Source organism: Pseudomonas sp. GW822-FHT06D10, assembly GCF_058799535.1.
In genome coordinates this window covers 1-223,181 of record NZ_JBXALN010000004.1, presented here as the reverse complement: position 1 = coordinate 223,181, position 223,181 = coordinate 1, and the positions used below count along the sequence as shown (strand labels likewise).

At 64.9% G+C, this 223,181-nt stretch carries 210 protein-coding genes, 1 pseudogene and 1 riboswitch (1 of these 212 running past the window's edge); of the genes and pseudogenes, 119 read left to right on the top strand and 92 right to left on the bottom strand.

What is annotated here, in order from left to right:
• Nucleotides 1-19: the start of an SEL1-like repeat protein gene (locus AC1RL5_RS14735; protein ID WP_019094320.1), read on the bottom strand. 632 nt of this gene lie to the left of the window's left edge; only the first 19 of its 651 coding nucleotides appear in the window; it begins with the start codon at nt 17-19; its stop codon lies off the left edge, out of view.
• A 177-nt stretch (nt 20-196) separates the two neighbouring features.
• On the opposite strand from AC1RL5_RS14735, the gene AC1RL5_RS14730 reads away from it, so the two are divergent.
• From AC1RL5_RS14730 to AC1RL5_RS14720, 3 genes are read left to right on the top strand one after another with little or no spacing between them, the layout of a single operon-like run.
• On the top strand, nt 197-1,417 hold the full coding sequence (locus tag AC1RL5_RS14730) for a putative DNA modification/repair radical SAM protein (protein WP_019094319.1): 1,221 nt from the start codon (nt 197-199) through the stop codon (nt 1,415-1,417).
• The gene (locus tag AC1RL5_RS14725; RefSeq protein WP_011060821.1) at nt 1,414-2,307 is read left to right on the top strand and encodes a TIGR03915 family putative DNA repair protein; all 894 of its coding nucleotides are present in this window, start codon (nt 1,414-1,416) and stop codon (nt 2,305-2,307) included. Before AC1RL5_RS14730 ends, AC1RL5_RS14725 begins: the two co-directional genes overlap by 4 nt.
• A gap of 12 nt (nt 2,308-2,319) precedes the next feature.
• On the top strand, nt 2,320-3,018 hold the full coding sequence (locus AC1RL5_RS14720) for a hypothetical protein (protein WP_072452294.1): 699 nt from the start codon (nt 2,320-2,322) through the stop codon (nt 3,016-3,018).
• Between the two features lie 79 nt (nt 3,019-3,097).
• Here AC1RL5_RS14720 and AC1RL5_RS14715 read toward each other — a convergent pair whose 3' ends face one another.
• The 8 genes from AC1RL5_RS14715 to AC1RL5_RS14680 all read right to left on the bottom strand — a co-directional run bounded on the left by AC1RL5_RS14715 (nt 3,098) and on the right by AC1RL5_RS14680 (nt 13,606).
• The gene (locus AC1RL5_RS14715) at nt 3,098-5,527 is read right to left on the bottom strand and encodes a TonB-dependent siderophore receptor (RefSeq protein WP_083533739.1); all 2,430 of its coding nucleotides are present in this window, start codon (nt 5,525-5,527) and stop codon (nt 3,098-3,100) included.
• An 83-nt stretch (nt 5,528-5,610) separates the two neighbouring features.
• On the bottom strand, nt 5,611-6,612 hold the full coding sequence (locus tag AC1RL5_RS14710; protein WP_041774198.1) for a FecR domain-containing protein: 1,002 nt from the start codon (nt 6,610-6,612) through the stop codon (nt 5,611-5,613).
• Nucleotides 6,609-7,124: a sigma-70 family RNA polymerase sigma factor gene (locus AC1RL5_RS14705; RefSeq protein ID WP_011060825.1), complete on the bottom strand. Its 516-nt coding sequence runs from the start codon at nt 7,122-7,124 to the stop codon at nt 6,609-6,611. Before AC1RL5_RS14705 ends, AC1RL5_RS14710 begins: the two co-directional genes overlap by 4 nt.
• 178 nt (nt 7,125-7,302) lie before the next feature.
• Nucleotides 7,303-8,322 carry a branched-chain amino acid aminotransferase gene (locus AC1RL5_RS14700; RefSeq protein ID WP_011060826.1) on the bottom strand — a complete coding sequence of 340 codons (1,020 nt, stop codon included), beginning with the start codon at nt 8,320-8,322 and terminating at the stop codon, nt 7,303-7,305.
• 288 nt (nt 8,323-8,610) lie between these two features.
• On the bottom strand, nt 8,611-10,002 hold the full coding sequence (gene lpdA, locus AC1RL5_RS14695) for a dihydrolipoyl dehydrogenase (RefSeq protein WP_015635267.1): 1,392 nt from the start codon (nt 10,000-10,002) through the stop codon (nt 8,611-8,613).
• 3 nt (nt 10,003-10,005) lie between these two features.
• Entirely contained in the window at nt 10,006-11,310 is a 1,305-nt protein-coding gene (locus AC1RL5_RS14690; protein WP_019094316.1) for a dihydrolipoamide acetyltransferase family protein, read from the bottom strand.
• Entirely contained in the window at nt 11,311-12,369 is a 1,059-nt protein-coding gene (locus tag AC1RL5_RS14685; RefSeq protein ID WP_011060829.1) for an alpha-ketoacid dehydrogenase subunit beta, read from the bottom strand. It abuts the gene before it with no gap.
• Between the two features lies 1 nt (nt 12,370).
• Nucleotides 12,371-13,606 (bottom strand): 3-methyl-2-oxobutanoate dehydrogenase (2-methylpropanoyl-transferring) subunit alpha, encoded by a 1,236-nt coding sequence (locus tag AC1RL5_RS14680; RefSeq protein WP_065363800.1) that lies wholly within the window; start codon nt 13,604-13,606, stop codon nt 12,371-12,373.
• Nucleotides 13,607-13,802: 196 nt separating this feature from the next.
• Between AC1RL5_RS14680 and bkdR the strand changes: the two genes are divergently transcribed.
• A complete protein-coding gene (bkdR, locus tag AC1RL5_RS14675) occupies nt 13,803-14,291 on the top strand; it encodes a Bkd operon transcriptional regulator BkdR (protein WP_011060831.1) in 489 nt (162 codons plus the stop codon).
• A 3-nt stretch (nt 14,292-14,294) separates the two neighbouring features.
• Here the strand turns inward: bkdR and AC1RL5_RS14670 are convergent, their stop codons facing one another.
• Together AC1RL5_RS14670 and AC1RL5_RS14665 are read right to left on the bottom strand one after the other, a co-directional pair.
• Complete coding sequence (locus AC1RL5_RS14670) at nt 14,295-15,491, bottom strand: cyclic di-GMP phosphodiesterase (RefSeq protein WP_072452457.1); 1,197 nt, start codon at nt 15,489-15,491, stop codon at nt 14,295-14,297.
• A gap of 117 nt (nt 15,492-15,608) precedes the next feature.
• Entirely contained in the window at nt 15,609-17,216 is a 1,608-nt protein-coding gene (locus tag AC1RL5_RS14665; RefSeq protein WP_375538500.1) for a methyl-accepting chemotaxis protein, read from the bottom strand.
• Nucleotides 17,217-17,478: 262 nt separating this feature from the next.
• Here AC1RL5_RS14665 and AC1RL5_RS14660 point away from each other — a divergent pair, with 262 nt between their 5' ends.
• The gene (locus AC1RL5_RS14660) at nt 17,479-18,963 is read left to right on the top strand and encodes a DASS family sodium-coupled anion symporter (protein WP_011060834.1); all 1,485 of its coding nucleotides are present in this window, start codon (nt 17,479-17,481) and stop codon (nt 18,961-18,963) included.
• Nucleotides 18,964-18,978: 15 nt separating this feature from the next.
• Here the strand turns inward: AC1RL5_RS14660 and dapF are convergent, their stop codons facing one another.
• Nucleotides 18,979-19,773 (bottom strand): diaminopimelate epimerase, encoded by a 795-nt coding sequence (gene dapF, locus AC1RL5_RS14655; protein ID WP_011060835.1) that lies wholly within the window; start codon nt 19,771-19,773, stop codon nt 18,979-18,981.
• 208 nt (nt 19,774-19,981) lie between these two features.
• On the opposite strand from dapF, the gene AC1RL5_RS14650 reads away from it, so the two are divergent.
• Both AC1RL5_RS14650 and AC1RL5_RS14645 read left to right on the top strand, forming a co-directional pair.
• Nucleotides 19,982-21,643: an MFS transporter gene (locus tag AC1RL5_RS14650; RefSeq protein ID WP_011060836.1), complete on the top strand. Its 1,662-nt coding sequence runs from the start codon at nt 19,982-19,984 to the stop codon at nt 21,641-21,643.
• Nucleotides 21,640-22,764, top strand: a complete 1,125-nt coding sequence (locus AC1RL5_RS14645) for an HlyD family secretion protein (protein ID WP_019094312.1) — start codon at nt 21,640-21,642, stop codon at nt 22,762-22,764. Before AC1RL5_RS14650 ends, AC1RL5_RS14645 begins: the two co-directional genes overlap by 4 nt.
• A 233-nt stretch (nt 22,765-22,997) precedes the next feature.
• Here the strand turns inward: AC1RL5_RS14645 and copD are convergent, their stop codons facing one another.
• The 3 genes from copD to AC1RL5_RS14630 are packed head-to-tail and all read right to left on the bottom strand — an operon-like array spanning nt 22,998 to nt 24,709.
• Complete coding sequence (gene copD / locus AC1RL5_RS14640; protein WP_103407951.1) at nt 22,998-23,873, bottom strand: copper homeostasis membrane protein CopD; 876 nt, start codon at nt 23,871-23,873, stop codon at nt 22,998-23,000.
• Nucleotides 23,874-23,876: 3 nt separating this feature from the next.
• Nucleotides 23,877-24,245 (bottom strand): copper homeostasis periplasmic binding protein CopC, encoded by a 369-nt coding sequence (gene copC, locus AC1RL5_RS14635; protein WP_125063729.1) that lies wholly within the window; start codon nt 24,243-24,245, stop codon nt 23,877-23,879.
• Between the two features lie 29 nt (nt 24,246-24,274).
• Entirely contained in the window at nt 24,275-24,709 is a 435-nt protein-coding gene (locus tag AC1RL5_RS14630; protein ID WP_011060840.1) for a GNAT family N-acetyltransferase, read from the bottom strand.
• A gap of 264 nt (nt 24,710-24,973) precedes the next feature.
• Between AC1RL5_RS14630 and AC1RL5_RS14625 the strand changes: the two genes are divergently transcribed.
• The gene (locus tag AC1RL5_RS14625; protein ID WP_011060841.1) at nt 24,974-25,594 is read left to right on the top strand and encodes a TetR/AcrR family transcriptional regulator; all 621 of its coding nucleotides are present in this window, start codon (nt 24,974-24,976) and stop codon (nt 25,592-25,594) included.
• 86 nt (nt 25,595-25,680) lie between these two features.
• Here the strand turns inward: AC1RL5_RS14625 and preA are convergent, their stop codons facing one another.
• From preA to hydA, 3 genes are all read right to left on the bottom strand, one after another.
• Nucleotides 25,681-26,955, bottom strand: coding sequence for an NAD-dependent dihydropyrimidine dehydrogenase subunit PreA (gene preA / locus AC1RL5_RS14620; RefSeq protein WP_093408756.1), 1,275 nt, complete (start codon nt 26,953-26,955; stop codon nt 25,681-25,683).
• A complete protein-coding gene (locus AC1RL5_RS14615) occupies nt 26,956-28,323 on the bottom strand; it encodes an NAD(P)-dependent oxidoreductase (protein WP_492589619.1) in 1,368 nt (455 codons plus the stop codon).
• 217 nt (nt 28,324-28,540) lie between these two features.
• Complete coding sequence (gene hydA / locus AC1RL5_RS14610; RefSeq protein ID WP_492589617.1) at nt 28,541-29,980, bottom strand: dihydropyrimidinase; 1,440 nt, start codon at nt 29,978-29,980, stop codon at nt 28,541-28,543.
• Between the two features lie 622 nt (nt 29,981-30,602).
• Here hydA and AC1RL5_RS14605 point away from each other — a divergent pair.
• From AC1RL5_RS14605 to msrA, 7 genes are all read left to right on the top strand, one after another.
• Nucleotides 30,603-32,090: an NCS1 family nucleobase:cation symporter-1 gene (locus tag AC1RL5_RS14605; protein ID WP_093408747.1), complete on the top strand. Its 1,488-nt coding sequence runs from the start codon at nt 30,603-30,605 to the stop codon at nt 32,088-32,090.
• A 218-nt stretch (nt 32,091-32,308) separates the two neighbouring features.
• Nucleotides 32,309-33,586 carry a Zn-dependent hydrolase gene (locus tag AC1RL5_RS14600; protein WP_492589615.1) on the top strand — a complete coding sequence of 426 codons (1,278 nt, stop codon included), beginning with the start codon at nt 32,309-32,311 and terminating at the stop codon, nt 33,584-33,586.
• Nucleotides 33,587-33,677: 91 nt separating this feature from the next.
• Nucleotides 33,678-34,280 (top strand): hypothetical protein, encoded by a 603-nt coding sequence (locus tag AC1RL5_RS14595; RefSeq protein ID WP_492589613.1) that lies wholly within the window; start codon nt 33,678-33,680, stop codon nt 34,278-34,280.
• Between the two features lie 259 nt (nt 34,281-34,539).
• The gene (locus AC1RL5_RS14590) at nt 34,540-35,508 is read left to right on the top strand and encodes an aliphatic sulfonate ABC transporter substrate-binding protein (RefSeq protein ID WP_019093858.1); all 969 of its coding nucleotides are present in this window, start codon (nt 34,540-34,542) and stop codon (nt 35,506-35,508) included.
• A 113-nt stretch (nt 35,509-35,621) separates the two neighbouring features.
• Entirely contained in the window at nt 35,622-37,694 is a 2,073-nt protein-coding gene (locus AC1RL5_RS14585; RefSeq protein ID WP_492589611.1) for an ATP-binding cassette domain-containing protein, read from the top strand.
• Nucleotides 37,691-38,746: an ABC transporter substrate-binding protein gene (locus tag AC1RL5_RS14580; protein WP_065363813.1), complete on the top strand. Its 1,056-nt coding sequence runs from the start codon at nt 37,691-37,693 to the stop codon at nt 38,744-38,746. Before AC1RL5_RS14585 ends, AC1RL5_RS14580 begins: the two co-directional genes overlap by 4 nt.
• Entirely contained in the window at nt 38,743-39,207 is a 465-nt protein-coding gene (gene msrA, locus AC1RL5_RS14575) for a peptide-methionine (S)-S-oxide reductase MsrA (RefSeq protein WP_373366101.1), read from the top strand. Before AC1RL5_RS14580 ends, msrA begins: the two co-directional genes overlap by 4 nt.
• A gap of 581 nt (nt 39,208-39,788) precedes the next feature.
• Here the strand turns inward: msrA and AC1RL5_RS14570 are convergent.
• The 4 genes from AC1RL5_RS14570 to AC1RL5_RS14555 form a co-directional block, all read right to left on the bottom strand.
• Nucleotides 39,789-40,157: a VOC family protein gene (locus AC1RL5_RS14570; RefSeq protein WP_072452285.1), complete on the bottom strand. Its 369-nt coding sequence runs from the start codon at nt 40,155-40,157 to the stop codon at nt 39,789-39,791.
• A 366-nt stretch (nt 40,158-40,523) separates the two neighbouring features.
• A complete protein-coding gene (locus AC1RL5_RS14565; protein ID WP_492589609.1) occupies nt 40,524-41,942 on the bottom strand; it encodes an efflux transporter outer membrane subunit in 1,419 nt (472 codons plus the stop codon).
• A complete protein-coding gene (locus AC1RL5_RS14560; protein ID WP_492589607.1) occupies nt 41,926-43,092 on the bottom strand; it encodes an efflux RND transporter periplasmic adaptor subunit in 1,167 nt (388 codons plus the stop codon). The genes AC1RL5_RS14565 and AC1RL5_RS14560 overlap by 17 nt, the downstream gene beginning before the upstream one ends.
• Nucleotides 43,082-46,303 (bottom strand): efflux RND transporter permease subunit, encoded by a 3,222-nt coding sequence (locus tag AC1RL5_RS14555; RefSeq protein ID WP_492589605.1) that lies wholly within the window; start codon nt 46,301-46,303, stop codon nt 43,082-43,084. Before AC1RL5_RS14555 ends, AC1RL5_RS14560 begins: the two co-directional genes overlap by 11 nt.
• Nucleotides 46,304-46,532: 229 nt before the next feature.
• Here AC1RL5_RS14555 and AC1RL5_RS14550 point away from each other — a divergent pair, with 229 nt between their 5' ends.
• From AC1RL5_RS14550 to AC1RL5_RS14540, 3 genes are all read left to right on the top strand, one after another.
• Nucleotides 46,533-46,937 carry a PA0061/PA0062 family lipoprotein gene (locus AC1RL5_RS14550; RefSeq protein WP_019095346.1) on the top strand — a complete coding sequence of 135 codons (405 nt, stop codon included), beginning with the start codon at nt 46,533-46,535 and terminating at the stop codon, nt 46,935-46,937.
• A 33-nt stretch (nt 46,938-46,970) separates the two neighbouring features.
• Nucleotides 46,971-47,381, top strand: coding sequence for a PA0061/PA0062 family lipoprotein (locus AC1RL5_RS14545; RefSeq protein WP_019095345.1), 411 nt, complete (start codon nt 46,971-46,973; stop codon nt 47,379-47,381).
• Between the two features lie 123 nt (nt 47,382-47,504).
• Entirely contained in the window at nt 47,505-48,521 is a 1,017-nt protein-coding gene (locus tag AC1RL5_RS14540) for a PDDEXK nuclease domain-containing protein (protein ID WP_492589603.1), read from the top strand.
• 75 nt (nt 48,522-48,596) lie between these two features.
• Here AC1RL5_RS14540 and AC1RL5_RS14535 read toward each other — a convergent pair whose 3' ends face one another.
• From AC1RL5_RS14535 to AC1RL5_RS14520, 4 genes are all read right to left on the bottom strand, one after another.
• Nucleotides 48,597-48,968 carry a YkvA family protein gene (locus tag AC1RL5_RS14535; protein ID WP_225368752.1) on the bottom strand — a complete coding sequence of 124 codons (372 nt, stop codon included), beginning with the start codon at nt 48,966-48,968 and terminating at the stop codon, nt 48,597-48,599.
• A 203-nt stretch (nt 48,969-49,171) separates the two neighbouring features.
• Nucleotides 49,172-49,999 (bottom strand): sulfite exporter TauE/SafE family protein, encoded by an 828-nt coding sequence (locus tag AC1RL5_RS14530; protein ID WP_103407944.1) that lies wholly within the window; start codon nt 49,997-49,999, stop codon nt 49,172-49,174.
• Nucleotides 49,996-51,273, bottom strand: coding sequence for an NAD(P)/FAD-dependent oxidoreductase (locus AC1RL5_RS14525; protein ID WP_072452280.1), 1,278 nt, complete (start codon nt 51,271-51,273; stop codon nt 49,996-49,998). The genes AC1RL5_RS14530 and AC1RL5_RS14525 overlap by 4 nt, the downstream gene beginning before the upstream one ends.
• A 30-nt stretch (nt 51,274-51,303) precedes the next feature.
• Complete coding sequence (locus tag AC1RL5_RS14520; RefSeq protein ID WP_103407943.1) at nt 51,304-52,188, bottom strand: MBL fold metallo-hydrolase; 885 nt, start codon at nt 52,186-52,188, stop codon at nt 51,304-51,306.
• Between the two features lie 251 nt (nt 52,189-52,439).
• Here AC1RL5_RS14520 and AC1RL5_RS14515 point away from each other — a divergent pair, with 251 nt between their 5' ends.
• A complete protein-coding gene (locus AC1RL5_RS14515; protein WP_072452278.1) occupies nt 52,440-53,753 on the top strand; it encodes a sigma-54 interaction domain-containing protein in 1,314 nt (437 codons plus the stop codon).
• Nucleotides 53,754-53,766: 13 nt separating this feature from the next.
• On the opposite strand, the gene AC1RL5_RS14510 is transcribed toward AC1RL5_RS14515, so the two are convergent.
• The 4 genes from AC1RL5_RS14510 to AC1RL5_RS14495 all read right to left on the bottom strand — a co-directional run bounded on the left by AC1RL5_RS14510 (nt 53,767) and on the right by AC1RL5_RS14495 (nt 58,414).
• The gene (locus AC1RL5_RS14510; RefSeq protein WP_072452277.1) at nt 53,767-54,669 is read right to left on the bottom strand and encodes a tyrosine-protein phosphatase; all 903 of its coding nucleotides are present in this window, start codon (nt 54,667-54,669) and stop codon (nt 53,767-53,769) included.
• Between the two features lie 20 nt (nt 54,670-54,689).
• Entirely contained in the window at nt 54,690-56,072 is a 1,383-nt protein-coding gene (locus AC1RL5_RS14505) for a DUF1329 domain-containing protein (protein ID WP_077933950.1), read from the bottom strand.
• Between the two features lie 29 nt (nt 56,073-56,101).
• On the bottom strand, nt 56,102-57,655 hold the full coding sequence (locus AC1RL5_RS14500; RefSeq protein ID WP_492589601.1) for a DUF1302 domain-containing protein: 1,554 nt from the start codon (nt 57,653-57,655) through the stop codon (nt 56,102-56,104).
• A gap of 219 nt (nt 57,656-57,874) precedes the next feature.
• Nucleotides 57,875-58,414 (bottom strand): GNAT family N-acetyltransferase, encoded by a 540-nt coding sequence (locus AC1RL5_RS14495; RefSeq protein WP_077933952.1) that lies wholly within the window; start codon nt 58,412-58,414, stop codon nt 57,875-57,877.
• Nucleotides 58,415-58,620: 206 nt separating this feature from the next.
• Between AC1RL5_RS14495 and AC1RL5_RS14490 the strand changes: the two genes are divergently transcribed.
• The 4 genes from AC1RL5_RS14490 (at nt 58,621) to AC1RL5_RS14475 (ending at nt 61,577) form a co-directional block, all read left to right on the top strand.
• Nucleotides 58,621-60,108, top strand: a complete 1,488-nt coding sequence (locus AC1RL5_RS14490; RefSeq protein ID WP_072452273.1) for a PAS domain S-box protein — start codon at nt 58,621-58,623, stop codon at nt 60,106-60,108.
• Nucleotides 60,109-60,244: 136 nt separating this feature from the next.
• Nucleotides 60,245-60,496: a CsbD family protein gene (locus AC1RL5_RS14485; RefSeq protein ID WP_011060865.1), complete on the top strand. Its 252-nt coding sequence runs from the start codon at nt 60,245-60,247 to the stop codon at nt 60,494-60,496.
• A 1-nt stretch (nt 60,497) separates the two neighbouring features.
• A complete protein-coding gene (locus AC1RL5_RS14480; protein WP_015635301.1) occupies nt 60,498-60,758 on the top strand; it encodes a DUF1652 domain-containing protein in 261 nt (86 codons plus the stop codon).
• A gap of 177 nt (nt 60,759-60,935) precedes the next feature.
• Nucleotides 60,936-61,577, top strand: coding sequence for a trimeric intracellular cation channel family protein (locus tag AC1RL5_RS14475; RefSeq protein WP_186452739.1), 642 nt, complete (start codon nt 60,936-60,938; stop codon nt 61,575-61,577).
• A gap of 208 nt (nt 61,578-61,785) precedes the next feature.
• Here the strand turns inward: AC1RL5_RS14475 and AC1RL5_RS14470 are convergent, their stop codons facing one another.
• Entirely contained in the window at nt 61,786-63,180 is a 1,395-nt protein-coding gene (locus tag AC1RL5_RS14470) for a sensor histidine kinase (RefSeq protein WP_011060868.1), read from the bottom strand.
• Entirely contained in the window at nt 63,158-63,841 is a 684-nt protein-coding gene (locus AC1RL5_RS14465; RefSeq protein ID WP_011060869.1) for a response regulator transcription factor, read from the bottom strand. Before AC1RL5_RS14465 ends, AC1RL5_RS14470 begins: the two co-directional genes overlap by 23 nt.
• A gap of 181 nt (nt 63,842-64,022) precedes the next feature.
• Between AC1RL5_RS14465 and AC1RL5_RS14460 the strand changes: the two genes are divergently transcribed.
• The 6 genes from AC1RL5_RS14460 to hcnC all read left to right on the top strand — a co-directional run bounded on the left by AC1RL5_RS14460 (nt 64,023) and on the right by hcnC (nt 69,280).
• On the top strand, nt 64,023-64,364 hold the full coding sequence (locus tag AC1RL5_RS14460; RefSeq protein ID WP_053151024.1) for a YdcA family protein: 342 nt from the start codon (nt 64,023-64,025) through the stop codon (nt 64,362-64,364).
• A 38-nt stretch (nt 64,365-64,402) separates the two neighbouring features.
• Nucleotides 64,403-64,789 carry a hypothetical protein gene (locus AC1RL5_RS14455; protein ID WP_072452272.1) on the top strand — a complete coding sequence of 129 codons (387 nt, stop codon included), beginning with the start codon at nt 64,403-64,405 and terminating at the stop codon, nt 64,787-64,789.
• Nucleotides 64,790-64,979: 190 nt separating this feature from the next.
• Nucleotides 64,980-65,921 (top strand): membrane protein, encoded by a 942-nt coding sequence (locus tag AC1RL5_RS14450; protein WP_011060872.1) that lies wholly within the window; start codon nt 64,980-64,982, stop codon nt 65,919-65,921.
• A 389-nt stretch (nt 65,922-66,310) separates the two neighbouring features.
• The gene (gene hcnA / locus AC1RL5_RS14445) at nt 66,311-66,628 is read left to right on the top strand and encodes a cyanide-forming glycine dehydrogenase subunit HcnA (RefSeq protein WP_011060873.1); all 318 of its coding nucleotides are present in this window, start codon (nt 66,311-66,313) and stop codon (nt 66,626-66,628) included.
• Entirely contained in the window at nt 66,625-68,034 is a 1,410-nt protein-coding gene (hcnB, locus tag AC1RL5_RS14440; RefSeq protein WP_011060874.1) for a cyanide-forming glycine dehydrogenase subunit HcnB, read from the top strand. Before hcnA ends, hcnB begins: the two co-directional genes overlap by 4 nt.
• Nucleotides 68,027-69,280 carry a cyanide-forming glycine dehydrogenase subunit HcnC gene (gene hcnC / locus AC1RL5_RS14435; RefSeq protein ID WP_019094282.1) on the top strand — a complete coding sequence of 418 codons (1,254 nt, stop codon included), beginning with the start codon at nt 68,027-68,029 and terminating at the stop codon, nt 69,278-69,280. Before hcnB ends, hcnC begins: the two co-directional genes overlap by 8 nt.
• Nucleotides 69,281-69,372: 92 nt before the next feature.
• Here the strand turns inward: hcnC and AC1RL5_RS14430 are convergent, their stop codons facing one another.
• On the bottom strand, nt 69,373-69,984 hold the full coding sequence (locus AC1RL5_RS14430; RefSeq protein ID WP_011060876.1) for a glutathione S-transferase: 612 nt from the start codon (nt 69,982-69,984) through the stop codon (nt 69,373-69,375).
• Between the two features lie 268 nt (nt 69,985-70,252).
• Entirely contained in the window at nt 70,253-71,476 is a 1,224-nt protein-coding gene (locus tag AC1RL5_RS14425; protein WP_492589599.1) for a multidrug effflux MFS transporter, read from the bottom strand.
• A gap of 92 nt (nt 71,477-71,568) precedes the next feature.
• On the opposite strand from AC1RL5_RS14425, the gene pdxR reads away from it, so the two are divergent.
• From pdxR to AC1RL5_RS14410, 3 genes are all read left to right on the top strand, one after another.
• Nucleotides 71,569-73,038 carry a MocR-like pyridoxine biosynthesis transcription factor PdxR gene (gene pdxR, locus AC1RL5_RS14420; protein ID WP_103408023.1) on the top strand — a complete coding sequence of 490 codons (1,470 nt, stop codon included), beginning with the start codon at nt 71,569-71,571 and terminating at the stop codon, nt 73,036-73,038.
• A gap of 75 nt (nt 73,039-73,113) precedes the next feature.
• The gene (locus tag AC1RL5_RS14415) at nt 73,114-74,034 is read left to right on the top strand and encodes a DHH family phosphoesterase (RefSeq protein ID WP_093408696.1); all 921 of its coding nucleotides are present in this window, start codon (nt 73,114-73,116) and stop codon (nt 74,032-74,034) included.
• A 15-nt stretch (nt 74,035-74,049) separates the two neighbouring features.
• Nucleotides 74,050-74,319 carry a DUF7660 family protein gene (locus tag AC1RL5_RS14410; protein WP_053157953.1) on the top strand — a complete coding sequence of 90 codons (270 nt, stop codon included), beginning with the start codon at nt 74,050-74,052 and terminating at the stop codon, nt 74,317-74,319.
• A gap of 19 nt (nt 74,320-74,338) precedes the next feature.
• Here AC1RL5_RS14410 and AC1RL5_RS14405 read toward each other — a convergent pair whose 3' ends face one another.
• A complete protein-coding gene (locus AC1RL5_RS14405; protein WP_072452268.1) occupies nt 74,339-75,259 on the bottom strand; it encodes a MurR/RpiR family transcriptional regulator in 921 nt (306 codons plus the stop codon).
• A 315-nt stretch (nt 75,260-75,574) separates the two neighbouring features.
• Between AC1RL5_RS14405 and AC1RL5_RS14400 the strand changes: the two genes are divergently transcribed.
• From AC1RL5_RS14400 to AC1RL5_RS14340, 13 genes are all read left to right on the top strand, one after another.
• Complete coding sequence (locus AC1RL5_RS14400) at nt 75,575-77,515, top strand: bifunctional 5-dehydro-2-deoxygluconokinase/5-dehydro-2-deoxyphosphogluconate aldolase (protein ID WP_492589597.1); 1,941 nt, start codon at nt 75,575-75,577, stop codon at nt 77,513-77,515.
• A gap of 130 nt (nt 77,516-77,645) precedes the next feature.
• Entirely contained in the window at nt 77,646-78,554 is a 909-nt protein-coding gene (iolE, locus tag AC1RL5_RS14395; RefSeq protein ID WP_072442201.1) for a myo-inosose-2 dehydratase, read from the top strand.
• A complete protein-coding gene (gene iolB, locus AC1RL5_RS14390; protein WP_072452265.1) occupies nt 78,551-79,357 on the top strand; it encodes a 5-deoxy-glucuronate isomerase in 807 nt (268 codons plus the stop codon). Before iolE ends, iolB begins: the two co-directional genes overlap by 4 nt.
• A 36-nt stretch (nt 79,358-79,393) precedes the next feature.
• On the top strand, nt 79,394-80,227 hold the full coding sequence (locus AC1RL5_RS14385; RefSeq protein ID WP_492589595.1) for a TIM barrel protein: 834 nt from the start codon (nt 79,394-79,396) through the stop codon (nt 80,225-80,227).
• Nucleotides 80,228-80,293: 66 nt separating this feature from the next.
• Nucleotides 80,294-82,231, top strand: a complete 1,938-nt coding sequence (gene iolD / locus AC1RL5_RS14380) for a 3D-(3,5/4)-trihydroxycyclohexane-1,2-dione acylhydrolase (decyclizing) (protein WP_093408686.1) — start codon at nt 80,294-80,296, stop codon at nt 82,229-82,231.
• A gap of 34 nt (nt 82,232-82,265) precedes the next feature.
• Entirely contained in the window at nt 82,266-83,276 is a 1,011-nt protein-coding gene (gene iolG / locus AC1RL5_RS14375; protein WP_072452262.1) for a bifunctional inositol 2-dehydrogenase/D-chiro-inositol 1-dehydrogenase, read from the top strand.
• Nucleotides 83,277-83,489: 213 nt separating this feature from the next.
• Nucleotides 83,490-83,735 (top strand): hypothetical protein, encoded by a 246-nt coding sequence (locus tag AC1RL5_RS14370; protein WP_072452261.1) that lies wholly within the window; start codon nt 83,490-83,492, stop codon nt 83,733-83,735.
• A 41-nt stretch (nt 83,736-83,776) separates the two neighbouring features.
• Nucleotides 83,777-84,703 carry a sugar ABC transporter substrate-binding protein gene (locus tag AC1RL5_RS14365; RefSeq protein WP_072452260.1) on the top strand — a complete coding sequence of 309 codons (927 nt, stop codon included), beginning with the start codon at nt 83,777-83,779 and terminating at the stop codon, nt 84,701-84,703.
• Between the two features lie 66 nt (nt 84,704-84,769).
• Nucleotides 84,770-86,317 carry a sugar ABC transporter ATP-binding protein gene (locus tag AC1RL5_RS14360; RefSeq protein WP_072452259.1) on the top strand — a complete coding sequence of 516 codons (1,548 nt, stop codon included), beginning with the start codon at nt 84,770-84,772 and terminating at the stop codon, nt 86,315-86,317.
• A gap of 31 nt (nt 86,318-86,348) precedes the next feature.
• Nucleotides 86,349-87,371, top strand: coding sequence for an ABC transporter permease (locus tag AC1RL5_RS14355; protein ID WP_011060891.1), 1,023 nt, complete (start codon nt 86,349-86,351; stop codon nt 87,369-87,371).
• A 425-nt stretch (nt 87,372-87,796) separates the two neighbouring features.
• Complete coding sequence (locus AC1RL5_RS14350) at nt 87,797-88,201, top strand: TraR/DksA family transcriptional regulator (protein ID WP_011060892.1); 405 nt, start codon at nt 87,797-87,799, stop codon at nt 88,199-88,201.
• Between the two features lie 159 nt (nt 88,202-88,360).
• Nucleotides 88,361-89,986, top strand: a complete 1,626-nt coding sequence (locus tag AC1RL5_RS14345; protein WP_015635319.1) for a methyl-accepting chemotaxis protein — start codon at nt 88,361-88,363, stop codon at nt 89,984-89,986.
• Nucleotides 89,987-90,107: 121 nt separating this feature from the next.
• The gene (locus AC1RL5_RS14340) at nt 90,108-90,326 is read left to right on the top strand and encodes a hypothetical protein (protein ID WP_011060894.1); all 219 of its coding nucleotides are present in this window, start codon (nt 90,108-90,110) and stop codon (nt 90,324-90,326) included.
• Here the strand turns inward: AC1RL5_RS14340 and AC1RL5_RS14335 are convergent.
• From AC1RL5_RS14335 to AC1RL5_RS14325, 3 genes are all read right to left on the bottom strand, one after another.
• Nucleotides 90,323-90,562 carry a DUF2789 domain-containing protein gene (locus tag AC1RL5_RS14335; RefSeq protein ID WP_011060895.1) on the bottom strand — a complete coding sequence of 80 codons (240 nt, stop codon included), beginning with the start codon at nt 90,560-90,562 and terminating at the stop codon, nt 90,323-90,325. The genes AC1RL5_RS14340 and AC1RL5_RS14335 overlap by 4 nt on opposite strands.
• Before the next feature lie 84 nt (nt 90,563-90,646).
• Entirely contained in the window at nt 90,647-91,009 is a 363-nt protein-coding gene (locus AC1RL5_RS14330; protein WP_169891827.1) for an HlyD family secretion protein, read from the bottom strand.
• A gap of 78 nt (nt 91,010-91,087) precedes the next feature.
• Nucleotides 91,088-91,318 carry a hypothetical protein gene (locus AC1RL5_RS14325; RefSeq protein WP_026020108.1) on the bottom strand — a complete coding sequence of 77 codons (231 nt, stop codon included), beginning with the start codon at nt 91,316-91,318 and terminating at the stop codon, nt 91,088-91,090.
• A gap of 602 nt (nt 91,319-91,920) precedes the next feature.
• Between AC1RL5_RS14325 and AC1RL5_RS14320 the strand changes: the two genes are divergently transcribed.
• The 3 genes from AC1RL5_RS14320 (at nt 91,921) to AC1RL5_RS14310 (ending at nt 93,744) form a co-directional block, all read left to right on the top strand.
• Complete coding sequence (locus AC1RL5_RS14320; RefSeq protein ID WP_026020109.1) at nt 91,921-92,391, top strand: hypothetical protein; 471 nt, start codon at nt 91,921-91,923, stop codon at nt 92,389-92,391.
• Nucleotides 92,391-92,594, top strand: a complete 204-nt coding sequence (locus AC1RL5_RS14315; RefSeq protein WP_011060898.1) for a hypothetical protein — start codon at nt 92,391-92,393, stop codon at nt 92,592-92,594. Before AC1RL5_RS14320 ends, AC1RL5_RS14315 begins: the two co-directional genes overlap by 1 nt.
• A gap of 136 nt (nt 92,595-92,730) precedes the next feature.
• Nucleotides 92,731-93,744, top strand: coding sequence for an ABC transporter substrate-binding protein (locus AC1RL5_RS14310; RefSeq protein ID WP_015635323.1), 1,014 nt, complete (start codon nt 92,731-92,733; stop codon nt 93,742-93,744).
• A gap of 60 nt (nt 93,745-93,804) precedes the next feature.
• Here AC1RL5_RS14310 and AC1RL5_RS14305 read toward each other — a convergent pair whose 3' ends face one another.
• The gene (locus AC1RL5_RS14305) at nt 93,805-95,940 is read right to left on the bottom strand and encodes a TonB-dependent receptor (RefSeq protein ID WP_492589593.1); all 2,136 of its coding nucleotides are present in this window, start codon (nt 95,938-95,940) and stop codon (nt 93,805-93,807) included.
• 87 nt (nt 95,941-96,027) lie between these two features.
• Nucleotides 96,028-96,414, bottom strand: a complete 387-nt coding sequence (locus tag AC1RL5_RS14300) for a DUF2946 domain-containing protein (protein WP_026020110.1) — start codon at nt 96,412-96,414, stop codon at nt 96,028-96,030.
• Between the two features lie 96 nt (nt 96,415-96,510).
• On the opposite strand from AC1RL5_RS14300, the gene AC1RL5_RS14295 reads away from it, so the two are divergent.
• Nucleotides 96,511-96,948 (top strand): DUF3995 domain-containing protein, encoded by a 438-nt coding sequence (locus tag AC1RL5_RS14295; RefSeq protein WP_019094294.1) that lies wholly within the window; start codon nt 96,511-96,513, stop codon nt 96,946-96,948.
• 121 nt (nt 96,949-97,069) lie between these two features.
• Here AC1RL5_RS14295 and AC1RL5_RS14290 read toward each other — a convergent pair whose 3' ends face one another.
• The 6 genes from AC1RL5_RS14290 to AC1RL5_RS14265 are packed head-to-tail and all read right to left on the bottom strand — an operon-like array spanning nt 97,070 to nt 103,142.
• The gene (locus AC1RL5_RS14290) at nt 97,070-97,438 is read right to left on the bottom strand and encodes a Na+/H+ antiporter subunit G (protein ID WP_011060902.1); all 369 of its coding nucleotides are present in this window, start codon (nt 97,436-97,438) and stop codon (nt 97,070-97,072) included.
• Nucleotides 97,435-97,713: a K+/H+ antiporter subunit F gene (locus AC1RL5_RS14285; protein WP_011060903.1), complete on the bottom strand. Its 279-nt coding sequence runs from the start codon at nt 97,711-97,713 to the stop codon at nt 97,435-97,437. The genes AC1RL5_RS14290 and AC1RL5_RS14285 overlap by 4 nt, the downstream gene beginning before the upstream one ends.
• Complete coding sequence (locus AC1RL5_RS14280; protein WP_011060904.1) at nt 97,710-98,198, bottom strand: Na+/H+ antiporter subunit E; 489 nt, start codon at nt 98,196-98,198, stop codon at nt 97,710-97,712. The genes AC1RL5_RS14285 and AC1RL5_RS14280 overlap by 4 nt, the downstream gene beginning before the upstream one ends.
• Nucleotides 98,195-99,883 (bottom strand): monovalent cation/H+ antiporter subunit D, encoded by a 1,689-nt coding sequence (locus AC1RL5_RS14275; RefSeq protein ID WP_015635327.1) that lies wholly within the window; start codon nt 99,881-99,883, stop codon nt 98,195-98,197. Before AC1RL5_RS14275 ends, AC1RL5_RS14280 begins: the two co-directional genes overlap by 4 nt.
• Nucleotides 99,880-100,224 (bottom strand): Na+/H+ antiporter subunit C, encoded by a 345-nt coding sequence (locus tag AC1RL5_RS14270; protein WP_011060906.1) that lies wholly within the window; start codon nt 100,222-100,224, stop codon nt 99,880-99,882. Before AC1RL5_RS14270 ends, AC1RL5_RS14275 begins: the two co-directional genes overlap by 4 nt.
• The gene (locus AC1RL5_RS14265) at nt 100,224-103,142 is read right to left on the bottom strand and encodes a monovalent cation/H+ antiporter subunit A (protein WP_011060907.1); all 2,919 of its coding nucleotides are present in this window, start codon (nt 103,140-103,142) and stop codon (nt 100,224-100,226) included. The genes AC1RL5_RS14270 and AC1RL5_RS14265 overlap by 1 nt, the downstream gene beginning before the upstream one ends.
• Nucleotides 103,143-103,347: 205 nt before the next feature.
• Between AC1RL5_RS14265 and AC1RL5_RS14260 the strand changes: the two genes are divergently transcribed.
• Nucleotides 103,348-103,707, top strand: coding sequence for a hypothetical protein (locus AC1RL5_RS14260; protein WP_492589591.1), 360 nt, complete (start codon nt 103,348-103,350; stop codon nt 103,705-103,707).
• A gap of 162 nt (nt 103,708-103,869) precedes the next feature.
• Here the strand turns inward: AC1RL5_RS14260 and AC1RL5_RS14255 are convergent, their stop codons facing one another.
• Nucleotides 103,870-104,877, bottom strand: coding sequence for a DMT family transporter (locus AC1RL5_RS14255; protein WP_072442447.1), 1,008 nt, complete (start codon nt 104,875-104,877; stop codon nt 103,870-103,872).
• On the opposite strand from AC1RL5_RS14255, the gene AC1RL5_RS14250 reads away from it, so the two are divergent.
• From AC1RL5_RS14250 to AC1RL5_RS14200, 11 genes are all read left to right on the top strand, one after another.
• On the top strand, nt 104,872-105,435 hold the full coding sequence (locus tag AC1RL5_RS14250; protein ID WP_011060910.1) for a helix-turn-helix domain-containing protein: 564 nt from the start codon (nt 104,872-104,874) through the stop codon (nt 105,433-105,435). The genes AC1RL5_RS14255 and AC1RL5_RS14250 overlap by 6 nt on opposite strands.
• Nucleotides 105,436-105,637: 202 nt before the next feature.
• Complete coding sequence (locus tag AC1RL5_RS14245; RefSeq protein WP_011060911.1) at nt 105,638-106,840, top strand: SfnB family sulfur acquisition oxidoreductase; 1,203 nt, start codon at nt 105,638-105,640, stop codon at nt 106,838-106,840.
• Nucleotides 106,841-106,851: 11 nt separating this feature from the next.
• Complete coding sequence (locus tag AC1RL5_RS14240) at nt 106,852-107,316, top strand: acyl-CoA dehydrogenase (RefSeq protein WP_011060912.1); 465 nt, start codon at nt 106,852-106,854, stop codon at nt 107,314-107,316.
• The gene (locus AC1RL5_RS14235; protein WP_492589589.1) at nt 107,316-108,719 is read left to right on the top strand and encodes an LLM class flavin-dependent oxidoreductase; all 1,404 of its coding nucleotides are present in this window, start codon (nt 107,316-107,318) and stop codon (nt 108,717-108,719) included. Before AC1RL5_RS14240 ends, AC1RL5_RS14235 begins: the two co-directional genes overlap by 1 nt.
• Before the next feature lie 153 nt (nt 108,720-108,872).
• Nucleotides 108,873-109,862 (top strand): AMP-binding protein, encoded by a 990-nt coding sequence (locus AC1RL5_RS14230; protein ID WP_019094298.1) that lies wholly within the window; start codon nt 108,873-108,875, stop codon nt 109,860-109,862.
• Nucleotides 109,859-110,635 carry an ABC transporter ATP-binding protein gene (locus AC1RL5_RS14225; protein ID WP_492589587.1) on the top strand — a complete coding sequence of 259 codons (777 nt, stop codon included), beginning with the start codon at nt 109,859-109,861 and terminating at the stop codon, nt 110,633-110,635. Before AC1RL5_RS14230 ends, AC1RL5_RS14225 begins: the two co-directional genes overlap by 4 nt.
• Nucleotides 110,635-111,516: a branched-chain amino acid ABC transporter permease gene (locus AC1RL5_RS14220; protein ID WP_492589585.1), complete on the top strand. Its 882-nt coding sequence runs from the start codon at nt 110,635-110,637 to the stop codon at nt 111,514-111,516. The genes AC1RL5_RS14225 and AC1RL5_RS14220 overlap by 1 nt, the downstream gene beginning before the upstream one ends.
• A 4-nt stretch (nt 111,517-111,520) precedes the next feature.
• A complete protein-coding gene (locus AC1RL5_RS14215; RefSeq protein ID WP_047336614.1) occupies nt 111,521-112,570 on the top strand; it encodes a branched-chain amino acid ABC transporter permease in 1,050 nt (349 codons plus the stop codon).
• A gap of 28 nt (nt 112,571-112,598) precedes the next feature.
• Nucleotides 112,599-113,933: an ABC transporter substrate-binding protein gene (locus AC1RL5_RS14210; protein ID WP_011060918.1), complete on the top strand. Its 1,335-nt coding sequence runs from the start codon at nt 112,599-112,601 to the stop codon at nt 113,931-113,933.
• Nucleotides 113,934-113,936: 3 nt separating this feature from the next.
• Nucleotides 113,937-114,704, top strand: coding sequence for an ABC transporter ATP-binding protein (locus tag AC1RL5_RS14205; RefSeq protein WP_492589583.1), 768 nt, complete (start codon nt 113,937-113,939; stop codon nt 114,702-114,704).
• Between the two features lie 13 nt (nt 114,705-114,717).
• Nucleotides 114,718-116,154, top strand: coding sequence for an FAD/NAD(P)-binding protein (locus AC1RL5_RS14200; protein ID WP_492589582.1), 1,437 nt, complete (start codon nt 114,718-114,720; stop codon nt 116,152-116,154).
• Between the two features lie 56 nt (nt 116,155-116,210).
• Here AC1RL5_RS14200 and AC1RL5_RS14195 read toward each other — a convergent pair whose 3' ends face one another.
• The 6 genes from AC1RL5_RS14195 to AC1RL5_RS14170 form a co-directional block, all read right to left on the bottom strand.
• A complete protein-coding gene (locus AC1RL5_RS14195) occupies nt 116,211-117,317 on the bottom strand; it encodes a Gfo/Idh/MocA family protein (RefSeq protein WP_492589581.1) in 1,107 nt (368 codons plus the stop codon).
• Nucleotides 117,318-117,548: 231 nt separating this feature from the next.
• Nucleotides 117,549-118,316 carry an SDR family oxidoreductase gene (locus tag AC1RL5_RS14190; RefSeq protein ID WP_011060922.1) on the bottom strand — a complete coding sequence of 256 codons (768 nt, stop codon included), beginning with the start codon at nt 118,314-118,316 and terminating at the stop codon, nt 117,549-117,551.
• A gap of 39 nt (nt 118,317-118,355) precedes the next feature.
• Complete coding sequence (locus tag AC1RL5_RS14185; protein ID WP_011060923.1) at nt 118,356-119,423, bottom strand: phosphotransferase family protein; 1,068 nt, start codon at nt 119,421-119,423, stop codon at nt 118,356-118,358.
• A 247-nt stretch (nt 119,424-119,670) separates the two neighbouring features.
• Nucleotides 119,671-120,621: a 2-hydroxyacid dehydrogenase gene (locus AC1RL5_RS14180; RefSeq protein ID WP_492589580.1), complete on the bottom strand. Its 951-nt coding sequence runs from the start codon at nt 120,619-120,621 to the stop codon at nt 119,671-119,673.
• Between the two features lie 17 nt (nt 120,622-120,638).
• Nucleotides 120,639-121,034: a VOC family protein gene (locus AC1RL5_RS14175; protein ID WP_019094301.1), complete on the bottom strand. Its 396-nt coding sequence runs from the start codon at nt 121,032-121,034 to the stop codon at nt 120,639-120,641.
• A gap of 134 nt (nt 121,035-121,168) precedes the next feature.
• Nucleotides 121,169-121,708, bottom strand: coding sequence for a cysteine hydrolase family protein (locus AC1RL5_RS14170; RefSeq protein WP_015635339.1), 540 nt, complete (start codon nt 121,706-121,708; stop codon nt 121,169-121,171).
• A 493-nt stretch (nt 121,709-122,201) separates the two neighbouring features.
• Here AC1RL5_RS14170 and AC1RL5_RS14165 point away from each other — a divergent pair, with 493 nt between their 5' ends.
• Together AC1RL5_RS14165 and AC1RL5_RS14160 are read left to right on the top strand one after the other, a co-directional pair.
• Entirely contained in the window at nt 122,202-123,482 is a 1,281-nt protein-coding gene (locus tag AC1RL5_RS14165; RefSeq protein ID WP_019094303.1) for a serine/threonine transporter, read from the top strand.
• A gap of 326 nt (nt 123,483-123,808) precedes the next feature.
• Nucleotides 123,809-125,482 (top strand): SulP family inorganic anion transporter, encoded by a 1,674-nt coding sequence (locus tag AC1RL5_RS14160; protein ID WP_492589579.1) that lies wholly within the window; start codon nt 123,809-123,811, stop codon nt 125,480-125,482.
• 54 nt (nt 125,483-125,536) lie between these two features.
• Here the strand turns inward: AC1RL5_RS14160 and acnB are convergent, their stop codons facing one another.
• Nucleotides 125,537-128,146, bottom strand: coding sequence for a bifunctional aconitate hydratase 2/2-methylisocitrate dehydratase (gene acnB / locus AC1RL5_RS14155; protein WP_011060929.1), 2,610 nt, complete (start codon nt 128,144-128,146; stop codon nt 125,537-125,539).
• 409 nt (nt 128,147-128,555) lie between these two features.
• Here acnB and AC1RL5_RS14150 point away from each other — a divergent pair, with 409 nt between their 5' ends.
• Entirely contained in the window at nt 128,556-129,023 is a 468-nt protein-coding gene (locus AC1RL5_RS14150) for a DUF1289 domain-containing protein (protein WP_011060930.1), read from the top strand.
• A 216-nt stretch (nt 129,024-129,239) separates the two neighbouring features.
• Here AC1RL5_RS14150 and AC1RL5_RS14145 read toward each other — a convergent pair whose 3' ends face one another.
• Complete coding sequence (locus tag AC1RL5_RS14145) at nt 129,240-130,103, bottom strand: universal stress protein (RefSeq protein ID WP_011060931.1); 864 nt, start codon at nt 130,101-130,103, stop codon at nt 129,240-129,242.
• 289 nt (nt 130,104-130,392) lie between these two features.
• On the opposite strand from AC1RL5_RS14145, the gene AC1RL5_RS14140 reads away from it, so the two are divergent.
• The 3 genes from AC1RL5_RS14140 to AC1RL5_RS14130 all read left to right on the top strand — a co-directional run bounded on the left by AC1RL5_RS14140 (nt 130,393) and on the right by AC1RL5_RS14130 (nt 133,170).
• On the top strand, nt 130,393-130,998 hold the full coding sequence (locus tag AC1RL5_RS14140) for a MiaE family protein (RefSeq protein ID WP_011060932.1): 606 nt from the start codon (nt 130,393-130,395) through the stop codon (nt 130,996-130,998).
• A gap of 171 nt (nt 130,999-131,169) precedes the next feature.
• Nucleotides 131,170-131,880, top strand: coding sequence for a winged helix-turn-helix domain-containing protein (locus tag AC1RL5_RS14135; protein ID WP_011060933.1), 711 nt, complete (start codon nt 131,170-131,172; stop codon nt 131,878-131,880).
• Nucleotides 131,881-133,170 carry an ATP-binding protein gene (locus tag AC1RL5_RS14130; protein WP_011060934.1) on the top strand — a complete coding sequence of 430 codons (1,290 nt, stop codon included), beginning with the start codon at nt 131,881-131,883 and terminating at the stop codon, nt 133,168-133,170.
• A gap of 67 nt (nt 133,171-133,237) precedes the next feature.
• Here AC1RL5_RS14130 and AC1RL5_RS14125 read toward each other — a convergent pair whose 3' ends face one another.
• From AC1RL5_RS14125 to AC1RL5_RS14115, 3 genes are all read right to left on the bottom strand, one after another.
• Entirely contained in the window at nt 133,238-134,038 is an 801-nt protein-coding gene (locus tag AC1RL5_RS14125) for a MipA/OmpV family protein (RefSeq protein ID WP_492589578.1), read from the bottom strand.
• 6 nt (nt 134,039-134,044) lie between these two features.
• Complete coding sequence (locus AC1RL5_RS14120; protein ID WP_492589577.1) at nt 134,045-135,850, bottom strand: serine hydrolase domain-containing protein; 1,806 nt, start codon at nt 135,848-135,850, stop codon at nt 134,045-134,047.
• Between the two features lie 108 nt (nt 135,851-135,958).
• Nucleotides 135,959-136,447, bottom strand: a complete 489-nt coding sequence (locus AC1RL5_RS14115) for a GFA family protein (protein ID WP_011060937.1) — start codon at nt 136,445-136,447, stop codon at nt 135,959-135,961.
• Between the two features lie 110 nt (nt 136,448-136,557).
• Nucleotides 136,558-136,718: riboswitch (yybP-ykoY riboswitch) on the top strand.
• 10 nt (nt 136,719-136,728) lie between these two features.
• Between AC1RL5_RS14115 and mntP the strand changes: the two genes are divergently transcribed.
• Complete coding sequence (gene mntP, locus AC1RL5_RS14110) at nt 136,729-137,301, top strand: manganese efflux pump MntP (RefSeq protein ID WP_019093782.1); 573 nt, start codon at nt 136,729-136,731, stop codon at nt 137,299-137,301.
• Nucleotides 137,302-137,376: 75 nt separating this feature from the next.
• On the opposite strand, the gene AC1RL5_RS14105 is transcribed toward mntP, so the two are convergent.
• Nucleotides 137,377-137,943, bottom strand: a complete 567-nt coding sequence (locus tag AC1RL5_RS14105) for a GNAT family N-acetyltransferase (RefSeq protein ID WP_011060939.1) — start codon at nt 137,941-137,943, stop codon at nt 137,377-137,379.
• Between the two features lie 275 nt (nt 137,944-138,218).
• Between AC1RL5_RS14105 and AC1RL5_RS14100 the strand changes: the two genes are divergently transcribed.
• Together AC1RL5_RS14100 and AC1RL5_RS14095 are read left to right on the top strand one after the other, a co-directional pair.
• Nucleotides 138,219-139,907: a hypothetical protein gene (locus AC1RL5_RS14100; protein WP_444434726.1), complete on the top strand. Its 1,689-nt coding sequence runs from the start codon at nt 138,219-138,221 to the stop codon at nt 139,905-139,907.
• 2 nt (nt 139,908-139,909) lie between these two features.
• Complete coding sequence (locus tag AC1RL5_RS14095) at nt 139,910-140,260, top strand: hypothetical protein (RefSeq protein ID WP_011060941.1); 351 nt, start codon at nt 139,910-139,912, stop codon at nt 140,258-140,260.
• On the opposite strand, the gene AC1RL5_RS14090 is transcribed toward AC1RL5_RS14095, so the two are convergent.
• Nucleotides 140,238-141,155 (bottom strand): LysR family transcriptional regulator, encoded by a 918-nt coding sequence (locus AC1RL5_RS14090; protein ID WP_011060942.1) that lies wholly within the window; start codon nt 141,153-141,155, stop codon nt 140,238-140,240. The genes AC1RL5_RS14095 and AC1RL5_RS14090 overlap by 23 nt on opposite strands.
• 142 nt (nt 141,156-141,297) lie before the next feature.
• On the opposite strand from AC1RL5_RS14090, the gene AC1RL5_RS14085 reads away from it, so the two are divergent.
• From AC1RL5_RS14085 to AC1RL5_RS14060, 6 genes are all read left to right on the top strand, one after another.
• Nucleotides 141,298-142,125 (top strand): HTD2 family dehydratase, encoded by an 828-nt coding sequence (locus AC1RL5_RS14085; protein ID WP_011060943.1) that lies wholly within the window; start codon nt 141,298-141,300, stop codon nt 142,123-142,125.
• A gap of 34 nt (nt 142,126-142,159) precedes the next feature.
• Complete coding sequence (locus AC1RL5_RS14080) at nt 142,160-143,323, top strand: acyl-CoA dehydrogenase family protein (RefSeq protein WP_072442177.1); 1,164 nt, start codon at nt 142,160-142,162, stop codon at nt 143,321-143,323.
• 9 nt (nt 143,324-143,332) lie between these two features.
• Nucleotides 143,333-144,682, top strand: coding sequence for an MmgE/PrpD family protein (locus AC1RL5_RS14075; RefSeq protein ID WP_492589576.1), 1,350 nt, complete (start codon nt 143,333-143,335; stop codon nt 144,680-144,682).
• 32 nt (nt 144,683-144,714) lie between these two features.
• Nucleotides 144,715-145,920, top strand: coding sequence for a CaiB/BaiF CoA transferase family protein (locus AC1RL5_RS14070; RefSeq protein ID WP_492589575.1), 1,206 nt, complete (start codon nt 144,715-144,717; stop codon nt 145,918-145,920).
• Nucleotides 145,921-146,085: 165 nt separating this feature from the next.
• Nucleotides 146,086-146,898, top strand: coding sequence for an HpcH/HpaI aldolase/citrate lyase family protein (locus AC1RL5_RS14065; RefSeq protein ID WP_011060947.1), 813 nt, complete (start codon nt 146,086-146,088; stop codon nt 146,896-146,898).
• A gap of 97 nt (nt 146,899-146,995) precedes the next feature.
• The gene (locus AC1RL5_RS14060) at nt 146,996-147,427 is read left to right on the top strand and encodes an HD domain-containing protein (RefSeq protein WP_047336567.1); all 432 of its coding nucleotides are present in this window, start codon (nt 146,996-146,998) and stop codon (nt 147,425-147,427) included.
• Nucleotides 147,428-147,455: 28 nt separating this feature from the next.
• On the opposite strand, the gene AC1RL5_RS14055 is transcribed toward AC1RL5_RS14060, so the two are convergent.
• The 5 genes from AC1RL5_RS14055 to AC1RL5_RS14035 form a co-directional block, all read right to left on the bottom strand.
• A complete protein-coding gene (locus tag AC1RL5_RS14055) occupies nt 147,456-147,647 on the bottom strand; it encodes a tautomerase family protein (protein ID WP_011060949.1) in 192 nt (63 codons plus the stop codon).
• A 90-nt stretch (nt 147,648-147,737) separates the two neighbouring features.
• Nucleotides 147,738-148,067, bottom strand: a complete 330-nt coding sequence (locus tag AC1RL5_RS14050) for a hypothetical protein (RefSeq protein WP_011060950.1) — start codon at nt 148,065-148,067, stop codon at nt 147,738-147,740.
• Nucleotides 148,068-148,130: 63 nt separating this feature from the next.
• Nucleotides 148,131-149,594 carry an amidase gene (locus tag AC1RL5_RS14045; RefSeq protein WP_072442168.1) on the bottom strand — a complete coding sequence of 488 codons (1,464 nt, stop codon included), beginning with the start codon at nt 149,592-149,594 and terminating at the stop codon, nt 148,131-148,133.
• A gap of 105 nt (nt 149,595-149,699) precedes the next feature.
• Nucleotides 149,700-150,821, bottom strand: a complete 1,122-nt coding sequence (locus AC1RL5_RS14040; protein WP_011060952.1) for a polyamine ABC transporter substrate-binding protein — start codon at nt 150,819-150,821, stop codon at nt 149,700-149,702.
• 106 nt (nt 150,822-150,927) lie between these two features.
• Complete coding sequence (locus AC1RL5_RS14035) at nt 150,928-151,959, bottom strand: AraC family transcriptional regulator (RefSeq protein ID WP_036996300.1); 1,032 nt, start codon at nt 151,957-151,959, stop codon at nt 150,928-150,930.
• Nucleotides 151,960-152,202: 243 nt separating this feature from the next.
• On the opposite strand from AC1RL5_RS14035, the gene AC1RL5_RS14030 reads away from it, so the two are divergent.
• Genes AC1RL5_RS14030 through dctM form a run of 3 tightly spaced genes read left to right on the top strand, consistent with a single transcriptional unit; the run spans nt 152,203 to nt 155,174 of the window.
• A complete protein-coding gene (locus tag AC1RL5_RS14030) occupies nt 152,203-153,204 on the top strand; it encodes a TRAP transporter substrate-binding protein (protein ID WP_019093787.1) in 1,002 nt (333 codons plus the stop codon).
• Between the two features lie 57 nt (nt 153,205-153,261).
• Nucleotides 153,262-153,894 (top strand): TRAP transporter small permease, encoded by a 633-nt coding sequence (locus tag AC1RL5_RS14025; RefSeq protein ID WP_011060955.1) that lies wholly within the window; start codon nt 153,262-153,264, stop codon nt 153,892-153,894.
• Nucleotides 153,894-155,174, top strand: a complete 1,281-nt coding sequence (dctM, locus tag AC1RL5_RS14020) for a C4-dicarboxylate TRAP transporter large permease protein DctM (protein ID WP_011060956.1) — start codon at nt 153,894-153,896, stop codon at nt 155,172-155,174. The genes AC1RL5_RS14025 and dctM overlap by 1 nt, the downstream gene beginning before the upstream one ends.
• Before the next feature lie 110 nt (nt 155,175-155,284).
• Here the strand turns inward: dctM and AC1RL5_RS14015 are convergent, their stop codons facing one another.
• The 5 genes from AC1RL5_RS14015 to AC1RL5_RS13995 all read right to left on the bottom strand — a co-directional run bounded on the left by AC1RL5_RS14015 (nt 155,285) and on the right by AC1RL5_RS13995 (nt 161,373).
• Entirely contained in the window at nt 155,285-155,896 is a 612-nt protein-coding gene (locus tag AC1RL5_RS14015) for a DNA-3-methyladenine glycosylase family protein (RefSeq protein WP_011060957.1), read from the bottom strand.
• 117 nt (nt 155,897-156,013) lie between these two features.
• On the bottom strand, nt 156,014-156,916 hold the full coding sequence (locus AC1RL5_RS14010) for an alpha/beta hydrolase (RefSeq protein ID WP_072452243.1): 903 nt from the start codon (nt 156,914-156,916) through the stop codon (nt 156,014-156,016).
• Nucleotides 156,917-156,960: 44 nt separating this feature from the next.
• The gene (locus AC1RL5_RS14005) at nt 156,961-159,195 is read right to left on the bottom strand and encodes a TonB-dependent siderophore receptor (RefSeq protein ID WP_370505846.1); all 2,235 of its coding nucleotides are present in this window, start codon (nt 159,193-159,195) and stop codon (nt 156,961-156,963) included.
• An 88-nt stretch (nt 159,196-159,283) separates the two neighbouring features.
• A complete protein-coding gene (locus tag AC1RL5_RS14000; RefSeq protein WP_492589574.1) occupies nt 159,284-160,681 on the bottom strand; it encodes a HAMP domain-containing sensor histidine kinase in 1,398 nt (465 codons plus the stop codon).
• Nucleotides 160,681-161,373 carry a response regulator transcription factor gene (locus AC1RL5_RS13995; RefSeq protein WP_123430909.1) on the bottom strand — a complete coding sequence of 231 codons (693 nt, stop codon included), beginning with the start codon at nt 161,371-161,373 and terminating at the stop codon, nt 160,681-160,683. The genes AC1RL5_RS14000 and AC1RL5_RS13995 overlap by 1 nt, the downstream gene beginning before the upstream one ends.
• Before the next feature lie 182 nt (nt 161,374-161,555).
• On the opposite strand from AC1RL5_RS13995, the gene AC1RL5_RS13990 reads away from it, so the two are divergent.
• The 9 genes from AC1RL5_RS13990 (at nt 161,556) to AC1RL5_RS13950 (ending at nt 168,501) form a co-directional block, all read left to right on the top strand.
• The gene (locus AC1RL5_RS13990; RefSeq protein WP_011060962.1) at nt 161,556-162,251 is read left to right on the top strand and encodes a helix-turn-helix transcriptional regulator; all 696 of its coding nucleotides are present in this window, start codon (nt 161,556-161,558) and stop codon (nt 162,249-162,251) included.
• 5 nt (nt 162,252-162,256) lie between these two features.
• Nucleotides 162,257-163,042: a PhzF family phenazine biosynthesis protein gene (locus AC1RL5_RS13985; RefSeq protein ID WP_123577649.1), complete on the top strand. Its 786-nt coding sequence runs from the start codon at nt 162,257-162,259 to the stop codon at nt 163,040-163,042.
• A gap of 115 nt (nt 163,043-163,157) precedes the next feature.
• Nucleotides 163,158-163,805 carry a hypothetical protein gene (locus AC1RL5_RS13980; protein WP_093408610.1) on the top strand — a complete coding sequence of 216 codons (648 nt, stop codon included), beginning with the start codon at nt 163,158-163,160 and terminating at the stop codon, nt 163,803-163,805.
• Nucleotides 163,802-164,278: a surface-adhesin E family protein gene (locus AC1RL5_RS13975; RefSeq protein WP_015635370.1), complete on the top strand. Its 477-nt coding sequence runs from the start codon at nt 163,802-163,804 to the stop codon at nt 164,276-164,278. The genes AC1RL5_RS13980 and AC1RL5_RS13975 overlap by 4 nt, the downstream gene beginning before the upstream one ends.
• 135 nt (nt 164,279-164,413) lie before the next feature.
• On the top strand, nt 164,414-164,707 hold the full coding sequence (locus AC1RL5_RS13970; RefSeq protein ID WP_123577612.1) for a hypothetical protein: 294 nt from the start codon (nt 164,414-164,416) through the stop codon (nt 164,705-164,707).
• A 40-nt stretch (nt 164,708-164,747) separates the two neighbouring features.
• Complete coding sequence (locus tag AC1RL5_RS13965; RefSeq protein ID WP_103407495.1) at nt 164,748-165,098, top strand: hypothetical protein; 351 nt, start codon at nt 164,748-164,750, stop codon at nt 165,096-165,098.
• A gap of 107 nt (nt 165,099-165,205) precedes the next feature.
• Nucleotides 165,206-165,814, top strand: coding sequence for a hypothetical protein (locus AC1RL5_RS13960; RefSeq protein ID WP_041752195.1), 609 nt, complete (start codon nt 165,206-165,208; stop codon nt 165,812-165,814).
• A gap of 16 nt (nt 165,815-165,830) precedes the next feature.
• Nucleotides 165,831-166,418 carry a hypothetical protein gene (locus AC1RL5_RS13955; RefSeq protein WP_072452236.1) on the top strand — a complete coding sequence of 196 codons (588 nt, stop codon included), beginning with the start codon at nt 165,831-165,833 and terminating at the stop codon, nt 166,416-166,418.
• Nucleotides 166,419-166,893: 475 nt separating this feature from the next.
• Complete coding sequence (locus tag AC1RL5_RS13950; RefSeq protein ID WP_072452235.1) at nt 166,894-168,501, top strand: alpha/beta hydrolase; 1,608 nt, start codon at nt 166,894-166,896, stop codon at nt 168,499-168,501.
• 92 nt (nt 168,502-168,593) lie between these two features.
• Here the strand turns inward: AC1RL5_RS13950 and AC1RL5_RS13945 are convergent, their stop codons facing one another.
• The 5 genes from AC1RL5_RS13945 to AC1RL5_RS13925 form a co-directional block, all read right to left on the bottom strand.
• Nucleotides 168,594-169,292, bottom strand: coding sequence for a hypothetical protein (locus AC1RL5_RS13945; RefSeq protein WP_072452234.1), 699 nt, complete (start codon nt 169,290-169,292; stop codon nt 168,594-168,596).
• 91 nt (nt 169,293-169,383) lie between these two features.
• Complete coding sequence (locus AC1RL5_RS13940; RefSeq protein ID WP_065363862.1) at nt 169,384-169,938, bottom strand: UPF0149 family protein; 555 nt, start codon at nt 169,936-169,938, stop codon at nt 169,384-169,386.
• A gap of 95 nt (nt 169,939-170,033) precedes the next feature.
• The gene (locus AC1RL5_RS13935; protein WP_011060973.1) at nt 170,034-170,435 is read right to left on the bottom strand and encodes a hypothetical protein; all 402 of its coding nucleotides are present in this window, start codon (nt 170,433-170,435) and stop codon (nt 170,034-170,036) included.
• A 254-nt stretch (nt 170,436-170,689) separates the two neighbouring features.
• Entirely contained in the window at nt 170,690-171,166 is a 477-nt protein-coding gene (locus AC1RL5_RS13930) for a MaoC family dehydratase (RefSeq protein WP_072452232.1), read from the bottom strand.
• A 9-nt stretch (nt 171,167-171,175) separates the two neighbouring features.
• Complete coding sequence (locus AC1RL5_RS13925) at nt 171,176-171,793, bottom strand: LysE family translocator (RefSeq protein WP_011060975.1); 618 nt, start codon at nt 171,791-171,793, stop codon at nt 171,176-171,178.
• A gap of 242 nt (nt 171,794-172,035) precedes the next feature.
• Between AC1RL5_RS13925 and AC1RL5_RS13920 the strand changes: the two genes are divergently transcribed.
• The 4 genes from AC1RL5_RS13920 (at nt 172,036) to AC1RL5_RS13905 (ending at nt 174,194) form a co-directional block, all read left to right on the top strand.
• Nucleotides 172,036-172,488, top strand: coding sequence for an Lrp/AsnC family transcriptional regulator (locus tag AC1RL5_RS13920; RefSeq protein WP_011060976.1), 453 nt, complete (start codon nt 172,036-172,038; stop codon nt 172,486-172,488).
• A gap of 71 nt (nt 172,489-172,559) precedes the next feature.
• A complete protein-coding gene (locus AC1RL5_RS13915; RefSeq protein ID WP_072442137.1) occupies nt 172,560-172,790 on the top strand; it encodes a DUF3079 domain-containing protein in 231 nt (76 codons plus the stop codon).
• A gap of 45 nt (nt 172,791-172,835) precedes the next feature.
• Entirely contained in the window at nt 172,836-173,486 is a 651-nt protein-coding gene (locus tag AC1RL5_RS13910; protein ID WP_011060978.1) for a DUF2239 family protein, read from the top strand.
• A gap of 87 nt (nt 173,487-173,573) precedes the next feature.
• Entirely contained in the window at nt 173,574-174,194 is a 621-nt protein-coding gene (locus AC1RL5_RS13905) for a LysE family translocator (RefSeq protein WP_011060979.1), read from the top strand.
• A 45-nt stretch (nt 174,195-174,239) separates the two neighbouring features.
• Here AC1RL5_RS13905 and AC1RL5_RS13900 read toward each other — a convergent pair whose 3' ends face one another.
• A complete protein-coding gene (locus AC1RL5_RS13900; RefSeq protein WP_011060980.1) occupies nt 174,240-174,827 on the bottom strand; it encodes an AidA/PixA family protein in 588 nt (195 codons plus the stop codon).
• Between the two features lie 459 nt (nt 174,828-175,286).
• Between AC1RL5_RS13900 and AC1RL5_RS13895 the strand changes: the two genes are divergently transcribed.
• Complete coding sequence (locus AC1RL5_RS13895; RefSeq protein WP_492589573.1) at nt 175,287-176,474, top strand: PrpF domain-containing protein; 1,188 nt, start codon at nt 175,287-175,289, stop codon at nt 176,472-176,474.
• Between the two features lie 208 nt (nt 176,475-176,682).
• Here AC1RL5_RS13895 and AC1RL5_RS13890 read toward each other — a convergent pair whose 3' ends face one another.
• Nucleotides 176,683-177,024, bottom strand: coding sequence for a low molecular weight protein tyrosine phosphatase family protein (locus tag AC1RL5_RS13890; protein ID WP_346624188.1), 342 nt, complete (start codon nt 177,022-177,024; stop codon nt 176,683-176,685).
• A gap of 190 nt (nt 177,025-177,214) precedes the next feature.
• On the opposite strand from AC1RL5_RS13890, the gene AC1RL5_RS13885 reads away from it, so the two are divergent.
• From AC1RL5_RS13885 to katG, 3 genes are all read left to right on the top strand, one after another.
• Nucleotides 177,215-177,772, top strand: a complete 558-nt coding sequence (locus AC1RL5_RS13885) for a helix-turn-helix domain-containing protein (protein ID WP_177191001.1) — start codon at nt 177,215-177,217, stop codon at nt 177,770-177,772.
• 127 nt (nt 177,773-177,899) lie between these two features.
• Complete coding sequence (locus tag AC1RL5_RS13880; protein WP_492589572.1) at nt 177,900-178,472, top strand: HD domain-containing protein; 573 nt, start codon at nt 177,900-177,902, stop codon at nt 178,470-178,472.
• Nucleotides 178,473-178,727: 255 nt separating this feature from the next.
• Nucleotides 178,728-180,908, top strand: a complete 2,181-nt coding sequence (katG, locus tag AC1RL5_RS13875) for a catalase/peroxidase HPI (protein ID WP_492589571.1) — start codon at nt 178,728-178,730, stop codon at nt 180,906-180,908.
• Between the two features lie 118 nt (nt 180,909-181,026).
• Here katG and AC1RL5_RS13870 read toward each other — a convergent pair whose 3' ends face one another.
• Nucleotides 181,027-181,455 (bottom strand): hypothetical protein, encoded by a 429-nt coding sequence (locus AC1RL5_RS13870; RefSeq protein ID WP_265074743.1) that lies wholly within the window; start codon nt 181,453-181,455, stop codon nt 181,027-181,029.
• A 234-nt stretch (nt 181,456-181,689) separates the two neighbouring features.
• Here AC1RL5_RS13870 and AC1RL5_RS13865 point away from each other — a divergent pair, with 234 nt between their 5' ends.
• From AC1RL5_RS13865 to AC1RL5_RS13855, 3 genes are all read left to right on the top strand, one after another.
• Complete coding sequence (locus tag AC1RL5_RS13865; RefSeq protein ID WP_492589570.1) at nt 181,690-182,604, top strand: SGNH/GDSL hydrolase family protein; 915 nt, start codon at nt 181,690-181,692, stop codon at nt 182,602-182,604.
• 321 nt (nt 182,605-182,925) lie between these two features.
• Nucleotides 182,926-183,189: a hypothetical protein gene (locus AC1RL5_RS13860; protein ID WP_492589569.1), complete on the top strand. Its 264-nt coding sequence runs from the start codon at nt 182,926-182,928 to the stop codon at nt 183,187-183,189.
• A gap of 2 nt (nt 183,190-183,191) precedes the next feature.
• Nucleotides 183,192-183,380 carry a DUF6360 family protein gene (locus tag AC1RL5_RS13855; protein WP_236203763.1) on the top strand — a complete coding sequence of 63 codons (189 nt, stop codon included), beginning with the start codon at nt 183,192-183,194 and terminating at the stop codon, nt 183,378-183,380.
• A gap of 46 nt (nt 183,381-183,426) precedes the next feature.
• Here AC1RL5_RS13855 and AC1RL5_RS13850 read toward each other — a convergent pair whose 3' ends face one another.
• A complete protein-coding gene (locus tag AC1RL5_RS13850; protein WP_492589568.1) occupies nt 183,427-184,095 on the bottom strand; it encodes a phytanoyl-CoA dioxygenase family protein in 669 nt (222 codons plus the stop codon).
• Between the two features lie 290 nt (nt 184,096-184,385).
• On the opposite strand from AC1RL5_RS13850, the gene AC1RL5_RS13845 reads away from it, so the two are divergent.
• The 7 genes from AC1RL5_RS13845 to AC1RL5_RS13815 all read left to right on the top strand — a co-directional run bounded on the left by AC1RL5_RS13845 (nt 184,386) and on the right by AC1RL5_RS13815 (nt 192,899).
• On the top strand, nt 184,386-184,679 hold the full coding sequence (locus tag AC1RL5_RS13845) for a DUF3077 domain-containing protein (RefSeq protein ID WP_492589567.1): 294 nt from the start codon (nt 184,386-184,388) through the stop codon (nt 184,677-184,679).
• A gap of 368 nt (nt 184,680-185,047) precedes the next feature.
• Complete coding sequence (locus AC1RL5_RS13840; protein WP_019093815.1) at nt 185,048-186,937, top strand: ATP-dependent nuclease; 1,890 nt, start codon at nt 185,048-185,050, stop codon at nt 186,935-186,937.
• Nucleotides 186,934-188,649, top strand: a complete 1,716-nt coding sequence (locus AC1RL5_RS13835) for a UvrD-helicase domain-containing protein (RefSeq protein ID WP_123482899.1) — start codon at nt 186,934-186,936, stop codon at nt 188,647-188,649. Before AC1RL5_RS13840 ends, AC1RL5_RS13835 begins: the two co-directional genes overlap by 4 nt.
• Nucleotides 188,650-189,006: 357 nt before the next feature.
• Nucleotides 189,007-189,957, top strand: coding sequence for a hypothetical protein (locus AC1RL5_RS13830; RefSeq protein WP_148051369.1), 951 nt, complete (start codon nt 189,007-189,009; stop codon nt 189,955-189,957).
• Between the two features lie 569 nt (nt 189,958-190,526).
• Nucleotides 190,527-191,750: a hypothetical protein gene (locus AC1RL5_RS13825; protein WP_148051368.1), complete on the top strand. Its 1,224-nt coding sequence runs from the start codon at nt 190,527-190,529 to the stop codon at nt 191,748-191,750.
• Between the two features lie 269 nt (nt 191,751-192,019).
• Entirely contained in the window at nt 192,020-192,778 is a 759-nt protein-coding gene (locus AC1RL5_RS13820; RefSeq protein WP_492589566.1) for a hypothetical protein, read from the top strand.
• The gene (locus AC1RL5_RS13815) at nt 192,762-192,899 is read left to right on the top strand and encodes a hypothetical protein (RefSeq protein ID WP_019094452.1); all 138 of its coding nucleotides are present in this window, start codon (nt 192,762-192,764) and stop codon (nt 192,897-192,899) included. Before AC1RL5_RS13820 ends, AC1RL5_RS13815 begins: the two co-directional genes overlap by 17 nt.
• 50 nt (nt 192,900-192,949) lie before the next feature.
• Here AC1RL5_RS13815 and AC1RL5_RS13810 read toward each other — a convergent pair.
• Nucleotides 192,950-193,542: pseudogene (locus AC1RL5_RS13810) on the bottom strand (cupin domain-containing protein); the annotation flags it as partial.
• A gap of 107 nt (nt 193,543-193,649) precedes the next feature.
• Complete coding sequence (locus tag AC1RL5_RS13805) at nt 193,650-195,602, bottom strand: oxidoreductase (RefSeq protein WP_492589565.1); 1,953 nt, start codon at nt 195,600-195,602, stop codon at nt 193,650-193,652.
• A 214-nt stretch (nt 195,603-195,816) separates the two neighbouring features.
• On the opposite strand from AC1RL5_RS13805, the gene AC1RL5_RS13800 reads away from it, so the two are divergent.
• From AC1RL5_RS13800 to AC1RL5_RS13740, 13 genes are all read left to right on the top strand, one after another.
• Nucleotides 195,817-196,878, top strand: coding sequence for an ABC transporter substrate-binding protein (locus AC1RL5_RS13800; RefSeq protein WP_169891796.1), 1,062 nt, complete (start codon nt 195,817-195,819; stop codon nt 196,876-196,878).
• A gap of 73 nt (nt 196,879-196,951) precedes the next feature.
• Nucleotides 196,952-197,746 (top strand): class II aldolase/adducin family protein, encoded by a 795-nt coding sequence (locus AC1RL5_RS13795; protein ID WP_492589564.1) that lies wholly within the window; start codon nt 196,952-196,954, stop codon nt 197,744-197,746.
• Nucleotides 197,747-198,228: 482 nt separating this feature from the next.
• Nucleotides 198,229-198,867, top strand: a complete 639-nt coding sequence (locus AC1RL5_RS13790; RefSeq protein WP_053151166.1) for a TetR family transcriptional regulator C-terminal domain-containing protein — start codon at nt 198,229-198,231, stop codon at nt 198,865-198,867.
• 83 nt (nt 198,868-198,950) lie between these two features.
• The gene (locus tag AC1RL5_RS13785) at nt 198,951-199,667 is read left to right on the top strand and encodes a response regulator (RefSeq protein WP_011061002.1); all 717 of its coding nucleotides are present in this window, start codon (nt 198,951-198,953) and stop codon (nt 199,665-199,667) included.
• 1 nt (nt 199,668) lies between these two features.
• Nucleotides 199,669-200,478 carry a substrate-binding periplasmic protein gene (locus AC1RL5_RS13780; protein WP_492589563.1) on the top strand — a complete coding sequence of 270 codons (810 nt, stop codon included), beginning with the start codon at nt 199,669-199,671 and terminating at the stop codon, nt 200,476-200,478.
• Nucleotides 200,475-202,730 carry an ATP-binding protein gene (locus AC1RL5_RS13775; RefSeq protein ID WP_492589562.1) on the top strand — a complete coding sequence of 752 codons (2,256 nt, stop codon included), beginning with the start codon at nt 200,475-200,477 and terminating at the stop codon, nt 202,728-202,730. Before AC1RL5_RS13780 ends, AC1RL5_RS13775 begins: the two co-directional genes overlap by 4 nt.
• A 208-nt stretch (nt 202,731-202,938) precedes the next feature.
• Nucleotides 202,939-204,342 (top strand): amino acid permease, encoded by a 1,404-nt coding sequence (locus tag AC1RL5_RS13770; RefSeq protein ID WP_015635402.1) that lies wholly within the window; start codon nt 202,939-202,941, stop codon nt 204,340-204,342.
• Nucleotides 204,343-204,912: 570 nt separating this feature from the next.
• Nucleotides 204,913-205,704 carry an enoyl-CoA hydratase/isomerase family protein gene (locus AC1RL5_RS13765; protein WP_011061006.1) on the top strand — a complete coding sequence of 264 codons (792 nt, stop codon included), beginning with the start codon at nt 204,913-204,915 and terminating at the stop codon, nt 205,702-205,704.
• A 217-nt stretch (nt 205,705-205,921) separates the two neighbouring features.
• Nucleotides 205,922-207,082: an acyl-CoA dehydrogenase family protein gene (locus tag AC1RL5_RS13760; protein WP_011061007.1), complete on the top strand. Its 1,161-nt coding sequence runs from the start codon at nt 205,922-205,924 to the stop codon at nt 207,080-207,082.
• A 21-nt stretch (nt 207,083-207,103) separates the two neighbouring features.
• The gene (locus tag AC1RL5_RS13755; RefSeq protein ID WP_492589561.1) at nt 207,104-209,203 is read left to right on the top strand and encodes an acetate--CoA ligase family protein; all 2,100 of its coding nucleotides are present in this window, start codon (nt 207,104-207,106) and stop codon (nt 209,201-209,203) included.
• Nucleotides 209,204-209,213: 10 nt separating this feature from the next.
• Nucleotides 209,214-210,821, top strand: a complete 1,608-nt coding sequence (locus AC1RL5_RS13750) for a 5-guanidino-2-oxopentanoate decarboxylase (protein ID WP_492589560.1) — start codon at nt 209,214-209,216, stop codon at nt 210,819-210,821.
• Nucleotides 210,822-210,847: 26 nt separating this feature from the next.
• Nucleotides 210,848-212,056 (top strand): pyridoxal phosphate-dependent aminotransferase, encoded by a 1,209-nt coding sequence (locus tag AC1RL5_RS13745; RefSeq protein ID WP_072452210.1) that lies wholly within the window; start codon nt 210,848-210,850, stop codon nt 212,054-212,056.
• A gap of 9 nt (nt 212,057-212,065) precedes the next feature.
• A complete protein-coding gene (locus AC1RL5_RS13740) occupies nt 212,066-212,770 on the top strand; it encodes an NAD(P)H-dependent oxidoreductase (RefSeq protein WP_492589559.1) in 705 nt (234 codons plus the stop codon).
• A 144-nt stretch (nt 212,771-212,914) separates the two neighbouring features.
• Here the strand turns inward: AC1RL5_RS13740 and AC1RL5_RS13735 are convergent, their stop codons facing one another.
• The 11 genes from AC1RL5_RS13735 to AC1RL5_RS13685 form a co-directional block, all read right to left on the bottom strand.
• Nucleotides 212,915-213,886 carry a 2-hydroxyacid dehydrogenase gene (locus tag AC1RL5_RS13735; RefSeq protein WP_207239131.1) on the bottom strand — a complete coding sequence of 324 codons (972 nt, stop codon included), beginning with the start codon at nt 213,884-213,886 and terminating at the stop codon, nt 212,915-212,917.
• Nucleotides 213,887-213,904: 18 nt separating this feature from the next.
• Complete coding sequence (locus AC1RL5_RS13730) at nt 213,905-215,200, bottom strand: MFS transporter (RefSeq protein WP_015635407.1); 1,296 nt, start codon at nt 215,198-215,200, stop codon at nt 213,905-213,907.
• A gap of 137 nt (nt 215,201-215,337) precedes the next feature.
• A complete protein-coding gene (locus tag AC1RL5_RS13725) occupies nt 215,338-216,300 on the bottom strand; it encodes a sugar kinase (RefSeq protein ID WP_065363898.1) in 963 nt (320 codons plus the stop codon).
• Nucleotides 216,293-217,075, bottom strand: a complete 783-nt coding sequence (locus AC1RL5_RS13720; RefSeq protein WP_103407465.1) for a sugar phosphate isomerase/epimerase family protein — start codon at nt 217,073-217,075, stop codon at nt 216,293-216,295. The genes AC1RL5_RS13725 and AC1RL5_RS13720 overlap by 8 nt, the downstream gene beginning before the upstream one ends.
• A gap of 66 nt (nt 217,076-217,141) precedes the next feature.
• Nucleotides 217,142-218,158 carry a LacI family DNA-binding transcriptional regulator gene (locus tag AC1RL5_RS13715; protein WP_047336608.1) on the bottom strand — a complete coding sequence of 339 codons (1,017 nt, stop codon included), beginning with the start codon at nt 218,156-218,158 and terminating at the stop codon, nt 217,142-217,144.
• 142 nt (nt 218,159-218,300) lie between these two features.
• Nucleotides 218,301-219,233 carry an alpha/beta hydrolase gene (locus tag AC1RL5_RS13710; RefSeq protein ID WP_145713796.1) on the bottom strand — a complete coding sequence of 311 codons (933 nt, stop codon included), beginning with the start codon at nt 219,231-219,233 and terminating at the stop codon, nt 218,301-218,303.
• An 88-nt stretch (nt 219,234-219,321) separates the two neighbouring features.
• Nucleotides 219,322-220,263, bottom strand: coding sequence for a choline ABC transporter substrate-binding protein (locus AC1RL5_RS13705; RefSeq protein WP_103407463.1), 942 nt, complete (start codon nt 220,261-220,263; stop codon nt 219,322-219,324).
• Between the two features lie 127 nt (nt 220,264-220,390).
• Nucleotides 220,391-221,002: a LysE family translocator gene (locus AC1RL5_RS13700; RefSeq protein WP_093408470.1), complete on the bottom strand. Its 612-nt coding sequence runs from the start codon at nt 221,000-221,002 to the stop codon at nt 220,391-220,393.
• Between the two features lie 50 nt (nt 221,003-221,052).
• A complete protein-coding gene (locus tag AC1RL5_RS13695) occupies nt 221,053-221,892 on the bottom strand; it encodes an AraC family transcriptional regulator (protein ID WP_011061019.1) in 840 nt (279 codons plus the stop codon).
• A gap of 80 nt (nt 221,893-221,972) precedes the next feature.
• Nucleotides 221,973-222,614 carry a DUF1345 domain-containing protein gene (locus AC1RL5_RS13690; RefSeq protein WP_065363903.1) on the bottom strand — a complete coding sequence of 214 codons (642 nt, stop codon included), beginning with the start codon at nt 222,612-222,614 and terminating at the stop codon, nt 221,973-221,975.
• Nucleotides 222,615-222,751: 137 nt separating this feature from the next.
• Nucleotides 222,752-223,181: autotransporter outer membrane beta-barrel domain-containing protein (locus tag AC1RL5_RS13685; RefSeq protein ID WP_492589558.1), on the bottom strand; the 430-nt coding region annotated here is incomplete at its 5' end.

The window sequence follows — 223,181 nt, the reverse complement described above, 5'->3', positions numbered from 1 at the left end:
AACGGTAGAGGCGATGCATGGGGCAGAGTCCTTTCCAGGGGGCGTGGGCGCGGGGGTATCTTAAGGATTTTCGCCAATAGCTCCAGGCTGCCGACGGGGTGGCGAGAGGTTTTTTTTCAATTTGCCCCCTGCAGCTCTCTTGTGGTCCCGGGGTTTTTCTCTGTACTGTATATAAAAACAGTATCCGGGCCTAGCCATGCAACTGATCGACAAGCTGAGCATCCTCGCCGACGCCGCCAAGTACGACGCTTCCTGCGCCAGCAGCGGCGCGCCCAAGCGCAGTTCCGAAGGCAAGAGCGGGCTGGGTTCGAGCAATGGCATGGGCATCTGCCACAGCTATACGCCGGACGGGCGCTGCGTCTCGCTGCTCAAGGTGCTGCTGACCAATTTCTGCCTCTACGACTGCCAGTACTGCGTCAATCGCCGTTCCAGCGACGTACCCCGGGCACGCTTCAGCCCCGAGGAAGTCGTGCACCTGACCCTGGATTTCTACCGGCGCAATTGCGTCAGCGGGCTGTTCCTCAGCTCGGGGATCATCCGCTCGGCGGACTACACCATGGAGCAACTGGTGCAGGTGGCCAGGCTGCTGCGCGAAGAGCACGAGTTCCGTGGCTACATCCACCTCAAGACCATCCCCGACGCCGATCCGTTGCTGATCGAGCAGGCCGGGCGCTACGCCGACCGCCTCAGCGTCAACGTCGAGCTGCCCACCGACCAGGGCCTCAAGGCCCTGGCCCCGGAAAAGCACCTGGGTTCGATCAAGCAGGCCATGGGCACCATCTATACCGGCGAGCAGACGGTGCTCAACGAGCCCCGGGCGCCGCGCTTCGCCCCGGCCGGGCAGAGCACCCAGATGATCGTCGGCGCCGATGACACCGACGACAGCACCATCCTCCACAGCGCTGAGGCGCTGTACGGCAACTTCCGCCTGCGCCGGGTCTATTACTCGGCCTTCAGCCCGATTCCCAACAGCCCGAAAAGCGTACCCCTGGCCGCGCCACCGCTGATGCGCGAGCACCGCCTGTACCAGGCCGACTTCCTGCTGCGCGGCTATGGCTTCAGCGCCAACGAACTGTTCCAGGGGCCGGGGCACCTGGCCCTGGACATGGACCCCAAGCTGGCCTGGGCCCTGGACAACCGCAGCGTGTTTCCCCTGGACCTGAACCGTGCCGAACCGGCGCTGATCTCGCGCATTCCGGGGATCGGCCTGCGCACTACCCAGCGCCTGGTGGAACTGCGCCGCGAGCGGCGTATCCGCTACGAGGACCTGGCGCGCATGCGCTGTGTGCTGAGCAAGGCCAGGCCGTTCTTTATCACCAGCGACTATCACCCGCAGCAGGCGGAGACCAGCAGCACGCTGCTCTACCAGCAACTGCGGGAACGCCCGCAACCGCAGCAGATGGGGCTCTGGGGATGATCAGCCTGGACTGTGACGACCTGTTCGACACCTGGCGCCAGCAGGCGCGCTGGCTGCTCAGCCATTCCATCGACCCGAGCCGGGTCAGTTGGTCCGGGACGCAGGAGGCCGATCTGTTCGCCAGCGATGAGGCTTGCCCTGAGCAGCCCGGTCCGTTTCGTGCACGGATTCCCCTGGCCCTGCTGGAGCTGCTGGAACGGGCCGCCTGCTATCGCGGCGAGCAGCGCTGGAGCCTGTTGTACGAGGTGCTGTGGCGGGTCAGCCATGGCGACCGCACGGCCATGCTCAGCGGCGATCAACTGGGCAGCGAGTTTCAGCGGCGAATCAAGCAAGTCGACCGCGAGGCCCATCACCTGCATGCCTTCGTGCGCTTCGTCAGCTTGCCCGCGGGCCGCTCACAGCTGGCCGAGCAGCCTGAATACGTGGCCTGGCACGAGCCGGCCCACGACATCCTGGCCCAGGCCAGCCGGCATTTCATCGGGCGCATGGGGCGCCACCGCTGGATGATCGCCACGCCCCGGGACGGGGTGTATTTCGACGGTACGCAACTGCACCACCAGAGGCGCTGCCCCAGCGCCTGGCGGCAACTGGCCCAGGCCGGCGAAGACCCCGGGGGCGAGCTGTGGCTGGCCTACTACAGCCATATCTTCAACCCGGCGCGGCTCAACCCCCGGGTGATGCAGGGGCACTTGCCGGCGCGCTTCTGGAAGCACCTGCCGGAGGGGCCGCTGATTCCGGCACTGATCAACCAGGCTCGCCACGGCAAACAGCGCGACGGGCAGGCCAGCCAGGTGGCAGCCCGGCCAGGCAAGCGGATCGGCCAGCCGCGCGGCGATAGCGCTGGGCAGGCCCCAGGGCCTTCCCTGACAATGGGCGGCTTTGAACAATGAGGCAGGCAGCCAATGGATGACGGCTTGGATGACGGCAAGGGCATTACCGAGGAATTCTGGTCGAAGGGAGTGACTGACGACGCGAAGATGATGTGGCGGGTGGGCAGCCGCGGCGTGACCTTCCTGGCGGCGCTGCTGCTGCCCAAGACCGGGTTCAAGGTCGTGGACATCGCGGTTGGAGTGCTGACCATGCTGATCCCCTTGCTGGTGATCGAAACCCAGAGGGCCTATTCGAAGTTTTCCCCCGGGTTCCTCGCCTGGGTGATCCGCATCAGTGTGTTTGCCAGCGGTGTGGCCATGGCCAGCCTGGGGCTGGTGGTCTACTTCGGGGTCGTGATGCCTTTGGTTTCAGCGGTGGGCATGCATTTTTTTCAACAGAGCGCCAGCCTCCAGTCCCAGGGGCAGAGCGGGGTGGAACTGGTCGGTTTCTGGTGGATGGCGGCTGTCACCGGCTTTGCCGTGATGTATGCAGTGTTCAAGAATTTTCGCGAGACCAAGGTGTTCGAGATCGTCTATCACCTGCCACGCAACGGCGTGAGGCAGCTCATGCAGGAGCGGCCGCTGCGCGCCAGCAACTGGCCGATGTTCGTCTGGTTCGAGCTCTGCGTGTTGATCGCGAGCTTTTTCTACACCTTGATGGCATCCCAGGCCGCGTTGCTGGTGGTGGATGGGTCGCGACGGGTACTGGCGCTGTTCGGTATCGGCCTCTAGCACCGAACCTGCCTTCGTCATGACGAAGGCAGGTTGCGCAGGCCGCGACGGGCTCAGCCCCGGCGCGGTTCGGCGGTCATCAGAAGCTGTACTTGAAGCTGGTCATCAGGTTGCGCGGTGCACCGTAGTTACCGTAGGAACCCGCGTTGCTGTAGTAGGTGCGATCGAACAGGTTGTTCAGGTTGAGGGAGGCACTGAGGTTGCGGCTGATGTCATAGCGTGTCATCAGGTTGGTTACCGCGTAGCTGCCCTGGGTGAAGGTGTGCAGGTCGCCGCCGATCTTGCTCTGCCAGTTGACTCCTGCGCCCACGGTCAGCTTGTCCAGCGGACCTTGCAGGCGATAGCTGGTGAAGGTCTTGAAGCTGTTGCGCGGTACACCGGTGGTGATCCTCTGGTCATCAGCGTCAGTGGTGACCGAGTAGGTGTAGCCGGCGGAGGCTTGCCAGCCTTCGGCCAGCTCACCGTTGAACTCCAGTTCCACGCCCTTGGAGGTGGTGTCCTGCTCGGAGCTGTAGACGTTGTCGTGCTGCCAGATCGCCAGGTTGTCCTGTTGCAGCTTGTACAGCGCCAGGCTGGAGTTCAGGCGGCCGTCGAAGTGGCTGCCCTTGATCCCGACTTCGTAGCCCTTGCCTTCCATCGGGTCCAGGGGCTTGTTGTCTTCGCTGCGCACCCAGGACGCCTGGGGGTTGAAGATGCTGGTGTAGCTGGCGTACACCGACCAGGTGTCGTCGAGGTCGTAGACCACCCCGGCGTAAGGAATGAACACGCCGTTTTCTTCACGCTTGACCTTGGTTTCGTCGCCGCCGTAGGGGCGGTCGGAGCTGTCGCTGCTCCAGTTGATGACCCGGCTACCGAGGATCAGGCTCAAGTCGTCGGTCAGGCTCAGGCGCGAGGTCAGGTAGGCGGCGTACTGGTTTTCATCGATCGACGCCTTGCCGCTCACGTTCTGACTGGGCTTGGGCGAGTGGCCGTCCCAGTCGAACAGGTTGTCGATGGGGCCGGCAGGGGAGCCGGCGTAGTCATAGCGCCAGCCGCCCCAGCTCGGGGTGCGCTCCTTGTATTGGGACAGGGTCATGCCGCCGATTAGCTCATGCTCGCGGCCGAACAGGCTGAAGGGGCCGGTGAGGTAGAGGTCGAGGTTGTCCTGGCGCGGGGTACCGGAGAAACGCACCGGCAGTTGGGTAAGGCCGCTGCCGTCCTTGTTGACCGAGCCCATGGCGAAGTTGAACAGCTCGTCGAACTGGTTCTCGGCGTGGGTGAACTCCACCTTGCCGCTCCAGCCGTTGCCCAACTGCTGTTCGATGGAGGCGAAGTAACTGGTCTGCTGGTGGTCGTTGTAGGACCAGTCCGGGGAGGTGTTGGTGGAGCGCTTGAAGTCGGTACGCTCACCGCTGCTGAAACGCGTCGGCAGGCCGGTGCGTAGCGGCGAGTCGACGTCGGTGCGCTGGTAGCTCAAGCCCAGGGTCAGCAGGGTGTCCTCGCTGAGGTCGAACTCACTGATGCCGTACAGCAGTTGGGTCTGTTGCTTGAAACGGTCGACCCAGGCGCTTTCGGTCTTGTAGTCGGCCACCAGGCGCCCGCGCACATTGCCGCTGTCGGTCAGTGGGCCGGAGACGTCGACCCCGCCGCCATAGCGGTCCCAGGTGCCGGCCTGGCCGGTGATACTGGCCTGGGCCTCGCTGGTAGGGCGCTTGCGGATCAGGTTGATGGTCGCCGACGGGTTGCCCATGCCACTGATCAGGCCTGTGGCGCCGCGCACCACTTCCACCCGGTCGTACATGGCCATGCTCTGGGAGTAGTTGTCCAGGCGGGTGTTGGTGGGGACGCCGTCGATCTCGTAGTTCTGGATGGCGAAGCCTCGGGACCAGTAGCTGTCGGTTTCCGCCCCCAGGCCGTCGCGGGTGACGATGATCCCCGGGGTGGCTTCCAGGGTGTCGGTGAGGGTGCTGAGGTTCTGGTCGTCCAGGCGCTGGCGGGTCATCACGGTGATCGACTGCGGGGTCTCCCGGGGCGTCAGGTTCAAGCGTGTGGAACTGCTGGAGGAATAGGTGGTGTATTCGCCGGTGCCTTCGGTGGTGGAGCCCGGCGCCTTGCCGGAGATCGATACTGGGCTCAACTCCAGGCTGGCACCGTTGCCGCGGGTTTGCAGGGAGTAGTCGCCGTTGGCGCCGCGCACCGCTTGCAGCCCGGTGCCGCTGAGCAGCAGGGCCAGGCCGCTGTCGACATCATGTCGGCCGCGCAGCCCGGGGCTGCTGCGGCCCTCGGTCAGGCTCGCCGGGTAGGACAGCAAAATGTGCGCGCTCTGGCCGAAGCGGGTGAGGGCGCTGGCCAGGTTGCCGGGGGCGATATCGAACTCGACCTGGGCCTGTTCTGCTGCCAGCGCCCAGGTGGGCAACAGCGCGGTCGCGGTGCTTGCGCCAAGGCAGACCAGGCCCTGGGCCACGGCGCCGGCCAGATTCTGCTTGAGTGAAAAGGTTCGGTGGCGGCGCTGCGTTACTGCAGATGACATGTGTTGCTCCCCATGCAAATGAATGTTCTGGGGGGTAAGTCTCGCCAGCACGAAAAACAGACCACCTTGTTGCAACATTATTTTCAGCTCAGGGCGGTACGGGGCTTGAGGGTGACCCAGTAGCGAGTGAACTGGCGCACCTCCAGTTGCAGGGTCCGGGCCACGGCGAACAGCACGCGGTCGGTGTCGGCCAGGGGGAAGGTGCCGGAAACCTTCAACTGGGCGAGGCTTGGATCGCAGCCCAGGTGCCCGTGACGGTAGCGGCCCAGTTCTTCCAGGAACTGCGCCAGGGCCTGGCCCTGGGCCACCAGCATGCCCTGGCTCCAGGCCGGTTGCGTGGCGTTCTGTGCCTGGCGCAGCAGCAAGCCCTGGCGGTTGAAGCGTGCCTGTTCGCCGGCTCCCAGGGACAGTGCTGGCTGCCCGCCATCCCGGGGGCGCAGGGTGAGGTTGCCCTGGTACACCGACAGTTCGGTGCGCCCGGCCAGCTGGCGCACACTGAAGCGTGCTGTGCTGGTTTCAATCCAGCCTTCGGCGGTTTCCACGTGGAGGGCCGGGAGCGAATCCTGGCGTGCCAGGGTCAGCAGCAGTTCGCCACGCAGTAGCTTGATGCGCCGTTGCTCGCGGTCGAAACGCAGGGCAATGGCGGTATCGGTGTTGAGCTGGACCCGGGTCTGGTCCGCCAGGGTGATACGCCGCTGTTGGCCGACCCGGGTGCTGTAGTCGGCACTCCAGTCCTGTACCAGGGCTGTGTCCCGCGCGGCCCAGGCACCGGCGCCGGTGACCAGCAGCAGCCCCAGTTGCTTGAGGGCACGACGGCGGCCGAGGTTTGGCACCAGGGTGGCCCGGGCCAGCTCGCTGTGGCCCTGGCTGCGCACCTGCTGCAGGCGTTGAGCTAGGGTTTCGGCCCGCTGCCAGGCTTTTTCGTGCAAAGGGTGGGCCTGGCGCCAGCGGTGCCAGGCGGCGAGAGTGGCGGCACTGACCTGGGGTTCCTGCAGGTCCAGTTGCCATTGCATGGCCTGTTCGGCCATGGCGATGTCGATGGACTGGGGTTCTGCATTTGCGTTGCTGCTCAGTGGATGATTCACAGCGAGCCCAGGCTGTCGTCGAGAAGGATGCACTGGGCACCGGCCTTGATGATGTAGCGCTTGACCGTGGTCACCGAGACTTGCAGGCGCTCGGCGATCTGCTCATGGCCCAGGCCCTCGAGTTGCCACCAGAGGAATGCCTGGCGCACCGCAGGTTCCTGACGTTCAAGCACGGCGTCCAGCTGCATCAGGGTTTCCAGGAGGATGGCCTGGGTTTCCAGGTCCGGCACCACGTGCGCGGGGACGTGCTGCAAGGCCTCCAGATAGGCCCGCTCCAGCTTCTGGCGCCGGTAGTGGTTGCTCAGCACGCTCTGCGCCACCTTCGCCAGGAAGCTGCGGGGCGCCTGGATCTGCACCGGCTCAGGCTTGGCCAGTAGCCGCAGGAAGGTGTCCTGGGCCAGGTCGGCAGCGCTGTGGGAACAATTCAGTCGCAGGCGCAGCCAGTTCTTCAGCCACTGATGTTGCTGGCGATACAGCTGGGTCAGATCGCTGGCTTGGGCGGGAGCAGGCATGGCGGAAAATTACCGGGGTCGGGAGGCTGCAAATGATAACGCTTATCATATAGATCGTTGCCAGAGCTCCGCAAGAAAAGTCTGACGCCGGTCTGCCCGGAACGAAGAGGCAGATTCCAGGCATGAAAAAGCCCGCCCCTGGCAACCAGGGGCGGGCTCGGCTGAAGCAGGGGGGGAATCAGACCTTGACGATCCAGCCCGCTGGCGCTTCGACGTCGCCGGTCTGCACACCGGTCAGCTCTTTGTAGAGCTTCTGGGTGATCGGGCCGACTTCTTTTTCGCTGTAGAACACGTGCAGCTTGTTCTGGTACTCGATGCCGCCGATCGGCGTGATCACCGCGGCAGTACCGCAGGCACCGGCTTCCTTGAAGTCCGCCAGCTTGTCGATGAACACGTCGCCTTCGACCACTTCCAGGCCCAGGCGGGTCTTGGCCAGCTCGATCAGCGACAGGCGGGTGATGCCCGGCAGAACCGATGGCGAGTTGGGGGTGACGAATTTGTCGTCGTGAGTGATGCCGAAGAAGTTGGCCGAACCCACTTCCTCGATCTTGCTGTGGGTCAGCGGGTCGAGGTAGATGCAGTCGGCGAAGCTGGCCTTCTTGGCCTGGGCGCCGGGCATCAGGCTGGCGGCGTAGTTGCCACCGACCTTGGCCGCGCCGGTGCCCTGAGGCGCCGCGCGGTCGTAGCTGGAGATCAGGAAGTTGTGCGGGGTCAGGCCGCCCTTGAAGTAGGCGCCGACCGGGATGGCGAAGATCGAGAAGATGAACTCCGGCGCGGTGCGCACGCCGATGTTGTCGCCGACGCCGATCACGAACGGGCGCAGGTACAGCGCGCCGCCGGTGCCGTAGGGCGGGATGAAGCGTTCGTTGGCCTTGACCACGGCCTTGCAGGCTTCGATGAACTGTTCGGTGGAGACCTGCGGCATCAGCAGGCGGGCGCAGCTGCGCTGCATGCGTGCGGCGTTCTGGTCCGGACGGAACAGGTTGATCGAACCGTCCTTGCAGCGGTAGGCCTTCAGGCCTTCGAAACATTGCTGGCCATAGTGCAGGGCGGTGGAGCCCTCGCTGATGTGCAGCACATTGTCTTCAGTCAGGGTGCCTGCGTCCCACTCGCCGTTACGCCAGTGCGACAGATAGCGCTTGTCTGTCTTGATGTAGTCAAAACCCAGCTTGTCCCAATTGATGCTTTCGTTACCCATGACACCCTCTATCGCTTAACAACCGTCGGAACGGCTCAAGGCTTCTGACGTTTTTTTGGATGGGCACAACAATACTGCATTCCGGGGGCGTGCCGCATCCCGGACGATGGGAGGGGGCGCAAAAAAACTTAGCCTGCTTATGAAGCTTCCCCCCTAACAGCCCCATACCCCCTGTAGGAGCGAGCTTGCTCGCGAAGGCCCCGGCGCGGACGCTTGGCTATCCCCGTCAGCCCTTTCGCGAGCAAGCTCGCTCCTACCTGGGCACTGTCCTGTGTGCCCCTTGAGTGGTTACAGATGCAGGGCGTGGCCCAGTGCCCGCAGCGCCGCTTCCTGGACCGCTTCACCCAGGGTCGGGTGGGCGTGGATGGTGCCGCCGATGTCTTCCAGGCGCGCGCCCATTTCCAGGGATTGGCCGAACGCCGTGGACAATTCGGAGACTCCGACTCCCACTGCCTGCCAGCCGACAATCAGGTGATTGTCACTTCGGGCCACCACCCGCACGAAACCGCTTTTCGATTCCAGGGTCATGGCCCGGCCATTGGCCGCGAACGGGAAGCTGCTGACGATGCAATCCAGGCCGGCAGCGCGGGCCTCGTCCGGGGTCTTGCCCACCACCACCAGTTCCGGGTCGGTGAAGCACACCGCGGGGATCGCTGCCGGGTTGAATTCCCGGTGCTTGCCGGCGATCAGCTCGGCGACCATCTCGCCCTGGGCCATGGCCCGGTGCGCGAGCATCGGCTCACCGCTCAGGTCGCCGATGGCCCAGACGTTGCGCATGCTGGTCTGGCACCGGTGGTCGATCTTGATGGCCGCGCCGTTCATGTCCAGGTTCAGGCTTTCCAGGTTCCAGCCCTGGGTGTTGGGCTTGCGGCCCACCGCCACCAGTACCTGGTCGGTGGCCAGGTTCAGGGTGTCGCCATTGGGCTCGCGTACCTGCAGGCTGCTGCTGGCGGCATCGAAGCCCAGCACGCTGTGCTTGAGGTAGAGCTTGATCCCCAACTGCTTCACCGAGTCCAGCACCGGCTGGGTCAGTTCGCCGTCGTAGGCGGGCAGGATGCGTTCCTGGGCCTCCACCACGCTGACCTCGACCCCGAGCTTGCGGTAGGCGATGCCCAGTTCCAGGCCGATGTAGCCGCCGCCGACCACGGTCAGGCGGTTGGGCAGGGTCTTGGGCGCCAGGGCCTCGGTGGAGGAAATGATCGGCCCGCCGATGGGCAGCATCGGCAGGTTGACGCTTTTCGAACCGGTGGCCAGCAGCAGGTGCTCGCACTGGATGCGGGTATCGGCGCCTTCGATCTCCACGGTCTTGCCGTCGATGACCCTGGCCCAGCCCTGAATCACCTGGACCTTGTTTTTCTTCAGCAGCGCGGCGACCCCGGTGGTCAGGCGGTCGACGATGCCGTCCTTCCATTCCACGCTCTTGCCGATGTTCAGGGTTGGCGCCGCCACTTCGATGCCCAGGGCCGAGCCCTGGCTGTGGTGGCGGGTCTGGTGGAACTGCTCGGCGACATGGATCAGCGCCTTGGACGGGATGCAACCGATGTTCAGGCAGGTGCCGCCCAGGGACTGGCCCTCCACCAGAATGGTGGAGATGCCCAGCTGGCCGGCGCGGATGGCCGCCACATAACCGCCAGGGCCGCCGCCGATGATCAGCAGTTGGGTATTGAGAGTCTGTTGCATGTCTTACTCCACAAACAGCGTGGCGGGTTGTTCGAGCAGGCCGCGAATGGCCTGGATGAATTGCGCAGCGTCCATGCCGTCGACCACCCGATGATCGAAGGAGCTGGAGAGGTTCATCATCTTGCGGATCACGATCTGGCCCTTGATCACCATGGGCCGCTCGACGATGCGGTTGACCCCGACAATCGCCACTTCCGGCAGGTTCAGCACCGGCGTGCTGACGATCCCGCCCAGCGCGCCGAGGCTGGTGAGGGTGATGGTGGAACCGGAGAGTTCATCCCGGGCGGCCTTGCCGCTGCGAGCGGCCTGGGCCAGGCGCGCGATTTCCTCGGCGTTGCCCCACAGGCTGCGGGCTTCGGCGTGGCGCACCACCGGCACCATCAGGCCGACGTCGCTCTGGGTGGCGACCCCGACGTGCACCGCGCCGTGGCGGGTGATGACCTGGGCCTCGTCGTCGTAGCGGGCGTTGATCTGCGGGAAGTCGCGCAGGGCGACGACCATGGCCCGCACCAGGAACGGCAGCAGGGTCAGCTTGCCGCGGGTGGCGCCGTGCTTTTCATTGAGGTGGATGCGCAGCTCTTCCAGGGCGGTGACGTCCACTTCCTCGACATAGCTGAAGTGCGCGGCGCGATGCTTGGACTCCTGCATGCGCTGGGCGATCTTGCGGCGCATGCCAATGACCTGGATCTGCTCTTCATCATGGCGCTCGGCATAGCCGGCCCCTGGCGCCGAGTAACCCTTGAGCGGCTGGCTGTCCTGGGCCAGGTAGGCGTCCAGGTCTTCGTGCAGGATGCGCCCGGCCGGGCCGCTGCCTTGCACCAGGCGCAGCTGGATGCCCAGGTCCAGGGCGTGCTTGCGCACCGCCGGCGAGGCCAGCGGACGCTCGTCGGCTTCCCGGGCCACCGGTGCCTGGGGCGCTGCGCGGCAGGCTGCTGCTGGACTGGCGACGGGTTTTTCCGCTTTGGGGGCTTGGGCCACTGGCGCGGCGGCCACGGGCTTATTAATAGCTGCCGGCTCTTTTGCCGCCGGTGCGGCTGCCTGGGCGGATTCCTTGAGGTTGCCCGCGCCTTCGACCTCGATGCTGATGAGGATGCTGCCCACCGCCATCACTTCACCGGGCTCGCCGCCCAGGGAGATGACCTTGCCGTGCACCGGGGAGGGGATGTCGACCATCGCCTTGTCGGTCATCACGTCCGCCAGCACCTGATCTTCCACTACCTGATCGCCGACCTTGACGTGCCACTGCGCCAGTTCAACTTCCGCGATGCCTTCGCCGATGTCCGGCATCTTGATAACGTGCGTGCCCATTCAGACCTCCATGACCCGTTGCAGCGCCGCGCCCACTCGGGACGGCCCTGGGAAATATGCCCACTCCTGCGCGTGGGGATACGGCGTATCCCAACCGGTGACGCGCTCGATCGGGGCTTCCAGGTGGTGGAAGCAGTGTTCCTGCACCAGCGACACCAGTTCGGCGCCGAAACCGCAGGTGCGGGTGGCTTCATGCACCACCACGCAACGGCCGGTCTTTTTCACCGACTTGACGATGGTGTCCAGGTCCAGGGGCCACAGGCTGCGCAGGTCGATGACCTCGGCGTCGATGCCGGTTTCCTCGGCCGCCACTTGCGACACGTAGACGGTGGTGCCGTAGGTGAGGATGGTCACGTCCTTGCCCGGGCGGGCGATGGCCGCCACGTCCAGCGGCACCTTGTAGTAGCCGTCCGGTACCTGGGCCGCCGGGTGTTTCGACCAGGGGGTTACCGGGCGATCGTGATGGCCGTCGAACGGGCCGTTATACAGGCGCTTGGGTTCGAGGAAGATCACCGGGTCATCGTTCTCGATGGAGGCGATCAGCAGGCCCTTGGCGTCGTAGGGGTTGGAAGGCATCACGGTGCGCAGGCCGCAGACCTGGGTGAACATCGCCTCGATGCTCTGGCTGTGGGTCTGCCCGCCGTAGATGCCGCCGCCGCAAGGCATGCGCAGGGTCATGGGCGCGGTGAACTGGCCGGCGGAGCGATAGCGCAGGCGCGCGGCTTCGGAAATGATCTGGTCCGAGGCCGGGTAGACGTAGTCGGCGAACTGGATTTCCGCCACCGGGCGCAGGCCGTAGGCGCCCATGCCGATGGCCGCGCCGACGATGCCGCTTTCCGAGATCGGCGCGTCGAACACCCGCGAGGTGCCGTACTTGGCCTGCAGGCCTTCGGTGCAGCGGAACACGCCGCCGAAGTAGCCCACGTCCTGGCCGAATACCACGACGTTGTCGTCACGCTCGAGCATCACATCCATGGCCGAGCGCAGGGCCTGGATCATGGTCATGGTGGTGGTGGTCATGGCGGTGTCCAGCTGGATATTGTTGTTGTGATCGTTCATTTCAGATCCCCAGTTCCTGGCGTTGGCGTTTCAAGTGCTCGGGCATGTCCTTGTAGACATCCTCGAACATGGTCGCGGCGCTGGGGATCTGGCCGCCGGCGAGGGTGCCGTACTGCTCGGCTTCCTTCTGGGCGGCGATGACCTGGGCTTCCAGCTCGGCACTGACCGCGGCGTGTTCCTCTTCGGACCACTGGCCGATCTTGATCAGGTGCTGCTTGAGGCGGGCAATCGGATCGCCCAGGGGGAAGTGGCTCCAGTCGTCGGCCGGGCGGTACTTGGACGGGTCGTCGGAGGTGGAGTGCGGGCCGGCGCGGTAGGTGACCCACTCGATCAGGGTCGGGCCAAGGTTGCGGCGGGCACGTTCGGCGGCCCAGCGCGAGGCGGTGTAGACGGCGATGAAGTCGTTGCCGTCGACCCGTAGCGAAGCGATGCCGCAGCCCACGCCGCGTCCGGCGAAGGTGGTGGCTTCACCGCCGGCGATGGCCTGGAAGGTGGAGATCGCCCACTGGTTGTTGACCACGTTGAGGATCACCGGTGCGCGGTACACGTGGGCGAAGGTCAGGGCGGTGTGGAAGTCCGACTCGGCGGTGGCGCCGTCGCCGATCCAGGCCGAGGCGATCTTGGTATCGCCCTTGATCGCCGAGGCCATGCCCCAGCCCACGCCCTGCACGAACTGGGTCGCCAGGTTGCCGGAGATAGTAAAGAACCCGGATTCCTTCACCGAGTACATGATCGGCAACTGGCGCCCCTTGAGCGGATCGCGCTCGTTGGACAGCAGTTGGCAGATCATCTCCACCAGCGGCACTTCCCGGGCCATCAGGATGCTTTGCTGGCGGTAGGTGGGGAAGCACATGTCGTCGATGTTCAACGCCAGGGCCTGGGCACTGCCGATGGCTTCCTCGCCCAGGCTCTGCATATAGAAGGACATCTTCTTCTGCCGCTGGGCGACCACCATGCGATTGTCGAAGATCCGCGTCTTGAGCATGGCGCGCATGCCCTGGCGGAGGATCTCCACAGGCACGTCCGCGGCCCAGTCGCCCAGGGCGTTGCCCTGATCGTCGAGCACGCGTATCAGGCCACGGGCCAGGTCGGCGCAGTCGGCAGGTTCGATATCGATAGGAGGTTTGCGGGCCAGGCCGGCATCGTTCAGACGCAGGTAGGTGAAGTCGGTCTTGCAGCCGGGACGCCCCGAGGGCTCGGGAACGTGCAGGCGTAGCGGTGCATACGCTGGGGTCATGGCTTTCTACGCTCGATCTTGTGGATTTCTTGTAATTGGGCGCGCTAGCTGACAGTCATTCCCTGGGTAAGAGAAATCTTGTCCTACAAACATCATAGGCCGGGCGTAGAAGAATATTTATCTCTGTTTCATTGCGCTGGACGGTATTTGCAGATAAAAAATCTGCATAAACATAAAAAACAGGTTGTTTTGTCTCATGCGCAAACTGGACCGTACCGATATCGGCATTCTCAACAGTCTTCAGGAGAATGCCCGCATCACCAACGCTGACCTTGCCCGCTCGGTGAATCTTTCTCCCACCCCGTGCTTCAACCGGGTCAAGGCCATGGAGGAGCTGGGGCTGATCCGCGAGCAGGTGACCCTGCTGGATGCCGACCTGTTGGGGTTGCACGTCAATGTGTTCATCCACGTCAGCCTGGAGAAGCAGGTGGAAGAGGCCCTGCAGCACTTCGAGGAGGCCATCGCCGACCGCCCGGAGGTGATGGAGTGCTACCTGATGGCCGGTGATCCGGACTATCTGATCCGGGTGCTGGTGCCCAGCATCCAGTCCCTGGAACGCTTCATGATGGACTTCCTGACCAAGGTCCCCGGGGTGGCCAATATCCGTTCCAGCTTTGCCCTCAAGCAGGTGCGCTACAAGACCGCGCTGCCCTTGCCGGCCAACGGCCTGACCCTGGGCACCTGAGGTTCAGGCCGGGACCTCGCTCCAAAGCTGTTGCAGTTGCTTGAAGTCCCAGGCCTCTTGCGCTTCCCGGGCGACGATGTGTTCCTCGCCCTGCAGCCGTGAAAGGTCCAGGACCCGTTGCGGCAGGGGCATCTTCGAGCGTGTGGAAAAGAACACCTTGACCTTGGGCAGTAGCAGCGACTCGCTGTTCTGCTCCAGGACCACCGCCAGCTTGCCGCTGTTCAGGCGCACCAGGGAACCCACCGGGTAGATGCCCACGCACTTGACCAGGGCCTGCAACACCCGCGGGCCGAAATGTCCGGTCCAGCCGGACATGCGCTGCAAGGCTTCGGCCGGGTCCCAGCCACGGTTGTAGGGGCGGGTCGAGGTCACGGCGTCATACACGTCGCAGACCGCGCCCATCTGTGCGAACAGACTGATCTGCTCCCCCGCCAGGTGGTGCGGGTAGCCGCTGCCGTCGATCTTTTCGTGATGGTGCAGGCACACATCCAGCACCAGCGCGTCCAACTGCGGGTTCTGGCGCAGGATGGCACCACCGGCGGCGGGGTGCAGCTTGATCCGCTCGAACTCGTCGGCGGAGAGTTTTTCCGGTTTGTTGAGGATGCTGTCGGGGATGGTCAGCTTGCCGATGTCGTGCAGCAGCCCGGCGACTCCGGCCTGGTGCACCTGCTCCACCGGCAGCTCCAGTTGCCGGGCCACCGCCACCATCAGCGCGCAGACCGCCACCGAGTGCATGTAGGTGTAGTCGTCGGCGGTCTTGAGCCGGGCCAGGCTGATCAGCACGTCGGGGTGGCGCAGCAGCGAGCTGGAGATGTTGTGCACCAGCTCGTCCACCTGGACCAGCTCGATGGCCTGGCCCATGCGCACCTCCTGGAACATCTGCATCACCGCCTTCTTGGAGTGGGCGCAGATCTTCAGCGCACGCTGGATTTCCTCGGCCCGCTCGACCCGCAGCGGGGCTTCGCTCTTGAGCGACGGCAGGGCGGCCGGCGCGCTGGGATGCGGGTTCGCCGGCAGGTCCAGGCCCTTGTCCGAGTCGATCCACAGGCTGCTGACATTGGACTGGCGCAGGCGCTGCAAGTCGGCGTGGCTATTGAGCACGAAGCCGGCTTTCCAGAACGAATGGTCCAGCCACGAACCGCAGAACTGGTGGATATACATGCCCATCTGCAACTGCTGCACGGAAATGAGTTTGAGCACGGTCGAGCCCCCCACCTGATTCAGACCGGCCCGGGCGCCAAGAGGCGGCCCGGGCTGGCTGATCGATAACGCTCCTTGCCGTTACTTATCCTGAACCGCTTGACCGGTCACGCCCGGTCAGAGGGAGAAGCGTGCCACCAGTTTGTTCAGACTGACCGCCAGTGACGACAGTTCACTGCTGGCGATGGAAGTCTGGCTGGCGGCGGACGAGCTTTGCAGCGACAGGTCGCGGATGCTCATCAGGTTCTGGTCCACCGAGCGTGCCACCTGGGCCTGTTCCTCCGAGGCGGTGGCGATCATCAGGTTGCGTTCGTTGATTTCGCTGATGGCCTGGGTGATATGACCGATGGCGGCGCCGGCCTCGTGGGCGATGGCCAGGGTCTGGCTGGCGTCCTCGCTGCTTTGCTGCATAGACAGCATAGCCTTGCTCGAACCGCTCTGGATGCCCTGGATCATCTGCTCGATCTCCTGGGTCGAGAGCTGGGTGCGGTGGGCGAGGGCGCGCACTTCATCGGCCACCACGGCGAAGCCGCGGCCCTGTTCCCCGGCCCGGGCGGCCTCGATCGCGGCGTTCAGGGCCAGCAGGTTGGTCTGCTCGGCAATGGCGCGGATCACATCCAGGACCTTGGTGATGTCCTGGGCCTGCTGGGCCAGGCCGGCCATTTCCAGCCGGGTGTGTTCCACGGTGCCGGTGAGTTTCTCGATGGAGTGGATGGTCTGCTCGACCCGCTCCTTGCCCAGCCCGGCCGAGCGCTCGGAGGCCTGGGTGGATTGCGAGGCGGACACCGCGTTGCGCGCTACTTCCTCCACCGCAGCGGTCATTTCATTGACCGCGGTGGCGGCCTGGTCGGTCTCCATGCTCTGTTGCTGGATGCCGGCGTTGGACTCGCGGGTGATGGCGCTCATTTCCTCGGCCGCGGAAGCCAGCTGGGTGGACGAATCGGCGATGTGGCGGATGGTGGATTTCAGGCTGTCGAGCATGGCCTGGGTGGATTTCTGCAGGTCGGTCAGCTCGTCCTGGCCGCTGACGTCCACCTGGGCCCGCAAGTCGCCCTCGGCGATCTTCTGGGTGGTGGCCAGCAGCGACAGCACCGGGCGGATGATGCTGCGGGTGAACAGGGTGGCGATGAGGATCGTCAGGACAATCGCCAGGACGATGATCACCGAGGTCAGAGTCAGGCCGGTGTCGAACTGTTGGCCGGCCTGGTTGGCGGAGTGCTCGGCGCCGTTTTCGTTGATGGCGATCAGTGCCTCGATGGCGGACTGCAGGGTGTTGGCCAGGGGCACGGTGACCTGGTTGATGTAGTCGCTGGTCTGTTGTGCAGTGTTAGTCTTGCTGTTCTCGATCAGCACCGCCAGCTTGTCCAGGTAGTCCTGGGCGCCGCGCTTGACCTGATCAAAGGTGGTTTTTTCCTCGGCGCTGGAAACCAGCGGTTCGTAATCCTTGATGGCCTGGGCCAGGCTGGCCTTCAGGGTGCCCAGCTTGTCCAGGGAAGCGGCTTTCTGGGCATCGTTCTCAGTGGCGTAGTGCAGTGCTTCCAGGCGCACGCGCAAGGTGCCGGATTCGATTTTCGTGGCTTGCCTGACGCTGGGCAGCCAGTTGGTTTGCAGATCCAGTGCCGCGTCGTGAATCTGTCCCATTTTCCACAGTGCCAGCCCTCCCAGACCAATCAGCAGTACACAGATAGCGCCGAAACTCAGTAGCGCCCTGGAAGTCAGTTTCATGTTTCTTGTCACCATAAAGGCACCTTGCAGGTTGGAGTGATACAGCCAAGTACGTTTCGACTCCTTGTCGCCTTGATATCACTCTGATCTCAAAGATGTGAAAAATCTGCATAGATGTAAAAAAATATTTCTACGGGTGTTTTCCCGTTCAGCCCGCAGACAGCGTGAGCCCTTGCAGGACGCCGTGCTTGACCTTCATCAAGGCGCTTTCGGGGGTTTTGCGCCATGCTCGGCGCCTGTCCAATTGAAAAGGAAAAGGCCCATGACCAAGCCTGAAACAACGGCGCCCACGGCCAAGGCTGTATTACCGATTGGATTGCTGATCGCCGTGCTGGCGATGGTTGCCGTGCTGCTGTTGCCACTGCCCGCCGACCTGCCGGTGGCGGGGCACCGGATGCTGGCGATCCTGGCCTTTGCCGTGGTGGTGTGGATCAGCGAGGCGGTGTCCTACGAGGCCAGCGCGATCATGATCACCGCCTTGATGGCCTTCCTCATCGGCACCGCGCCGACCCTGCAGGACCCGAGCCAGCTCTATGGCAGCTCGGCGGCCATCGGCCTGGCTCTGACCGGGTTCTCCAATTCGGCCCTGGCCCTGGTGGCCGGTGCCTTGTTCATCGCCGCCGCCATGACCCACACCGGCCTCGACCGGCGCATCGCCCTGGTGACCCTGACCCGGGTCGGCACCAGCACCCGGCGCATCCTTATCGGCGCCATCGCCGTGACCATCCTCCTCAGCCTGCTGGTGCCCAGCGCCACCGCGCGCAGTGCCTGCGTGGTGCCGATCATGATGGGAGTGATTGCCGCCTTCGGCGTCGACAAGCGTTCCAATATCGCCGCCGGGCTGATGATCGTCGTGGCCCAGGGCACCAGCATCTGGAACGTCGGGATCCAGACCGCCGCGGCGCAGAACCTGCTGACCGTGGGTTTCATGGACAAGATGCTCGGCCAGCGCGTGGCCTGGCTCGACTGGCTGATCGCCGGGGCGCCCTGGGCGGTGATCATGTCTTTGGTGCTGCTGTGGCTGGTGCTGAAACTGCTGCCGCCTGAAACCGACAGCATTCCCGGCGGCAAGGAGGCTGTGGCCCAGTCCCTGGCGGACATCGGGCCCATGACCGGGCCGCAGAAACGCCTGCTGACGGTGTCGGTGCTGCTGTTGTTGGCCTGGTCCACCGAAGGCAAGCTGCACCCCTTCGACACCACGACCACCACCTACGCCGGGCTGGTGATACTGCTGCTGCCGCGGATCGGCATCATGACCTGGAAGGATGTGCAGTCGCGCATTCCCTGGGGCACGGTGATCGTCTTCGGCGTCGGCATCAGCCTGGGGTCGGCGCTGCTCAGCACCCAGGCCGGGCAATGGCTGGGGAGCCAGGTGGTGGCCCATACCGGCCTGGACCAGGTGGGGCCTTTGGCGGTGTTCGCGATTCTCGCGGCGTTCCTGATCCTCATCCACCTGGGGTTCGCCAGCGCCACGGCGCTGACTTCAGCCTTGCTGCCGATCCTGATCGCCGTGCTGCAGACCCTGCCGGGTGAGTTCAGCCGCCTGGGCATGACCATGCTCCTGGGCTTTGTGGTCAGCTACGGCTTCATCCTGCCGATCAACGCGCCGCAGAACATGGTCTGCCTGGGTACCGAGACCTTCAATGCCCGGCAGTTCGCCAAGGTCGGGCTGCTGGTGACGCTGATCGGCTACCTGCTGATGCTGGTGTTCGCCATGACCTGGTGGAAATGGCTGGGCTGGATGTAGGAAAAGTAAATCCCTTCACAGTGACCCGCTGAACACCCGGGTCACGCTGCCGGCCAGGCGCACCTTGCCCTGGCCGTCCCAGCTCACCGTCACCGGCCCGCCATCGCACAGCACCTGCACCGGGCTGTCCAGCAGGCCGCGGCGGATGCCGTTGACTGCCGCTGCGCAGGAGCAGGAGCCGGAACCCAGGGGGATGGCGCCATTGCGCTCCCAGATGCGCAGGCGGATGGTCTGGCGGTCGATCACCTGGATGAAGTGCACATTGGTCTTGTGCGGAAATAGCGGGTCGCTCTCGATCTGTGGGCCCAGCGTGGCAATGTCCAGCGGTGCCAGGTCGTCGACGAAAAAACTGCAATGGGGGTTGCCCATGCTGCACGCCGCCGGTGTTCCCGGCAGTGGCAGGTGCAGGCTGTCCAGCTCTCGGGCCAGGGGAATGGACTGCCAGTCGAACGAAGGCAGGCCCATTTCCACCGACACCGACCGATCCTCAAGGCGCAGGCATTGCTGCAGGCCGCGGGCGGTTTTCACCTGCACCGAGGTGACGCCGCTTTCCTGCATCAGCAGGTCGGCGGCGCCCCGGGTGGCACTGCCGCAGGTGTCCAGGCTGGAACCATCGGCGTTGAAGAAGGTCAGTTGCGCCGCGCTGTCGCTGCAATCGCCGAGCACCACCAACTGATTGAAACCGATGCCACGCCGGCGGTCTCCCAGGGCCCTGGCCAGCTCGCGGGTGATCGGGTTGGTGCGGCCACGGGCATCGATCAGCACGAAGTCGTCACCATTGGCGTGCATCTTCACAAAGTTCAGGGGCATTCGGGCTCCAACAGGCGAGGGCAGGGAAGGACGGGGGCCAGCGCATGCAGGATTCCGAAAAAAAGCCACCGACGCCAGCGCCTTAAAATAAAATTCATCCTGCAAGCCCGGGCATTGCCTGGGCGGCGGGATTTTCCGGCAGACTGCCGGACCACCGGGAATATCGCCGACCGCCGCAACAGCGGCCGGCACAGCACAAGGTCATGGCATGGATCACTACGCCCCGCGCAACTGGCAGCCCCACGAAAAGCCCAGCTTGCCCGGCTCCCCCTCGACACCGTTGCACCCTACCCACAAGCGCCTGGCCTACGCGCTGGTGGGCTTGCTGGTGGCCATCACCGGTGGCCTGGGCAACTCATTGGTGATCGCCAACCTGCCGTACCTGCAGGGGGCGCTGGGGGCGACCACCGCGGAAATGGCCTGGTTGCCGGCCGCCTACGTGATGACCAACGTGTCGATGAACCTGTTGCTGGTGAAGTTTCGCCAGCAGTTCGGCCTGCGCGCCTTCACCGAAGTGTTCCTGGTGCTCTACGCCCTGGTGACCTTCGGCCACCTGTTCGTCAACGACCTGAGCTCGGCCATCGCCGTGCGCGCGGCCCACGGCATGGTCGGCGCGGCGCTGAGCTCCCTGGGCCTGTACTACATGGTCCAGGCCTTCCCGGCGAAGTGGCGGCTCAAGGCCCTGGTGCTGGGGCTGGGCGCCTCGCAACTGGCCTTGCCCCTGGCCCGGCTGTTTTCCGAGGACCTGCTGCAGATCGCCGAATGGCGCGGCCTGTACCTGTTCGAACTGGGCCTGGCGCTGACCTCCCTGGGCTGCGTGTTCATGCTCAAGCTGCCGCCGGGGGACCGCTTCCGTACCTTCGAGAAGCTCGATTTCCTGACCTTTGCCCTATTGGCCACTGGCGTGGCCCTGCTGTGCGCGGTGCTGTCCCTGGGGCGCATCGACTGGTGGCTGGAGGCGCCGTGGATCGGCTACGCCAGCGCCGCCTCGATCCTGCTGATCATGGCCGGGCTGTGCATCGAACATAACCGCAGTAACCCGATGCTGATGACCCGCTGGCTGGGCAGCGGGGCGATAATCCGCCTGGCCCTGGCAGTGATACTGATTCGCATGGTGCTGTCGGAACAGTCCACCGGTGCCGTAGGCTTTCTCCAGGCGCTGAACATGAGCAGCCAGCAGATGCGCATGCTCTACGGGGTGATGCTGCTGGGCAGCATTGCCGGGCTGGCCACCAGCGCCCTGACCATCAATCCGGCGCACCTGCTGATGCCACTGGTCATTTCCCTGGCGCTGATGGCCGTGGGGTCGGTAATGGACAGCTTTTCGAGCAACCTCACGCGCCCGGCCAACATGTACTTCAGCCAGTTCCTGCTGGCCTTCGGCGGTACGTTCTTTCTTGGCCCGACCATGGTCCTGGGCACCCGCAACGTGCTGACCAACCCGCGCAACCTGGTGAGCTTCTCGGTGCTGTTCGGCATCTGCCAGAACCTCGGCGGGCTGATCGGCTCGGCCTTGCTCGGGACCTTCCAGATCGTGCGCGAGAAGTACCATTCCAGCCATATCGTCGAGCAGTTGACCCTGCTCGATCCCCAGGTCCTGGCCCGGGTACAGAGCGGCGGGGCGGCCTACGGCAAGGTCATCGCCGACCCGGACCTGCGCACCCTGCAAGGCATACGCAGCCTGGCCACCGCGGCCACGCGCGAAGCCAACGTACTGGCCTATAACGATGTATTCATGCTGATCGCGGTGATTGCGGTACTGACCATGATCTGGATATTCATTCGCAGCCTGTGGCTGATGAGCACGACCCAAGCGGTCGCGCCTGCCGCCCCGGCTCCCGTTCAACAAAGTGGTGCCTCTTCTTCATGAGCGAAACCGTCAACCCCACCACCAACGCCATTGCCTCGACTCCCGAGCCCAGCGGCCCGCCGACCATGCCGGCCACCGAGCCACGGCCGCTGGCGGTGCGCATCATCTCGTCCCTGGGCTTTGCCGCCATCGCCATCGTCGGTGTGCTGATCGTGCTCTACGCCTGGCAACTGCCACCGTTCTCCAGCGCCATCGAAAGCACCGAGAACGCCCTGGTGCGGGGGCAGGTGACCATCATCGGCCCGCAGCTCAGTGGCTACGTGTTCGAGGTGCCGGTGCAGGACTTCCAGCAGGTCAAGGCCGGCGACCTGCTGGTGCGCCTTGACGACCGTATCTACCAGCAGCGCCTGGACCAGTCCCTGGCGCAACTGGCGGTGCAGAAGGCGGCCCTGGCCAATGCCCTGCAACAGCGCAACAGCGCCGAAGCCACCATCAAGCTGCGCCAGGCGGCCTTGGCCGACAGCCAGGCCCAGGCGCGCAAGAGCGCGGCCGACCTGCAACGCAACGAAGCACTGATTGCCGACGGCTCGGTGTCCCGGCGTGAACTGGACGTGACCCGCGCGGCCAATGCCCAGACCGTGGCCGCCGTGGCCCAGGCCCAGGCGCAACTGGAAATAGCCCGCCAGGACCTGCAGACCGTGATCGTCAACCGCGGCTCCCTGGAAGCGGCGGTGGCCAGCGCCGAAGCCGCGGTGGAACTGGCGCGGATCGATCTGTCCAACACCCGCATCCTCGCCCCGCGGGACGGCCAGCTGGGGCAGATCGGCGTGCGCCTGGGGGCCTACGTCAACTCCGGCGCCCAGCTCATGGCCCTGGTGCCGAACCAGCTGTGGGTGATTGCCAACATGAAGGAAACCCAGATGGACAACGTCCGGGTCGGGCAGCCGGTGAGCTTTACCGTGGACGCCCTGAACCACCGCAAATTCACCGGCAAGGTGCAGCGGATCTCCCCGGCCACCGGTTCCGAGTTCGCCTTGCTGCAGGCCGACAATGCCACCGGCAACTTCGTCAAGATTGCCCAGCGGGTGCCGGTGCGGATCACCGTCGACCCGGACCAGCCGGAGCTTGAACGCCTGCGCCCGGGGTTGTCGGTGGTGGTCAGCATTGATACCAGCCAATAGCCGACACACCACCTCACGTAGGAGCCGGCTTGCCGGCGAAGGGGCCGGCAAGATTTGCACCGATGCTGCACGCCTTCGCTGGCAAGCCAGCTCCTGCAAGGGCTGGGTTTTCCCAAGGCTCGATGCTTTGCGTAGGAGCCGGCTTGCCGGCGAAGCGGTCCGCAAGACTTGCGCCGATGTTGCGGGCGCTTTCGCTGGCAAGCCAGCGCCTACAAGGGCTGGTGGGGGATCGTTCAGATAACTTGCATCGGCGGCAAGGTGCCCAGCAACGAGACCGCGGCCACTGCGGCCACTCCCAGCAGCCATTCCAGCTGCACGCTGTTGCGCAGGCTGGCAAGGCGCTGGTCGCAACCGCGGATTCGCAGGCGGTTGAACAGCGCCAGCCCCAGCATCCCCGCCACCAGCAGCACCTTGATCAGCAGGATCAGGGCAAAACCATTGAACAATGGAGTCGGCCACCATTGCCCGGTGAGCACCCGCACGTTGATCAGGCCGGTTAGCAGCAAGCCGGTTACCAGCCCATAACCCACGCCGCTGAAGCGCTTTAACAAGGGCTCGACAGACAGCCCGGCGGGTTGCCGCAACACCAGCAACAACACCAGCAAGCCCCCCAACCAGATGGCGACGCAGCTTAAATGCACGATCTGATTGAGGATCAGCATCTGCCCCGCCAGCCCATCGAGCATGGCGCCGTGGCCCACCGGAGCCAGGGTTGCCAGGAGCAGGGCGCCCAGGCCCAGTTGCAGTGGCAGGCGCCGGCCCAGCGGGGTCAGCAGCAGGCCCAGCAACAGCAGGTTGAGCGACAGGTGCCAGCTCCACACCTGGCCGAAGAAGGTCTTGCCCAGCACCAACTGCACGGTCGCCGGGTCCAGCGCTGCCGGCCAGGAGCCGGCCATGCTGGCGGTGATCAGCAGCAACCAGCACAGGCCGCTGGCCAGGCCGATCAGCGCCAGCCAGCGGCTGAGCCGATCGAGCTGTCGATGCACGGCGCCATGGCCGTTGTGCGCTGGATCACGGCCCAGCAACAGCGGACGAAACACCCAGGCGCCGACCAGGGTCAACACCACCGCAAAGTGCACGAAGCGGCACAGCACCAGCCATGACGCCATGGATTACTGGCTCACCTTGAAGCTGTAGCTGCCTTCGCTCTTGTGGGTATCCACCGACACGGCGTGCCATTCCACCTTGTACTCGCCGGCGCGCAGCGGCGTGGCGGCCGGGGTGACCACCAGGGTCTTCTTGTCCGCGCCTTCGGTGGCGACGCTTTTGACCTCCACCGGGGCGCCGTCCTTGCTCAGCTTGACCTGGGTGAAGGCCGCTTCCACGCCTTCGGTGAATACAAGACGCAGCTCGCTGGGCGCGCTGACACTGCCTTGGGCCGGCGGGGTCGAGCTTTTCAGGTGGGCGTGGGCGAACACCGAACTGGCGGCCAGCAGGGAAGTCAGCAGGGCGGTGGTGGTGAAGAGGTTTTTCAGGGACATGGCAGGTTTACCTTTAAAGAGAATGGGGCTCATTGGTCTTGCAACTGCATGTGAATGATCGGAAACGGCCGGCCTTCACCGTCGGTTTCCGAACGACCGCAGTCGACGAAGCCGTAGCGACGGTAGAAACCATGGGCCTGGGGGTTCTGTTCGTTGACGTCGACCTTGAGGCCGGGACGGCGTACGTGATCCAGGAGCTTTCGACCGATGCCCTGGCCCCGTTGGGCCGGTTCGATGAACAGCATTTGTACCGTGTCGTCGCTGGTGGCGATAAAACCGCCGGGGCTGGCGTCGGGGTTCTCCCAGACCCAGGCCTCAAGGGCCGGCAGGTAGCTGTCGCGTACCAGCGGGTACAGGCGCTGGATATCGTCTTCAGCGATAAAGTCATGGGTGGCGCGGACCGAACGCTCCCAGAGCGCGGTCAGCAGGGCGTCGTCCGCAGCGACGCGAGGGCGAATCTTCATGAGCATGTTCCATCGGTAACAGGACAGATGGCCGGCGATGGTGCAGGGCCGGCATTCGGGCAGAGACCTGTATGCCCGTGTCGCGAATTAACGCCTGGACGGAGCACCGCAGTGGCTGCTGCAAATGAGCGGGAGGCCGATCCTACCCAATATGGCCGGGTGGTGAAAGACCGACACAGGCCGGCGATGTCGCAGGCTTGACAGCTCCCCGCAGCGGGCGGGCGGATGCTAGTCTTGCCCCAGACTGTTTTCGTAGGAGCCCTCATGGGCAATCACAAGATCGAGATTCGTCGCAGCAACGTGGAAAAGATCCTCCTGGGGGCCGAGAAAATCTTCGCTGAAAAGGGCTATGCCGGCACCGCCATGGCCGACATCGCCGAAGAAGTGCAACTGCCGCGCTCCAACCTGCATTACTACTTCAGCACCAAGAACGAGCTGTACAGCGCTGTGCTCCTGGACCTGCTGGATGTGTGGAAACAGGACGCATTGTGCTTCGAGATGTTCGATGACCCGCGGGTGGTGCTCAGCAGCTACATCCGCGCCAAGATGCAGCATTCACGCAGCCGGCCCTATGGCTCCAAGGTCTGGGCCAACGAAATCATGCACGGCGCCCCGACCCTGGGCGAGACCCTGGATGCCAGCCTGTACGACTGGGCGAAGATGAAGGAAGCGAAGATCCGCCAGTGGGTGGAGGACGGGCGGATCCTGCCGGTGGAGCCGTCGAGCCTGCTGTACATGATCTGGGCCTCGACCCAGCATTACGCCGACTTTGATCATCAAGTGATGATCCTCAACGACCACCAGCCCCTGTCGGACCTGCAATTCGAACGGGCGGTGCAGACCGTCACCAGCGTCATCCTGCGGGGTATCGGGCTGGAACCCTGAACCTGCATCGCCGCTTCCCGTAGGAGCTGGCTTGCCAACGAAGAGGCCCGCAAGACCGCCTTCGCCGGCAAGAGCAGGCCTCTCTCTCAAACAGCTTCGCGGTAGGGGTTGCGCGGGTCGTGCAGCCAGTCGAGGAACGGTTTGCCGGTTTCCTGGGGCACCATCTCGATGCAGTCCTGCACCGGACAGGTGATCTGGCACAGGTTGCAACCCACACACTCGTCGTCGATCACTGCATATTTATGACTGCCGTCGGCCTGCCTGAGGCTGGCAATCGCCTGGTGCGAGGTGTCTTCGCAGGCGATATGGCAGCGGCCGCAGCCAATGCAGGCCTGCTGGTCGATCCTGGCGATCACCTGGTAGTTGATGTCCAGGTACTTCCAGTCGGTGGTGTTGCCCACCGCGCGCCCAGAGAAGTCCTGCAGGCTGTGGTAGCCCTGGCTGTCCATCCACCGCGACAGGCCGTCCTTCATCTCGTCGACAATGCGAAAGCCATGCAGCATCGCCGCCGTGCACACCTGCACCGCGCCGCAGCCCAGGGCGACGAACTCCGCGGCATCGCGCCAGCTGCCGATGCCGCCGATGCCACAGATCGGCAGGCCGCGGGTCTGCGGATCGCGGGCAATTTCCGCGACCATGTTCAGGGCGATCGGTTTGACCGCCGAGCCGCAATAACCGCCGTGGGTGCTCTGGCTGCCCACCATGGGGTGGGCCACCATGCGCTCCAGGTCGACGCTGGTGATGGAGTTGATGGTGTTGATCAGCGACACCGCGTCGGCCCCGCCACGATGGGCGGCGCGGGCGGCCATGCGAATGTCGGTGATGTTCGGCGTCAGCTTGACGATCACCGGCAGCGAGCAGTAGGTCTTGCACCAGCGGGTCACCTGCTCGACATACTCCGGCACCTGGCCCACCGCCGCGCCCATGCCCCGTTCCGGCATGCCGTGGGGGCAGCCGAAGTTCAGTTCGATGCCGTCGGCACCGGTGGCTTCCACCAGCGGCAGGATGGCTTTCCACGACTCTTCGACGCAGGGCACCATCAGCGAGACGATCAGCGCCCGGTCTGGCCAGTCCTTCTTCACCTGGGTGATTTCCTTGAGGTTGATCTCCAGGGAGCGGTCGGTGATCAGCTCGATATTGTTGATCCCCATGACCTCGCGGTTGGGCCCGAAGTGCGCCGAGTAGCGCGACGACACGTTGACCGCCGCCGGGTCTTCACCCAGGGTTTTCCAGACCACGCCGCCCCAGCCGGCCTCGAACGCGCGGACCACGTTGTAGGCCTTGTCGGTGGGCGGCGCGGAGGCCAGCCAGAACGGATTGGGCGCCTTGATACCGGCGAAGACAATCGACAGATCGGCCATTTACGCAGCCTCCACATTGAGCATGAGTTGAGCATGCATGGCTTCTGCGGCCAGCTTGCCGTGTTGTACCGCCTGCACGGTGAGGTCCTGGCCGAGGCTGACGCAGTCGCCGCCGGCGTAGACTCCAGGAATGCTGGTGCGCAGGTGTTCGTCCACCTGGATACGTTCGCCGCTGCGTTGCAGCTCCCGGGCCAGCGGGTCGCTCAGGGCTGTAGCGTCGAAGCTCTGGCCGATGGCCTTGAAGATCGCATCGGCGGCCAGTTCGAAGGTGTCGCCGGTGGTTTGCAGGCGGCCTTCCACCATGCGGGTACGGGCGAAGCGCATGCCGCGCACCCGGCCCTGGTCATCCAGCAGCACCTGTTGCGGCGCGGCCCAGGTCAGCAGGCGCACCTGATTGGCCTTGGCGATGTCCTGTTCATGCTCGGTGGCGCCCATGTCCTCGACGCCCCGGCGGTACACCAGGTTGACGTCACTGGCACCCAGGCGCGCCATCTGCACCGCCATGTCGATGGCGGTGTTGCCGGCGCCGAGCACGATGCAGCGCTCGGCCAGGGGCAGTTGGCTGAGGTCGTCGGCCTGGCGCAATTCGCGAATGTAGTCGGTGGCGGCCAGCAGCCCGGGGGCGTCTTCATGCTCCAGCCCCAGCTGCTTGCTGGCGGCCAGCCCGAGGCCGAGGAACACCGCGTCGAACTGCTGGTGCAGCTCGGTCAGGCTCAGGTTGGCGCCCAGCTTGTGCCCGTGGCGGATCTCGATGCCGCCAACGCCCAGTAGAAACTCCAGCTCCTGCTGGGCGAAGTCGTCCACCAGCTTGTACTTGGCGATCCCGTACTCGTTGAGGCCGCCGGCCTTGTCCCGGGCTTCGAAAATCACCACGTCATGGCCGTGCAGGGCGCAGCGGTGGGCGCAGGACAAACCCGCCGGGCCGGCGCCGACCACGGCAATGCGCTTGCCGGTGGGCGCGGCGCGCTGGAACGGGTGCTGGGTGAAGTGCGCGTTGTCCAGGGCGTAGCGCTGCAACAGGCCGATCAGCACCGGCGCGCATTCCTGGGCGTTGTTGCGCACGCAGGCCTGCTGGCAGAGGATTTCCGTGGGGCAGACCCGGGCGCAGCTGCCGCCGAGGATATTGGCCGAGAGAATCGTCTGCGCCGCACCCTGGACGTTGTCGGTGTGGATGTTGCGGATGAACGAAGGAATGTCGATCTCGCTGGGGCAGGCGTTGACGCAGGGCGCGTCGTAGCAATACAGGCAGCGCGAAGCTTCCAGGTGGGCCTGGCGGGCGTTGAGCGGCGGCGCCAGGTCGCTGAAATGGCCGGCCAGGGTGGCGTTGTCCAGGGTCGGGTGGGGCAAGTGGTTCAAGGTCTTGATCACGGTTTTGGCCTCACGGTTCGTTTCTTGGTTGCCTCTGACGGGCATTTTCTATAGCTGGGATCACCCATATCCGTAGGAGCCGGCTTGCCGGCGAATAGGCCTTTGACTCTTACAAGGGATTTGCGGGCGCCTTCGCTGGCAAGCCAGCTCCTACAGGGGGCATGGGTTTCTGTAGGAGCGAGCTTGCTCGCGATAGGGGGGCAACGCCCCCCCGGTCTCAGCGTTTAACCGCCGTCGGCTTGTGCCGCTCGGCGCGCTTGCTCAAGAGGTCGAACACCGCCGGGTAGGCCGGGCGCTCGATGTAGCGCCCGGCGCCGCGTTCGGCCCGCAAGTCGCCGTCGGCCCACACCAGCTTGCCCTGGCTGATGGTGTGGCTGGGCACGCCGCGCACGGTCTTGCCCTCGAAGATGTTGAAGTCCACCTGCTGGTGGTGGGTCTTGGCGGAGATGGTCCGCGTGCCTTGCGGGTCCCAGAGCACCAGGTCGGCATCGGCGCCGACGCGGATCGCGCCCTTGCGCGGGTAGAGGTTGAAGATCTTCGCGGTATTGGTGGAGGTCAGGGCGACGAATTCCTGCATCGACAGGCGCCCGCTGTTCACCCCTTCATCCCAGAGCACGGCCATGCGGTCCTCGATGCCGGCGGTGCCGTTGGGGATCTTGCTGAAGTCGTCGCGGCCGGCGGCTTTCTGTTCGGCGCAGAAGCAGCAGTGGTCGGTGGCGGTGGTGTGCAGGTTGCCCGATTGCAGGCCGCGCCACAGGGCCTCCTGATGGCCACGGGGGCGGAAGGGCGGGCTCATCACGTAGCCGGCGGCGGTTTGCCAATCCGGATCGCGGTACACGCTGTCGTCCAGTAGCAGGTGCCCGGCCAGCACTTCACCGTAGACCGGCTGGCCCTTGCCTCGGGCGTAGCTGATTTCGTCCAGGGCTTCCTGGGTCGAGACGTGCACCAGGTACAGCGGCGTGCCCAGGGTCTCGGCGATGCGAATGGCCCGGCTGGCGGCTTCGCCTTCGACTTGCGAAGGCCGCGACAACGGGTGGGCTTCCGGCCCGGTAATGCCCTGGGCCAGCAGCTTGCGTTGCAGGTGATACACCAGCTCGCCGTTTTCCGCGTGTACCGTGGGTACCGCCCCCAGTTCCAGGCAGCGCTCGAAGCTCGCCACCAGGGTGTCGTCGGCGGCCATGATGGCGTTCTTGTAGGCCATGAAGTGCTTGAAGCTGTTGATGCCGTGGTGCTGCACCAGCTCGGCCATTTCCTCGCGCACCTGCTCGCTCCACCAGGTGATGGCGACGTGGAAACCGTAGTCGCTGGCGGATTTTTCCGCCCAGCCGCGCCACTGCTGGAAGGCCTCCAGCAACGACTGCTGGGGGTTGGGAATCACGAAGTCGATGATCGAGGTGGTGCCCCCTGCCAGGCCCGCCGCCGTGCCGCTGAAGAAGTCTTCGCTGGCCACGGTGCCCATGAAGGGCAGTTGCATGTGGGTATGGGGGTCGATGCCGCCGGGCATCAAGTATTGGCCGCTGCCATCGAGCACTTCGCAACCGACGGGAATATCCAGACTGTTGCCGATGGCGCGAATTAGACCGTCTGCGCAGAGCACATCGGCTTTATAACTTTCATCATGGGTAATAACGGTGGCGCCACGGATCAACAGAGACATTCCGAGTTCCTCGCAGGCATGACCGACTTGTGCCGGTTCTAACTTTTTTATTGAACGCACTGATAACTTAAACAATCCTGTCATCGGTGACAGGATTAGAAGCTAGTCGCACTTCAAAGAAACATCAAGAATATTTTTTATAAGCTTATATTCAATATAACTTGTTGAAATATAACGATTAAAAGTTCAAATCTGCAAAATGGTGCAGCCTCTCACCATTTTGACGCACTTGACAGGATCGAAAAATAGTCGAGATTTCCTATGTCAAATCAGCTGCTTGAGGAGGCGCTGGGAAGACCGGGAAATAACTAGAAAAATAACCGTGCACTGCTTTGGGTCCTGATCGAATGGACAACTTGCCAAACACCCGGCCTGAGTGGATTGGCAACTAACCAGGGGCTTGAAAGTTGCTTGCATAAAACCCAATGACATCAGTTGTTTACATGGATTCCGCCAGCCGTGCAGCAACGACCGCGCAAGTACTTGGCATCTTTATTGAGTGCCGCCGCAGGTCGATGTGCCGGAGGGTGGAAGTCGTAAGTTCTCCGGCCATCGTCCGGCGCGCTGTCCCTTGGTGCGCCGGCCTGATGAGCAAAATAATCAGAACAACAGTGGAGCGGCCATGCAACAGATCAGATCCCAGGTGACCGAGCGCGCCGGCTTGTACGAGCTGGACGCCGGCAGCGACGTACTCGACAGCCCCCGTTACAACCACGACATAGCACCGACCCAGGTCCAGGAGCGCACCTGGAACAAATGGCACATCACCGCACTGTGGATCGGCATGTCGATCTGCGTGCCCACCTACACCCTCGGCGGGGTGCTCACTGCCTACTTCGGCCTCAGTGTCGGCGAGGCGCTGCTGGCGATCCTGCTGGCCAATATCGTGGTGCTGGTGCCCCTGACCCTCAACGCCTTTGCCGGCACCAAGTACGGCATTCCGTTCCCAGTGCTGCTGCGCTCCTCGTTCGGCATCATCGGCTCCAACGTGCCGTGCCTGATCCGCGCCCTGGTGGCCTGCGGCTGGTTCGGCATCCAGACGATGTTCGGCGGGCTGGCGATCCACCTGTTCCTGGGCTCGATCTTCGAGGGCTGGAAGGCCCTGGGCGGCACCGGCGAGGTGATCGGCTTCATGATTTTCTGGACCCTCAACCTGTGGGTGGTGCTGCGCGGCGCCGAGTCGATCAAGTGGCTGGAAACATTGTCCGCGCCGCTGCTGGTGGCGGTGGGCATCGGCCTGCTGGTGTGGGCCTTGCCCAGCGTGTCGCTGACTGAGCTGTTGGCGATCCCGCCCAAGCGCCCCGAGGGCGCCAGCGTCACCGGCTACTTCATGGCCGGGCTCACGGCGATGGTGGGTTTCTGGGCCACCTTGTCGCTGAACATTCCCGACTTCAGCCGCTACGCGAAAAGTCAGAAGGACCAGATCCTCGGACAGATCTTCGGCCTGCCGCTGACCATGTTCCTGTTCGCCGCCCTGGGGGTGGTGATGACCGCCGCCTCGGTGAAGCTGGTGGGGGTCACCGTCTCCGATCCGGTGAGCCTGATCGGCCATATCCAGAGCCCAGGCTGGGTCGCCCTGGCCATGGCGCTGATCATCATCGCCACCTTGTCCACCAACACCGCGGCCAACATCGTCTCGCCCACCAACGACTTCCAGAACCTGGCGCCCAAGCTGATCGGCCGCACCACCGCGGTGATCCTCACCGGCCTGGTGGGGCTGGCGCTGATGGGCCACGAGCTGCTGAAAAAGCTCGGCCTGCTGATTTCCGACGTCAGCCTGGAGACCGTGTATTCCAACTGGCTGCTGGGTTATTCCAGCCTGCTGGGGCCGATTGCCGGGATCATGGTGGTGGACTACTTCATCATCAAGAAACAGCGCCTGGACCTGGCCGGCCTGTACCGCGACGACGTCTACCCGGCGTGGAACTGGCACGGTTTCATCGCCTTCGGCGTACCGGTGGCCCTGACCCTGATGTCCCTGGGCAGCAGCGCCTTCAACTGGTTCTACAGCTACGGCTGGTTCACCGGCTCGGCCCTGGGCGGGTTGATCTACTACGGCCTGTGCAGCTTGCGCAGCCCCCAGGTGGCGACCGCCAAGACCCCAACATGAACACCCAACCAGCGTGCTCGCGGGCACCCCCCCCGTCCCGTAAGAGCTGGCTTGCCAGCGAAGGCGTCGGCACGGGCGACGCACATCTTGCGGGCCCCTTCGCCGGCAAGCGCAACGCCGCCCGGCCGGCTCCTACCGATTGTTGCTAGGCCGTTATCCCGGGTGACTGCGTCACGCATCCCCCGACAAAACCAGAAGAAACGCCTGAGGAAATCACCATGAACGCTGCCGTCGAGGTTCTGCAATCCAGCCATCAGCACATCAACCGCGACCGCCTGTGGCAGTCGCTCATGGAACTGGCCAGGCTCGGCGCCACGGTCAAGGGCGGGGTCTGCCGTTTGGCCCTGACCGACCTCGACCGCCAGGCCCGGGATCTGTTCGTGCAATGGTGCGAGGAGGCCGGTTGCGCGGTCACGGTGGATGGCATCGGCAACATCTTCGCCCGCCGCCCCGGGCGCAATCCGCACCTGCCGCCGGTAATGACCGGCAGCCATATCGACACCCAGCCCACCGGCGGCAAGTTCGATGGCTGCTTTGGTGTGTTGGCCGGGGTGGAAGTGCTGCGCACCCTCAACGACCTCAAGCTGGAAACCGAGGCGCCCCTGGAAGTGGTGGTGTGGACCAACGAAGAAGGCTCGCGCTTTCCGCCGTGCATGATGGGCTCCGGGGTGTTCGCCGAAAAATTCACCCTGCAAGACACCCTGGCCAAGACCGACGTCGATGGCATCAGCGTCGGCGAGGCGCTGAACGCCATCGGCTACGCCGGCACGCGCCCGGTCAGCGGGCATCCGGTGGGCGCCTATTTCGAGGCGCACATCGAGCAAGGCCCGATCCTGGAAGATGAGCGCAAGACCATAGGCGTGGTGCTCGGCGCCCTGGGGCAGAAGTGGTTCGACCTCAAGCTGCGGGGCGTCGAAGCCCATGCCGGCCCGACCCCCATGCACCTGCGCAAGGACGCCCTGGTGGGCGCCGCCGCCGTGGTGGCGGCGGTCAATCGCGCCGCCCTCGGCCACCAGCCTCACGCCTGCGGCACCGTCGGCTGCCTGCAAGCTTACCCGGGTTCGCGCAATGTGATTCCGGGCGAGGTGCGCATGACCCTGGACTTCCGCCACCTGGAGCCGGCGCGCCTGGACTCGATGATTGCCGAGGTGCGCCAGGTGATCGACAACACCTGCGAAGAACACGGCCTGAGCTTCGAACTGACCCCCACCGCGGACTTCCCGCCGCTGTACTTCGACCCGGTGTGCGTCGATGCGGTGCGCGGCGCCGCGCAGGGTTTGGGGTTGTCCCACATGGAAATCGTCAGCGGTGCCGGGCATGACGCGATCTTCGTCGCCGAGCTGGGCCCGGCGGGGATGATCTTCGTGCCCTGCGAAGGTGGCATCAGCCACAACGAAATCGAAAACGCCGACCCCGACGACCTCGCCGCCGGCTGCGCGGTGCTGCTGCGCGCCATGCTCGCCGCCTCCCAGGCTATCGCCCAGCGCCAAGCGTAGGAGCCGGCTTGCCGGCGAAGAGGCCGGCAAGACATGCATCGCCCGTTTCGGCGCCTTCGCTGGCAAGCCAGTTCCTGCAAGGGGCATCGTGGTGGGCTTGGCCTGGCGTACACTGGCGAACTTTTCCCATGGGATGTCGACCATGCACAGGATGGTGCTCTGTCTGGCCCTGGCTCTGAGCCTCGGCGGTTGTATCGATTACAAATGGGGCCACGACTGGAAGGCCGACAGTCCGGGCGGTTGGCAAGACGCAAGCGTTGTCGGTTTCGACAAAGGCACGGCGTTCCAGCTGGCCTGCGGGGGCAGCCCACTCTATGTGAACGTGGAGACCCACGCCTCCCATCAACTTTTATCGCTGTTCTTCATCCCGTTGTTTTCCGCGTCGGACGATGACGGCCATGTATGGATCAGGGTCAGTCACCCCAGCCTGATGGCATGTGCTTCGCCTGCGCAAAACCCTCTGCTGCTGAAGCTGGACAACCGGCCCATTCAGGCAGTTGGCTTCTCGCGGCGTAGCGGCGAAGGCCTGTGCATCATCGACCTGGGCCCGCGCGAGTTGCAGGGCGAACAGCTGTCGATCGAGGTCAACCAGGCCTTGCTGCCCTGCGCAGTCGCGCCGATGACCCTGAAAAAGGACAGTTTCTTCTGCCTGCGGGCTACAAAGTTCGGCGGTTCGACACCGTGCGGTCGGTAGCCAAAAGCAAGGCCCTGCGTACCGAACGCGGCCCGACCTTTCGCAGCCTTGCGGGCTCGGCAGCGGCTACAGGGTCCATGGCGAGCTGGTTTTTTGTAGCCGCTGCCGCAGGCTGCGCACGCCCGGCTCGGGCGTAGGGGGCAGGGCCGAGATAGAGCTGCCAGCCGAACCTAAGCTAATTCCTAAAAAGTATTTATTTTAGATTTGTTAGATCGTTTAGCTTTTAGCGACTTTCCTGTCTCCCAGAAGGTTCGCCCCCATGCGCCTGCCCTTTGCTTTGCGTCGTAGCTTGTCGATCACCGCCCTGGCCGGCCTGGCGCTGGGCATGGCCCTCAATGCCCAGGCCGATACCGACCTGCGCATCGGCTACCAGAAATCCTCGACCCTGCTGGCCTTGCTCAAGGCCCAGGGCACCCTGGAAAAACAGCTGGCGGGGCAGGGCGTCAACATCACTTGGCACGAGTTCACCAGTGGCCTGCCGTTGGCGGAATCGCTGAATGTGGGCAATGTCGATATCAGCGCCGATGTCGCCGACACGGTGCCGGTCTTCGCCCAGGCCGCCGGGGCCCAACTGACCTATTTCGCCAGCGAAACTCCCTCCCCGGCGGCCCAGTCCATCGTCATTCCCAAGGATTCGCCGCTCAAGTCCCTGGCCGACCTCAAGGGCAAGCGCATCGCCGTGACCAAGGCCGCCGGCAGCCACTACCTGCTGATCGCCGCCTTGCGTGAAGCGGGCTTGAGCTTCGCCGATATCCAGCCGGTGTACCTGACCCCGGCCGATGGCCGCGCGGCGCTGGAAACCGCCAAGGTCGATGCCTGGGTCACCTGGGAACCCTTTGTCGCCAGCGCCCAGCGCCAGCAGGGCGCGCGGGTGCTGCACGACGGCCAGGGGCTGGCCAGCTATCGCCGTTACTACCTGGCTTCCAACGACTACGCCAAGGCCCATCCCGAGGTGCTGCAGCAAGTGTTCGCCGAGTTGCAGAAGACCGGCACCTGGGTCAAGGCGCACCCGGCCGAGGCGGCAAAACTGCTGGGCCCGCTGTGGGGCAACCTGGATGTGCCGACGGTGGAACTGGCCAACAGCCGCCGCACCTACAAGGTGGAAGCGGTCAAGCCCGACGCCCTGGGCGAGCAGCAGAAAATCGCCGATGCCTTCTACCAGGAAAAGCTATTGCCCAAGCCGGTGGATGCCCGGGCGGTGCAGTTGTGGAGCCCGAAATCGTTGTAATTGACCGTTAGATCGCTTTCGCCGGCAAGCCGGCTCCTACAGCGAAGCAGGTCCCCCCCTTTTTCTTGTTCACCGCCGGCTACGCCATCCCGCGCCCGGCGTCAGGAGTTCCCGTGTCTGCCGTTCACCCCCAAGAGGCCTTTGCCGTCCCAGCCTCCGTCAGCCCGCCCGCGGATAACGCCGACGTGGTGCTGGAATTGCGCCACCTGACCAAGCACTACGCCCGCCGCCGTGGCCAGTCCGCTCCGCCTGCGGTTGAGCAGGTCAGCCTCAAGGTGCGCCGTGGCGAAGTGCTGTGCCTGATGGGCACCTCCGGCAGCGGCAAGTCCACCTTGCTGCGCCATATCAACCGGTTGATCGAGCCCAGCAGCGGCGAGGTGCTGATCGACGGTTCGGCCATCAGCCAGCTTTCGGCCAGGGAACTGCGCACCCTGCGTTCGCGGCGCATCGGCATGGTGTTCCAGCACTTCGGCCTGCTGCCCCATCGCAGCGTGCGCGACAACGTCGCCTTGCCCCTGGAACTGCGCGGCGAACCCGAGGCCCTGCGCCACGCCGCGGCCGACGTGCAATTGCAAGCCATGGGCCTGGAAGGCTGGGGCGAGCACTATCCCCATGAGCTGTCTGGCGGCATGCAGCAGCGGGTCGGCCTGGCCCGGGCCCTGGTCAGCGAGCCGGACATCCTGCTGATGGACGAACCCTTCAGCGCCCTGGACCCGACCATCCGCCGCGACCTGCAAAGCCACTTTCTGCAGGTGGTGCGCGAGCGCGGCATCACCACCTTGCTGGTGACCCACGACCCGGCGGAAGCCCTGCGCCTGGCGGACCGCATCGCCGTGCTGCGCCACGGCCAGCTGATTCAGGTCGGCACGCCCGAGGAATTGCTGAAGCAGCCGGCGGATGCCGAAGTGGCGGACTTCTTCCAGGAACACGGCGCCCGCAGCGCCACGCCGGTGGCGACGATTGCCCCGCGCAAGAGCGCGACGACCCCGGCGCCGGTCAACCCCGGACTGTCCTTTGCCCAGGCCCTGCTGTTGGGGCCCGCCGCCCTGGCCGCCAGCGGTCGCGGTGGCCTGTACTGGCTGGGCTTCGCCCTGGAACTGGGGGCGGCCGCAGCCTTGGGGCAGGGGCTAGCCACGGCCAGTTTCGCCTGGGCCGCCCTGGCGCTCATCGGCTTGCTGCTCAGCCGCCTGTTGAGCCTGGCCCTGGCCCGCCGCCCCAGCCGCCTGGGGCGCTCGGACTGGCGTCTGCCGTGGCTGGTGTTGCTGCTGTCCCAGGCCCTGGTGCTGTGGCGGGTGTTGGCCGTCGACGCCAGTGGCCCCTGGCTGCAATTTCCCGCCGACCGGCAAGTGCTGCTGGGCACCGCCGCGGCCATCGATCAACTGATTGCCTGGTCCCAGGTGACGTTCGAAAGCACCTTCGTCGGCGTGATAGTCGCCGTGCGCACGGTGATCGACAGCACCGAAAGCCTGCTGGGCTGGCTGCCCTGGCCGGTGCCGGCCCTGGCCCTGGTGCTGCTGGCCTGGCGCAGCGCCGGCGCCGCCCTGGCCCTGACCAGTGCCGCGGCCTTGCTCTACATCGGCCTGTTCGGTTTCTGGGAACGGACCATCGCCACCCTGGCCCTGGTGGGCTCCTCGGTGCTGATCTCGCTGTTGATCGGCGTACCGGCCGGCATCCTCCTGGCCAAGCGCGCCCTGGCCCGGCGCCTGGTCACTCCGCTCCTGGACGTGATGCAGACCTTGCCGACCTTCGTGTACCTGATCCCGGCGGTGGCGTTCTTCTCGGTGGGCAAGACCCCGGCGGTGATCGCCACGGTGATCTTCGCCCTGGCGCCGATGATCCGCCTCACTGCCCTGGGGATTCAGGAAGTGCCCAAGACCGCCGTCGAGGCGGCCCTGGCCCACGGCGCCACGCCGTGGCAGATCCTGACCAAGGTCGAACTGCCCCTGGCTGCGGGCTCCTTGCTGCTGGGGATCAACCAGACCCTGGTGATGAGCCTGTCGATGGTGGTGGTGGCGGCGCTGATCGGCGCCGGCGGCCTGGGCTACGACGTGATGACCGCGCTGCGCAACATCAAGGGCGGCGAGGGCATGTTGGCCGGCGCCGCGATCGTGTTCTGCGCGCTGATTCCCGACCGCATCATTCAAGCGACCCTGCGCCAGCGGGATCGCACATTGCATCAATCATGAGGTGTCCCTTGAACAAGTCGTTTACCCGTACCCTTGGCGCCGCCGCGCTGTTGTTGGGTTTGTCCCTGCCGGTGCTGGCCAAGGACAAGATCGTCATTGGCGAGCAGAACTGGACCGGCGCCATCGCCATCCAGAACATCCTTGGCGAAGTGATCAAGAGCCGCCTCGACGGCGAGGTTTCCTACCTCGCCGGTGACGTGCCGGTGCTGTTCGCTGCCGCCGCCAAGGGCGACGGCTCGGTGGACGTGCTGACCGATATCTGGCTGCCCAACCAGTCCGCCGCCTGGGCCAAATACGTCACTGGCGGCACCCGCTCGCTGGTGCCCAACAAGCAGCCGTACCTGGGGGTTCAGGGCTTCTACATCCCCGGCTACCTGCAAGACAAATATGGCGTGAAGTCGGTCTACGACCTGCAAAAGCCCGAAGTGGCGAAACTCTTCGAACCCCTGGGCGGCGGCAAGGCGCAACTGCTGGTGGGCCCGGCGGGTTGGGAGTCGACCTACATCGGCGAGATCAAGGCCAAGGATTTCGGCTTTGCCGACAAATTCGAATCGGTGTCCACCGAAGCCTCGGTGACCTACGCCAAGCTGGCCGCGGCCTACAAGGCCCAGCGCGGCGTGGTGTTCTACGCCTACACCCCGGACTGGATCTTCTCCGCCTTCGACCTGCGCCGCCTGGATGAACCGGCGTTCGACGGCTACGCCCAGGACAACAAGAAGGGCGACCCGCTGTACAAGGCCGACGGCTGCTGGAAATTCATCAGCCCGACGGTGGATGCCGACTGGCTGAGCAAGAGCAAGATCACCTGCGCCTACCCGGATGCCCGAGTGTATGTCCTGGCGTCCAGCGCCCTGCAAAAACGCGCACCGCGAATTGCCGCGTTCCTGGAGAACTTCAGCATCGAGCCTCAGGCCCTGAATGACTTGATTCTCAAGATTGAAAAGGAACAGCAACCGGCGGCGCAGGCGGCCAAGGAATGGGTTGCGGCCCATCCGCAGATCGTTGATGGCTGGCTGGGTGCCAGCGGCGAGAAAGTGGGAGTGGCGCAATGAGTGGGGCGCCGGTGAACAGCCTCGAACAGGCGACCTTCGGCGCCGGGTGTTTCTGGGGCGCGGAAGCCGCGTTCCGGGTGCTGCCTGGGGTCGTGGACAGCCGCGTAGGCTACGCCGTGGAAGCGGCGGACGAAGCCTTGCAGATAGAAGTGGTGCAGGTGGATTTCGACCCGCAGGTGCTGGCGTATACCCGCCTGATCGAACACTTTTGGGACCTGCATGATCCGACCTCGGTGGATCGCCAAGGGGAACATGGCGGGGTGAAATATCGCTCGGCGATCTTCCACACCAACGCCGCGCAAGCCGAACAGGCGAGGGCGGCCAAGACCGCCCTGCAAGACTCCGGACGCCTCAACAAACCCGTGGCCACGGTGATCGTGCCCCTGGGCCGCTTCGACCTGGCGGATGAAGCGCACCAGCGTTACCTGGAGAAGAATGGCCTGAGCAGTTGCCACATCTGATCGTTTGCAGGTACGCAGGCTGTAGGAGCTGGCTTGCCGGCGAAGAGGCCCGTGAGCCATGCATCGTCTGGGCTGATGCCTTCGCTGGCAAGCCAGCTCCTACACGGTGGGACGGTACACACCGCTCCACCTTCAGGTCGGCCGGCAGGCCGCCACCCGGGCATTGATTACTTTGGGCTGGGCCGGCATTCCGGCATTTCCAAAGGGAGTCGCTGTCAGAGCGAACCCCTAAGCGGCCGTGACCACAGCAACGGATATGTACACCACCGCGGTAAAAAAGAAACGCAACAACGGATGTGTATTTCGAACCTCCCTGACGACCTCTATATCATCCCTTAAAATAAATTAGAGGGTGTCGTCACAAGACCCAAAAAACATTGATGGTTGGTTTATCCAGTTGGGCGGCCAGCGTGTCGTGGCACTTGCAAGCCATCGGCGGCACGATATCTAGATTAATTTGTGGAACTCGCTGAAGCTTCATTTATCTAGCCGTTCACCGTCAGAGGAACTGAAGGTGAAGCAATACTTCTGCTCAGATATTTGTATTGCCCCCTGGGCTATCAAAACTTGTGGGCATGAGATTAAGCAGGCATCTGGGCAGAAAAACATAGTTTGTTTTTATCCAAATCCCTCGCATACGCTGAAAAATATGGTCCCCGTTGGCCAGGTTTACCCTCGCAGGTACCGCCTAATTCAATCACCTTTTCATGAAAGCTTTTTACTTTTTCTACAGAGTCAACATTAAAACCAATCATCGTGCCATTTCCATTTGTTGCAGGCTCCTTGTTAAAGGGAGTTGCCAGCGCAAATGAGAAATTGCTGCTTTGCCAGTAAGTCATTCTGTCTGTTGATGTCACGTACTTGAGTTCTGTTTTCTCAAAGAGTGCATTGTAGAACTCAATTGCGGCCTCCATGTTGTTTGTGCCTAGGACGCAGTAGTTGACTCTCATAATTTAATACCTCGTATTTGTAGCAGGGTTTAGTACTCATGATTAGCATGTTAAAGCGGCTCATTGTCGTCATTATGCTGCAGGGCAGTGACAGTTTCCGTCAGGATTGATCGATACGCACAACAAGGGTAGGCCGCTGAGTTTGGGGAAATCCTACGTTAAGCCGGCTCGGCTTAAGTGCGTGTCATGCCCTTGCAACTCATCGGCGCCACGATATCTCCGACAATGTGTGGAGTTTGCTGAAACCGCATTGAGCCGGCCGCGAAGGTACCTGGGAAGGACGAGCCAAGGTTCACCAACACCGTATTGTGGATTGGCGCGCCGGGGCACCTTGGAGAGACCCGCCAGGCGATCATGTTTCAGGTTTCAAGCCCCACCTTTCCACCCCCCACCCAACGCCACCACCAACCCCACACTGGCCTGCAGCTCCCTTGTCTGCACCGCCTGCAACCCCCGTTGCGCCTGCAAGGCTGCGGTCTGCGCCGTCACCACATCCAGGTAGCTGACGGCACCTGCCTGATAGCTGTTCATGGCCAAGGTCTGCGTGTGCTCGGCAGCATTCACCGCCGCCTGTTGGTCCAGCGCTTCCTGGCGCAAATCCCGCAGTTGCCCCAGGTTATCCTCCACCTCGCGCACCGCCCGCAGCACTTGCCCACGGTAATGGGCGGCGGCTTCTTCGAACTCGGCGTGGGCCTGGCGCTCATTGGCGCTCAGCCGCCCGCCATCAAAAATCGGCAGGTTCACTAAAGGCCCCAGGGCCCAATAGCGATTGCCCGCCGCCAGCAGGTTGCCCACGCCCTGGGTCTGGCCACCGAGCATGCCGGTCAGGCTGAAATCCGGATACCAGGCGGCGCGGGCGATACCGATGCCGGCATTGGCGGCGTACACACGGCGTTCGGCGGCGGCAATGTCCGGCCTTCGTTGCAGCAGGGTGCTGGGCAGTTGCCGGGGAATGCTCGGCAGGCTCAAGAGTTGCGCAGAGGGCGCCAGGTGGAATTGGCTGGCCGGCTCGCCCACCAGTTCGCCGATGGCGTGTTCGGTGAGGTTGCGCTGGGCGCGCACTTCGTCCAGTTCGGCTTCGGCGCTGGCCAGTTGGCTCTGGGCCCGGGTCAGGTCCAGTTCCGAGGCGATCTGCCCCTGGTAGCGGTCGCGGGTCAGTTGCAGGGCCTGGGCGTAATCCTCCAGGGAGTGGCCGAGGATGCGGCTCTGGGCGTCCAGGCCATTGAGTTGCACATACAGGCTCGCCAATTGTTTTTGCAGGCTCAGGCGCGCCGCTGCCAAGTCGTCGCCGGAGGCTTGGGCCTGGGCGTCTCCGGCCGCCGCTTGATTGCGAATCCGCCCCCAGAGGTCGAGGTCCAAGCCCAGGGCAAAACCGGCGGTGTTGCTGTTGTAGATCGACGGTTGCGTGCTGCCGCGCAGGGGGCGGCTGTCCGACTGGCGTTGGCGCAACGGTTGGGCGCTGGCGCTGATCTGCGGGAACAGCCCGGCATGCAGCTGGCTGGCGTAGGCCTGGGCGCCGTCATAGTGAGCCAGGGCCGCGGCGAGGTCCGGGTTGGCCTGGAGCAGGCGCTGTTGCAGGTCGTTGAGAAGCGGGTCCTGGTACAGCAGCCACCACTGTTCGGCAATGACCTGGGGCGTGGCGGCCGGGTGCCAGGGGCCGTCGGCGTTCTGTTCGCGATACTGCGCCGGCAGGTCGATGGGCGGCACCTGGTAGTGGGGCGCCAGGGAGCAGCCGTGCAGGGCCAGCAACAGCAGGGCGGCGAGGGGCTTAAGCCTTGGGCGCATGTTCGCCTCCCGCGTCCGCCAGTTGCACCAGGTCACCTTCGCGCAGGGCGTCCGGCGGGTTGTCGATGACCTGGTCGGTCGCTTGCAGGCCCTGGTCGATCACCAGCCGTTCCCCCAGGTCCAGGCCGATATGGATGCTGCGCAGGTGCACGTGGCGGGAACCGTCGATCACCGCCACCTGGGTGCCCTGGGCGCGGAAGATCAGGGCGCTGGCGGGGATGCTCACACCGTGGGTGTCGGCAGGGATGGCCAGTGTGGTTTCGGCATAGTCGCCGGGCATCAGCGCGCCGTCCGGGTTGGCGGCGACGAACTGCGCCAGCAGGGTGCCGGAGCGTGGGTCGATGGCGGTGGAGTCGCCCAGCAGTAGCGCGCTGAAGTGCTGGCCAGGGTGCTCGGGCACAGTCAGCTGCGCGTGCAGGCCAGGGCGGATCACGCTGGCGTAGTTCTGCGGGATCGGCACGTAGAGCCGCAGTTTGTGGGTGTCCGCCAGGTCGAACAGCTCCGGGTCGCTGTCGTTGTCGGCTTTGATCAACTGGCCGATATCGGTGTGGCGGGCGGTGATGGTGCCGGCGAACGGCGCACGAATGGTCTTGTAGTCCTCCAGCGCCGAGAGCCGCGCATAGTCGGCGGCGGCCGCCTCGGCATTGGCTTTGGCGGCGGCTGCGTTGGAGGTCTTTTCATCGGCTTCCTGGCGCGATACCGAGTGGCTGGCCAAGAGGTTCTGCCAGCGCTCGGCGGTGGTCTGGGCCAGCCGGGCATTGGCTTGCTGCTGGGTCATCCGCGCCCGGGCCTGGGCCACTTGCTGGTCCAGGTCGGGGCTGTCGATATGGGCCAGTACCTGCCCGGCGGCCACGTGGGTGCCTATATCCTGGGTCCAGTCCTTGAGGTAGCCGCTGACCCGGGCATGGATCGGCGCCTTGCTCCAGGCTTCCAGGTGCGCCGGCAGGCGCAGGGTGTCGCCCAGCACGTTGTGCTGCGGCTGGAACACCAGCACTTGCGGCACGGCGGCGGTTTCGGTCCAGGCAACGACGGCCCGTTCATGCCGGGTGCGCGCGGCCAGGCCGCTGGCGACCAGCAGGGCAGCCAGGCTCAGGCCGCCGATGCCCAGCAGCATCAGGCGTTTGCGCGAAGGGGTGTGATCAGGCGACATGGGTGTTTTCTCCAGCAACAGCGGATTGGGGACGGCGGCCGTGGACCAGGCTGAAGACCACGGGGACAAAGATCAGGGTGGCCACGGTGGCGAGGATCAACCCGCCGATCACCGCGCGGCCCAGTGGGGCGTTCTGTTCCTCGGACAGGGCCAGGGGCAGCATGCCGATGATCATCGCCAGGGCGGTCATGCACACCGGGCGAAAGCGCGTGTAGCCGGCTTCCAGCGCGGCCTTGAGGGCATCGCCGTGTTCCGCCAGGCGCTCGCGGCAAAAACTCACCACCAGGATCGAGTTGGCGGTGGCCACCCCCATGCACAGGATGGCCCCGGTCAGCGCCGGCACCGACAGCGAGCTGCCACTCAAGAACAGCATCCACACGATCCCGGCCAGGGCTGCCGGCAGCGCGGTGATGATCACGAACGGATCGACCCAGGACTGGAAGTTGACCACGATCAGCAGGTAGATCAGCACCACCGCCCCCAGCAGGCCCAGGCTCAGGCCGCTGAAGGCTTCGTGCAGGGCGTCGATCTGCCCGTGCAGGCTGACCGTGGCGCCCTTGGGCCGCAGGGCCGCGGCATCGTCCAGGACCTTTTGCATGTCGTGGGCCACGGCGCCCAGGTCGCGGCCCTGCACGTTGGCGTACAGGTCCAGGGTCGGCTGGATGTTGTAGTGGCTGACCACCGCCGGGCTCTCGACCCGGGAGATGTCCGCCAGGCCGCCGAGGATCTGCGACTGGCCGTTGCTGCCGGTGACCGGCAGCGCCTCCAGGGCCGGCAGGCTGTCCAGGCGGTACTGCGGGGTAGCCGCGACGATGGAATAGGACACGCCGTTCTTCGGGTTGAGCCAGAAGGTCGGCGCCACCTGGGAACTGCCGGCCAGCGACGCCACCATGCTGTTGGTCACGTCACGCTCGGTGATGCCCAGGCCATTGGCCCGCAGGCGATCGACCTTGACCTGCAAGGACGGGTAGCCGGTGGACTGCTGGATCCGCAGGTCGGCAATGCCCGGCACATGTTGCAGGCGCCGTTGCAGTTGCAGAGCGAAGGCGCGGTTGGCCGCGGCGTCGGGCCCGGAGATTTTCACGTCCAGGGGGGCCGGGGCGCCGAAGTTGAGGATCTGGCTGCTGATGTCTGCCGGCAGGAAGGCGAACTGGCTGCCGGGGAAGCTTTCCGGCAAGGCTTCACGCAGCTGTTTCACATAGTCGGCGCTGGGGGCGTGGCCGGGTTTGAGGGTGACCTGGATATCACCGTCCTGGGGGCCGATGGTGCCGCTGTTGCTGTAGGCCATGTCGATGCCGCTCAAGGGGATGCCGATGTTGTCGATGATGCTGTCCAGTTGCTCGGCCGGAATCACTTCGCGAATCCGCGCTTCGATGCGGTCGAAGGCCGCCGCGCTTTCCTCGATCCGTGTGCCCAGGGGCAGCCGCACGTGCAGGGCCAGGGCCCCGGCGTCGGTGGCGGGGAAGAAGTCCTGGCCCAGGCTCGGCAGCAGGGCGAAGGAGGCCAGCACGCAGGCCAAGAACCCGAGGATGAAGGTCTTGCGCCGGCCCAGGGCCAGGTGCAGCAGGCCGTGGTAGGTGTCGCGCACGCTGGAGAAACGCGCCTCGAAGCCCTGTTGAAAGACCAATAGCCCGCGCACCAGGGCATTGCGCGGCTTGGCGTGCTGTTCGCCTTCGTGGTGGTTGATGAAGGCATCTTCCGGGTGGTGCCCGGGGCCGGCTTCCGGCGTGTGGGGCTTGAGCAGGTACATGGCCAGTGTGGGCACCAGGGTCCGCGAGAGGATGAACGAGCTGGCCATGGCGAAGATCACCGCCAGGGCCATGGGCCGGAACAGGTAGCCGGCGATGCCTTGCAGCAGGAACATCGGCACGAAGACGATGCAGATGCACAGCAGCGAGACGAAGGCCGGGCCGACGATCTGCCTGGCGCCGTCGAGGATGGCCTGCTTGACCGCCTTGCCCTGCTCCAGGTGCCAGTTGATGTTCTCGATGGTCACGGTGGCGTCGTCCACCAGGATCCCCACCGCCAGGGCCAGGCCGCCCAGGGTCATCACATTCAGGGTCTGGCCGCTGAGCGCCAGCAGGGCAATGGCCGAGAGCACCGCCAGGGGAATCGAGGCGGCGATGATCAGTGTGGAGCGCCAGCTGCCGAGGAACAGCAGGATCATCGCGCTGGTCAGCAGGGCGGCGATGATGCCTTCCTGGGCCACGCTGCCCACCGACTGCTTGACGAACACCGAGGCGTCCCCCAGCAGTGAGGTCTTCAGCGCTGGCGGCAGGGTCTCATTGATGCGCGGCAGCATCTGGCGGATGCCGTCGACGATCGACAGGGTGGAGATATTGCCGTTCTTCAGGGCCGGCATCAGCACCGCGCGGCGTCCGTCGACCCGCACGATGTTGGTCTGCGGCGGCGAGCCGTCGCGCACGTGGGCCACCTGGCCGATGGTGATCAGCGCGCCGTCCACGGTCTTGATCGGCAGGTCGTTGAGCTCCTCGATGGCGGTCGGGCTGTTGTTCAGCAGCACCGTGTATTCATCGCTGCCCAGCTTGGCGGTGCCCACCGGGATGATCTGGTTCTGCGCCGCCAGGGCATTGCCCACGTCCTGGGCCGACAGGCCCTTGGCGGCCAGGGCTTGCGGGTCCAGGTCGAGGGTGATCTGGCGCTGCTTGCCGCCCATGGGGGTGGGCATGGCCAGGCCGGGCAGGGAGCTCAGGGGCAGGCGGATGTTGTTCTGCACCAGGTCGCGGATCTTCGCCTCCGACAGGGTCGGGCTGGAAAACGCCATCTGCAGGATCGGCACCGTCGAGGCGCTGTAGTTGAGGATCAGCGGCGGGGTGATGCCCGGCGGCATCTGCTTGAGCACGGTTTGTGACACCGCGGTCACCTGGGCGTTGGCGGTGCGGATATCGACCCCGGGCTGGAAGAAGATCTTGACGATGCCCATGCCCGGCAGCGACTGCGACTCGATGTGCTCGATGTCGTTGACCGTGGTGCTCAGGGAGCGCTCGTAGGTGTAGATCACCCGCCCGGCCATGGCATCCGGCGACAGGCCGTTGTACTGCCAGACCACCGCCACCACCGGGATGCCGATATCCGGGAACACGTCGGTGGGGGTACGCAAGGCCGCCAGGGGCCCGATGATGCAAATGAATATCGCCAGCACGATGAACGTGTAGGGCTTGAGCAGTGCGGTCTTGACCAGCCCGAGCATGCCGAAAACCTCCGAGGGAGTGGGGTTGCAAACCTCGGCAGCCTGCAGCGACCCACCTAACACGCGGCTTTCAGCCAGGTGAAGGAAGTTTTAGGTAAGGCCTGTATTTCCTTTCATGTGGATTCATTTGTTCTCGCACCGGGGCCTCGACAAGCTTGGTGGCCATCGGCGCAGGGGTTTTTTTCGGGCTTGCGCCGCACTCATTACGGTCATTTGCGAGGTTTCTTCCATGTCCCTCAAACCCTTGTTGCTGTTGCCGGGCCTTGGCCTGGTGTGCCTGCTTTCGGCCTGTGCCGGGCCGCTGCCCAAGGCCGATCCTCAGCAGGCCTGGATCGATCTTGCTCCGGAGTCGCCCAACGACTTGCTGGCCGACAGCGTCGATGGCAAGCGCCTGAACGATGGCCGCTACTTCCAGGTCAGCCCCGGCCAGCACCGCTTGCGGATGGCCTTGCTGCAAGGGGCCAACGGCAACTCGGCGCAACCCGACTGCCTGGGGCGCCTGGACTATGCCGGGTTCCAGGCGGGGGGCCATTACCGACTGGTGGAGTCCAGCCAGGGCCAGGACGTCAGCGCCGCTCTGCTGGACGCCCAGGGCCGGCAGGTGGCCCAGAGCCGGCCGTTCAGTTGCCTGTAGGGCTTCTTTTTTCCATTGCCAAGGTAGATTTTCATGACACTCAAACCGCTGCTGCTGATACCCGTTCTGGGCCTCGCGTGCCTGCTCGGCGCTTGCGCCGGGCCCATGCCCCGGCCCGATCCCAGCCAGGCCTGGATCGGCCTGCAGGAAGAGGCGCCCAACGACCTGATGGCCGAACGGGTGGACGGACAGAAGATCGACGATGGCCGCTATTTCCAGGTCAAGCCCGGTGCTCACCGCCTGGACGTGACCCTGTTTGAAGAGAACGTCGGCGACTCCAACCAGCAAGACTGCGACGGCCACATCAGCTACGGCGGCTTCAAGGCCGGGGAGCATTACACACTGGTGGAGTCGAGCCTGGGGAACGAGGTGTCGGCGCGCCTGTATGACGCCAAGGGCAAGCAGGTAGCCAGTACCCACGACTTCAATTGCATGCCCGGCTGACGGGGCTGTTTACCGCGCTCAAACAAGGACATTTCGCTCACCACAAAGAGACGGGCCTGACTTCAGACCCATGGCGAGCCAGGGGATGATAGGGGCCTGTCTCCCAGCAAACGGGCGTGCGTCATGAAGCAAGAGGCTGAAGCGGCGATCTGCTCCACCGAAGTGGCATTTGGTGAAGTGGCGCAAATGATCACCGCCGCGCGGCAGCGGGCAGTGCGCGCGGTGAATACCGAACTGGTGGAGCTGTATTGGCAGGTCGGGGCCTATATCAGCCGCAAGATCGAGGCGGCGGAGTGGGGCGATGGCGTGGTCCGGCAATTGGCGGATTACCTGGCGCGGCAGCAGCCGGGCCTGCGGGGTTTTACCCGGGCAAACCTGTTTCGCATGCGCCAGTTTTATGAGGCCTATCGTGCTGACGAGAAAGTCGCACCACTGGTGCGACAATTGTCCTGGAGCCACCATCTGGTGGTGATGGGACAGAGCAAAGGGCCCAGTGAACGTGAGTTCTACCTGCGCTTGGCGGTCCAGGAACAATGGTCACGCAGAGAACTTGAACGGCAGATCAAATCCGCCCTGTTCGAACGCACGCTGACCCGCCCGGCCAATGCCTCGGCAACCTTGAAGCAGGCCCGTCCCGAGGCCCTGAAGGTCTTCAAGGATGCCTACATGGTGGAGTTTCTCGGCCTGGCCCAGGGGCATGACGAAGCCGACCTGCACCAGGGGCTGCTGCGCCAACTCAAGGATTTCCTGATCGAGATGGGGTGCGACTTCTGCTTTGTCGCTTCAGGCTATCCCCTGCAGGTCGGCGGGCGCGATTTCGCCCTGGACCTGCTGCTGTTCCATCGTGGGTTGAATTGCCTGGTGGCCGTTGAACTCAAGGTCGGGCGCTTCGAGCCGGAGTACCTGGGCAAGCTGGACTTCTACCTGGAGGCCCTGGATCGCCAGGTGCGCAAACCCCACGAGAATCCGGCCCTGGGCGTGTTGCTCTGTGCCAGCAAGCATGACGAGGTGGTGGAATATGCCCTCAACCGTTCCCTGTCACCGGCGCTGATCGCCGAGTACCGGACCCAGTTGCCGGACAAGCAACTGCTGCAGGCCAAGTTGCAGGAGTTCTATGCCCTGGACACCCAGGCGCGGTGAGTCGGGTGGCCATGGTGTCGGGGGCGCTGCACTGCCTTGGTGAGTCGAATGCCCAGCCTGGCGCCGATCTCTGGCTCATTCCGACTCGCTGCCGAACCAGTCGGCCAGGCGCGCGCTGGCTTGTTCCCGGACCTCGGCGTTGATGTGGGCGGCTACTGTCACCACTGAGCCGGTCAACAGGCCGAGGTCATCGACGTACCCGGCCCCGGGGATCAGGTCGGGGATGATGTCCAGCGGCAGCACGAAGTAACCCAGGGCGGCATAGATGGTGGTCTTGGCCCAGATCGGGGTTTGCGGCCGTTGCGCGGCGTAGTAGAGCCATAGGGCTTTCTGGATCAAGGCCCGGCCGATGCGCGAGGCGTAGCGGCCGATCTTGCGCCAGAAACAGAGTTCAAGGGACTGGGCGGTGGACATGGCGCACTCCTGGGGGACATGGGTCCAGGTCATGGTCGCCACCCGAGCGCTGGACCGGCAGAGGCCAATATTTCCCCGGTCGTTCTCAGCGTAGGAGCCGGCTTGCCGGCGAAAGGGCCGGACCAGGCGCCGTGAATCTTGCGTCAGGTCAGCGGCGCCTGTGAGCACGCCTTCGCTGGCAAGCCAGCTCCTACGGGGGGCATACACGGTGCTGCAGGAGCCGGCTGGCGAAGGGGTCAAGGGGCAATCAGCCCCAGGGCGCCGCCGGCCAGCAGCAGGGCAGCGAGGATCCCGGTGATGGCGAACAGCTGTTGCAGCCGCGGGCCGGCCAGGTGGCTGGCCACCTGGCGTCCCAGCACCAGCCCCAGGACCGCCCCCAGGGCAAAGGGCGCACCCACCGCCCAGTGCATGATCCCGCTGAGGCTGGCGGTGACCACGCTGCCCAGGGAGACCAGGGCGATCACCGCCAGTGAGGTGGCGACGATGCTCTTGCTGTCCAGGTTGGTGTAGCGGCTCAGGGCCGGGATGATGACGAAGCCGCCACCCACCCCCAGCAGCCCGGAAAGCAGCCCCGAGAGCATTCCGGTGAAGGTCAGCGCCCGGGCGCAGGGCAGGGTCCAGCGCAGGCGGCCCTGGGCCGGGTTGAGCACGCAGGGCATGAAGGCCGGGCGCGGCGCCGGCTGGCCCTGTTTCAGTTCCAGGCTGGCCTTGCGCAGGATGCGCCCGCAGGCGTACAGCAGCACCAGGGAGAACAGCAGCGCCAGCGGCAGGTTGGGTAGGCGGTGGGCCAGCCACAGGCCCAGCGGCGCCATGAGGATGCCGATGCCGGCCACGAACCCCGCCGCGCGGTAGCGCACGATGCCCTGGCGCAAGCCCAGCACCGCGCCGATGCTGGCTGCCAGGCCCACCGCCAGCAGGCCGATGGGGGCAGCCTCGACCATGCTCAGGCCCAGGCCGAAGACCAGGAGCGGCACGGCGAGGATGCCGCCACCGGCCCCGGTCAGGGCCAGGATCGCACCAATGATCGCCCCCAGCCCGGCGCCCAGAAGACTGTGTTCGCTCATGCTTTCGGGGTGTCCGTGGCCAGGGTCGGATGGGCCAGCCATTCGTGGCCCTTGAGCATGCCGCGCCAGTACAGCGGTGGCAGGATCCGTTCCTTCAGCCACCAGGCGCGACGGGTTGGCTGGCGCCCGTCCAGCAGCCAGCGCGGGAAACTCGGTGCCAGCTTGCCGCCATAGGTGAATTCGGCGAGGACGATCTTGCCCCGTTCCACGGTCAGCGGGCAGGAACCGTAGCCGTCGTATTCGGCCAGGCGGGTCAGGCGCTTGAGGGCCACCAGCACATTGTTGGCCACCACCGGTGCCTGTTTGCGTGCCGCTGCGGCGGTCTTGGCATTGCTGGTATTGGTGGCGTCCCCCAGGCCGTGGATGTTCACGTAGCGCTTGTGGCGCAGGCTGCCCGGGTCGACGTCGATCCAGCCGGCGGCGTCCGCCAGGGGGCTCTGGCGGATGAAGTCCGGGGCGCACTGGGGAGGCACCACGTGCAGCATATCGAAGGCCCGTTCCAATGTTTCCTGGCGGCCATCGGCCAGGGTGCGGACAAAGGTCGCGCGTTTGGCCGGGCCGTTCACCGCCACCAGGTTGTGGCCGAAATCCAGTTCGATGCCGTACTTCTTCACGTATTCCATCAGCGCCGGCACGTAGTCGGCGACGCCGAACAGCACACCGCCGGCATTCAGGAAGCGCGGCTTGATCTGCCCCAGGCGGCCGTGGCGCAGCCAGTGGTCGCAGGACAGGTACATGGCCTTTTGTGGCGCTCCGGCGCACTTGATCGGCATCGGCGGCTGGCTGAACAGCGCCTCGCCCTGCTGCAGTTGCTGCACCAGTTGCCAGGTGTAGGGCGCCAGGTCGTAGCGGTAGTTGGAGGTCACGCCGTGGTTGCCCAGGGCCTGGGGCAGGCCGTCGATGGCGGCCCAGTCGAGCTTGAGCCCGGGGCAGACGATCAGTTGGTCATAGGCCAGCACCCGGCCGTCCTCCAGCACGAGGGCGTTGTGTTCCGGATCGAAGCGGCTGACCGCGTCCTGGATCCACTTGACCCCCTGGGGCATCAGCTCGGACATGGCGCGCTCGGTGGATTGGGCGCTGAATACTCCGGCGCCCACCAGGGTCCAGCCGGGTTGGTAATAGTGGTGTCGGGCAGGGTCGATGAGTGCCACGTCCAGGTGTGGATCGCGGGTCAAGAGGCTGGCAGCAACGGCGATGCCGGCGGCACCGCCACCGACGATCAGCACCTGGTGGCTGCCGTCGACAGTGGGCAGGGCCGGGTTGAAGGGGCGCATGGCAAGGTCTCCGTGTGGAGTAGGTAATAGTTATAGGGTGTTCAGGGGAATCTTCAGGTAGCTCACGCCGTTGTCCTCGGGCTCGGGGAAGTGCCCGCTGCGCATGTTGACCTGCACCGAAGGCAGGATCAGCACCGGCATGTCCAGGGTCGCGTCGCGGGCTTCGCGCATGGCCACGAAGCTGTCTTCGTCGACCCCCTGGTGAATGTGGATGTTGTTGGCGCGCTGCTCGGCGACGGTGGTCATGTACTGCAGCTCGCGGCCGTTGGGCAGGTAGTCGTGGCACATGAACAGCCGGGTGCTGGGGGGCAGGGCGAGGATCTTGCCGATCGAGCGGTACAGGGTCCGCGCGTCGGCCCCGGGGAAGTCGCAGCGGGCGGTGCCGTAGTCGGGCATGAACAGGGTGTCGCCGACAAAGGCCAGGGTTTCGTCGCCGACCTGCACCAGGTAGGTCATGCAGGCCGGGGTATGCCCCGGGGTGTGCATGGCCCGCGCGGTGAGGCCGCCGATGGCGAATTCGGTACCGTCTTCGAGCAGCACGTCGAACTGGCTGCCGTCCCGGGCAAAGGCCGGGGCTTCGTTGAACAGCGCGCCGAAGGTCTTCTGCACCCGGGTGATCTGGTTGCCGATGGCCACCTGGGCCCCGAGCTGCGCCTTGAGGTAGGCGGCGGCCGACAGGTGGTCGGCATGCACATGGGTTTCCAGGATCCAGTCGACCCGGGCGTCCAGTTCTTTCACCCGGGCGATCAGGCGGTCGGCGGACTCGGTGTGGGTGCGGCCGGATTTCGGGTCGTAGTCCAGCACGCTGTCGATCAATGCGCAGTGGCGGCTGGCCAGGTCCATCACCAGGTAGCTGATGGTCCAGGTATGGCTGTCGAAAAAGGCTTCTACACGCAGCGTGTCGCTGATGATCATGGGGCACTCCAGGCAATGAAGGTGAGGGCAGTCTGCGCTGACGCTCGTTTCTTGAAGTGTCAATAAGCGTGCCAACCCGAAACGGCGTCGTTTGGCGCCTGTTCATTGGTTTAGACGCTTTTTCAACCCCTTGGTGATGTGTTGTCGCCAGGACTGTCACCCGGGCTTGGCAGTCATTTGGCAGTTGCTGGCAGAAAATGGCAGTGATGGCGCCCATGCTTTAAGCTGCCGCCTCTGCCCCGGAGTTGCCCATGTCCCTGATTGCCACCGACCTAGTCCCGCCACCGATGTCTGCCCTGGTGTCCTACCTCGAACACGACCCGCAGCCCACCATAGTGCTGGACACCGACTACAACATCATCGCCGCCAACACCGCCTACCAGCGTCAGTTCGGCGTGGCCGGCAAGCCCCACGTGGGCGCCAAGTGCTACCGGGTATCCCACCAGTTCGCCGTGCCCTGCGATCAGGCCGGCGAGCATTGCCCGATGCGCAAGGCCCATGACAGCCGCGTGCCGGAACGCATGCTGCACATCCACCACACGCCCCGGGGGCCGGAACATGTGGACGTGGAGCTGCGGCCGATCATTGGCCAAGACGGCACGGTGGTGGCCTATGTCGAGCGCCTGAGTTCGGTGGCCGTGGCCTCGGTACAACCCCAGCAGAAGGGCCTGGTGGGGCGCTCGCCGGCCTTCAACGAAGCCTTGGGCGCCTTGCAGCGGGCGGCGCCGGCGCCGATCCCGGTATTGCTCCAGGGTGAATCCGGCACCGGCAAGGAACTGTTCGCCCGTGCCCTGCACGACGGCAGCCCCCGGGCCAGCGGGCCGCTGGTGGTGGTGGACTGCACCGGGCTTACCGAAAGCCTGCTGGAAAGCGAATTGTTCGGTTATGAAAAGGGCGCCTTCACCGGTGCCCTGCAGCGCAAGATCGGCCTGGCCGAAGCCGCCCATGGCGGCACCCTGTTTCTCGACGAGATCGGCGAAGTGCCTCTGGCCATGCAGGTCAAACTGCTGCGTCTGATCGAGTCCGGCAGCTTTCGCCCGGTGGGCAGCCTGCGCACCGTGCACTCGGATTTCCGCTTGGTGGCGGCGACCCACAAGCCGCTCAAGGAAATGGTCGCCGCCGGCACCTTCCGCCAGGACCTGTACTACCGCATCAGCGCCTTCCCGATCCGCCTGCCGGCCTTGCGCGAACGCAGCGACGACCTGCCACTGCTGATCGACAGCCTGCTGCGCCGGCTTGACCCCGGGGTAGTGCCGCGGGTCGATCCCCAGGCCCTGGCCCAACTGAGCCTGTACACCTACCCGGGCAATATCCGCGAGCTGCGCAACATCCTCGAGCGGGCGCGGCTGTTCAGCGACGACGGGGTGATCCGCCTGGCGGACCTGCCGCCGGAGCTGCGCAGCACGCCGGCACCAGCGCCCCCCGGCCGCCGCCGCGGCAACAAGGACCTGGAGCAACTGGCCCATGCCCTGGAGGTGTTCGAGGGTTCGCGCAGTGAGCTGGCCAGGGCCCTGGGCCTGAGCGAGCGGACCCTGTACCGGCGGCTCAAGGCCCTGGGTCTCTGAGTGCCGCAACTGATCAGGGGGCGGCGGTTTCGAGGAACTTGCTTTGCAGCCGCGAGCGAAACGCGGCATCGACCCCCAGCCCCTCGCGCAGGTAGTTCTCCACTGAGCCGTAGTCTTCGCGCATGGCCATGAACGCCGCTTGCAGGTAGCGCGCCTCGACGCCTAGCAAGGGCTGTAGCAGGGCAGGATCGGTACGGCCTTTTGACGCGAGCCGAACTTGTTCGGCGATCCGGCGGTTTTTTTCCCCGAGGTAGCGGTTGGACGCCAGATAGTCCTCCATCACCGTAGCTTCCGGCACCCCCAAGGCCAGCAACACCATGGCCGAAGCGAAGCCGGTGCGATCCTTGCCCGCGGTGCAGTGGTAGAGAACCGGGGTGCCCTGGTCATCGAGCAGGCCATGCAGCCAGGCTCGGAAGAGCGGGCTCTGCTCGCGGACGAATTGGATGTTGGCCCGAACCAGCACATCGTCCAGGTGCAGCTCGGCGGTGTCGCCACTGTTGATGCGCCGAGTCAGCTCGCGGATGTCGATGTTGCCGGCACTGATCGGCATCTCGATCCGCCGCTCCATCAGCGCCGGCGGCAGGCGGTCGGGGGCGTCGGCGATTTCCTCGCGGCTGCGCAGGTCCACCACACGCTGCAGTTGCAGGCCTTGCAGCCTGCGTTGATCTTCGGCACTGAGTGAGTCCAGGGCTCCACCGCGATACAGCAGGCCCCATTTCACGCTACGTCCGTCGGCCGTGCGGTAGCCACCCAGGTCGCGCAGGTTGGGTGCGCTTGCCAGGTTCAGGTCGCGCAGCGCCTGGCGTTCGCTGGCGGGCAGTTCTTGCGGGGGCGCTGGCTGCTCGGCAGGGGCCGCATTGGCTGTGGCGATGGTGCACAGCAGGGCGGCCCCGAGGACCAGGTCGAATCGGGTCATGTTGTGCTCTCCGTGAGTCTTCATTTGGCGCGCTTGCGCACGGCGGCGGGGGTGAAATCGCTGGCATCGTGGGCCAGGTCCGTCAGGCGGATCGGGCCGTGCTCATTGGTCAGGCGATCCACCAGATAGGCCCCGGACATCAGGTCGTGATACACCGATGGGCCCGCCTGATAGCTCTGGGTGTCATAGGCGTAGAAGGTGGTCTGCAGGTTGGTGCGCCAGAGGAGGTTGCGGGCGTCATAGCTGTCGGCCATGACCGCGCCCCAGGTGTCTTCGTCGATGTAGAAGCGGCGTTTGGCATACACATGACGGTTGCCGGGCTTGAGGCTGGCCTCCAGTACCCATACCCGGTGCAATTCGTAGCGCAGTGCTTCGGGGTTGGGGTGGCCAATGGTTTCGGTGAGCTTGGCCAGGGTGGTCGCGGGGTCGCTGATTGCATAGTTGTGATAGGGGATGAACAGCTCGCGCTTGCCGATGATCGTCCACTGGTAGCGGTCGGTGCCGCCATTGAACATGCGGCTGTCATCGTTGACCCGCAGGCCGCCGCTGGCGCCACTGGAAGGGTTGTCGTAGCCGACGTTGGGCGCGCGCCGCACTCGTCGGCTGCCCGGGTCGTATTGCCAGCTCTGCTGGGCGTTGGCCACCGGATCGACGAAGCCGTGGCCGAAGGTGATCTTGCCCAGCTCCCGGGCCGGTTCCAGGGTCCGGTACATGAAGTGGCTGTTGATGGCGTCGCGGTCGTCTTGCCGGGGGCTGTCCGGGTTGGTCCAGATATTGAGCGTCTGGTGATGCTGGACCTGACGTGCCTGCTTGCCGTTGGCCAGGGTGACGACCAGGCTGTAGACGCCTTCCTCGCCGGGCCCCCGCCCTTGTAGGGCGTGGTTCCAGATCAGTTCGTTGCCGTTTTTCGGGATCGGGAACGGCGACGCGCCCCAGGCCCCGGTGACGCCGTTGCCATCCTCGGTGAGTCGAGCTGTGCGCCCGTTTTCGCGAATTTGCTCTTCGATTTTCGCACTCGGGCGCATGTCGCGATGACTGGGATAGATGTCCATCCAGTAGCTGCGTGGATAGCGCTTGAACAGGGCGATCTGGCCGTCACTGAGGCGGTTCTGGTACTGCTCCAGGTTCTGCGCGGTAATCCTGAACAACGGGCGCTCTTTGGCGTACGGATCGGGGTACAGCGAGCCGCTGCCGGCGAACTGCACATGGGGCGGAGTGCCGCGCCACTGGCCGGACCAGCCAGGAATGCTGCCGTCGGCGTTACCGGCACGCTCCGCGCCGACGGGCGTGAGATCTTGATCGAGGCGAGCCAGCTCGGCCTCGCTGAGCGCGGCCTGGGCCAGGGGGCACAGGCCGAGCAGGCCGGCGAGCACAAAGGCAGGGAATTGCGTTTGGCAGGACATGAAATGTTCTCCGGTTGTCTGGGCGAGGGTCAGAAGCTGTACTTGGCGTTCAGGGCGATGTGGTCGCGATCGCTCTGGTTGTTGTACCGGGGGCTGCCCAGGTAGGCGTTGTAGACGGCCTCCAGGGAGAGGTTCCCGAGGTACTCCAGGGTGCCGCCCAGGGACAGCCGATTCCTGCCCTGGTTGTAGCTGCCCAGAGAGGAGTTGCCGTTCACCCCCTGGTTGAAGGACAGCGGAATGGTCAGGTCCCAGCCGGGCATGATCTCGATGTAGCGCGAACTGGCGCGCAAGGTGTAACCCCAGGCCGAACGATCGTTCCAGAGCTTGTCACTGGGGTTGCGCTGGGGCAGGTAGGCACTGTCGTTGCTCAAGACGCGGTTGTAGCCGACCTCGCCATTGAGGGTGAAATTGTCGGAAAAGGGCGTCTGGCCGAAGCCGTGGGTCATCGACAGCAGTACCTGGCCGGTCCTGCCGCGGGCAGTGTGGCGGGCGCCGCCGAGGTCGATCGCCAGGGGCAGGCGATCCTGGATGCTGATCTCGCCGTTGATGTTGGTGTCGACCACGACCGTGGCGAAGCTTGCGCCATACAGTTCGATGCCTTCGAAGTAGCGCGCCTGGTAGCTGCCGCGGCGGCTTAGGTTGTCCACCACCGGTGTCTTGCTGTGATAGCGCAGGCGGTAGAGGCCGAACTCGGTGTTGTTCAGGCTCTGGGCGACATAGCGCAGGGCCAGGCCGAACTGCCCGCTGTCGCGGGGTTCGTCATCTTTCAAGCGGACCAGTTGACCGGTGGAGTTGCTGTAGCCGCCCCTGTCGAGGAGGTCGGTGGTGGAAAAGTAGCTGCCGACCGCGTTGAGTCGGCTCTTCTTCCACTCGTACTGGTAGTAGAACTGCAGGTCGAGCGCGTCGGTGAGGCTGTAGGAGGCGAACAGCTGGCCGGTCGGCAGGGTACGCTCCTTGATCTCGACCCCGGGCACGTTGGATTTGCTGGCATCAAACGGGCTCATGGTCGAGGCAATGCCGTTGCCGTTGTAGACGCTCTCGCCCCAGTAGACCACCTGGCGCCCGAGGCGCAGGTTGAAGGGCCTGTCAGCGACCTGCCAACTGCCATACAGGTAGCTGTCGAGCATTTCCACGGCACCGCCGTGAGCGTCGCGGGTGGGCCTGGGAAACTGGTCGGGGCGCGAGCATTGCCCGGCGGCATAGCAGTTCGAGGTGCCGGTGTGGTTGTCATTGCGGCGATGGTAGACATTGTCGTAGTAGGCGCTGGCGCGCACGAACAGGCCGAAGTCACGGCGAAAGTTGAAGTCGGCGTCGCTGACCAGGCCCAGGCGATGGGTGATCAGGCTGCCCCGGTCGAAAGCGTTGTTGCCGTCGTTGCCGTTGGCATTGTTGCGCCCGCCAAGGGCATGGGCCGGCTTTGCCGTGCGCCAGGCCAGGCCATAGGAGACGACGTTGCTGTTCTGCACTTTGAGGTCGTCGCCGATTTCGAAGACCAGGGCGGCCAGCGGGGAACTGAACAGGAGCAAGGAACCGGGAACTGCGAGCAAGGTGGAGAAAGCGTAAGGCGTTGTTGTTTTTTTCATTGCTGCCTCTGAATGTCTGTTTTTGCGTCGAGGTACCGTAGGGTTGTGGAGGGGGGGAAGGGACTATCGGAAATGCAGCGGGGGCTGGACATCGTCTATTCGGACTAGTCGCTTTGTTGCGGGCGCCGCATGTTCAGGCCGCCGGAAGGGCTGAACGTGCGGGGTTCTGGAGGGAGGGGGGGACGGAGCAGGCGCTGCCCCTGGACGGGATCTTGAGCCTCAGGCCGTGCGTTCGCCGGTGCGCGGAAGGTCGCAGGCCATCACCCACATGCCGATCTGTTCCAGGTCGGTGCTGAACGGCACCTCGTCGACCTGCCGCAGGCCGGCGCTTTCATAGAAGCGCCGGGCGCCGCTATTGCTCTTGAGCACGTCCAGCCACAGGCAGGGCTCACCGGCAGCGCTGGCCCGTTGCAGCACATGCTCCAGCAACCGGCGGCCATAGCCCTTGCCGGCCTCGGACTTGAGCAGGTAGATCTTCTGCAGTTCGGCCCCGCGCCGGGCTCCATCGGGCAGTGGCCGGTTCCAGTTGAGCTTGGCAAAACCGATGGGCTGCTGCTGCGGGTCCAGGGCCAGCAGCCACAGGTGCAGGTGCTTGTCGGCCAGGGACTGTTCCAGGGGGGCGGGGGCGAAGTCCTGGGCCAGGAACTGCTGCATGCCTTCGGTGCTCCAGATCGCGGCGAAGTGCTCGCGGTAGGTGGCGCAGCCAATGGCCTGGAGGGTGTCGATGTCGCGGCTGTCGGCTTCACGGATGGTGATCATGCGTCATTCCTCGAGGGGCGGCTGGCCGGTGTCGCCGGGCTGGCGGCTGGCCCGCAATCCGGACGGGGCAGCTTACTCCGTTGCCCAAAGGGGCTCCAGCGCTCGGGCCGGGGCACGATGGCGGCGCGCCGTGGTCGTAGTTGCAGCCCCCTTTTTTTCCGGCGTGCGGGATGTTTGGCGCAGCGTCGGGTTCTTCCGGAGATGCCATGAGCCAGGCCGTACTTGCCACCGAAACCAACCGCCGCCAATTGCAGCAGATCATCTCCGGCCTGTCCGACGGGGTGATCCTGATCGAGACCGACAAGCCCCGTACCCTGCTCTGGGCCAATGAAGCGGCCCTGGCCATGCACGGCGTCAGCACGGTCGAGCAGTTGGGCGGCAATCTGCGCGACTATGCCCGGCGCTATGCCTTGCGCTACCGCAACAACCATCCACTGGGCCTGGACAGCTACCCCATCAACCGGGTGGCTGCCGGAGAAACCTTCAGCGACGTGGTGGTGGAGGTCCAGGCCGAGATCGATGGCGAACCCCGGCACTGGGTGCACCGGGTGCGCAGCATGATCCTCGAGGACCGCAATGGCGCGCCGGAGTCCCTGGTGCTGATCCTCAGTGACGCCACCGACTGGGCCAGCGCCGAGCAGCGCTTCGAGAAGACCTTCAACGCCAACCCGGCGCCGGCGGTGATCTGCCGCCTGGGGGATTTGCGCTACATCAAGGTCAACCAGGGCTTCCTGGAGATGACCGGCTATGCCCGGGACCAGGTGATCGGCCGCTCGGTGTACGAGCTGGACGTGCTGGAAGACGCCGAGCACAAGGAACTGGCCGTCGAACGCCTGGGGCAGGGTGCGACCATCCCGCAGATGCAGGCCGAGCTGCGCCTGCCCGAGGGCGGCAGCAAGCTGGTGATCGTCGCCGGCCAGCCGCTGGACATCAACGACGAGGACTGCATGCTGTTTTCCTTCATGGACCTGGAGCCGCGGCGCAAGGCCGAGATCGCCCTGCGCCAGAGCGAGGAGCGTTTCGCCAAGTCGTTCCGCCTGACCCCGGTGCCGACCCTAGTGTGCAGCGCCGAGCAGCAGATCGTCGATGTCAACGAAGCCTTTCTCGACACCTGCGGCTACAGCAGCGAAGAACTGCTGGGCAAGACCGTGCAGGACATCGGTTTTATCGCCGAGCCCCAGGCAGCCGAGCAGTTGTTCGGCCGCCTGGAGAAGAGCGGCAACGTCATGGGCCTGGACCTCAAGGTGCGCAAGAAGGGCGCCGAGCAAGTGGACTGCGTGGCCTACGCCGATACCGTGCTGATCCAGGACAGCCCCTGCTACCTGCTGGTGCTGATGGACATCAGCGAGCGCAAGCGCTCGGAGCTGGAGCTGGTGGGCGCCATCGAGGAGGTGATGCGTGATGCCTCCTGGTTCAGCCAGACCCTGATCGAAAAGCTCGCCAATGTGCGCAACACCCGCAGCGCGCAAGCCCCGGCGGTAACCTCTGCCGAGCTCACCACCCGCGAGCGCGAGGTCCTGGGGCTGATCTACCAGGGGCTGGCGGACAAGGAAATTGCCGCGCAACTGCAGTTGGCCCCCAACACCGTGCGCAATCACGTGGCCACCCTGTACTCCAAGCTCGATGTGCACAGCCGCGGCGAGGCCATTGTCTGGGCCCGGGAGCGCGGGCTGTTTGCCGGCAGTGCCGGCTGACTCGGTGCAAATGCACCAGTGCAACCAGTGCAAATGCGCCTTTTGCCCGGGGGCGGGCCTTTCTATCCTGTGATTCTGCGCAGGGCTCTGTATCGGGCCTCTGCCATTCATGAACCGCAGTAGAAGGAGCGCCAGCATGGCTAGCGAACAGATCAAGGGCACAGTGGGCAAGGTGGCCGGCAAGGCCGAGGCCGTGGTGGGTGAGTGGCTGGATGATGAGCAGCTGCAAGCCCGCGGCATGGCCCGGGAAGCCGCCGGGCAATTGCAGGAAAAGTACGGCCAGGCCCTGGACCAGGGCGCTCGCTGGGTCCGGGACAAACCGCTGTTGAGCGTGGCCCTGCTGGCCGGCGTCGGCCTGTTGGCGGGCCTGCTGCTGCGGCGCCGCTGAAATGCCGGCGGCCATCACCCTGGCGCAGTTGCGCGCCTGTATCGAGCAGCGCCTGGCGCCCCTGGCCTGCAGCTTCAGCAACGCCGGTGACGGCACCCTGACCCTGCGGGTGTTCGAGCCGGCCAGCGGCCGGGTCGACCTGGTGGTGACCGGGCTCAGCGCCCGGGCGCTGCAGAGCGAGGCCGATGTGCAGAAGATCATCGACGAACTGCTCTATGAGCTGGGCAGCAACTCCCTGGGCCAGCTCGATCTGGCGCCCTGAACCCGGCCTTGCACCGGGGCCGGTCGATGGCGACAGCCCACGGCCTGAACTATAAGCAATGGGTCGACGGTCGGGTTCCCGGCCGTCATCTCCAGCCTTTTGCAGGTGCCCGGGCATGCCTTCAACCCTGTTGCCGCGCCGTATTTTCCTGATCACCCCGCTTTTCTGGATGGGCCCATGAACGCCCGGGCCCAGGGCTTGCCCCGGCGCCTGGAAAACATCGTGCTGGTGGCGGATCTGGCGGGCACTGCGGTGTTTGCCGTAGAGGGCGCGATCAGCGCCATGCGCGCCCAGCTGGACCTGCTGGGGGTGATGGTGATCGCCTTTATCGTTGCCCTTGGCGGAGGGGTGACCCGTGACCTGCTGATTGGCGCCACACCGCCCAAGGCCGTGGCCGACTGGCGGTACCCGGCGCTGGCGCTGCTGATGGGCGGGCTGGCCTTCGTGGCACGGGACTGGGTGCTGGGGTGGTCCGGGCCGCTGCTGATTCTGCTGGACGCCGCGGGGCTGGGGCTGTTTGCCGTGGCGGGCACGCAGAAGGCGCAGAACTTCGGCATCTCGCCCTTTGTCTCGATGCTCATGGGTACGGTGACCGGGGTGGGGGGCGGGGTGATTCGCGACATTGTCCTGGCCCGCATTCCCCTGGTGCTGCAGGTCGACCTGTATGCCAGCTCGGCCTTTGTCGGCGCGGCCAGCCTGGTCATCGCCCGGCGCCTGGGCGTGCCGCCTTTATGCTCGGCCTGGCTGGCGGGCATCGTCTGTTTCGCCCTGCGCATGCTCTCGGTGCGCTACGGCTGGCAACTGCCCAAGGCCTTGTAGCCGCTGATGCAGGCTGCGAACGGCTTGGGCGGCATTGCGACGCAGCAGGCGCCGGGGTCGCGAGAGCGCGGAAGGTTTGGCGCAAGATCGTCAAGCAAGGCCCGGCGTACCGAACGCGGCCCGGCCTTTCGCAGCTTCGCAGGCTCAGCAGCGGCTACAGGATCACAGGGTCACAGGCACCGGATCACAGGGGGGGTGGAGGCCGGAATCAATTGTCGGCAATCAGGCTCGGCCGGCAGTCCAGGCTCAGGCGCGCGCCGCCGCGTTCGCTGCTGCCCACCTCAAGCTTGAAACCGTGCAGGCTGACAATCGCCGCGACGATCGACAGGCCAAGGCCAAACCCGCCCTGGGCATTGTTTTCGTCCACCCGGTAAAAGCGCCGGAACACCGCCGCCCGTTCCGCTGCGGGTATTCCGGGGCCTGAGTCGAGCACTTCCAGGCGCGGGCTGCCGTCGTCGTCGATCCCCCGCAGGATCACTTCGCCCCCCGGTGGGGTGAACTTGATGGAGTTGCTCAGCAGGTTGGCCAGGGCCTCGAACAACAGGGCGCGGTCACCGGTGAGGCTGGGCAGGCTCGCCGGTACATCCAGCACCAGGGTCAACTGGCCTTCCTCGGCCAGGGGCAGGTAGAAGTCATAGAGCTCGTGCAGCAGGGGCAGGGGGTCGAGCACCAGGAAGCCCGAGCGCCGCTGCTGGTCCTCCAGTTCGGAAATCCGCAGCAACCCGCGAAAGCGTGCCATCAGGGTGTCGGCCTCGGCCAGCAACTGGTCCATCTGCAGGGCCTGGGGCGAGCCTTCCTCGGCCTGTTGCTGCAGGCGATAGAGCTGGGCCCGCAGGCGGGTCAGCGGGGTGCGCAGGTCGTGGGCGATGTTGTCGCACACGCCCTTGACCTCATGCATCAGCCGTTCGATGCGTTCGAGCATGGCGTTGACGATGGCCGCCAGCATGTCCAGCTCGTCACGCCGGTCCGACAGCGGCAGGCGCCGGGTCAGGTCGCCGGCGACTATGGCTTCGGCGCTGGCCTGGATCTGGCGGATGCGCCGCAAGGGCCGGCGGCGCAGCAGGTGCCAGCCGGCGGCGCCGGGAATGATGGTCAGGGAAATGCCCCAGAGCAGGGCGTGGAGAATGATCCGGGTCACCGCGAACAGCGAGCCGTTGTCGCGCACCAGCACCAGCCAGCGGCCATCCCGGGTGTGGGTGGCCACGGCGTCGCAGCTGTCGCGGGGCAGGCTCGGGTCGTCGGAGTCGATGCAGTTCTTCAGTTCGTGGATCTTGCCGTCCAGGGGCAGGTCGTCGGGTATCTGCCGGATCGGCCCGCTCAGGGGCCGGCGCTGCTCATCGAACAGGCCGTAGGCGTCGATGGCGCGCATGTCGAAAGTCATGCTGGTGGTCAGGGCTTCCACCAGCTGGTCGCCCTCGAAGCGCGCGAACAGGTGCTGGCGCTGCATCAGCGAGTGCTTGGCCAGGCTGTCCAGGTAGGTGGAAACCTCGTAGTACAGCACCCCCATGAGGATGCAGCTCCAGGCCACGAACAGCGTGCTGTAGAGCGCCAGCAGGCGGCTGCTGGAGGAACGCCAGCCTTTAGAGGGGTTCAGCAATGACATAACCCGAGCCTCGCACGGTGCGGATCAACGGGGTCATGCCGGGCGGGTCGATCTTCTTGCGCAGGCGGCCGATGTGCACGTCGATCAGATTGGTCCCGGGGTCGAAGTGATAGCCCCAGACCTCCTCGAAGATCATCATCCGCGAGAGGATCTGGCCGGTGTTGCGCATGAGGAATTCCAGCAGCTTGTATTCGGTGGGCAGCAGGCTCAGCAACTGGTCGGCGCGGGTTGCCTCGCGGCTGATCAGGTTCAGTTCCAGGTCCGCCACCCGCAGGCTGGTGTCGAAATCCTTGACCGTGTTCTTGCGCCGCAGCAGCACTTCGACCCGGGCCGCCATCTCGTCGGAGGCGAAGGGCTTGGTCAGGTAGTCGTCGCCCCCGGCCCGCAGGCCGCGCACCCGTTCATCGACGTCGGAGAGGGCGCTGATCATCAGGATCGGTGTCGACACACCGATGGTGCGCAGGGTGGTGACGATGGCCAGACCGTCCAGTTCCGGCAGCATGCGGTCCAGGGTGATCAGGTCGTAGTCGCCGCTCACGGCGCGCACCAGGCCCTCGCGGCCATTGTCCACCCAATCCACGTCGAGGCCGTGGCTGCTCAGTTCGGCGACGATTTCCCGGGCGGTCACGGCGTCGTCTTCGATGGTCAGAATGCGGGTCATAGGCGTTACCTGTTTGGCGGTTCGTGACACAGGCGGGCATTTTGCCAAGAAACGGCGGCCGCAATTCTAAAAAAACTTTCATCTGCGCCTCCAGGACTCTGTCCAGACCTTGAACAAGCCCCTGCCAGAGGCCGCGCTGCCTGATATTATCGCGCCACTTTCATGGCCAGGAGGCACATCCATGACGGGCCTGCCCCGGGTTGGCTGGAAGCCATTGTCCTTTCTCTGCCTGATGGTGCTGTGCAGCAGCGCGGTGCTGGCGGCCAACCAGCCCTGTTCCGGGCGCAAGGGCGGCATCGCCCGTTGCGACGGCGAGCTGTTCCTGTGCAACGACGGCTCCATCAGCGCGTCGAAAAAGAACTGTGCCCTGATGTCCGGCCAGCGCTCCACTACCCCCCGGGCCGAGCCCCTGCTGCGCGACGCCCAGGGATGCAACTGTGGCAGCGGCAGTTTCTGCACCGGGCCCCGGGGCGGGGTGTACTGCCTGACCCCCAGTGGCAACAAGAGCTACAAGCGGCATTGAAAACCCGATTGACCTTCTGTGTATCAAGGTGTTGTGCAATGAACTACGCATCACGTTTCAAAGGCCTGCTGTGGCTGCTGGTGGCCAGCCTGCTGTTGAGCCTCGCCGTGGATCTGGCGCTGCGCCTGCCGGGTTACCTGGAGGCCTATGCTGCCGACCCTCGCTATGCGCGCTGGATGCTGGCGTATCGCGGCCTGGACGTCCTGGTCATCGCCCTGATGGCGGTGGCCGTGCCGGGAATCATGCGGCTGCTGGATTTTCGTCGTTCGGCCTGGCTGGCATTGCCGCTCTTTACCTTGTGGGGGCAGGGCATCGGGCAATTGGCCCTGGTGGGCAACCTGCTGCTGGCCCTGTGGATCCTGGTACTGGTGGCGCACCTGTGCTGGACCCGCGGCCGGGAGCTCTACCGGAGCCGGCAGGCCTGAGCACCGGGCGGGCCGTGCAGAACGCCCGCCCGAAAACTCCCGGGCCGGTAAATTGCACGATCCGGGATTGTCTGCTTATCGCAAGTCATTGAAATAAAAGCGCTTATAAAGTTCGTGCAACTGGCACGGTGGCTGCACTTGTCCCTTCGAGACGTGTAACACCATTTTTCATGCCTGGAGCTGAACAACAATGAACAGACCCTCTGAACACCTGCTGGCCACCGCAGATGCCTCGAGTCATCACTCGGGCGTGTCCTGGGCGGCGATCTTCGCCGGCGCCGCGGCGGCCGCCGCTCTTTCGCTGATCCTCCTGTTGCTGGGCTTCGGCCTGGGCTTTTCCGCGGTTTCGCCCTGGGCCGGCAGCGGCATCAGCGCCAAGGGCCTGGGCATTTCCAGCATTGTCTGGCTGGCCGTGACGCAGATCATCGCTGCCGGCCTGGGCGGTTACATCGCCGGGCGCCTGCGGGTGAAGTGGGCCAACCTGCATGGCGATGAAGTGTATTTCCGCGACACCGCCCATGGCTTCCTGGCCTGGGCCGTGGCCACCCTGGTCACCGCGACTTTGGTGGTGGGGTCGGTCAGCAGCGTCATCAGCGGCGGCGTGCATGCCGGCGCCCAGGTGGCTTCCGGCGCCGCCGGTGCCATGACCCAGGTGGCCGGCCATGCTGCCGCCCAGGGTTCCCAGGATGACTACGGCTACTTCGTCGACAGCCTGTTCCGCGACGATCGCCCGGCAGCGGTCAGCGATGACGCGGCCCGTGGCACGGTATCGCGGATTTTCGTGCGCACCCTGAGCAACGACGGCCAGTTGGCCCCTGAGGACCGCAGCTACCTGGCGCAACTGGTGGCCCAGCGCACCAACCTCAGCCAGGCCGATGCCGAGCGTCGGGTCGATGAAGTCTTCGCCAAGACCCGCCAGGCCGTGGAAGAAGCCAAGCAGGCCGCCAAGGAAGCTGCCGACACCGCAGCCAAGGTGGCTGCCTGGTCGTCGCTGTGGATGTTTATCGCGCTGTTGTGCGGGGCTTTCTTCGCCAGCCTCGCGGCGACCTTTGGCGGTCGTCGTCGGGACGCCGTGGTCTGGCTTGAAAGCGATGTCCAGCCGCGCACCGTAGCCCCCACCCCCGTTCACTGATCCAGGAGATTTCCCATGCGCTCATTACTCTTGTGGTTCCTCGGTGTGCCGATCCCGGTGATTATCCTGATCGCCCTGTTCATGCACTGATTCAAGCTATAAAGCCCGGCCCGAACGGGCCCGGGCCTTCCCGAACGCCGCTGCCGGCCATTGCCGCCAGCGGCGTTTTTGTGCGCGGCATCGCAGTTTTGCAAGGGCTGGCCACCGTCGGGTGCGAGGCAGCCGTTTGCTTGGCCCAGATCAATATCCGTGTCCGACAAACCGACTAGATTGGCCCGCGCTCGGTTCTGACAAACAGCTTGGGACCGGGACGTTGCCCGGTCCCGACCGCAGCAGCATGGACGGCGGGACGCCGGCAACCCCATTCATTTTTCACGGATGAACCCACAATGCGTCAGATAGACCGCAACTTCGATATTCAGCCGCTGCAGCATGCGGACATGACCATCAGCCTCAATGGCCAGCCAGTCACTGCCGCCCTGGGTGAAACCGTCCTCAGCGTGATCCAGGCCACCGGCCTGCGCCAGGTGGCGCGCAACGATCACGGGCAACTGGTCGGCGCCTACTGCGGCATGGGCGTATGCCATTGCTGCCTGGTGCAGATCGACGGCCGGCACAAGCGCCGAGCCTGCCAGACCCTGGTCAAGCCGGGGATGCAGGTGCAGACCCTGAGCAACCGCATCACTGAAACGGAGCCCACGTTATGAGCCTGAACCCGGTGATCGTCGGCGGCGGGCCGGCGGGCATGGCGGCCGCCATCGAACTGGCCGAGCACGGCGTGCGCAGCACCCTGATCGAAGAGGCCTCGCGCCTGGGGGGCGTGGTCTACCGCGGGCCGCTGCGCGACGGCGTGCAGCTGGATTACCTGGGGCCGCGCTACTGCGAAATGCTGGCCAAGCTGCACGGCGATTTCGCCGACCACGAACAGATGATCGACGTGCGCCTCAACAGCCGGGTAGTGGGCGCCGAGGGCACCCAGAGCCTGGTGCTGCTCGATGGCGAAGAGCAGGTGCAGCAGGTCAGCTACGAGCAGTTGATACTGGCCGCCGGCTGCCATGAGCGCAGTGTGCCGTTCCCCGGCTGGACCCTGCCCGGGGTCAAGCTGCTGGGTGGCCTGCAATTGCAGATCAAGAGCGGGGTGGTCAAGCCCCAGAGCCCGGTGGTGATCGCCGGTACCGGCCCCTTGCTGCCCCTGGTGGCGTGCCAGCTGCATGCTTCCGGCGTGCGCGTGGCGGGGGTCTACGAGGCTTGTGCCCTGGGCAAGATCGCCAAGCAGAGCCTGGCCATGCTCAACAAGCCGCAACTGTTTCTCGACGGCCTGAGCATGCTCGCCTACCTCAAGCTGCACGGCATTGCCCTGCGCTATGGCTGGGGCGTGGTCGAAGCCCAGGGCCAGGACGCCCTGAGCGTGGTCACCGTGGCGCCGTACTCCAGCGACTGGCAGCCGGACATGGCCAAGGCCCAGCGCATTGCTGCCCAGACCCTGGCGGTGGGCTACGGCTTCATCCCGCGCACCCAGTTGAGCCAGCAGATGGGCCTGGAACACAACTTCAGCGACGACGGTTACCTGCGCGCCAGCGCCAACGCCTGGCAGCAGAGCAGCGAGCCCCACGTGCACCTGGCCGGCGACATGGGCGGCATCCGCGGCGGCGAGGCGGCCATGCTCAGCGGGCGTATCGCCGCGCTGTCGATCCTCATGCAGCGTGGCGTACTGAGCAACGAAGCGGCCCTGCAACGGCGCCAGGGTTACGAGCGCAAGCTGGCCTCGATCCTGCGTTTTCGTGGTGCGGTGGACCGCTATACCGCGCGTGGCGCCGGGCAGGTAGAGCTGCCCAAGGGCGACACCGTGATCTGCCGTTGCGAACACACCACCCGCAACGACATCGAGCGTGCCCTGAGCCAGGGCGTGCAGGACATGGCCAGCCTGAAAATGCGCACCCGGGTGAGCATGGGCGACTGCCAGGGGCGGATGTGCGTGGGCTACTGCAGCGACCGCCTGCGCCAGGCCACCGGGCGCAAGGACGTGGGCTGGATCCGCCCGCGCTTCCCCCTGGACCCGATTCCGTTTTCCGCGTTCCCGCCGTCTGACCAGGAGGTCTCCCAGCATGATTAAGCATTACGACGTGGTCATTGCCGGTGGCGGCGTGATCGGCGCTTCCTGCGCCTACCAGTTGTCCAAGCGCAAGGACCTGAAGGTGGCGCTGATCGACGCCAAGCGCCCGGGCAACGCCAGCCGCGCTTCGGCCGGCGGCCTGTGGGCCATCGGCGAGTCGGTGGGGCTGGGCTGCGGGGTGATCTTCTTTCGCATGATGTCGGCCAACCGCAAGCGCGAGGCCCAGGGTTCGGCGGTGGTGGTGGATTCCAGCACTCCGCACATCCTGCCGCAGTCGTTCTTCGACTTCGCCCTGCAGTCCAACGAGTTGTATCCGCGCCTGCACCGCGAGCTGATGGGCCTGCACAACATGGATTTCAAGTTCGAGCAGACCGGGCTCAAGTTCGTCATCTATGACGAGGAAGACCGCCTGTACGCCGAGCACATCGTCGGCTGCATCCCGCACCTGAGCGACCAGGTACGCTGGCTCGACCAGGCGGCCCTGCGCGCCGCGGAACCCAATGTCAGCCATGAAGCCCAGGGCGCCCTGGAGTTCCTCTGCGACCACCAGGTCAACCCGTTCCGCCTCACCGACGCCTACACCGAAGGCGCACGCCAGAACGGCGTGGATGTGTACTTCAACACCAACGTCACCGGGGTCCTGCACCAGGGCAATCGGGTCAGCGGGGTGAAGACCGACGTTGCTGGTTTGTTCCGCTGCACGACCCTGATCAACGCCGCCGGCGCCTGGGCCGCCGAGCTCAGCCTGCAGGCCACCGGCATCGAGATTCCGGTGAAGCCGGTGAAGGGCCAGATCCTTCTCACCGAGCGCATGCCCAAGCTGCTCAACGGCTGCCTGACCACCAGCGACTGCTACATGGCGCAGAAGGACAACGGCGAGATCCTGATCGGCAGTACTACCGAGGACAAGGGCTTCGACGTCACCACCACCTATCCGGAGATCAACGGCCTGGTGCAGGGCGCAGTGCGCTGCGTACCGGAGCTGGCCCATGTCAACCTCAAGCGCTGCTGGGCGGGGTTGCGCCCGGGTTCGCCGGATGAGTTGCCGATCCTCGGGCCGATGGATGGGGTCGAAGGCTACCTCAATGCCTGCGGGCACTTCCGCACCGGCATCCTGACCTCGGCCATCACCGGCGTGTTGCTGGACAAACTGGTGAACGACGAAGCCCTGCCGCTGGACATCACCCCCTTCCTGGCCCGGCGCTTCGCCACTGCCGCCGTGAAGAAACAGCCCGAACCGGCCTGACCGCTGCTGTAGGAGCTGGCTTGCCAGCGAAGGCGCTGCGAGGCTTGCGGGCCTCTTCGCCGGCAAGCCGGCTCCTACGGGGAGGGTGCGGCTCAGGTGGCGGGGGTGGCGAGGAACACCGGCAATTGTTCGGCGTACTCGGCAAAGCCGCGTACTGCCGGGAATTGCCCGGGGTTGAACTGGTCCGCCACCATCATCTGGCTGAAACTCCAGGCCACCGCCAGGCTGATGCCGGCCTGGCCCAGGGAGCCATCCCGGGGCAGCGGCTGTTTCTGCAACTCCTGCTCCAGCTCGCCATAGGCGGCTTGCAACTGGCCGCCAACCCGCTCCAGCCAGGGGCCGTGCTGTTTCTCCGCGGGGCGCAGGTTGCGCTCGTAAACGATCTGTACCGACTTCTCGCAGGCCGCCAGGGCCAGGCCGACCAGCCGCAGCTCACGCAGGCGCTGGGGCAGGGCGGTGGGCATCAGGCTGCGTTGCGGGCCGGCCAGGGTTTCCAGGTAGTCGATGATCAGGCTCGAATCCATCAGCACTTCACCGCCCTCGCAGACCAGGGTCGGGGCCTTGACCACGGGGTTGATCGCCTTGAACTGCTCGAAGGTGCTGAACACCGAAAGCGAGTGATGCTCGAAGGGCAGGCCCAGGCTCTTGAGGCTGATGGCGACGCGGCGCACGTAGGGTGAATCGAGCATTCCAATAAGCTTCATCACGTATTTCCTTGTCTTGAACGGCACAACGGATGGGAAAGGCGCGGCCAATTTAGCGGTATTGAAGCGGCCTTGCACAGTGCAAACCTGTAGCCGCTGCCGCAGGCTGCGAACGGCTCCGAAGGAGACGCGGGGATCTTGAAGGCGCCAGAGGTTCGGCAGGAGGCCGCCAAGCAAGGCCCTGCGTACCGAACGCGGCCCGGCCTTTCGCAGCTTCGCAGGCTCAGCAGCGGCTACAGGGGTGCAGGAAGGCGTTCCGAGCCGGCGCCTACCGCAGCCGTGGCCGCAGGCACCACCAGGCCAGCCCCAGGGCCAGGCTGAACAGGCCGGTCAGGGCCTGCAGCGAGCCCGCCGGGCTGTCCGCTAGCAGGCTGGCCATCAGCCCGCAGCCGGCGGTCATGGCCATCTGGATAAAGAAGAACAGCCCCGAGGCGGTGCCCGCAACCGCCGCATAGGGCTGCAGGATCGCCAGCTGGCAGGCGGGAATCGCCAGGCCCACCGAGAGCATCAGCGCCAGCATCGGCAGCACGATGGCCCACAGGCTGTCGGGCCACAGGCTGCGGGTGAGCAGCAACAGGCCGGCGCCGGCCAGGTTCAACAGGCAGGCCGCGGTGATCAGGCGGTCGGCACTGTGGCGTACCCCCAGGCGCTGGAACAGTCGCGACCCCATCAGGTAGCCGGCCACGGTGGCGGCGAACACCAGGGCGTAGGCCGTGGGCGACAGCCCCAGCTGGCGCTGCAACAGCGCCGGCGATTGCACAATGAACGGGAAGTAGGTGCAGTACAGGCAGCCGATGGCCAGGGAATAGCGCATGAAGTAGGCCTCGCCCAGCAGGCGCAGGTACAGGCGCGGCAGGCTTTTCACGGCCACTGGCGCGAGCTGCGGCGGGCGGGTTTCGGCCAGCCGCTTGAACATCAGCAGCCAGGCCGCCGCAGCCACCAGGCTCAGGCACAGGAACAGGCCACGCCAGCCCAGCAACTGGTCGATCAGGCTGCCCAGGGGCGGTGCCAGCATTGGCGACAGGGCAATGCCCATGGACAACAGCCCCAGCAGCCGCGGCTGCTCCTCGGGCGGGCAGCGGTCGCGGACCATGACCCGGCCCACCAGGGTGCCGCAGCAACCGCCCAGGGCCTGCAGCAGGCGGGCGGCCATCAGTACTTCGACACTGGCGGCCAGCATGCAGGCCAGGCTGGCCGCGAGAAACAGCGCTGTGCCCGCCAGCAGTACCGGGCGCCGGCCATAGCGGTCGCACAGCGGGCCACCCAGCAGCATCGACAGGGCATAGCCGAGCATGTACAGGCTCAGGGTCAGTTGCAGCTGGGCGTCGCTGGCCCCCAGTTGGTCGGCCATGGCCGGCAGCGCCGGCAGGTACAGGTCGATGCTGATCCGCGGTAGGCAGACCACCACCAGCAGCAACAGGGTCCAGAGCCAGGGGGCGAGGGGGCGTTCAACAGCGATGGAGCGGGTGGTGATGGGGCTGGCGGGCGGCATGGCAGGCTCGGGGCAGAGGGCGATGGCGCTGAAATTAAGGGGTTTGTGGTTTAATGCCGAGCACCATTTAGGCCGCTTTTGACTGGACCACTATGAGCCGTGGAAAACACCCCGTGCCCCTCGACCTGCCGCTGCCCCAGCACTGCGATGAAGCCCTGGGCAAACAGGACAGCGCCTACAGTGCCCTGCGCCAGGCGATCCTGGAAAAACGCCTGCCGGCCGGCTGCCGCTTGCCCTCGACCCGCACCCTGGCCCAGCGCTGGGGCCTGTCCCGGGGCACCCTGGAAGTGGTCTTCGACCGCTTGCGCAGCGAAGGTTATGTGAGCCGGGCCAGCGGTTCCGGGACCCGGGTCTGCGCGGTAGTGCCGGACCTGTACCTGAGCGCCCCGGCACGGGCGGCGGCACCCATCGTCAGCGAGAGCGAGACGCCGTACCCGCCGCTCAGCGTGCGTGCCGGCCAGCCGTTTGTCGCCCGGCTGGCCGACCCGGCGCTGTTTCCCCTGCAACGCTGGACCCGCTCCCTGACCCGGGCCCTGGGCAATGCCTCGGCGCAGTCGCTGTGGGACGCCGACCCTGGCGGCCTGCCGGCCCTGCGCCAGCAGATCGCCCAGTACCTGGGGCAGCACCGGGGCATCGCCTGCGAGCCGCAGCAGGTGATGATCACCACCGGCATCCGCCATGGCCTCGACCTGCTGGCCCGCAGCCTGCTGCAAGCGGGCGACAAGGTGTGCCTCGAAGACCCCGGCTACCTGTCGGCCCGGAGCCTGTTCGCCCTGGCCGGAGCGCGGCTGGTGCCGATTCCGGTGGAGGAGGACGGGATCGATGTACAGCAGCTGCAACACCATCAGGATGCCCGCATGGTCTATGTCACCCCGGCCCATCAGGCGCCCCTGGGCATGACCATGCCGGTGTCCCGGCGCCTGGCCCTGCTGGAGTGGGCCCGGCACAGCGAGGCCTGGGTGGTGGAGGACGACTACGACAGCGAATTCAACTACCAGAGCGCGCCCCTGGCGGCCCTCAAGTCCCTGGACCGGGACGACCGCGTCATCTACTGCGGCAGCTTCAACAAGACCCTGTTCGCCGGCCTGCGGGTGGGCTTCATGCTGCTGCCCGAGCGCCTGCGCCCGCGGTTGCTGGCCACCTTGCAGGACACCGGGCGCTCGGTGGGGGTGATCGAGCAACTGGCCCTGGCCGACTACATCGCCAGCGGCGCCTTCCTGCGCAATCTGCGGGCGGCGCGCCAGGCCTATCAGGAACGCCGCGACCTGCTGCTGGCGATCCTCGCCAGTGAAGCGCCAGGCTGCTACAGCATCAGCGGCCAGCAGGCCGGGCTGCATCTGCTGCTGACGTTGCCGCCGGGCAGCGATGAGGCGCGCTTTCGCCAGCGCGCGGCCCAGCAGGGCCTGCTGTTGCAGGGCCTGGCCGAGCACTGCCAGCAGGTGCGCCGGCCGGCGGCGGTGATCGTCGGCTACGCGGCCCTGAGCCTGGCGCAGATCCGCTTCAGCGGCTCGCGGCTGGCGGCGCTGCTGGTGGCCGAGGCAGGGCCTGTAGAAGGCCGCTGACTGTCATCTGGCTGTCATGTGGCTCGGGCACCCTCGGCGCCCCGGCCTCCGGCCTTTGTGGATTACAGGGACGTCATGATCATTGTCACCGCCGGTGCGGCTTATCTGGATATCGACGCCTACGCCGGCTGCATTGCCTATGCTGAATGGCTCAACCTCAGCGGCCGCCCGGCCCGGGCCCTGAGCAGCGCGCCGCTTAACGAGAGCATCCCGGGCACTTTCCGCCAGCGTCTCAAGGGGCTGGACGCCCATGTTCCGCAAGGGACCGAGCAGTTCGTGCTGGTGGACATTTCCAACCACCTGCACCTGGACCCGCTGGTGGACCTGGACCGTGTGGTGGAGGTCATCGACCATCACCCGGGTTTCGAGGCCTTCTGGAACGAGCGCCTGGGCCAGCACGCGGATATCCGCCAGATCGGCGCCGCCTGTACCCAGGTCTACCAGCGCTGGCGCGACTCCGGGTTGCTGCCCAGGATCAGCCGCGACAGCGCGCAACTGCTGGCGGCGGGCATTCTCGACAACACCCTGAACTTCACTGACCAGGGGTGCACCGCGGCGGACCGCCAGGCCTACGCCGACCTGGCCGCGCTGGCCGGCCTGGGCCCCGACTGGCCCGAAGACTATTTCAAGGAGTGCCAGCAGCAGATCGAAGCACAACTGCCCGAGGCCCTGCTCAAGGACCTGAAAGTGTTCGAAGCGTCCAGCAACCTGCCGCGGCGTTTCGCCCAACTGACCCTGTGGCATGCCCAGGGCCTGCTGGTGCGCCAGCGCAGCCTGATCGAGCAGGTGCTGGGGCAGTGGGGCGATGACTGGCTGCTGAACCTGATCAGCCTCGGCGAAGGCACGAGCTACCTGCTGACCGGCAGCCCGGGCAGTGCCCGCAAGCTGGAACGGCTGCTAGAGTGCAGCACCCTGGACGGCGTGCATTGCCCGGGCCGGCCGATCCTGCGCAAGGAACTGCTGCGCAAGGGCCTGGCGCTCCAGGCAACGTCCTGACCCCGGAGAGCCCCAATGGACCTTGAACAATGCTTGCAGCAGGTGCATGACGAGCAGAGCTTCCTCGACTTCGTCCAGGCGCTGATTGCCGACCGCCGCCAGGCGCAGCGCATGGCCCAGGCCGGCGAGGCCGACAGTTGGCAGAACCATTGCATCGAGGATTTTCTCGACGGCGCCCACGCCTGGGCCGAGGCCACCGGCATCGGTGCCACCCAGGGGCTGGTGGAGGCTTCGCCCTGGCAGCGCTTCGCGGTGTTCCTGTACTGCGGCAAGATCTACGAATAGCGCCGCGCCAGCCGAAGGGCTAGTCGTCGAAGCCGCCCTGTTCGTGAATCTCGTCCATCTTCAGTTCCAGGCGGTAGGCCACGGCAATGAACAGCGCCTGGCACAGGCACAGGGTGGCGCTCAGTGAGCGGAAGGCGAAGGAGCTGCCCTCGTTGACCAGCAGCACGCTGTTGGCGCGCTTGGCCAGGGGCGACAGGGTGCTGTCGGTGATGATCAGGGTCTTGGCCTGGTTGTGCTGGGCAATGCGCAGGCAGTGCTGGGTTTCCTTGGCGTAGGGGGTGAAGCTGATGGCGATCACCAGGTCGTTGGGGCGGATACTGCGCATCTGCTCGCGGTAGCTGCCCCCTAGCCCCGACACCAGGTGGATGCGCTTGTTGGTGTGCTGCAGGTTGTACACCAGGTAGTCGGCCACGGCGAAGGAGCGGCGCACCCCCACCACATAGATATTGTCGGTGTTGACCACCAGGTCCACGGCCTGCTCGAAGGCCGCGTCGTCCAGTTCCAGGCCCAGGCGCTCGATCCCCGACAGGGTGGCGCTGATGCAGTCGCGCGCCAGGTCGCCGTCGCTGGCCTTCTGCGACTTGTTGGCGATCAGGCTGCGGATGCGCTGCTGGTAGTTCTGCACCGGCGTGGCCTTGTGGGTGTAGGCCTCGCGGAACAGCGCCTGCATTTCACTGAAGCCGCTGAAGCCGAAACGCTGGGAAAAACGCACGATGGCCGAAGGGTGCACCTCGCACTCGCGGGCGATGTCGCTGATCCGGTCGACCATGATCCGGTCGCTCTGCTGGCTCATGTAGCTGGCGATGCGCTTGAGCTGGCGCGGCAGGCTCTCGTACTCCTCGGTGATCAACTGCAGCAGCCGCTCGGCATTGGCCGGAGGGCTGGCAAGGTCGCTCTCGGGCGTGCGATCGGGCAGGGCCGGCTGATCGGTGCGGGACATAACGGATCCTTCTGAGGGTACTGATGGGAGCGATCGCGGGCGTCGCCCCCTGACAATAAATGGGCTGCGGGCAGTCTACAGGGTCGGCGCCGGGAAAATCTTGAGGGGCCGGGCCCCGGGCGCCTTGCTGAAACGATGCACGGCGCAGCCTTGGGCATTGCAGAAAAGTTTAATGGAAAAAATATTCCACGTAAAAAATTTATAGAATAAATATTGATTGGTGCCGGGAGACGTTCTAGTCTGCATCCACCAAGTAGGCCTGCCGGGGCAGTGCGCGACGGCAGGCAGCGGCTGATAAAAATAACAGGAGCCAGCATGGGCCAGACTCGTTTTGCCAGTGGGCGTCAATTGGATCTGATCTGCCTCGGACGCCTGGGCGTCGACCTCTACGCGCAGCAAGTGGGGGCCCGGCTGGAGGACGTCGCAAGCTTTGCCAAATACCTCGGCGGCTCGTCGGCGAACATTGCCTTTGGCACCGCACGGCTGGGCCTCAAGTCGGCGATGCTGAGCCGGGTCGGTGATGATCACATGGGGCGCTTCCTGCTGGAGTCGCTGGTGCGCGAAGGCTGTGACGTCAGCGCCGTCAAGGTCGACCCGCAGCGCCTCACCGCCCTGGTCCTGCTGGGCCTCAAGGACCGCGAAACCTTCCCCCTGGTGTTCTACCGCGAGAACTGCGCGGACATGGCGCTGTGCGCCGCCGACATCGACGAAGCCTTCATCGCCTCCAGCAAGGCCCTGCTGATCACCGGCACCCATTTCTCCACCGACGGCGTCTACCGGGCCAGCCTGCAGGCCCTGGACTACGCGCAAAAGCACGGAGTCAAGCGGGTCCTGGACATCGACTACCGGCCGGTGCTCTGGGGCCTGGCGGGAAAGGCCGACGGCCAGACCCGGTTCGTGGCCGACCCGCAGGTCAGCCAGCATGTGCAGGGCATCCTGCCGCGCTTCGACCTGATCGTCGGCACCGAAGAGGAATTCCTGATTGCCGGCGGCAGCGACGATCTGCTGACGGCCTTGCGCACCGTGCGTTCACTGAGTGCCGCGACCCTGGTGGTCAAGCTTGGCCCGCAAGGGTGCACGGTGATCCACGGCGAGATTCCGGAGCGCCTGGAAGACGGGGCGATCTACCCCGGTGTGCGGGTGGAGGTGCTCAACGTGCTGGGCGCCGGCGATGCTTTCATGTCCGGCTTCCTCAGTGGCTGGCTGGAAGAGGCCAGTGATGAGCGCTGCTGCCAGTTGGCCAACGCCTGCGGCGGCCTGGTGGTGTCGCGCCACGCCTGCGCCCCGGCGATGCCGACCCGGGCCGAACTGGACTATCTGTTCAGCAGCCCGGTGCCCATCACCCGTCCCGACCAGGACCCGGTGCTGCAACGCCTGCATCAGGTCAGTGTGCCGCGCAAGGCCTGGAAGCCCCTGTTCGTCTTTGCCTTCGACCACCGTGGGCAACTGGTGGAACTGGCGCAGCAAGGTGGGCGCGAGCTCAAGGCCATCGGTCAGCTCAAGCAACTCTTCATAGAAGCGGTGCAGCGGGTCGAAGCCGACCTGCGGCGCCGGGGCATCGAGGCCGATGTCGGCCTGCTGGCCGACCAGCGCTTCGGCCAGGAGGCGCTGAACGCCGCCACCGGGCGCGGCTGGTGGGTGGCGCGGCCGGTGGAAGTGCAGGGCTCGCGGCCCCTGGCGTTCGAGCACGGGCGCTCGGTGGGCAGCAACCTGATCGCCTGGCCCCAGGAGCAGATCATCAAGTGCCTGGTGCAATTTCACCCGGACGACGAACCCCTGCTGCGCCTGGAGCAGGAAGCACAGATCCGGGGCCTGTACCAGGCGTCCCAGGTCAGCGGGCATGAACTGCTGCTGGAAATCATCCCGCCCAGGGACCTGCCCGGCGCTCATCCCGAGGTGCTCTACCGCAGCCTCAAGCGCCTGTACAACCTGGGCATCTACCCCGCGTGGTGGAAGATCGAAGCGCAGTCGGCCGAGGAATGGAAAAAGCTCGATGAGCTGATCCAGGAGCGCGACCCCTATTGCCGTGGCGTGGTGCTGCTGGGCCTGAATGCCTCGGCCGAAGCCCTCGCCGAGGGCTTCCGGCAAGCGGCCGACAGCCGCACCTGCCGGGGGTTTGCCGTGGGCCGCACGATTTTCCAGGAGCCCAGCCGAGCGTGGCTGGCGGGGGAGATCGACGACGACATCCTGATCCGGCAAGTGCAGGGCACCTTCGAGCAACTGATCAACGCCTGGCGCAGCGCCCGCCCTGTGTAGGAGCCGGCTTGCCGGCGAAGAGGGTCTTGAGCCTGGTGCCAGGCTCGCCGGTGCCTTCGCTGGCAAGCCAGTTCCTACCAGTGCAAGGCCGTTCTCCACGCTTTCATGAATAACAACAAAAGGTGCAGCCATGCCCGCGATCCGAATTGGCATCAACCCGATCTCCTGGAGCAACGACGACCTGCCGGCCCTGGGCGGTGAAACGCCCTTGAGCACCGCCCTCAGCGAAGGGCGCGAGATCGGTTACCAAGGCTTCGAACTCAACGGCAAGTTCCCCAAGGACGCCAAGGGCGTGGGCGATGTGTTGCGCCCTTATGACCTAGCGCTGGTCTCGGGCTGGTACTCCAGCCGCCTGGCCCGGCGTTCGGTGGCCGAGGAAATCGACGCCATTGCCAGCCACGTCGAACTGCTCAAGCGCAACGGCGCCTCGGTGCTGGTCTACGGCGAAGTGGCCGACTCGATCCAGGGCTTGCCGGTGCGCCTGATCGAGCGCCCACGGTTCCACAGCGAGCAGGCCTGGCAGGACTACGCCGACAAACTCACGGAGCTGGCGCGTTTCACCCTGTCCCAGGGCGTGCGCCTGGCCTATCACCACCACATGGGCGCCTACGTCGAGTCCCCGGCGGACATCGACACGCTGATGCGCCTGACCGGCGAAGAAGTCGGCCTGCTGTTCGATTCGGGCCATTGCTACATGGGCGGCGGCGAACCCCTGGAGGTGCTGCGCCGGCATATCGGGCGGGTGTGCCATGTGCACTTCAAGGACGTGCGCAAGCCGGTGGTGCAACTGGCGCGCAACAACCTGTGGAGCTTCCCGGACTGCATCATCAACGGCACCTTCACCGTGCCCGGCGATGGCGACATTGACTTCGCCGCCTTGCTCGATGTGCTGCTGGACGCAGGCTACCAGGGCTGGCTGGTGGTGGAGGCCGAGCAGGACCCGGCGGTGGCGCCGAGCTATGTCTACGCGAAAAAAGGTTACGACACCCTGCGGGCCCTGCTGGACGCTGGCCTGCAACGCAGGAGGGCTGCCCAATGAGCCTGCTGGTTAAAAGCGCTGCAAAGGGCCGGACCATGGTCCAACTGCAAGAGGGCGCCCTGGAATACGTGGGGTTCAGTGCCTACCGCCTGGGCCTGGGGGAAAGCCTGCCGGTCAGCGCCGGCGACAAGGAGCTGTGCCTGGTGCTGCTCAGCGGCCGTATCGATGTGCAGGGCGAAGCGCCCCAGGGCGCCTTCCAGTGGCCCAACCTGGGTGACCGGCAATCGGTGTTCGAGGACAAATCCCCCTTTGCTGCCTACCTGCCGCCGGGCAGCCGGGCCCGGGTCACCGCCTTGAGCGATGTGCAGATCGCTGTGTGTGCCGCCCCGGGGGCAGTCGATAACGACCTCGGCCCTCGGCTGATCCGCCCGGAACAGTGCAGGCGCAGCGTGCGCGGCAAGGGCGCCAATACTCGCTACGTCTGCGACATCCTGCCCGACAGCGAGCCGGCCCATTCCCTGCTGGTGGTGGAGGTGCGCACGCCGTCCGGGCATTCCTCCAGCTACCCGCCGCACAAGCACGACACCGACGACCTGCCGCGCCAGAGCTTTCTGGAAGAGACCTATTACCACCAGCTCAACCCGCCCCAGGGCTTTGTCTTCCAGCGGGTCTACACCGACGACCGCAGCCTGGACGAGGCCATGGCGGTGGAGCACCACGACCTGGTGGTGGTGCCCAGGGGGTACCACCCGGTCAGCGTGCCCTATGGCTACGAGTCCTATTACCTGAACGTGATGGCCGGGCCGAAGCGGGTCTGGCAGTTCCATAACGACCCCCGGCACAGCTGGCTGCTGGATCTGTGAACGACGCACCTTTGCCGATTTTCGGGGAGCTGGAAGATGACTCAGCCTTTGCGTTTTGCCTTGAACCGAATGGTCGCACCGCACCTGCCTCTGGCGGATTTTCTTGACCTGGCACTGGCCTTGAAGATCGATGGGGTGGAGCTGCGCAATGACCTCAAGGGTGTGGAGATCGAGGATGGCACTCCCCCCGAGCAGGTCCGCGAGCTGTGTGAGCAGCGTGGCATCCGGCTGCTGTCGATCAATGCCCTGTACCCCTTCGACCTGTGGGATGAACAGCGCCGCCAGCAGTTGCTGCACCTGGCCGGTTATGCCCGCGCCTGCGGTGCCGAGGGCCTGGTGTTGTGCCCGCTGAACGACCCCGGCGACCGGCGCAGCGCGGGCCAGCGGGCCCAGGGGCTGGCGGCCGCCCTGACCCGGATCGCGGAGGTTCTTCGCCAGCATGGCCTGCGCGGTTTTGTCGAACCCCTGGGGTTTGCCGAGTGCGCCTTGCGTGACAAGCGCAGCGCCGTGGACGCGATCCGCGCCGTTGGCGCGCTGGATGTGCTGAGCCTGGTGCACGACACCTTCCACCACACACTGGCCGGCGAACCCCAGCTGTTCGCCGAGCTTACCGGGCTGGTGCACCTCTCCGGTGTCGAGGGGCCGCCACTGCCTCTGGCAGCGCTGCGGGACGGTCATCGGGTGCTGGTGGGCGCGGCGGACCGGCTGGGCAACACGACGCAGATCGCCGCGTTGCTGGCGGGCGGTTACCGCGGCTACCTGTCCTTCGAGCCCTTTGCCGCGAGCGTTCACGATCGACCGGACCTGCAGCAGGCTCTGGAGCGCAGTATCCGGCACCTGCGCCAGGCCCTGGCCTGCCCCCCCTTGTAGGCGCCGGCAAGCCGGCTTCCGCACAAAGAACAGTGAGAGTGCTGTATGGCCATTGAAGGAACACAGATGAGCACGATTCGACTGACCATGGCCCAGGCCCTGGTGAAATTCCTCGATAACCAGTACGTCGAGGTGGACGGGCAGCAGAGCCGGTTCATTGCCGGGGTCTTTACGATTTTCGGCCACGGCAATGTGCTGGGCATCGGCCAGGCGCTGCAGCAGGACCCGGGCCAATTGCGGGTGCACCAGGGCCGCAACGAGCAGGGCATGGCCCATGCCGCCATCGGGTTTGCCAAGCAGCACCTGCGGCGCAAGGTCTATGCCTGCACCGCTTCGGTGGGCCCCGGCGCGGCCAATATGCTGACCGCCGCGGCCACCGCCACGGCCAACCGCATTCCCTTGCTGCTGTTGCCCGGCGACGTGTTCGCCAGCCGCCAGCCGGACCCGGTGCTGCAACAGATCGAGCAGTTCCATGACCTGGGCATCAGCACCAACGATGCCTTCAAGGCGGTGAGCAAATACTGGGACCGGATCAACCGCCCGGAGCAGTTGATGAGCGCGGCGCTGCAGGCGATGCGAGTGCTGGCCGACCCGGCCCAGACCGGCGCGGTGACCCTGGCGCTGCCCCAGGATGTGCAGGCCGAGGCCTACGATTACCCGCTGAGCTTCTTCGCCCGACGGGTGCATCGCATCGACCGGCGGCCACCCACCGAAGCGATGCTGGCGGACGCCGTGGCGCTGCTGCGGGGCAAGCGCAAGCCGTTGCTGATCTGCGGTGGCGGGGTCAAGTACGCCGCGGCCAACCAGGCCCTGCAGGCCTTTGCCGAGCGCTTCGCGATCCCGGTGGCCGAGACTCAGGCCGGCAAGAGCGCGCTGCTGTCCAGCCATCCATTGAACGTGGGCGGCATCGGTGAAACCGGCTGCCTGGCGGCCAACCTGCTGGCCCGGGAGGCCGACCTGATCATTGGCGTCGGTACCCGCTACAGCGATTTCACCACCTCGTCCAAGTGGCTGTTCCAGCACCCCCAGGTGCAGTTTCTCAACCTCAATATCAACCCCGGCGATGCCGTGAAGCTCGATGGCGTGCAACTGCTGGCCGATGCCCGGGCCGGCTTGCAGGCACTGGGCGAGGCCCTGGCCGGCAGCGCCTACCGCGCCGGCTGGGGCACTCGGGTGGCCGAGGCCAGGGGGCAGCTGGATGCCGAGCTGGAGCGGGTCCACGGCGTGCACTATCAGGGCGAGGATTTTGTGCCGGAGGTCAACGACGCGCTGGACCCGGCGGTGCTGCGCGAGTTCATCGAGCTGACCGGCTCTTGCCTGACCCAGAGCCAGGTGCTGGGGGTGCTCAACCAGACCCTGGCCGACGATGCGGTGATTGTCGCCGCTGCCGGCAGCTTGCCCGGGGACCTGCAACGCAGCTGGCGCAGCAAGGGGCTCAACACCTACCACGTGGAATATGGCTATTCGTGCATGGGTTATGAAATTGCCGCGGCCCTGGGGGTCAAGCTCGCCGCCCCCGAGCGTGAGGTCTATGCCCTGGTGGGCGACGGCTCCTACCTGATGCTGCATTCGGAGCTGCTGACCTCGATCCAGGAGCAACGCAAGATCAACGTGGTGCTGCTGGACAACATGGCCTTCGGCTGCATCAACAACCTGCAGCTGGGCCAGGGCCTGGACAGCTTCGCCACCGAGTTCCGCTACCGCAACCCAGACAGCGACCAGCTCGACGGTGGCCTGATCCCGGTGGACTACGCCATGAGCGCCGCGGCCTACGGCTGCAAGACCTACAAGGTGAGGAACCTGGAGCAGCTCCACGCCGCCCTGGCGGACGCCCGGCTGCAGCGGGTCTCGACCCTGATCGATATCAAGGTGCTGCCCAAGACCATGCTCCACGGCTACCTGTCCTGGTGGCATGTGGCGGTGGCCGAGGTCAGCGGCAGTGAGAGGGTGGCCGCCGCGGCCGCCGCCATCGATCAGCAGTTGGCCAAGGCGCGCCAGTACTGAAGCTCCCCAACCGAACAACCACAGGAGTACACCCATGTCTTTGCAGCTAGGCGTTATCGGCACTGGTGCCATAGGTCAGGATCACATTCGGCGTTGCAGCCAGACCCTGCAGGGCTGCCGGGTGGTGGCGGTAACCGACATCGACCCGCAGCAGGCGGCCCGGGTGCTGGACGGGCTCACGCTTGAGGCCGAGGTCTACCCCGACGGCCATGCCCTGATCCAGGCGCCGGAAGTCCAGGCGCTGCTGGTGACGTCCTGGGGCCCGAGCCACGAAGAGTTCGTGCTGGCGGCCATCGCCGCCGGCAAGCCGGTGTTCTGCGAAAAGCCCCTGGCGGTGACCGCCGCCGGCTGCCGGCGCATCGTCGAGGCCGAGATTGCCCACGGCCGGCGCCTGGTGCAGGTGGGGTTCATGCGCCCCTACGACGCCGGCTACCAGGCGCTCAAGGCGGTGCTGGACAGCGGGCGCATCGGTGAGCCGCTGATGCTGCACTGCGCCCACCGCAACCCGCGGGTGGGGGAGAACTACAAGACCGACATGGCCATCACCGACACCCTGATCCACGAGCTGGATGTGCTGCGCTGGCTGCTGGCGGACGACTATGTGTCGGTGCAGGTGCTGTTCCCGCGCAAGACCGGCAAGGCCCACGCCCAACTGCGCGACCCGCAGATCGTGCTGCTGGAAACCGCCCGGGGCACGCGGATCGACGTGGAGATCTTCGTCAACTGCCAGTACGGCTACGACATCCAGTGCGAAGTGGTGGGCGAGAGCGGCATCGCCCGCCTGCCGGAGCCGCCCCAGGTCCAGCTGCGCAGCGCGGCCAGCCTGTCCAGCGCGATCCTGATGGACTGGAAGGAGCGCTTCATCGCCGCCTATGACGTCGAGCTGCAGGCCTTTGTCGATGGCGTGCGCGCTGGCCGGGTGGGTGGGCCCTCGGCCTGGGACGGCCTGGCCGCGGCGGTGGCGGCCGACGCCTGCATCGAGGCCCAGCAGAGCGGGGCGATCGTCCCCATCAGCCTGCCCCAGCGCCCGGCGCTCTACGCCTGAACCCCGGGATTTCTGTAGGCGCCGGCTTGCCAGCGAAGGTGTTTTCCAGGGCGCTGCAAGGCGTGCGGGCCCCTTCGCCGGCAAGCCGTCTCCTGCGGGAAGCGAGGGATCTGGCTGCTGGAAATGCAATTGCAGTAAAATTCTAAAATGAGTTGATATAGAAATTATTTTCCAATAAAGTCGTTTACAGGTAGCCGACCCTACAAGGTTCCCATGGCCTTCAAGCCCCGCTTGAGCCCTGGAGAACCCACCAACAAGAACAAACAGGTGCCGTCGATGAAAACCTTCCGCTCTGCTCTGCAATGGCTGTCCCGTACCCGGGGCGCCGCCTCCCGCAATCTGCCCGTCACTCCCTGGTCCTCTCGTTTATTGACCCTGCTCAGCGGCCTGTGTGTCGAACACCAGGGCGCGCTGCTGGGCTGCATGCCCGGGGCCCCGGTTCTGTATTCGCCGGCCTGAGCACGGCCACCCACCAACAAGCATGTGGAGAACGACTCTTAATGAACATTCAGAACCCAGTGGCGTGTCTTGCCCTGTCGCTGATGCTGTTCAGTGGTGCGGCGCTGGCCCAGGTGCGCATCGGCGTGAGCATGTCGCAGTTCGACGACACCTGGCTGACCTACCTGCGCGAGTCCATGGACCAGAAGGCCAGGTCCATGCCCGAAGGCGTGCAGTTGCAGTTCGAGGACGCCCGCAGTGACGTGGTCAAGCAGCTGAGCCAGGTGGAAAGCTTCATCAGCCAGAAGGTCGACGCCATCGTGGTCAACCCGGTGGATACCGCTGCCACTCGCAAGATCACCGAGGCGGCGGTCAAGGCCGGGATTCCCCTGGTCTACGTCAACCGTCGCCCGGACGACCTGAACCTGCCCAAGGGCGTGGTCACCGTGGCCTCCGACGACCTGGAGGCAGGCAAGATGCAGATGCAGTACCTGGCCGAGAAAATGGGCGGCAAGGGCAGCATCGTGATCCTTCTCGGCGACCTGGCGAACAACTCCACCACCAATCGCACCAAGGGGGTCAAGGAGGTGCTGGCCCGGTACCCCGGGATCAAGGTCGACCAGGAACAGACCGGCGTCTGGCTGCGGGACAAGGGCATGACCCTGGTCAACGACTGGCTGACCCAGGGCCGCGAGTTCAATGCGGTGGTGGCCAACAACGACGAGATGGCCATCGGTGCGGCCATGGCCCTGAACCAGGCCGGGGTGGCCAAGGGCAGCGTGCTGATCGCCGGGGTCGACGGCACCCCCGACGGGCTGCGCGCGGTGCAGCGCGGCGAGCTGGCGGTGTCGGTGTTCCAGGACGCCAAGGGCCAGGCCGACGGCTCGGTGGAAACCGCGGTGAAGATGGCCAACAAGCAGCCGGTGGACGCCGCGGTGTGGATTCCCTACCGCCTGATCACCCCGGAAACGGTCGCCCAGTTCAAGTAGGCGCCGGCCCTTCAATCACACGCGGGCCGGGCGGCGCTGGCTGCCCGGCCGCTGGAGTAGCTGATCATGAACGCTTGTGCTACTGCTTCGAGCCTGCACTCCCTGAGCCCGGCCGTGGCGCCCCAGGAGCCCTACCTGCTGGAAGTACTGAATGTCAGCAAGGGCTTTCCCGGGGTGGTGGCCCTGGCCAACGTGCAACTGCGGGTACGCCCCGGCACGGTCCTGGCGCTGATGGGCGAAAACGGTGCCGGCAAGTCGACCCTGATGAAGATCATCGCGGGCATCTATCAGCCCGACTCCGGCGAACTGCGCCTCAAGGGCCGGCCGGTGACCTTCGCCACGCCGCTGGCGGCGCTGCAGGCGGGGATCGCCATGATCCACCAGGAACTCAACCTGATGCCGCACATGAGCATCGCCGAGAACATCTGGATCGGCCGCGAGCAACAGAACCGCCTGGGCCTGATCGACCACCGGGAAATGCACCGCTGCACCGCCGCCTTGCTGGCGCGCCTGCGCATCGAACTGGACCCCGAGGAGCAGGTGGGCAACCTGAGCATCGCCGAGCGCCAGATGGTGGAGATTGCCAAGGCGGTGTCCTATGACTCCGACGTGCTGATCATGGACGAACCGACCTCGGCCATCACCGACAAGGAGGTGGCGCACCTGTTCTCGATCATTGCCGACCTCAAGGCCCAGGGTAAGGGCATCGTCTATATCACCCACAAGATGAACGAAGTGTTCGCCATTGCCGATGAGGTGGCGGTGTTTCGCGATGGCGCCTACATCGGCCTGCAACGGGCCGACAGCCTGGACGGCGACAGCCTGATCTCGATGATGGTGGGGCGCGAGCTGAGCCAGTTGTTTCCCCAGCGCGAGAAGCCTATCGGCGAGCTGCTGCTCAAGGTCCGCGACTTGCGCCTGGACGGGGTGTTCAAGGGCGTGTCGTTCGATCTGCATGCCGGGGAGATCCTCGGCATTGCCGGGCTGATGGGCTCGGGGCGGACCAATGTCGCCGAAACCCTGTTCGGCATCACCCCAAGCGATGGCGGCGAGATTGTCCTCGACGGCCAGCCCCTGCGCATCGGCGACCCGCACCGGGCGATCGAGAAGGGCCTTGCCCTGCTGACCGAGGATCGCAAGCTCAGTGGCCTGTTCCCCTGCCTGTCGGTCCTGGAAAACATGGAAGTGGCGGTACTGCCGCACTATGCCGGCGGCGGTTTTGTCCAGCAGAAGGCCTTGCGCGCCTTGTGCGAGGACATGTGCAGGAAGCTGCGGGTCAAGACCCCGTCCCTGGAGCAATGCATCGACACCCTGTCCGGGGGCAATCAGCAGAAGGCCCTGCTGGCGCGCTGGCTGATGACCCAGCCGCGGATCCTGATTCTCGACGAGCCGACCCGGGGCATTGACGTGGGGGCCAAGGCTGAGATCTACCGCCTGATCGCCAGTCTGGCCGGTGAGGGCATGGCGGTGATCATGATTTCCTCGGAACTGCCCGAGGTGCTGGGCATGAGCGACCGGGTCATGGTCATGCACGAAGGGCAACTGATGGGCACCCTGGACCGCAACGAGGCGACCCAGGAACGGGTCATGCAACTGGCTTCGGGCCTGAACTAGACGACATTCAACCCAAGGGTGGTGGCTGGCAATGAATGCGATAATCGACAACAAACCCGCGGCGGTGGCAGTCAAGCCCCGGCGACGACTGCCCACCGAGCTGAGCATCTTCCTGGTGCTGATCGGTATCGGCCTGGTGTTCGAGCTGTTTGGCTGGATCGTCCGCGACCAGAGTTTCCTGCTCAATTCCCAGCGCCTGGTGCTGATGATTCTCCAGGTCTCGGTGATCGGCCTGCTGGCCATCGGCGTGACCCAGGTGATCATCACCACCGGTATCGACCTGTCTTCCGGTTCGGTGCTGGCCCTGTCGGCGATGATTGCCGCCAGCCTGGCCCAGACCTCGGACTTCACCCGGGCGGTGTTTCCCTCGCTGACCGACCTGCCGGTGTGGATCCCGGTGCTCGCCGGGCTCGGGGTCGGCCTCCTGGCGGGGGCGATCAACGGCAGTGTGATTGCCCTGACCGGCATTCCTCCCTTTATTGCCACCCTGGGGATGATGGTCTCGGCCCGGGGGCTGGCGCGTTACTACACCCAGGGCCAGCCGGTGAGCATGCTCTCCGATTCCTACACCGCCATCGGCCACGGGGCGATGCCGGTGGTGATCTTCCTGGTGGTGGCGCTGATCTTTCATATCGCCCTGCGCTACACCAAGTACGGCAAGTACACCTATGCCATCGGCGGCAACATGCAGGCGGCGCGGACTTCGGGGATCAACGTCAAGCGCCACCTGGTGATTGTCTACAGCATTGCCGGGCTGCTGGCGGGGCTGGCCGGGGTGGTGGCCTCGGCGCGGGCCGCCACCGGGCAGGCGGGGATGGGCATGTCCTACGAGCTGGACGCGATTGCCGCGGCAGTGATCGGCGGCACCAGCCTGGCCGGCGGGGTGGGGCGCATCACCGGCACCGTGATCGGCGCGCTGATCCTCGGGGTCATGGCCAGTGGCTTCACCTTTGTCGGGGTCGATGCCTACATCCAGGACATCATCAAGGGCCTGATCATCGTGGTGGCGGTGGTCATCGACCAGTACCGCAACAAGCGCAAGCTCAAGCGCTGAGCAGGGGAGAGGCGCCGGCTGGTGCAGGAGCCGGCGTGCCAGCGAATACGCTCCCGAGCCCTGGCCCGCTCCAACGGTCTCTTCGCCCGCCGGCCGGTGCCCCTGGAAATCGTTGGAAACGGCCAGAATCCGCCGTCCGGCACTGCCGTTTGTCTTCTAACAGACCCATGGCTATGGAATTTTTTGTTATAAACGCACTCCAATAAACGCCACCAAAGCCCGCATTTGCGGGCTTTGTGCGGTTTGTCGGACAGATTCGCTGTCATTTCAGTTGCTGCGCCCTCAAACCGGCCTTAGACTGCCGCCCCTCGTAAATTGAGTGCCGGGTGGCGCTTGGAAGGTATGGCGCCTTTCTGATGACCTGACGGGTCAACCGGAAACAGTTTGAATTCGCCTTAATGCACGTATTTTTTATAGAGAAATCAATGACCAAGGAAAAGTTGCTGGCCATGCCGGCGGATGACTACATGAATGCCGAGCAGCACGCTTTTTTCAGCGACCTGTTGCAAGCCATGAAGGTGGAAACCCACGAGCGCATCGAACAGAACCGGATCGCCATTGAAAGCCTGGACACCCCGGCTGACCCGGCCGACGCCGCTTCCGTCGAAGAAGAGCGCACCTGGTTGGTCAACGCCATTGATCGCGACCAGCGCATGCTGCCGCAACTGGAACAGGCCCTGGGCCGGATCAGCGACGACAGCTTCGGCTGGTGCGACGACAGCGGCGAGCCGATCGGCCTCAAGCGCCTGCTGATCAGCCCCACCACCAAGTACTGCATCGAGGCCCAAGAGCGCCACGAGCAGATCGACAAGCATCAGCGTCAAGCCTGATCGCCAGCCCCCGCCACAGCGGGGGCTCTGTTTTTTCGGGCAGTGCCCGCCCGCACATTCTCTTGATCTGCTGCAAACCCGCGACTAAGGGACCATGGATAATGGCCCTCTAGTGGCGTCTAATGCCGCAAACAATTAGAACGATGTGGGGTGACACAGATGTCAAGAGATGGATCTCTAGCGGCGCCGGTCGCACAGCCGCTGGCAACACCCGAAACCGCCGCCCGCTGGTGGGCGCCGTCCTTGCAGAGCGCGGCGCTGATGGCGCTGTTCGCCGGCCAGGCCCTGGGCGGCTGGTCGCTGTACCTGTGCCTGCCCGTGGCGGTACTGGTGATCTGGCTGCCGCGGTTGCGCGGGCGCGGGCGGCCCCTGGTGGCGAACGCGACGGCTGACGATCAGTTGTCGGCGCTGACCCGCGACCTGTCCTACGGCACCACCCATAACGCACTGTCCGCGGCGGGCGTGGCCTACTCGGTGACCCAGCTGGCAGGCAAGCTGCAATCCCAGCTCGACGCCGCCGCGCGCATCGTCGGCAACGCCGAAGTGATGATCAAGACCGAGCAGGTCACCTCCCAACTCAGCCAGCAGGCCCTGGGCGCCGCCAGCGAGGCCCACGCCAGCAGCGCCGAAGGGCGCACGGTGCTGGGGGAGTCCATCAGCCGCATGCACCTGCTCAGCCAGCGCGCCAATGGCAGCCGTGAGCTGATCGAGGCCCTGAGCCAGCGCAGCGAGGAGATCCAGCGGGTGACCCTGGTGATCCAGTCCATCGCCAGCCAGACCAACCTGCTGGCGCTGAATGCGGCCATCGAGGCAGCCCGGGCCGGGGAACACGGGCGCGGTTTCGCGGTGGTGGCCGATGAGGTGCGCGGGCTGGCCGGGCGCACCGCCGCGGCCACCGACGAGGTCGGGGTGATGGTGGCGGATATCCAGCAGCGCACCAGCGACGTGGTGGAGCAGATCCGCCAGCTGGCCGACGACCTCAACCTGGGGGTCGAGCAGGTGGAGCACACCGGTCGTCACCTGGACAACATCGCGCGCCTGGCGGCCGGGGTGGAAGGGCAGGTCAGCGAGATCGCCCGGGGCGCCGAGACCAACCGCGAGCAACTGGACAGCCTGTTTCATGCCGTGGAGCAGATGCGCAGCGACCTGGCGGTCAGCGACCAGCAGACCCGCAGCCTGGCGCAGGCCGCGGTGCAGATGGAAGGGCAGGCGGAAACCATCAGCGAACGCCTGGCGGCTGTGGGCCTGGATGACTATCACCAGCGCATCTACGACCTGGCCCGCGAAGGCGCGCGGCGCATTGCCGAGCAGTTCGAGGCCGACCTGGAGCAGAACCGCATCAGCCTCGACGATCTGTTCGATCGTCACTACCAGTTGATCGCCAACACCGACCCGGCCAAATACCAGACCCGCTTCGACCGCTACACCGATCAGGTGCTGCCGCCGATCCAGGAATCCCTGCTGCCGCGCCACGATGGCCTGGTGTTCGCCATCGCCTGTACCCAGGAAGGCTACGTGCCGACCCACAACAAGGTTTTTTCCCAGCCGCTGACCGGCGACCCCGAGGTGGACAACCTGCATAACCGCAGCAAGCGCAAGTTCGCCGATCGCACGGGGATCCGCTGTGGCAGCCACCAGCAACCGCTGCTTCTGCAGACCTATACCCGGGATACCGGTGAGCTGATGCACGACCTTTCGGTGCCGATCATGGTCCGCGGCCGGCACTGGGGCGGGCTGCGCCTGGGTTACAAACCCGAGCAGGCGCCAGGCTCGGGCAAGGGCTGAGGCCTCCATTGTTACGCTATCGGTAATGCTGCAATGCAGGAACAGGCTGTTCCAGGGGCCGGCAAGTTAGTTAGTATGCCAACATCGTTAGGCAGCTAACTAATTTTCTGGAGGTAGCTCCATGCACAGCAAAGTCGATGTAGCGGTGATGATTGGCAGCGGCGTGCCGGCCAGCCTGCGGGCCTTGGGCCGTCGTGCGTGCTGGGTGGTTCTGGTCAATGGCGAACAGCGCGGCACGGCCTTTGCCAGCCGCGCCGAGGCCGAGGAGTGCCGGCTGGCCTGGCAGCAGCAGCTGCAGGTGCTGCTGCCAGGCGGCCGGCACCTGCGGCATTCGGCTTAACCGGCCTGGTGCAGGCGCAGGTTGAGCTCGTCCACCACGGGCGCCCAGTCGGCGTCTTCGCGCAGTTGCTGCTTGAGAAAGGCCGCTTGCTGGGGCGTCCAGAAGGGGGCGTCGATCATTTTCAGGTCTTCGTCCAGGGGCGAGTGCCGGGCGATGAAACCATCGATGGCGGCGGGGCTGGAATCCAGGCCCAACTGGTCGAACAGCCCTTCGAGGTTATGGGTGGGCGCTTCCATGGTGATCTCCTTGGGTGACGGGCAGCACCGGCGCTGCCTCAGTGCATCTGAGGCATGGCGGGCGCGCAAGTTCGATCCAAGGGTTCAGGCCAGGGTGCCGCTCTCGGCCTGGAACAACGCCGTCTGGGCCATGGACAGGGCAGTGCTGTAGGCCATGACCTGGGCCCGGGCGGACGACAGGGCCATGGCCCGGCCGGTGTCGGAGCCGGAACTGGCGCCCTTGACCGTGGCCAGGCGGGCCTTGGCCCGTTGCAGTTTCTGTTGCAGCAGCTCGATCTGCTTTTTCAGTTGGCGGATGCGTTTTTTCTTCGCCAGCAACAGCGCCTCTTCCGGGGTTTGCGCGCTGGAGCGGCTCAGGACCAGGGTCTCGCCGTCGTCCGAGGCTTCCAGTACCGCAGTGCTTGGATCCGGCTTGAGGAAGTCGGCCAGGCGAGATGGGGGTTTCAAGTCGATCATCATGATGCTCTTAAACGGATCTCGCCTTTGTATCGGTCGCGCTGTCGGATCCTTGACTGGCGCTGTCTGTCAGGCGTTCAGGGCGCCCTGGTCGATGGCCTGCTTGAGGGCCTTGGCCGACGCTCTGGCTGCCGCGGCAGCGTCTTCCGAGGTCTTGAACCAGCGATCGCGTTCCACCTGGTGGAAGGTGACCTGGGTCAGTGGGGGTTTTGCGCGCATGGCAATCACGGCCTGGAACTCGCCTTCGACTTCTCTGCACTCGCCACGAATGAAAAACTCGCCAATATCTAGTTCGGTCACTTCTAGCCTTCCCTTGGAGATGAGTGAGTGCTTGAACGCCCCCCAAGAGGGGGGCATTCAATCAATGGCGGAGTATGGCAGTTGTTGGGTGACGGCGGGCTGAGTTATATCATTTGGATTCTAGGTGGCGATTATTCTGATGATCTAATCTGAAACTTCCTGCTTCTGTTGCTGGGTAATATTACCGGCTGCGCGTCAACTCCGGCTTTTGCTGAAGTGGGTGCGCGCGAAGCCGGTGTGCGCTTTAAATAGTCGAAATGCACAAAGTTGCTCTAGAATTGCCTCTGCAACCCGAAGTGGCTGCCGACCGGGGGAATCGTGACCCGGGTGCATCCGGCCAGCAGGCCTGTTCCAGCACCCACCCCCGACGACGCGCCGCCACGCTTTGCGGGTCAGAGCTCACTCCTTACGCCTTCGACATGTGCCTGATGCATCGGCGAAATGCCCCTTGCTCAGTGCCGCCGCCAGCGTCGTGGCCAGGAGTGCCAGCTGCACTTGTGTGTATTGGGTAACCGATTGGGGTGACTACGCCGTCATGGCGGTTTTTTCGTGCCGTCCGTTTTTTTCCGGGCGACATCATTTTGAGTATCGGGGAGTGTTCCTTGGCAGTAAGTAATCTTGAAATGCATGCATTGTTCGTGTTGGGTGATTTGCGCGCAAAGCTGGTCAAGCAGTTCCAATCTCGTTTTGTCTACCTCACCGAACAGTCCGCCGAAGGCATCTACGTCGCCGAGATCGACACCGAGACGGCCCTGGTGGTGGACGACAAGCCGCGCCTTGAACTCAAGGTCGGCGATCATTTTCGCGCCGCCGTGCTGCCCAGCCGTGAAGGCGGCAAGATGGAGATCCGCTTTCGCGAGATCAAGCTGACGGTCTACGGCCTGGGCGACTACGCCTTTGTCAGCAGCCCCCTGGGGCAGGGCATCCTGTTCAAGGAAGGCCATTCGGTGGTGACCGTGTTTGCCGCCAACGAGCAGTTGCAGGAAGGCCTGACCAAGACCCTCAAGGCAGTGACCGCCAAGGCCGCCAAATGGCGCAAGGGCGAACTGGTGAGCTTCAAGGCCAGCGAGTGATGAGCCAGGGCCGCGCCGCGTTTCACCATGAGCATCAACAGGCCGCGAGCGCTGAAGCCCGGCGCCTGTTCGCGCAGAAGACCGTGCTCCAGGGCGCCTGGCTGAACTGGGTCGCCGCCCAGCTGTACAACCTGCGCCCCGCGGCCTACGCCAGCATGGTGCGCCGCGAGTTGCAGCGGTTGCAGGAGCCTCCGGCCTCTTGAGCGGCCATCCGGGAAGGGCCTGGGGTTGAAACTACTGAACCTCTACTACAGTCAGTTGACTTAATGCTTTGGGGGCCGTGCGCTTAGGCGCTGCCTGCCCCTGTGGCCCAGGTCCTGACCCAAGAGGTGTACCCCGATGAAAGGAATCCGCGCGCTGCTGGCCAGCAGCCTGTTGAGCCTTGCCGCCCTGAGTACGGCGCAGCCGGTTGTGGCGGCGCCGCAACCGATTCATTTCGCCGACCTGAACTGGGAAAGCGGCAGCCTGATCACCGAGATCCTGCGGATCATGGTGGAGCAGGGCTATGGCTTGCCCACCGACACCTTGCCCGGCACCACCATCACCCTGGAAACGGCCCTGGCCAACAACGACATCCAGGTGATCGGCGAAGAGTGGGCGGGGCGCAGCCCGGTGTGGGTCAAGGCCGAGGCCGAAGGCAAGGTGCAGGCCCTGGGAGATACGGTCAAGGGCGCCACCGAAGGCTGGTGGGTGCCGGAATACGTGATCAAGGGCGACCCGGCCAAGGGTATAAAGCCCCTGGCGCCGGAGCTGCGCAGCGTGACCGACCTGGCCCGCTACAAGGACGTGTTCAAGGACCCGGAGAGCCCGGACAAGGGGCGTTTCCTCAACAGCCCGATCGGCTGGACCTCGGAGATCGTCAACCAGCAGAAGCTCAAGGCCTATGGCCTGCAGGACAGCTACGTGAATTTTCGCAGCGGTTCCGGAGCGGCCCTGGATGCGGAGATCAGCTCGGCGATCCGTCGCGGCAAGCCGATCCTGTTCTACTACTGGTCGCCCACGCCGCTGCTCGGGCGCTTCAAACTGGTGCAACTGCAAGAACCTCCCTTTGACGCCGAAGCCTGGAAGACCCTGACCGACGCCGCCAACCCCAACCCCCGGCCAACCCGTTCCCTGGCCTCCAGGTTGTCGATCGGGGTGTCCACGCCATTCCAGAAGCAGTACCCGCAACTGGCGCAGTTCTTCGCCAAGGTCGACCTGCCCATTGAGCCCCTGAACCGCGCCCTGGCGCAGATGAGCGAGAACCACAGTGCCCCGCGGGACGCGGCCCGGGCCTTCCTCAAGCAGCACCCCGACGTCTGGCGCGCCTGGGTGCCCCGGGACGTGGCGGACAGGATCGCCGCCACCTTGTAGGCGCCGGCGTGCCGGCGAATGGGCCCTTGAACCTTGCGCCCGGCGGGTGCAGGGCAGGGGTCAGAAGCGGGTCTGCACCGCCACCTCGAAGGTTCGCGGCTGGCCCAGGTAGTACGCCGGGGACACATGGGCGAACTGGCCATAGACCTCGTTGGTCAGGTTGCGCACCCGGCCGGTCACTGTGGTGTGGCTGTCGACCTTGTAGCGCAGGAAGCTGCCGTACAGGGTGTAGGCAGGCATCCGCAGGGTGTTGGCGTTGTCGGCGTATACCGAGGCCACGTAGCGCGCATCGACCCCGGTCTGCCAGTTGGGCGACAGGTCATAGGTCAGCCACAGGTTGGCCAGCCGGTCCGGTACGTTGGTCGGCGTGTTGCCTTTGCGTGAAACCACCGCGCCGCTGGCGATCTTCTCGTTGAACTCGCCGTACTCGGCATCCACCCAGGCGAAGTTGGCTTGCGCCAGTAGCTTGGGGGTGATGTGCAGGGAACTGGCCAGCTCGATGCCCCTGGAGGTCTGCTGGCCCACCGGGATGCTGTTGGCCGGGTCCAGGGGATCGGTGACGGCAAAGTCCTTGCGCTCGATGCGATAGGCGGCAACGGTCGCCGAACCCCGTCCTTGCAGGTAGTCGAACTTGCTGCCCACTTCCCATTGCTTGCCCGTGGACACCTCGAAGTTCTGAGTGCCACTGGGCTGCTCGGCGGCGGTGCTGTACTGCACGTAGACATTGGCGCTGGGCAGGAACTGCCAGGTCAGGCCCAGGCGCCCGGTGACCGGTTCCCAGCTGCGCTTGAGGTGGCGCGGGTTGCTGGCGGTGATCAGCCGGTGGTTGGTCACGTCCAGGTCGATGGCGTCGTAGCGCAGGCCGCTGAGCAGTGACAGCTCGTCGGTCAGGGCCAAGCGGTTCTCGACGAACAGGGCGCGGGTGGTGACCTGGTTGGTCTTGTCCTTGGCCCAGCCCTGGCGGGTGCCCTTCAGGTCATAGAAGTACCCCGGCTGGAAGTTGCCGGGTTCGACGCTGTTGCTGGCCGGCACGTTCCAGGGCGAGTTGGTGGTGCTGTTGACCTTGTACTCAAACCCCCCGGACCAGGTGGTGTCGAGGCCGAACAGCTGATCATCGTGGCGCAGTTCGAACTGGTTGCCGTCCTGCTGGCCCTGGTGCCGTACCAGGTAGGCGGTCGAGCGGTTCACCCGGCTGTTGTCGGCGTTGTACTGGTAGGTCTCCAGGTTGCGATAGTCGCGCTGGCTGTCCAGGTGGTAGAGGGTGTTGCGCAGGCTGGTGCTGGGGTTGATCCGGTAGTCGATGATCGAGCGCAGCCACACCGTGCGTTGCTCATACAGGCCATCGGCGACGTTGTAGTTGTTGAAGCGGTTGTGCTTGTCGATCTTCAGCTCACCGGCCTTGGGATTGAGCACCGGGGTGCCCCAGTAGGGGCTGTCCTCGTGTTCATCCTGGTATTCCACCGCCAGGGTGTGGGACAGGTCCGGGGTCAGGTCGCTGAGCAGGGAGAAGGCCAGGCTCCAGGCATCCCTTTCCTGGCGGTCGATGTAGCCGTTGCTGGTGTTGTGGCTGACGTCCAAGCGCGCGTAGTGCTGCACCTCGGCACCGGCCGGGCTGAGGGCATGGTTGACCCCGAAAGCGGTCTGCGTGGTGTCGTAGCTGCCGTAGCCGAGCAGGCCTTCGGCAGCCTGTTCGCGGCGGTCCGCGAGCTTGGTCACGTAGTTCAGCGAACCGCCCACGGAGCCGGCGCCATTGATCAGCGACGAGGGGCCGCCCACCAGTTCCACCCGGTCGTAGATCCAGGCGTCCACGGGCCGGGCCAGGCCGGTGGCGACGTTGATGCCGTTGAACATCTGGGTGATCTGGCTGCTGGTAAAACCACGGTAGGAGACGAAGCCGCCGAACCCCGGCGGCGCACTGGCGTTGACCCCGGGCAGGGCGTTGGCCGCTTCCTGGAAGGTGCGGGCGCCGCTTCGCTCCAGGTCCTGGCGGCTGGCCACGGCCACCGAGGCCGGGGTTTCGCGCAGGCTCAGGCCCAGGCGCGAGGCCATGCCGCTGGACTGGTCCAGGTTCAGGCCCGGCTCGGCATCGGCCTCATCGGCGCCGATGGTGGTGGGGGCCAGTTCGAGGCTCGGCTGGCCCCAGGCATTGATCGACAGGCAGCCCAGCAGGCTCGCCAGCAAAGGAAGGTGTTTCATCGGTGCATCCTGAATTCTTGGCTAGGAAAAGGCCCACGAACGCGCGCCGCGCGACAGCGCAGTGGGCAGGTTGAGCACGAGCAGGAATCAGGCGAGAGGCGGTGCCCGGGGATGGGCCGCGGGCCAGGTGGAGCGGGCGGGGAGGTCGGTCTTGGCCAGGGTGCGCGCAGGCGGGGCCTGGGGCTGCGGCAGCAGGGCCAGGGTCAGGCTGGAGTTCAGGGCCGGGCCCATGCCGCCGGTGGAGCACAGCGGGCAACCGAAGGCCTTGGAGAGAGTGGGCAGGGAGCCCTGGTCGGCCGGTTTCTGCAGCGGCGCCTGGGTGGCAGGGTCGACGCTGCAGAACTGCCCGCCGATGCCGTTGAGCTGCATGCCGAGCATCTGCCCGTGGCCGATGCTGCAGGCGAACACGTTGAACAGGACGCAGCAATAGAGCATCCAGGCAACGAGCGAGCGATCGGAACGGGCAAATTTCATGGGGCGGCACTTTATCATCGAAGGCGACGAACGTACTTACAAAAACGGTCAATCGAGTCCATTCTTCAGCGACATTTTCTGCACGGACGTCTGAACATGAATCTTCTGCTCGCACAGGGGGTGGCTGGCAGCTTCCTGTTGATCAGTCTGATCCATCTGTACTGGGCTGCGGGTGGCAAGCGTGGCAGTGATGCGGTGATTCCCGAGGTGCCGGGGCCGGGGCCCGGCATGACCCAGCCGGCGTTCCGTCCGCCGGCCCTGGCCACGATGCTGGTGGCAGTGGCTTTGTTGCTGGTGGCGATGCTGGTGTGCCTGAGGGTCGGGCTCTACCTGCCGACGGTGACCCACCCGTCTCTGCAGTGGGTGATCAGCGCCATTGCCTTGCTGATGTTCGCCCGGGCCATCGGCGACTCCGAGCTGGTGGGTTTTTTCAAGGAAGTCCGGGATTCGAAATTCGCCCGCCTCGACACCCTGTTCTATTCCCCCCTGTGCGTGGTGCTGGGGGCCGGGTTGCTGGTGCTGGCCTGGGCTTGAGGGCAGTCAGCCGGCGCTGGCCAGTGCAGGAACTGGCTTGCCAGCGAAGGCGTTTTCGAAGTCACCGCAAGGCTCACGGGCCTCGTCGCCGGCAGCCGGCTCCTAGGTGCAGCGGATGTGCTCAGTTGCCGGTTTCGCTGCGTTTGCTGCTGATTTCCGCCGGCACATCGTCGCCGGCCATGCGCTTGCGAAACAGCGCGGCCCGCGCCAGCAGCAGGGTGGTCACCGGTACGGTGATGGACATCAGCACCGGGATCAGCCAGGCGTGCAGCACCGGCCCGGACTTGAGCGCGGAAAAGTACAGGATCGACGCCAGGGCCACGGCCCAGGAGCCCATGGTGGAGGCCAGGGCCGGCGGGTGCATGCGCTGGAAGTAGCTCTTCATGCGCAGGATGCCCAGGGCCCCGATCAGGGCAAACACACTGCTGATCACCAGCAGCAGGGCCACCAGCACTTCCACCCACAGTGGCAATTGTTCCAGGCTGTTCATTCGATCACCTCGCCACGCAGAAGGAATTTGGCCAGGGCGAAGGAGCCGACAAAGCCGAACAGGGCGATCAGCAGCGCCGCCTCGAAGTAGGTGTCACTGGCGTAGCGCACGCCCAGCACCAGCATCATCAGCATCGCCAGGATGTACAGGTAGTCCAGGGCCAGAACCCGGTCCTGGGCCGAGGGGCCCTTGAACAGGCGCACCAGGGTCAGGACCATGGCCAGGGAGAAAATGAACAGACTCAGCAAGATCGCGTTGGTCAGCAGGACACTCATTCGAAAATCTCCATCAGCGGGCGCTCGTACGTGGCCTTGAAGTGCTGGATGAATTGCGCCTCGTCCTTCAGGTCGAAGACGTGCAGCAACAGCAGGCTGCGGTCCAGGGACAGCTCGGACCAGACCGTGCCCGGCACCACCGTGGTGATGGTGGACAGCGCCGCCAGGCCATTGGCGTCCCGCAGGTCCAGGGGGATCTTGACGAAGGCCGAGTGCACCGGGCGCCGGCCGTTGTTGAGCACGCCCCAGGCCACCAGCAGGTTGGACACCAGCACGTCGCGGCCCACCACCAGGAACAGGCGCAGGATGGTGCCCGGGCGGCGGATGCGGATCGGCAGGGGCCGCAGGGGCTGCATCAGCAGCGGCGCGAGAAAGCCCAGCAGGGCGCCCAGCAGCAGGTTGCCCGGGCTGAGGGACAGGTTCAGCACCAGCCAGAGCAGCCACAGTGCCAGGGACAGGAATGGCGCGGGGAACAGGCGCTTCATGGGTGCACCTCCACTGCCGCTGCGGTCTTGGATTCAGGGCTGAGCACGGTGCGGGTGCCGAGCACCGCCATCACGTAATGCTCCGGGTGGTTGAGGCTGTCGGCGGTGGCCTGGGTGAAGCGCAGCAACGGCTCGGCCTTGAAGCTGAGCAGCACGCAGAGCCCCAGCAGCGCCACGATCGGCAGGCACTCCAGGCGCCGCAGCACCGGCGAAGGGCGTTCCTCCGGGGTCCAGAAGCGCTGCACACCCAGGCGGGCAAAGGCAATCAGCGAGGCCAGGCCCGAGAGGATCAACAGCGCCAGGAAGCACCAGGCCGCCGGGGTGATCGGCGCGCCCTCGCTGGCCCCCAGGCCCTCGGGGTTGAGCAGGGCGGCAATCAGGTTGAGCTTGCCGATGAAGCCCGATAGCGGCGGCATGCCGATGATCAGCAAGGCGCAGGCGATGAAGCTCAGGCCGAGGAAGGCCATGGTCCAGGGGATCACCTGGCCGACCACCACTTTCTGTTCATCGTCGAGGTTGCTGCCCCGTGGCGGGTGCAGCGACTCCATGGGCCGCGGCAGGATCTCGCCTTCATCCTCCAGGGGGATCTCATTGGCCGAGCGCGAACGCTCGATCAGTTCTGCCAGCAAAAACAGCGCGCACATCGCCAGGGTCGAGCTGAACAGGTAGAACAGCGCCGCGCCGGTGAGGGCCGGCTGGGCGAAGCCGATCACCGAGATCAGGATGCCGGCCGACACCAGGATGCTCAGGCTGGCCATGCGTTCCAGGCGCTGGGCCGGAAGAATCGCCAGGGCCGCGCAGAAGATCGTCGCCATGCCGCCGTACACCAGCCACTGGCTGCCGAAATAGGCCGAGGCCCCGGCTTGCCCGGAGAACAGCAGGGTCCACAGGCGCAGTACGGTGTACACACCGACTTTGGTCATGATGGCGAACAGTGCCGCCACCGGCGCGCTGGCCGAGGAGTAGGCGGGCACCAGCCAGAAGTTCAGTGGCCACATCCCGGCCTTGGCCAGGAAGGCGATCGCCAGGATCGCCGTACCGGCGTGCAGCAGGCCGCGGTCGGCTTCCGGCACCAGGGGGATCTTCATCGCCAGGTCGGCCATGTTCAGGGTCCCGGTGACCCCGTAGATCATCGCCGTGCCGATCAGGAACAGCGACGAGGCCAGCAGGTTGATGGTGATGTAGTGCAGCCCCGAAGACACCCGCGCGCGCCCCGAGCCGTGCAGCATCAGGCCGTAGGACGCCGCCAGCAGCACCTCGAAGAACACGAACAGGTTGAACAGGTCGGCGGTCAGGAAGGCCCCGTAGAGGCCCATCAGCTGGATCTGGAACAGGGCATGGAAACTGGCCCCGGCGCCATCCCAGCGGGCCATGGCGAACAGCAGCGCGCTGACCCCGATGATACCGGTGAGCACCAGCATCAGCGCCGACAGGCGATCGACCACCAGCACGATGCCGAACGGCACCTGCCAGTTGCTGGGCAGGTACACGCCGAAGGAACCGGTGGCGCCCTGGACCTGGGTCCAGTACAGCAGGTAGCCCGCCAGGCACAGGCCCAGCAGGGTGGAGAGCAGGTTGATCCGGGCTTTCAGCGGGCGATGCTTTTCCCCCAGCAGCAACATGATGCCCGCGGTCAGCAGCGGCAGGAGGATGGGGGCGACGATCAGGTGCGACAACGGATTCATTCCTTGGGCTCCCGGCCATCGACGTGGTCGGTGCCGGTCAGGCCCCGGGACGCCAGGAGCACCACCAGAAACAGCGCAGTCATGGCGAAGCTGATGACGATGGCCGTGAGCACCAGCGCCTGGGGCAGCGGGTCGGTGTAGTGCAGCAGGTCCTGGGGCACGCCGTCCTTGACGATCGGCTCCTTGCCGATGAACAGGCTGCCCATGCTGAAGATGAACAGGTTGACCGCATAGGACAGCAGGCACAGGCCCATCACCACCTGGAAGGTCCGCGGGCGCAGCACCAGCCAGACTCCGGAAGCGGCGAGGACCCCAATGGCGATTGCGATGACTTCTTCCATCAGGCGGCTCCGTTCTGAGTCAGGGATTTGGCCTGGCTGGCCGGCTTGTGGGCCCGCACCGACTGGTGCGCCAGGGCCGTGAGGATCAGCAGGGTCGCGCCCACCACCACGGCGTACACGCCGATGTCGAAGAACAGCGCGCTGGCGATGTGGATGTCACCGAACAGTGGCAGGTCCACATGCAGCGTGTGGGTGGTCAGGAACGGGTAGCCCCAGGCCAGGGCGCCGAGGCCGGTGGCCAGGGCGACCAGCAGCCCGGTGCCCATCCAGCGCAGCGGCCGCAGGCTCATCTGCGCCTCGACCCACTGGGTGCCCGCCACCATGTACTGGAGGATGAAGGCCACCGACATCACCAGCCCGGCGACGAAACCGCCACCCGGCAGGTTGTGCCCGCGCATGAACAGGTAGAAGGACACCACCAGGGCAATCGGCAGCAGCAGGCGCACCAGCACCGCCGGCACCATCATGAAGCCCAGGGCGGTGTCGCTGGCCTGGCGCGGGTTGACCAGGTCGGTGACCACGTCCGGGGCCAGCAGGCGCTGCTGCGCCGGCAACTGCATGCTTTCCTTGGGCGGGCGGAAGCGGCGCAGCAGGGCGAACACGGTCAGGGCCACCGCCGCCAGCACGGTGATCTCGCCCAGGGTGTCGAAGCTGCGGAAGTCCACCAGGGTCACGTTGACCACATTGGTGCCGCCGCCTTCGGGCAGGGCGCGGCTGAGGTAGAACGAGGAAATGTCGTTGGGAGTGGGGCGGGTCAGCATGGCGTAGGACAGCACTGCCATGCCCAGGCCCACGGCCACCGACAGGCTCAGGTCGCGCAGGCGGCGGATGCGCGCCTTGGGCACGCTGCTGGGCAGGGGCGAGACGTCCTCGATCCGCCGTGGCAGCCAGCGCAGGCCGAGGAGGATCAGCACCGTGGTCACCACTTCCACCACCAGCTGGGTCAGGGCCAGGTCCGGCGCCGAGAACCAGACGAAGGTCACGCAGGTCATCAGGCCGCAGACGCTGACCATGGTCAGGGCGGCCAGACGGTGGTACTTGGCTTGCCAGGCGGCGCCCAGGGCGCAGGCGATGGCCAGCAGCCAGAAGGTCACGAAGACGATGGAACCGGGGATCTTCGGCCGGTCGCCCCAGGTCAGCTGGCTGTAGAGCATGGGGATCAGCCCGGCGATCACCGCCGCCAGGATCAGCACGAACAGCTGGGTCTGCAGGCGCTTGGTGCTCAACCGGCGTTCCAGGCGCCGGGCCAGGCGGGTCATGCCCACCAGGCTGCGCTCGAACAACAGCTTGCCGTTGAGACGGCCCACGCCCGGCGGGTAGGCGAAACGGCCCGCCACCAGCGGCTTGTGCAGCAGCAGGTAGAGGACGATGCCGCAGGACATGGCGATCAGGCTCATGATCATCGGGGCATTGAGGCCGTGCCAGATGGCCAGGCTGTATTCGGGCAGGGTCCCGCCCACCACCGGCAGTGCCGCGGCGGCCAGCAGCGGGCCGATGATCTGCGCCGGGAAGATCCCCACCAGCAGGCAGGTGAACACCAGCAGTTCAACCGGGGCACGCATCCAGCGCGGCGGCTCGTGGGGCGTGTGCGGCAGGTCGGTGGCCGGCTCCCCGAAGAACACGTCGACCGTGAAGCGCAGGGCGTAGGCCACGCTGAAGGTCCCGGCGATGGTAGCGATCACCGGCAGGGCGATTTCCACCCAGGCGCTGGAGTTGATGAACACCGTCTCGGCGAAGAACATCTCCTTGGACAGGAAGCCGTTGAGCAGCGGCACCCCGGCCATGGAGGCGCTGGCCACCATGGCCAGGGTCGCGGTGTAGGGCATCAGCTTGATCAGGCCGTTGAGCTTGCGGATGTCACGGCTGCCGCTTTCGTGGTCGATGATCCCGGCCGCCATGAACAGCGAGGCCTTGAACGTGGCGTGGTTGAGAATGTGGAACACCGCCGCCACCGCGGCCAGCGGGCTGTTCAGGCCCAGCAGCAGGGTGATCAGCCCCAGGTGGCTGATGGTGGAATAGGCCAGCAGGCCCTTGAGGTCGTTCTGGAACATCGCGCAGTAGGCGCCCAGCACCAGGGTGCAGGCCCCGGCGCCGCTGACGATGTAGAACCATTCTTCAGTGCCGGACAACGACGGCCACAGGCGGGCCAGGAGAAACACCCCGGCCTTGACCATGGTCGCCGAGTGCAGGTAGGCCGAGACCGGGGTCGGTGCGGCCATGGCGTGGGGTAGCCAGAAGTGGAAGGGGAACTGCGCGCTCTTGCTCAGGGCGCCCAGCAGGATCAGGGGCAACAGGATCGGGTAGAGCGCGTGGGCGCGTATCTTGTCTCCGGCAGCCAGTACCTGGTCCAGGTCGTAGCTGCCCACCACATGGCCGAGCAGCATGACCCCGGCCAGCAGGCACAAGCCCCCGGCACCGGTGACCATCAACGCCATGTAGGCGCCGCGGCGGGCATCGGAGCGGTGGTGCCAGTAGCCGATCAGCAGGAAGGAGAAGAGGCTGGTGAGCTCCCAGAAGAACACGATCTGGATCAGGTTGCCGGAAATCACCAGGCCGAGCATGGCGCCCATGAAGGCCAGGAAGAAGGCGAAGAAACGCGGCACCGGATCTTGCGGCGACATGTAATAACGCGCGTAGAGCGCCACCAGGCTGCCGATGCCCAGCACCAGCAGCGAGAACAGCCAGGCGAAGCCGTCCAGGCGCAGCACGAAGTTCAGCCCCAGGCTCGGCAGCCAGGCATACTCCTCGCGAATCACCCCGCCATCGGCGATCTGTGGGTACAGCAGAGCCACCTGGATGGTGCCAATGAGTGCCACCAGGCCGGCCAGCAGAGATTCGGTGTTACGTGCGTTGTGCGGCAACAGGGCCGCCAGACAGCTGCCGATGAATGGCAGAAGCAGTAGAACTATCAGGGACATAGGCTTCTAATCTGCGGAAAAGTATGACGCATAATACGTGCCAGGCCCTGGATCACCAACCGCCATGCGCGGCCCGGGCCCCCTAAGAAATGTTACATACGCTTTCAAAGGTAGGAGACAAATGCCTGATGCGCCCGTTCACCGGGTGCTGTGGGGCAAATGCCCTGCCCAGCTCAAGCCGCCACAAGGATCGACAAGGGTGCACATGATTAAAGGATCGGCCTTGGGCCGGCTGTTTCGACGGGGCGCGTTCGCCGTGCTGTTCACCGCCTTTGGTGCGGCATCGGGCATTGGCCTGGAGCATTATCTGGACCGCCCCGATATGCTCAAGACCCGCCAGGCGCTGGTCATCGAAGGCTCGCAGGGGGATGAGCGCAACTATGTGCTGCCGCCGGGCACGGTGCTCTATTTCGACCGCGCCTTTGCCGAGGGGCATGCGCTCTACCACGCCTACTTCTACTATCACGGCGAGCCTGAAAATGACCGGGTACTGCTGGAGCCCAAGCACAAGGGCTCCCTGACCGTCCCCACCTGGCTCTACGCCCCCGGGGACCCCGCACTGTAGGCGCTTGCCTGCCAGCGAGAGCGCCTGCAAGAGCACCTTCGCCGGCAAGCCGGCTCCTACAGTCCCCACCACTAACCCAGCCAGCCGTAGGCGCTGGCTTGCCAGCGAAAGGGCCCTCAAGAGCTCCCTCACCAGCAAGCAGCCCCCGCAGCGGGCCGTTGCTCAGGACTCCACCGCCTCGCCGCTCTGCTGTCCGGCTTCTGCCTTGGGCTTCCATTCGCTGATGATCACCGCCAGTACGATCAAGGCGCCGCCCAGCAACGCCAGCCCCGGCAGGCGCTCCCCGGCGATGCGCCCGACAATCCCGGCCCACACCGGCTCGCCGGCATAGATCAGGGTGGCGCGGGTCGGCGAGACGCTTTTCTGCGCCCAGTTCATTGCCAGCTGGATCACCGCGCTGGCAGCCCCCAGGCCCAGGGCGCTGGCCAGCAGCAGCCAGGAAAACCCAGGCAGCGCTTCCCCGGTCGGCCACACCATGGCGAACGCCAGCAGCGAGGTGACCGCCAGTTGCACCACGGTGACCCGGCGCACATCCACCCGCCCGCCGAAGCTGCTGATGAGGATGATCTCCGCGGCAATGGCCACGGTACTGATCAGGGTGGCGATCTCCCCGGGGCTGAAGTCCAGGGAGGCGCCATTGGGCCCGGACAGCAGCATCAGCCCGGTGAACGCCAGCATGATGCCGATACTCGGCAGCAACCCCGGGCGCTTGCCCATGAACAGCCATTGCAGCAGCGGCACGAAGGGCACATAAAGGGCGGTGATGAACGCCGACTGGCTGCTGGGAATGCTTTGCAGGCCCACGGTCTGCAAACCGTAGCCGAGCATGATCGCGGTGCCGATAAAGGCCCCGGCGCGCAGTTCGAACAGGGTCAGGCCGCGCAAGTGGCGCAGTGAGAATGCACCGACCATGCACGCCGCTGCGGCAAAGCGCAGGCCGACGAAGAACATCGGCCCGCTGACGCTCATGGCGTTCTGCACCAGCAGGAAGGTGCCGCCCCAGATCATGGTGATCAGCACCAGCACGGCTTCGGCCTTGCTCAACTTGAACTGGAATCCGCGGGAGGGCGTTGCTGTCATGGCCTTGCGTGCTACCTGAGGGGGACGCACAATGCGCCGGAAGTTGGGCAGTATACTGCGCAGGCCCCAGGAGTGAGCAATATAGTGCACAAAGAAAACGTCCAGCGGGCCTCGGTCCTGCAACATGTCAGCCTCAACGTCCGCCGCCTGCGCAATGCCGCGGGTTTGAGCCAGAGCGCCCTGGCGGAAAAATCCAATGTCAGCCGGCGGATGCTGGTGGCGATAGAGGCGGGGGAGAAGAACGTCAGCCTCGGCACCCTGGACCGGGTGGCCGAAGCCCTGGACGTGGCCTTCAGCGACCTGATCCAGGCCCCGGAATCCCGGGATTCGAGCCGCATCAACGAGCTGGCCTGGGCCGGTGCTATCCCCGGCAGCAAGGCGCTGCTCCTGGCCAAGGCCGAGGCCACCCGTGAAGTGGAGCTTTGGGAATGGCAGCTGGAGCCTGGCGAGGTCTATCACTCGGAGTGCGACGCCGAGGGCTGGAGCGAGCAGATCTACGTCTTCGAAGGCTGCCTGACGGTGTTTTTCGGCGACACTGAACGGCGCCTGGAATGCGGTGACTTCTTCATGTTCGCCAGCCACGTGCCCCACGGCTACCGCAACGACGGCACCCGGGCCACGCGCTTCGTGCGCAACGTGGTGATCTGATGCTCCGTGGCCCGGCAAGCGCTGTTTGCCCAGCAACAGCAGTTGGACATTTTGCCTGTTTTCAGTTGATGTCTTTTAGCTGAATTATCAAGCAAGCTGCTGATATTAAAGGTTTTTATATTTAGGCACGACTCCTGCAATTGTCCTGGAAAGAACCCCGCGACGGGTGTTCACCTTGATGTTCAGGAAGCGGAGTCGGCCCATGACAGCCCCAGCCCAACCCTCTCGCAGTGCCCATCTCATCCAGAACGATGCGCAAGCCATCAGCGTGGCCCGGGCCCTGGCCCAGCGCTTTGCCGTGGAGGCGGCGCTGCGTGATCGCGAGCGGCGCCTGCCCCGGGCAGAGCTCGACGAATTTTCCGCCAGCGGCCTGTGGGGCATCACCATCCCCAAAGAGTACGGCGGCGCCGGGGTGTCCTACGCCACCCTGGTGGAAGTCATCAAGCTCATTTCCGCCGCCGACCCGTCTCTCGGCCAGTTGCCGCAGAACCACCTGGGAGTGGTGGACATCCTGCTGCAGACCGCCAGCGAAGAGCAGAAGCGCCATTACTTCGCCAAGGTGTTGCAGGGCTACCGCTTCGGCAATGCGTTTTCCGAGGCCGGCAGCAAGCACGTCGGCGCCTTTGAAACCCAGATCCGTTTCGACGGCGAACAGGCGCAGATCGACGGCGAGAAGTTCTACTGCACCGGGGCGCTGTTCGCCCACATCGTCCCGGCGGTGGCGGTGGACGAACACAACCAGGCGCACATTGCCTTTATCGAGCGCGACAACCCTGGCCTCACGGTGATCGACAGCTGGGACGGCTTCGGCCAGCGCACCACCGCCAGCGGCGGGGTCAGCCTCAAGGCGGTGCGGGTGCCGCGCAGCGCGGTGATCCCGGCCCATCGGGCCTTCGACCAGCCCACCGCCGATGGCCCGATCTCGCAAATCATCCAGGCCGCGGTGGACACCGGCATCGCCGTCGCCGCCCTGGAAGACGCCAAGCACCATGCCCGGCAATCCCGGCCGTGGATCGACAGTGGCCTGGACCATGGCTGGCAGGACCCGTTCACCATTGCCGCCATCGGCGACCTGGAATGGCGGGTGCACGGCACCGAAGCGATCCTCGCCAAGGCCGCCGAGGCGGTCGATCAGGCCCTGGCCCAGCCCGGTGAAGACAGCGTCGCCCAGGCCTCCCTGGTGGTGGCCCAGGCCAAGGTGCTGTCGGCGGAGAGTGCCTTGCTCGCCGCCAGCAAACTCTTCGAGCTGGCCGGCACCCGTTCGGTGTCGGGCAAGTACAACCTCGACCGCCACTGGCGCAACGCCCGCACCCACACCCTGCACGATCCGGCGCGCTGGAAATATCACCTGATCGGCAACTACCTGCTCAACGGCATCAAGCCGGCCCGCCACGCCTGGAACTGAAGGACTGCGCCATGAATGCACTGACCCGCCCCGACACCCCCCAAGCGGCCCTGGAACACAACGCCCAGGTCCTGCAGCGGGCCCGCGTCCTGCTGCAGCAAACCCTGGATTTCATCCGCGAGCAGGCCCGGCCCTGGAGCGGCAGCGGCCTGGCCAGGGCCAGCGACGACCCCTATGTGATCAGCCGCTTTGGCGACCTGAACATCCGCATCGACCTGGCCGCGGCCCTGCAGGAGCGGGCCCAGCGCCAAATAGAACAAGAGCCGGACCCGGCGGAAGTTGCGGTGGCCCTGGCCGAGGCGGCGATTGCCGCGGGCCAGGCGCTGCTGGCGGCCAGCGACGCCGAGTTCGAACTCACCGGTCAGCGCAGCCCGCAGCCCCAGACCCTGGATGACCCGCTGCGCTGGAAATACCAACTGATCGGCAACTACCGCCTCAATGGCGTGCCACCCCAAGGTTTCAGGAGTGTTGTGTGATGTCCCGTGAAATCCGCCTCAATGCCTTCGACATGAACTGTGTCGGCCACCAGTCGCCGGGCCTCTGGGCCCACCCCCGGGACCGCTCCTGGCAGTACAAGGACCTGGAGTACTGGACCGACCTGGCGAAAATCCTTGAAAAGGGCAAGTTCGACGGGTTGTTCATCGCCGATGTGCTGGGCATCTACGACGTCTACAACGGCAACGGCGAGGCAGCGATCCGCCAGGCCGCCCAGGTCCCGGTGAACGACCCGCTGCAGCTGATCCCGCCCATGGCCCTGGTCACCGAACACCTGGGCTTCGGCCTCACCGCGTCGCTGTCCTTCGAGCACCCGTACCCCTTCGCCCGGCGCCTATCCACCCTCGATCACCTGACGAAGGGCCGCGCCGGCTGGAACATCGTCACCTCCTACCTGGAGAGCGGGGCCAAGAACATCGGGCAGCAGGCCCAGACCGAACACGACGCTCGCTACGACTACGCCGAGGAGTACCTGGAGGTCTGCTACAAGCTCTGGGAAGGCAGTTGGGAAGACGGCGCGATCCTGCGCGACCGCGAGCGACGGCTCTTCAGCGACCCGAGCAAGATCCACGAGATCCGCCATGTCGGCAAACACTTCCAGGTGCCGGGCATCCACCTCTGCGAGCCGTCGCCGCAACGTACCCCGGTGCTCTACCAGGCCGGGGCGTCCAGCCGGGGCAAGCAGTTCGCCGCCGAGCAGGCCGAATGCGTGTTCGTCGCCGCGCCGTCCAAGGTGCTGCTGAAAAAGACCGTGGCCGACATCCGCCGCCGGGCCGCCGAGGCCGGGCGCGATCCGTCGAAGATCCTGATCTTCAACCTGCAGACGGTGATCCTGGGCGAGACCGACGCCAAGGCCAAGGCCAAGTTCGAGGAATACAAATCCTGGGTCAGCTACGAGGGCGCCATGGCGCTGATTTCCGGCTGGACCGGCATCGACTTCAGCCGTTTCAAGCCCGACGAGCCCCTCAAGCACGTGCACACCAACGCCATCCAGTCGGCGGTGGAGGCCTTCTCCACGGCAGACCCGAACAAGGTCTGGACACCCCATGAACTGGCGGACTGGGTGGGCATCGGCGGCTTTGGCCCGTTGTTCGTCGGTAGCCCGGAAACCGTCGCCGACCTGCTTCAGGAATGGGTGGAAGAAACCGACGTCGACGGCTTCAACCTGGCGTATGCGCTGACCCACGAAAGCTTTATCGACGCCGTGGAACTGCTGGTGCCGGAGTTGCAGAAGCGGGGCGTCTACAAGACCGAATACGCCCCGGGCACCCTGCGGGAAAAGCTCTTCGGCGCCGGCCCGCGCCTGCCCGAAAGCCACCCGGGCAGCGCCTGGCGCAACCTGGGCGGGCAACGCCAAGCAGCCGCGCAACGTGCCAGCGCCTGAACCCCGCGCCCTGTAGGAGCTGGCTTGCCAGCGAAGGGGCCCACGCCTTCGCCGGCAAGCCGGCTCCTACAAGCGAAAAGGCCCACAAGGCCCCCCGTTCATTTCCAGCCAGCGGACCACCGCACGCGATTGCCAAGAGATCGAGGTCAACTCATGAGCGTGCATGAACTCAAGCGTGCGCCGAGCGCGGATTCGCCAGCGCCCCAGGCCCGGTTGCAGTTGAGCGGGGCCCTGGAGCGGTTGCGCCACTGGGCCCAGGTCAGCCCGTTGCACAACGCCTTGCGCCACAAGCGCCACGGCCACTGGTACGCCTGGCGCTGGATCGACGCCCTGCGGGACGTCGAGCGCCTGGCCGACGGCCTGCGCCAGCAGGGCCTGACGCCGGATTCGCGGTTGGCAGTCAGCGCCCGCTTCGAACCGGACCTGCTCCTGCTGGCCCTGGCGGCCCACAGCCTTGGCGCCGAGGTGCTGAGCCTGGACGACGAGCTGCCGCCCCAAGCCCTGCGCCAGACCCTGTGGCGCCTGCAACCGAGCCACGCCTTCGTGCATTCGCGCCAGCAGGTGCTGGATTGGGTCGCCGCCAGTGAAAACGCTCTGGCCCCGCAGTTGCTGATTGCCGGGCAAGCCTTGCCGCGCCTGCCGGAAGGCGCGCATCTGCCCCTGCTGGAATTGCGCGAGCTGCTGGGCCGGGGCGAGCCACCCCGGCGCCAGGCCAATTGGCGCGCCCCGGTCGGCAGCGGTCAATTGTGGAGCGAGGAGGGCACGCAATGGCAGGAGGGCCTGACGGTGCTGCTGGAGCAATGGCTGGGCAGTGGCCAGTGCCTGGCCTTCGCCGAAAGCCGCGGCTCGACCAGCCGCGACCGGCGGGAGGTGGCCCCCAGCGGCCTGCTGCTGTCGCCCCAGCGCCTGCAACGCCTGGCGGACGAGATCGAGAGCCGCCTGGCGCCCCCCGACACCTGGCGCCGACGCCTGTGCGAGTGGGCCTTGGCCCATCCCCAGGGCCTGTTGGCGCGTCTGCTCAAGCATCGGGTGCGCCGCCTGCTGGGCTTTTCTCGCCTGCAATTCATCTGGCAGGCCCCCCAGGCCACGACGCCACCGGCCACACCGGCCTGGATCGTCGAATTCACACGGAACATTGCATGAGCCACGCCGAATCCATTTTGCAAGTCAGTGACATCTCCCTGTCGTTCAAGGGGGTCAAGGCCATCAATCAACTGTCGTTCGAGGTGCGCCGGGGCGAGATCTGTGCCCTGATCGGCCCCAATGGCGCGGGCAAGAGTTCGCTGCTCAACGTGCTCAACGGGGTCTATCGCTTTGACGCCGGGACCATCGTGTTCGAGCGCCAGCCGTTGCAGCGCATCGACCCGCTGGACGCCGCGCGCCGGGGCATCGGCCGCACGTTCCAGAACAACGCGCTGTTCAAGAAGATGAGCGTGCTGGACAACCTGCTCACCGGCCTTTCGCGCCACTCCCGCGCGCGCTTCATCGAACAGGCCCTGGGCTTGCCCCGGGCCCGCCGTGAAGCCCGGGCATTCCGCCAGCTGGCCGAAGGCATCCTGCAGTTTCTGGAATTGCAGGCATTGCGCGATGTGCCGGTGGGCAACCTGGCCTATGGCCTGCAAAAGCGCGTCGAGTTGGGCAGGGCGCTGATCGCCGGGCCCAGCCTGTTGCTGCTGGACGAACCCCTGGCCGGAATGAATGCCGAGGAGAAGCAGGAAATGGCCCGCTTCATCGCCGACATCAACCGTGACCTGGGCACCACCGTGGTGCTGATCGAGCACGACATGGCGGTGGTCATGGACCTGTGCGACCACGTGGTGGTGCTCGACTACGGACGCAAGGTGGGCGATGGCACACCGGCCGAGGTCCAGGCCCACCCCGAGGTGATCGCCGCTTACCTGGGGGCCGTGCACTGATGGCATTCTTCTTCGAAACCCTGCTCGGTGGTCTGCTGGCCGGCACCCTGTATTCACTGGTGGCCATCGGCTTCGTGCTGATCTACAAGGCCAGTGGCGTGTTCAATTTCGCCCAGGGCTCGATGCTGCTGTTCGCCGCGCTGACCTTCGTCAGCCTGCACGAGCAGGGCGTGCCTTTCGCCCTGGCACTGTTGCTGACGGTGCTGGTGATGATCCTCGGCGCCTGGCTGATCGAACGCCTGGTGCTGCGGCCCTTGGTCAACCGCTCGCCGATCACCCTGTTCATGGCCACCCTGGGCCTGTCGTTCATCATCGAGGGCCTGGCCCAGGGCCTGATGGGCTCCCAGGTGCGGGCCCTGGACCTGGGCATCGACGATGTGCCGCTGTTCCTCGGGCCGCTGATGGTCAGCCAGTTCGACCTGATTGCCGCGGCCACCGCCCTGGTGCTGGTGACGGTGCTGGCGCTGCTGTTCAACAAGAGCCGCATCGGCATCTCGCTGCGGGCGGTGGCCGACGACACCACGGCGGCGCTGTCCATCGGCATCAACCTCAACCGCATCTGGCAGATCGTCTGGGCGGTGGCCGGGGTGGTGGGGCTGGTGGCCGGGCTGCTCTGGGGGGCACGCCAGGGGGTGCAGTTCTCTCTATCGCTGGTGGTGCTCAAGGCGCTGCCGGTGCTGATCATCGGCGGCTTCACCTCGATCGGCGGGGCGATTGCCGGCGGCCTGATCGTCGGCGCCGCCGAAAACCTGGCGGAGGTCTATATCGGCCCGCTGATTGGCGGCGGCATCAGCCCCTGGTTCGCCTATGTCCTGGCCCTGGCCTTCCTCTACATCCGCCCCGCCGGCCTGTTCGGCGAGCGGGCCATCGAGCGAGTGTGAATTGATGTCCCTTCTTCTGACGCGGCAAACCGCCCCCTTGCTGCTGGTCCAGCGCCGCCTGCCCTGGGGCCTGGCCGGCCTGTTGCTGCTGGCCTTCGGCGTGGTGCCGGTGCTGGGCAACGACTATTGGCTCAACGCGATCCTGATTCCGTTCCTGGTGCTGTCCCTGGCCGGGCTCGGGCTCAACCTGCTGACCGGCTACACCGGCCAGACCTCGGTGGGCGCCGCGGGCTTCATGGCCGTGGGGGCCTTTGCCACCTACGGTATTCTGCTGCGCCTGCCGCAGCTGGGGCTGCCCCTGGCCCTGCTCGGCGGCGGCCTGATCAGCGCCCTGGTGGGCTGGCTGTTCGGCCTGCCCAGCTCGCGGATCAAGGGTTTCTACCTGATGGTCAGCACCCTGGCGGCGCAGTTCTTCCTGGAGTGGCTGTTCGTCAAGTTTCCCTGGTTCTACAACTACGGTTCCTCGGGCACCATTTCGGCGCCGCAGTTGAGCCTGCTGGGCCATGACCTGAACCACCCCCAGGGGCGCTACCTGCTGACCCTGGTGACGGTGCTGCTGTTGACCTGGGTCGCGCAGAACCTGGTGCACAGCCAGGTCGGGCGCAACTGGATGGCGATCCGCGACATGGACACCGCCGCCGCGGTGATCGGCATCCCGGTGGCCCGCTACAAACGTCAGGCGTTTGCCGTCAGCTCGTTCTACCTGGGCATCGCCGGTGCGCTGTGGGCCTTCGCCTACCTGGGCACCGCCAGCGCCAGCAGCTTCGATATCAATCGTTCGTTCCAGATCCTCTTCATCATCATTATCGGCGGCATGGGCAGCGTGGCCGGCAACTTCGTCGGCGCGGCCTTCATCAGCCTGTTGCCGATTCTCCTCAGCCATGCCGGGCAGGCACTGCTGGGCGGGGCGGTGGACGCCGGGCAGTTGCAGAACCTGCAGAAGATCATTTTCGGCGTGCTGATCATCCTGTTCCTGATCAAGGAACCCGAGGGCCTGATCCGCTTGCTGGGCAACCTGCGCGAGCGCCTGCGGCACTGGCCGCTGCGCTTCTGAATTCCTCCTCCCAGAACAGAGAGACAACATGCGTGCATCCTTGAAAGCTTCCCTGGCCGGCGCAGCGTTGCTGCTGGCGGCGGCCGTTGCCCCGGCAGCCCAGGCCGGGCCGGACCAGCAGTTCTTCCCCCTGGCCACCTACCGGGTTGGCGCCTACGCCTCCAGCGGGGTGCAGGTGTGGGCCGGGATGATCGACTACCTGAACTACATCAACCAGGTGGAGGGCGGCATCAACGGGGTCAAGCTGGTGTGGCAGGAGTGCGAGACCGAATGGACCGCCGAGAAGGGCATCGAGTGCTACGAGCGCTTCAAGAACGGCCTGGATGGCGCACCGGTAGCGGTCTACCAGCCCAACGGCGCACCGGCGGCCTATGCCCTGAGTGAGCGTGCCGAGGTGGACAAAATCCCGCTGATCACCCTGGGCTACGGCCGCACCGAAGCCACCGACGGCACGGTGTTCCCCTACAACTTCCCGGTGATGCTGACCTTCTACAGCGAGGCCTCGACCCTGGTGAACTACATCGCCCAGCGCGAGGGCGGGTTCGACCGGCTCAAGGGCAAGAAGATCGCCACGCTTTATCACGACTCCGCCTATGGCCGGGAAACCCTCGGGCCGCTCAAGCTGCTGGCCGAGAAGTACGGTTTCGAGAACATCCAGATCCCGGTGGCCGACCCGGGCAACGAGCAATCGGCGCAATGGCGGCAGATCCGCCAGCAGAACCCGGACTGGGTGTTCCTGCGCACCTGGGGCGTGTCCACCCCCGTGGCGGTGAAGACCGCCGCGCGCTTCGGCTTCCCGGTGGACCACATCATCGGCGATATCTGGGCCAGCTCCAGCGAAGACGTGCTGCCGGCCGGCGCCGCGGCCAAGGGCTACCTGGCGCTGACGCCCTACCCGGCGGGCAGTGACTTCGAGATCCACAAGCGCCTGAAGCAGTACATCCTCGATACCGGCAAGAGCGACCTCAAGGACCTGAAGAATTTCGGCAGCGTGTACTACAACTCCGGCCTGGTGAACGCGGCGGTGGCGGTGGAGGCGATCCGGACCGCCCAGGGCAAGTTCGGCAAGCGCCCGCTCAATGGCGAGGAAGGGCGCTGGGGCCTGGAACACCTGAACATCGACGACGCCCGGCTCAAGGACATGGGTTACCTGGGGCTGATGCAGAACCTCAAGCTGTCCTGCCGCGATCACGAAGGTGGCGGCGCGGCCCGGGTGCAGCAATGGGACGGCGCCAACTGGACCCTGATCAGCGAGTGGATTGCCGCCGACCGCGCGCTGCTACGGCCGCTGATCGACGAAAAGGCCGCGGCCTTTGCCAAGGAGAAGCGCCTGGTGCCCCGTACATGCAACGAGGGTGACTGAACCATGAGCCACAGCGCCACGGCCGCGACGGCCGAGACCTTGCTGCAGGTACAGGACATCGAGGTGATCTACGACGGCGTGATCCTGGCGCTGGCCGGGGTATCTTTGAGCGTGCCCCGGGGGGCCATCGTTGCCTTGCTGGGGGCCAATGGCGCCGGCAAGAGCACCACCCTCAAGGCCATTTCCGGGCTGGTGCGGGCCGAGCGTGCCGAGCTCAGCCGCGGCGCCATCGCCTTTGCCGGGCAGGACCTGGCCGGGGTCGACCCCAGCCAGCGGGTGCACCAGGGCATGGTGCATGTGCTGGAAGGGCGTCACGTCTTCCCCCAGTTGACGGTGGAAGACAACCTGCGCGCCGGCGGCTTTGTCCGTGGCCTGGGCCGGCGCCAGCTGGAGCAGGACCTGGAGCGCATCTACAGCTGGTTTCCGCGGCTGCTGACCAAGCGCCGGGTGCGCGCCGGGCTGACCTCCGGTGGCGAACAGCAGATGCTGGCCATCGGCCGGGCGTTGATGACTCGTCCTACTTTGGTACTGCTGGATGAACCGTCCATGGGCCTGGCGCCTATTATCGTCCAGGAGATTTTCCAGATCGTCGCCCAGCTCAATCGCGAGGCGGGGGTGAGCTTTCTGATCGCCGAGCAAAGCATTAATCTGGCGCTCAAGTACGCTTCCCATGCCTACCTGCTGGACACCGGACGCGTGGCCTTGTCCGGCAGCGCCGAGCAACTGCTGGGCCGGGGCGACCTGCAGGATTTCTACCTGGGCAAACACTGACCGTGAGCATTCCATGAGCCAAACCCACACCGGACAGGCAACCCCTGCCACCCGTGATGCGCCAATCCTGATTGTCGGCGGCGGCCTCAGCGGCGCCTTGCTGGCCGCCCAGTTGCTGCGCCTGCCGGGCCAGCGACGGATCCTGGTCATAGAACCGCGCAGCGAGCTGGGGCGCGGCGAGGCCTACAGCGCCGTGGAGCTGGGGCACACCCTCAATGGCAACGCCGCGCGCATGAGCGTCGACCCGGACAACGCCGACGACCTGACCCAATGGCTGGCCCGGCACATCGCCGAGGGCGGCTGGCCCGAGTCGGACCGCCAGCATGTGCCGGTCAGCGAACTGTTTCCGCCCCGCGGGCTGTTTGGTGTCTACGTCCAGCAGCGCCTGGCCGAGGCCCAGGTGCAGGGCCGGGCGCAGGGCTCCTCGTTGAGCCATGTGCAGGGCGAGGCGGTGGACCTGGAAACCGGCCCTGACGGCGTGCTACTGACCCTGGCCGATGGCCGGCAACTGCCCGGCGCGGTGGCGGTGCTGGCCACCGGCATGTTCCCGGCGGCGCGTACCCCGCAGACCCGTTCCAGCGGCCTGAATGCCGCGGCGCTGGACCCCTGGGATGTGGCGGCCATGGCCCGCCTCGATCCCCGGGCGACGGTGCTGATCATCGGTTCCGGGCTGACCATGGTGGACGCCGTGGTGTCCCTGGAGCAGGCCGGGCATCGTGGGCCGATCGAAGTGTTTTCCCGGCATGGGCTGCTGCCGCACGTGCGCCGCCAGCCCCCGGCCTGGGAGGACTTTCTCGGCGCCGACCCGAGCATCCGCAGCCCTCGGCAACTGCTGCGGGCGCTGCGCCAGCAATGCCGCGCGGCCGAGGCCCAGGGCATCGACTGGCAGGCCCCGCTGGACACGGTGCGGGTGCATATAGGGCGCCTGTGGAGCCAGGCCAGCGAGGTACACAAACGCCAGTTCGTGCGCCATGTACGGCCCTGGTGGGAAAGCCATCACCATCGCTCGCCGCCCCTGAGCGCCGAGCTGGTGGCGCGCCTGCATGAAGAAGGGCGGTTGCGGATTCATGCCGCTTGCTACCAGGGCCTGGAGCCGGGCGCCGACGGCCGGCTGGCGATCCGCCTGCGCTACCGCGGCAGCCAGGACAGCGTGCGCATGGCGGGCGATGCCCTGATCAACTCCAGCGGCATCGAATACGACTGGCGCCGGGTGGCGCGGCCCTTGCCGCGCCAGCTGCTGGCCCGCGGCCTGGTGACACCCGGGCCTTTGGCCCTGGGCATCAGCGCCGCACCCGATGGTGCCGTGCACAACGCCCAGGGCCAGGCCTGCGAGCGCCTGTTCGCCATGGGGCCGCCCCTGCGCGGCCTGTGGTGGGAAAGCACCGCCGTCACCGACGTCGCCCTGCAGGCCAAGGCCCTGGCCGCGCGCCTGGCCAACCACCAACCGTAGGCGCTGGCTTGCCAGCGAAGGCGCCCGCAAGATCGCCTTCGCCGGCAAGCCGCTTCCTACAGTGCTACCCAGCGCTGTTCGGCGGCGGCAGTGCGGATCGCCGCGGCCAGGCGCTCCACTTCCCAGGCTTCAGCGAAATCCGTGCCGTCCCGGCCCTGGCCGCACAGGGCCATGATCAATTCGTGAACTTCCAGGGTCTTGAGTTCGTTGTAGCCCAGCTGGTGCCCCGGGGCCGGGCTGAAGGCCGCGTAGCCGGGCAGGGCGGGCCCGGCCAGCAGGCGCTGGAAACCCTTCTGGCCGACCCGGTACAGGCGCAGTTCGTTGAGGCGTTCCTGGTCGAACGCCAGGGTGCCGAGGGTGCCGCTGATCTCGAAGCTCAGGTGGTTCTTGTAACCATGCTTGATCCAGCTGCTGCTCAGCGTACCCCGCGCGCCATTGGCAAAGCGCAGCAGGGCATGGGCCTGGTCATCCACGGCGATGGCGCGGCGTTCCTGGCTGCCGGCTTCGGTGGGGCGTTGCAGGTGCACGGTCTGGGTATCGGCGCACACCGCCTGCACCGGCCCCATGAGAAAGCGTGCCATGGCCAGCAGGTGGCTGCCCAGGTCCGCCAGGGCGCCGCCGGCGTGCTGCGGCTCGCAACGCCAGGACCAGGGGGCATCCGGGTCGGCCATGAAGTCTTCGCTGAACTCGCCCTGGAAACTCACCAGTTGCCCCAGTTCGCCGTTGCCGATCATGTCCCTGGCCTGGGCGATCACCGGGTTGTGCTGGTAGTTGTAGCCCACCCGGGTCACCACCCCGGCGGCCTGGGCCGCGTGGTGCATCTGCCGGGCCTGTTCGACGCTGACCGCCAGGGGCTTTTCGCAGTACACCGCCTTGCCCGCCGCCAGCGCCGCCATGGCCATGGGGAAGTGCAGATGGTTGGGGGTGGTGATGGCCACCAGATTGACCCGGGGATCGGCAATCAGGTTTTGCCAGTCGCGGTGGGCCTGGGCAAAGCCCCAGGCGCCGGCGCAGTGTTCGCCGCGCTGGGCGTCGGCGTCGGCCAGGGCCGCCAGGTGCAGGCGCACCGGCAATTCGAAGACCGCGCCGGCACTGCGAAACGCCAGGGCGTGGGCACGCCCCATGAAACCGGTGCCGATCAAACCAATGCCGAGCTCGTCCATAACCGCACCTGCAGAATTATTGTTCTAGGGAGGGCTAGTTATGGAATAAATATTCTTTAATTGCAATTGGTGGAATTAAAATTTTGAAAGGCGCCTGTAGGAGCCGGCTCGCCGGCGAAAAGGGCCGCCTGAGTTGCGCCGGGCTCAAGGCCTTCTTCGCTGGCAAGCCAGCTCCTGCGGGAAATGAAAAAGGCAGCCCGGAGGCTGCCTTTTTTGTGGTGCAAGCGGGCCTCAGGAGAGGAAGCCGCCGTCCACATTGAGCGAGACACCCGTGGTGTAGCTGGAGGCGTCGCTGGCCAGGTAGAGCACCGCGCCGGCCATTTCGCTGGGGTCGGCCACGCGCTTGAGGGGGATCTGCGCCAGGGCGGTCTTGAGGATGGCGTCGTTCTTGACCAGGGCCGAGGCGAACTTGGTGTCGGTCAGGCCCGGCAGCAGGGCGTTGCAGCGGATGCCGAACTGCGCGCATTCCTTGGCGAAGACCTTGGTCATGTTGATCACCGCGGCCTTGGTCACCGAGTAGATGCCCTGGAAGATCCCCGGCGAGATGCCGTTGATCGAGGCCACGTTGATGATGCTGCCGCCGCCGTTTTCGCGCATCAGCTTGCCGGCTTCCACCGACATGAAGAAGTAGCCGCGGATGTTGACGTCGACGGTCTTCTGGAAGGCCCCCAGGTCAGTGTCCAGGACGTTGCAGAACTGCGGATTGGTCGCGGCGTTGTTGACCAGGATGTCCAGGCGCCCGAACTGTTCGCGAATGCCGGCGAAGACTTGGCTGATCTGCTCCATTTCACCGATGTGGCAGGCAATGGCGGTGGCCTTGCCGCCGGCGGCGATGATCGCGTCGGCCACGTGCTGGCAACCTTCGAGCTTGCGGCTCGACACGATGACATGGGCGCCTTGCTGGGCCAGCAACTTGGCAATGGCCTCACCGATGCCGCGGCTGGCGCCGGAGACGAATGCGATCTTGCCGTCGAGGTCGAACAACTGAGTCTTGGACATGGTTTTTCCTTGTTTGGGCTGTCGAGCGCCGGGGCGCGGTCAGAGGCTGGATTTGTGAATGACCTGCAGGCTCATCTGCTCCAGCAGTTTGTTCATGTGAATGAACTGCGCGAAGCGTTTGTCCTGGGTCTGGCCATGGTAGAAGCGGTAGTAGATCTGCTGCACGATGCCGGCCAGGCGGAACAGGCCGTAGGTGTAGTAGAAGTCGAAGTTGCCGATTTCGATTCCCGCGCGCTCGGCGTAGTAGTCGACGAACTGCTGGCGGGTGAGCATGCCCGGGGCGTTGCTCGGCTGGCGGCGCATCAGTTGCACCGGCGCCGGGTCGCCGGCCTCGATCCAGTAGGCCAGGGTGTTGCCCAGGTCCATCAGCGGGTCGCCCAGGGTGGTCAGCTCCCAGTCCAGCACGCCGATGATCTGCATCGGGTTCTGTGGGTCGAGGATCACATTGTCGAAGCGGTAGTCGTTGTGCACGATGCTCGAGGTCGGGTGGTCGGCGGGCATCTTCTCGTTGAGCCAGGCCTTGACCTTTTCCCAGTGCGGCGCGTCCGGGGTCAGGGCCTTCTCGTAGCGGTCGCTCCAGCCCTTGATCTGGCGCTGCACATAGCCTTCGGGCTTGCCCAGGTCACCCAGGCCGCAGGCGCTGTAGTCGACCCGGTGCAGCTCGACGAAACGATCGATGAAGCTCTTGCACAGGGCCTCGGTCTGGCCGGCATCCAGGCCCAGCTCCGGCGGCAGGTCGGAGCGCAGGATGATGCCCTTGACCCGTTCCATGACATAGAACTCGGCGCCGATCACCGACTCGTCGGTGCAGTGCACGTAGGCTTTGGGGCAGTAGGGGAAACCGTCCTTGAGCTGGTTGAGAATGCGGAACTCGCGGCCCATGTCGTGGGCCGACTTGGCCTTGTGGCCGAAGGGCGGGCGACGCAGGACAAACTCCTGCCCGGGGTATTCCAGCAGGTAGGTGAGGTTCGAGGCACCGCCCGGGAACTGGCTGATCTGCGGCGTACCGCTCAGGCCGGGAATGTGCGCCTTGAGGTACGGGTCGATCAGGTTGGCATCGAGTTCCTCGCCGGAGCGAGTGCGGGTGGACTGGTCTGTAAGCGCCATGCTTATCCCTTCTGCTTATTCTGGAGGCCAGAGATTATTGGCTAATCTAATGCGCCTACCGGCCCCTCACAATCGCGGCGGGCCTTTATAGGTGCGCGTGTTGCCGGACAATCATTGCTTTTGATACAAGCGTTTGAATTTAGCCCCGTGTGTCTACGACCCGATGAGAGCAAGCCGGCTCCTACACCAGTCATGCAGGCACAGAGGTTGTCCGCCCCACGAGCATAGGCGTTGACTCGGGGCTGGGTCAGTTCGGTGCCGGCAGGGCCAGCGGGGTCAGCAGTGGCCGGCCTTCGAAGTGGGCCAGCAGGTTCTGGCCGACCATCGCCACGGTATCGCGGCTGGCCTGGGGCGAAAGGCCGGCGACGTGAGGGGTCAGCACCACATTGTCGAGCACCTTGAAGGCGTCCGGGACTTGGGGTTCGTCATCGAACACATCCAGGGCCGCGCCGGCAATCCGCCGCTGCTGCAGGGCCTGCAGCAGGGCGTTGGTGTCCACCACGCTGGCCCGGGCGATGTTCACCAGGAAACCTTCGGGGCCAAGGGCTTCCAGCACCGGCTGGTCCACCAGGTGCCGGGTGTCGGCGCCGCCCGGGGTGGCGATCACCAGGACGTCCGAGTCCCGGGCCAGTTCCACCAGGGTCGGGCAGAAGCGGTAGGGCTGGTCGGGGCGTGGCTGGCGGCTGTGGTAGCTCACCGGCATGTCGAAGCCCAGGGCGCAGCGCCGGGCGATGGCCTGGCCCACGGCGCCGAGGCCGAGCACCCCCAGGCGCATGCCGGCCAGGGACGGGCGCAGCACCTTCGGCCAGTGCCCCTGGCGTACCGCGGCGTCGGACTGGGGAATGCCGCGCACCAGGGCCAGCAGCAGGGCCAGGGCATGATCGGCCACGGACGAAGCGTTGACCCCGGCACCATTGGTTACCGCGATCCCGCGATTGCTCGCCGCTTGCAGGTCCACTTGCTCATAGCCGGCGCCGATCACGCAGATGATCTGCAATCGGGGCAGGGCGGCGATTTCCGCCGCGCTCAGCCCCAGGGGGCCACGGGTCAGCACCGCATCGATCTGCCCGGCGTGGTCCCGGATCGCCTGGGCCCGGGTCTGTGGGGTGGGCGCCAGGATCAGCCTGAAACCCAGGTCTTCGAGGTGCGGCAGGTAGGCGTTGACGTTTTCAACCAGGACCAGAACGGTGGCGCGCATGGCGGACTCCTCGTGGGTTAGCGGGGCAGGGGTTGGCGCAATTGAAAGATGTTGCCTTCCGGGTCGATGCCGTCGCAGGCCCGGGCGTCCTTGAATTGCCATTCGCGCTCGGCCTCGTACACCCGGCCACCGGCCTTGGCAGCGCGCTGCCGGGCCCGGGCCAGGTCGTCTACCTGGAACAGCGGCTTGCAGGCGCAATCGCTGCGGGGCAGCGGCGGTTCCTGGAGGACGATGCGCGCAGCAATCGCTGGCGGCACCTGGACCAGGGTCAGCTCGAAGCCCTGGTGGGCCAGTTGCTGGTAGTCGGCTTGCTGTTCGGTGATGGGCCAGCCCAGCAGTTCGGCATAGAAGCGGGCGAGGGAAGGTGGATCAAGGCTGTAGAGGAGGCAGCCGGCGATCGTCGTGGCGCTCATGGAGGGTTCCATACGGGCAGGGGCGAAGGCTCAAGGGTGCGGGTTGCGAGGGATTTTGGCAATGCTCGCCGGCACCGTTCCCGGGGGCATCACGCCATGTTCGGCGTGCCCGGGGCGGTGGGGGGACGATGGGGTCAGAAGGTTACGTCGGCGGTTGTGGCCAGGCGCACGAAGGGGCCGTTCAGGGTGGCGTTATGGTGGGCGATGATGGTTCTTGCCCCGATCAGCGGCGTGTCCATGCAGGTGTGGGCGTCTTCCACCAGCACGGCGGCAAAGCCCAGGTCGCCGGCGGCGCGGCAGGTGGTATCGACGCAGTACTGGGTCTTCATGCCGACGATCACCAGTTCATTGACCTGGGCCTCCTGCAGGTGCTCGGCCAGCCCGGTGCCGATAAAGCAACTGGGGCGGGTCTTGTCCAGTACGCAGTCCTGCTCTTCATCCACTTCCAGGGTCGGCAGCAGTTGCCAGAATGCACTGCCAGCGGCAATCGGGGATTCGGCGGGGCCGGTATGGCGCACGGCGAAGATCGGCGCTCCGGCCTGGCGGGCACGGCGGATCAGTTGGTTGATGTTTTCCAGGACCTGCTCGCGCTTGTAGGGCTTGTCCGGTCCATTGAACAACCCGACCTGCATGTCGATCACCAGCAGGGCACGCTTGGCGTTGGATAAAGGCATCTTGTCTCTCCTTGTAGTGCCAGCTGGACGGAGAAACAAAAGGCCCCGTCCATTGCTGGCGGGGCCTTGGTTCTACTGTGCTTGTGTCATCCCGCACAGCCACCACACGACCCGCCGGAGGCAGTCGTGGTGGTGGAGGTAGGGTTCAGCGCGTAGATATTCATGGGGTCCGATCATGCCGCCTGCCCGTGAGGCTTGTCAACGCGGCCCGCTAGGGGCCGGCTTGCCGGCGAATGGCGTCTTCAGGCGGGCGCCTTTCGCTGGCAAGCCAGCTCCTGCGGAACCCGGATTGAGCGGGAGAGGGCCGGGCCAGACGCTTTCCCATCAAACGAAAAAATACCTGCAGCGCATAAACCGTTCCTCAGCTGAGTCTATGCAGCGCCCTTGGAATCCCGGACAATCGCGCCCCCTCTTTTCGCTCGGGCACTGCCTGTCGGGTACTCCGATACGCCCGGGTGAATGGCAAACGACCGGAATGTGGAGATCCCACCGGATGAATGATCAGGCCAACAGCGTTGATCAACGCTTTGAAACCGCGGCCCCAGCGACCCTGACCCGCTGGAACCGCCAAGACACCACCTGGATGCTCGGCCTGTTTGGCACGGCCATCGGTGCCGGTACCCTGTTTCTGCCCATCAATGCCGGCATCGGCGGTTTCTGGCCGCTGTTGATCCTGGCGCTGCTGGCCTTCCCCATGACCTTCTATGCACACCGCGGCCTGACCCGCTTCGTGCTTTCCGGGCGTGACGGCGCGGACATCACTGACGTGGTGGAAGAGCATTTCGGCCTCACCGCCGGTGCCCTGATCACCTTGCTCTACTTCTTCGCGATCTTCCCGATCCTGCTGATCTACAGCGTGGCCCTGACCAACACCGTAGACAGCTTCATGACCAACCAACTGCACATCGCGCCGCCACCGCGGGCGATCCTGGCCCTGGTGCTGATCTTCGGCCTGCTGGTGGTGGTGCGTTGCGGCGAGCAGGTGATCGTCAAGGCCATGAGCCTGATGGTCTACCCGTTCATCGTGGCCCTGCTGTTCCTCGCGGTGTTCCTGATCCCGCACTGGAATGGCGGCATCCTCGCCACCGTCAGCGATGTCCCGGCGCCTTCGGCCTTCCTGCATACCCTGTGGCTGGCGATTCCGGTGATGGTCTTCTCGTTCAACCATTCGCCGATCATCTCGGCCTTTGCCGTGGACCAGAAGCGCCGCTATGGCGTGCACGCCGAAGAGCGCAGCTCGCAGATTCTCTCCCGCGCCCACCTGCTGATGGTGGGCATGGTGCTGTTCTTCGTCTTCAGCTGCGTACTGACCCTGAGCCCGGCGCAACTGGCCGAAGCCAAGGCGCAGAACCTGTCGATCCTGTCCTACCTGGCCAACCATTTCCAGAATCCGACCATCGCCTTTGCCGCGCCGTTGATTGCCTTCGTGGCCATTGCCAAGTCCTTCCTGGGCCACTACATCGGTGCCAGCGAAGGCCTCAAGGGCCTGATCGGCAAGAGCGGCCGGCGCCCGGGCACGAAAACCCTGGACCGCGTCACCGCCGCCTTCATGCTGGTGATCTGCTGGGCCGTGGCCACCCTCAACCCGAGCATCCTGACGATGATCGAGACCATGGGCGGCCCGGTGATCGCGGCGATCCTGTTCCTGATGCCGATGTACGCCATCCGCAAGGTGCCGGCCATGGCCCGCTACCGCGGCCAGGCCTCCAACGTCTTCGTGACCCTGGTGGGCCTGGTGGCCATTACTGCCCTGGTGTACTCCCTGGCGTCCTGACAGCCTCCCGGCGCCTTCCGGTAGGAGCCGGCTTGCCGGCGAAGAGGCCCGCAAGCCAACTGCAAGGCGCGCGGACGCCTCCCTGGCGAACCCGCTGCTGCACACAACGCCGTCGGTACTTCACTGTACCGGCGGCGTTGTCGTTCAAGGCATTGATCAGGATTGTTTGCTGCCTTGAATAAAGGGCTAAGCTGGTGCTCTTATTGCTGCCAGGAACCCGCCCGTGGCCATTCCCGTTCCTCTGGCTGCAAGCCTGCCCAAACACGTTTGTTCCGTTGGGCGACACCCCCTGAATCTGGATTTTGCGTTGTCACGGATGAACCCGATTGACCACTGAACCCCTGACCCCTCCAACCGCTGCACCCAAGCGCACCCGCGACCTGCTGGCCGGCCTGTCCATTGCCGGCTTGTTGTTACCGGAAGCCGTAGCCTATTCCAGCATCGCCGCCTTGCCGCCCCAGGCCGGGGTCATTGCCCTGTTTGCCGGGTTGCTGTGCTACGGCCTGTTGGGCACCAGCCGCTTTGCCATTGTTTCTGCCACTTCATCGTCGGCCGCGGTGCTGGCGGCGGCCACCCTGTCCCTGGCCGGTGGCGACGCCCAGCTGCGCCTGAGCCTGGCCTTTGCCCTGGTGCTGCTCACTGGGGTGTTCTTCCTGCTGGCCGGGCTGTTCCGCCTGGGCGGCGTGACCGCCTTCATTGCCAAGCCGGTGCTGCGCGGCTTTGCCTTCGGCCTGGCATTGACCATTGTCCTTAAGCAGTTCGCCACCGTGGTCGGGGTGCACCTGAGCACCGGTAACCTGGTGCGCTTCCTGCCGCAGTTGCTGGAGCAGTGGCCGCAATGGAACTGGGCCGGCGCCGCGGTGGCGGCGGTGGCGCTGCTGGTGCTGGGGATCTGCTCGCGAATTCCCTATGTACCCGGCGGGCTGGTGGCGGTGGTGATCGGCATTGGCGCCGGCCAGTGGTTCAACCTGCCGGCCCATGGCGTCGACCTGATCGGGGTCATCGAACTCAAGCTGGAGGTGCCGAGCCTGCCGCAACTGCCTTTTGCCGACTGGCTGCGCCTGGGGGAGCTGGCGTTCGCCCTGGTGATGATCCTGTATGCCGAATCCTATGGTTCCATCAGCTCCTTTGCCCTGAAGCATGGCGACCGGGTTTCCTCCAACCGCGACCTGCTGGCCCTGGGCGCTTCCAATCTGCTCTCGGGGCTGTTCCATGGCATGCCCGCAGGGGCCGGCTACTCGGCCACCTCCGCCAATGAAGCGGCCGGGGCGCGCTCGCGCCTGGCAGGGCTGACCGCGGCGGCGGTGATGCTGCTCATCGTGCTGACCGTGCTGCCCTATATCGCCCTGACCCCGGAGCCGGTGCTGGCGGCGATTGTCATGTACGCCCTGGGCCATGGCCTGAGCCTGCAACCCCTGGGGCGCTACTTCATCTGGCGGCGTGACCGGGTGCTGGTGATCTGCGCGGTCAGCGCGGTGCTGGTGCTGGGGGTGCTGGACGGGCTGCTGCTGTCAGTGGGCATCAGCATCCTGTTGCTGCTGCGGCAGATGTCGGCGGCGGATATCCAGATCCTCGGGCAACTGGGCAGCGGCCACGACTTTGTCGATCTCAGCCGTCATCCTCAGGCCCGGCAGGTGCCCGGCGTGCTGATCCTGCGGCCGGGGGAGGCGCTGTTCTTCGCCAACGCCGAACGCATCCTCGGCGGCGCCCTGCGCCTGATCCGCCATGTGCAGGCGCCGATCCACAGCATCATCCTCAGCCTGGAGGAGTCCCCGGACCTGGACGGCACCAGCATCGAGGCCCTGGACGAGTTCTTCCGCCAGGTCAGCCTGGAGCACAAGCACCTGGCCCTGGCGCGGCTCAAGCACGAGTCCAAGGACGCCCTGGCACTGCTGCCGTCGAGCCGCGAGTACCAGGTGCTGCTCAGCGGCACCAGCGTCGACGACACGCTGCAGGAGAGCCTGCGGGGCTGGAAGGCCGGGGCTATTTCCCAGGCATAAAAAAACGCCGCGTATCGTGGAATACGCGGCGTTCCTTCTTACAACGCTACAGCCTTAGGCTTGCACCACCGGGATGTTGGCGTTGGCAGCCGCTTCACGGAACTCGGCGATCTGGTCGAAGGACAGGTAGCGGTAGATATCGGCCGCCATGCTGTCGATCTTGCCAGCGTATTCCATGTACTCCTCGACGGTCGGCAGGCGACCCAGGATCGAAGCCACCGACGCCAGCTCGGCTGAAGCCAGGTAGACGTTGGCGCCATCACCCAGACGGTTCGGGAAGTTACGGGTCGAGGTCGACACCACGGTGCTGTTCGGCTCGACGCGTGCCTGGTTACCCATGCACAGCGAGCAGCCCGGCATTTCCATGCGTGCGCCGGCCTTGCCGTAGATGCCGTAGTAGCCTTCTTCGGTCAGTTGGTGAGCGTCCATCTTGGTCGGCGGCGACAGCCACAGACGGGTTGGCAGCTGGCCCTTGACCTGATCCAGCAGTTTACCGGCAGCGCGGAAGTGACCGATGTTGGTCATGCACGAACCGATGAACACTTCGTCGATCTTCTCGCCAGCAACGCTGGACAGCAGACGGGCGTCGTCCGGGTCGTTCGGCGCGCACAGTACCGGCTCGCTGATGTCGGCCAGGTCGATTTCGATGATTTCGGCGTATTCGGCGTCGGCATCGGCTTCCATCAGTTGCGGGTTGGCGATCCAGGCTTCCATCGCTTGAGCGCGACGTTCCAGGGTACGTGCGTCACCGTAGCCTTCGCCGATCATCCAGCGCAGCAGGGTGATGTTGGACTGCAGGTACTCGGTGATCGACTCTTTCGACAGCTTGATGGTGCAACCGGCAGCCGAACGTTCGGCCGAGGCGTCGGACAGTTCGAACGCCTGCTCCAGGGTCAGGCCTTCCAGGCCTTCGATTTCCAGGATGCGGCCGGAGAAGGCGTTTTTCTTGCCTTTCTTCTCGACGGTCAGCAGGCCGTTCTGGATGGCGAAGTAAGGAATGGCATGGACCAGGTCACGCAGGGTGATGCCAGGTTTCATTTTGCCCTTGAAGCGCACCAGGATCGATTCCGGCATGTCCAGCGGCATGACGCCGGTGGCAGCGGCGAACGCCACCAGGCCGGAACCGGCCGGGAACGAGATGCCCATCGGGAAACGGGTGTGGGAGTCACCACCGGTACCGACGGTGTCCGGCAGCAGCATGCGGTTCAGCCACGAGTGGATGATGCCGTCGCCCGGACGCAGGGAAACGCCGCCGCGGGTCATGATGAAGTCAGGCAGGGTGTGGTGGGTGGTCACGTCGATCGGCTTCGGATACGCCGCGGTGTGGCAGAAGGACTGCATCACCAGGTCAGCGGAGAAGCCCAGGCACGCCAGGTCTTTCAGTTCGTCACGGGTCATGGGACCTGTGGTGTCCTGGGAGCCCACGGTGGTCATCTTCGGTTCGCAGTAGGTGCCAGGACGAACGCCTTTGCCTTCTGCCAGGCCGCAGGCCTTGCCGACCATCTTCTGCGCCAGGGTGAAGCCCTTGGTGCTTTCAACAGGGGCTTCGGGCTTCTTGAACAGGTCGAACGCAGGCAGGCCCAGTTCGGCGCGAGCCTTCTCGGTCAGGCCACGGCCGATGATCAGCGGGATACGGCCGCCGGCACGGACTTCGTCGAGCAGGACCGGGGTCTTCATTTCGAAGGTGGCCAGGACTTCGTCGGTACCGTGCTTGCAGACTTTGCCTGCGTGCGGGTACAGGTCGATCACGTCGCCCATGTTCATCTTCGACACGTCGAATTCGATCGGCAGGGCGCCGGCGTCTTCCATGGTGTTGTAGAAGATCGGGGCGATCTTGCTGCCGAAGCAGAAGCCGCCGGCACGCTTGTTCGGAACATAAGGCACGTCGTCGCCGAAGAACCACAGCACCGAGTTGGTGGCCGATTTACGCGAGGAACCGGTGCCGACCACGTCGCCGACGTAGGCGATCGGGAAGCCTTGACCGCGCATTTCTTCGATCTGCTTCATCGGGCCGGTCTTGCCTTGCTCGTCCGGAACGATGCCGTCACGGGCCATTTTCAGCATGGCCAGGGCGTGCAGCGGGATGTCCGGGCGGGACCAGGCATCAGGAGCAGGGGAGAGGTCGTCGGTGTTGGTTTCGCCGGTGACCTTGAACACCCGCAGGCTGATCTTGTCGGCCAGTACCGGGCGGTTCTTGAACCACTCGCCGTCGGCCCAGGATTGCAGTACGCCTTGGGCGTGAACGTTGCCGTTCTTGGCTTTTTCCGCGACGTCGTGGAAGGCGTCGAACATCAGCAGGGTGTGCTTGAGTTGAGCGGCGGCCACTGGCGCCAGTTCGGCGTCGTCCAGCAGGTTCACCAGGGTCACGATGTTGTAGCCGCCCTGCATGGTGCCCAGCAGTTCAACGGCGCGCTTCTTGTCGATCAGAGGGGAGGAAGCTTCGCCTTTGGCCAGCGCGGAGAGGAAACCGGCCTTGACGTAGGCGGCTTCGTCGACTCCTGGTGGAACGCGATTGGTGATCAGGTCAACGAGGAAAGCTTCTTCGCCAGCCGGGGGATTCTTCAGCAGCTCGACCAGGCCTGCAGTTTGTTCGGCGTTAAGCGGCTGGGGAACGATACCCAGTGCTGCACGCTCTTCGATATGTTTGCGGTAGGCTTCAAGCACAGTTATTACCCTCATCAGTGGTCCCAAATGGGTGTCCGGGACGCTCATCCCGAAATTGCCGTACTCATGCGCTGCGTGGCGTTGTGGGCCACTTAGCCAGAATTACCGACAATTCCTTACAGAAGCTGCTTTCAAAGTTTTACGCCTGCAGAACGGGGAGCTGATGAGGGTTGGCGTTGGGTTTTTCCCCGCTGGAAAAACCCCTCGCCAACACCGCTCTGAAGGAACGACTGTGCTCGTGACGCTTTGAAAACAGCTTCAAACGGACATTGGCGCCTAAAAAGGCTGGCTGATTCTACGGTAAAAAAAGCCTCAACGTAAGTTGCTGTATTGAAGTTTGAGGGGTGATCAATCTTAGACAAAGGGCTAACATTGCCCACTGTTTTGCTTTTGCGTGCGTTGTCTATCTATGCCCAATCAGACCATCAAGACCCCCTGCGTCGGCCTCTGTTCCACGGTTTACGGCGATCTGGTATGCCGTGGCTGCAAGCGTTTCCACCATGAAGTGATCAACTGGAATGGTTACAACGAGGAGGAAAAACGCGCGGTCTGGCTGCGTCTTGAGCACCTGCTGGTGCAGGTGATGGCGGCCAAGCTGGAAGTCTTCGATCCGGTGCGCCTGCGCGAGCAACTGGAGCAGCGCAAGATCCGCTTCGTGCCCCATCAGTCCGAGTATTGCTGGGCCTACCAGCTGATTGCCCGCGGCGCGCGAGTGATCAACCAGCTCGATGCCTATGGGATGGTGCTGCTGCCGGAGTTTCGCGACTGGGCCTTGCCGGAGTTGCGCGACGCCATTGATCGGGAATTCTTCCTGCTGTCCGAAGCCCACTACCAGCGCTACATCGCCCCCGGCTTTCTCAAGGATGCCCTCGGCTGAGTGCTTCGCCGCCAAGGCGCCCCCCACGCAAATGCCACTGTAGGAGCTGGCTTGCCAGCGAAGACGGCCGCCAGGGCGGTGCAAGGCTTGCGGGCCTCTTCGCTGGCAAGCCGGCTCCTACGGGGTGAGGTTGATCGGGCTCTGTAGGACTGGCTTGCCAGCGAAAGCGCCGTCATGGACGGCGCAGATTACGCGATGGCGTTGCGGGGAGGGGGCTCAAGCCTTGGCCGCCAGCTCTTCCAGGTGATCCATGATGTCCGCCGGCTTGAGCACCAGCACGTCGCTGTCCAGGGAGTCGAGCACCACTTCGGCGGTGTTGCCGATCAGTGCCCCGGAAATCCCGGTGCGGGCCACGGTGCCGATGATGGTCAGCACGGCGCCAAGCTTGTGGGCCAGGTGGGGAATCAGCACATCGGCCGGGCCTTCCTCGATATGCAGGTGGGCGTCGTCGATGTCGAACTCGGCCTGGAACGCCTTGCACTGCTCGCGATAGCGCGCCTCGATGGTTTCCTTGAGCTGGAACACCGGGTCGGCGGCCGACAGCATCGGCGACGGGTGAGCGCTGATCACATGCAACTGGGCCTTGGCCAGGCTGGCGATATCGAAGCCGTGGTCGACGATACTGGCGTGCAAGGCCCGGTGCTCGCCGTCCATGTTGCCGACGTCGATGGCGGCCATCACCACGCCGCCGACCCAGGGCGTGGCGGTCTTGACCAGCAGCACCGGGGTCGGGCAGTAGCGCAGCAGTTTCCAGTCCGCCGGGGTCAGCAGGGCTTTCTTCAGCGGGGCGTCCGGCAGGTGCTGCTTGATCACCAGGCCGCAGCCCTCGGCCTGCTGCACATCGATGATGGTTTCGTGCAGGCTTTCGTTCCAGGCCTGCTCGGTGGTGACGCTGTAGCCTTCGCCGGTGAGGCTGCTCTTGAGTACGCTCAGCAGCGCCGAATGCTCGTGCTTTCTGTCGCAGACCAGCAGGTGCAGGTGGGCCTGGGTGACCCCGGCAATCAGCTTGGCGCGCTTGAGGGCAAGGCTTTCGCCGGGCGTGGGATCGATGACCACCAGGATACTGCGGATGCTTTGCATGATCGGGATCTCCAGGAAGGGATGAACGGTTAGGGTCTGTTCCCGTTTGGCCCCGCAACGCGGCTCGTCACCAAACGGGAACAGACCCTAGCGTGCACAACTATAGTTGCTGGCGCCCGGGCCGGATGTTGATGCATATCAATCGCGGCCGCTGGTGGTCTGCGGCCCGGCCGGTATAATCGCCGGCCTTTCGCTATGAAGCCTTTTGTCCCGTGAGCCTCATGTTAACGATCACTGATAGTGCTGCCTGCCGCTTTGCGGTGGTGGCTGATTGTTCGGAAATGCGCCGATGAACTTTCCTGAAATTCCCGACTTTCTTGGCTGCCGCACGCCCGACGCCTGGGTCCAGGCGGCCCTGGCCGACCAGGAAACCCTGCTGATCGACCACAAGAACTGCGAGTTCAAGGCCGCCAGCACCGCCTTGAGCCTGATCGCCAAGTACCACGCCCATGTCGACCTGATCAACATGATGTCGCGCCTGGCCCGGGAAGAGCTGGTGCACCATGAGCAGGTCCTGCGCCTGATGAAGAAGCGCAAGGTCGAGCTGCGCCAGTTGCATGCCGGGCGCTATGCCTCGGGCCTGCGCAAGGTGGTGCGCAGCCACGAGCCGGTGAAGCTGGTGGACACCCTGGTGGTGGGCGCCTTTATCGAAGCCCGCAGCTGCGAGCGTTTCGAAGCCCTGGTGCCGCACCTGGACGAGGAACTGGGCAAGTTCTACTTCGGCCTGCTCAAAAGCGAGGCCCGGCACTACCAGGGCTACCTGAAGCTGGCCTATCAGTATGGCGACGCCAAGGACATCGCCCAGGTCATCGATCGGGTGCGGGCGGCGGAGCAGGAACTGATCGAGTCGCCGGATCCGGAGTTCCGTTTTCACAGTGGCGTGCCGGCCTGGTGAACGACTGCCCTTGTGTAAAAGCAGGGGCAAATTGTTAAAAACTCTTAAAAGAATGAAATATCGCGCAAAACCGCTGCAAGTCCCGGGTTTTGTGGCTTGCGTTATCCTTTCCTTAACCTCTTGCCCCCTATAATGCGCGCGCACAAATTGTGCGTTCACAGATTGGCAAATATGGAAAACCTGGGTCTTGGCAAGGTGTTGCTGGTGGAAGATGACGAGAAGCTCGCCGGGCTGATCGCGCATTTTCTGTCCCAGCACGGCTTTGAAGTGCTGACGGTCCACCGCGGCGACACCGCCCTGGCGGCATTTCTCGAATTCAAACCGAAACTGGTGGTGCTCGACCTGATGCTGCCCGGCCAGAGCGGCCTGCACGTGTGCCGGGAGATCCGCGCCGTGGCGGACACCCCCATCGTCATCCTCACCGCCAAGGAAGACGACCTGGACCACATTCTCGGCCTGGAATCCGGCGCCGATGACTACGTGATCAAGCCTATAAAACCGGCGGTGCTGCTGGCGCGCCTGCGGGCCCTGCAACGGCGCCAGGTGCCGGAAACCACCACCCTGCGCGGGGCCCTGGCATTCGGCGTGCTGAGCATCGACCGCAACAGCCGCGAGGTGCGCCTGGCGGGCGAGCCGGTGGAACTGACCACCATGGAATTCGAGCTGCTCTGGCTGCTGGCCAGCGCGCCGGGCAAGACCCTGTCCCGGGACGACATCCTCAACCGCATGCGCGGCATCGAGTTCGACGGCCTCAACCGCAGTGTCGACGTCTACATCAGCAAGCTGCGGGGCAAGCTCAAGGACAACCCGCGCGAGCCGGTGTGCATCAAGACCGTGTGGGGCAAGGGCTACCTGTTCAATCCGTTCGCCTGGGAGGTTTGAATGCTGCGTCTGTTTCTGGGGCTCTACCTGTTCCTGGCCCTGGGCTTCGCCGGGGCCATGACCGCGGTGCAACACATCTTCATCAACTACCTGGCCGCCGACCTGATCGAGTCCTACAACCGCGATGCGGTGCGCGGGCCGGCCTACAGCCTGAGCGAACAGTTGCGGCCGTTCGACGAGGCCGGGCGTCAGCAGCAGTTGGAGCAGCTCAAGCCGCACTACGGGCTGCTGCTCAAACTGGTGCAGGCCGACGACCTGGACCTGAGCGTGCGCGAACAGGCCCTGCTGGATTCCAACCAGTTGGTGGTGCGCGAGGAGTTCACCGAATTCATCGGCAGCATCGACGGCGGCAAGCAACTGTTGAGCATCAAGCTGCCGGAAGACCCGCCCCTGACCCTGCTCTACAACATCGCCGCCTATGCCTTGCTCGGCGCGCTGCTGGCCATCGTCCTGTACTTCTGGGTGCGCCCGCACTGGCGCGACCTGGAGCGCCTGCGCCTGGCCGCCGAACGTTTTGGCGACAACGACCTGGGCACCCGGCTGCACCTGTCGCGGCGTTCCAACATCCGCGACCTGGCCCAGCACTTCAACCGCATGGCGGCGCGCATCGAGGGGCTGATCGCCAATCAGCGCGAGTTGACCAACGCGGTGTCCCACGAACTGCGCACGCCCATCGCCCGGCTGTCCTTCGAGCTGGACCAGTTGCAGCAACAGCCAGATCCGGATGAAAACCGCGAGTTGATCGCCGACATGTATGCCGACCTCGGCGAGCTGGAGGAAATGGTCTCCGAACTCCTCAGCTACGCCAGCCTGGAACATGGCGCGGCCACCATCAACCGGGAAAACATCCAGGCCCAGAGCTGGCTCGACAGCGTGGTCGGCAGCGTGGCCCTGGAGGCCGAGGCGGCCGGGGTGCAACTGCTGATCCGTTCCTGCCAGGTGGAGTACGTGCGCATCGAACCGCGCTTCATGGCCCGGGCAGTGATCAACCTGCTGCGCAACGCCATCCGCTACGCCGACCGCCGGGTCGAGGTGTCCCTGGTGCGCCTGGAGCATGGCTACGAAGTGCGGGTCAACGATGATGGTCCCGGGGTGCCGGTGGATGGCCGGGAGAAGATCTTCGAGCCGTTTTCCCGTCTCGACGCCAGCCGTGACCGGCGTACCGGCGGTTTCGGCCTGGGCCTGGCGCTGGTGCGGCGGGTCTCGCAATGGCACGGCGGCAAGGTCGAAGTGGCGGATTCGGAGTGGGGCGGTGCCTCGTTCCGCATGACCTGGGCCCACCTCGACTGAGGTTCGCGCGCAGCCCTGAACCTGCGCAGCAACGCGGCCCGTGATCACGGGCCGCGCGCTCCCTTTCTTAGAAGCTGTACTCAAGTTGAGTGGCGATGCTGGTCTGCATGCGCCGGTCGACGATCGGGCTGTCGCCGGCTTCCTTGCTCAGGTACTTCATCGACAGCAGGGTCGAGACCTTGGTCTGCTCATTGAGGGGCAGGGTCCAGGCCAGGTCGGCGCCGCTGCTGACCCGTCCACCCTTGGCCCGGTAGGCGCCGAAGCGGCTGTGGGCCGCCTGGGTGTCGCTCACCCCGTACCAGGTCTGCATGTAGTCGGCGTTGCCGAACAGGCTGTTGAGGCTGGCATCCAGGCTGCCGAAGCGGCCCTGGTAGAGGTTGCTGCCAATGCTCAGTTCCAGTGCGCTGTAGGCCGAGCCGGTGTCGCGGTTGTCGTTCTTCTTCACCGCGTGGGTCAGGGTGGCGCCCAGTTCGAACGGCCCCAGGTCATAGCCCAGGTGCGCGCCGAACTGTGCCCGGGTCTTTATTTCGCCCATGCCCTTGAGGCGCTTGGAGCCCTGGCCCAGGTGGTTCTTGTCGCGCCGTAATTCGCTCGGGCCGACCCAGGTACTGAACGACAGGTCGCCCCATTCGTTGCCCCAGCCCAGGCCCTGGTCGGTATTGAGGAACACGCCCCAGGGGCTGATGATCTCGCCGCCGAGAATCGGCGCCAGGGCGCGTTCGTCACTGCCGCTGTAGCGCGGCACGCTGGCCACCCCGGCGTGCACGCCGTACTTCCAGTCTTCGGCGTGCAGCGTGCCGCAGACCGTGCTCAGGCCCAGGGTGCCGGCCCACAAGGCGGCGGTGGTGGAGTGTTTCAGGGTTTTCATGAAGGGTCAGAACCTCAGGTGGTTGGCGTTATAGGTGCGTTTGAATGAGTAGCCCAGGACGTTCACGCCGTTGACCTGGCGGCGCACGGTGTCGCCCAGGCCCGGGCCGTTGCCGGCGATCACCGCGTGGGCGTTGTCCACCGGGGCGAGGATGTAGTCGGTGAGGGGACGGCCTTGCTGCAGGCTGCGGATCATCAGGAAGCCGTCCTCCAGGGCGATGTCCATGCCGTTGATGGGCGGTTCGCCGGGGGCGTCGCTCAGAGCTTGGTAGGTGCCGACCGTGGCCAGCCAGTTGTCCGTCAGGGGCACCGGTTCGATCCGTTCTCCCACCGCCAGCAACTGGCCGTGGCTCTTGGCGGTGAACACCCGATGGCCCTGGACCTGCATCACGTCCAGTTGCAGTTGCCCCAGCGGGCCCAGGTCCTGGGGCCAGAGCCCGAGGCGCTTCTTGCGCACCCGCAGCCAGCCCTGTTCGTCCCGCAGCAGTTCGTAGCGCTCGCCGGCCAGCTCGGCGTACAGGCGCTGGTGCTGGTCGCGGATCCGCAGCACACCCCAGCGGGTGGCATAGAAGCCCGCCAGGTGCCGGCGATCCGCCGCTTGCGGAACCCGACGTTGCTGGGCCTGGGGGGCCGTGGCCGGTTGCGGTGGCGGGGTGCCGTGGGCCTGCAGCAGCATGCGCAGTACCTGGGGCACCAGGGGCTGGGCCAGGGCCTCGCCGCTGTCGGAATTGCTCATCACGATCACCGCCAGCTGCTGCTCGGCCAGCACGCTGATCCGGGCATGAAAGCCCTCGCCGAAACCGCTTTGCTGCCAGGTGCGAATATCTGGCCGGACCCATTCCTCGCCGCAGGGCGACAGGAACCAGCCAAGGCCTACCTGGCAGTCGAAATCCAGCGGGTTGCCGGCGTTCTGCGTGCGCACCATTTCGTCGATGGATGCCGCCGAGAGCAGTTGGCGGTCCTGGTACCGGCCCTGGGCGAACAGCATGCGCACATAGCGGCTCAGGTCCCGCGGGCTGCTCCACAGGCCCTGGGCGGAAAGGTCGCGGACCAGCGCATCGCTGCTGACACCGTCTTCATAGCCTTTTGCCCGGTAGGGCTGGGCGCGGCTGTCCCCGACAAAGCTCGACTGGCTCATGCCCAGTGGGCGCAGCAGGCTCTTCTGCAACTGCTGTTCGAAATCCACGCCGCTGCTGCGCTCCACCGCTGCCCCGAGCAGGGCATAACCGAGGTTGGAGTAGGCGGTCTGGGTTCCCGGAGCGTTGCTCAGCCACAGCCCGCTGAGCTTTCCCGGCAGTTCGTCGAGGGCGTTGGGGGTGCGTGCGTCGCGCAGGTATTCGCTGGGAATGCCGCCCTGGTGGCTGAGCAGGCGGCGCAGAGTCACGGCCCGGTCGGCGGCGTTCTGGTCCTCGTGAAAGCGCGAGCGGACGTAGAACTCCCTGAGGGTGTCCTGCAGCGGCGCGTCCAGTTGCAGGCGCCCTTGTTCCACCAGTTGCATTACCGCCGTGGCAGTCAGCAATTGCGACAGGGCACCGGCGCGAAACGCGGTGTTTTCGGTCACTTGCAGGCCCCGGGCCTGGTCGGCGAAGCCAAAGCCCCGGGCCCAGATCAGTTGCTGGCCGTCCACCAGGGCGATGGACAGCCCGGGCACCTGATGTTCGGCCATCTGTTGCGGGATGTACTGCTTCAGGTAGCCGATGATGCTGGCGTAATCGCCGGGCGCGATGGGCGGCGGCGCCGGAGGCTGGCCGTTGCAGCCGAGGTTGCTCAAGAGCAGGCCCACCAGCGGCAGGCCGAGAAGTTTGCGGGACATGCAGCACCCGAGGGCCAATTGGATCAGCGGATGCTAGGGAAGGGGGGCGTGGCAGTCTTTGACAGCTTTGTCGGGAAACTGTCAAAGACTGTTAAGCCCCGGTTGCGCTCAGGCCTCCAGCCCCAGGCGCTGGTGCCACTGGGCAATCGATTCCTCGGGGTATTCGGCGAACTGCAGGTCGTGCGCCCCGGCATCGACCTCGACCCAGGGCGCCCTGGAGTCGAGCATCAGGTGGGTGTGCTGCGGCGGCACCGGCAACGGGGTGTCGATGGCCGAGGCAAAAGGGTGGATCAGCTCCGGCCATTGCGGGCTGAACAGCCACAGCCCGGAGCCGCAGCGCCCGCAGAAGTGCCGTTCGGCGCTGCTGCTGTGGGCCCGGGCGGCACCGGCGGGCTTGAGCCGGGCATGGTAGATGACGATGTGCTTGCGCCCGCGTACCTTGAGGCTGGCCGCATCGCCCCCCAGGTTGATGGCGTAGCCGCCACCGCCCTGGGTCTTGCGGCAGATCGAGCAGTAGCAGCGCTGGTAGGGATAGGGATGGCGGCTGGACAGGCTGAAGTGCACGGCGCCGCAATGGCAGGAGCCCTGGAGTTGCATGGGGTACCTCCACGAATCAACGGGTGGATTGCACAGGCTAGCCGCTGTGCGAGCAGCTGTCGTGACGCGGTGCTGATGAAATTTTCACATGTGGCCGGCTAAGCTGCGCGCCTCTTTGGGGAGTAACCTGCCACCGCGCCCTGCGGTGGCGCCCGTATCAACATTCTCGGCAACCTGCCGTGGTACGGGCACCGTTTCGGTTGGTGAGACCATCGACATACCTGCGCTGAAGTCGGGCGCGTGGGCATGTCGTGGACTCAAGCCCGACCGGAAGACTCAACGTGAACCCAGCCTCGATCATCTTTCTCGCCTTCGCCATGTCCACCGATGCCTTCGCCGCCGCGGTGGGCAAGGGTTCGGCCATGCTCAAGCCGCGCCTGCTGGAAGCTTTGCGCATCGGCCTGATCTTCGGCGTCATTGAAGCCATCACCCCGGTGGTGGGCTGGTTCATCGGCCAGGCCGCGACTCAATGGGTGGCCAACTGGGACCACTGGATCGCCTTCAGCCTGCTGCTGTTGCTGGGCCTGCACATGATCTACAACGGCACCCGCCAGCAGGCCGAGGCCGAGGAGGAAAAACCGCGCCAGCACGGCTTCTGGCTGCTGGCGGTGACCGGCCTGGCCACCAGCATCGATGCCCTGGCGGTGGGGGTGGGGCTAGCGTTCGTCAACGTCAACATCTGGGTCGCGGCCAGCGCCATCGGCCTGGCCACCATGACCATGGTCACCCTGGGAGTGATGCTGGGCCGCGCCATTGGCACGGTGATGGGCCAGCGCGCCGAAGTGCTGGGCGGGGTGGTGCTGATCATCGTCGGCTCGGGAATTCTCTACGAGCACCTGTCGGCTGTGGCTTGACTTCAGTATCGGCGGCGGGGCGGTTCTGCGGGCAATGCGGCCGCGCCTCGGGCCGAGGCGCGGAGCGCTCTGGCGTTACAGCGCCAGGCTGTGGATCACCTGGGTGGCGTCATCGGGGTCGATGGCGCTGCGCATGCCCAGCTGTTTTGCCAGGCGGCGCATGCTGTAGTTGGCGGCGGAATCCACCGAGTACATCTGCTGGAAACCGTTGTTGCGGGCTTCGTCGATCAGGTGCTGCATCAATAGCGCGCCGAGGCCCTTGCCTTGCCACTCATCGGCGATGGTCACGGCGAACTCGCAATGCGAGGGCTGCTCGTCGACCTGGGCGTAGCGGCTGATCCCCACTTCCCGCAGTTCGCCGTTGTCGTGGACCAGGGCCACATAAGCCACCCGCTGCGGCGTGCCGACATCCATCAGTTGATTGAGCAGTTGCTCGCCCACTTCCTTGATCTCACCGAGAAAGCGCTGGTGCCGCGTGGCCGGGGAGAGGTTTTCGATAAAGGCCTTTTCCCGCTCTCGGTCCTGGGGCCGCAGCGGGCGGATCAGCACATGGCTGCCATCGTTCAGGGCGTCGATCCAGTATTGGCCTTGCTGCGCCGGGAACGGCGGGTGGGCGAGGGTATCGAGAGCGGTGCTGGGCATGGTCAAGTCTCCGCGGAGCCAAAGGGCGGGCTGCGCACACAGCCCTGATTGGCTTCAGGTTTACTCCGCTGGCGAGGCGGGCACTTGATCGGCATCAATGTCTCTGCTTGCGCTGCCGGCCAGGGCGATCACCGGTCACGACCCGTTCAAGCCGCCACCGCTGCTGGCGTACAGGCATTTGGCTATTAATGCTAGCGCCTAATGTTCTTTTTCCTGGCGCGTTGCCGTGAGAGCGCTGATCTACGCTCTCGAACAGCCAAGGGAGGAGTCAGGATATGGAGCATCAACAAGACAAGAATCGTTTGCAGCGGCAGGTTTCCTACATTGCTATCAGTGTTGGTCTGGCGCTTCTGGGCGGCGTTTCGAACGCCGCCCCGGTGTCGATAACCGTATCGCCCGAGGTACCCGCCGATATACCCGGGGGGGCATCCCAGGCAACGTTGGCACAGGCTGCGGCCTTCGCCTGGCAGGAGTTCATCGCTCTCAATTGGCCGGCCCTGGGCGGGCAGCGCGATGTGCCCGATATCCGCCAGCCTTTCGGCAGCCAGGGCGTGCCTCTGGTGTGGCATACGTACCGAAGCAAGGTTGAGATCTTTCCGGGCAAGGGCAGTGCCAACGTCGGCCCCCCGGGCTACAAGCCTGATGGCGCTCCCAGTTATGGTTATGGCACTGCGCCAACCTATGACTACAGTTTTACCGTGCCTGCCTGCTCTGGCCAGATCGCACCCAAACTGCCGGCCTGGATCAACCTCGACGAAAGCACCCAGATCGGCCTCGACCAGATGTATGCCGGTGTTGTTCCGGCGACTCCCACCGGAGGCAATTCCAACCCCCAGCTGGTGCGCTTCCTGGCCAAGGCCAATCAGGTGCAATACACCTACGTCGCCGCCAACCAGTTCTGGTACGCCAACCCCGCGCTGGCACAAGCCGCGCGGAACTTCTTCAACGCGGTCAAGCAGACACCTCCGACTTTCCCCAGCGCGCCGCGGGTCAACTTTCCCAACGGCACCATTGAGGTCAAGTCCGCCTGGCGCCAGCTGGGTCCCGGCGAGGACCCCTCGCGATTCCACAGGCAGACGGTGCGCTTCTATGAGCAACCACCGGGCAAGGGCACCTGCTATTTCGAGGCGCAATGGGCGATGGTGGCGTTGCACATCATCCAGAAGACCCCCACGGCCCCGAGTTTTATCTACGCGACCTTCGAACAGGCCGACAACATCCTGCTGCCCAGTGGCAAGCCGCTTGAGGATGAGAACGGCCGCATCATCAATCCAGCGCCGGGCCCTATGCCCACCAATCCCGGGCTGAGTTACCAGGACGACCCCAACAACCCTCAAGTCAAGGCCCTGGGGGCCTTCTGCAAGCCCGGCAAGCAACTGTATCTGCGCGAGATTGCCAAAGGCGGTACTCCGGCGGGCGGCCCGATCTGCATCAACCAGCGCTATGAGCCGATTGCGGCTGACGTGATTCAGGTCAATCAGGCGGCGCATCAGGCTATCCAGAGCTATAGCCAGGCCAAGAATGTCAAGAATTCGCCCTGGCAGTACTACAAGCTGGTCTCGGTCCAGGCCCAGCCGTTCGACACCACGCAGCTATCGAAAACCGATCCCAGCCACTCTGCCGCGGTGTACTACCAGGCCAATATCATGGTTGAAACGGACTATACCCTGCAGCAATTCAGGGGCCGGATTGCTGCTAACGGTGCTCCGACTTCCTTCCAGGCCGCAGGTGCGCCACCCCCTCCGAACGTGTTTGCCCAATCCGCCGGTTCCGCCGCTGTGCATGGGGTGAACATGGGAGGCTGCATGGGTTGCCATGGCAATGCCCAGGTGGCCGGCTTCGATTTCAGTTTCATCCTCAAAGGCGGCAACGTTCGGGCTCCCGAGACGGCAGGGGCTGAGTCGGCGGCAGCGGCCAGCCAGCGTTATCTGCAATTGTTCACCCCATCTACCACAGGGAAATAGTCATGGCACTCAACACCTTCAAGGATGTACAGAACCTGCTCGATGCCTTCGTTGCGCAGAACAACCTGCCGATCTCCGGAGCGCCTCACGGGGCCTTCTGGCAGACCTCCTACCAGTCGTTCGTGACCGGTAATGTGCCGGGTATCCAAAACCCTGAAACAGGGCAGGCGGTACCTATCCTGGTCAAAGGCGATGGCGCGCATTCCAACCTGATTTATGCCCTGAGCGGAACCCCGGGCACCCCCTGGGGGCCGGATGGGGATTTTGGCCAGATGCCCCCCGGCGGCCCCTTTCTGCCTCAGGCCCAGATCGACGAACTGAGTGCCTGGATCAGCCAGGGTTGCCCGCAATAGAAGGTTCCTGGCTGGCCGGCATCAGCGTCGCGATCAGCGCCCGCACGCTGCCGGGCAGGGCCTCCAGTTCGCGGACGATGATGCTGCGTTCGCGCACGGCCCAGCTTTCATCCAGCTTCACCGTCACCAGCTGCATGGTGCGGCTGTGCCGCAAGGCCGCGGACTCGGGAATGATGCCGATGCCGACCCCGGCTTCCACCATGCGGCAGATCGCTTCGAAGCTCGACACCTGGATGCGCAGCGAGAGTTGCTTGCCCAGGCGCTCCACATGCTCGCGCAGGAAGGTCAAGAGGGTGCTGCCTTCATGCAGGCCGATGTGCTGGTAGGCCAGGGTCTGTTCCAGGGTCACCGAAGCCTGCCCCGACAGCGGGTGGCCCACGGGCACCATCAGCACCAGGTGGTCGGTGCTGAAGTGCAGCACCTGCAGGCCGCTGGCTTCCACCGGGCCGGCGATGATGCCCATGTCGCTGGTGCCGTCCAGCACACCGCGAACGATGTCCCGGGACAGGCGCTCCTGCAGGTCCACCGTGACTCCCGGGCGTACCGAGAGAAATTTCGCCAGCACTTCCGGCAAGAATTCGGTGACCGCCGTGGTGTTGGCGAAGATGCGGATGTGCCCGGAAGAATCGCCGCCGTACTGGGTGAATTCGCTTTTCAGGTAATCCACCTGGCGCATGATCAGCCGCGCGTGCTGCAGCAGCCGTTCGCCGGCGGGGGTGACTTCCACGCCACGGCTGTCGCGGTACAGCAGGCGGGTTTCGAGCTGGCCTTCCAGGGCCTTGATCCGCGCGCTGGCGGCCGCTGGCGAGAGGAAGGCGCGGCGCGCGCCCTGGGTCAGGCTGGGGGATTCGGCAATATGGATAAACAGGCGCAGGTCCGCCAGATCGAAATGCATGTCCGGGCTCCTGAAGGCAGGGGTAGGGGCGAATGGCGTTCAGCATAAACGAACGCCGGTTTATAGAAATGCAAATTCTCCATACGCGCCAGCCCCTTGCATGATGGCCGCCATCACCTTCGTGCCACAGGACCCTGCCACCATGAGTGCCACCGACCCCAGCGCCTGGATCGGCCGCAGCCAGCGGATCGACGACCACCTCAGCCATAACCTGCTGGCCCGCATCGCCGCCACGTTCGGCCAGCCCGCCCCGGCCCCGGGCGAGGCCCTGCCGCCGTTGTGGCACTGGTGTTTCTTCCAGCAGCCACAGCCGGCCTCGGCCCTGGGCGGCGACGGGCATCCGGCGCGGGGCGGTTTCCTGCCGCCGGCGGCCAACCGCAACCGCATGTGGGCCGGTGGCCGCCTGGCGTTTCACCGGCCGCTGCGGGCCGGCGCCGAGGCCAGTTGCACCAGTACCATCCTCCAGGTCGAGGAAAAGGCCGGGCGCACCGGCAAGCTGCTGTTCGTCACCCTGTGCCACGAATATTTTCAGGACGGCCATCTGGCGCTGCGCGAAGAACAGGACATCGTCTACCGCGAAGCGTCCCCGCCGAAAATGAGCAGTGGCGAGCTGCTGCCCGAAGGCGACTGGCGCGAGCCGGTGGAGCCCACGCCGACCCTGCTGTTTCGCTACAGCGCGGTGACCTTCAACGGCCATCGCATCCACTACGACTATCCCTACGTCACCGCCACCGAGGGCTACCCGGGGCTGGTGGTGCACGGCCCGCTGATCGCCACCCTGAGCCTGGGGGCCTTCTGCCGGGCCCACCCCGAGGCGCGCCTGCGCCATTTCGCCTACCGCGGCCTGCGGCCCTTGATTGCCCCGCAGCCTTTCGAGGTCGGCGGGCGCATCAGCGCCCCTGGCCACGCCGAACTGTGGGCCGGCGACGGCTCCGGGCTGGCCCAGCGCGGCGAAGTGCAGTTCGACTGAATTCCAACAATAAGCAAAGGCGGAGTGCCGATTGATGACCCCCCATGACACTGAAGAACTCAATGCCATCCGTGAAGGCGTGCGTGCCCTGTGCGCCGAATTCGACGCCGCCTACTGGCGCGGCATCGATGAGCGCAAGGGCTTCCCGGAAGCCTTCGTCAAGGCCCTGACCGAGGCCGGCTGGCTGGCGGCGATGATCCCTGCCGAGTACGGCGGCTCCGGCCTGGGGCTGGCCGAAGCCTCGGTGATCCTCGAAGAGGTGAACCGCTGCGGCGGCAACTCCGGCACCGTGCACGGGCAGATGTACAACATGTTCACCCTGTTGCGCCACGGCAGCCAGGCGCAGAAGCGCTACTACCTGCCCAAGCTCGCCAGCGGCGAACTGCGCCTGCAATCGATGGGCGTCACCGAGCCCACCACCGGCACCGACACCACCAAGATCAAGACCACTGCCATCCGCCGCGGCGACAAGTACGTGATCAACGGGCAGAAGGTGTGGATCTCGCGCATTCAGCATTCCGACCTGATGATCCTGCTGGCCCGCACCACGCCACTGGCCGAGGTGCGCAAGAAGTCCGAAGGCATGTCGATCTTCCTGGTGGACCTGCGCCAGGCCATCGGCAACGGCCTGACCGTGCAGCCCATTGCCAACATGGTCAACCACGAGACCAACGAGCTGTTCTTCGACAACCTGGAGCTGCCCGCCGACAGCCTGATTGGCGAGGAGGGCAAGGGCTTCAAGTACATCCTCGACGGCCTCAACGCCGAACGCACGCTGATCGCCGCCGAATGCATCGGCGATGGCCGCTGGTTCATCGACAAGGCCAGCGCCTATGCCCGCGACCGGGTGGTGTTCGGCCGGCCCATCGGCCAGAACCAGGGCGTGCAGTTCCCGATTGCCGAGGCCCATATCGAGATCGAGGCCGCCGACCTGATGCGCTGGCGCGCCTGCGAGGAATACGACAGCGGGCACAACGCCGGGGCCAGCGCCAACATGGCCAAGTACCTGGCGGCCAAGGCTTCCTGGGAGGCGGCCAACGCCTGCCTGCAGACCCACGGCGGCTTCGGCTTTGCCTGCGAGTACGACGTCGAGCGCAAATTCCGCGAGACCCGGCTGTACCAGGTGGCGCCGATCTCCACCAACCTGATCCTGTCCTACGTCGCCGAGCATTTGCTGGAGCTGCCCCGCAGCTTCTAAGGAGCCCCCATGAGCCATACCCACGATCTGGCCGGGTTCCTCGCCGGCCTGCGCTACGCCGACCTGCCGGAAAGCGTCCTGCTGCGCACCCAAGAGCTGTTCCTCGACTGGCTGGGCTCGGCCCTGGCGGCCCAGGGCGCGCACCCGATCCCCTTGTTCGAGGCCTATGCCCGGCACATGGGCCCGGCCAGTGGCCCGGCGCGCATCCTGGTCAATGGGGCCGGCAGCTCGGCGTATTTCGCCGCCCTGGTCAACGCTGCCTCGTCGCACCTGGTGGAGCAGGACGACCTGCACAACAGCTCCGTGCTGCACCCGGCCACCGTGGTGTTTCCGGCGGCGCTGGCGGCGGCCCAGGACCTGGGCAAGTCCGGCCGCGAGCTGCTGCTGGCGGCGGTGGCCGGTTATGAGACGGGGATCCGCATCGGCGAATTCATGGGCCGTTCCCACTACCGGATCTTCCACACCACGGCCACCGTCGGCACCCTGGCCGCTGCGGTGGCGGTGGGCAAGCTGATGGAATTCGACAGCGAGCAGTTCATCAACCTGCTGGGCAGCGCCGGGACCCAGGCCGCCGGGCTCTGGGAGTTCTTGCGCGACGCCGCCGACTCCAAGCAACTGCACACCGCCAAGGCCGCCGCCGATGGCCTTTTGGCTGCCTACCTGACCCGGGACGGCCTGAGCGGCGCGCGCAATATCCTCGAAGGCGAGCAGGGCATGGCCGCCGGCATGTCCCGGGATGCCGAACCGGCACTGCTCAGTGCCCGCCTGGGCAGCCGCTGGGCGCTGCTGGAAACCTCGTTCAAGTTCCACGCCTCGTGCCGCCACACCCATCCCGCCGCCGATGCCTTGCTTGAGGTGATGCAGCGCGAAGGCCTGGAACACGGGCAGATTGCCCGGGTGCTGACCCGGGTGCACCAGGGCGCCATCGATGTGCTGGGCCGGGTCCAGGTGCCGCAGACCGTGCACCAGGCCAAGTTCTCCATGGGCACCGTGCTCGGCCTGATCGCCGTGCACGGCAAGGCCGGGTTGCCGGAGTTCCAGCGCCATGGGCTGAACGACCCCCGGGTCGCGGCGTTTCGCGACAAGGTCGGCATGCAGCTGGACCCTGAAGTCGATGCGGCCTATCCAGCGCGCTGGCTGGGCCGGGTCGAGGTGCAGTGCGTGGACGGCCGCACCCTGCACGGCGCCATCGATGAGCCCAAGGGTGACCCGGGCAATGGCCTGTCCCGGGCCGAGCTGGAAGACAAGTTCCAGCGCCTGCTGCAGTTCTCCGGCGCCCGCACCCCGGAGCAGGGCAATGCCTTGATCCGCCGGGTCTGGGCCCTGCGGGACGCTGCCGACCTCAACTCACTGCTCTGAATGCCCGACATCGAACAGGGCGAGGACCGAACATGATTGACAACACAGCACAGCCACGGCCCCTGGACGGCATCACCGTGGTCAGCCTGGAGCACGCCATTGCCGCGCCGTTCTGCACCCGCCAGCTGGCGGACCTGGGCGCCCGGGTGATCAAGGTCGAGCGCCCCGGCAGCGGCGATTTCGCCCGAGGCTACGACCAGCGGGTCAAGGGCCTGGCCTCGCACTTCGTGTGGACCAACCGCTCCAAGGAAAGCCTGAGCCTGGACCTCAAGCAGCCCGAAGCCGATGGCCTGCTGGACAGCCTGCTGGCCGGGGCCGACGTGCTGGTGCAGAACCTGGCACCGGGGGCGGCGGCGCGCATGGGGCTGTCGTTCGAGGCGCTGCATGAGCGCTTTCCACGGCTGATCGTCTGCGATATTTCCGGCTACGGCGAAGGCGGCCCCTATGAGCGGAAAAAGGCCTACGACCTGCTGATCCAGAGCGAAGGCGGCTTTGTATCGGTGACCGGCGGCCCCGAGCCGGAGCAGATGGCCAAGGCCGGTTGCTCGATCGCCGACATTGCCGCCGGCATGTACGCCTACAGCGGCATTCTTTCGGCCCTGCTGCTGCGTGGGCGCACCGGCCTGGGCAGCCGCATCGACATCAGCATGCTGGAAAGCCTGGTGGAGTGGATGGGCTACCCCCTGTACTACGCCTTCGAAGGCGCCGAACCGCCACCCCGGGCCGGCGCGGCCCATTCCACCATCTACCCCTACGGGCCGTTTCCCGCGGGTGACGGCGGCACGGTGATGCTCGGCCTGCAGAACGAACGGGAATGGGCGGCCTTCTGCGACAAGGTGCTGGAGCTGCCCGAACTGGCCACGGACGAGCGCTTTGGCGCCAACTTCAAGCGTTCGGCCAACCGCGAGGCGCTGCGCCAGATCATCGTCGAGCGCTTTGCCCGGCTCAGCGTCGCCCAGGTGATCGAACGGCTGGAGCAGGCGCAGATCGCCAACGCCCGGGTCAACGACATGCAGGGCGTGTGGCAGCACCCGCAACTGGCGGCCCGGGATGCCTGGCGCCAGGTGGACAGCCCGGCGGGCTGCCTGCCGGCGCTGTTGCCACCGGCGCGTAACAGCGCCTATGCGCCGCGCATGGACGCAGTCCCGGCGCTGGGCCAGCACAGCGCAGCGATACTCGCCGAGCTGGGCCTGAGCCCGCAAGGCATCGAGCAACTGCAGGCCCGTGGAGTCATCTGAACCCCAACCTCCCCGTAGGAGCCGGCTTGCCAGCGAAGGGGCCCCTGAGATTGCCTTCGCCGGCAAGCCGGCTCCTACGGAGGGCAGGGCAACACCAGGCTCTTGCCGTAGGGGCCGGGCAGCAAGCCCGGCCGCCATTGGTCTTCCAATAACAAGGATCCGAACATGTCCAACCCCATTGTCCGCTCCGCGCTGTTCGTCCCCGGCAGCCGCCCCGAGCGTTTCGCCAAGGCCCTGGCCTGTGGCGCCGATGCGGTGATCGTCGATTTCGAGGACGCCGTCGAGGAACCCCTCAAGGTGCAGGCGCGAGAGCACCTGGGGCGCTTCCTGCTGGCGCAGCCCCAGGTCCGGGCCTGGGTACGAATCAACGCACCCGAGCACCCCCAGCACCTGGCCGACCTGGCGTTCTGCCAGGCCCATGCCGGTGTGGTGGGCATTCTCCTGCCGAAAGTCGAGAGCGCAGCCCAAGTGGCGCGGGTGGCCGCCAGCGGCCGCCTGGTCTGGCCGATCATCGAAAGTGCCCGGGGCTTGCTGGCCCTGGGCGAGATCGCCAGCGCCCCCGGGGTCCAGCGCCTGTCGTTCGGCGGCCTGGACCTGGCCCTGGACCTCAACCTCAGCAGCGGCTCGGCGGCGGCCCAGTTCGCCCTGGACCAGGCGCGGCTGGCGCTGATCCTGCACTCCCGGGCGGCGGGGCTGCAGGCGCCGCTGGACGGGGTGTTTCCCGGCATTGCCGACAGCCAGGGCCTGGCCGCCTCGGTCCGCCACGCCTACGCCATGGGCTTTGCCGGTGCGCTGTGCATCCACCCGGCCCAGGTGCCGGTGATCCACCAGGCCCTGGCGCCCAGCGCCGAGGAATTGGCCTGGGCCCAACGGGTGGTGGAAGGCGGGCGCGAGGGTGCCGGGGCCTACCAGGTGGATGGGCAGATGGTCGATGCCCCGGTGCTGCTGCGGGCCCAGCGCTTGCTGGCGATGGCCTGAGCCTGCGCCCGGGCCGCGGCGCAGGTAGAATGGCGCGGTCTTTTTATCGAGGTGGCACCATGCACGGCTCAGCCCCATACACCTGCGGTGGCGTCCGATGAGCAGCCTGGAGCGGGCCATCGCGCTGGCCGCCCAGGCCCATGCCGGGCAAGTCGACAAGGGCGGCGCGCCCTACATCCTGCATCCCTTGCGCGTGATGCTGCGCCTGACACACCCCGAGGCGCGGATTGTCGCGGTGCTGCACGATGTCCTGGAAGACTGCCCCATCACCCCGGAGCAGTTGCGGGGCGAGGGCTTCAGCGAAGAGGTGCTGGCGGCGCTGCTGGCGCTGACCAAGGTTGCAGGCGAGGACTACCCGGCGTTCATTCGCCGCGCAGGCGCGAACCCCCTGGCGCGGCAAGTGAAGCTGGCGGATCTGGCGGAAAACAGCGACCTGTCGCGCATCCCCGAACCGGGTGCCGAAGACCTGCGGCGCCTGGAGAAGTACCGCCAGGCCACGGACTACCTGAACTCACTGGCGCGCGACTGAGTTCGTGATACCTGCGCCCAGCAGCGGCTCAGGCTTGGTCGTCGTCGCTGAGCTCGCCGGCAAACCCCCAATCGCTGCCGTCGATTTCCTGGATCACGATGTGGGTATGCTCGGGCTTCTTGCCCAGTACCCGCACCAGGGATTCGGTGAATTCCTTGACCAGTTGGGCCTTCTGCTGGCGCGTGGCGCCCTTGGTGATCTGCAGGTTGATATAGGGCATGGATCGACACTCCAAGTGATGGCGCATGGACGGGCGGCAGGGCAGCCTACGACAGCCGCTGCCTTCCTGCCAGCCAGGGGCCTTGGTGCGTCAGTTGCTGTAGCTGGACAGCGCCACTTCGGCGGTGCGTGCCGGTGGCTTGCGCCCACGGGTGCGCCAGTGCTCGATCAGCGCCCGGCCATGGGCCAGGCCGGCCTGCAGCGCGGCTTCAGTGCTGGCGTAGTCGTTGCCGTAGGGCGGGCAGGCGAAGTGCACGGAAAAGCACGGGTGCTGGCCGTGGCCGGTGAGGCGGCCGACGTAGCTGTAGCTGGAACCGGACTGATGGGGATCAAGGCTGGGAGAGCTCGGTTCACGAATGATCATCACGTAGATGTCGTGGTCGAATTGGGTGTCTTGATACCAACTGCTTGAAGAATCCATGGTCCACCTCCTTGTCCGTGAGCCTTCGCCGTGGCCGGCGTCGGCATTGTGTTCTGTGCGGGTCTAGCGGTTTGCGGGTGACGCCTGGGGGGCGTCGCGCAGCCCGGCGGGGTGGCGGAACACCCCCTCGGGCAGCCGTTTTTCCAGGGCCCGTGCGGCCCTCAGTACCAGGGCGTCGCGGCCGAAGCGGGCGACGATCTGCAGGCCGATGGGCAGGCCCGCCTCGCTCAGGGCGCAAGGCAGGCTCAACGCTGGCTGGCGGCTGAAATTGAACGGGAAGGTGGTGGGCTGCCACATGGCGCTGATCTGTTCCGGCCAGTCCGGCGGCAGCAGGCGTTCCACGGCGAAGGGTTCGACCACCGCGGCAGGGGTCAGCAGCAGGTCGTACTCACCCAGGAAAGCGTGAAGCTTGTGCGCCACCTGATGGCGCTCCTCCACCGCACAGGCGTAGTCCAGGGCATTGAGCTGGCGCGCGCGGACCTGGGCCTGCTGGAGAAAGTCCCCCACCAGATGGCGGTCCTCGGCGGGTATTTCCTGGGCCACGGCGCAGGCCACTTCCACCGGCCAGGCCCGCAGGTAGTTCGGCGCCGGGTTGCCGATGTCCGGCGAGGCCAGGACCAGGGTGGCGCCGGCTTCCTGCAACAGCCTGGCAGCGTTCAGGCAGGCTGCGGCGATCTGCGGGTCGACATGGGCGGCGTAGCCCAGGTCGGCGCTGAAGGCGATGCGCAGGCCGGCGACGCCGTCCTCGATGGTACTGAGGAAATCCCTGGGCCCATGGGGCCAGGCAAAGGGCTCGCCGGGCTCGTGCACGGCCATGAGCTCCATCAACAGGGCAATGTCGCGCACGTGGCGGGCAATCGGCCCTTCGGCGGCCATGCCGCCCGGGTCGATGCTCGGGCAGGCGGACACCAGGCCATGGCTGGGCTTGAACCCGACCACGCCGCAAAAGCTCGACGGGGTACGGATCGAACCGGCGGCATCGTTGCCTGTCGCGGCCGGGGCATAACCGGCTGCGACCCCCGCAGTACTGCCGCCACTGCTGCCACCGGCATGCAGGGCCAGGTTCCACGGGTTGCGGGTGATGCCGGTCAACGGGCTGTCGGTCAGGGGCGTGCTGCCCAGTTCCGGCAGGGTGGTCTTGGCGATGAAGATCGCCCCGGCTTCACGCAGGCGTGCCACCAGGCTGGAGTCCCGGGTCATGGCCGGGCGGTTGGCCAGGGCCCGGGAACCACTGCGGGTCTGCCAGCCCTGTACGTCGTTGTTGTCCTTGACCAGGATCGGAATGCCATCCAGCCGGCCCATGGGTTGCCCGGCGGCCCAGCGCGCGGTGGACGCCTGGGCAGCGCGCAGCGCAGCCGGGTCCTGGCGTTCGCAGAGGGCGTTGAGCTGTGGCTCGTGGCGCTCGATCTGCGCCAGCACGGCCTGCAGCACGTCCACCGGGGTGAACTGCAAGGTGGCGAAACCCTGCAGCAGCGCCTCGATCGACAGGTGCGGCAGGGCCGCTTGGCTGGAAGTGGGCAACGACATATTCGGCTCTTCGTTCAAGCACGCCGGGCGCGGGCTGCGCCACGGCGTGGAAAGGCGGCATGGACGCCGTTGGCGGCGTCCTGGCGGGCCTTCGCAGTGAATGACTCAGCGGCCACTGGTGACCTTGACCCAGGTCCGGGTCCGGGTGCGCTCGGCCTTGGCCGGCAGCGGGGCCAGGGGGTAGAGGCGGGTCATGGTCTCGGCGCTGGGGAACAGGTCCGGGTTGTCCAGCAGCGACTGCTGGATGAACGGCTTGGAATCGGTCACGCCGTTGGGGTAGCCGACGTAGTTGCTGATGGAGGCAATGACCTTGGGTTCCATCAGGTAATTGAGGAAGGCGTGGGCGGTGTCCACGTGCTTGGCGCCGGCGGGAATGGCCACGGTGTCGATCCACACCAGGGTGCCTTCCTTGGGAATGCGCATTTCGATGTGCACGCCGTTCTTGGCTTCGTTGGCGCGGTTGGCCGCCTGCAGGAAGCCGCCGGAGTAGCCCACGGCCACGCAGATGTTGCCGTTGGCGATATCGCCCATCCACTTGGCGCTATGGAAGTAGCGCACGTAGGGACGCAGCTTGAGCAGCATGGCCTCGGCCTTGCGGTAGTCCTCGGGGTTCTGGCTGTTAGGGTCCAGGCCCAGGTAGTGCAGGGCCAGGGGCAGCATTTCGGTGGGCGAGTCGAGGAAGGTCACGCCGCACTGGCTGAGCTTCTTCAGGTTCTCTTCCTTGAACACCAGGTCCCAGCTGTTGACCGGCGCGTCGCTGCCCAGCAGCTCCTGGACCTTGTCGCGGTTGTAGCCGATCAGGTTGGTGCCCCACATGTAGGGGATCACGTAGCGGTTGCCCGGGTCGCTCTGCTCCAGCAGCTTCATCACGGCCGGGTCGAGGTTCTTCCAGTTCGGCAACTGCCCGCGGTCCAGGGGCTGGAAGGCGCCGGCGCTGATCTGCTTGCTGACGAAACCGCTGGAGGGCACCACCACGTCATAGCCGCTGTTGCCGGTCAGCAGCTTGGCTTCGAGCACTTCGTTGCTTTCGAAGATGTCGTACTTGACCTTGATCCCGCTCTGGGCCTGGAAATCCTTGATGGTGTTGGGAGCGATGTACTCCGACCAGTTGAAGATGTTCACCGTGCGCTCGGGGGCGGCCTGGGCGGTGACAGAGGCGGCCAGGGCCAGGGCACCGAGGGTGCAAGCCGTGGCGAGGCGGGAGAGGGCGGTGTGCAACGATTTCATATGACAACTCCATGTCCGAAATGAGCGGAACCATCCGAGGCGGACATTTTTCGTCGGATAGGTCGCAGAGAGAATGCTTGCAACGGTCAATAGGGGATATTTAGCGTCAATCTTCGGCGCAGTCCGAGAGCGGCCCGAGCTGGCCGGCCAGCTGGCGGAAGCGCCCGGGAGCGACGCCGCTCCAGCGTTGGAAAGCGTGGCGGAAACTTGCGGTTTCCTTGAAGCCCAGGGCTTCGGCGATGCGGTAGATGGGCAGGCTGTGCTGGCCCAGCAACTGCTGGGCGCGGGCGTAGCGCAACTCGTCCAGCAACTGCTGATAGCTGGTGTCCTGGGCTCGCAGGCGCCGGCGCAGGGTGCTGGGGGAGCAGTGCACCTGGCGCGCCAGGCTGTCGAAATCCGGCACCGCGTGCAGCTGTTCATTGAGGATGCGCCGCACCTGGTCGATCCAGGTCGGCCGCGCGCTGAGCTCCTCGTTGAGGCGGATGCAGCGTTGCAGCATGTCGTTCTGGGTCACCAGGTCCGCCAGGGGCAGGCGCCGGTCCAGCCATTCCAGGTCGAAGCCGATGGCATTGCGCCCGGCATTGAACTGCACCGGGCAATTGAAGGCCTGCTCGTAGCTGTCCATATAGGGCTGGGGGCCATGCATCAGTTGCACCTGGCGCAGGGGCAGGGAGCAACCCAGCAGGTCCTGGCAGGTGACCCGGTAGGACGACATGCAGAAATCGGTGTTGAACACCTCAAGTTCGCTTTCGCTGTACTGGTCGGCGGTGAGCCAGGCCAGGCCGTCGCGGACCTCAAGGTCGAGGCGGAAGAAGGTGCCCAGCAGCAAGGGGTAGCGCAGCGCCAGGGACCAGCCTTCGCGCAAGGTGGCGCTGGTCAGCAGGGTCAGGCCGAACATGCCGTAGGCGGAAATGTGCAGGTTGCGCCCCAGCACCAGCCCCAGGTCCTGGCGAAACTGCACGGCGTTGCTGAACACGCGCATTTCCTGGCTGATATTGATCAGGCTGTTGGGCAGCTCCAGGTCCGCCAGCTGGATGCCGCTGCCCTCCAGCAGCACCTGGGCGGGTACGTCGCTGTCACGGAAGGCGTCCAGCACCGCCTGGGTGGTATGCAGGGTGGTCAAGCGAAGGGCGGTCATCGACGATCTCAGAGTGATATCGGGAGGCGTGACTTTAGGGGTTACGCGCCCGCGGTTCAATTGCCCCTTGCAGGCGCTGGCGGGGATGGCGCAGGGCTCGGGGGCCGTTTCGCCGGCAAGCCGGTTCCTACATGGGGCGGAGCGTTCGGCGGGGGTGAACGCGGGTATCAAAAATTCGAAATTCTCTATACGCCATGCCTTAGGCACTCTTCCCTCAATCACAACAATAAAAAGGTGAAGTCCATGTTCAAGCTCTCAAGAGCGCTGTTCTGTGCCGCCGCATTGCTCGCTGCCGGGGTGGCCCAGGCCGCCGAATCCACCGGCAACCCGATCATCATCAAGTTCGCCCACGTGGTGGCCGAGAACACCCCCAAGGGCCAGGGCGCGCTGCTGTTCAAGAAGCTCGCCGAGGAGCGCCTGCCGGGGCGGGTCAAGGTCGAGGTCTACCCCAACTCGTCGCTGTTCGGCGATGGCAAGGAAATGGAGGCGCTGCTGCTGGGGGATGTGCAGATGCTGGCGCCGTCCCTGGCCAAATTCGAGCAGTACACGAAAAAGATCCAGATCTACGACCTGCCGTTCCTGTTCGACGACCTGGCGGCGGTGGACCGCTTCCAGGCCGCCGAGGGCAAGCAGTTGCTGACCTCGATGCAGGGCAAGGGCATTCTCGGCCTGGCCTACTGGCACAACGGCCTGAAGCAGTTGTCGGCCAACAAGCCCCTGCACGAACCCAAGGACGCCCGTGGCCTGAAGTTTCGCGTGCAGGCCTCCAGCGTGCTCGAAGAGCAGTTCAAGGCGATGCGCGCCAACCCGCGCAAGATGAGTTTCGCCGAGGTCTACCAGGGCCTGCAGACCGGCACCGTCAACGGCACCGAGAACACCTGGTCGAACTATGAAAGCCAGAAGGTCAATGAGGTGCAGAAGTACTTCACCGAGTCCAACCACGGCCTGATCGACTACATGGTGATCACCAACGCGAGCTTCTGGAACGGCCTGCCGGCGGACGTGCGCGGCGAGCTGGAAGCCATCATGGCCGAGGTCTCGCTGGAGGTGAACAAACAGGCCGAGGCCCTGAACCAGAGCGCCCGGCAGAAGATCGTCGAGGCCAGGACCAGCGAAATCATCGAACTGACCCCCGAGCAGCGCCAGGCCTGGCGCGACACCATGCGCCCGGTGTGGAGCAAGTTCGAGGACGAGATCGGCGCCGACCTGATCAAGGCCGCCGACGCCGCCAACCAGCGCCACTGATACGCCCTCCCGGCCGTCCGCGGCGGACGGCCACTGCCCGTTTCGCGAGGTATCTCTATGCAGTCCCTGAGACGTATCTGGGAGCACCTGGAGGAGGGCCTGATTGCCCTGCTGCTGGCGACCATGACCCTGGTGACCTTCGTCTACGTGATGCTCAACAACATCTACACCCTGTTCTTCGCCCTGGCCGACAAATGGGCCGCCAGCAGCGCCTTCTTCAACGCTCTGGGCGACGCCACCATGGGCCTGGCCCAGGACATGACCTGGAGCGTGGCCCTGACCAAGGCGATGTTCGGCTGGCTGATCTTCTTCGGCATCTCCTATGGCGTGCGCACCGCCGGGCACCTGGGGGTGGACGCCCTGGTGCGCCTGACCCCGCGCCCGGTGCAGCGCTACCTGGCGCTGCTCGCCTGCCTGTGCTGCCTGGTGTACGCCGGGCTGTTCATGGTCGCCAGCTTCAAGTGGCTGAGCGCGATCATGGCCGCCCATATCGGCGCCGAAGACCTGGACCGCTTCGGCATCCAGGTCAGCCATATCGTGGTGATCGTGCCCATCGGCTTCGCCCTGGTGCTGATCCGCTACCTGGAAATCTTCTACCGCATCTTCACCCGACGGCAGTTCGGCCTGGGCCTGGCCGACGAGGCGGGCGAGGCCAGCAAGCTGGCGGGCAGCCATGAGGAGCGTCACTGATGGCCGTGCTCTGTCTGTTTCTGCTGCTGTTCGTGTTCATGTTCCTCGGCGTGCCCATCGCCATTGCCCTGGGCCTGTCGGGGGCGGTGTCGATCCTGATGTTCAGCCAGGACTCCCTGAGCTCCCTGGCGATCAAGCTGTTCGAGACCTCCGACGCCTACACCTTCCTGGCGATTCCGTTCTTCCTCTTGTCCGGGGCCTTCATGACCACCGGTGGAGTGGCCCAGCGCCTGATCGACTTCGCCAACGCCTGCGTCGGCCACATCCGTGGCGGCCTGGCAATTGCCGCGGTGCTGGCCTGCATGCTGTTCGCCGCGCTGTCCGGTTCCTCGCCGGCCACCGTGGCGGCGGTAGGCTCGATTGCCGTGGCGGGCATGGTGCGCTCCGGCTATCCCAAGGAGTTCGGCGCTGGGATCATCTGCAACGCCGGGACCCTGGGCATCCTGATTCCGCCGTCGATCGTCATGGTGGTGTACTCGGCGGCCACCGAGACTTCGGTGGGCAAGCTGTTCATGGCCGGCGTGGTGCCCGGCTTGCTGCTGGGCCTGCTGCTGATGGTGGCGATCTACATCGTGGCCCGGGTGAAAAAGCTGCCGGCCCAGCCACGGGCCACCTTTGGCCAGTGGCTGAGTGCTGCGCGCCGGGCGTTCTGGGGCCTGTTGTTGCTGGTGATCATCCTTGGCGGCATCTACAGCGGCATGTTCACGCCCACTGAGGCGGCGGCGGTGGCGGCGGTGTACTCGGCCTTCGTCGCCCTGTTCGTGTACCGCGACATGAAGCTGCGGGACTGCCCCAAGGTGCTGCTGGAGTCGGGCCGGCTGTCGATCATGCTGATGTTCATCATCGCCAACGCCATGCTCTTCGCCCATGTGCTGACCACCGAACAGATCCCCCAGGAAATCACCGCCTGGGTGATTTCCGAAGGCCTGACGCCGATCGGTTTCCTGCTGATGGTCAACGTGGTGCTGCTGGTGGCGGGCAGCTTCATGGAGCCCTCGGCGATCGTGCTGATCCTGGCGCCGATCTTCTTCCCGATTGCCATGAAGCTGGGGATCGACCCGATTCACCTGGGCATCGTCATGGTGGTCAACATGGAGATTGGCCTGGTGCATCCGCCGGTGGGCCTGAACCTGTTCGTGACCTCGGCGGTGACCGGCCTGACCCTGGGCCAGACCATCCGCGCGGCGATGCCGTGGCTGATGATCCTGCTGCTGTTCTTGATCCTGGTGACCTACGTGCCGCTGATCTCCCTGGCCTTGCCCAACTGGCTGGGCATGTAGCGCCCCTATCGCTGGCAAGCCAGCTCCTACAGGCGCGCATAATCCCGTAGGAGCCGGCTTGCCGGCGAACCGCGCAGCGGCCAGTCCGCACCGGGTCAAGTGCGCGGTGTTCAGGCCGTCGGCACGCGCCACAGGTACCAGGCAGCAGTGGTGCGCCAGGGGCTCCAGGCCTGGCCGATCTGGCGCAGCTGCCGGGGGCTGGGCTGTTTCTCCAGGTCTTTCAGGCGGCGATAACCTTCGCGTACGCCAAAGTCGTCCACGGGCAGTATGTCCTCGCGCTCAAGGCTGTAGATCAGCAGCATCTCCACGGTCCAGCGGCCAATGCCGGGCAGCTGGATCAGGCGCTCTATCAACTGTTCGTCATCCAGGCCACGGGCGCTGGCGGCATCGGGGACGCGGCCGTCCAGGGTGGCCTGGGCGATGCCCTGCAGGGTCGCTACCTTGCGCGCGGAAAAGCCGCAGCCGCGCAGGCTCTCCAGGCTGGCAGCGGCCAGTTGCCCGGGCGTGGGGAAGTCCTGCCCGGGAAACAAAGCGCGCAGGCGGCCGAGTATCGCGTCGCCCGCGCGGGCATGCAGTTGCTGGTAGGCCACCGCGCGCACCAGCGCCTGATAAGGCTCGCGCTCCGGGCGGGGCTGGTGCAGGCAGGGGCCGACGGCGGCGATCAGCGCGGCCCAGTCGGCATCCAGTGCGGCAAGAAAACGAGTGGCGGGGCAGGTGGGCATTGGCGATCCGGAACAAGTGGCGGGGCGAGCGGCAGATTAGCCCGCCGCCCCAAGGCTTGCACCCTGTCTCTTGCGCTGGAACTCGCGGCCCGGGCCTTGCACCCGGGCGCAGGGTTTTCAGTCCTTGGCCGCCGATAGGTAGAGCCGCTCCAGCACGTAGTGCAACGAGGCCGCCAGGGTTTGGCCATGGCTGAGTGTTTCAAAACTGTGGTAGTCCAGGGCCAACCCCGGCACCTGGGCCAGCTGCGCCTGCAACTGTCGGGCGCGCTGGTCGGCCTCGGGCCCTGCTGGCTGGCGCGGGTTGCCCGGCTCGGCGCCGCCACGCATCAGCAGCAATTGCGCATGATGGCCCTGCAGGCGCTCGGCCAGGCCCTGGGCCTGGGGCAGGATCAGGCCGTCGCCCCACCACAGCGAAGGGCTCGCGGCAGCGTAGTGGCGAAACGCCTGGGGCTGGCTGAACAGCGCCTGCAGCACCAGCAGGCCGCCATAGGAGTGGCCCCACAGGGTCTGTTGCGCGGTATCTATCGGTGCCTGGGCCGCCACGGCCGGGCGCATGCGTTCGCGCAGCAGTTGCAGGAAGGCTTGCGCGCCGCCGCTGGGTTGCCCGGTCAGCGGGTCTTGCTGCTGCGCCTGGCCCGGTTGCTGCGGGGTGTAGTCATAGGTGCGGGCGTTGCGCTCGATACGCAGCGGGGTCTGGTAACCCACTGCCACCAGCAGCGGCGCCTGGCCCTGGTCCAGGCGCTTGAGCTGCTCGGGGTCGAGGGCGCCGATGGCGGCGTTGCCATCGAGCATCCACAGCACCGGGTAGCCCTGTGGCGGCGGCGCCTGCAACGGTTTGCCGATCCACAGTTGGTAGTGCCGCTGGCCGTCGGCGGAATCCAGTTGCAGGCTAGTGAAGCGGTAGGGCAGGTCCTGGCGTTGCAGCAGGCTGCGGTCCATGGGCTGGTCCGGGGCGGGGGCGGCCAGGGCCGCTCCCGCAAGGCCCCAGGCCAGGGCCAGGGGCAGGAAAAAAGTTCTCATCAGGCGTTCTCGGCAGGCTCTTGGTGATGGCTCTTGCTAATGGCTCAGAACGAAGCGGTCAGGCTGGTGTACAGGGTGCGCCCGGGTTCGTTGTAGGTGGCGGCGCCGGCCCCGGCAATATTGTTCACGCCCTGGGCATTGCCTTCACGGAACAGGCGTTTGTCGAACAGGTTGTCGACCCCGGCGGTCAGGCTCAGGTTGCGGGTCAGGGCGTAGGTACCGCTGACCCCGGCAATGGCGTACGGCGCCAGTTGCTGGGTGGCGCTGCCGGTGACGCGGTCGCCGTGGTAGTCGTACTTCTTCGGCGTCTGCTGGCCGTACCAGGCCACGGTCGCCTGCAGCGACAGGTCCTGGGTGGCCTGCCAGTCGAGCATCGAGTTGAGGGTGTAGCGCGGGGTCACCGAGAGGTAGTCGCCGGTTTCCTTGTTCTTCGATTGCAGCATGTAGGTGAAGTTGTTGTTCCAGGTCAGCTGGCTGGCCAACGGAATGGTCAGGGTGCCTTCCAGGCCTTCCACCAGGGCCTTGGGCACGTTTTCCCACTGGTAGATCGCCGAGTTGCGATAAGCGCCGCTGCCGCCGCTGGCACGGCTCACCGGCGCCAGGCCGGATTCCACCTTGTTCTTGTAGTCGTTGCGGAAGTAGGTCAGGCCGGCCACCCAGCCGTCGGCCTTGTATTCCAGGCCCAGTTCCTTGTTGACGCTGGTTTCCGCCTTGAGCTTGTCGTTGCCCTGCAGGTAGCAGCTGGTGCTCTGGCCGTAGCAGCCCTGGCCGCGGCTGTAGAGCAGGTAGTCGGAGTTGAGCTGGTACAGGTTCGGCGCCTTGTAGGCGCGGGCGATGCCGGCCTTGAGGGTCAGGGTGTCGCTCAGGGCGTGGGACAGGTTGAGAGACGGGCTCCAGTTGTCGCCGACGATGCTGTGGTGGTCCAAACGCAGGCCGGGGGTGAGCATGGTGCCCGGCTGCAGTTCGATGTTGTCTTCGGCGAACAGCGAGAAGATCTGCGCGCTGGACTGGGTGCTGCGGTTGCTTGAGCTCAGGCCGCCCACGGCGCCGCCTTCACTGGTGCTCTGGGTGTTGGCGCTGGGGTCGTCGAGCTTTTGCTGGGACCATTCGCTGCCCAGGGTCAGGGTCTGCTCGAAGCCGGCGCGCAGGGGCAGGTTGACCTCGCCATGGGCGGTCAGGTCGCGCAGCACCGCGGTGTAGAACTCGCTGTTGCTGAAGATGCCTTCGGTGCCGCCAGCCAGGCCTTCGTTGATCCGCGTGTTGCGGGTCTTTTCGTATTGCAGGTAGGCCATGGAACTGCCGAAGTCCCATTCGCCACGATGGGTCACCGAATAGGTCTCGCGGTAGCTGCGGTTGGTCTCGTGGCCCAGCAGGTTTTTCACCGTGCTGTTGCTGTTGGTGTTCTGGGTATCGCCGGTGTAGATGTTGCCCTGGCGGCTGAAGCCGGCTTCGAAGTCCAGGCTCTGGTCCGGGGTCAGGTGCCAGCTCAAGAGGCCGTTGAGGTCCTTGTTGCGTACCCCTTCGCGGCCAGCGGGCAGGGTGCCGACCTGGTTGCCGGTGCGCAGGGATTCATGGCCGGCGTTGATGTCGGCGTCGTCGGAATCGGTCTTGGCCACGTTGCCGTAGACCCGGTAGCTCAAGCTGTCGGTCAGCGGGCCGTTGAGGCCGAAGCTCATGCGTTGGGTGGCGCCTTCGTCCTTGTGGGTCGGGAACGAGCTGTAGATCGTCGCATTGCCGTGGGTCTGGATGCCGGCCTGCTTGGTGATGATGTTGATCACCCCGCCAGCGGCGCCGTTGCCGTAGCGGGCCGCCGCCGGGCCGCGGATCACTTCGATGCGTTCGACCTGGTCGGCCGGTACCCAGTTGGTGTCGCCGCGGCTGTCACGCTCGCCGCGCCAGCCGTAGCGCACCGAGTTGCGGCTGCCCACAGGCTTGCCGTCCACCAGGATCAGGGTGTTTTCCGGGCCCATGCCGCGGATGTCGATCTGCCGGTTGTTGCCGCGCTGGCCGCTGGTGGAGTTACCGGTGAGGTTGACCCCGGGCATGGTGCGGATGATCTGCGACAGGTCGTTGGCCGGCGGGCGCTTCTGGATGTCCTCGGCGGTGATCACCGAGACCCCCGGTGCCTGCTTGGTTTCTTCCTTGGCGGTGGCGATGACGCTCTGGGGTTCCAGCTCCAGGACCGGCTGGGTCGAGCCTTCATTGGCAGCCTGCACGGCCTGGCTGAGCAGGCAGCAGCCGGACAGCAGGAAGGGGGCGAAAGGACGCATCGAGCGCATGGACATCGGTGATCTCCGGGACAGAAGCAGAAACAGGAAGATCACGAATGATAATGACTGCTATTTGCGAGTAAAGCGCATTAACTTTCTAAACACTTCCCGGTCGGTACGAGGTTGTGTCAGGGAGCCGGGCGAGCTTGTGCCGGGCGTAGGCGGCGGGCAGCAGCAGGTGCATGCACAGCCCGGGGTGGCCGTTGCTGGCCCAGATCCGCCCCTGATGCAGCTCCACGGCGCGCCGGGCGATGGCCAGGCCCAGGCCGAAGCCGTCGCCCTGGGCCGAGTCCAGGCGCTGGTAGGGCTGGAAGATGCGTTGCAGGTCCTGTTCGGCAACCCCTGGTCCCTGGTCTTCCAGGCACAGGTGCCAATAGGCGCCTTCGCGCCAGCCGCGCAGGCTCACCCGGCCGCCGGCGGGGGAATAGCGGATCGCGTTGCGCAGCAGGTTCTCCAGGGCCTGGGCGATGCTGTCCAGGTGCACCTGGACCCGGCACTCGGCGTCCAGCAGGCAGGGCAGGCGCTCGGCGTCCCAGGCGCTTTCGAAGCAGGCGTCCTGGCGCAGGGCTTCCCAGATCGACAGCACCTGCACCGCTTCGGTAGGCAGTTGCGGGCGCTCGGTGTCGAGCCAGGCCAGGTCCAGGGTGTCTTCCAGCAGGCGCTGCATGTCGGCGATCTCCCGGTCCAGGCGCTGGCGCAACTGCTCCGGCGGCAACCGGCTGTCATGGGCGATGCGCAACCGCGCCAGGGGCGTGCGCAGCTCATGGGACAGCGTGCGCAGCAGCAGGCGCTGCTGGGCCAGGCTCTGGCGCAGGCGCTCGGCCATGTGCTCGAAGGCCAGGGCCAGTTCCCCCAGTTCGTCGTGGCGGTTCACCAGGGGCGTGCCCAGGCCCTGGCTTTCCAGGTCGTCGGCGCGCAAGGCATCGGCGCGGTCGCGCAGGCGGTTCAACGGCAGCACCAGGTGGCGGTAGAGCAACAGGCCGAGCAGGGCGGCCAGCAGGGTCGGCACCACGCCATGGCTGAGCAGGTGGGTCCAGGGCGTCAGGCCACTGGGCAGCAGGCGCTCGGGCAGTTGCAGCACCAGCCGGCCTTGCTCCGGGTGCTCGGGGAATTCGATGCTGACGTAGGGCAACTCGTCCTGCAGGCGCCGGCTCATGGGCCAGTCGAGCTTGCGCATGAAGGTCAGGTGGCTGGCTTCCTCGGCGGTCAGCGGCGTGCTGCCCAGGCTCTGCAGACGATCGCCGATCACCGCGACCCAGGTGTCTTCCCGGGTTGCCAGTTGTCGCTGGAACTCATCGACCGCGGCCACTCCGCCCTGGCGCCAGGCGTGCTCGGCCTGCTGGGCGTAGCTGGCCAGGTACTGGCGGTCGGCGGGGTCGAGAAAATAGGTGCTGCGCTCGGCCGACAGGCCCCAGGTCCAGATGATCCAGGTCAGCAGCAGGCAGAAGCCGATCTGCAACAGCGCCAGTTTCCACAGCAGGGGGTGACGGCGCATCAGTGGCGTTCCGCTTCCACCAGGATGTAGCCCGCGCCGCGCACCGCCTGGATCTGCAGGTGCTGCACCCCAAGGTCCGCGAGTTTGCGCCGCAGGTTGCACACGTGCACATCCAGGCCGCGATCGAGCCTCGTGTAGATGCGGTGCAGTACGTGCTGATAGAGAAACGGCTTGCTCAGGGTTTCCCCGGGGTGCTCGCGCAGGGTCACCAACAGCCGGTATTCGGAACCGGTCAGGCCCGCTGCGCGGCCCTGGTGCAGTACGTCCTGGGCCTGTTCGTTGAAGCTGAGGATCGGGTCCTGGCGCGTGGCCTGCAGCTGTTGCACCCGGGCCATGCGCCGCAGCAGGGCGTCGGCGCGGGCGTCCAGTTCGGCCAGGCTGAAGGGCTTGGGCAGGTAGTCGTCGGCGCCTCGGGTAAAGCCGGTGATGCGGTCCTGCTCGGCGCCCAGGGCCGACATCAGCATCACCGGCGTGCCCTGTTCCTGGCGCAGGGTTTCCAGCAGCGCCAGGCCGTCCATGCCCGGCAGCATGATGTCCAGCAACACCAGGTCGAAGTGGCCGGCGCGCACTGCGGCCAGCCCCTGGCGGCCGTCGGTGCAGGTGGTGACGGTAAAGCCGCGCTGGCGGAAATGCAGGTCCAGGTCGTCGCGCAGTCGGGCGTCGTCTTCCACGAGAAGCAGGTTGGGGGTCATGGGGCAGAGCACTTGAATGGGGATATTTAATGAGAACGTTTTACATTTGCGAATATTGCAGCAATGCCCTTGGCTATGCAATTGCCATGATGGGCGGGCATGACCGGGATCGACTGAACAAGAAGTTGAATATTCAACAAAGTGTTGATATTTTTCCTGGCCGTTCACATTGGTAGTCACCCATGAACCGATCTTGCGCTTCCCTGCTTGCCGAACGTCAGCTGGTGCTGCAGGTGCTGCACAGCACTTTGCAGATGCTGGGCAGCGTGGTCGGCCGGCACGTGGAGATTGTCCTGCATGACCTGGACCGTCCCGAGTGCTCGATCGTCGCCATCGCCAATGGTCATGTCACCGGGCGCCGGGTAGGCGACCCGGTGCTGGTCGGGCCGCGCCAGGACCTGGGTTTTGCCGCGGTGCGACGCGCCCTGCAAGACCGCTCCGCGGCGACCCCGCTGGTGCTGGAGAACTACCCGACCCTGGCCCCCGATGGCCGCGAGCTGCGCAGTTCCACGGTGATCTTTCGCGACAGCAGCGGGCAGCCCTTCGCCAGCCTGTGCAGCAACAGCGACCTGAGCGGTATCGCCGCCGCTCATGCCTGCCTCGGGCAGTTGCTGGGCCTGGGCAGCGCGCCTGCGCCGCGCCGCGACGAAGCCCCCGACATGGAACAGTTGCTGGCCCAGATCATTCAGGGCGCCTGCCCGGGAAACGGGGCGCGCATGAGCAAGCAACACAAGCTCGACGCCGTGCGCCAGATGCAGGAGCGCGGGGTGTTCATCGTCAAGGGCGGGATCGAAAAGGCCGCCGCGGCCCTGGGGGTGACCCGCTACACCATCTACAACTACCTGGAACAGATCCGCGCCCAAGGCGCCGAGGAATGACCGCGATGCAGCTCGATATCTTTCAAGTGGATGCCTTTACCTCCCACGTCTTCGGTGGCAACCCGGCGGCGGTGTGCCCCCTGGATGCCTGGTTGCCGGACGAGGTCCTGCAGCGCATCGCCCTGGAGAACAACCTGTCGGAAACCGCCTATTTCGTGCCCCGGGGCGAAGTCTTCGAACTGCGCTGGTTCACCCCCACGGTGGAGGTCGACCTGTGCGGGCACGCCACCCTGGCGGCGGCCTGGGTGCTGTTCGAGCAGTTGGGCGAGCGCCGCGACGTGCTGCGCTTTGCCACCCGCAGCGGCGAGTTGCGGGTGAGCCGCGAGGGCGGCCTGCTGTCCATGGACTTTCCCGCCAAGCAGCCCGAAGCCGTGGCGATTGCTCCGGCCCTGCTGCAAGCCCTGGGGTTGCCGGCGGCCGAGGCCCTGTACCGCACCGACGATTACCTGCTGGTGGTGGACGACGAATCTCTGGTGGAGGCGCTCAAGCCCGATTTCGCCGCACTGGCCGCCTTCGATGTGCGCGGCATCGCCGTGACGGCGCCGTCCCGGGCATTCGATTTCGTCTCGCGCTGGTTCGGCCCGCGGGTCGGGGTCAATGAAGACCCGGTCACCGGTTCCGCCCATACCTCCCTGGCGCCTTACTGGGCCGCGCGCCTGGGCAAGCGCCAGTTGCGGGCGCAGCAGGGCGGGGCGCGCAAGGGCCAGCTGGAGTGTCAGGTGCTGGACAACGGGCGGGTGATTATCAGCGGCTACGGCGCCTTGTACCTCAAGGGCCGTATTTTCCTCTGAACCGGCTGCGGCGCCGCTCTGCCATGCAGGCCTGGTGCCTGCAGGCGGATTTGTCTCGGCGGTGCCGGCGGGAGTAGAGTCGCGTTTTTTTCGCCTGCTCAGGATGCTCCAGACCATGCAACGGACGCGCACCTTGCCCCGCCTTTCCACCTCACCGCTGTTGGCCTTGCTCCTGGGCTTGAGTGCCGGCGCTGCCCAGGCGGCCAGCCTCAGCCAGAGCCTGCTGGAGTGCCAGCCGAGTTTTTTCAAGGCCCTGTATCAGCAGCGCGCCGAGCTCGGGCAGGTGGTGAAACTGGCGGAGAATCAGCGCCAGGGCATCGCCTGGATTCCGGTGGCGGAGCGCCGCGACAGCGCCACCGCGCTAATGGCGTTTTCCCGGCCGCTGCTGGATCAGGGCCTGCCCCTGACCGCCTACTACGACCGCCAGTTCGACCTGGGCGAGCAGGGCACCTTTCACTTCTGGGGCTTTGAAATCGATGCCAGCCGCGAGGCCGTCATGGCCGCGCTGCCCCAGGCCGGTTGGCAGGAGACTGGCGAATACTTCGTCTCCCGGCCGCAGATCAAACTCAACGCCGCGACCCCCTGGCAGGACAACCCGGCCGCCGCTTCGGGCATTGCCCCGGCGCCGGGCTCCGCGGAAAAGATCCTCATGCTCAGCCAGGAAGACGGCAAGACCCGTTTGCTCTGCTCGCTGCAGGGCACTGTCGATCAGCCATTGCTGGAGCAGGAGCGGCCGGACCTGGCCCAGGGAGCGGGCCGATGAACAAGCTGTCGAGCTTGAGCGCGGCGCTTTTGCTCGCCGGTTGCGCGCATTCGGGTACCCCCGGGGAGGCCCCGGCGCCGCAGCGTCCGGACGGCATGTTCAAGGTGTTGGAAAGCCCGGAACTGGCCACCTACTTTGCCGCCAACTCGCTGGCCCTCTACCAGAACAACCCGAACCTGCGGCAGTTCTATCTGGTCAACAACTACGCCAAGCCTGCTGCGCTGGGCGGTGGCAAGCCGCCGATCTACAGCTCCCGCGCGACCCGGGTGATCAACTGCGAGAAGGATGAGTCGGCGCAGTTCGGCCGGGTGTACTTCTCCGAGCCCTTCGCCCAGGGCGTGGAGGTCATGCGCAAGGAAGATCTTGCGCAATGGGCCGCCTTTCCCCGTCAATCGTTGATCGGGGAGCTGCGCAACATGGCCTGCGCGGTCGATCCGACCCGGCTCAAGCTGGCTCCGGCACCGAGTCGGTGAGCGGTGTCAGCCGGGCCTGTTGTTCAGCCCGGCCAGGCCATGATCAGCATGGGCGGTGGCCTGCCTGATTGAAGCGCGCGCCGCACGCCGCCCAGGCGGCGTTCTGTCCAACTGTTGAGCACCCAGGAAGTTTCGATGCTGGAAAGCAACCGCACCATCACCCTCTCTGGCGAGCAGGCGCTGCAGGCCCTGGCGGAGCTGGAGTTCGTCTTGATCTCGTTGCACAAGATGGGCGCCTACTACATGGATAAACCCGTGGCCGACTACCAGCGCGCCACCACCGATTTCATCGATAACCAGCAGGTCACCCAACGCCTGGCCCAGGTGCGCAGGATTCTCAGCGAACCCTTCGACCGTACCCTGGGGGAGGACGACATGGACGACATCGAGCGCCATGTGGAGGGGCTCGAACTGTGGTGCCCCGAGTAGCAGGGCGAGGGCTGCCCGCCGATTTATCAAGGAAGCTGCCATGTCCAGAATAAGCATCGCCGCCGCGACTCCCAGCACTGACCTGGCGCTGGTCAAGTTTCTCCATCAACGCCTGGGCCTGTCCCTGAGCGTTGCCCAGGGCTATCTGCGCCGTGGCGCCGAGGGCTTCTTCTACAGCGCCAAGCTGTTTCACAACGACCATGTGGAACGTGAGCAGGAACTGCGCGACATCCTCGCCTTCTGCAACAACGCCCAGGTGCCGCTGCTGATTGTCGAAAGCGACCCCGATGAGGAGTGGAACGGCGTTGCGCCCGAAGCGCTGGAGGACTGCGCGATGCCCCAGGAGCACTTGTTCAATCTGCTCCAGGCCTATGAAGAGGATTATCAATAAGGCCCGGGAGCGGGCCTGTCCCGCCCAACCGAATGCGAGGTTTTCCTAAAGTTCTGGACGCCGGGGTCGAGACGTTGGTGCTGTCCGTCCCTCAATAAGGATATTTCGTGTTCAGAACCCTCCTCAGGGCCACCGCCCTTGTCGCCACCCTGGCGCTGACCGGCTGTGTGTCCTACAACGTCACCGGCCCCTTGGGCGCACCGCTGCATCCCGCGCCTGCCAGCAGCCCGCGCACTGCGCAAATTGCCGATGTGCAGGTTTCCGCCGCCGGTATCGACGAAGCCACCCGCACCGCCATCAGCCGCTCCCTGACCGCCCAGCTGACGCCCTACGTCAAGAGCGCCGGCTACTTCCAGCAACTCAGCGAATTTCCTACCCGCCTGGGGGAAAACGACGTGGTGCTGAAGTTCAACATGACCTCCCTCAAGGGCCATCGCGGGCCGCACCCGGGCTATGTGCCGGGGGCTCTGCTGACCCTGACGCTGTGGATTTGGGTCAATGGCCCGATCTACGTCGACAGCTTCGACCTGGCCGGTGATCTGTCGATCGTCGATCGCGACGGCAAGGAACTGGCCAGCGCCAGGGAGCAGCTCAAGTTCGAGCGCAATGTCGGTCTCTACGGGCGCGAATACTGGGCCCCGACCCAGGGCGCCAAGCAGCTCAACGAGCTGGTTGCCAAATTGCTCGACAACGCCACCGCCCGGTTGGCGCACTAGGATCAAGGAGCGTCACATGTTCGGTTCCATCAAGCACGCACTGGTGCTGGCCGCGGTACTGCTGAGCGGCTGCGTGTCCTATTCGCAACACGAACTGACACCGGTCACGGCCTGGCCACCCACCGCCCAGGCGGAGCAACACAAACCCACGGCCTTCGTGCGCACCACCGCGATGAACCAGGTCAATGGCGGCCCGGCCAATGCTGCCGCCGGTGCCCCGGCCGTCGCCTGGGAAGCGGCGGTGGCCGATACCTACCGCCAGTCCGGGCGCTTTGCCCGGGTCAGCACCGACAAGGTCGAGTCGGACCTGTACGCCGAAGCCACCCTGTACAACAACGAACAGTTCAGCATGGCCTCGGCCATCATCACCGGCGCCACCTTCTTCATCATCCCGTCCACGGCGAAGAACACCTTCACCCTGGAGACGGTGTTCAAGGACAAGGACGGCAAGGAATTGGGACGGATTCGCAAGAGCGAGTCGGTGCGTACCTGGATGCAACTGCTGCTGATCGTGGCGATTCCTTTCCAGGCGGATACCCGCGACGTGGTCCAGCAACTGGCCCGCAGCACCCTGGATGAAGCGGTGCAACGCCAGTTGCTGTAACCCCCGCGCAGCACCTGATGGCAGGCATGAAAACGCCGCTGGCCCGGGTAGGGCCAGCGGCGTTTCTCATGGGGCGGGCCAGCAGCGGAACCAGTATTCTCATGCCACTGCACTGGCCAGAGCCCGGCGTAGTTGATCTTGTAGTAATTTATTATTTTTGTGTTTATTAAATAAAAGTTGATTGTCGGCTAACTATAAGTTCGCTATCGAATAGGTTTTTTTCAAGTAGTGGCTGGATTTAAATTTGATTTGTGCTAGCGAGTGAGGGCAGGTTGGAGTGTTGAAGTAAAGCAGGTCTCATGTGGAAAAGGCTTTAGAGGTAAGTCTTAATATTTATATATCGAGATACTGGCTGAGTGCCGCTTGCTGACTATAGTGGTGTTGTGACTAGGCAAGATGTCCACGTTGCCTCTAACTAATGTGTCTACGGCGCGAAGGTCAGTATAAGGGTCAGGAGTGATCCAGGGAGTTAGTTATGATGCGTCTCAAATGGTTAAGCCTGATTGCCTTGGGAGTAGGAGTCGCTGGTTGTTCCGGACCCGGGTCGGTCATGGAGCCTTATGAGTCGGCATTGCAACTGGATAGCACCAATGCAAAAAACTTCCATTCCAGCCTGTATTTTCCATCCGGAACCGCCTTGCATTACCCAGGGTATGTCGTGGCCATTGAAAAAAGCCCACAGGCCATCGTCGGCGGCCCCAAGGCTTATCCTCAGGTCAGCTTCGTCCGGAGCGGCCAATACATCAGCGCGGAAGAACCAAGCCGTTGGGGAACACCAAGTCAGATCAGGAGATTTCAGGAAAGTGACTCTAAGGCGATGTTTATTTCGCACATCATAAAAAACTCGATAGCCAAGGACACCGCCGGGGCAAGTGATCCTTATCTTTCAAAGAATCATTGCTTTGTATATAACGCTTACGCGGCAAAGCAATTATCACTCGTCAAAAAAAACTATGATCTGGCGAAAATAAGTGACTGGCATGCCTGCTCAATATCCACCAATCTGGACAAGGTGGATGCCCATGCCTATCAGTTTTACGATTATGGAAAGTATGCGCTGCTATCGCTGGAAAATAATTTGACCCAGGACCTTCGGCAAGGTAGTTACACCCATGTTCTGGTGATTGTCATGGGGTGGAACACTGCCCAACAAGAAGCAATACGAAATTTCAATGATTTGGCTGGTAACTTGATGGCCGCTTCCTTGGAAGCGGCCAAGGGACAGCAAGAAAGTCCGATCGACAGGACGGTGGCAATCAAACCGCTGGTCGATGATCAGGTGACTGGTCACTTCCGCCCCTTGGTCATTGGCGTGACTTGGCCGTCTTATTGGTCCAACTCCTTCGGCAACGTATTCAGCTATTCAAATAAGGCCAATGATGCGGACGAAGTAGGCTTGTCCTGGCTGAACAAGATTCTCAACGAAACCATTCCGCGCAGCCTGGCGGCCTCTGGCAGCAAGGCCAGGGTTGTTGCGCTAGGCCACAGTTTCGGGGCGCGCGCCATGACTCGCGCGGTGTTCAGTTCACCGGCCCTGGTGCCTCTTGGCAGTCAGTTCCCCGATCAGCCGATGGTCACCAGCCCGGTTGATCTGGCCGTTGGCTTGCAAGGGGCGATGAGCATCAACCGTTTTGCCCCGGATCTCGGACGTGAAGGCGCTCCCTATCGGGACTACGGGCATCTTCAAAAGACCAAGGTGGTGCTGACTGCAGCCACCAACGATTCGGCGACCGGCGCCCCCTTTATCGTCTGGACCGATCCTGCCGGATCGATCGGCTCATACCACAAGGCCTGCGATACGACCGACCCCCAGTACCAGCGCATATTCGAGTGCATGACGGCTTCTGACACATCCGCAGTTCCAGGAGGTCGGTTCGAAGTCTGCAAGCACGGTCAGCAAGGCTGCGCCGAGCCGTTCAAGAGCACCGGCCCGGACAGAAAAGTGGCCTATATCGACGCTTCTAACGGTATTACCGAATTCAACTCGCCGGGATCCGGAGGAGGGGCCCACAGCGATATCTACCGCCTACCGATGGGCCGTTTGCTGTGGAAACTGATTGAGGAATATGCGCCTACCCAATGATCTGAGGGCCTTACTACTACCCTGTTGAAGCGCACCCAGCTTTGCAGGCATGGCGCACACCATGCCTGCTTAAAACGGGAATGGACCTTTGATCAGACTTTCACGGCCAGGAGTAGTGAAGCGGCTCGTGAAGCGCAGAAGGTTGCATCATCGCGCCAAGTCACCATGAGCTGGCCTAGAGTTAAATCGGTGATGGCCGGCAATGAGTACCAATGACCATTCAAGTGAAGTTGGATGTCCTGTCGTGGAATGGTTAGGCAGGGGGGATCGCAAATGATGTATCGACACTCTTGATCGTTTTGGGTCCCATCGGCAAAGCTTGTTCGCCCTGTCAACGCCGCGGTGTCTTTTTTATAGCGAGCCAGAAAGCACAGGAGCATCCAATGTTTGTAAGGCGAGATCAGCCCTGAGGCAGCCTCAATGCACTCCTCATGGTGCGAGGCAATCTTCGTTTGTGCATAGGGGAATGGGCTGTAGTAGTAGAACACGTACACCAGACCATGGACGGCTGCGTAATTTTTCAGCGCTTCGTTCATCGTCAGGTCTTGGGAATGACCTCCTCCCTGGTTGCGGCAGGGTATGGTGAATTCGCTTGAGAAGTATCGCGTCCATTGGTCAGCCGCTTCTGTTCGGTAATAGAAGTCCTCGTCGGGCTCATGATCGCAAGTTGGCAAGCCGGACAGATATTCCTCCAATGTCGGTGGGGCGGCGGGTGCGGGAATGTCCTGCGGCTGCGGCTGCGCTGGTGCATTCCGGCTGAAAAGTCTCTTGATGCATTTGAACATGAGCATTATCCGTCCTTGGCTGGCAGACTTCCCCGAGCGGGAAGTCTGCCTTTTTTTGCCCCTTAGGGCCCCCGTGGTGCTTCTGCTGGCGTCAGCCTCAGCGCTGCGCCGTCCAATAGGCATGCAGCGCCCGAGCGGCCGGTTCGATGGCCGCCACTTGCTGGCGATGCTGCTCCAGATCCAGGTCGGCCGGCAGTTCGAAGTTGTCCTGTTCGGCACAGTCGATGATCGTCTGCAACAGGCCGGTCTGTGGTGCCGGCATCTGCGGCCAGTTGCCCACGGCCACGCCACGCAGGTAGCCAAAGCACCATTCTTCGGCCAGCAACAGGTCCTGGCCCTGGTGTTCGGTGGTTTCGAAACGTGCATGGAAACCCTGGGCATCACTGGCCAGTTGTTCGGCCAGGGTGTTGATGTGGCGCACGCACAGGTCGATGAACTGCCGGCACTCTTGCGGGGTTTCCCAATTGGGGTTCTCGCCGCCCCAGATCGCCGGGAACCATTCGGCGATATCCACCTGGGTCGGGCCCGACACCAGCGCGGTGAAATAGCCGTCCAGCTCGCAGGGGTTGAGTACCGAGTGGTCGTCGCCGTACTTGAGCAGGGTGTCTTCGAGGGTTTCGAAGTCGGCGGCGTTCAATGGGGTGTTTTGCATGAGAGAAGTCCTGGAAAAAGCAGCGGCAAGTTTCCGGGTTCAGGCCCCGGCCTGCAAGCCTTGAACGGTATGGGCGGCGCTTGAGTGCGCGGCCCTCAGGTGCCGCGCAACAGGTCCTGGGAGTCCAGCAGGCGGTAGGCGATTTCCGGGCGCTGCTCCATGGCCCGGCGGATGGCGGCCGGGATCGATTGCCGGGTCTTGCGGCACAGGCCGGGCAACTCGCCCAGGGAAATGGCGATGCCGCGCATGCTGCGGACCACGTTGTCACTGGGGCTGATCTCGACGCGGATGCCCAGTTGTTCGTACATCCGCCGCTGCATGTGTTCCAGGTCCGCCAGGTCCTTGAGGTTTTCCAGGCGTTCGAGCAGGCGCTTTTCCTCCTGGCGCGTGAGATTGAGGATGCGCAGGTCGGCTCCGGGGGTGTCCAGCAACTGCTCGCGCTCGCAGATGCAGGCGCCGGGCGGACAGGGTTGGCGGATCGCGGGGCTGGGGTTCATGGTGATCCATCATAGCGATCCCGTAGCCGCTGTCAGAGAAAATTCTGTGCTTGGCCAGCTCCTGCGGTATGACGCGCTGGCGGGGCTTTGTGTAGGAGCTGGCTTGCCAGCGAAGGCGTCTTCGGGTGCGCCGCAGGGCGTGAGGGCCTCTTCGCCGGCAAGCCGGCTCCTACGAGATGGCGTGGTGGCGGGGCTTTGTGTAGGCGCTGGCTTGCCAGCGAAGGCGTCTTCGGGTTCGCCGCAGGTCTTGCGGCCTACAGAGCCAAGGGGTTGCCCGGGTCGCCTTCGGCGAGCATCTGGCTCAGTAACTGCCGTTCCTGTTCGCCGGGAAGCACGCCGCGGGTTTCGCCTTCGAGTACGATCACGCCATCTTCGTTGCTCAGGGTGATGACCGCCGTGGCCCGGCCCCGGGCATCCACCTCGGTGATCAGCCAGCGGCAGGTCACGGTATCCCCCGCATAGACCGGGCGGCGGAACTGGAAGCTCATCGCCGAGGCCAGCCAGCCGATCTGCCCGCCGATCTCGGTCACCAGGCTGGCGGTCAGCAGGCCATGGGCCACCGGTTCGCGAAACCCTCGGGCCTCGGCGAAGGGCAGGTGGTAGTGCACCGGGTTGTAGTCCCGGGAAATCTCGGCAAAGCGCTGGATGTCCTGGGGAGTGAAGCATCGCGACAGGCTGAAGCTGTCACCGCTTTGCAGCCCGCGAGCCGCTCGTTGTCTGAAGCTGTGCATGGGTCTTCCTCAAGCCAGGAGTTGTTCCGCCAGCAACACTAGCGCAATCAGGACCATCAACCCGCCCGACAGGCGACTGACCCACAGCGCCGCCACCGGCCGCGCCTGTAGAACAGTGCGCGAGCCGAAGCCCACCAACAGGTAGATCACCGCGCAACTGAAGGCATGCAGCAGCCCCAGGGCGAGGATCTGCAGCGACACCGGCCAGGCGGCCGCGGGGCTGGTGAACTGTGGCAGCAGGGCCAGGAACAGCAGGAAGACCTTGGGATTTAGGCCGCTGACACACAGGCCCTTGAACGACCAGCGCGCCCAGGAAGCATCGGCCTGGCCTGCGCCGGCCTGGGGCGTGGACGGGTGGCGCAGCAGGCCGACGCCCAGCCACAGCAGGTAGCCGGCACCGGCCACGGTCAGGCCCGCAAGGGCCAGGGGGTAACGCGCCACCAGCCCGCCGACCCCGGCGGCTACCACCAGGGTCGCCAGCAGGTGCCCGCTCAGCAGCCCGGATACCGCGGGAATCACCACCCGGCCGTTGAGCCCGGCAGAGATGGCATAGGCCCAGTCGGCGCCGGGGGTGATCACGAACAGCAGCGACACTGCCCAGAACGCGGCCAACATGCTCGGTTCCATGCTGGCTTACCTCGGCTGGCTGCAGGTAGCGTGGGCGGGGCAGGCGGTCGCGCTAGGCAGCGCAGGGTGCGGCTTGGCAAGGGGGTAGGGCATGGGGCTTTCTCACGGGCATCAGGGGTTCGACCGCCGCACAGCTGCGGTGAACAGGGGCTTCAAGGTGTGAAGAAAGAATAGTGAAGATCGAGGGGGATTTTTTCTCTAATATTCCAACTGCAAACCTTCTAATGGGGAGAATTATTCAAATGGATCGGATTGATCAGAAGATTCTTGCCGAGCTGCAAGCCGACGGCCGACTTTCGGTCACCGACCTGGCCGAGCGGGTCGGTCTCAGCCTGTCCCCTTGCCATCGCCGGGTACGGGCGCTGGAACAGTCCGGGGTGATCCTGGGCTATCGCGCACAACTGGCGCCCAGCGCCCTGGGGCTGAATTTCTCGGCCATGGTGTTCGTCACCCTGCGCGAGGGCGATCACCAGGCCGTGGCGGCCTTCGAAACTGCCTTGCAGGGCATTGTCCAGATCGTCGAGGCGCAGCGGCTGTTCGGCGAGCCCGATTACCTGCTGCAGGTGATCACCCGCGACCTGCCGGCGTTCCAGCGGTTGTATGACGAACGCCTGTCGACCTTGCCCAACGTCCAGCGCCTGACCTCGACCCTGGTGATGAAGCAGGTGATCCAGGACCGCACTTTGCCATTGTGATCGGGATCAAGCCCCGAAGGCGCCGCAGGTTCTAAGGTGCAGGCTCCTTCATCCAGGTTTCGGGAGCCGCCATGGCCAAGCCCTTTCCCCTGCGCCCCAAACACCCCGAGCGGATCTGCTGGGGCTGCGACCGCTACTGCGCGGCCAATGCCCTGGCCTGCGGCAATGGTTCCGATCGCACCATGCACCCGGCGGAAATGCTCGGGGAGGACTGGTACCTGGACGGCGACTGGGGCATCGAGATGCCCGCCGACAGCGAGCCGGCCCCACAGCGGCAGTCGCGAGGGCCGACCGCCGTTTAAATATTACCCGGGTATTATTGCTTGTCTTATTAATACCCGGGTAATATGCAGCCTCGTTTCCTTGAGGCCATAACCATGTCCGACTCACTTACCCAACCCGTCACTGCGTTTCAGGCCCAGCAGGTGCTGGCAGCCGGCCCGTTGCTGGAGGTCGCGCTGGCGGTCAAGCGTGCCAGCGAAGAGGCGGCGCCGCAGCCGTTGCTGGTGTTCGACGATGCCAGCGGCCGGGTCATCGACCTCGACCTGCGGGGCACCCCGGACGAAGTGCGCCAGCGCCTGGCCGCCACGCCGGCGCCGGGCAACGGGCGCTATCGCCCGCGCCAGCCTGCTGCTGCGCCGGTCGAGGGCGAAGAGGCTGCGCCCCGGGGGCGGGGGCGACCCAAGCTGGGGGTCATCGCTCGGGAAGTGACCCTGTTGCCGCGCCAGTGGGACTGGCTGGCCGAGCAGCCCGGTGGCGCCTCGGCGGTGCTGCGCCGGCTGGTGGACGAAGCCCGGCGCCATGGCGCCGAACCGCAGCGCCAGCGGGCCGCGCAAGAGGCGGCCTACCAGTTCATGCTGGCCATGGGCGGCGATCTTCCCGGTTATGAAGAAGCCACCCGGGCGCTGTTCGCCGCGGACCTGGCGCGCCTGCAACAGTGCATCGAGGACTGGCCGCTGGACATCCGTGCCTATGCCTTGCGCCTGGCCGGGGCGTAATCGCCGGGGCTGGCTTGTGTCCCGGAGCCCAGGCGTTTTATGTTCCTTGCCGGTCAACAACGACGCCTTGCCGATTCTGGAGTGCCTATGAACCTCGCCACCCTGGCGCTATTTCTCCCGGCCTGTTTCGCCCTGAACATGGCCCCCGGGCCGAACAACCTGCTGTCGGTGCGCAATGCCAGCACCTACGGTTTTCGCACCTCGTGCCTGGCGGGCATCGGCCGCCTTGCAGCGTTCGCCCTGATGATCGCCCTGGCCGCCGCCGGCCTGGCGGTGGTGCTGCAAGCCTCGGAGCTGTTGTTCTACGGGATCAAGATTCTCGGCGCGGGCTACCTGCTGTACCTGGCCTATCAGCTGTGGACCGCGGACCCCCAGGTGCAGAGTGCGGAGCGCAGCCGGGTGTCCGGGCTGCTGGCCCTCAGCCGGCAGGAATTTCTGGTGGCCATCGGCAATCCCAAGGCGATCCTGATCTTCACCGCGTTTCTGCCGCAGTTCGTCGAGCCCGGGGCGCCAGTGGGTTCGCAGTTCCTGGTGCTGGGGCTGTTGTTCCTGCTGCTGGAGTGGATCGCCATCAGCGCTTATGCGCTGATGGGCCTGCACATGCGCCGCTGGTTCAGCGAGCCTGCGGGCAAGCGCCTGTTCAATCGTTGCTGCGCGGCGTTGCTGTCGGCGGCGGCCTCGGTGCTGTTGCTGGCCCGGCGCGCCTGAAGCCTGGAGCAAGCCTCTCCCCGCAACGGGGAGAGGCCATGGCCATCAGTGGATGGAGAAGTACGGGTCCCAGGAGCAGTAGGCGATCACCTTGTTGTTGCTGTCCAGGATCATGAAGGCCCAGGTGTAGGTAATGCGCGAGCCGACCCGGGTGGCGTTGGCCTGCCAGTAGTAGTTCTGCACGCTTTGCGCGATGGGCTGCCCGGCCGGGTTGTCCTTGTCGATGATGGGCAGCGGCGTGCTGTCCAGGACGATTGGGGTGACGTCGGTCAGATAGGGCGGATTGCCGGCACTCGGTACCGGGTTGGTCTGGGTGTACTGGTACAGCAGCACCGCGTTGTACATGCCCTTGGACAGGCTGGTGGCGCGCCAGCGGACAATGTCCCCCTGACGCAGGTTGACCGCCAGTTCGGAGCCGCCGTCCGGCCCGTCGGTGTTGTCGCGGCGGGCCACCATGTAGACCACCTGGTCGGACAGGCGCTGGCCGTTGCTGTAGTAGTTGTAGAGCTGGGTGGGGGTGGCGCTGTGCTGGCTCAAGGTCAGCGTGTTGCCGCCGTCGAAGGTCTTGCCGTTGCTTTCCAGAATGGTGTCCACGTCAATGGTGACAAGGATATCCACGATGTTTTCGTTCATGTCCGGCTCCCTGTTGTCGCGCTATGGGCCTGGTGATCCAGGCCCGGGTGTCATTGGCTGTGCAGCGTGCGGCCACCGAGCATCCGGGCGCGGCGCAACAGCTGTCGGGCACCGGGCGAAATGCACTTCCATGAGGTCGCCAGTGGAATCTAGAAGCTCAAGACTGTTAGTCAAATGGGCCGGTCAAAAAAGCGCCGCGAGGGCCTCCTGGCCGCTTCGGACTACAGGCCTGTAGCACCCGTGCCAAGGCCCAGGTGCTGATCGGCCCATAGCGCCGCCTGGGCGGCATGGCTCAGGCCCAGGTCGTGATCGGCCCCGGGCACGATGTGCAATCGGGCGACCCCGGATCGCCAAGCGACAGGCCCCGGGATCGGCCGCGACGGTTTATCATGCTGCGCTGCCGCCCGTTGCCCGTGCGACAAGGGGCTGCTCCATTCGCCCACCCTGGAGGCGCCCGCCATGCCTGATCTGCAAAAGCCTGCTGCCATCCCTGAATTCCCCGTGTGCCACGCCCGTGGCGGCACCTCCACCGGGCTGATCCTGGCCCGCGAAGCGCTGCCCCGGGACGAAGCCCTGGTGGAAGAGTTGCTGCGCCATCTGATGGGCGTGCCGCTGCAGGGCGAGTGGCCGGGCAATACCCAGATCACCGGCCTGGGGCGCGGCGGGCCCACCAGCAACAAGGTGTTCATCGTCGAGCGCCGCCTCGGCGAGACGCGGATGATCAGCACCCTGGCGCAACTGGCGGCGGGCAAGAGCGCCATCGACTGGAGCGTCAACTGCGGCAACATGTCCGCGGCGTTGCCGCTGTATGCCCTGCAGCGCGGCTGGCTGGAGCCCGGGGAGGGCGGTGGGCAGATCGAGATCTACAACAGCAACACCCAGACCACGATGTATGCGCGCCTGGGCTTCGCCAATGGCCGGCTGCTGAGCGACACGCGGATTCCCGGGGTCAACGGGGTGTTTCCCGGGGTCGACCTGTTTCTCGACAAGCCGGTGGGGGCCAAGACCGGCGCGCTGTTCCCCACCGGCAAACGGGTGGACCTGCTGGACGGCATCGCCGCCACCTGCATCGACGTGGCGGTGCCCATGGTCATCCTGCGTGCGGCGGACCTGGGCCAGACCGGCGAGGAAACCCCGGCCCAGCTGGACGCCGACCCGCAATTCAAGGCGCGCCTGCTGGAACTGATGGTGCTGGGCGGGTTGCGCATGGGCTTGCGCAAGCGCGACGGCAGCCTGATGAGCGCCGACGAGCTGCGGCGCAGCGAAACCATCCCGAAGATCTGCATCGTCAGCCCGGCGCGAGAGGGCGGGGATATCGCCACCCGTTACTTCACCCCGCAGAACGCCCACCCATCCCTGGCGGTGTCCGGTGGCTGCTGCCTGGCGGCGGCGTGCCTGGCCGAAGGCACCGTGGCCCACGCCCTGCTGACACGGGCGCCGGTGATCGGCGAGGAGCCGGGCGAGTACCCGCTGGCGATTGAAAACCCCGCCGGAGTGCTGGAGACCCTGATCAACGCCCGGCTGGCCGGTGGAGAGCTGCTGATCGATGGCGCCGCCTACCGGCGCAGCGCACAGATCCTGTTGCAGGGCAGCACGCCGCTGTACAACGCCTCGGCGGAACTGATCGCCGCCCTTGGCGCCTTGTAGCTGCTGCCAAAGGCTCGCCGGCGCTCCCGCAACCGCCGAGGCCCCTTCGGTGCCTTGCGCAGCCTGCGGCAGCGGCTACAGAGTTGCCCGTGACGCTAGCGCCTGCATCCGCTTCGTGTAGCCGCTGCCGAAGGCTGCGAACGAGCCGCAGGCTCGCCAGCGCTCTCCCAACCGCCACGCGGACAGGGCCCTGAATATCAGGGGCATATCAGCGAGCCTCGCCGCCATCGGGAAGAAACTGCGGCACCTTCTGCTGCAGCAACTGGATCAGTTCCGGGTCCATGAACTCGTAATCATCGGGAATGTTCAGGCAGACAATCTGCTGGTTGTTCAACTGCGCCTTGAAGCGCTTGCGCAGTTTTTCCCGGTGGCGGGTTTCCATCACCACAATCAGCCCGGCCCATTGCACCAGCTCCGGGCCCAGGGGCACTTCGGCATCGTGGTTGAGCCCCGCCGAAGCGGTTTCGATCCCCGGCCAGTCGGCAAACAGCTGCTCGGCGGTGGGGCTGCGCAGCTTGTTCTGGCTGCAGACAAACAGGACATTGAGCATTGGGCCGAACTCCTTGGCACAGACGCCCGGCCCTTAGAGGGCGGGGCAAAGGTGCTGATTTTTCGGGGCTTTTACTGCACTGTCCAGCAACTTGTGGCGGGCCGGACCAATTGCATTGGTCGGCGCAAGTTGCCCGCCAAGCGCCGAGGCTGCGAAACTGCCGGCCCCCTTTACTCGCATCGCCCTGGCCATGTCCGTAGCTCTGTTCACCTCACCCCATCTGGGCCTGGCCCTCAGGCGCTGGCGCCTGTTGCACCGGGTCAAGCAACAGCACGCCGCCGAGTTGTTCGGTGTGGCGCAGTCGAGCATTTCCCGCTGGGAAAACGGCCGGCAAGCCATGGAACCGGCAGAGCGTGCGCGCTTGGAGCAACTGCTCGCGGCCAACCTCAGCGCCGCCGCCGACCAGGCCCTGGCGCGGCTGGTGAACGACAGCCCGCGCGCCGTGCATCTGGTGTGCGACCTGACCCACCGCCTGCTGGCCTGTTCAGCGACCCGCGCCGGGCAGTTCGGCGTGCCCTTGAGTGAGCTGCTGGGCCAGTCCCTGTGGGGCTTTTGCACCGAGGAAATCACCCGCAAGGAAGCCGCCCTGGATGACCTGGGCTGGCGCGAGGTGCTGGCGCCGCCGTCCCTGGAATTCTTCAGCGGCCACAACGATTCGGCCATCGTGCCCATCGCCCCCAGCCAGTGCCGCTGGACCCGCCTCAACCTCTCCGACGGCAACGCCGTGCGCCTGGTGGAAACCCTCTGAAGCGCCTGTCGAGGCCACGCCACGCATATTTTATCCGTGGACCGGGCTCCGGCCGCTGACTAGTCTGGCAAGCCATCGCCCGCCGCCCCCACGGCGCGGGCCTCATTCACTTGCAGCAGGCTTGTCCATGACCCCCGAACTTCTCAGCGGCCGCCTTGAATTCCTCCGTGAAGCGGAAAAACTCAAGGACGTGCTGCGCAGCGCCCACACCTCCAGCGGCCGCCAGGAAAGCACCGCCGAACACAGCTGGCGCCTGTGCCTGATGGCATTGCTGTTCGAAGACCAACTGGGCGAACTGGACCTGCTGCGGGTGCTGAAGCTGTGCATCGTCCACGACCTGGGGGAGGCCATTCATGGCGATATCCCGGCGGTGGCCCAGGCCGGCCACCCGCACAAGAGCCAGCAGGAGCGCGACGACCTGCAATTTCTCGCCCGGTCCCTGGACGCCCCGGCCCGCCAGCGCCTGCTGGACCTGTGGGATGAATATGAAGGCGCCGCCAGCACCGAGGCGCGCACGGTCAAGGCGTTGGACAAGCTGGAAACCCTGCTGCAACACACCCAGGGCCAGAACCCGGCGGACTTCGACTACCGCTTCAACCTCGGCTACGGCCGCCGCTACACCGATGCCAGCCCGTTGTTCCAGGCCCTGCGCCAGCAGATCGACATCGACACCCAGCGTCGCCTGGACGCCCAGGGCTAAGCCGCGGTTCAGGATGTGCGGTGTTTGCTTTATGCGGCGTTGAACAAGCCTGAGCATCGCTCGCCAGAGGATGAACAGACTCCAGGCGGGCAGGGCGCCCGCTGCGAGCCTGGCACCTGTCATGGTTTTTTTCTGCCAGGGTCATCAAGCGAAGCTATTTTTACCTTCGCTTGTCCTTCACTACGCTTTTCAAACGCCCATCCCTCCTAGGGCCCCAGTCGAGCGGCCGGGCAGGGATGATCGAAGGAGTGATCCATGTCTGATGAATCCAAGTGCCCGTTCAAACACACCGCCGGCGAAGGCACCAGCAACCGTGACTGGTGGCCCGGCCAACTGAACCTGAAGATCCTCCACCAACACTCGCACCTGTCCGACCCCATGGCCGAGGACTTCGACTACGCCGCCGAGTTCAAGACCCTGGATCTGGCCGCGGTGAAGCGTGACCTGCTGGCGTTGATGACCGACTCCCAACCCTGGTGGCCGGCGGACTTCGGCCACTACGGCCCGCTGTTCATCCGCATGGCCTGGCACAGCGCCGGCACCTACCGCATCGCCGATGGCCGTGGCGGCGCCGGGGGCGGGCAGCAGCGCTTCGCCCCGCTCAACAGCTGGCCGGACAACGTCAGCCTGGACAAGGCGCGGCGGCTGATCTGGCCGATCAAGCAGAAGTACGGGCGCAAGATTTCCTGGGCCGACCTGATCATCCTCACCGGCAACGTCGCCCTGGAATCCATGGGTTTTAAAACCTTCGGTTTTGCCGGTGGCCGCCAGGACGTCTGGGAGCCGGAAGACAACGTCTACTGGGGCAGCGAAACCACCTGGCTCGACGACCAGCGCTACAGCGGCGACCGCGAGCTGGAGAACCCCCTGGGGGCGGTGCAGATGGGCCTGATCTACGTCAACCCGGAAGGCCCCAACGGCAACCCCGACCCGCTGGCGGCGGCCCGCGACATCCGCGAAACCTTCGCCCGCATGGCCATGGACGACGAAGAAACCGTGGCCCTGATCGCCGGCGGCCACACCTTCGGCAAGACCCACGGCGCCGGCCCCGCAACCCACGTCGGCCCGGAACCGGAAGCCGCCGGTTTGGAAGAGCAGGGCCTGGGCTGGAACAGCAGCTTCGGCACAGGCGTCGGTGGCGACGCCATCACCAGCGGCCTGGAAGTGATCTGGACCACCACCCCGACCCGCTGGAGCAACGACTTCTTCGACCACCTGTTCGGCTTTGAATGGGAGTTGACCACCAGCCCGGCCGGCGCCCACCAATGGCGGCCCAAAGCCGGCGCCGGGGCCGACAGCGTGCCCGACCCCCACGACCCGAATAAACGCCGCACGCCGTCGATGCTCACCACCGACCTGTCGCTGCGCTTCGACCCGGCCTACGAGGCGATTTCCCGGCGCTTCCATGAGCACCCCGAGCAACTGGCCGAAGCCTTCTCCCGGGCCTGGTTCAAACTCACCCACCGCGACATGGGCCCGCGCGCCCGCTACCTGGGCCCGGAAGTGCCGGCCGAGGAACTGATCTGGCAAGACCCGATTCCGGCGGTGAACCACCCGCTGATCGACGCCCAGGACATCCAGCAGCTCAAGGGCCAGATCCTCAATTCCGGCCTGTCGGTTGCGCAACTGGTGTCCACCGCCTGGGCCTCGGCCTCGACCTTCCGCGGCTCGGACAAGCGCGGCGGCGCCAACGGCGCACGGATTCGCCTGGCCCCGCAGAAGGACTGGGAGGTCAACCAACCGCAGCAACTGGCCCAGGTGCTGCGTGCCCTGGAAGCGGTGCAAAGCGCCTTCAACAGCGCGCAAAGCACTGGCAAGCGCGTGTCCCTGGCGGACCTGATCGTCCTTGGCGGCTGCGCGGCGGTGGAACTGGCGGCGAAAAATGCCGGCTACAGCATCAGCGTGCCCTTCGCCCCGGGGCGCATGGACGCCAGCCAGGAACAGACCGACGTCGAATCCTTCGCCGTGCTGGAACCGGTGGCCGACGGCTTCCGTAACTACCTCAAACCCGTCAGCGGCGTCACCGCCGAAGCCCTACTGGTGGACAGAGCACAACTGCTGACCCTGACCGCCCCGCAACTGACCGTGCTCCTGGGCGGCCTGCGAGTGCTGGGGGCCAACGTCGGGCAAACGCCCCACGGCGTGTTCACCGCGCGCCCGGGCACCCTGAGCAACGACTTCTTCGTCAACCTGCTGGACATGGGCACCCAATGGAAACCCCAGTCCGAGGCCCGCGACCTGTACGAAGGCAGCGACCGCGCCACGGGGCAATACAGATGGAGCGGCACCCGGGTTGACCTGCTGCTGGGTTCCAACTCGCAACTGCGGGCCCTGGCCGAGGTGTATGCAGCGGCGGATGCGGGGGAGAAGTTCGTGAAGGACTTTGTCGCGGCCTGGGACAAGGTCATGAACCTGGATCGGTTCGATTTGCGCTGAGAGGTTTGCAAACCGGGTAAAACGACAACGCCTCCCTAGGGAGGCGTTGTTGCAGAGCGCTCGCGGCACGAGCGCTGCAGATCAACGAGCGTCGCATCTGCAGCGCCCGCCCGACACTTTATTTGGTCTTGAGGTACTCATTGAGAAACGCCTGGGCATCGCCATAGCTGGACAGGTTGCTGTCATAACCCACCTTCAGCGGCTTGGCCTCACCCGGCAGATGCAGCTCGCCATAGCCTTCCTGAAGCAGCAGCACCACGAACTTCTGCCCGTCCACCTGAGTAAAGTAACGGGTGTCGCGGTCGGTTTGCTCCACGTTCATTTTCTGAATGCGCATGTTCCAGTCGTGGTCGGCGTCTTCCACCTGCACCAGCGCCTGATTGGCGCTGCGCTCACCAATGCGCAAGGTCCAGACCTTCACCCCGTGCGGCCCGGTGTAGGCCAGGATCTTGTCCGCCACCTGTGGCCGTTCCTCGGCCTGGGCCAGCCCGGTTCCCAGTACCCACGCCATGACCCAAGCGGCCGCCCAGCGGTAATAAAGCTGCATCCTTCTAGCTCCTGAACATGAAAAGGGGCGGTTATTGAAGCCGACCCGTGCGGCGCTGCCAAGCACCCAAGGCAACAGGCGGGATAAAAAAACCGGCGCACACGCTGGACTCACCCGCCACCGACCTGTCGCGAACAGCACACTCTTTGCGCCCTCGGCTAAATACAGGTCGCAAGCGTGGCGAGGCAAAACGTCGCCACCGGTAGTCTAAGAGCACCACCCGGGAGACTTTCAATGATTCGACGCGCGTGCTTGGCCGCTCTATTGACCATGACTGCCGCAACCGCCTTTGGCGGCCCTGGCTACGATCATCTCTATGCGTTCGGTGACAGCTACTCTGACAATGGCGCGGGTGAAACCTTCACCCGAACCATGGCCGCGCTGAAGGTCAAAGATGCACAGGAGCTGCCCGGTTCGTTGTATTGGCAGGGACGCTGGAGCGATGGTCCCACCGCGGTCGAGCACTTGGCGCAGGCCTTGAAAATCCCCTTGACCGACTACGCCATTGGCGGCGCCAAAAGCGGCAACGGCAACTACTACGCCTGGATGCAGCCCTCTCGCGACACCGGGGTTTTCGGGCAAATCGCCGATCACCTGAAAGCCGCTAAAACACACAAGGCGGATCCGGATGCGCTGTATTTCATTTTCATCTCAGCCAACGACTTTTTTGAATGGGCCGACTTCGCGCACCCAGAAACGATCGACGTGCTTGGCCAGAACAGCGTGGCGAACATACAGAAGAGCACCGAGACGCTGATCGCCGCAGGGGCGAAGCACCTGATGGTGGTGGGGACCACGGATTTGAGCCATGTGCCGGCTGTGGTGCAGGCCAATCAAGTCAAGAACGCAACGCACTACCAGCAGATACTCGAACAAGAACTGCCCGCCGTGCTGAAAACACTGGCTAACGCCCATCACGTGAGCATTGGCTACTTCGACCACCTCGCCTTCAGCAACACACTTCGCGCGGCACCGGAGGTGGCGGGCCTGAAGGATCTGGAAACCCCGTGCCAAGCCACCTACCCGGACGTCAAACCCGTGTGTGCGGATCCGGATAGCCATTACTACTGGGATGAATGGCACCCGACCCGCAAAGTCCACAGCCTGGCCGCCGAGGCGATGCTTGAAACGCTGAAAGCGAGCCGTTGAGGTTCTCTATCCGCTCATAGCCGGTCAGCACTGCCCGGGTATGAGCGCCAAGCATTGTCATGGTCGTTGCTCGGACATCCTTGCCCTTGTCGTTGAGAACAGCACGCTGCGTTCACGGGACGCTTTGCGACATGTGACCTTGTCGGCACCTTGGGGGGAGACGCCGGCAACGAGTTCTCCAGTGGTATGGCGGACATGGGCTTGGCTCCATTCTTGAGGTCGTTGTTTGGGCTTGAACGCGATAAAGTGACCCGCCTCAAAGCGCCTGACGCACAAGCCGCGCCCCGATTCAAAGGCTGCATTTTCAGGATGAATACCCCCATGAGCCAACTCACCGCACTGATTGCCCAAGCCAAAGCCGGGCTGTCGGTCCAGCAAAACATTCCCCAGGAACGCTGGGAGGCCATCGCCACCCAGTGCGGCGCGGCGGAAATCGCCGAGATCAAAACCCGCATCGCCTCACTCAAGGCAGACAGGGAAGCCGTCGAAGACTGGGACGGCGACACCCGCGATGACCTGTATTTCGCCATCGCCGACTTCACCCGCCTGCTGGAACTGGCCAGCGCCCACGCACAAGGTGAATGAACATGCCGATTGACCGCACAACGGATTATTTCGAGAGCAGCGAGGGCGCCGTGCGCCTATGGATAGAGCAGGGCAGTGCCATTCATCTCAAGGCCATCAGCCCGCACAACGACCCGGTGGAACTGACGGCGGAACAGGCCCTGGAACTGGCCCAGGCACTGCAACGTTTGGCCAGCCGCCTGGCCGACTGAATGAGCGCCACGCTTTGGCTGACGCACCCCTGGCGCCCGAGCCCACTCAGACAAAATCCGCCGGTTCGAAGCGCTCGCTGGTGTCCATGCGGATAGCACGCAGGCCCAGCGTCTGCAGGTGGGACTCATACAGCCCCAGGGCGCAATAGCTGACCAGCAAGCTGCGACGGCGCGCACCACTGGGGTTCAGACTGGCCCCATGCACCAGATCGGCATCGAACAGCAGCACGTCCCCCGCATTGCCCGCCAACTGCACCACCCGGGATTCATCACTGAAATCAAAGGGCGCCAACTGCTCCCCGGGGCGATGACTGCCGGGCACGATGCGCGTCGCGCCATTGGCCGGCCCATAGTCATCGAGATAGACCAGCGCCGTGACCCGGTCGCCGAGGCGCTGCTCCGACAGATCCCGGTGCAATACTTGATGACCGCCCCCCGCCAACGGCTCGCGGCCCTCCACCTGAGCCAGAAAAAAGCCTTCCCCGATCAACTCCCCGGCCACCGCCAACAGCGCCGGCAAGCGACACACCGCCTGCACCCGTGCATCCAGATCCACCAGCGCATGACGCCAATCGTGGCCCCGAGGCACCGGCCATTGCTCAGGCCCAATCACCCCCGCCTCGAAAGCGGCCCGCAGCTCATCCAGCCAGTCGGCGGGCAGCGCCTGACGCAGCAACAGGTAACCGTTTTGATGGAGGTGTTCGCGATCGATCATGAGGGGGCAGATGTCCTTATCTGGGGTGGGGGAGAGCATAGCGGCTCGCTAATCCGAGCGACATAACCGGCTACGGTTTAGCGGTTGTCGGACCCTGAGCAGACCGCCTAGTCTGCTGCGGTCGCTGCAAAATCAGCGACCGGGCCTGAGAACCCGATCAGATGCAGGCACATTGTTGATCAGGGAGTTTCAATCATGTCTGCCGGTAATCTGTGTGAAGTTTGCTGCTGTTCCTTTCGCCTTCCTCCGCTCAACAGCCTCTGCTGCCAGACCTTGGCGGGAGGTGCACGATGAGCCATTCAAACTCAATCAAAACCCAAGGTTTTGTCACCTTTGGCCAATGTGCCGATCCTGAACTAACGTTGTTTCGCGTCAATGCGGATGTACCTCTGGAGCAGGCGTTGGAGCAGGCTTCTACCTTGTTGTACTACGCCAAGAAGTTAGCACTGGATGCTGCTATGGAAGAGCAGGGGGAGCGGTATGCGTGGGGTGCGTACTTTTTGGCGGAGATGGGGAAGGCGGTGATTGATGATGCGGGGTTGGGGTTGAGAGAAAGAGGGAGTGGGGGATCAACTCTGAGTTAGGGCAACATCGCACGAAGTAGGTAAAAGCGCCGCTTATCGCTGCTTGATAAGTGGTGTATCTATTACTTGAGAGGCTTCTTTCGGTCAATAGCGGTCAGTCACGGTCGATTGCTAACAGAATCTGTTTATATGTTCGATCGTCCGCGTCGATTTTCCAGTACTCAGGTAAGGACAGATTCAGATTGAAAGTAGCCGACCATATTACTCAGTGCGCCGGTCAAGTCGAATGCGCGAGGATGGTTAGGACTAAACCAATGCGTGGTTAGGCCCTAGTAACCAAGGCCTCTAGCGACGTGCCTCTTTATCCTGCTATTGCGTAACTCAGCCTGAATAGGATTCCATCCGCTAATCAAGGATGGAGCCCACTCATGTACCTAGCTGAACTCAACATTAAAAACTTCCGCAAACTGCATGACGCCAAGCTGAAATTTCAGCGTGGACTGAATGTTCTCGTCGGACCCAACAACGTGGGGAAAAGCGCAGTAGTGGATGCTCTCCGGACCCTCTTGGCGGGGCATGAGGAGCCTTATCCCCGTCTCGATATCGCCGACCGTCATCGACCTACTGAAGGCGAACCCGAAGGCGACATCAGCTTCCACTTCATCTTCAAGGATCTCAGTCACGACGATGAAGCCGACTTCATCGCAGCTCTGCAGCCTGGTACTGACAACGCCATGGAAGCGCACATCCACGTCAGGTACACCGATGCCGATCAGACTGGCCGCTTCCGTGTGAAACGGTGGTGTGGAGATCTCCAGGAGATCCCGCTCACCTCGGACATGATGGAAAACCTACGCGGCGTCTACCTACAACCTCTACGTGACGCCGCCCAAGGGCTGCGTCCAAGCCGAAACAGCCAGTTGGCTCGCCTACTTCACCTCCTGACCGATGATGAGGGACGTAAGGAGATCAACACCTCATTAAAAGAATTAGATGAGCAGTTACAGCAGACCGAGGCGATCAAAAAAACCCATGCAGCGATCTCCACGCGGCACGGCTCTATGATGGGTGAGCAGATGGCGCAGTTACTAGCCGTCGGGCTCAGCACCACCGATTTCCAGCGCCTCTCCGCTCGCCTATCACTGACTGCTCAGTCCATGGAAATTGAGCAAAATGGCCTTGGCTTCAACAACCTGATTTTCATGGCAGTGGTGCTCAGTGAACTGGCTAAAAATCCTGATGCAGCGTACCGAGGCTTGATCGTGGAGGAACCGGAAGCCCACCTGCACCCCCAACTGCAACGCGTTCTTCTCAGCTACCTAGCCGGCATTCCTACTAAAGAAGGTGAAAAGCCGGTTCAGTTGTTTGTCACCAGCCACTCGCCGAACTTCGCCAGCAATTCGAAGCTTGAGTCCTTGGTGTGCTTAATCGAGAACGGAGACGGCGTGGAGACCTTCTTTCCACGTGATGTCCAGTTCTCGAAAGGCAAGCGTGAGAAACTGGAGCGCTACTTAGACGTGACCCGAGCTGAACTGTTTTTCGCCCGCCGCGTCATTTTCGTAGAGGGCGCCGCAGAGCTCATGCTTGTCGACGCGCTCGCGAAAATTTTGGAGTTCGACTTGAAGGAATATGGGATCAGTCTCATCAGTGTCGAGGGTCTGAATTTCGACTCGTTCCTGCCGCTGTTTGGAGAAAAAGGGCTACGAATCCCGGTCTCAGTGATCACCGATGCTGACCCGTTCGAAGAAGAGGTGCTTGAACCCGCTGATGCTCAGCGATCTTCCGAGGATATCCAGGAGGAGCTACTCGCCGAGGCAGCCTACCTCGACGAAGCATATGTAGAAAATGGGAATGAAGCCGAGCCACTGGCCGACGAAGATGGCGAGTCGAATAAAAAAAAGAAGCTAAAAGCAGCATATCCCGCACTTGGCGAGGCCGTTCGGATATCGAGCAACACGCTGAAAATGAAGAAATCCGAAGATCAGTTTGTGAAGGTGTACCACGGGGTGAAAACCCTTGAGTACGACCTGGCGCTATTGGAGGAAAACCGCGACGCCATGCTAAAAGCATTGGCCGAACTTCACCCCAGGATCTCGTTGGCGCTGCGGAAAATAGTGGACAGCGCGCCGGACAACACTGCTAAAGCCAAGGCGCTGTTCTGCGGGATGTTCGAGCGCAAAGACACCAGTAGCAATGTGCAGAAGGGCCGCTTCGGTCAAGCGCTTGCCGAACAGATCGCTTTGACGCCTGGATGCAAGGTCCCGGACTACCTCGAGCAAGCAATCCGACACGTTTGCCAGGGAGCGGAAAAGCCATGAAGCTATCCGATGAGCAGAAAGCTGTAATCGAAGCACCCTTAGAAGCTATGGCGGTCACGGCTTGCGCCGGCAGTGGAAAAACAGCCACAGCTATTCGGCGGCTGATCGCCATTCGGCAAAAGCTGGCCGATCACCGCGGCCGGGTCGTGCTGTTGTCGTTTTCTAATGTCGCTGTAAATACCTTCAACAAGGGTTATGCAGAACTCGCTTCGGATCTGCCGGACGACACAAATCGCATGCGTGTAGAAGTGGACACGTTAGACGGATTCTTCACCCAGTATGTTCTACGTCCCCATGCCTACCGCACTATGGGCGCCACTCGAACCCCCTATCTTGTATCGGGTGCGGAGGCGTTCTTAAGTAGCTTCCAGTACTGGAAGAGCAAAACCGAGCGTCCAATCCCGATCAAGGATGTGCAGGTAGGCGTAGAGAATGGAAAGTCGACTTTCTTCATCGACACCCGAGGGACGGTGGAGCAGCTTGATCGCGGACAGGCAAGGGAACTCATCGAAAAGCTGGGCCGCATCGGGGCTTATACCCATAATTTAGGGCGCTACTGGGTAATTCGAACGTTGCTTCAACAGCCTGCCATTCTGAGGGCATTGGCCACCCGCTATCCGCAGATTCTGGTCGACGAATCACAGGATCTAGGCACGATGCACAAAATGACCTTGGAGTTACTTATCAAGGCGGGAGTGCAGATATCACTGATCGGTGATGTTGATCAGGGCATCTTCGCCTTCGCCGGCGCTGATGGCAGGTTTTTGAAAACTTATGCCGACCGTCCGGAAGTGAAAGGCTACAAGCTTACCCGCAACTATCGCTCCCTCCCTCCGATCATCGAGATAGCCAATCGCCTCTGCGGCCGAAACGATCAGCCAGACAGGCCAGCCGGGAAAGGTGGAGCATTTTTCGTAGGGTACAGCGACGCCGAGTCCCCTAAGCTGATCAGCTCTTTCAAGATTCGTATCGGCGAGCTGGGCATACAGGCAGCAGACGCAGTCATCCTCAGCAGGAACGCGGATCGCGCCGCCAAGCTTGCAGGTATTAAAGCCGCCCCTGGCCAGGGAGTCGTGAACCTTTTTGCAGAGGCTGCATTGGCCCGCGATCACCAGCATCGCTATCAAGATGCTTTCCGTCTTGTATGCAACGCGGTTGTAAGTCTCATCGACGATGCCCCACCCGGACTTAGCTCGACGCTGCAGGGGGCGCCCCATGAAGTCTGGATGCTGGAACTCAGGCGGTTGCTGTGGGCATTCACCCGCAATGCTGAGACTGGGCTACCGTCTTCTTCGCTCCAAGCCAAAGCAGAGTGGCATCCAAAACTTGTCACAAACCTGCGCGCCTTGCTTACCCAAACTGATCAACAGTTCAACCTGAAAACAGTCGCCACGTTCGGAAATAAGATGGCCAAGAAGCGCTTGGAGGACGTCGCGCTCAGCGGCGCCAAAGCTGATCAGGAAGCTCATGGCATAAGAGTTGAAACTGTTCACCAGGTTAAAGGCGAGTCTATCGGTGCAGTGCTCTACGTCGCGACCAAGGTCAACATCAGCGCATTGCTGGCCGGCACGGCTACGGAAGACGGCCGCATCGGCTACGTGGCACTGACGAGAGCGAAAAACCTCTTTTGGCTTGCCGTACCCAACAGCTGCTTGCATGCAATGCGCGCAGACTTAATCAACGCTGGCTTCATCGAGGCCGCGACACAGTAACGATGAGTTTACTAGGCTAGGTCGATCATGCGTATTTGCACTCACGTGACCACACGCTTGCATTCGACGTGACCAGGTACTTGCGTTCGATCTGACCGGTCTTTCGCAAAAGCGGCCACTCTAATGGCCTTGGTGAAGAGGGCAGAACTCCCTGCCAGAGCAAAGAGTAGGAGACAGGGTGCCGCAGCCATGTGAGAACGCCAGCTTGGTGCTACCGCCTGCGCCTGCCGCTGTGCGCCTAGCGCAGGAATGGCTTCGATAGAAACGGCTACGTCAGCAGATAATCCGGAGTTAGGTGGCACATGGCTGCTACGGTATCTACGCTCAGCGTTACAACACAATGCAAGGAGAGCAGATATGCGTAGGGTCTTGGCTTTGATAATGATGCTGTCGCTGGGTGGGTGTGAAACTCTTACGATAGCAATGACAAAAAAAATACAACCACAAGCGGACGAAACTGATGTAGGGATTCTTCAAGTACTAAAAGCCCCGAAATCAGAAAAACCATTGTGGGGGGGCGGCGCGAAAGACCTAGAAACGTACTGCACTCCAGATGGTGCTCACGCTCTTGCTGCGGCTATATGGGTGCCAATTGCTGTTAATTTGGCAATCAAAGCCGGTGGGGCCGCCGCAAGCAAATACGTCAAGGACGTAAAAGAGAGGTCATCAAAATCCACAAAATTTAGGGCATTTGTTGATAGCAGTACTTTGGACGGTGCTAGTTGCATAGTCGCGTATCGTGGACCGGACGTACCAATGAATGGTCAAGTTGGACCGGATAAAAGTCAGCCGTCGGCGGTCGTAGTAATGAAGGTCGAGCATTACGGACAGGCTATGCGACTCGTTCCTATCTATGCATTTGCTCAGAACAGTATTTCGATGACGAAGTGCATTAGTGATTGCAGCGAAAGCACCAAGGCGAATGGGGAAATTAATATTGCCGTTGCAGTTACAGCAACTGCTGCTGTGCCGAATGCATTGCAGGATATCAAGTTGCGAGAGCTCGGCACTGCCACCGTAACCGTGAAGAAGGTCCCGCTTCGTGGCCAACGTATTAAGAAAATTAAAGAGAAAGATTCCACAGGCCAGCTAGTTGATGTAGTGAAGCCAGTTGGCGCTCCATCAGACATCATTGCTCGACCTGCAAATGGCACCGGAGTGCAGCTGACAGTAGTTATGTCTGAGATCGGAGACGTTGCTGGTGACCCTGATGTAGCAGAGGCTGAAATCCAAGCAGCTGTTGAGTCGCTTAGCGTGGGTGCGGAAGCAGAGTTGAAAACCCATTATGAAAGAGAAGCTGAAGACTGATCAAGGTAGCCTAGTTCAGGCTGGCCTATCTCAGGCTGAGTTGACACTGACTTAAGGTAGATAGTGTCCATCCAATTATCTACCAACTACTCCTCAGGCACCTAGAGTTAGCAGGCTAGCGGCAGCTATTGCCTTTTGCTGTCCTTCACCACCGGCAGCTGTCGGCCAGAAGCGGTCAGTCGTGTATCCCAACTCAAGGCCCTGGAACGCTCTTTTACTCCAGCCATAGTGTCAACGAACAGCAGGTCGAATTGCACGAGAGGTTGTGGCGTCTCTGTCCGGTTCATAGGACCCCGTTTTTCAGGTGCAGAACTGATTTGCGCCTTTCTCAAGCATCCTGTCGACCTCCCCCATCGCGGCTCAGAGCCTAGGTCAACTGAGGCCGGCCATGAGCGAAAATCATCAGCCTTTTCGATGATGAATGGGAGCTGCTAAGCACAAAATCTCGTAAAACAAAGACCTTTAGCAATCCATCATTTTTCGACGAACTACTTCTGCCCCACCAAGAAGCCTAAAAACAGCAATCAAAATGTATACTCGACCCTCATCCACAGATGCCAGAATGAAAAATGGACGATTCAACCGTAGATAAATTTCTTTCCACCTTTCCTGGGGCTAAGCGTGCTGCACAAGGGGTCATCATTCCTGCTGGTGATGGCAATATTTTACAAATTTATAATTTACTTAGCTCGAAAGAAACTAAAGGGCTAAGCAATAGTGAAAGTTTTTTTTTAGCATTCTGCTCGAAAAGTGAAATTCTACGACTTAGAGAGCTACGAGGTTCGCACGACTACCTGCTCAGGTTTAGAGCAAATGCAATTGTAGATGCACCTAGAGCTGTACGCGTGATGCGATCCCGCAGGAAAAAATTCGAAAGCACCGGTCGACCATGGGCCCTAACCCATTACTACCATTCTAGGGATAGCCACCATAAGTCTTATCTAAACCTTCTAAAGCGGGCTGACGCCAAACAGCTTAGAAACATCCCTACTGGTCTAGCTTTTATTCCTGATGTGAATGCTTTATGTATACGGTCTCTTGCAGGAGATATCGTAGTAGTCTCGGAGAGCCTAGAACACTTCTACTACTTCATGACCCTAGCATTCTACGGAGATAGTCTTGGAATCGATCCAATCGACCAAGGGGATGCGCTGTTAATTGCAATAAGAATCATGAACGGCTCCGAAGCATTAGATTTTGAAATTGATCCACGAGGTAATCTTGGTCAAGAGCTTGAGAGAAAACTAGCTGGTCTTGTAAAAGCACAAATGCAGTTCACCTTCGGGCATGAATATGCACACTTACTATGCGGCCACTTATCATCAGATGACGCGCCGATTAAGTCAGGGCTAATGGAAAACAGATCTGAAATACTGCAAGACCTTAAGACGTACAACCACAGTCTTGAATATGAAGCTGATTTTTGCGCATTAAACAACTTAAAACACAATCAGGCAGCCTGCCTAGAGGTAACTGAAGGGGCATTTTCAGTATTGCTATACCTACACTTTATAGATGAAGTACGAGAGTTGTATGGGCTTAAGAAGCTTACGATTTCCGCCACACACCCCACCCCGCTCAATAGAATTATAAATCTACATAAAAGCCTTGGCAGATACTCACCACTAACTGACGATATGCTTAAACGCCTTTTAGAAAAAACTCAATACCTATCAAAATTGCTAACACAACGAATTCACAGCTCGGGCAAAGATGACGCGCTAACTTTCTATGGGTCAATTTATCTGTCTAGTTATACATCGAGAGTTAAAAAAGATCGCTATGATTTCTAACAGCTTATCAATTCGCCTCCGACCTCACTGGTTTGAACCTTGAATCGCCCTTAGTTTTGTATGCACGCGAATGACCGCTACCGGCCAAAATCAGTCATCGAGTGACTACGAGTTTAGGGGTGATTCAGAAATAGGAATTATCTGGCACGGCGTATTCGACAAGTCATGAAAGGCAGCATGGCCGTGGAAGCGCTCATTCTGTTCTCTACCAACGTATGGACGATTCAGCCGCAATCGTAATCACAACGAAGATACAAAGGACGCTCCCAGTGGAAAAAGCTTCTCTTAAGAGTTTTTTGGCTATTGTTTCTATTTTTTTAGCCACATTCGCAAGCGCGAATGAAAACAATCTAAAAGTGTCCGCAGAAAGCGAAGAGCTTTACTTCAAAGCGCTGCCTTACCTAGAAAAAATCGATGAAGCACAAAACGACATGTTCACTTTTCGGAAGCAGTTAGCAGTCAACGAAAAGGTTCCCGACCAAAAAAAAGAACAATATAGAGACGAAATGCTTCGGCTTATAAAAGAAGGAATGCCTTTGCTCAAGCGTTCAGCTGAGGAAGGCAACCCAGCAGCGCAGTACCGTCTAGCCTTAATGTTGTCGACTTTTGAATCTCGCGATCAAGTCGCCGAAAAAGTCTGCACTCTCCTAAAGTCCAGTTTCAGTAACGGATTTACTCCAGCGGGTTTGCAGATGCTTTTCTATTGCTTCGATGAGGTTAAAACACCTGGGTATCGGTCACTTGTCGACGCGTTGCCTAATGATGAAACCCTGTATAGCAGGTACTACCCCCAGCCAACGATGATGCCGAGTTGCGATAGAAATAGTCGCTCTGACAGCAAACCAATCGTGTTGCTCGACGAAAAAAGTTTTCGCGCTAACCTTTATATGAGTATGGCGACTCAAATGTTGACGCAAAACCTTAAGCAAGAGCAGGTGCGGTTTCTCAATAAAGCCGCCGAGCATGGATGCGTCAGGGCAATAGAAAGGCTGAAGCTCAGCAGCGCTACTAATGGAGCTCGCCCGTAACTGGGAACACATGATTAACCGCGCCTGGAATGAGATGGGCGAGCACCACGCTCCGCTGACCGCGGCCCAGTTCAGCGAGTGGTTGCGGCAGCAGTTCTACTTCCCAGCCCGTGACAGCTAGTTTTCAGTAAACGAAAGAGCGGTGCATTGCCCTTCCGCTCAGTAGCTCCCTCAAAACGTCGGCGGCGTAATCACCCACAACACCACCGCATCCTCCTCCCCAGGATTCCCATACTTATGCGGTTCCTGGCTGGAGAAACTAAAGCTATCCCCCTCACTCAGCTGAAAATACCGTTCCCCCACCCACAGCTCAAAACTCCCCGACAGCACATACCCGGCTTCTTCCCCCTCATGGCTGTAACTCTCCTTGCTGTACGTCCCCGGCGGAAACCGTGAGTGCAGAAACTCCAACTGCCGGGTCGGTTGCGGGGTCAGCAGTTGATCGATAATCCCGTTCTCATAATTCACCTGCAGCCGCTGTTTCTTGCGCACCACGTACCCCTGATCCTCGGGCGCGGTCTGGGTTTCGCTGGCGAAGAACCATTGGATGGTCACGCCCAGGCTGCGGGCGATGTTGAACAGGGCGGGGATGGAGGGGTAGGCGAGGTTGCGTTCCAGTTGGCTGATGTAGCCGGCGGTGAGTTCGCTCTGCTGGGCCAGTTCGCTCAGGGTCAGGCCGCGGCGTTTGCGCAGGCCGCGGATGCGGGTGCCAAGAAACTGCGGGCCGCCGGGGGCTTGGTTGTCGCTGCCGGGCTCGGGCGGGGTGCTCACGGGCGGCGTCTTGCTGCTTGGGTTCATGGCGGGCTCCGGACCAGGTGAACGGGCGCGTCCGGGCACCCGTCCTGCAAAAGGCCTGGAGTATAAAGCAGCCTCAAAGCGCCCAGGCGACTTTCAAGCCTTCGTGGATGGCTTCTTCGACGGTGCGCGGTGCCAGGCAGTCGCCGATGCGTTGGAAGGGCACCAGGCCTTTGAGTTGTTGGCCGAGGTCGTCCACGGATTGGTGGCCTTGGCACAGGACGAGGCTGTCGACGTTTTCCAGCAACATGGGTTCGCCGCTGGCGGTGTGTTGCAGGTAGACGGTGCTGTCGTCGCAGCCGTAGAGGCGGGCGTAGGGGATGATCGGGATCGCCAGTTTGTGCAGTTCGCCGGCCATCTGGTCGCGCACGTAGAGCGGCAGGTTTTCGCCGCAGTGGGTGCCGTTGACCGCCAGTTGCACCTGGTGCCCGGCGCGTACCAGGCGCTCGGCGATGCCGGGGCCGATCCAGTCGCAGCGCCAGTCGGCCACCACGACGCTGCGGCCCAGTTGCACTTCGTCCCGCAGTACTTGCCAGGCGTCCACCACTTGCAGGTCGCCGCCGCGTTCGAAGTTCGGCCAGTAGGGTTGGGCGCCGGTGGCGATGATTACGTGGTCGGGGTTTTCGCGCTCGATCAGGGCGCGGTCGACTCGGGTGTTGCGCACCACTTCGACACCGGCCAGTTGCATTTCCCGTTGCAGGTTGGTGCTGGCGCCGCCGAATTCGCTGCGCCGGGGCAGCAGTTGCGCCAGTTGGATCTGGCCGCCCAGTTGCGCGCTGGCTTCGTAGAGGGTGACGTGGTGGCCGCGTTGGGCGGCCACCGCAGCGGCTTTCATCCCGGCCGGGCCGCCGCCCACCACCAGGATGCGTTTGCCGCGGGCGCTGGGCTTGGGCTGGCCGTAGAGCAGTTCGCGGCCGGTTTCCGGGTGCTGGATGCAGGAGATCGGCAGGCCCTTGTGAAAGTGGCCGATGCACGCCTGGTTGCAGGCGATGCAGGCACGCACGTCCTCGGCGCGGCCGCTGTCGCTCTTGTTGGGCATTTGCGGGTCGCAGATCAGCGCACGGGTCATGCCGCACACATCGGCCTGGCCCTTGGCGATGATCGCCTCGGCTTCCTGGGGCTGGTTGATGCGCCCGGTGACGAACAGCGGGATCGACAGCCCGGCCTTGAAGGTGCCGGCTTCCCGGGCCAGATAAGCCGCTTCTACCGCCATGGGCGGCACGATGTGCACGGCGCCGCCGAGGGAGGCGGAGGTGCCGGCGACTATGTGCACGTAGTCCAGTTGCCCTTGCAGCAGTTGCACGGCGGCCAGGGATTCGTCTTCGGTGAGGCCTTCGGGGTCGCGTTCATCGGCGGAAATGCGCAGGCCGATGATGAAGTCTTGATCGGTGCTGGCGCGCATGGCGTCGAGGATTTCCCGGATAAAGCGCAGGCGCTGTTCCAGCTCGCCGTTGTAGCCATCGGTGCGGCGGTTGACCCGCGGGTTGATGAACTGCGCCGGCAGGTAGCCGTGGCTGGCCACCAGTTCCACGCCGTCCAGCCCGGCCTGATGCAGGCGCCGGGCGGCGTCGGCGTAGCCCTGGATGATCTCGTCGATCATGTCCTGGTCCAGGGCCCGGGGCATGACCCGGAAGCGTTCGTTGGGCACCGCCGAAGGGGCGTAGGCCACGGCCAGCAGGCCATCGGCGGACTCCATGATTTCCCGCCCCGGGTGGAAGATCTGCGACAGCACCACCGTGCCGTGGGCGTGGCAGGTTTCGGCCAGGCGCCGGTAGCCGTCGATGCAGGCGTCGTCGGTGGCCATCAGCACGTGGCTGGTGTAGCGCGCACTGTCGTGGACCCCGGCCACCTGCAGCACGATCAGGCCGACGCCGCCTTCGGCCCGGGCGCGGTGGTAGGCAATCAGCTGTTCGTTGACCAGGTTGTCGGTGGGCATCGAGGTGTCGTGGCCGCTGGACATGATGCGGTTCTTCAGGCGTTTGCCACGGATCTGCAAGGGTTCGAACAGGTGCGGGAAGGCGCTGGTCATTGCGGTGACTCCAGGCGGGCCAAGGGCAGGGGGCGGGGCCTTGGCGTTGTTATTGTTGGTCTATCAAAATTTACCGCCAGTAAAAAATCAACTTGTTTTTTTACTAAGGCTTGCAGTAGCTTCGATTTGCGCCCGCTCCCGGGGCCAACCTCACAACAATAAAAAAGGGCTGTGCCGGCGCCTGCCGGTGTGGCACCGCGAAGAGGATTCACAGATGAAAGCGCTCACCCGCAAGCACGGTTGTTCTTTCCTGGCCCTGAGCCTCGCCCTGGGTCTGACCCTGGGCCAGGGCACTGCCCAGGCAGCCCCCGACATGGTGGTCGTGGCGTACGGCGGAGCCGGACAAAAAGCCCAGGATGTGGCGTTGTTCCAACCCTTCAGCAAGGCCGATGGCAGCAAGCTGATCCAGAGCGAATACAACGGCGAAATGGCCCGGATCAAGGTCATGGTCGACACCGGCAACGTCGACTGGGACGTGGTGCAGATCGAAGGCCCGGACCTGATGCGCGGCTGCGACGAAGGCATGTACGAGCCCCTGGACTGGAAGGCCCTGGGCCGTGCCGAGCAGCTGATTCCAGATGCCGCCCAGCCCTGCGGCTCGGCGGTGCTGGTGTGGAGCGTGGCCATTGCCTACGACCGCAACAAGCTGGCCAAGGCCCCGACATCCTGGGCGGATTTCTGGGACGTCAAGCAGTTCCCCGGCAAGCGCGGCCTGCGCAAACGCGCGGTGTACAACCTGGAATTCGCCCTGATGGCGGACGGGGTCAAGGTCGAGGACGTGTACAAGGTCCTGGCCACGCCCGAGGGGGTGGACCGGGCCTTTGCCAAGCTCAGCGAACTCAAGCCCTACATCCAGTGGTGGGAGGCCGGGGCCCAGCCGGGGCAGTGGCTGGCCGCCGGTGATGTGGTGATGACTTCCACCTACAGCGGCCGCATCGCCGTGGCCGCCCAGGCCGGCGCGCCGCTGGCGGTGGTCTGGCCCGGCAGCCTGTACGGCATGGACTACTGGGCGATCATCAAGGGCTCGAAACACGTGGATCAGGCCAAGCGCTTCATCGCGTTTGCCAACACCCCTGAAGCCCAGGTCAACTACGTCAAGCAGATCCCCTATGGCCCCACCAACACCCTGGCCGCGGCCAAGCTCGACCCGGCGCTGGCGCAGTGGGTGCCGACCTCGGAACAGAACCTCAAGGGTGCACTGGCGATGGACGTCGGGTTCTGGGTTGATCATGGCGAAGAGCTGGAAGAGCGCTTCAACGCCTGGGCCAGCAAGTAGCCCCAACGGGCTGGACGTCTGCGGATGTCCGGCCCTATTGTTTGCCAGCCCAACAGCCTGGAGGACTCCAACAATGAACAATATCGCTCCCAGCCCCCACGCCCTGACCGAGCGCAGCAGCACCGAGCAGCGCCTGCGGGAAGAATTGGCGGCCTGCTACCGCCTGATCGCGCACTTTCGCATGACCGACCTGATCTTTACCCATATCTCGGTGCGCCTGCCCGGGCCCGAGCATCACTTCCTGATCAACCCCTACGGCCTGATGTTCGAGGAAATCACCGCCTCCAACCTGGTGAAGATCGACCTCAATGGCGAAGCCGTGGAGCCGTCGCCGTACCCGGTGAACCCGGCGGGGTTCGTGATCCACAGCGCGATTCATGGCGCCCGGGAAGACGCCCAGTGCGTGCTGCACACCCACACCAAGGCTGGTTGCGCGGTGGCGGCGCTCAAATGTGGCTTGCTGCCGGTGAACCAGATTTCCATGGAGTTCTATGGCCGCGTGGCCTACCACGACTACGAAGGCGTGGCCCTGGACCTCGGCGAGCAGCAACGGCTGGTGGCCGACCTGGGCGACAAGAGCGTGCTGATGCTGCGCAACCATGGCCTGCTCACCGTGGGCGAAACCGTGAGCCAGGCGTTTTTGCGCATGTACTACCTGGAGAAGGCCTGCGAGATCCAACTGGCGGCCCAGGCAGCAGGGGAGATCGTGCTACCACCGGACGCGGTCTGCGCCCACACCGAACGCCAGTTCAACGACCCGGGCCGGCCGCTGCAGGAAGGCGAACTCAACGACCCGGACGCCATGCAACTGGCCTGGGCAGCGTTGCTGCGCCTGCTGGAGCGCATCGCCCCCGACTACCGCGCCTGACCACACGTGGGTTTGTATCTACCTGTAGCCGCTGCCGAGCCCTGGCGAAGCTGCGAAAAGGCCCGCAGGACCTTGCTTGACGATCTCCAGCCGAACCTGTGTCGTCTTCAAGATCTTTGCGTCCCTGCGACGGAGTGCCGCCCAGACCGTGCGCAGCCTTCGGCAGCGGCTACAGGGACCGCGCCGTTTGTTGTTTTTGTCACGGTGCTCCCGGCTTTGTCATGTGTAGCCGCTGCTGAGCCCTGGCGAAGCTGCGAAAAGGCCCGCAGGGCCTTGCTTGACGATCTCCAGCCGAACCTGTGTCGCCTTGAAGATCGTTGCGTCCCTGCGACGGAATGCCGCCCAGACCGTTCGCAGCCTTCGGCAGCGGCCACAGGAAGCGGTGCGGCTTGGGCGGCCACACAAACGCTGGATAGCCACGGAAGGCCTGTTGTACAGTCGTTCAGTTTCAACTTCCCGCCACCGTCCAAGGAACCCGCCCCATGAGCCAGGAAGCGCGCTTTTCCCGCCTGGAACCCGACCTGCGCAAGGCCGAGCTGATCGAGGCGACGCTGACCTGCCTCAAGCTCCACGGTTTCCAGGGCGCGTCGATCCGCAAGATTTCCGCCGAGGCCGGGGTCTCGGTGGGGCTGATCAGCCATCACTATTCCGGCAAGGACGAGCTGGTGGCCGAGGCCTATCGCGCCATCACCGGGCGGGTCATGAGCCTGCTGCGCGAGGCCATGGAGCAGGCCGCGCCCGACCCCCGGCAGCGGCTGTCGGCGTTCTTTCGCGCCTCGTTCTGCGCCGAACTGCTGGACCCGCGGCTGCTGGATGCCTGGCTGGCCTTCTGGGGCGCGGTGAAGACCGCCGAGGCGATCAACCTGGCCCACGAACATTCCTATGGTGAATACCGTAACGAGCTGGCCGGCCTGCTGGGCCAGTTGGCCGGCATTCAGGGCTGGAAAGGCTTCGACGCCGATCTGGCGGCCATCAGCCTCAGCGCCTTGCTCGACGGCCTGTGGCTGGAATCCGGGCTCAACCCCGGGACCTTCAGCCCGCAGCAGGGCGTGCAGATCTGCGAGGCCTGGGTCGAGGGGCTGCTGGCCAGCGGCGGGCGCGGTTTCGCTGTGCCGACATAGGGCTGTTGATCGGTTGTTCAGTAATGGCTAGGCTGCTGCGCTGTAGGTGGTTTCTCTAATAAAAATAATCAGGAACACAGGCGATGACTCCTCGGGTATTGATCGTCGACGACGATCCGCTGATTCGCGAGCTGCTTCAGGCTTATCTCTCTCAGGAAGGCTACGACGTGCATTGCGCCGCCACCGCGGAGCAGGCGGAGAGCTTTCTCGGCCAGCACACGGTGGACCTGCTGATGCTGGACATCCGCCTGCCGGGCAAGGACGGCCTGACCCTGACCCGGGAACTGCGGGTGCGTTCGGAAGTGGGGATCATCCTGATCACCGGGCGCAACGACGACATCGACCGCATCGTCGGCCTGGAATGCGGCGCCGACGACTACGTGATCAAACCCCTCAACCCCCGCGAGCTGGTGTCCCGGGCCAAGAACCTGATCCGTCGGGTGCGCCAGGCCAGCCCGCCCCAGGCCCCGGCCAACAGCCCGAGCCCGGTCAAGCAGTTCGCCGACTGGGCCCTGGACACCGACCGCCGCCGGCTGATCGACCCGCGGGGCGCTGAAACCCTGCTGACCCACGGCGAATACCAATTGCTCAGCGTGTTCCTGCGCAACAGCGGCCATACCCTGAGCCGCGACCAGTTGATGGACCAGATCCGCAACCGCGAATGGGTGCCCAGCGACCGTTCCATCGACGTGCTGGTGGGCCGCCTGCGGCGCAAGCTGCACGACGACCCGGCCGAGCCGGAGCTGATCATCACCATCCACGGCGCCGGTTACCTGTTCACCGCCAGCGTGGCGGCCTGAATTGCTGCGTCGCGCGCTGGTGCTGTGCCTGGGCCTGTGCCTGATCCCGCTGGCCGGCGCGACCTGGGCCGAGCCCGCGCCGCAGCCCCAGCCCGTGCTGCGTTATTGCGACTACCCGGTGTACCCGCCGATTTCCTGGAGCGACGGCCAGCAAGTGCGCGGGCTGGCGCCGACCCTGGTGCGTCAGGTGCTGGGGGACCTGGGTTATCAGGTGCAGGTGGTGGTGCTGGGCAACTGGAAGCGCTGCCTGCTGGACGCCGCTGCGGGCCGGGTGGATGTGGTGCTGGCCTACAGCACCAGCCAGCGCCAGCAGGACCTGCTGTTTTCCCGGGTGCCGGTGCTGCGTGAGGAGGTGGCGCTGTTCGTCAACCGCCGCAACCTGCCGAGTTTTACCCACTTGCAGGACCTGACCGCCTACCGCGGCGGCCTGCTGTTCGGCGAGAGCTACGGCCAGGATTTCGACCGCGAAGTGGTGCAGCACGGCAACATCGAATGGGTCTCCAGCAGCCAGCAGAACTTCGGCAAGCTGATCCGCCGGCGCATCGATTTCATCCCCCATGAACGCCGCACCGGGCAGCTGTTTATCGAGCAGCTACCGGGGGCCGAGGACATAGTCGCCTTGCCCCAGGCGGTGAGCGTCGACTACCTGCGCCTGGCGGTGTCGCGCCACTCGCCCCTGGCGCCGCGCATGGCCGAGATCGACACCCAGTTGCAGCGCCAGGTGGACAGCGGCGCGGTGCAGCGCTGGCTTGGGCAAAGCCAGGACGACTACCGCGCCATGCTCAAGGCCCAGGTCGAGGACCGGCCATGATTGCGCTGCGGCCCAGCGGCCTGTTGCGCCGCCTGCTGCTGTTTATCCTGCTGTTCAGCCTGTGCTTCACCGTGCTCGCCAGCAGCGTGCAGCTGTACTTCGAATACCGCCGGGAAATGCGCGACATCGACAGCCGCATGGAGCTGATCCGCGCCGGTTACCTGGGCAGCCTGGAACGCAACCTGTGGGACCTCAACCAGGAGCAGCTGACCGTGCAGTTGCAGGGGCTGGTGGACTTTTCCGATGTGGCTCGGGTGCACCTGATCAGCAACGACTTCGACTTGCAGCAGGGCAGTGCCGAGCTGATCGGGCCGTTGCGGGTGGAGCGTTTTCCCTTGAGCTATCAACCGCCGTCCGGGCCGCTGCGCCAGCTCGGCGAGTTGCAGGTCAGCACCGATCTGGGGGCGGTGTACCGGCGCCTGTACGCCACCGGGCTGGCCAGCCTGTTGTGGATGAGCGTGTTTCTCTGCGGGCTGGCGGTGGCCTTGTCCGGGCTGTTCTACCGCCTGGTGACCCGGCACCTGCAAGTGATGGCCGATTTCGCCCGGCGCGTGGCGGCCGGCGAGCTGCACGAGCCCCTGCACCTGGACAAGCGCCAGCGCCCCGGCGGCGACGAGATCGACACCGTGGCCCGGGCCCTGGACGACATGCGCCGGGCGGTGCTCGACGACGTGCAGCGCCGCGAAGCCGACCGATTGGCCTTGCAGGACAAGCGCGACGAATTGCAGAAAATGGTCCAGCGCCGCACCGCCAGCCTGATGCACGCCAAGGACGAGGCCGAAGCCGCGAACCTCGCCAAGTCGCGCTTTCTGGCGACCATGAGCCATGAACTGCGCACCCCCTTGAATGGCATCCTCGGCATGGCCGAACTGCTGCGTTCGGCGCCCCTGGGCAGCCAGGATCGCCAGCGCTTGCAGGCCCTGCACCAGGCCGGGGAGGGGCTACTGAGCATCCTCAACGAAGTGCTGTCCTTTGCCCGGTTGGAGGAGGGCGAAAGCCGCCCGGAAGTGCGGGACTTCTCCCTGCGTCAGTTGCTGGAAGAAGTCACCACCTTGTTGCAGCCCCGGGCCGAGGCCAACCGCACCCGCCTGGAATTGCACATCGACGAACAACTGGCACCGCGCCAGCAGGGCGCCGAGCAGTACCTGCGCCAAGTGCTGAGCAACCTGCTGGCCAACGCCATTCGTTTTACCGAAGACGGCTGGGTGCGGGTCGAGGTGCAGGTGCTGCACAGCGCCGCCGAGGGCCAGCGCCTGCGCTGCTGCGTGCGCGACAACGGCATCGGCATTGCCGCGTCGATGCGCGAAAAGATCTTCGAGCGTTTCGTCCAGGCCAGTGATGAAGTCAGCCGCCGCTATGGCGGCACTGGCCTGGGATTGGCCATCTGCAAGCACCTACTGCAGCAACTGGACGGACGCATTGGCGTCGACAGCGAGTTGGGGCAGGGCAGTTGTTTCTGGTTCGAGCTGGTGCTGGGGGTGGGTCAAGAGCCTTTGCCGTCGCCACAGCTTCAGGTGCCGGCGCAGGGTTTGAAGATCCTGGTGGTCGAAGACGTGGCCCTCAACCGCGAAGTGGCCAGCGGCCTGCTGCAGCGTGACGGCCATCAGGTGTGGCTGGCGCAAGACGGTGAAACGGCCCTGGCCCTGTGCCGGCAGCAAGCCTTCGACCTGTTGCTGCTGGATGTGCACCTGCCCGGCATCAGCGGGGTCCAGTTGTGCCGGGACATCCGCCTCCGTCCCGGGCCCAATCGGCAGGTGCGGATCTTCGCCCTGACCGCCAGCGTCCAGCCGTCTGTGGTGCGCAGTTATCTGCAGGCCGGGATGCAAGGCATTCTCGGCAAGCCGTTGCAGTTGGCCAGCCTGCGTCAGGCGCTGGCCGGGCAACTGCAGCCACCGCCGTTGCAGGCCCCGCAAGGCTTGCTCGACCAGGGCTTGCTGGACACTCATCGCAGTCTGTTGGGCGAGCAGAAGTTGCAGGACCTGCTCCAGATCCTGGCCGATGCCCTGGATCAGCAACAACCACTGTTGGCCGACGCCCTGGCCGCCGAAGACTGCACCGAGGTCCTGCACCTGGCCCATCGGCTGGCGGGCAGTGCCGACTCCCTGGGGTTTTGCGCGCTGGCCCGGGTGCTGCGGGAGTTGGAGGAGGCGGCGCAGCAGGCGGATCGCCCGGCTCTGGCGTTCCTGGCGGCGAGGCTGCAGCAGCCCTGGCAAGAGTCTCGGGCCTTGCTGCAGCGCTTGCTGGCGGCCTGACGTACAAAATCCTTACGACTTTTTACATCTTCGATCTTTTGATTCAACCCGAACTTACATGGCTTTCCAATAATCGCTTGAGCCGCGCCCGCCGCGGCCTTCGAAGCTTATTGGAGATAATAATAATGAACTGCCTGCAAGCTGCTTGTGCCCCACGTCCCGTCCCATCGCCCCGCGCCCTGCGCCTCACCGACTGCTGAGGTGCACCATGACGACCAGTACTGAACGCAAAGGCATCCAACTGACGCGCTCGCTGAAGAGCCGGCACATTTTCATGCTGTCCCTGGGCGGGGTGATCGGCACCGGGCTGTTCATGGGCTCCGGGGTCACCATCAACCAGGGCGGGCCCTGGGGGGCGATCCTCTCCTACCTGGTGGCCGGCTTCCTGATGTACCTGGTAATGGTCTGCCTGGGCGAGCTGTCGGTGCAGATGCCGGTGTCCGGCTCGTTCCAGGCCCACGCCACCAAGTACATCGGCCCGGCCACCGGCTTCATGATCGGCTGGGTCTACTGGATGAGCTGGGCCACCACCGTGGGCCTGGAGTTCACCGCCGCCGGCATGCTGATGCAGCGCTGGTTTCCCGGGGTGCCGATCTGGTACTGGTCGGCGCTGTTCGTGGCCTTGCTGTTCGGCATCAACGCCCTGGCCACCCGGGCCTTTGGCGAGGCCGAATACTGGTTCGCCGGGGTCAAGGTGCTGGCGATCCTGAGCTTTATCGTGGTGGGCGCGCTGGTGATCTTCGGCGTCATCGACCTGCCCAGCGGCGCCCCGGCGCCGATGTTCGACAACCTCAAGGGCGACTCACTGTTCCCCAACGGCCTGCCGGCGGTGTTCGCGGTGATGATGACCGTGGTCTACGCCTTCCAGGGCTGCGAGATCATGGGCGTGGCCGCCGGTGAAACCGACCAGCCGGAAAAAAGCATTCCGCGTGCCGTGCGCAACGTGGTGTTTCGCGTGCTGATCTTCTACGTGCTGGCAGTGATGGTGCTGGCGGCGATCATTCCCTGGCAGCAGGCCGGGCTGGTGGAAAGCCCCTTCGTCCAGGTGTTCGATATGGTGGGCATTCCCTACGCCGCCGACCTGATGAACTTCGTGATCCTCACGGCGATTCTTTCGGTGGGCAACTCCGGTTTGTATGCCTCCACGCGCATCCTCTGGGCCATGTCCAAATCCGGCATGGCGCCCAAGGCCCTGTCGCCACTGAGCAAACAAGGCGTCCCCCTGCGCGCCCTGTTCATCACCCTGTGCTTTGCCCTGATCTCGCTGATGACCAGCTTTATCGCTGCCGACACCCTGTTCATGGTGCTGATGGCGGTGAGCGGCATGGCCGGCACTGTGACCTGGATTGTCATCGCCCTGGCCCAGTACCGCTTCCGTCGCCAGTTCCTGCGCGAGGGCGGGCAGCTTGAACAACTCAAGTACCGCGCGCCCTGGTTCCCCCTGGTGCCGCTGCTGTGCATCGTCCTGTGCAGTTCGCTGTTCGTGTTCCTGGCCCTGGATGAAACCCAACGGCCGTCGCTGTACTGGGGCTCGGGCTTTATCGCCCTGTGCTACGGCGCCTACTACCTGATGCAGCGCAAACGCCAACTGCAACCTGCAGCCGCCGTGTAGGAGCCGGCTTGCCGGCGAAGCGGCCCTTGAGCCCTGCATCGCCTGGGTCTGCGCCTTCGCTGGCAAGCCAGCTCCTACATTAAGCAGGCACATCCTACAGACCCGCCCCGTAGGAGCCGGCTTGCCGGCGAAGAGGCCCGCAAGCCTTGCATCGCCCGGGCGGACGCCTTTGCTGGCAAGCCAGCTCCTACATTAAGCAGACACATCCTACAGACCCACCCCGTAGGAGCCGGCTTGCCGGCGAAGGGGCCCGCAAGCCTTGCATCGCCAGGGCCTGCGCCCACGGGGGCCCAACCACCGCAACTTCCTGCGGTCCTTTGCGCAGCCTCGCAGGCTCGGCAGCGGCTACAGAGCCCGCGCGGGAGGTTGTAGGCGGTTGTTCGAAGTTGTAACAGAGGCGCCCGAAGCAACGATTGATTCTGATTAATATCTATTTAAAACAACGAGTTATGTGTGTTTATCAGAATGAGGACAGGCCTCGATCAACCAATTGCCGCCTTGTTGAACACTCGTTTAGTATGGCCCTCACGTCACCTCCCTCACGCCAACCACAATAATTCGAGGACGCACATGACCCCTTCATCGTCGCTGCTCAGCCGGGTCGAAGCCGGCGTAGCCTGGATCACCCTCAACCGCCCGGAGCAACGCAACGCCCTGGACATCCCCACCCTCAAGCAACTGCATGCCTTGCTGGAGCACTGCAACAGTGACCCGGCGGTACGGGTGCTGGTGCTGACCGGCAGCGGCCGCAGTTTCTGCGCCGGGGCCGATCTGGCGGAATGGGCCGAAGCCGAGGCCCGGGGCGCCCTGGAAAGCTACGGCTGGACCGAAACCGCCCACGCCTTGATGACCTGCCTGCACAGCCTGGACAAACCCACCATCGCCGCCATCAACGGCACGGCGGTGGGCGGTGGCATGGACCTGGCGCTGTGCTGCGACCTGCGGGTGGCGGGGCAGTCGGCGCGCTTCAAGGCCGGCTACACCAGCATGGCCTACTCGCCGGACGCGGGGGCCAGCTGGCACCTGCCGCGCTTGATCGGCAGCGAACAGGCCAAGCGCCTACTGTTCCTCGATGAGTTGTGGAGCGCCGAACGCGCCCTGGCCGCCGGTTTGGTCGGCGAGGTGTGCGCCGACGAGCAACTGATCGGCAGCGTCAGCGAGCTGGCGGCGCGCCTGGCCACGGGCCCGACCTTCGCCTTTGCCCAGACCAAGAAGCTGATCCGCCAGGGCGCCGACCGCAGCCTGGCGCAGCAACTGGCCGCCGAACTGGCCGCCGGCCTGCTGTGCGGGCGCAGCGCCGACGGCGCCGAAGCCCTGCGTGCCGTCAGCGAAAAACGCCCGCCACGTTTCCAAGGGTTGTAGGGGCGGCCGGGCGGCGTTCCGCTTGCCGGCGAAAGGGCCCCTGGGCCATGCGCCCATTTTGTAGGAGCCGGCTTGCCGGCGAAGGCGCCCGCAAGAACAGCGCCTGATTCAAGGGCCTGTTCGCCAGCAAGCTGGCTCCTACGGGAAGGTTTTTTCGCCAGATCGTCCTGCCAGATCACTGGTTTTTTTGCACCGTCAATCACTCACAGGTAGCGCCATGAATTTCCAACTCAGCCAAGAACAAGAAATGTTGGTGGACGCGGTTCGCAGTTTTGTCAGCAAGGAGTTGCTGCCCCACGAAGAGGCGGTGGACCGCGCCGATGAGGTCAGCGCCGACCTCGCCGGGGAGATCCGCAGCAAGGCCATCGCCGCTGGCTTCTATGCCTTCAACATGCCGGAAGAAGTGGGTGGTGGTGGCCTGGACTACCTGTCCCAGGCGCTGATCGAGCGCGAGCTGGCCAAGTGTTCCTGGGCCCTGCATGTGTTCGTTGCCCGGCCGTCGAAAATCCTCATGGCCTGCACCGGCTCGCAGATCGGCGACTACCTGCTGCCCTGCGTGCAGGGGCGCAAGGTCGACTGCTTCGCCCTGACCGAACCCGGGGCCGGCTCCGACGCCAATGCGATCAAGACCCGCGCGGTGCGCGACGGCGGCGACTTCGTGCTCAACGGCAGCAAGCACTTCATCAGCCACGCCGGGCATGCGGATTTCGCCATTGTCTTTGCGGTCACCGGCACCTATGAGCACAACGGCCGCCAGCGCAACGCGGTGACTTCGTTCCTGGTGGATCGCGACACCCCGGGCCTGACCATCCGCCGTGGCCCCAAGTGCGTGAGCAACCGTGGCTACCACACCTTCGAGATGTTCTTCGACGACTGCCGGGTACCGGCTTCCAAAGTGCTGGGGGAGGTGGGCAAGGGTTGGGAAGTGGCCAACGCCTGGCTCACCGCCGGGCGAGTGATGGTCGCCGCCAACTGCGTCGGGCAGGCCCAGCGCGCCCTGGATGCCTCCTTGCAATGGGCCGCGGACCGCAAGCAGTTCGGCCAGGCCATCGGCAGCTACCAGGGGGTGTCGTTCAAGCTGGCGGACATGGCCACGCAGATCCGCGCCGCCGAGCTGTTGACCCTGCACACCGCCTGGAAGATGGACCAGGGCAGCATGACCGATGGCGAGGCCGGCATGGCCAAGCTGTTCGCCAGTGAAGTGCTGGGCCGGGTGGCCGACGAGGCGGTGCAGATCTACGGCGGCATGGGCCTGATGGACGAAGGCCCGGTGGAACGCATCTGGCGCAATGCGCGGATCGAGCGGATCTGGGAAGGCACTTCGGAGATCCAGCGCCACATCATTTCCCGTGAACTGCTGCGGCCGCTGATGCGCTGAGCGCCCTGGAGAATTGCCGTCATGTCCCAGACTTTGCGTGACAATCTCAAGCGCCTGCTGGCCCCAAGGCACCTGGCTTTCGTCGGTGGGCGCAGCATGGCCCGGGCCCTCAAGCGCTGCGCCGAAGGCGGTTTTACCGGGCCCATGTGGCTGGTCAACCCGCAGCATGCCGAGCTCGACGGCGTGCCGTGCGTGGCCAGCATCGAACAGCTGCCCTGCGGCCCGGATGCGGTGTTCGTCGCCACCAACCGCGAGCTGACCCTGACCTGCGTCGCGGCGCTGGCGGCCAAGGGCGCCGGCGGGGCTATCTGTTACGCCTCGGGCTTTGCCGAAACCGGCGCCCAGGGCCAGGCCCTGCAGCAGCAACTGCTGCAGGCGGCCGGCGACATGGCGCTGTTGGGCCCCAACTGCTACGGCCTGCTGGACTACCTGCACAGCGCCGCGCTGTGGCCGGTGGCCCATGGCGGCCAGCCCGTGGAACGCGGTGTGGCGGTGCTGACCCAGAGCGGCAACTTTGCCTACAACCTGTCCATGAGCGATCGCTCGCTGCCGGTGGCCTACATGGCGTCGGTGGGCAATCAGGCGCAGCTGGGCATTGCCGAATTGATGGACGTGCTGCTGGACGAGCCGCGGGTGACCGCCATCGGCCTGCACCTGGAAGGCCTGAAGAACGTGCCGGGTTTTGCCCGGGCGGCGCATAAAGCCCTGGAGAAGGGCATACCCATCATCGCCCTGAAGACCGGGGTGTCGCAGATCGGCGCCGAGCTGGCCTTGAGTCACACCAGTTCGCTGTCGGGATCGGACGCGCTGTACGACGCGCTGTTCCAGCGCCTGGGGGTGATCCGGGTCAGCGGCCCGGTGAGTTTTGTCGAAACCTTGAAGGCCGCCTCCTGCGGGCAGTTGCCGGCTGGCCCGCAGCTGATGGCCCTGGCCTGTTCCGGGGGCGATGCCGGGCTGATCGCCGACTACGCCGAGCGCAACGGCCTGCAGTTGCCCAAGCTGGATGCCGGGCAATGCGCCGAGCTGGCCGGGGTGCTGCCGGGCTACGCCAACCTGGTGAACCCGCTGGATTTCACCACCGCCATCTGGGGTGATGCCCAGGCCCTGCAAGCCATGCTCGACACAGCCCTGCGTACCGAGGCCGACAGCGCCATGCTGGTGCTGGATTACCCGGCCGAATTTACCGGCGAGCGCAAGGAATGCGACCTGCTGCTGGAGCTGTTCTGCGCCGCGTTGCAGCGCCACGGCAAGCGCGGTTTTGTCACTTCGGCCTTTCCCGAGCTGCTGCCGGCCAGTGCCCGCGAGCGTTTGCACGGCCATGGCATTCCCGCCTTGCAAGGGGTGGAGGACGGCCTGGCGGCCTGGGGCCGGATCGTCGCCTATCAACAGCGGCGCCCGGTGTTGCTGGCCCTGGGGGAGTCGGCCCTGGTGCCGCTGTGCCCGCAGGCTCTGGACGGTAGCGCTGTGCTGCTGGACGAGTGGCAGTCCAAGCAGGCCTTGCGCGCCTTTGGCCTTTGTACCCCGGACGGCGTGTTGACCACCCCCGGGCAGGCCCTGAGCGCGGCGGCGGGCATTGGCTACCCGCTGGTGCTCAAGGCGGTGAGCGCCGAGCTGCCGCACAAGACCGAGGCCGGGGCGGTGGCCCTCAATCTCAAGGACCCTGAAGCCCTGAGCGCCGCATTGCGGCTGATGCGCACGCGGATTGCCGAGCATGCGCCGGGGCTGGCCTTTGAACAGATCCTGCTGGAACCCATGGCCGCGGCGCCCCTGGCGGAGCTGATTGTCGGCATCAAGCGTGAGAACGACTTCGGCCTGGCCCTGGTGATCGGCGCCGGCGGGGTGCTGGTGGAACTGCTCAAGGACAGTCGCAGCCTGCTGCTGCCCACCACCGAAGGGGCGATCCGCCAGGCCTTGCTCAGCCTGCGCAGCGCCGCCTTGCTGCAAGGCTTTCGCGGGCGCCCCGAGGCCGATCTTGAGGCCCTGGTGGCGGCCATCGGCGCGGTGGCGGACTACGCCTGCGAACACGCCGGGCAACTGCTGGAACTGGATGTGAACCCATTGTTGGTCGGTGCCCAGGGCACCGTCGCGGTCGATGCGTTGATTCGCCTTGGCCAGGCTTGAGGAGAGAGACATGCACGATCAGACCTTGACCGGTGGCCAGGCCCTGGTGCGGCTGCTGGCCGGCTATGGCGTCGACACGGTGTTCGGCATTCCCGGGGTGCACACCCTGGAGCTGTACCGCGGGCTGCCCGGCAGCGGCATCCACCATGTGCTGACCCGCCACGAGCAGGGCGCGGGCTTCATGGCCGACGGTTACGCCCGGGTCAGCGGCAAGCCCGGGGTGTGCTTTGTCATCAGCGGCCCGGGGGTGACCAACGTCGCGACCCCCATCGGCCAGGCCTACGCCGACTCGATCCCGCTGCTGGTGATTTCCAGCGTCAACCACAGCGCCAGCCTGGGCAAGGGCTGCGGCTCGCTGCACGAAACCCAGGACCAGCGGGCGATTACCGCGCCTATCACCGCCTTTTCGGCCCTGGCCCTGAGCCCGGAAGATTTGCCGGAGCTGATCGCCCGGGCCTTTGCCGTGTTCGACAGCCAGCGCCCGCGCCCGGTGCACATCAGCGTGCCCCTGGATGTGCTGGCGGCCAAGGTGGCCCGGGACTGGACCGGCGAGGTGCGGCGACGCCCCGGGCGTGGCCTGGCCGCGGCGGCGGATATCCAGCAGGCGGCGAACACACTGCGCAACGCCAAGCGGCCGATGATCATTGCCGGTGGCGGCGCGCTGCACGCGGCCGAGCAACTGCGGGCCCTGAGCACGCGCCTGGGGGCGGTGTTCTTCAGCAGCGTCGCCGGCAAGGGCCTGCTGCCGGATGAAGCGCCACTGAACGCCGGGGCGACTTTGTGCGTGGAGCCCGGCTGGCAGTTGATCGCTCAGGCCGACGTGGTGCTGGCGGTGGGCACCGAAATGGCCGACACCGACTACTGGCGCGAGCGCCTGCCGCTGAACGGCGAGCTGCTGCGCCTGGATATCGACCCGCGCAAGTTCAATGACTTCTACCCGTGCTCGGTGGCCTTGCATGGCGATGCCCGGGCCACCCTGGACGCCTTGCTCCAGGCCTTGCCACCCACACCGGCCGACGCGGGGGCGGCGATTCATGCGGTGGCCGATCTGCGCCAGGCGGTGCAGAACGGGCAGGGGCCCTTGCAGCAGATTCACCGCTCGATCCTGCAACGCATTGCCGCCGAGCTGCCGGAGCACGGGTTTATCGCCAGCGACATGACCCAGCTGGCCTACAGCGGCAACTACCTGTACCCGACCCGGGCCACCCGCAGTTGGCTGCACCCCACCGGCTACGGCACCCTCGGCTACGGCTTGCCGGCCGGCATCGGCGCCAAGCTCGGTGCCCCCGAGCGGCCTGGGCTGGTGCTGGTGGGCGATGGTGGTTTTCTCTACACCGTGCAGGAGTTGGCCACGGCGGTGGAGGAACTGCGCAGCCCGCTGGTGGTGCTGCTGTGGAACAACGATGCCCTGGGGCAGATCCGCGATGACATGCTGGACCTGAACATCGAGCCCATTGGCGTGCTGCCGCGCAATCCGGATTTTGCCGCCCTGGCCCGGGCCTTTGGTTGCAGCGTCAGCCAGCCCGCCAGCCTCGATGAGTTGCAACAGGAACTGCGCGAGGGCTTTGCCCGCAACGGCGTGACCCTGATCGAACTCAAGCACGCCTGCGCGCGCTGACCATCCCTTTTTCCTGGAGCTTGTGCATGCGCTTTTCTCGACTGACCCAACGTATTGCCGGAGACGGCGCCGCCGCCTGGGACATTCATTACCGGGCCCTGGCCAAGCGCGAACGCGGCGAAGAGGTCTGGTTGCTGTCGGTGGGCGACCCGGATTTCGACACCCCCCAGCCCATCGTCCAGGCGGCCATCGACAGCCTGCAGGCCGGCCACACCCATTACGCCGATGTGCGCGGCAAGCGGGCCTTGCGCGAGGCCATCGCCCGCCGCCATCAGCAGCGCAGCGGGCAAGTGGTGGATGCCGAGCAAGTGGTGGTGCTGGCCGGTGCCCAGTGCGCCCTGTACAGCGTGGCCCAGTGCCTGCTGGACCCGGGTGACGAAGTGATAGTGGCCGAGCCGATGTACGTCACCTATGAAGCGGTGTTCGGTGCCTGCAACGCCCGGGTGGTGCCGCTGCCGGTGCGGGCCGAGGACGGCTTTCGGGTGCAGCCCGAGGCGGTGGCCGCGCGCATCACCGGCAAGACCCGGGCCCTGGTGCTCAACAGCCCGCACAACCCGACTGGCGCGAGCATCCCCCGGGCCACCTGGGAAGCCCTGGCGGCGCTGTGCATCGAACATGACCTGTGGCTGATCTGCGACGAGGTCTACAGCGAGCTGCTGTACGAGGGCGAGCATGTCAGCCCGGCCAGCCTGCCGGGCATGGCCGAGCGCACCGCGACCCTCAATAGCCTGTCCAAGTCCCATGCCATGACTGGCTGGCGCCTGGGCTGGGTGGTGGCGCCGACGGCCCTGGCCGCGCACCTGGAAAATCTCGCCCTGTGCATGCTCTACGGCTCACCGGAATTCATCCAGGACGCCGCCGTGGTGGCCCTGGAACAGCCCTTGCCGCAACTGCAAGAGATGGCCCAGGCCTATCGCCAGCGGCGGGACCTGGTGTGCGACTGCCTGGCCGATTGCCCCGGTGCCCGGCCGTTGAAACCCGATGGCGGCATGTTCGTCATGGTCGATATCCGCGCCACCGGGCTCAGCGCCCAGGCCTTCAGCGAGCGCCTGCTGGATGAGCAGGGCGTCTCGGTGCTGGCCGGCGAAGCCTTCGGCCCCAGCGCCGCCGGGCATATCCGCCTGGGGCTGGTGCTGCAGCCGGATGACTTGCGCGAAGCCTGCCGGCGCATCGCCTTGTGCGCCCGGCAGTGCCTGGCCGAACGCGATGCCCCTGTTACTGTGCAACCTGTCTGAGGAAGCTTCATGAATGTGTTGATCGTCCACGCCCACCCCGAACCGCAGTCCTTCACCGCCGCCTTGCGTGACCAGGCCCGCAGCACCCTGGAGGCCCAGGGACACCAGGTGCAGGTCAGCGACCTGTACGCCATGAACTGGAACCCGGTGGCCAGCGCCGCGGATTTTGCCTCCCGGGACAACCCGGATTACCTGGTGTATGCCCTGGAACAGCGCTTGGGGGTGAAGAACCAGAGCATTGCCGCGGATATCCAGGCCGAGCTGGACAAGCTGCTGTGGGCCGACCTCTTGATCCTCAACTTCCCGGTGTTCTGGTTCTCGGTGCCGGCCATGCTCAAGGGCTGGATCGACCGGGTGCTGGTGTCGGGGGTGTGTTATGGCGGCAAGCGTTTCTATGACCAGGGCGGGCTGGCGGGCAAGAAAGCCCTGGTGACCCTGACCCTGGGCGGGCGCGAGCACATGTTCGGCGAAGGCGCGATTCACGGCCCGCTGCAGGACATGCTGCGCCCGCTGCTGCGCGGCACTTTGGCCTATGTCGGCTATGACGTGCTGGAACCCTTCGTGGCCTGGCACGTGCCCTACATCAGCCAGGAGGCTCGCGAAGCCTTCCTGCACAGCTACCGCCAGCGCCTGCAGCACCTGGCGGACGACCAGCCCCTGGTCTTCCCGCGCCTGGACCAGTTCGACGAAGCCCTGCATCCACTACCCCTGTAGCCGCTGCCGCAGGCTGCGAACGGCTCCGTAGGAGACGCAGGGATCTTCGCGGCGACAGGGGGTTGTCTGGATATCGCCAGGCAAGGCCCTGCGGGCCTTTTCGCAGCCTCGCTAAAGCTCGGCAGCGGCTACAGGGTTATAGGGTTACAGGGCGGCGGGGTTGACCAGGTTCGGTGGGCGCTGGCCGGCCAGGGCCGCCAGCAGGTTGTCCACTGCGCAGCGGGCCATGGCTTCGCGGGTTTCGTGGGTGGCCGAGCCGATGTGCGGGGTGGCCACAACGTTGGGCAGTTGCAGCAGCGGGGAGTCGTGGTCCAGCGGCTCGCGTTCGAAGACGTCCAGCCCGGCGCCGCGAATCCGCCGTTGTTGCAGGGCTTCTATCAGCGCCGCTTCATCCACCACCTTGCCCCGGGAAATATTGATGAAGATGCTTTCGGGGCGCATCAGGGCGAACTCCCGGGCGCCGATCAGGCCCTGGGTGCGTTCGGTCAGGGGCAGGGTCAGGCAGATGAAGTCGGCTTCCTCAAGCAGTTGCTCCAGGCTCCGGTACTGGGCATTGAAGCGTTGCTCCACCGCGGGCTTGGGCCGGGTGCTGTGGTAGATCAGCGGCATGCCGAAGCCGAAATGCCCGCGCTGGGCCAGGGCTTCGCCGATGCGCCCCATGCCGATGATGCCCAGGGTCTTGCCGTGGACATCCGTGCCAAAGTGCGCCGGCCCGATGTTGCGCTGCCATTGCCCGGCGCGCACCAGGTTGGCCAGTTCCACCACCCGCCGGGCGGCCGCCAGGATCAGCGCGAAGCCGGTGTCGGCGGTGGTCTCGGTGAGCACGTCGGGGGTGTTGCTGAGCAGGATGCGGCGCTGGGTCAGGTAGTCGATGTCGTAGTTGTCGACCCCCACCGAAACGCTGGCCACCGCCCGCAACCGGGGCGCCAGGTCCAGCAGTTCGGCGTCCAGGCGCAGGCTGGCACCCAGCAGCCCGTCGGCGCTCGGCAGCGCCTGGCGCAGGGCATTCAGCCCCGCCGCGTCGAGGGTTTCGATCAGGGTCACCTGCGCCTGCTCCTGCAGGCGCGCCATCAGCATTGGGGAGAGTTTCTTGTACAGCACCAGGTGTTTTTTCATGGGGTTCTCTAGACCGTTTCAAGGGTGGGCCAGGCGCCGGCGCAGGGGCAGGGCCTTGGCCTGCGGCTGGTCGGCACCGGGTTTGAGCAACAGGGTCAGCAGTACCGAGAGCAGCAGCGCGCCGCTCATCAGCAGGTAGGAGGCGCCGGGGGAGCCGGTGGCGCTGTTCAGGTAGCCCACCAGGTAGGAGCCGCCGAAGGAGCCCAGGGCGCCCATGCTGTTGATCAGGGCCATGGCGCCACCGGCGACGTTGGCCGGAAGGATCTCCGGGACGATGGCGAAGAACGGCCCGTAGGGCGCGTACATGCAGGCCCCGGCGATCACCAGCAGGCTGTAGGACCACCAGAAGTGCTCGGCCCCCAGCAGGTAGGAACCGTAGAAAGCGATGGCCGCCACCAGCAGCGGCGGCCAGACGAAGCGCTTGCGCTTCTGGGTGCGGTCCGAGCCCCAGGACACCGCCAGCATGGCGATCACCGCCGCCAGGTAAGGCAGGGCCGAGAGCCAGCCGGCTTCCACCATGTCCATCTGCGCGCCGTGCTTGAGGATCGACGGCAGCCACAGGACAAAGCCGTAGACCCCGATGCTCCAGCAGAAGAATTGCAGGGCGAGGATGATCACCTTGGGCGAGCGGAACGCCTCGGCGTAGTTCTTCACCGCCTTGATCCCTTGCTGTTCGGCAGCCAGGGCACTTTCCAGGTCGCGTTTTTCGTCCTGGCTCAGCCACTGCGCCTGGCTGGGTCGGTCATCGGCCAGGCGCCACCAGATAAAGGCCCAGATCACCGCCGGCAGGCCTTCGATGATGAACATCCAGCGCCAGCTGAAGTGCTGCACCAGGTAGCCGGAGACCACCGACATCCAGAGCATGGTCACCGGGTTGCCGAGGATCAGGAAGGTGTTGGCCCGGGAGCGTTCGGCGCGGGTGAACCAGTGGCACAGGTACACCAGCATCGCCGGCATCACCGCGGCCTCTACCACCCCCAGCAGGAAGCGGATGCCGATCAGCATGTAGGCGTTGGCGACTATCCCGGTGAGGGTGGCCAGGCCGCCCCAGAGGATCAGGCTGACGAAGATCAGCTTCTTCACGCTGCGCTTTTGCGCGTAGATCGCCCCGGGCACCTGGAAGAAGAAATAGCCGAGGAAGAACAGCGCCCCCAGCAGCGAGGACAGGCCGGGGGTGATCTGCAGGTCGTCGGCCATGCCCGAGGCCGCGGCGAAACCGTAGTTGGCGCGGTCCAGGTAGGCCAGGCTGTAGGTGATGAAGACGATGGGCATGATGTACCACCAGCGGCGGGTGGCGAGTTTGAGCGTGTCCATGAAAGTTCTCCTGAGCTTGTTGTTTTTGTCGCAGCAGGTGGTTCGTGGTGTTCGGTCACTGCAGGAGCCGGCTGGCCGGCGAAGGGGCCCTTGGGGCGTGTGTCGCCGGGCGGGCGTCTTCGCTGGCAAGCCAGCGCCTACAGGGCGCTGGCGGTTTTCAGGCTGGGTGTGTGCTCCGGTAGTTCGTGGCGCAAGGGCAGGCCTTCCATGTCGCCACGGCTCTGCACCGCGCGGCTGCCGATCCAGTTGGCCCGCTGCACCGCTTCGAGGATGCCGCGGCTTTCCAGCAGGGCGCTGATCAGGCCCACGGCAAAGCCGTCGCCGGCGCCTACGGTGTCCACCACCTGGGCCACCGGCACGCCGTCGACGAAGCCGGCATCCAGCTGGGTGCGGTAGTAGGCGCCGTGGGCGCCGAGCTTGATCACCACGGCTTCGGCGCCCTGGTCCAGGTAGAAGGCGGCGATGTCCGCCGGGTCGTCGCGGCCGGTGAGCAGGCGGCCTTCGGCGAGCCCCGGCAGTACCCAATGGGCCAGCGCCGCCAGGCGGTTGATCTCGCGGATCATCAGCGCTTCGCTGGGCCACAGGGCGGGGCGCAGGTTGGGGTCGAACGACACGCTGTGCCCGGCGCTGCGCTGGGTGTGCATCAGGTGGCCGGACAGCTCTCGGGCCGAGTCCGAGAGCGCCGGGGGAATGCCGGTGGCGTGCAAGTGGCGGGCTCGCAGCAGGGCCGGGTCGAGGTCGCCGATGGCCAGGTGGCTGGCCGCCGAACCGCGGCGGAAATACTCGACCCGCGGGTCGTCGCCGCCGTCTTCCCGGGACTTGAGCTGAAAGCCGGTGGGATGGATCGGGTCGCAGCGCACGAAACGGCAGTCCAGGCCTTCGGCGCGCAGGGTGTCGAGCACGAAGCGCCCCAGGGAGTCGTTGCCTACCCGGCTCAGCCAGGCCACCTTGAAGCCCAAGCGTGCCAGGCCGATGGCCACGTTGCTGTCGGCCCCGGCGATGCGCTTGTGGAAGTGCTGGACCTGGGCCAGGTCGCCGCCGTGTTCGGCAACGAACATCGCCATGGTTTCGCCGAACGAGAGGATATCGATATCAGGCATCTGCATGCTCCAGGCGCGATTGGCCAAGGTGGGCCAGCAGGCTGACCTGCTCGGTGGTCACTTGCAGCAGGTCGGTGCCTTGCAAGGGGTATTCCACGGCCCGGGTAATACCTTGAGTCATGTGCCGCAGCAGTTGTTCCCATTGATGCAGCTCCGGGGCGCCGGGCGGTATGGCCATCAGCTTGCCGTCGACCCGCAGGCGCACCGCCTTGCAGTGCACGTAGGCCACGTGCCGACCCAGCAGGCGCGCGGCGTTGAGCGCCGATTGCTCCTGCCATTGCCAGTTGCCGATGTCGAAGGTCATGCGCAGCGGCAGGTTCAGTGCCTCTACCGCGCTGAAAAAGCGCTGGAACGGCTCGATGCGCCCGCCGTGGGCGGTCTGGTCGTTCTCCACCAGCAGGGCCAGGGGCTGGCGAAACAGCAGGCTGGCCAGGCTGCGCAGGTCGTGGTGTTCGCGAAAGTGCCCGAGGGACACCTTGAGCCGCTTGGCGCCGAACTCCCGGGCCCGTTGCAGGGTGGCGCTCAGTTGCGGGTTGGGCTCGCTGCGCTCGGCCTGCCACAACTCCAGGGGCGAGGAAAACACGCTTTCCAGACCGTGCTCCGCAGCGCTGCGGGCCAGCTCGGCAGGTTGCTCATGGGTCAGCAGTTCTTCGCGCCATTCGATGCAGGACGCGCCGGCGGCGGCCACCAGGGGAATGAAATGCGCCTGACCCTGTGCGCGCACAAGGTCTGCGCCGTAGCTGGACAAACTGATGGAGACGGGGGATTGCTGCATGTTCCTGACCTCTGAAACCGGTTTCATTTTTGTTCGAGAAAAAAGTGGTGGGTCTTGCCCCCACTGTTACAACCGGGTGGAGCCGCGCACGATCAACTGCGCCGGAAAATCCACCACTCGCGCCGGGGCATCGTCGCCCCGCAGGCGCTTGAGCAGGCATTCGAAGGCACTGGTGCCTATGGCTTCGGTGGGCTGGGCCAGGGCCGTGATGCCATTGCCCACCAGGGGGTACCAGTCCAGGTCGTCGAGGGCGATCAGGCCCACGCCTTCGAACAGCGGGCACTCCAGCTCACGCAGGGCACGGGTGGCGGCCAGGGTCGCCACGCCGTTGGCGCAGAACAGCGCCTTGGGCCCGGGGCCGGGGGCGGCGAGAAAGGCTTGCAACTGGCTGGTCAGGTGGCTGCCGGTTTCCAGCAGTTGGCCGCGCAAGGCCGGACGGCGCTCGATCTCGGCCTGGAAACTGGCGCTGCGCTCCAGCCGCGAGCTGGTGCCGTCATGGGGTTCGCTGACCAGCAGCAGGTCGCGATAGCCCTGCTGCTGCAGGTGGTCGAGGGCGCTGCGCACCGCCGCCGGGTTGTCCAGGCCCACCAGGTCGGCCTGCAACTGCGAGAGCTTGCGGTCCACCAGGACCATGGGCATCTCTTCCTGCAATTGCTGCAACTGTTCCAGGTGGTGGCCCAGGGTGTTCACGATCAGGCCTTCGATGTTGTAGGCCCGCAGGTTGGCCAGGTGCCTGGCTTCCTGTTCGTCGTCGCGGTCGGTGTTGCACACCACCAGACTGTAGCCGTGCTGGCGGCAGGCGGTTTCCACGCCATGCATCACGGCAATCGAATAGGGGTTGCGGATATCGGCCACCAGCATGCCGATCAGGCGGGTACGCCCGCGCTTGAGGCCGCGGGCCATCTGGTTCGGGCGGTAGCCCAGTTCGCTGATGGCCTGATCGATGCGCAGGGCAATGGCATCGGAGAGCAGGGCCCGGTCCTCGCCGATAAAGCGCGACACGCTGGCCTTGGAGACCCCGGCGCGGCGGGCGACATCGAGCATGGTGACGCGGCTGCGCTGGGCGGCGGAAAACTGATTCACGGGCGACGACCTTGTTTTTGGAATTATGGGTTCCAGTTGCGCTGAAACCGGTTTCAGGAAACCGCAAAAGCGCTTCGGCCGTCAATAGTGCAGAGGCAGGAAATAGCATCCACGCAGGTCGGTGGCTGACCAACGGTCGCGTTCAGGGGCGGCCCAGGTGCTGTTCCAGGTAGGCCAACAGGGCGCTGTACAGGGCATCCACTTCAGGGGCCAGGCCCCTGGCACGCAGGCAGCCGTGCACCAGCCCCAGGCCCGGGTACAGCTGGCTTTGCCCACCGGCTGCGAGCAAGTGCTGGTGATAACGCTCGCCGTCATCGCGCAGCGGGTCGAACTGTGCCAGGGCGATAAAGGCCGCGGGCAGGCCGGCGAACTGTTGCGCCAGTAGCGGCCGGGCATAGGCCGAGCGCTGCTGCGGGCCGGGCAGGTACAGGGCCTGGAAACAGTCCAGGTCGCTGCTGCTGAGCAAGGGCGCGTCGGCGCACTGGCTGCGCGAGGGCAGGTTGGCGGCGCCACCCAGGCCGGGGTAGACCAGCACCTGGGCCGCCGGCCCGGGTTCGCCGGCATCGCGCAGGGCCAGGCACAGCGCCGCCGCCAGGTTGCCGCCGGCGCTGTCGCCCATCAGCACCCGGCGCTGCGGGTCCAGTGGCAGGGGCAGCAGCCCTTGTTCCAGGGCCCGCCAGACCCCCAGGCAATCGTCGAAGGCGGCGGGGAACGGGTGCTCCGGGGCCAGCCGGTAGTCCACGGCGATCACCAGTATTCCCAGCTCGCTGGCCAAGCGGGCGGTGATGAACTCGTGGGAGTCCAGGCCCCCCAGCACCCAGCCGCCGCCGTGCAGGTACAACAGCCAGGGCCAGCCCGAAGGTGCAGCCGGGCGCTCGGGGTGATACAGGCGCAGTGGCACCCCGGCCAGTTGCAGCTCCTGTACCGCCAGCCCGGCCGGGCGAGGCGGGGTGAAGGCCCGGCACATGCGCTCGTAGCTGTCGCGCAGGCCCTGGAAGCTGCTGTCGACGCTGGTGTAGCTCAGGGTTCGCTGGACAAAGGCCGTCAGCTCGGCAGAAAGCGGGTAATGGTTCATGGACAGTCCTGGAGTGTGGGAGCCGGCTTGCCGGCGAAGAGGCCCGTGAGACCGCCTGCGCCGGCAAGCCGGTTCCTGCAGAGGGTGGCTACAGGCTCGCTTTGACCGCTGCCACGCCATCGCGGCCGTCGAAGGTGGTCACCCCCGCCAGCCAGCGCTGCAGGTCCTCGGGATGCTCGCGCAACCATTGCCGGGCCACCTCCTGGGGCGATTGGCGCTGCATGATGGGCACCATCAGCTGGCTTTCCTGGGCTGCGGTGAAGCTCAGGTTCTTCAGCAGCCGGTCGACGTTGGGGCAGCGCTCGGCATAGTCCGGGGCGGTCACCGTGGACACCGTGGCCGCGCCTTCGTTGGGCCCGTACACGTCCTCGCTGCCGGTGAGGTAGGTGATGGCCAGGTTGATGTTCATCGGGTGCGGGGTCCAGCCGACGAACACCACGAACTCCTTGCGGTTGATCGCCCGCTGCACCGCCGCCAGCATCCCGGCCTCGCCGGACTCGATCAGCTTGAAGCCCTTGAGGCCGAAATGGTCGGTGTCGATCATGGTCTTGATCGTGGTATTGGCGCCGCTGCCGGGTTCGATGCCGTAGATCTTGCCCCCCAGCTGCTCCTTGAAGCGGGCGATGTCGGCGAAGGTCTTCAGGCCCGCTTGCGCCACGTAGTCCGGCACTGCCAGGGTCGCCTGGGCATCGGCCAGGCTGGGCTGGGCCATGACCCTGACCTGCCCGGCGGCCAGGAAGGGCGCGATGTTCTGGTCCATGGCCGGTTTCCAGTAGCCGAGGAAGATGTCCAGGCGCCGGTCGCGAATGCCGGCGAAGATGATCTGCTGCACCGCGCTGGTCTGCTTGCTGTCGTAGCCCAGGCCGCCGAGCAGCACGTCGGCCATGGCGCTGGTGGCGATCACGTCGGTCCAGTTGACCACGCCCATGCGCACGGTCTTGCAGGCGGCGGGCTCGGCGGCCCAGGTCGGGGCACTCAGCAGGGCGCTGGCGCAACAGACCAGGAAACAACGCTTGAACGGTGTTTTCATCGGAGGCTCTCGTGGGGCAGTGGTTTTTGTTCGGGGCGGCGTCTTGTTGCGCCGTGTGCGTCACCCTACAGCGCCCCGGTGCCGAGCCAAAGGCACTGGAGCGACCGCCCGTTGCACTGTGGCGACCTCAGGCCCACAGGCTCATCCAGGTGGATGCCAGCAACAGCAGGGCCATGCCCCGATTGAATGCCTGCAGCGCCTGGGGCGAGCGCAGCCAGCGCGCCGAACCGGCCCCCAGCAGTGCCCAGGCGCCCAGGCACGGCAGGGCGATGAGGAAAAACACCAGGGACAGCCACAGCGCCCGCCACTGTCGGTCGGCCTCGGTACCGGCGAACACGCTGACCACCGCCAGGGCCATCATCCAGGTCTTGGGGTTCACCAGTTGCAACGCGGCGGCGCCGGCCAGCCCCAGGCGGCGCGGCTGCCCGGCACTGGCATCCAGGGCGCTGGCCGGGGCCTGCCAGATCTGCCAGGCCAGGTAGCTGAGCCACAGCAGCCCGAGCCACTGCATGGCCTGCTGCACCTTGGGCCTGCCGGCGAGCCAGTCGCCCAGGCCGGCGCCCACCAGCAGCACGATCCCGGCCGCGGCCAGCGCCGCGCCGAGGATGATCGGCGGCGCCGCCCGCAGGCCATGGCGGGCGCTGTTGTTCAGCACCAGGATATTGGTCGGCCCCGGGGTGATGGAGGCGACGAAGGCAAACAGCACAAAGGGCAGCAGGGTCGAGAGAGACAGGGGCATGGCAGGCAACTCCGGTAAGTGATCGGCAGTTGATCCTGGCCCAGGTGCTTTCAGGCGTCTGGAAGCTTTGTGCAGCGCTTGCGATACAACGCCGGGCTCAGCCCGTAGGCACGCATGAACCAGCGCCCCAGGTGGCTCTGGTCGGCAAAGCCCAGGGCCGTGGCGACCTCGGCCGGCGCCGCGCCGCCGGCCAGCAGGCGGCGTGCCCGACTCAGGCGCAGTTGCACCAGGTAGGCATGGGGTGGCAGGCCGAAGGCGGCCTTGAAGGCGCGGCTGAGGCGAAAGCGGTCGACCCCGCAGGCCTGGCTCAGGGCTTCCAGGCTCAGGTCCTGGGCCAGGTGCGCATGCAGGTAGTCCCGGGCCCGTTGCGCCACCAGCGGCAGGCGCGGGTCCTGGGCGTAGCGCCGGCGCCAGTGCAAGTGCCCGGTCAGTTGTTCCAGCAACTGGTCCAGGGCGCTCTGGCGGACGATGCGCAACTCGCCATGGTGCAGGCTGTGAAAGGCCGCGCTGGTGGCGCTGGCCAGGCGCGGATCGCTGGCCAGGGTACTGCCGAATGCCAGTTGGGCATTGGCCGGCGCCTCGGCGAACAGCGCCCCCAGTTCGCGCTCCAGCCACTGCGGGTCGAGGTACAGCATGCGGTAGGTAAAGCCGCCCTCGGTGGGGGCCTCGCCGTCGTGGATTTCCCCCGGTTCCAGCAGGAACACCTTGCCCGGCGTGCTCTGGTGCCGGGCCCGGCGGCAGTTGAACTGCTGCACCCCTTGCTCGGTGACGCCCACCAGGTAGCTGTCGTGCCAGTGCGGGTCATAGGCGTGGCCGGTGAAATGGGCCCGCAGGGTCTCGATGCCGGTGTCGGCATCCTGGGCCAGGTCGATCCAGTTGGGCGTGGTCATGGGGCGGTCCGTGGGGCGTGGCGGCAACCCTGGCAGTTAACGCCGGTGCCAGGGCTGGGGTCTAGAAGTTTTGTGCAGCCTCAACTGAACAGCCCGGCGGCGATATTGATCGAGAAACCGAGGATCGCGGTGTTGAACAGAAAGCCGATCAGCGACTGGGCGAGGACGATCTTGCGCAGCTCGCGGGTGGCCACGCCGACGTCCGAGGTTTGCACCGCCACGCCGATGGTGAAGGAGAAATACAGGAAGTCCCAGTAGTCCGGGTTGGTCGGGCCTTCGGCAAAGCGCAGCGCCGGTTCCTTGCCGTCCCAGGTGTAGTACAGGCGCGCGTAGTGCAGGCTGAAGATCACCCCCACCAGCAGCCACGAGCCGATCACCGTCAGCCCGGTGAAGCCGTAGTGGACCAGGCGCTGGGTGCTGTCCAGGTCCTTGCTGCCCACCAGCTCCAGGGTGATCGCCACCAGGCTGGCGATGGCCGCCACACAGACGATCAACAGCACCAGGCCGGCGTTTTCATCCTCGGCTTCGGCGATACGCCTGACCTCATCGGCGCGAGCCCGAACGGTGAGCCAGAACATCAGTGCCAGGTAGCTCCAGACAGCGGCGTTCCAGCCAATGAGGATCTTGCCGGTCAGGCTCTGGGCAGGAGCGAGCAGACCAATGGCGCAGCCGATCAGGACGCCGATGGTCAAGCGGGGGTGGGTGCGGATGACGACGGACATGGGCATTTTCGCGAGAGTGGAAGTGACCAAACCTTAGCATGGCGCCTGGCTCCCGGGCCTGCCCGAATCACGGAATGGCGAACGTGCACCCGCGTCCCCGGCCGGCTTCAAATTCAGGCCGGTGGGGCAGGCTGCTATCAGAACTGATAAGTGAAGGCTGTCTGAATACCGGTCACATCATTGCCACCTGGTTGCTGCGCCCAGAACACGCCCGTATGCACGGCGCTGTGTTCGTTCAGGGCATAGCTCACTCCCGTGCCGGCCCCCAGGCGAGCGTCGTGCTGTTTTCCGGCCTGGTAGGTGTAGCGCCCCAGGTACTCCATTTGGGCTTGAAAGGCATCGCGCTTGTTGCGCAGGTCCTGGGTCAGCTCCAGGTTGGCACTGAGCTCCAGCTGCCGGGTGAGCTTTTTGGCGCCCCGCACACCGAGGTTCAGGCTGGTGGTCGTGCGGCCCATTTTCGCGTAGCTGGCCGCAAACACCGCGCCGCTGCTTTCACGATAGCCCTGGCGGCTGACCTGAGTCTGGCTGAGGCCCAGATACGGCGTCAGGGTCATTGCATTGAGCATC

Excerpts from the sequence above, each read along its gene's own strand:
- AC1RL5_RS14730 (WP_019094319.1), top strand. The coding sequence starts at position 197 with ATGCAACTGATCGACAAGCTGAGCATCCTCGCCGACGCCGCCAAGTAC.
- AC1RL5_RS14725 (WP_011060821.1), top strand. The coding sequence starts at position 1,414 with ATGATCAGCCTGGACTGTGACGACCTGTTCGACACCTGGCGCCAGCAG.
- AC1RL5_RS14720 (WP_072452294.1), top strand. The coding sequence starts at position 2,320 with ATGGATGACGGCTTGGATGACGGCAAGGGCATTACCGAGGAATTCTGG.
- AC1RL5_RS14715 (WP_083533739.1), bottom strand. The coding sequence starts at position 5,527 with ATGTCATCTGCAGTAACGCAGCGCCGCCACCGAACCTTTTCACTCAAG.
- AC1RL5_RS14705 (WP_011060825.1), bottom strand. The coding sequence starts at position 7,124 with ATGCCTGCTCCCGCCCAAGCCAGCGATCTGACCCAGCTGTATCGCCAG.
- AC1RL5_RS14700 (WP_011060826.1), bottom strand. The coding sequence starts at position 8,322 with ATGGGTAACGAAAGCATCAATTGGGACAAGCTGGGTTTTGACTACATC.
- lpdA (WP_015635267.1), bottom strand. The coding sequence starts at position 10,002 with ATGCAACAGACTCTCAATACCCAACTGCTGATCATCGGCGGCGGCCCT.
- AC1RL5_RS14690 (WP_019094316.1), bottom strand. The coding sequence starts at position 11,310 with ATGGGCACGCACGTTATCAAGATGCCGGACATCGGCGAAGGCATCGCG.
- AC1RL5_RS14685 (WP_011060829.1), bottom strand. The coding sequence starts at position 12,369 with ATGAACGATCACAACAACAATATCCAGCTGGACACCGCCATGACCACC.
- AC1RL5_RS14680 (WP_065363800.1), bottom strand. The coding sequence starts at position 13,606 with ATGACCCCAGCGTATGCACCGCTACGCCTGCACGTTCCCGAGCCCTCG.
- bkdR (WP_011060831.1), top strand. The coding sequence starts at position 13,803 with ATGCGCAAACTGGACCGTACCGATATCGGCATTCTCAACAGTCTTCAG.
- AC1RL5_RS14665 (WP_375538500.1), bottom strand. The coding sequence starts at position 17,216 with ATGAAACTGACTTCCAGGGCGCTACTGAGTTTCGGCGCTATCTGTGTA.
- AC1RL5_RS14660 (WP_011060834.1), top strand. The coding sequence starts at position 17,479 with ATGACCAAGCCTGAAACAACGGCGCCCACGGCCAAGGCTGTATTACCG.
- dapF (WP_011060835.1), bottom strand. The coding sequence starts at position 19,773 with ATGCCCCTGAACTTTGTGAAGATGCACGCCAATGGTGACGACTTCGTG.
- AC1RL5_RS14650 (WP_011060836.1), top strand. The coding sequence starts at position 19,982 with ATGGATCACTACGCCCCGCGCAACTGGCAGCCCCACGAAAAGCCCAGC.
- AC1RL5_RS14645 (WP_019094312.1), top strand. The coding sequence starts at position 21,640 with ATGAGCGAAACCGTCAACCCCACCACCAACGCCATTGCCTCGACTCCC.
- copD (WP_103407951.1), bottom strand. The coding sequence starts at position 23,873 with ATGGCGTCATGGCTGGTGCTGTGCCGCTTCGTGCACTTTGCGGTGGTG.
- copC (WP_125063729.1), bottom strand. The coding sequence starts at position 24,245 with ATGTCCCTGAAAAACCTCTTCACCACCACCGCCCTGCTGACTTCCCTG.
- AC1RL5_RS14630 (WP_011060840.1), bottom strand. The coding sequence starts at position 24,709 with ATGAAGATTCGCCCTCGCGTCGCTGCGGACGACGCCCTGCTGACCGCG.
- AC1RL5_RS14625 (WP_011060841.1), top strand. The coding sequence starts at position 24,974 with ATGGGCAATCACAAGATCGAGATTCGTCGCAGCAACGTGGAAAAGATC.
- preA (WP_093408756.1), bottom strand. The coding sequence starts at position 26,955 with ATGGCCGATCTGTCGATTGTCTTCGCCGGTATCAAGGCGCCCAATCCG.
- hydA (WP_492589617.1), bottom strand. The coding sequence starts at position 29,980 with ATGTCTCTGTTGATCCGTGGCGCCACCGTTATTACCCATGATGAAAGT.
- AC1RL5_RS14605 (WP_093408747.1), top strand. The coding sequence starts at position 30,603 with ATGCAACAGATCAGATCCCAGGTGACCGAGCGCGCCGGCTTGTACGAG.
- AC1RL5_RS14600 (WP_492589615.1), top strand. The coding sequence starts at position 32,309 with ATGAACGCTGCCGTCGAGGTTCTGCAATCCAGCCATCAGCACATCAAC.
- AC1RL5_RS14590 (WP_019093858.1), top strand. The coding sequence starts at position 34,540 with ATGCGCCTGCCCTTTGCTTTGCGTCGTAGCTTGTCGATCACCGCCCTG.
- AC1RL5_RS14580 (WP_065363813.1), top strand. The coding sequence starts at position 37,691 with ATGAGGTGTCCCTTGAACAAGTCGTTTACCCGTACCCTTGGCGCCGCC.
- msrA (WP_373366101.1), top strand. The coding sequence starts at position 38,743 with ATGAGTGGGGCGCCGGTGAACAGCCTCGAACAGGCGACCTTCGGCGCC.
- AC1RL5_RS14570 (WP_072452285.1), bottom strand. The coding sequence starts at position 40,157 with ATGAGAGTCAACTACTGCGTCCTAGGCACAAACAACATGGAGGCCGCA.
- AC1RL5_RS14565 (WP_492589609.1), bottom strand. The coding sequence starts at position 41,942 with ATGCGCCCAAGGCTTAAGCCCCTCGCCGCCCTGCTGTTGCTGGCCCTG.
- AC1RL5_RS14560 (WP_492589607.1), bottom strand. The coding sequence starts at position 43,092 with ATGTCGCCTGATCACACCCCTTCGCGCAAACGCCTGATGCTGCTGGGC.
- AC1RL5_RS14555 (WP_492589605.1), bottom strand. The coding sequence starts at position 46,303 with ATGCTCGGGCTGGTCAAGACCGCACTGCTCAAGCCCTACACGTTCATC.
- AC1RL5_RS14550 (WP_019095346.1), top strand. The coding sequence starts at position 46,533 with ATGTCCCTCAAACCCTTGTTGCTGTTGCCGGGCCTTGGCCTGGTGTGC.
- AC1RL5_RS14545 (WP_019095345.1), top strand. The coding sequence starts at position 46,971 with ATGACACTCAAACCGCTGCTGCTGATACCCGTTCTGGGCCTCGCGTGC.
- AC1RL5_RS14540 (WP_492589603.1), top strand. The coding sequence starts at position 47,505 with ATGAAGCAAGAGGCTGAAGCGGCGATCTGCTCCACCGAAGTGGCATTT.
- AC1RL5_RS14535 (WP_225368752.1), bottom strand. The coding sequence starts at position 48,968 with ATGACCTGGACCCATGTCCCCCAGGAGTGCGCCATGTCCACCGCCCAG.
- AC1RL5_RS14530 (WP_103407944.1), bottom strand. The coding sequence starts at position 49,999 with ATGAGCGAACACAGTCTTCTGGGCGCCGGGCTGGGGGCGATCATTGGT.
- AC1RL5_RS14525 (WP_072452280.1), bottom strand. The coding sequence starts at position 51,273 with ATGCGCCCCTTCAACCCGGCCCTGCCCACTGTCGACGGCAGCCACCAG.
- AC1RL5_RS14520 (WP_103407943.1), bottom strand. The coding sequence starts at position 52,188 with ATGATCATCAGCGACACGCTGCGTGTAGAAGCCTTTTTCGACAGCCAT.
- AC1RL5_RS14515 (WP_072452278.1), top strand. The coding sequence starts at position 52,440 with ATGTCCCTGATTGCCACCGACCTAGTCCCGCCACCGATGTCTGCCCTG.
- AC1RL5_RS14510 (WP_072452277.1), bottom strand. The coding sequence starts at position 54,669 with ATGACCCGATTCGACCTGGTCCTCGGGGCCGCCCTGCTGTGCACCATC.
- AC1RL5_RS14505 (WP_077933950.1), bottom strand. The coding sequence starts at position 56,072 with ATGTCCTGCCAAACGCAATTCCCTGCCTTTGTGCTCGCCGGCCTGCTC.
- AC1RL5_RS14500 (WP_492589601.1), bottom strand. The coding sequence starts at position 57,655 with ATGAAAAAAACAACAACGCCTTACGCTTTCTCCACCTTGCTCGCAGTT.
- AC1RL5_RS14495 (WP_077933952.1), bottom strand. The coding sequence starts at position 58,414 with ATGATCACCATCCGTGAAGCCGACAGCCGCGACATCGACACCCTCCAG.
- AC1RL5_RS14490 (WP_072452273.1), top strand. The coding sequence starts at position 58,621 with ATGAGCCAGGCCGTACTTGCCACCGAAACCAACCGCCGCCAATTGCAG.
- AC1RL5_RS14485 (WP_011060865.1), top strand. The coding sequence starts at position 60,245 with ATGGCTAGCGAACAGATCAAGGGCACAGTGGGCAAGGTGGCCGGCAAG.
- AC1RL5_RS14480 (WP_015635301.1), top strand. The coding sequence starts at position 60,498 with ATGCCGGCGGCCATCACCCTGGCGCAGTTGCGCGCCTGTATCGAGCAG.
- AC1RL5_RS14475 (WP_186452739.1), top strand. The coding sequence starts at position 60,936 with ATGAACGCCCGGGCCCAGGGCTTGCCCCGGCGCCTGGAAAACATCGTG.
- AC1RL5_RS14470 (WP_011060868.1), bottom strand. The coding sequence starts at position 63,180 with ATGTCATTGCTGAACCCCTCTAAAGGCTGGCGTTCCTCCAGCAGCCGC.
- AC1RL5_RS14465 (WP_011060869.1), bottom strand. The coding sequence starts at position 63,841 with ATGACCCGCATTCTGACCATCGAAGACGACGCCGTGACCGCCCGGGAA.
- AC1RL5_RS14460 (WP_053151024.1), top strand. The coding sequence starts at position 64,023 with ATGACGGGCCTGCCCCGGGTTGGCTGGAAGCCATTGTCCTTTCTCTGC.
- AC1RL5_RS14455 (WP_072452272.1), top strand. The coding sequence starts at position 64,403 with ATGAACTACGCATCACGTTTCAAAGGCCTGCTGTGGCTGCTGGTGGCC.
- AC1RL5_RS14450 (WP_011060872.1), top strand. The coding sequence starts at position 64,980 with ATGAACAGACCCTCTGAACACCTGCTGGCCACCGCAGATGCCTCGAGT.
- hcnA (WP_011060873.1), top strand. The coding sequence starts at position 66,311 with ATGCGTCAGATAGACCGCAACTTCGATATTCAGCCGCTGCAGCATGCG.
- hcnB (WP_011060874.1), top strand. The coding sequence starts at position 66,625 with ATGAGCCTGAACCCGGTGATCGTCGGCGGCGGGCCGGCGGGCATGGCG.
- hcnC (WP_019094282.1), top strand. The coding sequence starts at position 68,027 with ATGATTAAGCATTACGACGTGGTCATTGCCGGTGGCGGCGTGATCGGC.
- AC1RL5_RS14430 (WP_011060876.1), bottom strand. The coding sequence starts at position 69,984 with ATGAAGCTTATTGGAATGCTCGATTCACCCTACGTGCGCCGCGTCGCC.
- AC1RL5_RS14425 (WP_492589599.1), bottom strand. The coding sequence starts at position 71,476 with ATGCCGCCCGCCAGCCCCATCACCACCCGCTCCATCGCTGTTGAACGC.
- pdxR (WP_103408023.1), top strand. The coding sequence starts at position 71,569 with ATGAGCCGTGGAAAACACCCCGTGCCCCTCGACCTGCCGCTGCCCCAG.
- AC1RL5_RS14415 (WP_093408696.1), top strand. The coding sequence starts at position 73,114 with ATGATCATTGTCACCGCCGGTGCGGCTTATCTGGATATCGACGCCTAC.
- AC1RL5_RS14410 (WP_053157953.1), top strand. The coding sequence starts at position 74,050 with ATGGACCTTGAACAATGCTTGCAGCAGGTGCATGACGAGCAGAGCTTC.
- AC1RL5_RS14405 (WP_072452268.1), bottom strand. The coding sequence starts at position 75,259 with ATGTCCCGCACCGATCAGCCGGCCCTGCCCGATCGCACGCCCGAGAGC.
- AC1RL5_RS14400 (WP_492589597.1), top strand. The coding sequence starts at position 75,575 with ATGGGCCAGACTCGTTTTGCCAGTGGGCGTCAATTGGATCTGATCTGC.
- iolE (WP_072442201.1), top strand. The coding sequence starts at position 77,646 with ATGCCCGCGATCCGAATTGGCATCAACCCGATCTCCTGGAGCAACGAC.
- iolB (WP_072452265.1), top strand. The coding sequence starts at position 78,551 with ATGAGCCTGCTGGTTAAAAGCGCTGCAAAGGGCCGGACCATGGTCCAA.
- AC1RL5_RS14385 (WP_492589595.1), top strand. The coding sequence starts at position 79,394 with ATGACTCAGCCTTTGCGTTTTGCCTTGAACCGAATGGTCGCACCGCAC.
- iolD (WP_093408686.1), top strand. The coding sequence starts at position 80,294 with ATGAGCACGATTCGACTGACCATGGCCCAGGCCCTGGTGAAATTCCTC.
- iolG (WP_072452262.1), top strand. The coding sequence starts at position 82,266 with ATGTCTTTGCAGCTAGGCGTTATCGGCACTGGTGCCATAGGTCAGGAT.
- AC1RL5_RS14370 (WP_072452261.1), top strand. The coding sequence starts at position 83,490 with ATGGCCTTCAAGCCCCGCTTGAGCCCTGGAGAACCCACCAACAAGAAC.
- AC1RL5_RS14365 (WP_072452260.1), top strand. The coding sequence starts at position 83,777 with ATGAACATTCAGAACCCAGTGGCGTGTCTTGCCCTGTCGCTGATGCTG.
- AC1RL5_RS14360 (WP_072452259.1), top strand. The coding sequence starts at position 84,770 with ATGAACGCTTGTGCTACTGCTTCGAGCCTGCACTCCCTGAGCCCGGCC.
- AC1RL5_RS14355 (WP_011060891.1), top strand. The coding sequence starts at position 86,349 with ATGAATGCGATAATCGACAACAAACCCGCGGCGGTGGCAGTCAAGCCC.
- AC1RL5_RS14350 (WP_011060892.1), top strand. The coding sequence starts at position 87,797 with ATGACCAAGGAAAAGTTGCTGGCCATGCCGGCGGATGACTACATGAAT.
- AC1RL5_RS14345 (WP_015635319.1), top strand. The coding sequence starts at position 88,361 with ATGTCAAGAGATGGATCTCTAGCGGCGCCGGTCGCACAGCCGCTGGCA.
- AC1RL5_RS14340 (WP_011060894.1), top strand. The coding sequence starts at position 90,108 with ATGCACAGCAAAGTCGATGTAGCGGTGATGATTGGCAGCGGCGTGCCG.
- AC1RL5_RS14335 (WP_011060895.1), bottom strand. The coding sequence starts at position 90,562 with ATGGAAGCGCCCACCCATAACCTCGAAGGGCTGTTCGACCAGTTGGGC.
- AC1RL5_RS14315 (WP_011060898.1), top strand. The coding sequence starts at position 92,391 with ATGAGCCAGGGCCGCGCCGCGTTTCACCATGAGCATCAACAGGCCGCG.
- AC1RL5_RS14310 (WP_015635323.1), top strand. The coding sequence starts at position 92,731 with ATGAAAGGAATCCGCGCGCTGCTGGCCAGCAGCCTGTTGAGCCTTGCC.
- AC1RL5_RS14305 (WP_492589593.1), bottom strand. The coding sequence starts at position 95,940 with ATGAAACACCTTCCTTTGCTGGCGAGCCTGCTGGGCTGCCTGTCGATC.
- AC1RL5_RS14300 (WP_026020110.1), bottom strand. The coding sequence starts at position 96,414 with ATGAAATTTGCCCGTTCCGATCGCTCGCTCGTTGCCTGGATGCTCTAT.
- AC1RL5_RS14295 (WP_019094294.1), top strand. The coding sequence starts at position 96,511 with ATGAATCTTCTGCTCGCACAGGGGGTGGCTGGCAGCTTCCTGTTGATC.
- AC1RL5_RS14290 (WP_011060902.1), bottom strand. The coding sequence starts at position 97,438 with ATGAACAGCCTGGAACAATTGCCACTGTGGGTGGAAGTGCTGGTGGCC.
- AC1RL5_RS14285 (WP_011060903.1), bottom strand. The coding sequence starts at position 97,713 with ATGAGTGTCCTGCTGACCAACGCGATCTTGCTGAGTCTGTTCATTTTC.
- AC1RL5_RS14280 (WP_011060904.1), bottom strand. The coding sequence starts at position 98,198 with ATGAAGCGCCTGTTCCCCGCGCCATTCCTGTCCCTGGCACTGTGGCTG.
- AC1RL5_RS14275 (WP_015635327.1), bottom strand. The coding sequence starts at position 99,883 with ATGAATCCGTTGTCGCACCTGATCGTCGCCCCCATCCTCCTGCCGCTG.
- AC1RL5_RS14270 (WP_011060906.1), bottom strand. The coding sequence starts at position 100,224 with ATGGAAGAAGTCATCGCAATCGCCATTGGGGTCCTCGCCGCTTCCGGA.
- AC1RL5_RS14265 (WP_011060907.1), bottom strand. The coding sequence starts at position 103,142 with ATGTCCCTGATAGTTCTACTGCTTCTGCCATTCATCGGCAGCTGTCTG.
- AC1RL5_RS14260 (WP_492589591.1), top strand. The coding sequence starts at position 103,348 with ATGATTAAAGGATCGGCCTTGGGCCGGCTGTTTCGACGGGGCGCGTTC.
- AC1RL5_RS14245 (WP_011060911.1), top strand. The coding sequence starts at position 105,638 with ATGACAGCCCCAGCCCAACCCTCTCGCAGTGCCCATCTCATCCAGAAC.
- AC1RL5_RS14240 (WP_011060912.1), top strand. The coding sequence starts at position 106,852 with ATGAATGCACTGACCCGCCCCGACACCCCCCAAGCGGCCCTGGAACAC.
- AC1RL5_RS14235 (WP_492589589.1), top strand. The coding sequence starts at position 107,316 with ATGTCCCGTGAAATCCGCCTCAATGCCTTCGACATGAACTGTGTCGGC.
- AC1RL5_RS14230 (WP_019094298.1), top strand. The coding sequence starts at position 108,873 with ATGAGCGTGCATGAACTCAAGCGTGCGCCGAGCGCGGATTCGCCAGCG.
- AC1RL5_RS14225 (WP_492589587.1), top strand. The coding sequence starts at position 109,859 with ATGAGCCACGCCGAATCCATTTTGCAAGTCAGTGACATCTCCCTGTCG.
- AC1RL5_RS14220 (WP_492589585.1), top strand. The coding sequence starts at position 110,635 with ATGGCATTCTTCTTCGAAACCCTGCTCGGTGGTCTGCTGGCCGGCACC.
- AC1RL5_RS14215 (WP_047336614.1), top strand. The coding sequence starts at position 111,521 with ATGTCCCTTCTTCTGACGCGGCAAACCGCCCCCTTGCTGCTGGTCCAG.
- AC1RL5_RS14210 (WP_011060918.1), top strand. The coding sequence starts at position 112,599 with ATGCGTGCATCCTTGAAAGCTTCCCTGGCCGGCGCAGCGTTGCTGCTG.
- AC1RL5_RS14205 (WP_492589583.1), top strand. The coding sequence starts at position 113,937 with ATGAGCCACAGCGCCACGGCCGCGACGGCCGAGACCTTGCTGCAGGTA.
- AC1RL5_RS14200 (WP_492589582.1), top strand. The coding sequence starts at position 114,718 with ATGAGCCAAACCCACACCGGACAGGCAACCCCTGCCACCCGTGATGCG.
- AC1RL5_RS14195 (WP_492589581.1), bottom strand. The coding sequence starts at position 117,317 with ATGGACGAGCTCGGCATTGGTTTGATCGGCACCGGTTTCATGGGGCGT.
- AC1RL5_RS14190 (WP_011060922.1), bottom strand. The coding sequence starts at position 118,316 with ATGTCCAAGACTCAGTTGTTCGACCTCGACGGCAAGATCGCATTCGTC.
- AC1RL5_RS14185 (WP_011060923.1), bottom strand. The coding sequence starts at position 119,423 with ATGGCGCTTACAGACCAGTCCACCCGCACTCGCTCCGGCGAGGAACTC.
- AC1RL5_RS14180 (WP_492589580.1), bottom strand. The coding sequence starts at position 120,621 with ATGCGCGCCACCGTTCTGGTCCTGGTTGAAAACGTCAACGCCTACCTG.
- AC1RL5_RS14175 (WP_019094301.1), bottom strand. The coding sequence starts at position 121,034 with ATGAGCGCCACGACGATCGCCGGCTGCCTCCTCTACAGCCTTGATCCA.
- AC1RL5_RS14170 (WP_015635339.1), bottom strand. The coding sequence starts at position 121,708 with ATGCCTTTATCCAACGCCAAGCGTGCCCTGCTGGTGATCGACATGCAG.
- AC1RL5_RS14165 (WP_019094303.1), top strand. The coding sequence starts at position 122,202 with ATGAATGATCAGGCCAACAGCGTTGATCAACGCTTTGAAACCGCGGCC.
- AC1RL5_RS14150 (WP_011060930.1), top strand. The coding sequence starts at position 128,556 with ATGCCCAATCAGACCATCAAGACCCCCTGCGTCGGCCTCTGTTCCACG.
- AC1RL5_RS14145 (WP_011060931.1), bottom strand. The coding sequence starts at position 130,103 with ATGCAAAGCATCCGCAGTATCCTGGTGGTCATCGATCCCACGCCCGGC.
- AC1RL5_RS14140 (WP_011060932.1), top strand. The coding sequence starts at position 130,393 with ATGAACTTTCCTGAAATTCCCGACTTTCTTGGCTGCCGCACGCCCGAC.
- AC1RL5_RS14135 (WP_011060933.1), top strand. The coding sequence starts at position 131,170 with ATGGAAAACCTGGGTCTTGGCAAGGTGTTGCTGGTGGAAGATGACGAG.
- AC1RL5_RS14130 (WP_011060934.1), top strand. The coding sequence starts at position 131,881 with ATGCTGCGTCTGTTTCTGGGGCTCTACCTGTTCCTGGCCCTGGGCTTC.
- AC1RL5_RS14125 (WP_492589578.1), bottom strand. The coding sequence starts at position 134,038 with ATGAAAACCCTGAAACACTCCACCACCGCCGCCTTGTGGGCCGGCACC.
- AC1RL5_RS14120 (WP_492589577.1), bottom strand. The coding sequence starts at position 135,850 with ATGTCCCGCAAACTTCTCGGCCTGCCGCTGGTGGGCCTGCTCTTGAGC.
- AC1RL5_RS14115 (WP_011060937.1), bottom strand. The coding sequence starts at position 136,447 with ATGCAACTCCAGGGCTCCTGCCATTGCGGCGCCGTGCACTTCAGCCTG.
- AC1RL5_RS14105 (WP_011060939.1), bottom strand. The coding sequence starts at position 137,943 with ATGCCCAGCACCGCTCTCGATACCCTCGCCCACCCGCCGTTCCCGGCG.
- AC1RL5_RS14100 (WP_444434726.1), top strand. The coding sequence starts at position 138,219 with ATGGAGCATCAACAAGACAAGAATCGTTTGCAGCGGCAGGTTTCCTAC.
- AC1RL5_RS14095 (WP_011060941.1), top strand. The coding sequence starts at position 139,910 with ATGGCACTCAACACCTTCAAGGATGTACAGAACCTGCTCGATGCCTTC.
- AC1RL5_RS14090 (WP_011060942.1), bottom strand. The coding sequence starts at position 141,155 with ATGCATTTCGATCTGGCGGACCTGCGCCTGTTTATCCATATTGCCGAA.
- AC1RL5_RS14085 (WP_011060943.1), top strand. The coding sequence starts at position 141,298 with ATGAGTGCCACCGACCCCAGCGCCTGGATCGGCCGCAGCCAGCGGATC.
- AC1RL5_RS14080 (WP_072442177.1), top strand. The coding sequence starts at position 142,160 with ATGACCCCCCATGACACTGAAGAACTCAATGCCATCCGTGAAGGCGTG.
- AC1RL5_RS14075 (WP_492589576.1), top strand. The coding sequence starts at position 143,333 with ATGAGCCATACCCACGATCTGGCCGGGTTCCTCGCCGGCCTGCGCTAC.
- AC1RL5_RS14070 (WP_492589575.1), top strand. The coding sequence starts at position 144,715 with ATGATTGACAACACAGCACAGCCACGGCCCCTGGACGGCATCACCGTG.
- AC1RL5_RS14065 (WP_011060947.1), top strand. The coding sequence starts at position 146,086 with ATGTCCAACCCCATTGTCCGCTCCGCGCTGTTCGTCCCCGGCAGCCGC.
- AC1RL5_RS14060 (WP_047336567.1), top strand. The coding sequence starts at position 146,996 with ATGAGCAGCCTGGAGCGGGCCATCGCGCTGGCCGCCCAGGCCCATGCC.
- AC1RL5_RS14055 (WP_011060949.1), bottom strand. The coding sequence starts at position 147,647 with ATGCCCTATATCAACCTGCAGATCACCAAGGGCGCCACGCGCCAGCAG.
- AC1RL5_RS14050 (WP_011060950.1), bottom strand. The coding sequence starts at position 148,067 with ATGGATTCTTCAAGCAGTTGGTATCAAGACACCCAATTCGACCACGAC.
- AC1RL5_RS14045 (WP_072442168.1), bottom strand. The coding sequence starts at position 149,594 with ATGTCGTTGCCCACTTCCAGCCAAGCGGCCCTGCCGCACCTGTCGATC.
- AC1RL5_RS14040 (WP_011060952.1), bottom strand. The coding sequence starts at position 150,821 with ATGAAATCGTTGCACACCGCCCTCTCCCGCCTCGCCACGGCTTGCACC.
- AC1RL5_RS14035 (WP_036996300.1), bottom strand. The coding sequence starts at position 151,959 with ATGACCGCCCTTCGCTTGACCACCCTGCATACCACCCAGGCGGTGCTG.
- AC1RL5_RS14030 (WP_019093787.1), top strand. The coding sequence starts at position 152,203 with ATGTTCAAGCTCTCAAGAGCGCTGTTCTGTGCCGCCGCATTGCTCGCT.
- AC1RL5_RS14025 (WP_011060955.1), top strand. The coding sequence starts at position 153,262 with ATGCAGTCCCTGAGACGTATCTGGGAGCACCTGGAGGAGGGCCTGATT.
- dctM (WP_011060956.1), top strand. The coding sequence starts at position 153,894 with ATGGCCGTGCTCTGTCTGTTTCTGCTGCTGTTCGTGTTCATGTTCCTC.
- AC1RL5_RS14015 (WP_011060957.1), bottom strand. The coding sequence starts at position 155,896 with ATGCCCACCTGCCCCGCCACTCGTTTTCTTGCCGCACTGGATGCCGAC.
- AC1RL5_RS14010 (WP_072452243.1), bottom strand. The coding sequence starts at position 156,916 with ATGAGAACTTTTTTCCTGCCCCTGGCCCTGGCCTGGGGCCTTGCGGGA.
- AC1RL5_RS14005 (WP_370505846.1), bottom strand. The coding sequence starts at position 159,195 with ATGCGCTCGATGCGTCCTTTCGCCCCCTTCCTGCTGTCCGGCTGCTGC.
- AC1RL5_RS14000 (WP_492589574.1), bottom strand. The coding sequence starts at position 160,681 with ATGCGCCGTCACCCCCTGCTGTGGAAACTGGCGCTGTTGCAGATCGGC.
- AC1RL5_RS13995 (WP_123430909.1), bottom strand. The coding sequence starts at position 161,373 with ATGACCCCCAACCTGCTTCTCGTGGAAGACGACGCCCGACTGCGCGAC.
- AC1RL5_RS13990 (WP_011060962.1), top strand. The coding sequence starts at position 161,556 with ATGAACCGATCTTGCGCTTCCCTGCTTGCCGAACGTCAGCTGGTGCTG.
- AC1RL5_RS13985 (WP_123577649.1), top strand. The coding sequence starts at position 162,257 with ATGCAGCTCGATATCTTTCAAGTGGATGCCTTTACCTCCCACGTCTTC.
- AC1RL5_RS13980 (WP_093408610.1), top strand. The coding sequence starts at position 163,158 with ATGCAACGGACGCGCACCTTGCCCCGCCTTTCCACCTCACCGCTGTTG.
- AC1RL5_RS13975 (WP_015635370.1), top strand. The coding sequence starts at position 163,802 with ATGAACAAGCTGTCGAGCTTGAGCGCGGCGCTTTTGCTCGCCGGTTGC.
- AC1RL5_RS13970 (WP_123577612.1), top strand. The coding sequence starts at position 164,414 with ATGCTGGAAAGCAACCGCACCATCACCCTCTCTGGCGAGCAGGCGCTG.
- AC1RL5_RS13965 (WP_103407495.1), top strand. The coding sequence starts at position 164,748 with ATGTCCAGAATAAGCATCGCCGCCGCGACTCCCAGCACTGACCTGGCG.
- AC1RL5_RS13955 (WP_072452236.1), top strand. The coding sequence starts at position 165,831 with ATGTTCGGTTCCATCAAGCACGCACTGGTGCTGGCCGCGGTACTGCTG.
- AC1RL5_RS13950 (WP_072452235.1), top strand. The coding sequence starts at position 166,894 with ATGATGCGTCTCAAATGGTTAAGCCTGATTGCCTTGGGAGTAGGAGTC.
- AC1RL5_RS13945 (WP_072452234.1), bottom strand. The coding sequence starts at position 169,292 with ATGCTCATGTTCAAATGCATCAAGAGACTTTTCAGCCGGAATGCACCA.
- AC1RL5_RS13940 (WP_065363862.1), bottom strand. The coding sequence starts at position 169,938 with ATGCAAAACACCCCATTGAACGCCGCCGACTTCGAAACCCTCGAAGAC.
- AC1RL5_RS13935 (WP_011060973.1), bottom strand. The coding sequence starts at position 170,435 with ATGAACCCCAGCCCCGCGATCCGCCAACCCTGTCCGCCCGGCGCCTGC.
- AC1RL5_RS13930 (WP_072452232.1), bottom strand. The coding sequence starts at position 171,166 with ATGCACAGCTTCAGACAACGAGCGGCTCGCGGGCTGCAAAGCGGTGAC.
- AC1RL5_RS13925 (WP_011060975.1), bottom strand. The coding sequence starts at position 171,793 with ATGGAACCGAGCATGTTGGCCGCGTTCTGGGCAGTGTCGCTGCTGTTC.
- AC1RL5_RS13920 (WP_011060976.1), top strand. The coding sequence starts at position 172,036 with ATGGATCGGATTGATCAGAAGATTCTTGCCGAGCTGCAAGCCGACGGC.
- AC1RL5_RS13915 (WP_072442137.1), top strand. The coding sequence starts at position 172,560 with ATGGCCAAGCCCTTTCCCCTGCGCCCCAAACACCCCGAGCGGATCTGC.
- AC1RL5_RS13910 (WP_011060978.1), top strand. The coding sequence starts at position 172,836 with ATGCAGCCTCGTTTCCTTGAGGCCATAACCATGTCCGACTCACTTACC.
- AC1RL5_RS13905 (WP_011060979.1), top strand. The coding sequence starts at position 173,574 with ATGAACCTCGCCACCCTGGCGCTATTTCTCCCGGCCTGTTTCGCCCTG.
- AC1RL5_RS13900 (WP_011060980.1), bottom strand. The coding sequence starts at position 174,827 with ATGAACGAAAACATCGTGGATATCCTTGTCACCATTGACGTGGACACC.
- AC1RL5_RS13895 (WP_492589573.1), top strand. The coding sequence starts at position 175,287 with ATGCCTGATCTGCAAAAGCCTGCTGCCATCCCTGAATTCCCCGTGTGC.
- AC1RL5_RS13890 (WP_346624188.1), bottom strand. The coding sequence starts at position 177,024 with ATGCTCAATGTCCTGTTTGTCTGCAGCCAGAACAAGCTGCGCAGCCCC.
- AC1RL5_RS13885 (WP_177191001.1), top strand. The coding sequence starts at position 177,215 with ATGTCCGTAGCTCTGTTCACCTCACCCCATCTGGGCCTGGCCCTCAGG.
- AC1RL5_RS13880 (WP_492589572.1), top strand. The coding sequence starts at position 177,900 with ATGACCCCCGAACTTCTCAGCGGCCGCCTTGAATTCCTCCGTGAAGCG.
- katG (WP_492589571.1), top strand. The coding sequence starts at position 178,728 with ATGTCTGATGAATCCAAGTGCCCGTTCAAACACACCGCCGGCGAAGGC.
- AC1RL5_RS13870 (WP_265074743.1), bottom strand. The coding sequence starts at position 181,455 with ATGCAGCTTTATTACCGCTGGGCGGCCGCTTGGGTCATGGCGTGGGTA.
- AC1RL5_RS13865 (WP_492589570.1), top strand. The coding sequence starts at position 181,690 with ATGATTCGACGCGCGTGCTTGGCCGCTCTATTGACCATGACTGCCGCA.
- AC1RL5_RS13860 (WP_492589569.1), top strand. The coding sequence starts at position 182,926 with ATGAGCCAACTCACCGCACTGATTGCCCAAGCCAAAGCCGGGCTGTCG.
- AC1RL5_RS13855 (WP_236203763.1), top strand. The coding sequence starts at position 183,192 with ATGCCGATTGACCGCACAACGGATTATTTCGAGAGCAGCGAGGGCGCC.
- AC1RL5_RS13850 (WP_492589568.1), bottom strand. The coding sequence starts at position 184,095 with ATGATCGATCGCGAACACCTCCATCAAAACGGTTACCTGTTGCTGCGT.
- AC1RL5_RS13845 (WP_492589567.1), top strand. The coding sequence starts at position 184,386 with ATGAGCCATTCAAACTCAATCAAAACCCAAGGTTTTGTCACCTTTGGC.
- AC1RL5_RS13840 (WP_019093815.1), top strand. The coding sequence starts at position 185,048 with ATGTACCTAGCTGAACTCAACATTAAAAACTTCCGCAAACTGCATGAC.
- AC1RL5_RS13835 (WP_123482899.1), top strand. The coding sequence starts at position 186,934 with ATGAAGCTATCCGATGAGCAGAAAGCTGTAATCGAAGCACCCTTAGAA.
- AC1RL5_RS13830 (WP_148051369.1), top strand. The coding sequence starts at position 189,007 with ATGCGTAGGGTCTTGGCTTTGATAATGATGCTGTCGCTGGGTGGGTGT.
- AC1RL5_RS13825 (WP_148051368.1), top strand. The coding sequence starts at position 190,527 with ATGGACGATTCAACCGTAGATAAATTTCTTTCCACCTTTCCTGGGGCT.
- AC1RL5_RS13815 (WP_019094452.1), top strand. The coding sequence starts at position 192,762 with ATGGAGCTCGCCCGTAACTGGGAACACATGATTAACCGCGCCTGGAAT.
- AC1RL5_RS13805 (WP_492589565.1), bottom strand. The coding sequence starts at position 195,602 with ATGACCAGCGCCTTCCCGCACCTGTTCGAACCCTTGCAGATCCGTGGC.
- AC1RL5_RS13800 (WP_169891796.1), top strand. The coding sequence starts at position 195,817 with ATGAAAGCGCTCACCCGCAAGCACGGTTGTTCTTTCCTGGCCCTGAGC.
- AC1RL5_RS13795 (WP_492589564.1), top strand. The coding sequence starts at position 196,952 with ATGAACAATATCGCTCCCAGCCCCCACGCCCTGACCGAGCGCAGCAGC.
- AC1RL5_RS13790 (WP_053151166.1), top strand. The coding sequence starts at position 198,229 with ATGAGCCAGGAAGCGCGCTTTTCCCGCCTGGAACCCGACCTGCGCAAG.
- AC1RL5_RS13785 (WP_011061002.1), top strand. The coding sequence starts at position 198,951 with ATGACTCCTCGGGTATTGATCGTCGACGACGATCCGCTGATTCGCGAG.
- AC1RL5_RS13775 (WP_492589562.1), top strand. The coding sequence starts at position 200,475 with ATGATTGCGCTGCGGCCCAGCGGCCTGTTGCGCCGCCTGCTGCTGTTT.
- AC1RL5_RS13770 (WP_015635402.1), top strand. The coding sequence starts at position 202,939 with ATGACGACCAGTACTGAACGCAAAGGCATCCAACTGACGCGCTCGCTG.
- AC1RL5_RS13765 (WP_011061006.1), top strand. The coding sequence starts at position 204,913 with ATGACCCCTTCATCGTCGCTGCTCAGCCGGGTCGAAGCCGGCGTAGCC.
- AC1RL5_RS13760 (WP_011061007.1), top strand. The coding sequence starts at position 205,922 with ATGAATTTCCAACTCAGCCAAGAACAAGAAATGTTGGTGGACGCGGTT.
- AC1RL5_RS13755 (WP_492589561.1), top strand. The coding sequence starts at position 207,104 with ATGTCCCAGACTTTGCGTGACAATCTCAAGCGCCTGCTGGCCCCAAGG.
- AC1RL5_RS13750 (WP_492589560.1), top strand. The coding sequence starts at position 209,214 with ATGCACGATCAGACCTTGACCGGTGGCCAGGCCCTGGTGCGGCTGCTG.
- AC1RL5_RS13745 (WP_072452210.1), top strand. The coding sequence starts at position 210,848 with ATGCGCTTTTCTCGACTGACCCAACGTATTGCCGGAGACGGCGCCGCC.
- AC1RL5_RS13740 (WP_492589559.1), top strand. The coding sequence starts at position 212,066 with ATGAATGTGTTGATCGTCCACGCCCACCCCGAACCGCAGTCCTTCACC.
- AC1RL5_RS13735 (WP_207239131.1), bottom strand. The coding sequence starts at position 213,886 with ATGAAAAAACACCTGGTGCTGTACAAGAAACTCTCCCCAATGCTGATG.
- AC1RL5_RS13730 (WP_015635407.1), bottom strand. The coding sequence starts at position 215,200 with ATGGACACGCTCAAACTCGCCACCCGCCGCTGGTGGTACATCATGCCC.
- AC1RL5_RS13725 (WP_065363898.1), bottom strand. The coding sequence starts at position 216,300 with ATGCCTGATATCGATATCCTCTCGTTCGGCGAAACCATGGCGATGTTC.
- AC1RL5_RS13720 (WP_103407465.1), bottom strand. The coding sequence starts at position 217,075 with ATGCAGCAATCCCCCGTCTCCATCAGTTTGTCCAGCTACGGCGCAGAC.
- AC1RL5_RS13710 (WP_145713796.1), bottom strand. The coding sequence starts at position 219,233 with ATGAACCATTACCCGCTTTCTGCCGAGCTGACGGCCTTTGTCCAGCGA.
- AC1RL5_RS13705 (WP_103407463.1), bottom strand. The coding sequence starts at position 220,263 with ATGAAAACACCGTTCAAGCGTTGTTTCCTGGTCTGTTGCGCCAGCGCC.
- AC1RL5_RS13700 (WP_093408470.1), bottom strand. The coding sequence starts at position 221,002 with ATGCCCCTGTCTCTCTCGACCCTGCTGCCCTTTGTGCTGTTTGCCTTC.
- AC1RL5_RS13695 (WP_011061019.1), bottom strand. The coding sequence starts at position 221,892 with ATGACCACGCCCAACTGGATCGACCTGGCCCAGGATGCCGACACCGGC.
- AC1RL5_RS13690 (WP_065363903.1), bottom strand. The coding sequence starts at position 222,614 with ATGTCCGTCGTCATCCGCACCCACCCCCGCTTGACCATCGGCGTCCTG.